This is a genomic window from Paenibacillus ottowii (assembly GCF_006874425.1).
In the GTDB taxonomy this organism is placed as follows: domain Bacteria; phylum Bacillota; class Bacilli; order Paenibacillales; family Paenibacillaceae; genus Paenibacillus; species Paenibacillus ottowii.
This window is the reverse complement of record NZ_VIJZ01000006.1, coordinates 57,672-288,357: the sequence shown is the minus strand read 5'-3', so window position 1 is coordinate 288,357 and position 230,686 is coordinate 57,672. Positions and strand designations below refer to the sequence as shown.

Here is a 230,686-nt window from a genome sequence, read left to right as displayed (position 1 = left end):
TCCGTATATTTACATCAGCAGAGCAGGCTCTGGCTGCGCAATTTCGTCCATGCAAAAGATGTAAACCGACAGGACAACGGTTGCCTGATCATGACTGGATCGCAGGAGTTGCGGAATACGTAAGTTCGAACTATATGAAGGACCTAACATTGCACATTTTGGCAGAGATAAGTCATGGAAGTCCGTATCATTTACATCGTACCTTCAAGCGAATCATGCATGTCACTCCGATGGAATATATACAGCGTACTAGACTGGAACAAGCGAAGAAGCTGCTCACCTGCTCACATCAATCTGTGGCAGAAGTCGGGGAGAACGTAGGTCTGTCCAATACCCCTTACTTTATTACGTTGTTTAAAAAGAATACAGGCTACACCCCGTTCCAGTATCGTCAACTCAAATCAAAAGTAACTCAAAATGGAGGTACACAGCATGGTATATCCAATGAATAAAACGATCTATTGGTCATTATTGGCACATGAGGATTGGAATTTATATATGGCAGCCACATCGGAAGGATTATGTTATGTTGGCTCACTCAATCAACCTGTAGAGGAATTGATGGCATGGGCAGGAAGTCGATTTCCCGGCAGTCTTCTCGTTGAAGAGGATACCGTTTTACAGCCCTATGCGAAGGAGCTGATTGAATATTTCCAAGGAGAGCGTATACATTTTACATTGCCTGTTGACTTTCATGGGACTGCATTCCAAATGGCTGTATGGAACGCGCTGTATAATATCCCGTATGGGGAAACACAATCTTATTCAGACATTGCCAATGCGATTCACAAGCCGTCCTCTGTTCGTGCGGTAGGTGCTGCCATCGGCGCTAATCCGATTTTGGTCACGATCCCTTGTCACCGGGTCATTGGTAAGAATGGAGCTTTGACCGGGTATCGTGGGGGTCTGGACATGAAGGTGAAGCTGTTGCAGCTAGAAAAAAATCGTACACGACAGTCAGTTCGTTTGTAGTCTGGGAGGTTAGGTATGAAAAATGAATATTATAAATCCCCCAAGACTCTTTTGAATAAAGGGACCGGCTTCTTGTCAGGCTATACGCACTCGTTGAACCCGTATACCGGCTGCACCTTTGGTTGCTCGTATTGCTATGTACGCCAATTGCCAGTCTCTACGTTTCGTAAGGAAGCTTGGGGGACATGGGTTGATATTAAAAAACAGGCAGCAGATATTCTTCGCAAGGAGCTTCGTAGGGCCAACTCCAAAGGAAAAGTCACGATTTTTATGTCGTCAAGCACGGATCCTTATCAGCCGGCCGAGTACAAGGAAGAGGTGACCCGATCTCTGCTGGAAGTGATGGTGGAAGATCCGCCGGATTTTCTGTTTGTTCAGACACGGAGTCCGCTTGTTCGACGAGATACTGACGTATTGCTTCAATTAAAGGAACGTGTGCGCGTGAGTATCACGATAGAAACAGACCGCGAGGATATACGAAAACATTTCACCCCGGAAGCTCCTCCCATCCAGGCTCGTCTCCAAACGCTGCAACTTTTAAAAGAGGCAGGTGTACCGACGCAAGCTACCATTGCTCCGATGCTGCCAAGCAGTGAGCATTTTGCAGACAAGCTCGTGCCTCTGGTTAACCGTGTCTGTATTGATGATTATTTTATGGGAGACGGCAGCGGGGGAAGGCGGACACGCAGCTTGAACATTGGTGCGCTGTACGAGTCATTGGGGCTGGAACAATGGTATCACCCTGCCGCCTATAAGGCGGTTTATGAGCGTTTTCTTCATGTTTTTCCTGAAGAACAGCTCTATGTGAGCAAAGAAGGCTTTGAACCCTGATAGAAAACAACCTATGCCATTATATGAAAAGTGAATGATACAAGGGGGGGCGGGAAAAGAAGTGGGAACGGTAATGACCAAAAACTTTGACTATGGGGAAAAGGAAATTAATTACTTGAAAACAGCAGATACCGTACTAGGTACCGCTATAACACAAATAGGCAAGGTGGAACGGGTAATCATTCCCGACCTGTTTGCAGCGCTTGTTCATGCCATTGTGGGACAGCTTATTTCGGCGAAGGCGGTTCAGACCATATGGGCAAGGATGCAGGAGAAACTAGGCGCGATTACTCCACAGAATTTAGCTGTGCAGACGGTTCAGGATATTCAAAGCTGCGGCATCACCATGAAAAAAGCTGCATGTATCCTGAATATAGCCCAAACGATCGAGCAGGGATTGTTGGATTTACAGGAATTGTATGAGCTTTCCGATCCACAGGTGATCCAGAAATTATCCTCGCTGCAAGGGATAGGCCCTTGGACAGCTGAGATGATGCTGATTAATTGCCTGGAACGTCCGGACGTCGTCAGCTGGGGCGATATGGCTATTCGGCGGGGAATGATGAAGTTGTACCATTTAGATACACTGACCAAGCAGCAATTTGAGGAGTATCGCCAAGTGTATTCGCCTTATGGTTCAGTGGCCTCCATTTATTTGTGGAGTATTTCATTTCGTTAGTAAACAGGGAGTGGGAAATATGGAGAAGACCATCAGAGAACAGATACTGTCCCATGTAGATACAGATTTTCAGAAATTCACGGCTGCATTGCTTCCGACGATTAATAATGTGCTGGGTGTACGTCTGCCCGTGCTGCGTAAGCTGGCTCAAAATATTGCCAAAGGAGATTGGCGTCTCTATCTGGACACCGCTGAAAGCGAACACTTTGAAGAAGTGATGCTGCAAGGTATGGTGATTGGCTCTGTAAAAACAGATATAGAGGAAGTTTTAAGTTATACCGCCAAGTTTGTCCCTAAAATTGATAATTGGTCCGTATGTGATAGTTTCTGTGCCGGATTGAAAATCACTAAACAACATAAAGAAAGAGTATGGGAGTTTATTCAGCCCTATCTGTTCTCCAAGAAAGAATATGAGATTCGGTTTGGTGTGGTGATGCTGCTGAATTTTTATGTTGAGGAACAGTATATTAACCGGGTGCTTACTTTGCTAGATCAGACTCATCGTGAACATTATTATGTACAAATGGCGGTAGCCTGGGCGATATCTATCTGTTATATCAAGCTGCCAGAGGTAACGATGATGTATTTAAGTCATAACACATTGGATGATTTTACTTTCAACAAGGCTCTGCAAAAAATCACAGAATCATATCGGGTGGATCAGGCCACAAAAACGACCATTCGTAGTATGAAGCGAAAAAGAAAATAGGATGGGGCTCCATCAGTCAGGTGCGTACTTTGCTTTTTTTGGAATCTAATAATAAAATGGAAGTAACTTTCGAAAAGGAGATGACGTGAATTGGCAGAGCAAGTGCGTCTTGGCAAAACAAATCTGTATGTAAGACCCATCGGATTGGGTGCGAATAAGGTAGGAGGTCATAATCTTTTTTCCGGTTTGAACAATGAAACGGGTAAAGAAGTCGTTCGCACAGCTTTGGATAACGGCATCAATTTTTTGGATACGGCTTTTATTTATGGACCTGAGCACTCAGAGCGGTTGATCGGTGAGGTGCTAAAGGAACGCGGCCAACGTGATGAAGCGGTTATTGCGACCAAGGGAGCACATAAATTTGTGAACGGAGAGGTTGTTTTTGACAACTCGCCTGCTTTTTTGCGTGAATCCGTCGAATCCAGTCTGAAAAGATTACAGACAGATTATATTGATCTGTTCTATATCCATTTCCCGGATGAAGCTACGCCGAAGGCAGAAGCAGTCGGAGAACTGAAGAAGCTCAAGGATGAAGGCAAAATTAGAGCTATTGGTGTGTCTAACTTTTCCATTGAACAACTTAAGGATGCGAATAGTGACGGCTATGTAGATGTGCTTCAATCCCATTATAATTTGTTGCAACGGGAAGCTGAGAAGGATCTGCTGCCTTATACCAAGGAAAATGGCATTTCGTTTGTGCCCTATTTCCCGCTAGCTTCGGGATTGCTAGGTGGTAAGTATACGAAAGACATGACCTTCACGGACATCAGAGCGAAAGATCCATTGTTCCAGGGAGAAGCTTTTGCTCGTAATTTGGACAAAGTAGAGCAGGTACGTGAGATTGCCAATGCGTTGAATGCAGAGGTTGCTCATGTGGTGCTCGCTTGGTATTTGACCCGCGATTCGATCGATGCCCTCATTCCAGGTGCAAAGGGACCAGAGCAGGTTCTGGCGAATCTGAAAACGTTGGAGGTTCAACTGAGTCAGGCTGATATCGAAAAGATTGATCGCATTTTCCAATCATGAGTGTGAGTTAGATCGCAGTTGAAATAATATATGTTTCCCCCATGAGGAGCTGCCGGACGGGCGGCTTCTTTTTCGTTTATGTGTGGCATATCCTTCTAAAGTAAGCTCATCGCTGCGGGGGGATCAGAATGAATAGAAAACCGCAATGGTACAGCAGACCGGGCAGGAGACGACTCGGTAGCGGCAGGCACAGGATGTGGCTCATTGTGGTGTTGGCGCTGCTGGTAGGAATTGTACAGATGGCTGCCTATGTGGAACAGCATTTGAAGCCGCCCATGATGCACCTGGCCAAAGTGCGGGTCAAACAAATGGCGACAGAGGCTATTAATTCAGCCATTACTGCACAAGTAGAGCAGGGGAAGACTGCTGATAACCTCATTGAATGGAGAACGGATACACAAGGGAGAACCTCTGGATTTGTTCTAAATTATGCGGAGCATATGAGAATTACGTCAGACACGCTCAAAGCAGTCAAGGCAACGATGGATAGTATGAGCCATTTTGATGAGAGTGTTCCGATTGGGCAGGCATTGGGAAGTCCGCTACTGGCAGCTTATGGACCCAAGGTTCCCCTAAAGGTGGAGCCACATGGAGCAATCAAGGTGGATTTAAATACACGTCAGCAGGACGCGGGCATCAATATGATCTTGGTGGAAGTGTACATTCGAATTACGACAGAAGTGTCTGTGGTTATACCGTTTGAGATGCAACCTCAGATTGTGGAGACGGAAATTCCGCTTTCTTATTTGCTGGTGGTGGGCAACGTCCCGATGTACTATTATGACAATCAGGGTAAGCCTGTCGGCAAAAATGGAGGAACCGCACCACAGTTGGCATTGCCTTCTCATTCTATAGAGAGCAGCGGCGCTGTAGATTCCAGTATGGAAAGTGGTCCAGAGATACAGGAAGCCCCCAACTCCCTTAATCAATCCTCAACGCCATAAAGAAGAGGGGGTAACAGGAAAAACCAAAGTGTCCTACGAGGAGGCCCCTTTGGTTTTTCCTGATTTGAGTGCTTTACGTTCGTTCTGCTCCCACTGTCTTAATAACGGATATGGATCAAAGGACCAATCTGTCCAGCCATTGTCCCGGTATATACCATAATGCAGATGCGGTGGAAACTTGCCTTGGGTACCCGGTTTTCCATAGCCCGAGCTTCCTACCCAGCCAACCGTCTGACCCGGCGTAACGATATCTCCGTTATGAACGTTTTTATCAAAGCCGGAAAGGTGTGCATAGTAGTGATAGCGGTTGTTGAGATCACGAATCCCGATTCGCCAGCCTCCGAAGGGATTCCAGCCCTTTATTTCAACAACACCATAGCAAGTGCTGCGAACCGGAACTCCATAGCCAGCAAACAAATCAGTGCCCTCATGTATACGGTAACCGCCCCAACTGCGACGGCTTCCCCAAGTGCTGCGGTAGCTATAAATGCTGCTTAGAGGGAGCGGAAAAGCTTGTCTGACCAAATCAAGCTTGCCATACGTCTGATACAGCTTGGCAAACTGCTGAACTCTTTGAACCGCGCGGCTGTTATGGTAATATTCCCACACGGCAATACCAAATTCATCCTCGCTATTTCCATATTTACCGAGATAAGAAGCAATGCTGAACAGCAAATCCTTGTCATTATTGCGATCGGCGATTCCATCGCCTGAGCCGTCCTGTCCCAGCCCGGAAAATAGTTCAATGGAATGCGGATTTTGGTCCTCTGAATCAGGGTTCAACAGACCGGACCATACCGGACCCGTTACAAAAATACCTATGATCCGCTCTGCATGCTTGCGGTCTTTGGGATGAGCCACTGTAAGTGTGCGTTCATACTGGTCGATGGCAGCCAATCTATACCAAGGGATTCCCGTCAGGGCTTCGATGGATTGATATAAAGCAAGTCTGGACGTATATATTGAAGACGAAGCATGTGAAGCATCCCGATTCGTTGCTGTCAGGTTATTTCCGGCTGACGAGGACCTTGTATGCTCGGCAAAGGCATGAGCAGGAAGCGGACAGGCCGTTGTCAGGGTAGCTGCACATAATAGCAGCGATAACAGACGAACAGCGCGGACTGCCTGCGTAGGGTAAGGCACGTAAACCAACCTCCTCTAACAGGGTTTAACCGCCCGGCAAAATTTTTGACCCGTGTTCAATAGGGTAAATAGGGCGCTTTTGCTTAGATTGAGCCATCTCGGTCGCTTTTATCCATCTCAAGCGTTTACTTTTTTCGGCATCAATGTCATATCAAAAAGGGAACAATGAATGGAGGTTTTTCCATGGCTTTCATGCTATAATGTATGGCAATGACAGCTTAAGCTTATCAGAAAGAAGGTCTATTCATTGTCTAAAAAAGTGAAGGAAGCAAAGCCCGATTGGATTCGTATTAAACTTACGACAGGCGATAACTATCAGGAAATCAAGAGCATGATGCGTTCCAAGACATTACATACCGTATGTGAGGAGGCACGGTGCCCTAATATATATGAATGCTGGGCCAACAGGACAGCTACATTTATGATTTTGGGTGATATTTGTACGCGTGCGTGTCGTTTTTGCGCAGTAAATACGGGAATGCCTACGGAACTGGACTTGCAGGAGCCTGAACGCGTTGCGGAAGCGGCTGAGAACATGAATTTAAAACACTGTGTCGTAACCAGTGTGGCCCGCGATGATTTGAAAGACGGGGGCGCTACCATATTTGCAGAAACGGTTCGTGCGATTCGCCGCCGATTGCCTTTTTGCAGTGTAGAAGTATTGATTCCCGACTTTATGGGCGACCTTGAGTCGCTGCGAATCGTCATGGATGCCAAGCCAGATATTTTGAATCATAATATTGAAACGGTGGAGCGCATGTCCGACAAGGTTCGGGCTAAAGCAAAATACCACCGCTCTCTTGAACTGCTTCAACGTGCAAAGCAATTAAATCCGGCTATTCCAACGAAATCAAGCATCATGTTAGGTGTCGGAGAAGAGTGGGATGAAATCTTGCAAACCATGGATGATCTGCGCAAAGTCGATTGTGACATTATGACAATTGGTCAATACTTGCAGCCGTCCGAGAAACATTTATTTGTGCAAAAATATTATCCACCGGAAGATTTTGCGAAGTTAAAGGAAGAGGGATTACAACGAGGATTCAGCCACGTCGAATCCGGTCCAATGGTCCGCAGCTCCTACCAAGCGCATGAGCAGGTGAAGTCGGCCGCTCAGCATAAGGAAGAAAGCGCCCTTTCGCAGGCTTGATCCGGGAAAGGCGGTTAGAATAGCTTGTTTCAAATCGGTGGTAAAAACTATGAAGTGTTGCAGGATCACAAGAACGGGTGGAATCCCGAAGCCTTTCGTGATCGATATAGTGAAGTGTTGGATCGCTATGATTATATTATTGGCGACTGGGGATACAATCAGCTGCGCTTGAAGGGGTTTTATCGAGAAGGGCATCCTAAAGCCAATAAGGATACATCCATTGTGGTATTGGACGATTACATTAATGAATACTGTAATTTTGGTTGTGCCTATTTTGTGCTGCAAAAAAGCCGTGAAGTGGAAAATAAGAACGGTACCACTGATGACTTCGTTCCTCCTGATATCCAGCAGTTGGTAGATGCTCAAAGGGAACAAGCGTCAGAAGCCGAAGAGCGCCAAGAAGTACGGCAACCGACGACAGCTGGACAAACGGAATGGCCGCATCCGCAGCAGGATTCCACAGCTACAGAGGAGTCACGAGTCGAACGGCCTATAGAAGCCCGCGAATCACGCGAGCTGCAACGCAGGGAACCGAAGGATGCTCAGGAAGTACGTGAACGGCAGCCGCATGAAGCTCGTGACAGTCGTCCATCCAGAGAAGGACGTGAAGGCAACCGGCAGCGTGAAGCACGTGATTCGCGCCAGTCAAAGGAACCGCGCGAAGCAAAGGATGGGCGAAGTTCGGGGGAAGGGCAGCAAGCCCGAGAACCACGGAGGCAGCGTAATTCACAAGGGAATTTCGATAAAAGGGAATCGCGTGGGCCACGCTATGAGCGCCAACCAAAGGAAAATCGGGAGGGACGGCAAGTTCGTGTCTCGCGTGAGCCTGAGGGTCAGCGTCAGACGCAAACAACAGCCAAAGCCGACAGAACTGAAGGTAGCAAAAAAAATAAAACATTCCCATCTCCACAGCAAAACGGTTCCTGAATTTTCAGGAGCCGTTTTCTTTATAAGTTTCTCTCAAGCCGCCGATTGTTTATGACCAACTTTTTGCATGTTTTAAAGTGAGGCTAATGTCCTCTCCCGATGAATTAAAAAAAGAGCCAAGGATTGGCTCTTTTACAGGCTCTAATTGAGAAAAGCGTTGCGTACCCGATCCCAAAAGGGGAAAGGACGGTAACGGGCGAAGCTGATTTTCTGGCTTGCTACCTGACATCGAACAGAGATTAAGTCATCCACAGGAAAGTTCAGGTGATCTACTGTCAGTAAAAGCCGCTGATCTTTCCGTGAAAAAATATCACAATGATGATGTTTTGGCAGTAGCAGTGGTGATCCTAATGTCCGATATACACGGTTATTAATGGAAGCGATCTCAGTCAATTGCAATGCTTCGATGGTAGGGTGAACCATAGCACCGCCAAGTGCTTTGTTATAGGCGGTCGTTCCTGAAGGGGTAGAAACACATATACCATCACCACGGAACATTTCAAAGGTGATATCGTTAATATCTACTTGGGCAACGACCGTGCCATCTACCCCTTTTAACGTAAACTCATTCAAAGCAATATAAGAAGCATTGCCCGACTTCTTGTGAATTTCCAACTCAATCAGTGGATACTTAACGATTCTCGGGTTAAGCGGTCCCTCAGACCCGCTTTGGCTCATCAGGTCGATTAGCTCTTCCAGCTCGTCCGCACGCCAATCGGCGTAAAAGCCCAGATGACCGGTATGTACACCAACAAAGGCAATATCCGGAATGCGGTCAATGAAGGTATGAAACGCATGAAGCATCGTACCATCGCCTCCAATAGACACGACGATTTCCGGCGATTCGGCATCCAGCTTGAAATTCTTTTCTTGGGCAAGACGGTGAAATTGCTGACTCAAGTCCATGGAGTGCTGATCCCCGCGATCCAGAACATAATATCTCAAGATGAAAAGCTCCTTTGTCATGGGTATATACCGATCATAATCAATTATGAGCAAGAACACAATCGTTCATTGCCGGTGCGTTCCTTTCCATCGTATGAATAAGCGACTTGTACCCACGCTTAACCAGGAGAGAGCCAGCATTCCCGCCAGTATACAGGCAAGAAACAGTAGACTTTGCAGCAGTATGGCGGACGAGAAGCCAGGGGACCATGTGATATCGTGTATCGGAGAAAAAACAGGGGAGCTTCCCTGTCCCATTAATGGACGCCATAACACGAGAGCCAGCAGTGCGGAGATGACCCCGTGAGCAGCCCTGGCCAGTAAAAATGGCATGTAGCGGAGGTTCGTCATATTTAAAATGCTTGCAACCTGTGCATGAACCGATAGCCCGCCCCACGATAGAACAAATGCGGCTGCGGCTACCTTGAACGGTAAAGCCGCTGCTGCGGCTTCACCGGCAGCTTGCGCACCTAAAGTGACTTCAAAAATACCACCAACGATGGACTCTGTTAATGCAGGAGGAAGGCCACATGTAGTCAGTAGGCTTGCCGTAAGCAGATGAAGCCCGCTCATTAAGCCAGAGTTCGTCAAGGCTTCTAAAATAACGCAGAAGAATACAACCAGCCCTCCTACGACAATAATAAGGCGTAGGGACGAAGCAATCGCCTGACGAAGCAACTCACCCAATGGACGGCCATCTTCCAAACGTGCTGTATGCATGGCAGATAACGCTTGGCGAAGTGGTCCCGGCTGCTTATTACGAACCGCTGTTATTGTGTTATCAGACTTTGACCAGGTCTTCTGGGAGGTGTGAGAGCGTTCGCTGCGAGTATCGGATTTATCTGAACGGGAACCGTGGAAGCGCATGAGCAATCCAATGATGAGTACGCCACCGTAATGAGCTGCTCCGAGGACGAGTGCAATTTCAGGTTTATGGAAGAAACCGACAGAAACTGCACCGATCAAAAATATCGGATCAGAGGAGGTCGTAAACGCGACCAAGCGTTCTCCTTCAATGCGTGTAATCCATTTTTGCTCCCATAGCTTAGCGGTTAATTTGGCTCCAATCGGGTAACCGGATGCACAGCTGACTGCAGCGACAAAACCTCCGCAGCCAGGTACACGGAATAGGGGCTGCATCAGCGGGTCCAGTAGCGCACCTATGAAATGAACAATTCCGAAACCGAGAAGAAGCTCGGAGATAACAAAAAACGGGAATAAAGACGGGAACAGCACATCCCACCAGATGGCAAGACCGCGAAGCCCTGCATTCAAAGAAGATTGCGGATATGCGGCCATCAGTATGAATAGGAATAACAGTATAAGGATGAGCAAAGGAAGCGAGTAACGGCGGTACAGCGACATAGAGGCCCCTCCTTTGGAGTTGTACTATTATACCTATGTCGAGGATGGACAAAGAGTACAAGAAAAGTAAAGAAAACGATTACATGGAATGCTGTTTTTTTGTAAAGAGTATGTTAAAATAAAAAAACAACGATTCCATAACCTTAAGGATGGAGTGATCAGGATGAGTATCGTTGCCGGTCTGTTTGTATGTGCTTTTGTGTATGTCATTCGTGCCTCTCTCGTCCATCCCGGTGAAGAGGATTGGCGGAGTTATTAGTGGGTATTCATGGAATAACAAAGCTATGTGTAGTGAGGCAAGTCTCTTCATATGTTAAATTGATAAAATGACGCTTATTTTTAGCGTCATTTTTTGTTTTTTGTTATAATACAAGTGTATATTTATTGCCATAGCACAGAAAGTTGGAGGAAAAGTGAATCCTAGCCTGAGCATTTATGACAACCTTGGGGGTGCGGAAGGTATTCGTGCTATTATTGAGGCCTTCTACCCGAGAGTTTATAAAAATCCGTTGTTAAGTCCCCTGTTTCCTAAAGACATGGAGCCGGTCAAGGAAAAGCAGTTTATGTTCCTGAGCCAGTTTTTTGGAGGGCCGTCCCTCTTTTCTGATGCATATGGTCATCCGATGTTACGTGCCAGACATATGAAGTTTCCCGTGACAGAGGAGCGAGCAGAGGCATGGTTGTCTTGTATGGCAGATGCGTTAACGGATACGGGAATTGAAGAGCCGCTTCGTTCAATCATACTTAGTCGTTTGTCCGGTCCTGCGCATCATTTTGTAAATACCCCGTAAGCTTTCGGGGATTGCCGAATTTTGGAGAGGGTTGTAAAAACATTGGAACTTGAACCGTTATATCAGATCAAAATCGTCTGCCCGCAGTGCGAACAAGAATTTCAGACATCCCGTGTCAGACCAAGCCTAAAGAAGGCCATTCGTACTGATTCAGATTTTTGTGCTTATTATAAGAACGAAAATCCGGATTTTTATGTCGTGCGGGTCTGTCCTCATTGTGGATTTACCTCGACAGAACACTCTACCGCTCAGTTAAGCGATCAGCAAACCAAGCTATTTAAGGATAAAATTGGTAACCGCTGGCAGCCTCGCGAATATAGCGGGCATCGTAGCTGGGAAGAGGCGTTAGAAACGTACAAATTGGGTTTACTTTGTGCGCAGGTCATCGGAGAAAAGGAACGCGTAGTAGCCAGTCTATTGCAGCATATTGCATGGATGTACAGATACCAGGGAAATGAGGAGCAGGAGCTTCGCTTTCTCAAATTTAGTTTGGATTCCTACGTTCGAGTCTATGAGCTGGAGGGCGTCGGCGCGAATAATGCCAAACTGCTTTATCTGATTGGTGAACTGCATCGACGTACAGGCGATTTTAATGAAGCAGTACGCTGGTTTTCGCGTGTCATTAATGACAAGAAAATTATGGATGCGGCGATGATAAGAGCTTCCCGTGAACAGTGGACCGTACTGCGTGAACAAATGCTGGCAAAGAATTACCAGCTACCTGAGGAAATGCAAAACGCAAGCTCCTCTTGAAGAAATAAAGGTGTGTACTATGACCGGTCCCGGTTCATGGTTCACACCTTGTTTGTAAAGCAAGTTATCTTATCCTGCAACTGTCTCATGAATTAATGACGGCGCAAGGTGGTATCTGACAGCAAATAATCGTCGTCACAATCCACCAAAGTAACCTTGTTGTGGCAGCATGGAAACACAAGCAGCTTTTTCATGCCTTCATGAATAAGCTTAAGCTCTTTGGGCTTCAGGGGCAGCAAGACGTTATCATGATTGCAAAACGGACAGGACTGTACATAAACATCCCCCATGACAATGTCATAAGGCCAGGTTTTATCAAAAGGAATCATGATTTGTCCGATTCTCCGCCGTTCGGGTCAGCGGCTTCTTCTTTAGCCAGTTCGGCCAGCTTTTGCATCAAAATGTGCTGGGGTGTATGCATAAGGTGTTCCAGCGGAATGCCGAGTTTTTCGGATAATTTCACAGCCGTTTCCGGCGAAATTTGTAAGGGTCTCATCTTGTTTTCCTCCTAATTGTAGTGATAGTACCATCACGCTGTAGCTTTATTGTATATGAAACCACATGAATTCGCCAAAAAAGAAAGGTGGAACTATTATGAAAACCCCGTTAAAGCAAACATGGGATCTGGAATCTATTTTTAGCGGAGGCTCCTCCTCCGCCTCATTTCACGCATTTTTGGATGAACTGGAGAGCAAGGTCCAACAGCTGCAATCCCAGCTTAAGGTAGCCAAAGTGCCTCAAACGGTGTTGGATACTGAGCGTCTGGATAGTGTCCTGAATAGCATACAGGAGCTGTTTAATGGGACATCGCAGGCGGGGTCGTTTGTATCTTGTTTAACTGCTCAAAATCAGCATGACAAGCTGGCAGTTCAACTGGGGGCGCGTGTCAATTCTTTGTATGCCCAAGGGAAAAGTGCCTTAGTCGCTTTCCAGAACTTGCTGGCGCAAACCAGTGAAGACATTTGGCAGAAATGGATGGAGCGCGAAACGATCAAGCCGATTTCTTTTGTCCTGACCGAATACCGGAACGAAGCGCGTGAGAAAATGGCTCCAGAACTGGAGAGCCTTGCACTTGATTTGGCAGTGGATGGATACCACGGCTGGGGTGACTTTTATGATACCATTGTCAAAAATATGACGATCCCAGTGCCTGAAAATGGGGAGATTGTACACTTGTCTGTAGGTCAGGCAGCTAATAAGCTGGATGAAGCAGATCGCAGCGTACGTAAAGATGTATTTGCACGTTGGGAAGCGGCATGGACTCAGGTCGAGGACTATTGTGCGGATACACTGAATCATCTGGCAGGCTTCCGTCTCAAGCTATATGAAAACCGAGGCTGGACAGACGTGCTCAAGGAACCGCTGGAAATCAGCCGTATGTCAGCCCAAACGTTGGATACGATGTGGCAGGTGATTAATGAGACCAAGCCGATTGCAGTCAAATATCTGGAGCGGAAAGCCAAACTGCTGGGCTTAGAGAAACTGTCCTGGCATGACATTGAAGCTCCGCTGGGAGCATCGACCACTAAAATCCCTTACGACGATGCTGCCGTAACGATTGTTGAGCAGTTCGGTAAATTTAGCTCAAGAATGGCAGACTTTGCCCAAATGGCTTTTGAGAAAAGCTGGATCGAAGCAGAGGATCGTCCGGGCAAACGTCCAGGTGGATTTTGTACATCTCTGCGTCTAAGCAAAGAAACCCGAATTTTTATGACCTATGCCGGATCACCGTCCAACGTTTCGACACTGGCCCATGAGCTCGGACACGGTTATCATCAGCATGTGATGAATGAATTGCATCCATTAAATCAAAATTATGCGATGAACGTGGCTGAGACAGCATCGACGCTGGCGGAACTTATCGTATCCGATGCTTTGCTGGAAGCTGCCGAGGGCCAGGAGAAGGTAGCTTTGTTGGAGGATAAAATTCAGCGTGGTGTAGCCTTCTTTATGAACATTCATGCCCGTTTCCTGTTTGAAACCCGTTTTTATGAACTGCGAAAAAAAGGTGTGGTAGGAGCACAGCAATTAAGCGAACTGATGGAACAAGCGCAGCGTGAAGCGTTTTGTGATGTTCTGGATGAGGCTCATCCTCATTTTTGGGCTTCCAAGCTGCACTTCTATATTACAGACACTCCTTTCTACAACTTCCCATACACATTTGGGTATATGTTCAGTGCAGGGATTTACGCTTTTGCGAAGGAAAATCCAGATGGATTTGCCGATCAATATGATGCTTTACTGCGTGATACAGGTCGCATGACAGTAGAAGAACTGGCCTCCAAGCACTTGGGTACCGATTTGACACAGGCTGACTTCTGGCGTAATGCTGCGCAAGTTACTGTTCAGGATATTGAGCAATTTTTGCAAATGACCCAATAATGAAGTTACATTTTAAAAGGTCTCCCGTAAGGGGGGGCCTTTTTTGTGATTCTTGCAAAGGATGATGAATAAAGTCACAAAATGTCGAAGTGTAAATGACACTACCTGTTAGCGAATTTTAAAATGATGGATATACTTAGAAAATAGTTATAAATACCCAAATATGTTGATTTTGATTGTAAGCTTAAAAACCTTCGCATATAATTGAGCCGTAAGACCTATTAAAAATTTTTATATAAGGCATATGGGAGGGTATTTAGATGGATGAAGTAGGACAATTGTCGTTGGCGAGGCAGATGGATATCGTTTTTAAAGAAATGGATCATGAACTGGCGGGTTTATCATCAGGCATCGTATTTGTGCAAATACGAAACAATGTAGTTGGGAAATTTGGGATTCGGCATAATCCAATTGCAGGTAAAGGCGGCACATTTGCAGCAGTAGAACCAGGCTTATCTGCTCAGCATCGGGAAGAGTTTCGGCGTATGGCCCTGGAAACACTAAATCACAAGCGCAGCTGGACTCATGGTGAGATTGCTTTCGATTTTGCCGTCAGACAAGGGACGATCTTGGTAGATGCAACCTTAGAATCCAACTACAACATGGCGAATCTCATGATCCGCTATAACAAGCCTACATATCGCGCGGCTAAATCTGAATAATCATTAAAAGAGCAAAGTAAAGAGCGGTCTTCATATGAAGACCGCCTTTGTTATATACCCGTTATAACGTATTTTTGTAAATTACGATAACGGAATGCTCATGTGGAATAATGACGCTTATTGACCTGAACGACCGGATAATTGCTGTTCGGCCAGCTGTACTAAGCGTTTAGTGATATAGCCTCCCAGAGAACCAGCTTCACGGGACGGCATATCACCATAGTAACCGTCTGCCGGAATGGTGATGCCCAGTTCTTGTGCAGCTTCATATTTCAATTGTTGCAGTGCGTTGTTGGCTTGAGGAACAACCAGAGTATTGCTGCGACGTCCTCTGCCTTGGTTGGATTCATACATGTGTAGTCACCTCCTTCGGCTGTGATGAGGTTAGTATGCGACAGAGATATGAAAATATGCGCCGAAGGAAAAAGTGACTATAGGAAGATTAAGGATGTACGATATGAATCTGAGTGTTGAGGTCGATGGATTGTTGCGGCTCCAGACGAATTAATCCGGCTTCCCCGACAGGATCGGAGAAATGGGGAGCATCGGGCAGCCAAGTATAAGGCTCGATGCAGAAATACTGATCACATTCACCTTTAGTATATAATACCCAATACTTAAAGTATTGCTCATCTGCGGTGTAGCGGATTTGATAGCCGTCATCACGAGTCAAAATAGCCTCAGCTGGTTCTTCCGTTGCTCGCAGCAGAGTATCTAAATTGGTCTCTTTCAGAGATAGACCTGAGGGAAGTTGCTCTAAACGATCTAAATCTAAAGAAGTAATGACACCTGTAGGCAACTGCTCAGCATCCTGCTCGTATACTCCATTCACTGGCAGCTTCAAGCGCCAACGCTCGGGCTCTCCATCCACCATAAACCAGGTGTGGTATCCCAAGCCGAAGGGTGCTGTTTTTTCACCTAGATTTGTCACACGCAGTGTTTGACTTAATACGGTGCCTTGCAAACGATATGTCATTTCCAGCCGCAAAGGAATGGGGTATTGTTCCATCCAGTGTGGATCGCTTTCAGTCAGAAGCTCGGTTGTTACACTGCAACCTTCTTCATCCTCTTCAATATCGCTGCAACACCAGGATTGATTGCGGTGCAGACCGTGTATATGATTGTCATTGGCTGTATTACGGTCAAATTGATAGGGGACACCGTCAAACTCAAATTGTCCTTTGCGAATTCGTCCTGGAGGAATCAAAATAGGTAAGCCAAAATGATATGGCTTTTGTAAATAAAATGCCAATTCTTCTTCGCCAGGCCGACGTACGATCTCCCGGTTCAGCTTCAGATCACGCACGGAGATAATATTATTCCCCAGACGAGGGATCATTGTAACTTCCAATTCACCACTATGTAAAACATACGTGTCGTAACCGTTCCAGTGTTCTTTGGTCACTTGTTTCATATCCATGCTCCTTTGTCCACTATAATCGGTTGAAGCTTCGTGTCATTATGATAACAGATTTTTGACCATATGGCACAATCGTCATTTGACAATAATAGTATGCGGAATTATCATTAATGTAGCTTAGAAAGAAATGACATGGATAACACGATGATGAGGACAAGTAAGCTTTTGCATTAGCTCTTCAGAAAGCCGGTGGTGGATGAGAATCGGTGAGCCTGCACTGCTGAATGGACCTTGGAGTGCCGCACAGAACAGGAGTTTACTTTCCTCAGTATGACGGCCGATTGCTCCTCGTTAACGGAGCTTTAAGATTGTAGGCGGCCACGGAATAGCTCCGACGACTAACAGGCTGGCGCAATGAATAAGGGTGGTACCACGGTCTCGCGTCCCTTGAGGATGCGGGGCCTTTTTGCGTTCTAAAATATTGGGAAAAACGGAGGAGAAAAAGATGAAAACTGTACTTTCAGGTATTCAGCCTAGTGGACAACTTACATTGGGCAATTACATCGGCGCTATGAAAAACTTTGTCAAATTGCAAGAGGATCACCAATGTTACTTTATGGTTCCAGATCTTCATGCGATTACCGTACCGCAGGAACCAGCTCAATTACGCGAGCAGTCGGAGGCGGTGGCGGCATTATTTATCGCAGCGGGTATTAACCCAGAGAAGTCCAACGTCTTTTTACAATCCCATGTTCCTCAGCACGCTGAGCTGGGATGGTTGATGACGACACTGACGAATATGGGCGAGCTGGAGCGTATGACTCAGTTTAAAGATAAGGCTGCTGGCAAGGATTCCGTAGGAGCAGGGCTGTTCGTATATCCGTCGTTGATGGCAGCTGACATTTTGCTCTACAATGCAGATCTTGTCCCAGTAGGCGACGACCAGAAACAGCATCTGGAGCTGACACGGGATTTGGCGGGCCGTTTTAATCATCGTTATGGAGATTATTTTACGATTCCCGAGCCGTATATCCCTGAAGTAGGGGCAAGAATTATGTCCTTGGATGATGCATCCAAAAAAATGAGCAAGAGCAACCCGAATGCAGGCAGTTTTATTGCGCTGCTGGACGATCCGAAAGTTATACGCAAAAAAATCAGCCGCGCCACTACCGATTCGGGCAGTGAAGTTAAATATGATCCGGCCAATAAACCGGAGATTAGTAATCTAATGAGCATTTACAGCCAGTGTTCCGGTTTGTCGCTCCAAGAAGTACAGGATCGTTATGAAGGACAAATGTACGGGACATTTAAAAAGGAACTGGCAGAGACGGTTGTAGTTATGCTGGAACCGATTCAACAACGCTATCGCGAAATCCGGGAATCCGGTGAAATTGGACATATTTTGGCCCAATCCGCAGAGCGTGCTCAAGAAACTGCTGAAATCACGCTGTCTGCGGTCAAAGAGCGCATGGGCTTTTTACCACGTGTACGCTAGAGCCTATTGAAGCCAAGACTTACAAACTGACTTAAGAGCGACGTTGACGGGCCTTAACTACGAAGCCCCAGCCGATATTGCCGACAGATAAAAGCCCCAGCAATATAGCAATCCATGCAGAATAGCTGATGGATATAGCATCTGCTGTCAGCAGGATAATGGATGAAACGGCGAACCATAGGGATAAACCTTTGCTCATGGTAAAAACCTCCAGCTTTCGAATGTTGAATTTCAGGAATAAGTAGATGTAAGTGAGCCATAATAATCTTGCAAGCTTGCAATGAACCTCACTCACAAAGAACTGAAAGGAGATTCAAATATGAGCAGACGTCGTTCAAACAACCTGCAAGTACCGCAGGCCAACGCCGCTTTACAACAATTAAAATATGAGGCAGCTCAAGAACTTGGCATCACTATTCCTCAAGACGGTTACTTCGGTAATGTCGTTTCCCGCGAAACAGGTTCTCTTGGGGGATACATCACGAAAAAGCTGGTCCAACAAGCAGAACAATCCTTGTCGGGCAGCAGCCGCTTGCAGTAATACACATAAACACTCCCATCCTGGAAGCTGTATTATGAGCAACTGTGATGAAGAAAATCCGGAGCGATCATGCTCCGGATTTTTTTGCGCATGCTTACGACCATTGTGAATCACGCAAGTCTGCTTCGTCAAGAGGGCGCTTACATAAGACATCGCTTTTGACGGGAATGGTCAAAAAAAACAGCAAGCTCCAGGCATAGGGAGACTTGCTGTCTGTAATCTACTCGGTTTATTGGTAGCTTTTAAATATTTTTAATTCGTATGCAGGGAAAGGCGCTTTTGCATTTTCTCGTCACTGAGCCATCCAATGTAACTGTTGATCAGTCCGAATTGCTTATCCATCGCAACCACCGCCACGAATGGATATTGCCTCCGGTGTCGATACCTTACGTCCCCCCAGCGTACAATATAGCCCCATTCCAGTTCTTCTACCTCGGCTACGGCAAAGGAGGAAAAATAGCGAAATGCTTGCACATCACGATAGGATTTGGAAGCTTCTACAGCTGGATGTGTGGACGGAGTTGCGTGTTTCGTCCAAAATAAATGTTTGCCATGTAATCCGCCAATGTCATAACTTCCATTCTGATGAGCTTTTACCACATGCCACCGGTTCCATGATACCGTGGGAATGATATAATAGGTGTCGCCTTCCTGGCGCTGGGTGTCCATATCACGCACCGCTTTTTTGGTAATAAAATGACTCCAGGTTCGCCAAATGTAATACAGGCCAATAAGGATGTACAGTGTAATAAATAAGGGTGCCGGCGAAACCAACCCGGTGATCCACAGCATTATTGCAGCAACATGGGTACCGAAAATAAAGGGATCGAAAATATGGATGATATTCCAAGATATCCACTTGTTCGTAAACGGCCGAAATGCCTGTGTTCCGTACGTATTGAATAAGTCTGTGAATACGTGCAGGCACACTGCAATCGTTACCCATAATGCGATATGACCCGGGGGCACATCCCTGAAGATCAAGCAGATCAGTCCCGTGATGGACAAGATCCATATCAACCAGAAGGGAATGGAATGCGACAGTCCACGGTGATTGCGAATGTAGGCTGCATTGTTCTTCAACCGAAGCAAAGTGTCAAAATCCGGAGCTTGTGACCCTACGACCGTAGCGAGCAGTACGACTGCGGCCAGCTTTGGATCTCCGGCGACGACAGGATCAGTGTAGGCCAGCCCGGCCAATCCGATCCCCATGACAAAGTGTGTGGCTGTATCCATATCTGTCGCTCCTTTTGTATTGTTTCCTGTACTTATTACTACCCAAATTTACTGTAAACGATCAGCAGGGGCGATTTGCCATCTGAATTGTGAACGTTTTGTGCGTTTTCTGTCAAACTTTTTAGGGTAGGTATATGATAAAATTTATATCGGAGTTCAACTTACTCCCGAATTCATACATCTCTAAGGGGGAGTTACTCACAATGGATAATATTAGTTATAAGACTTCTTCGGATGCGGCTACCTATTCGGTAAAATCTAAACCACCCGGCAAGGCGGGCACTTGGAAAGATTTTATTACAGTGACTAAGCCAGGCATCCTTCGTACTAATTTGGTTGCAGCCTTCGGTGGTTTTTGGTTAGCATCGCAATGGGACGTTGACTATATAAAGTTAATCCTTACACTCTTAGGTACAATGTTGGTTATGGCGTCTTCTTGTGTCTTTAACAACTACTTTGACCGTGAGTTGGATTTGAAGATGGAGCGGACACGTAATCGCTCACTGCCAACAGGACGTCTGACCCCTACAACGGTGTTGTCCTACGCTATTATTTTGGGCATCGTCGGATTGGCTGTCTTATTCTACTTCTCTGGAGTGAAGGCAGGACTACTGGGCATCTTAGGTATGATTGTCTACGTTGGCATTTATACACTCTGGTTGAAACGTTCGTCTACATGGAGTACATCCATTGGCGGTATTTCAGGGGCTATGCCTCCAGTAATTGGTTATGTGGCCGCATCAGGCCGTATTGATATGGGCGCATGGCTTTTATTCGCATTACTGTTCTTATGGCAACCGCCTCACTTCTGGGCACTTGCCATTCGCAGAGTCGAGGAATATCGCGCAGCAGGCTTCCCATTGTTGCCAGTTGTGAAAGGTATTCATCGGACCAAAATTCAGATGATTCCTTATATTGTGCTGTTGATTCCGGTACCCATCCTTATGTACGCTTATGGGTATGCCGGTATGATTTTTATGATCGTGTCTGTATTGCTGTCTGTGCTTTGGGCGTTTTATGCTTTTAAGGGTTTTACGATTAAGAAAGAAGAAACAGATTCCTGGGCCAAAAAAGTATTTTTCTTTTCCATTAACCATCTGACACTCAGCTTCTTATTGATGATCGTTGATACGGTTCATAAATTCTAATCCGAGTAGTAGCATTAGTGATAATACACTATATTTGCTGTCCAACAGGCGCCTGAATTGGCCTGAGGACAGCTTTTTTGTTATTCGCAGGACTAAAGCACAGGAGGGTATATAATGTATTCCTCTAAGCCAGCTTTCTCCAACTGGGCAATCACATATTCATCCGGAGTCCCTTCTACGCCAGCATAGCCTTTGCGAGTATACATATGAAGTGCATCCGGAAAAGCGTCTGCAAGCACACCTCTTATTTTTTTTCCCGAACTGTCGTTGTCCATAAATAAGTATATTTCATCGTGCTTGGTCCGTTTGCGGAGGGATTCCAGTTTTATAGAGTTTAGTGTGCCGAAGGTACATAAAATATTGATCTCCGGGTCAAGTAATCGGCGAAGTTTACTGCGGTCATTTTTTCCTTCGACAATCACGGTTATCGCCATTTTGCTCACCCCTTGCTTTATGCCTGTGCTCGAAATTCCCCGGGAAATGAAGGAATATGTGTATAGTTTAGCTCTAAACGGGGTTCTCATGCAAAAAACAACAAAACAGCCTGCCAGAAGTGGCAGGCATGGGTTACAAAGCAGGCTGTTAGGGCAAATCAGACATTAGATCCAGCAAGTACGAAGAATGATGACGAGCAGAATATATAGAACAAGAATGATACCAGTTGAAGTCCCGATAGGGCAAGGATGACAGTGGCCCATGGTCTGCACCTCCCTTTTCTAATAATTCAGTCAAATTAGTCTATGTTGGTAGGAGGATAAGGTCCTGTGCACACGCCTTTGAGAAGAGTATTTTGGGCTTAAAGGCAGCATATTAGCATGCTTCCCTCAGGTGTAACTAGGAATGGTGAGGCCCTGAGGCAGGCAGTGGAGGTGTCGGAGATAATCGCTGGACAGGAATAAATAATAGACCGGCCATCAGGATCAGAAAGGCGATAAAGAAAGGAGAAATGTGATCTGGAAGCTGACCCGCCAGTACAGGTCCGGCAAAGGAGCCGATAGATGTTGCAATGGATTGCAAAGCAAAGGTTTTGCCCAATCGCGCACCTCCAATTTGTATGAAAAGGGAGGCCAGCGCTGGGAAAATAATGCCTTTGGCTGTTCCTAAAATAAACAGGACGATGCCTATGATCGCTTCAGGCGTGGTGGCGAGTGCGAAGAAGCTTAAAGACAACAGAATAATGCCGCAAAGTAGCCGTACCATCGGTGAATATTTGTTCAGAAAAAGTAAACTTAGCGTACAGAGTGCTCCCAGACTAATGATAGAAAAGAGTAATCCGGTGGACATTATGGATGCAGAACCGTTATTACGTAAAGGGATCTCGTAAAATAAAATGCCTTGTGCGCACGCTAAAACAAAAGGTAGAAGCAGGTAACGCCAATTAAATGGTAAGCGCGTATGTGCTGGCGATAGCGGAGCGGGTGTTGCGTGACCATCAGATAATTGGGCCTGCGGAGCGGGTGCATTTTTGGGTAAGGTGAAGTAAGCCATAAGCCCCGTGATAACGAGAATGATGCCAAGGGAACTAAATGTCTCGCTAAAGCCAAAACTGGCTACGATAAATGCACCTGCGGCCGGAGACAGAACAGAGGCCAACGTGTGGACGACACCATGCCCAGACATATATTTCCCCTGCGTAACCGGATGATCAGACAGTTGTGCCAGCATGGCCAGACAGGCTGGGGATAAAAAGGCCAACACATAGCCACTAATTGCACGTAGAAAAAGTAATTCCCACGGTGTATGGATGTACGATTGAATGATCAGGATGATGCCTGCGGCTGTCAGACTGAACATAATATATCGGCGACTGCCGTGTTTGTCGACTTTCGGACCTGCCATCAAGTTACCAGGCAGGTGAGTCAGAGAGTAAATCCCCATCATCCAACCGATAAAGGTAGGAGCTGCCCCCAAAGAGATTGCGAATGGTGTCAAAATAGGATATTGTGCATGCAAATCAAAAAAGGCAATGAACAAAAAGAGATACAGCCAGAGGGCTGTTTTCATGTGAATGACCCCCTTTCCCTAATGTAAACTTTCATATTACCACGTATTGGCCCTTCCTAAGTTGTACGCTGGATTAGACGAACATAGAACACTTTGTATGGACAAGAATTAAATGACAGGGGATGTAAAAGACCCAAGCTGACAGGACATTGCGTAATCATGTATAATTACAGAGACAATTTGCAATTGAATCATGTAGTTGAAAACGGGAGTGTAGCGAATGGATAAGAACGTCTGGACAGAATTTTTGGAACACAATTGGCAGATCGTTCAGGATAACTGGCTGTATATATTGATTGGGCTTGTTCTATTATTGGTCATATTGAAGATTGTTAGAACTCTCGTAAAATGGCTGATCATCATCGTTGTGATTGCAGGCTTGCTAGTATACAGTGGGATTTCATTTGAACAGGTCGGCAAGGTCGTGACTCAGGCAAAAGATGATGCAATTAACAAGGTTCAGAGCGAGGCTTTGAACATGATGATAAAAGAGGGGCAAAATGCCAAATACACCTCCAACGGGGATGGTACATTTACAGTATCCAGTTCGAACCTGGAAGTAAAAGGTCCGTTTGAGGGTGATAAGGTCAAGGTATGGTATCAGGGAATGTCGCTGGGCGAATGGAGTATGAGCGACACCGTCAAGAAATATATTGATAGTGCGAAAGACTTGGCGGCTGTACAGCCGCCACAGTCGCCGTAGAGACAGGAGGAGCACAATGAACCCATCCTGGCTGGAGTCTGTTCTTCATTGGAATGGCGTGACGGTGTTTCTGATCGCCATCGTCATATTGTCGTTGATACAGGGGTGGAGGCGAGGGGCCTCCAGATCTGTGGGTGCGCTGTTTAGTCTCATTGTGGATGGGATACTCACTGTGACGGGTATTTTGTGCTCGCTCGGGGTAGCCATGTGGCTTTCACCGAAAGTACAGCAATGGCTGGCAGCTTACATGGAGCATTTGCCGCAGCGCAAACTTAGTGGAATTGAGCAATTTTATTATACGCTCGTGGCGGGGGTAGAGGGTTTTCCGCTGCTGCGGTTCGCCGTATTGTTTATGCTTAGTTATGCTATTGCCCAGTTTTTACTACGTGCTATTTATGTGTTGGTGGTAGGCGGCAAGTCGGAACTCCATGAGCATGAAAAGAAATCTGGCTTCTTCAGCAGGGTGGCAGGGGCTGGAATCGGTACCCTTATTGGTGGAGCTCGCGCCATGATGATCATAGCCCTGCTGTTCATAGGCGTAAGTCTGTATCCAGACAGCGGGTTTAGCAGCTACGTACAAGCTTCGCCGATTTATAAGCAAGGTGCGCAATCGGTCATTGAGCCGTTGTCCGGGACTCTGATTAAGGATAAGCTGCCCGTATTTACGCAGGCTGTTACCAAGGAATTGAATGGTATCATGCAGCGCAAATACGAAATAATCGACCGGGACATTCCGGATGATATCGGTCAGGCAGCAGTCAAGATTACCGAAGGAGCTAGCGGTGATGAGCAAAAAGCCAGAGCCTTGTATGAATGGGTAGGCACCCGCATTAGCTATGATTACAGTAAGGTAGAAGCCTATGAGCAACGTGGGGATTGGCATGAGCAGACTCCCAAAGATACGTTTGATACCCGTAAAGGAGTATGCATTGATTATGCCCGCCTGTACGCAATGATGGCTCGTTCACAGGGACTACAGGTCAAGGTCGTTACAGGCCTTGGATACAACGGACAGGGAGGTTACGGCTCCCATGCCTGGAATGAGGTGTATTTGAGCGGACAGGATCGGTGGGTCCCGCTCGACCCGACCTGGGCACAAAGTGGGGACTGGTTTAATCCGCCTGGTTTTGCTCAAACACATATCAAGGATAAAGTGATTTAAGAAGGAGTGGAGAAGGGCGCATGAGAAAGATGAACAACGAGCAAGAAAAAAACAATGAGACATCCGACCGAAAAAGATTTAGCTTCCGGATCAATCTGTTCTTTTTCAGCTCGTTCATTATATTTACAGTCATCATTGTCAGACTGGCGATACTTCAATTTGTAGATGGACCCCAGCTCAAACAGCAGGAGGCCAGTAATGTTACCAAAAACGTACCACTTACGCCGATTCGCGGAACAATTTATGATTCAACCGGGCAGAACAGACTGGCATATTCAACACCTGTACAATCGCTGTATATCACGCTCTCCAAGAATTATAGTGATGGTATGGAAGAAAAGCGTAGTCCAGATAAAAAGCTGTTGCCTGAGCTGGAAAAGATGACACAAAAGCTGGCGAATCGCTTTGCTGAATATGGCAATAAAGATGAGCCTAAAATGACGCCAGAGCAAATTATGGACGCTATGGACCGGAACTATCAGCGATTTAGCGGTTTTACGCCGCGGCTGATCAAAACGAATCTTAGTAAAGATGAAGTTGCCTATTTTATGCAGCATAAAAGTGAGTTTCCAGGCGTAGATGTCGTTGAAGAAACGGTACGTCATTACGATCCTGATACAGTAGCTGTTCAAACGGTTGGTTATATTAAAAGTTATAAAAGTGCACGTGAAACATTGGAGAAATATAAGAATATTCAAAAATCCATGTCAGCTGAAAATGATCCGGGCCTCATTTATATGGATAATGAATCTGTGGGCTTTGACGGGCTGGAATATCAATATCAGGAACAATTACGGGGGAAAAATGGCTATAAAACAGTACCCATTGATCCACGCAATATGCCGGAAGGTGTAGATTCTGTTACTCCTCCGCAAAAAGGGGATAATGTCTATTCCACGATTAACAAAGAGATTCAGGTGAAGACTGAAAATGCCATTATGGATCAATTGAGATGGCTCCATTCACATGCTGTATCCGGCAAGACTCATCCTTATGCGAAAACAGGCTTCGCAGTAGCGATGGAAGTAGATACCGGAAATGTGGTAGCTATGGCTAGTATGCCGGATTATGATGCGAATTATTGGCAAACGGGTACGATTTCAAAAGACAAATATGAAGAGATAAAACATGTGTATCAAAACGCTACAATAAAGAACGTTGGCTCAGGCCAACCTGGACAGCATCCAGATTCTACAGTGCTTCTGGGATCTACAATTAAGCCGCTGTCTGTTCTTATTGGATTGGAAGAAGGACTGTTTACAACAAATACGTACTATCAAGACACAGGAGCAGCTTATTTCGGACGGAACAACTCTTCACGGGTACGCAACGCATCTGGTCATGTGTACGGTTCAATGGACCCGGCTACCGCTATTCGCCATTCCTCCAATGCCTTTATGGTCGATATGGTTGGCAAGCGCTTATATAACAAATATATTAATAACGCTGCAGAAGACCAAGGTGTTAACGTATGGGACCGCTACATGAAGGAATTTGGATTAGGTGTTTCTACTGGAGTAGACTTGCCTGGTGAGTTCCGGGGTTGGCGAGAATATACGAGTAAATCCGAGTCTGCACTTTCCAAATTAGCATATGCATCCTTTGGTCAACAAGGTAAATATACGCCTATGCAACTTGCTCAGTATACAACGATGATTGCTACAAAAGGCAAACGGATGGAGCCACATTTGGTCAGTCAAATTAAAGATACCAATGGTAATGTTGTCCAGACGTTTAAGCCGAAGGTGCTGAATGAAGTGAACTTCCCGGATGCTTACTGGAATGAGGTCATACGCGGAATGGCTACAGACGTTAGCGCATTTAATGGCTTCCCTTATGACTTTGCCCGCAAAACAGGTACATCACAGCAGAGTGTAGGTAGAGAACTAAAAGATAACGGGGTATTTATCGCCTTTGCACCACGCCAGCATCCGAAGCTGGCCGTAGCCGTTGTCATTCCTGAAGGAGGCTTCGGGGCTTGGAGCGCCGGACCTGTGGCACGTAAAATCTTTGATGCTTATGATGAAGTATATGGTCTGGACGGTGTTCCTAAGAAAAAGGATACAGCGACAGCCGATTCTAATGCAGCTAAACAGCCATAATTATTTTATACAGATTTTTACTCATATAAGCTTTCCTCAGCCTTTGGACTGAGGAAAGCTTTTTTTTGTTCTTTATACGTTTTCTTACAAAATTGTCATCTTAAATTTCATCGTTTCTTGCTTTCAATATGGTAGGATCAGGAATAGGAGACTTTATTGGAAGGAGTAATGACCAGCAAATATGGACAGAGGAAGTTTGGACAAAAAGTTTTCATTCAAAAAGAAAAATGATGAAGAGAATGCTGAATCACGAAAAAAGCGGACGGTTCTACGAACCAACCTACTGTTTTTTAGTGTTTTTGTGCTGTTTGCCCTAATCATTACCAGACTAGCTGTATTGCAGTTTGTACAATCAGAGGAGCTAAAGGGGCAGCAGCAATCGATAAATACCAAAAATGTCCCGCTTACCCCAAGTCGCGGTACGATTTATGACTCCACAGGTAAGATTAGACTGGCATATTCCACCCCGGTGCAGTCCCTGTACGTAACTTTGTCTAAGGATTATAGCAAGCGTACGGAAAATAATCGCAAGCCGGGGGAAAAGCTGCTCCCTGAGCTTAATGCTTTTGCTGACAAGCTTGCTAGCAAATTAAACGAACTGGGGCGTGCCGAAGGAGAGCAACTTGATGCAGAGGAGATTATCAAGCGACTCGACCCTGATTATATTCAATTTAGAGGATTTACCCCGCGTTTGGTCAAATCTGATCTGAGTCAGCAGGAAATCGCTTATTTTCTGGAGCATCGAGCAGAGTTTCCAGGTGTGGAGGTTATCGAAGAAAGTGTACGCCATTATGACTCGGATCGGGTAGCAGTCCAAACGATTGGATATATGTATAAATTCAAAGGAGCCCGAACAAATCGGGCCAAATATAAAGAGTTGTATGAGGCCAATTCGGAGGTCCTAAGACCGGAACAGGTATATTCGGAAAGCGAAATTGTCGGATATGATGGCTTGGAGCTTCAGTATCAAGACGAGCTGAGAGGAAAAAACGGCTATAAAACGGTAGAGGTCAACCCGCGCAGCATGCCGGAGGGCATTGAATCCATTACGCCTCCAGTGAAAGGTCATCATCTGTATTCTACCATCAACAAGGAAGTTCAACAAAAAACCGAACAAGCGATTATGGATCAGCTCAGCTGGCTTCATACTCATGCCGTATCAGGTAAACTTCATCAGGATGCAACCACTGGCTTCGCTGTCGCGATGGAGGTAGAGACCGGACATGTCGTGGCGATGGCCAGTATGCCCGATTATGACTCGAATGTATGGAAAACGGGAAGTGCGTCGGCCTCGGTATATAACGATATTCAGCATAAAATGGGGAACGGAACGATTAAATCCGTACCTAGCGGAAAAGCGGGTCCGCACCCCGAATCCTCGGTCTTGCTGGGTTCAACTATCAAGCCGCTAACCGTGCTGATTGGGTTGAAGGAAAATTTTTTTTCGCCTGGACAAACTTATCAGGATACGGGAAGTGCGTATTATGGCAAAAATCGCTCTAGCCGGGTCGGGAATTCAGGCGGGCATGTGTATGGTCCTCTGACACCTAGTAAAGCAATTGAATTCTCGTCGAATACGTTCATGGTAGATATGGTGGGCAAGCCGCTATATGCTAAATACGGCAGCAATGCAGGGGTACATCAGGGGATTGATATATGGGACAGGTATATGAAGCGATTTGGACTAGGCGTACCGACGGAAGTCGATCTACCCGGCGAGTGGGCAGGCAGACTGGAGTACACCAGTAAGCATGAAAGTGCATTGACACGTTTAGTACAGGCATCCTTTGGCCAGCAGGGAAAATATACAGCGATGCAGCTGGCCCAGTATACGACTGTGCTGGCAACCAAGGGCAAGCGAATGCAGCCTCGTCTGGTCAGTAAAATTGTAGATGATCAGGGGAATCTCGTACGTGAGTTTAAACCGAAGGTGCTGAATGAGGTCGCTTTTTCAGATACGTACTGGGACACTGTGGTTCGCGGCATGGCTACTGATGTTAAAGCGTTTAACGGATTTCCTTATGATTATGCCCGTAAAACAGGGACTTCTCAGCAGGTAGTGGGTCGTACGGTTAAAGATAACGGGGTGTTCATTGCTTTTGCTCCCCGTCAAAATCCGAAGCTAGCTGTGGCGGTGATCATTCCTGAAGGAGGCTTTGGTGCAACGAGCGCGGGACCTGTTGCGCGTAAAATATTTGATGCGTATGACGAAGTATACGGGCTCGATGGTATTCCCAAAAAGCCTCAGGCAGCGAAATAAGGGTTTGAATTCTTTTGTGGGCATCTCTTTTTCATGGTAAAATGTCGTTGGACATAAGGGACATACAGGAGGAAGAGAGACGATGGGAGAAAACCAACATAAATACAAACTGCTTGCGCTCGACATGGATGGAACTTTATTGAACGATAATCATGAAATAAGCCTGGAAACGATTAATTGGATTAACAAGGCGATTCAGGAAGGGATTCATGTATGCTTGTCCACTGGACGTGCAGCGATGCATGCTTTGCCTTACGGTCAGCAACTCGGCCTGGAGACGCCTATGGTAACCGTAAATGGCAGTGAAGTGTGGAAATCGCCTCACGAATTGTGGCGCCGCTATTTACTTGATAAGGAGCTTATTCGCAAGATGCACCAGATTGCCGTAGAAACAGACTCATGGTTCTGGGCTTACTCAACTGATGAATTATACAATAGAGAACGTTGGCCGGACACATTGGATACACAGGAGTGGCTTAAATTCGGTTTTAATACGGAAAATGACGAAATTCGCCATCAAATTTTGCTGCAGCTTCAGGAGTTGGGAGGACTTGAAATTTCCAATTCCTCGATGACGAATCTGGAAATTAATCCGGCTGGTATATCCAAAGCCAGTGGCATCGCTGAAGTGTGCGACCTGCTTGGCATTACGATGGAGCAGGTGGTTGCCGTTGGCGACAGTTTGAATGATCTGGCTGTGATTCAAGCGGCTGGACTGGGCGTAGCGATGGGGAATGCCCAGGATACTGTAAAAGAAGCAGCTAATGTAGTAGTGGCTTCGAATAATGACGACGGCATTGTAGAAGTGATTCGTGATTATGTGCTTGTGTAATAAAATAAATAAGGCACAAGCAAGATGAATAGACGAAAAGGAGGAGGCCCATGGACGTTGTAGGCTGGATTGTTGTCATTGTACTGTTCATTGTGGGCATGGCGGGAGCGGTATATCCCGTATTGCCGGGGGCGCTCGCCATCTATTTTGCATTTTTTGTATACGGCTGGTTTTTCTCGTTTGCTTCATATAATAAGTTATTTTGGATTATACAAACCCTCATCGTCGTGGCTCTTTTTATAGCCGATTATGCTGTAAATGCGTGGGGAGTCAAACGATTTGGCGGCTCACGTCTGTCGGCGATCCTCAGTACTGTGGGGATCATTATTGGCCCCTTCGTTATTCCGGCATTCGGTCTGATTTTGGGACCATTTATCGGTGCTGTGCTGGGTGAACTGATTGGCAAAGCCCCGCTAGATCGAGCAATCAAAGTTGGCTTTGGCTCGGTCTTAGGCCTCTTTACCAGCACCGTGATGAAAGTAATTTTGCAGCTTGCTATGATTATTGTATTCTTGATTTGGGTGTTATAATCAGAGATTCGTTTATTATGATTTGCAGAGACAGAATCGACATGCGGCTCCGCACCGGTGATGGCTCAGGCCATGACTATTTGTTGCGGGGCTTTTGCATGCATGTGAACAGCAAGAAAGAAGGGAACGCATTTTGTCCAATAAAGAAACATTCCTTAAAGGTACGCTTATTTTAGCCGCTGCCGCCTTGGTGGCCAGAGTGCTTGGTCTGGTACAGCGCGTTCCATTGGAGCATTTGCTCGGCTCCGTCGGGAACGCCTCGTTTACCATTGCCAACAACGCTTATTTGATGCTGCTTACGGTTGCTACGGCTGGCATTCCCAGCACACTGAGCAAAATGGTTTCGGAACGCTACGCACTGAATCGGCCTGCGGAAGCGCGACGTGTGTATCGTGCGGCTTTGATATTCGCAGCCGTAGCCGGTATTATCATTACTGCGCTGCTGTATTTTGGAGCGCCTTATTTTGCCGAGCGTATAGCAGGGGTTCCGCAGTCAGCGCTGGCTATTCAGGCTTTGGCACCTGCTTTGCTGTTGTTTCCTGCCATTGCCATGATGCGCGGATACTTCCAGGGACGCGGTAATATGACCGCAGGCGGTATTTCGCAAATTGTCGAGCAGGTCGCACGGGTAGCAACCGCAATTCTGCTTGCCTTTATTATTTTGAAGCTTGGTTATGGAGATCGTGAGGTTGCGGCGGGTGCCTCCTTTGGGGGAGTCATGGGAAGTCTTGGCGCTTTGGCGGTCATGTTGTACTACACGGTGAAGTTGCGTCGTCAGGATCGCCAGGACCGTCAAGAGCAATTCCAAGAGGAAAGCTCTGCACTACCGATGATGCGCATTTACAAAGATATTTTCAAGCTTTCTATTCCCATTGTATTGTCGTCCTTGACGGTTCCGGCGGTCAATTTTATTGATACGTCGATTGTGGTTAGACTGTTGTCTGGACAAGTGGGATTGGATCAGGCTACTACTCAGTTGGGTTATCTAGGTTCTAGGGCACAGAGTGTGGCGGGCATTCCGCCGATTTTGGCTATTGCACTCAGCCAATCGCTCATTCCGATCATTTCGGCGGCTTTTGCCCGTAAGGACGAGCAGCATTTACAAAATCAGATGACGCTCGCCTTGCGTATCTCTATTTTGACTGGAATGCCAATTGTGCTGGCCTTATGTGTAACTGCTTATTCCATTAATGGTCTGCTATTCAGCTCGCTTGGAGGCAGCGGAATTATCGCTGTCCTGACACTCGGGACAATCTTCCAGATTACGATGATGACCTCTAATTCGATATTGATTGGTATGGGCAAGCCGCGTATTTCAATGATCAATGTGATGGTCGGTATCGTCGTGAAGTTGGCAGCGAGCTGGCTGCTGGCTGGTTGGCTTGGGATTTACGGGATTATTGCCGCAACCGGATTGTGTTTTCTCGTCATTACGTTGCTGAATTTGCGTGTGCTGAAAGGGATCGTTTCCTTCTCGATTATGGGCCGTCGCTGGGCAAGCTTCGTAATTGCAGTTGTAGTCTCGGGAGCTATCGGGTACGGTGTAAATGAAGCCTGCATTATGCTGGTACATCTAATACCTGCGCGTGTAGCCTTCTTGATCGCGTGCTGCATTGCCGGAGCGGTTGTACTGGTATGCTACTTGGTATTGCTGGTTGCACTGCGTGTATTGCGCAGGGACGAGCTGGGTAACTATCCGCGTATATTGCAGAAGGTGTTGCGTCCGTTAATGCGTCTACAGCGTGAGTCCACAGGACATCGAGGTTAAAGAGCCCTCATTCAGTGGAAGGGCCGTAAGCTGTTATGGGCATCATGGGCCATTGCTGTTTTTTGAATGCCATGACGGTGTTCATGGCGCATGGCAAATAACAGAGGCCGTCTTGGTTCACTGAGATGCCCAAGCGTGGAACCATCCTGAAACCAATCATAACGAGGGATCGGATCATATGCTGTATCTGACCAGACGGAGTTCAACTCCGGGCTGTACAAACGTTGACCCGGCGGAAGCCATTCATGCGCTAAAAGCGTTGCACTCTCTTTTGGAGAGCGCAGCGCTTTTTGTTCGTTGGGAGTGAACAGTCCAGGCCAATAGTCGCTGCGAGAACCGGTATGCGGCACGCGGGTAGCAAATGCGGTTACCTGATCCAGTACCTGCTGATGACCAAACAACATAGCGTAGAGGCTTTTGCCAAAGCCGATCCGCTCGTCCAGATGGCCGAAACGCTCCATGACAAGTCCGGCAAGTCCATCATTTAGCCCAAGCGGAAAAATAACCTGATTGAGCTGAAGCCAGTCATGCAAATAAAACCCCGGCTTGTGGGTTACGAATTTTTGGAAATACGGATCTTTCACGACCCGTCCTTCAATATAGTTTTGTTCATTAATAATGAGCGCTACCGTCAAAAGAGAACTATCCCGCCAAGCCCAGAAACGTTCCCAAAAGGGCTTCATGAATGGCGAAACGTGAAAATAAGGCAACAAATGAAAGCAGCTCCGTCCCAAATGACGGCTATGCATGTAAAGCTGCAACTGCGGATAAGCGTCCTGGAAAATAAGGGCGTTACAGCGCTCCAGCAGTCGATACAGCCACTCCTTTTCCTGTTCGTCGAACAGGTCGCCAATAAGCTCACTCTTCAAGTCGGTCATATTATAGCCGCCGTTACGGGAAACCAGATGAGCCAATAATGCCCAGTGTAATTCAGGATAGCCACGATAGCAGTCGAGATAAGCGGCCGTGCGCGTAATATTGCTGCGATTCTCCTGTGCTGTGTCGTTCTTGATCCGCTCCAGCAGCTCACAGTCTGTTTCACATAAAGGCATATTTAGAGAAGAGGGACGCGTAGCGGGACCGTTGACCAGCATTAACGCTTCAGCCTCATTCATAGCGGTCTGTGCCGACTGATAATCCCACGGCAGATGACGTAAGGGATAGCGTAATTTACGGGATTCGGTCCAAGCCGCACGTTTGCCTTCCCATGCCTCTTCCGCAGCGCGCGGAACGGAACCCAGTAACTTTAGCCCTCCCTGAAGCTGTCGAGATGCAGCATGGAGCCATTCGGTCAGAGACATGTTTAAATAACCTCCTTTCAAGTGCAGGCATTCCCGTATTCCAACAAGTATGTTGGGTATGCTGTAGGATGTTTGTCACTGTTGTGGATTCTTAAGTATAGCTTTAGTATGCCTTAATGAGAGGGCTTCCAATCAGCATGTGAGCAGAATAGGGAGTGTGCAAAAGCTTTACTTGGCGTTAAAATAGAAAGTACAGGATCTTATGCACAAAAGAATTTAGAGGAGGAATTATATATGCAAAAAATCGTCTCTCATGAAGACTTTAATAAGGCAATATCCAATTCAGGCGTAACGGTAGCTGTGTTCAAGGCGGATTGGTGCGGGGATTGTCATTTTATTGATCCGTTCATGCCTGATGTGGAGCAACAATATGCAGACAAGCTTACATTAATTGAGATTGACGTAGAACAGGCCGAAAGTGTCAGTCAAGAGCAAAATGTTCTGGGTATTCCCAGCTTTATCGCTTATAGTGAAGGCCGAGAGTTGGTACGTCTGGTGAACAGACTGCGTAAATCCCGCGAAGAAATCGAGCAGTTTTTGGACCGGGCTGTAGAAGTCCATGCTAATCTCGCAAAATAATTGGATCATGGTATGTATGATGGGCCCGCAGGGCACCATATCATCAAGACATTAAGAAAGCCGCTTCCTTCAGTAGGAGGCGGCTTTCTTACGGACACGTTCACATTTTGTCAACAAAGCACGTATGTCAAGGACCGATATATCAGTTATAATTACTTTAAGTGATCATTTCACAACATCTAAAGTGAATAAATATTATATTTGGAAGGATACGGGTGAATTCATTGAATAACAAAATGAGAATATTAAAATGGCTGGCACTCGTAACATGTATTGTCATGTTTTTGGCTACCTTTGGTGGAGGGGTCGTGACGCGAACGGATTCGGGTCTTGGGTGTGGACGAGAATTCCCGCTTTGTAATGGTAAACTGGTTCCGGCGCATACCATCGCATCCCTTATTGAGTTCTCGCATCGCTCCGTCAGTGCCATGGCCGGGATTCTTTCTATCGCCTCGTTTGTTGGCTTTTTGCTGTTTATGAAGCATCGGAAGGATTTACAGCTATTCTCGTTGCTCACGCTATTGTTTGTAATCATACAAGGTGCGATGGGGGCGTTGGCTGTCATCTTCTCTCAATCGGCTGCAGTCATGGGCCTGCATTTTGGCTTTGCGTTGATCGCTTTTGCCAGTGCGACCATGATGACGCTGGGGGCTTGGCAGGAGCATGCGGATTCACGTTACACTCCGCGTCTGATTCCTGGGCGTGTCAGTCGGGGTTATCGTAACTTTATATGGCTGTCAACGATCTATACCTATATTGCTGTCTATTCAGGGGCGTTGCTTAGTCATTCGGTTATCCAGAAGGTTGTAAATATTGGGGGCATTATTTCTCCACTGCTGCTTCATCAAATTTCAGCTGGTCTGCTGTTTGTCATTATCTTGGCTGTGGGTCATTACTCGTACCGTTATCACCCGAATCACCGGGATATTCGTACACTGGGTGTCGTTTCGGTCCTATTGATCATTCTTCAAGTGGTGATTGGCATTATCTTGCTGTACGTCAATAGACCTGAAATTTACATGTTTATCGTGCTGGGACATATGCTGGTGATTGCATCATTGTTCTCCATTCTGGCTTATCTGAGCTATCGTGTATGGCAATTATCACCTGACCGCAAGCTGATTCCGACCCAGGCACAGCGATCCTAAGCATTCGTAGATCATAGTGAAACGTATTTTTGCCCAAAAGGCGCTTGAACACGTATAATAACATCATAAGAAACAAACCAGGCCCACGAGTTTCTCGAGGGCTTGATTTGCTTAGGAGGAATTATCCAGTTGATCTATCAGAATTTGCGCCAATTTATCGAAGCGCTGCGTAAAGAAAATGATCTTAAAATTATAGAAGCACCAGTTGATCCTTATTTGGAACTGGCCGAGATCCACCGAAGAGTCATACAGGAAGAAGGTCCGGCGCTGCTGTTTACCAATGTCAAAGGCACCCCTTTTCCTGTCGCCAGTAATTTGTTTGGCACAAATCGCCGTGTGGATATGGCTTTTGGTCCTCGCCCAGAACAACTGATGGATGCAATTGTAGGCGCGACCAAAACGTTGCTGCCACCTACACCCAAAGCATTGTGGAATGAACGTGGGCTCATTAAGGACATGCTAAAAGTAGGACTAAAAACCGTATCTCATAGCGAAGCTCCTGTTTTGGGTGTTCGCCGTACAGATGCTCCGCTGGCTCCACTGCCTAGGGTGACCAGTTGGCACGAGGATGGAGGGCCGTTCATTACGCTTCCGCTGGTGTATACCGAGAAGCCAGGCCAACCCAAGGATCACAATTTGGGAATGTATCGCATCCAGATTTATGATGATCAGACGACTGGAATCCACTGGCAGATCCATAAAGGCGGTGGTTTCCATTATCATGAAGCCGAGCTGCGCAATGAGCCGTTGCCGACGACGATCATCATCGGCGGCCCGCCTGCCCTGATTGCGTCTGCGATTGCCCCGGCCCCGGAAAACTTGCCTGAGCTAATGCTGGCATCCCTTATTATGGGGGGCAAGCTGCCCATGACGGAAGACCCGCTTGGGGGTCACCGTATCCCAGCAGAAGCCGAATTTGCGATCAGCGGCTATGTGCCGCCTCATGAACGCCGCCCGGAAGGGCCGTTTGGCGATCATTTTGGCTATTACTCATTACAACATGACTTTCCTGTGTTTCATGTCAAACATATGCATCATCGCAAAGATGCCATTTATCCGGCAACCATTGTAGGTAAGCCGCGGCAGGAAGACTACTATCTCGGCGAATTTTTGCAGCGTTTGTTGTCGCCTGCCTATCCGCTTGTGATGCCTTCCGTCAAGTCATTGTGGGCATATGCGGAAACGGGTGTACATGCATTAGCAGCGGCAGTCGTACGTGAAAGCTACTCCCGTGAAGCGCTTGTATCGGGCTTTACGATTCTGGGTCAAGGTCAATTGTCATTGACCAAATTCCTGATGCTGACGGATCGGGTGATCGATTTATCTGACTTCAACCTGCTGCTCGAAACCATTCTGGAGCGGTTTAATCCAGCAAGAGATTTGTTTATTTTCAACCATACCTCTCACGATACACTCGATTACACGGGCCGTAAGCTGAATCACGGCAGTAAGGCGATTCTGATGGGAGTAGGCGAGCCTGTGCGTGAATTGCCTCGTGCTTATGAGGGAGGCGATCTGCCAGGAATTCGTGACATCGAACCCTATTGCGGAGGGTGTCTCGTCGTTTCGGGTGACTCCTTTGAACAGGAGCCAGAACTCGCTGCGCGTGTGTTGGAACGATTAGCGGCGGGTGAGCAAGAGTGGCCGCTTGTCTTTATCGTGGATGATGCCAAAGAAGTCGTACGCTCCCAAGCCTCGTTCCTGTGGACGGTATTCACACGCTTCAACCCAGCTACAGATATGTACGCCGACAGCGAAGTACGCTTGCATCACTTGAACTATAAGCTGCCAATTGTAGTGGATGCACGTATGAAGCCGGGCTACCCTGATGAGGTACTGCCGCGTGAGGATATTGTTAAACTTGTAGATCAACGGTGGACGAGTTATTTTGCTTGACGCCTGTTAAAGCATCAAACAGCCGGATTTTACAGATATGAAGGAGGCGTGAGCATGATACGCAAGCTGTTGGGCGAGCCCCCACGTGTAAACAGTGGTCTCCTGCTGGATGCCATGAATAGCATGTCAGACATGTTGCATTTACTGGAACGGCAAATCCAGGCGAGTGGTGATCCGACGCATGACTTTCGGAAGGCAGAAATTTTGACACGTGGTCTGATGTCGTCTTTGGATGAACTGGAGCAGAGCCATCATGCTGCGGCCTTTTTCCGTAAGAAAGTAAAAGCCGGATACGCCGAAGATATGAGCAAGGATGAAAAATCCGATTATGCTTTATATGTTTTCTTTTATAAGGATGGGTTTGTGCGAGTATTTTCCATTTTGGATAAACTTGGTAACTGGATGAATGACCTGTATGATTTAAAAACAGGGCAGTATAAGGCGCATTATTCTTATTTTACTGTGTTGCGACAGCTCAAGTATCTCAAAATGCATCCTGCATTGACAGATAATCTAAATGATATCAAGGACACATACAACGATGCTATCAATCGGCTACGTAAGCGGCGAAATACGGAGATACACTATATGAATACGGAAATGCAGGATGATCTCTGGCAACGACACCGTGCTTTATATGGCAAAATCCAACTGGAGGACCTCGATCACCATCTGGAAGATTTGCAGCAGGGCTTGGAAATGGTGTGCCGGTCGCTGTTCAACGTTTTTTCTTATACTACGAAACATTGGGAGAACCGGGCAGTACGTCCATAATTATGACAGAAAATATCCTTTGACAAAGCAATGTAAACTAACTATACTGAAACCTAGTTTCAGAAAAATGCTTGAATTATTTCTAACATAAACTTAACGGACAGCTAAAGCTGGAGTTTAACATATTTTTCTTATCCAGAGAGGTGGAGGGACTGGCCCGATGAAGCCCGGCAACCCGTTCTTTCCCGGTGTAATGCACCGGGAGGGAACATATGGTGCTAATTCCTACAAAACCGCTAGAGTTATTGCGGTTTTGGCAGATGAGAAAAGGTTCGCAAGGTGGGGCCCTTTTCATTCTGTGAAAGGGGCTTTTTTGTATAAATAAATAGCGAATTTATACAATCCTGAGAGATGACAACTGGTTAAAAGGGTAAGGAAGAAGTGAAGGAGGTCGCAGCACGTTGATAGAACTTAAGCAATTAACCAAGCATTATGGTAAAGGCAACCGACGCGTTAATGCGCTGTCCGGGTTGAACCTTTCTATAAAGCGGGGAGAAATATTCGGGGTGATTGGTCACTCCGGGGCGGGCAAAAGTACATTGATCCGCTGTATTAATTTATTGGAGCGCCCTACTTCAGGCGAAGTATGGGTAGATGGGGTAAACCTTGTGACTGTGAGTCAATCCCAGTTACAGAAGCAACGTCGAAAAATCGGAATGATTTTTCAACATTTTAATTTGTTGTCTTCAGCAACGGTCTATGACAACATTGCATTTCCATTGCGTCTGGTAAATACCCCTAAGCAGGAGGTGGACAAGAAAGTTCACGAGCTGCTGGAACTGGTGGGGCTGAAAGAACACAGTGGAAAGTATCCGTCACAGCTTTCAGGCGGACAGAAGCAGCGGGTAGGAATTGCACGGGCACTGGCTAGTGATCCTCATGTGTTGCTGTGTGACGAAGCGACGTCTGCACTTGATCCACAGACGACAGGCTCTATCCTAAAATTGCTGCTGGATATTAATCAGCGCTTTAATTTGACCATCGTATTGATTACCCATGAGATGCATGTCATCCAAAGTATTTGTGATCGGGTTGGCGTCATTCATCAGGGGGATATCGTGGAGCAGGGCCCGGTGGCAGAAGTGTTTTTGAAGCCACAGCACCAGGTAACTAAGGACTTTATCCAGCGGGAGGCAGAACATCCTGAGGAGTTGCAAGCAGCGATTGCAGCCGCAGGTAGCGGGGAAGCGGCGCAGGTGGTGCGTATCTCCTTCTTGGGTAGCAAAACTTATGATGCGATTCTGTCGCGTACGGCTCGAAGTACAGGGGTTGATTTTGCAATCTTGCAAGGAACCATCTCTACGATTAAAAACGTACCATATGGACAGCTGATCGTTCGTTTTGAAGGAAACCCTACAGATATAGAGCATACGCTGCGCGAAGTGTCTGGGCAAGGACTTGATGTGGAGGTAATCGGACAATGAGCGAACTTGATTTTTCACAAGTGAGTTGGGAAGAGCTAGGGAATTCTACGCTGGAGACCCTTCAGATGCTCGGAGCATCTGCATTGTTCACCCTCGTTATTGGATTGCCGCTCGGTATATTGTTGTTTCTGGCGAGCCGCTCCTCGTTGACTCCGATGAAGGTGATATACATTGTATTATCTTTCATCGTTAACATTTTGCGTTCCGTACCATTTATCATTTTGATCGTTGCACTTATTCCTTTTACACGATCGTTGGTAGGTACCTCTACCGGGGTACTGGGAACCATCCCGCCCTTGGTTATCGGGGCTGCTCCATTCTTTGCACGTCTTGTCGAAACGTCTCTGCGTGAAGTGGACAAGGGTGTCATTGAGGCTGCACAAGCGATGGGGGCCTCGACAGGGCAAATTATCCGGCGTGTGCTGTTACGCGAAGCACTTCCGGGCCTGCTGGCCGCATTAACCATTACTGTTGTTACCCTCGTATCGTACACGGCAATGTCCGGTATGATCGGGGGCGGTGGACTGGGTACGCTGGCTATCAACTACGGTTATTATCGTTACGAAACGGCTGTAATGATTGTTGCGGTCGTGCTAATGGTCGTATTGGTACAACTGCTGCAAATGGCAGGAGATCGCCTCGTGCGGCATTATACTCGAAAATAGGGAAAACATATATAGATATCCTTATTGGTCAGGACGTCTGATCCTGAATATTACAAATTATTGGAGGGGTAACAACATGAAGAAATGGGTATTGGCGGTATTGAGCTTGACATTAATTGCGGTACTGGCTGCTTGCGGTACAAAAAGCACAACATCAGATACAAATAATGCGGCTGAAAATACTGGCGGGTCACCACGTGAAGTCGAACTGAAAGTTGGAGCTTCTCCTGTACCACATGCGGAAATTTTGGAAGCGATCAAGCCTCAGTTGGAAAAAGAAGGAGTTCGCCTTCAAGTCGTTCAGTTTAACGACTATGTACAGCCGAACGTACAATTGTTTGACAAGCAACTGGATGCTAACTTTTATCAACATGTACCCTACCTGAATGTAATGAACAAAGAGCGTAAAATGAACCTGGTATCTGTTGGCGCCGTTCATCTGGAGCCATTCGGTATCTACTCTCAAAAATATAAAAAGCTTGATGAACTTCCAGACGGTGCAACGGTAGCGATTCCGAACGATGCAACTAATGGAGGCCGGGCATTGCTGCTGTTGGAGAAACAAGGTCTGATCAAGCTGAAAGACTCAAGTAACATTGAAGCTACTGTAAAAGATATTACTGAAAACAAGAAAAACCTGAAATTCAAGGAGCTGGAAGCAGCTATGCTGCCACGTCAGTTGCCTGAAGTAGATATTGCGTTGATCAACACGAACTACGCTCTGGAAGCTAAACTTAATCCGACCAAGGATGCACTGGCGCTGGAAGATAAGGATTCTCCATATGCTAACGTACTGGTAGCACGTCCTGATAATAAAGATTCCGAAGCGATCCAGAAACTGCTTAAAGCTTTGCAATCTCCAGAAACTAAAAAATTCATTGAAGACAAATATCAAGGCGCAATTATCCCTGCATTTTAAGCAGAAAATAAGAATGCGCTGAACGTAACCCCCAGATTCTCTTGAACAAGAGGACTGGGGTTTCTTTTTGGCTGAGAGTTGTAGGGAAAGCTCAAATATTTTATACTTGGGGGTGACCGTTCTCTGTGAAGAGGAGGAAAACTGTTGAGAGACAAAGTCGCACTCATAACGGGCAGTGCCAAAGGTTTGGGTAAAATGACCGCTCTGCGTCTGGCTGATGAAGGCTGTGACATTGCGCTAAATTATGTGCATAGTCAGGCTGAAGCCGAATTGCTTAAGCAGGAAATTGAGTCAAAGGGAGTCCGCTGCCTGTCCTTACAAGCAGATATCTCGGTTCAGGAAGATATTACGAGGCTGATCGGTGAGGTGCAGGATCGGCTGGGCGGGGTCGATATTATGGTGAATAATGCCGGACCCTTCATCCGGGAACGCCGTTTGTTTGCAGATTACAGTGTAGCTGAGATTCATGCCATGATACAGGGAAATCTGGTGGGTACCATGTTGCTGGATCATTTGGTATTGCCGCACATGCGTAGCCAACAATGGGGACGTATTATTCATTTTGGCTTTGGTCATGCTGGAGAAGCGAGGGCTTGGCCGCATCGCGCCGTCTACGCAGCTGCCAAGGTGGGACTGGTGTCTTTTACGAAGTCACTGGCTGTTGAGGAAGCTCCTTATGGCATCACGGTAAATATGATTTGTCCAGGGGATATCCGAGGAGCGAACAAGGAAAAGTCGATTGCCGATGTCATTGGCATGCAGGATAAAGAGACACCACGTGGGCGTCCGGGAAGCGGAGAGGACATTGCGCGTGTGATCACCTATTTGTGTGAGGAGCATTCAGATTTTATAACAGGCAATATTATGGATGTGTCCGGTGGCTTGGACCCCATTCGGCCAACCATATAAGCTTGAGAGAAGCCTTAAGAGGCTGTAATACAAAAAAGAGTCTTGAGCTTCGGTAACGAACTCAAGACTCTCTGATCATTATGCATCAAGCATTAAAATACTTGTACCACTTCTTGGACGCCTTCAACTTCTTCGAGAAGAGCGCGTTCAATCCCTGCTTTCAGCGTAATTGTAGAACTTGGGCAACTGCCGCAAGCGCCTACCAGCTTCAACTTAACGATGCCGTCTTCAACGTCAACCAGCTCAACGTCACCGCCATCGCGTTGCAGGAACGGACGGAGCTTATCCAGTACGTCTGCTACTTCATCATACATCTGAACGCTTTGTGCTTCGCTCATTAGAATTCAACTCCTTTCCTATACCTTGTTTATTATATTACAAAGCGGGCCAAATTAAAATGCCCGTCATACAAAGCAGGTGAAAAAATGTTAAGACCTATTATTGAATTTTGCACCAGTAACATGCATTTTGGTACCGATGAGCTTATGGCCAAACTGGAACAGAATCCGGATTATGATGTGATTGAATACGGCTGCCTAAGCAATTGCGGTCAGTGTAACGCCGAGCCTTATGCGATGGTTAACGGTGAAATTGTATCCGCAGATTCAGCAGAGCTTCTGTACGAAGTGATTCTAAACAAAATTAAAGAAGCCGAAGCATGGGACAATCTGGATTTGGATTAAAAATAGAAATCTCCGCAAGCCAGCTTCCTCTGGTAGAAAATATACATCATCTATAGATGCATAAGCAAAAAGACCTGCTTCCAGAGCAGGTCTTCAGGCTGTCGAGAAACCCCCTGTTTTTTTAATGAGGCTTAAAATGGTCATTTTGATCAAATAAAAATGGGTCCTCAGATCGTTTTAAATCGATTTTTGTTTTAAAAGTTGATTCTCCCCAAACAAAAAATAAAGTGCCGGAAAGTCCGTTGGACTTTCTCGACACTCTGAAGACCTGCTTCCAGAGCAGGTCTTTTTTTGTTGATTAAAGATCCATTTAGCCAAAATGGCGCTTGGACTTCCAGAGCACACCACTTTTCAGCAGACGCGGCACTCGTCCACGCAAAGAGGTGCTGCCCATAAAGCCGTAACCGAATCCAGCCTTCTTGCCCAGCGCACCTAATGTACCGCGTAGCTTTAGAGGATGCGGGTGAGGCGTGTGGCCTTTCCACAGGTCGCGCACAATGTGGGCAATCTGTTCTCCTTGCACCTCTGCCGCCTGAGCGCTTGGAGAGTAGGGAAGGCTCGCACAGTCTCCGACGACGTACACTTCAGGATGGTCCGGTATTTGATAATATTCGTTGAGCACGATACGGCCCTGAGGGTCTTTAGGAACCGCTAAATCCTGTACTATTTTTACAGGCTGAATCCCGGCCGTCCATACAACTGCATCGGTCGTGATTTGCTCGTCATGGTTGTAAATAGCCCCTGGTTCAATCCGGGAAACTCCAACATGATTCAGCGCATTCACTTGATGCTCCTTAAACCAGGCATGTACATAGGCAGACAAACGTTGCGGAAATGCTGATAGCACCCGCTCGCCCCGATCCATAATCGTAATATTCAAATCCGCGCGGCTTTCACGTAACTCCGCAGCAATCTCAACACCACTTAGACCGCCACCTACAATATGGACATGTCCATAAGGCTTGATTTCATTCAAGCGCAGATAGGTTTGACGGGTATGATTAAAGGACTGGATCGTACAACTGTATTCTTCTGCCCCTGGTGTATTATGAAAGCGATCGGTACAGCCTAGCGCAATGACAAGCTGGTCATAGGACAAAGGCTCACCGTCCTGAAAATGAACCATTTTATTCTCAAGATCCATCGAAGTGACTTCTCCGTATCTGCGAATAAGGCGTTGTTCATCTGGAAAATGTACTCGCAAATCAAAATCAGATACCGTACCTGCCGCAAGGGCATAATATTCTGTTTTCAATCCCTGAAAAGGCATTCGATCCACCAAAATAATTTGAATATTGTCGGGAATATGTTTATCCAGCAATTCTTTGGCAATGGTAAGGCCGCCATAGCCGCCCCCCAGAATAACGAAATTTTTCATCAAAATCCGCCGTCCTTTCGTTACCGTGTCCCCGGCAAGTGGTCTGGTGTCTTGTCGATCTAGCACAATTACTGTTGTTGTAAAACCCGGGTAAGCGGGTCTGTCTATGGTAGACAGACCGGCGTGTTCCGAGGCAGCTTGAGGCTACATAGTGTGAGTATTGGGGAGAAAATGCACGCGGGAAATCTGAATCCGATGTTACACTTATTCGAAAACTTCGATTTCGTTATAGAAGGTATCCCGTTCTACAGGAATGCGTCCAGCGCCTTTGATCAGCCAGATTAGCTCTTTGCGAGTCAATCCGGCAGGGGTTAACGCACCTGCGGCATGGCTGATCTGCTCGCGCACAATCGTACCATGGACATCGGATGCACCAAAGGTAAGAGCGACCTGCGTCAATTGCGGGCCGATGTTAATGAAGTAAGCTTTGACATGGTCGATATTGTCCAGCATCAAGCGGCTGATTGCAATGGTTTTGAGGTCCTCGTAAGCAGAGTTGCGACGCATGATGTTAGCGTTTTTGCTTTTCGGTTGCATGGACAGTGGGATAAATACCATAAAACCGTTCGTTTCATCCTGCAATTCACGAATTTGCAGCATATGCTCAATCCGATCCTGATAGGTTTCGACTGATCCGTACAGCATGGTCGTATGAGTTTTCATACCGAGATTGTGGGCTGTACGATGTACTTCAAGATAGCGGTCCACATTGGCTTTGGTAACATGCATCTTCTTTCGATACTCATCAGATAAGATTTCCGCGCCACCGCCAGTCAGGGATTGAAGTCCTGCCTTTTGCAGTTCTTGAAGAACTTCTTTAATACTCAAGCCGCTTATGCGTGTGAAAAAGTCAATTTCCGCTGCAGTGTAAGCTTTTAGTGTAACGTTCGGATACTTTTCATTCAGCGCTTTTAGTGAATCTACATAGTACTGGAAAGGCACATGATTATTATGACCGCCGACGATATGAAATTCTCTCACACCCGGATGGATATGTTGCTCTACATAATCAATCATTTCCTGCCCGGACAACGTATAAGAGCCTTCCTCCCCCTGATCCTTACGGAAATTGCAGAACGCGCAGCGCGCTTCGCATACATTGGTGAAGTACAGGCTCATGTTTTCGATAAAATAAACCTTTTTTCCATTCTTGCGTAAATTAGCTTCGTTAGCCAACTGACCCAGTGTGAGAATATCGTCAGTTTCATACAAATATATACCATCTTCGAGGTTCAAACGAATCCCGTTTTGTACCTTTTCTACAATTTCCGCCATTCTGCGGTCTGTAAAAGGTGTAACTAATGTGGACATGCCTATTCCTCCTTCAAGTTGCTCTGTGCGAGGCTATCCGCCAAATTAGCGGCACGATCGCTTGATGCGCACAGGATGTCCCGTTCCGTCGGTAAGAATCCGGCAGCGCGGATATACGATATGTGAAAAATGTTACAATGCCAGGCTACAATGATGGATGTCTCATAATTTCGCCTTTGAAATGACAAATTTCCGACAGTTTCTTTAACACACTCTTCACCTATTATAAACCTCACACCACTGGTGTTCAATACAAACGAGTAGAAAAAGAGGTGTTTAAGCCTGTAACGGAAGGACATTCCATGACTTGAGCACCTGCAAATAAGAGAGTATACTGAAGGGGAGCATGAAGTAAAAGAGGAGGATGGAGCTATGATTAACATCACCGATTCCGCTGCTGAACGCCTGAAAGAAATGCTGGAGCAGCAGGAAACGCCGAATATGTTTTTACGTCTGGGTGTTACGCCAGGTGGATGTACCGGATTTTCGTACGCCATGGGCTTTGACGACAACGAGACGGATCAGGATATATATATGAATGTACAGGATATGAAAGTAGTCGTGGAAAAGGATAGTATCCGCTATCTGGACGGTCTGGAAATCGACTTTGAAGAGTCTGGTATGTCTGGCGGTTTCACGATTCATAATCCGAATGCTGTAGCTACATGCGGCTGCGGTTCAAGCTTCCGTACAGCTACAGATGCAGGGAAACCAAGCGAAGAACCTTGTTGATTTTTCGAGTGGTGGTCTAAATTATGTCCTATAGACACGCGTTTAGGCTATAGATTACGGATAACGGCCTTTGTAACGAATTTTACTCGTTGCGAAGGTCATTTTTGTGTTGTTTATCTTTTGTTTAGAAATACCGATATAACATTGAGTCGGAGGAACTATTTTATACATAAATTTACCTAAAGGAAGTGGAAAAAGATGTTGAAAAAGAAATGGCTGATTACCCCTGTGGTTGCGGTGACACTGTTGTTCAGTCAATCTGCATTGGCGGCACATACGTTTTCTGATGTGAATGGTACAAAATATGAATGGGCTGCCGAATCCATTCGTTCGATGGTCGACAAAGGTGTTGTCAGCGGCTATACGGATGGGACCTTCAAGCCAGGCAAAACCATAACAAAGGCGGAATTTGTCCATATGTTTCATAAACTTTTTCCAGAAATCAATTATTCAGCTGGTAAATCTTCAGAGTTTGCGGATGCGCGCAAGCACTGGGCGAATCAAGATTTCGCAGCCATATTCAACGGGGATTATGTGTGGCCGTTTGCTGAAAGTGTAGGGGGCAAATATCCAAACTACCAATTCTATGTCAAGCCCGACAAACCGCTGACCCGGTGGGATATGATGATGATTGCTTCTGTTCGAACAGACTATACCAATCAGACTCTTCACCCTGAAATTGCAGAGGTAATTTCCTCAGCTGCACAGTACAACGATATGAAAGTTCGTCAGGCAAATTACAAAGACAATTTCTCAGCCTACTATCCGGTACTGTACATCGACACAACGGGAGAGGAGTACTCCTATGATGGAGATTCCCAAGATCAAAAGGCAGAAGCATTCTACACCCTTACCAAGATGGGCGTCCTTACCGCTGATAATGGATACCTTCACCCAAAAGCGCAGGTCACACGGGCCGAAGCTGTTACTGTTTTACAGCGTTTGTACAATGCCACAACCAAGTGATTTATAAAGGCTGTAAAAAGGAAGCGCTATCCCTATTGCTTTAAATCCGTAAACAGTTCCTGCGCAGTACGCACAAATAATTGTACAGCAAGTGAGGCATTGCGCAGGGACGGTATAGCAATACCGATTTGGCGTGTGATCAGAGGCGTGGTTTCCTTGACGGTCAGATCGTGCGGGAACGTGGACAAGGCAAGCGAAGAGACAATGCCCATACCTAGTCCCTGTCGGACCATGCTGACCAGCGTGCTGATATTGTGAGTAATGAATTGTGCCTGCAACTGACTTTGCTCGCGTTCAAAACCTTCCATAATAGCGACCTCATGTCCGCCTTTACAAAAGATCATATCCTGTTGATTCAAGTCTCGAATGGCGATTTTGTTGTGCGATTGAAAAGGGTGACCGTCTGGCAGCAGAATAACCATGTCATCCTGACATAAGGGAATTACATCCACCTCTGGGTCTGGCAACAGGATGATGCCTGCTTCAATTTCTCTGGAATGCACCCACTCCTTGACTTCATTCGTAGAGCCTTCATGTAAATCGAAAACAAGATTCGGATAGTGCTGACGAATATGATGAATAATGGGGGGCAGAAAATAGGCGGAGGCCGAAGGAAAGGCACCAATCGTGATTGTACCTACGTCCAAGCCTTTTTCAGCGGCCACCTGCTGCTGCACTTTTTCCATGCTTTGCAGCATCATGCGGAATTGCAGCAGCACCTTTTGTCCGATTTCTGTCAGGAGCACGCCTTTTTTTCGATCGCGCAGCAATAGCTGGACATCGAGCTCGTTCTCGATACTGGCGATGGCATGGCTGACCGCAGGCTGGGTCATATGCAGCTCATGGGCAGTTTGGGTAAAGTTTAGCGTTTCAGCTACGCGAACAAAGATTATAATCTGAGTAATAGTCATAAGTGAAAAGTTATCTCCCTTATTGAAAACATTCATTTTATTTATTAGTGACCACAGTATAAGCTAGTAAGGCAAAGCTTTGCAAACGGCTATTCAGATGGTAGTCGTAAGCAATGTGCAATGAATTTCTAAGGAGAGAGGCATCTATGAAAAAATTAACGCCTAAAGCTACGCTGTGGCTTGTCTTGATATTAGTGATGGTATGGGGGATCAACTGGCCGTTGACCAAGCTGGCTTTGCCAGATACGCCGCCGATATTTTTTTCAGGAATCCGTACGCTGCTGGGTGGTGTAATTCTGCTGTTGTTCGCTATACGTAACCGGGAAGGCTTACGTCTTAGACAAAATGCGTGGACTTATCTGGTGCTGGCTATATTTAATATTGCAGGCTACTATGGTTTGCAGACGGTAGGGCTGCGTTATCTGCCTGCTGGGTTGTTTTCCACTTTAGTATTCCTACAGCCGATCTTGTTGGGTTTATTTTCGTGGATGTGGTTGGGAGAGCGTATGTTTCCCTTGAAGGTTACAGGACTGGTACTGGGTTTTGGTGGCGTAATCGTGATTAGCTCAGGCGGAATGGCAGGTCATTTGTCTGTGCTGGGCATTGTGTTGGGGCTAGCCTCAGGACTATGCTGGGCGCTCGGCACGATTTATATGAAGAAAAAAAGCAAACAACTGGATTCCATTTGGGCGGTGACGATGCAGCTTATTCTGGGAGGGATCATACTCAACGGAATAGGGTTTACGACCGAAAAATGGAGCGACATCCACTGGACGACCTCATTTATTACGATTTTATTGTTTATTTCGATATTTGTAATTGCGATGGGCTGGCTGATTTATTTTAAACTGATCGACAACGGGGACGCAGGAACCGTCGGTTCTTACACCTTTATGATTCCGGTGCTTTCCACGATCTTTAGTATGGTTATGCTTAGGGAATCACTCACTTTGACCTTTGTCGTGGGGCTGGTGCTGATTGCAGGTAGTGTATATCTGGTAAATACAGCTTCTCCCGGGAAAAGAGCGAACCAAAGCTCGAAAGCTGATCAAACGAATTCCTGTACAAATGCTTAGAAAATATAGAATTAGGAAAAATATACTAGAATATCAGAGGGGAGAATAGTAAAATGTGACTATATAAATAGAGAGGAAGTTTGGTATGGGAGAGTTAAGCGGTCATACTCAGACTATGGAGCCGCAACCACAGTCTATTCGTAAGCTGGCAGTTGTGGCAACGGTCATTTCAGGAGTAGCTGTACTAGGCTGTATAGCCTTGGCAGTATGGAACTATAATCTGAATACGAAGGTCAATTCTTTAACTATAGCGAATGTATCGCTGAAACAGACAACACAAGCATTAACCAAGCAACAAAATGATACAGAGGCGTTATTGAGAAAAGTTAGGTTAGCAACCAACCTGTCATCCATAACGCATCTGTTAGAGCAGACATCTGTCGTTACCGATGATTTTGTATTGGAAAAAGTGACTTTTGATGTGGCAGAGGATGGCAAGTTAAGGAGTGTGCTCCTGAATGTGAACAATCAACCTAATCTTGGTTTTGGTGGTGCTTATCAAGGTTATGGCAAATATAATATGTCCTCTGCTGCATTGACGAAGAAGGCCGAGGAAGTCATAAATATAGTAATGAAAGAGTACGGTACATCTGACAAGCTTCCGGTATGGGATAAGAATACGAAGGTGAAAATGACAGTTCAAAATTATCCGCTTGGTCAGCGGGAAGGCGGCACGTTTAAGCTCACAAGACAGCAATAGAAGGAACCAAAGGTTATTTCGATGCTGGGCATTACAGTTTTTTTCTAAGGGAATGCAAATTGAGCGGGGGAGCTAAGAAATGAACAGATATACACCTACTGCGAGGGAACGCTGGCAGATGAAACAGAGTGAGCCGCAGCCGCAGGGCTGGGTGCTCGCTCTATTTGGCTGGATTTTTTCAGGTTTGGGGTTCGTATTCAGTTTTTTTGTCATTGGCGGCTTGTTTGGGATTATCGGACTTGTTTTCGGAATTTTGACTAAAAAGATGGAACAAAGAAACACACAGGGCATCCTTATTATCGTCATCAGTTCCGTTGCTATTGGCATTGGGTTATTGATTTTTATGATTTTTTTCGCGCATGGTTTTGTAGAAGGTCTTAGAGAAGGTTATAATGAGCATTATTAGGTTAGGGAGGTAACAACATTGAGCGTCATTATTTCCCAGCAAATCTCGGCAACGGGTGTGAAGGAATATACGAAGGTGATCAAAACATTTGATTCCCCTTTTACACCTTTGGTTGGACAGAAAATCAGGGATACAGCATTTGGTGATATGCAATATTATGATGTCGAGGACGTATTTATTGATTTAGAGGCGAATGAATATTGGGTGATTCTACCTGCTGTTTTGCTGCATACAGATGATATTGAGGATCTACGAGATGCTGTGCGTGAATATCGTTCACACGGTTGGGGATGTACGAAACCTCTATAACTGTATACTGCTTAAGCTCTATACGGAAACGTCTTTCTTTTGCGAGATAGGCGTTTTCTTATGTATTTGTGTATAAACATTTCCTAATGATTGGCATGAAAAGAAAGAAATTATGCTGAAAATGCGCAAAATGTATCATTTTTTATCATAAAACGACAAGTTGAGAAATGAAAACGGACTTAATGTGTTATACTTAGTATATCAAAGGACAAGAGTCTAAAACGACCGGTAAGGCCCTTTCTTTGAAGAGCCTCTGAAGGGTTCAACGTTTATCCAAAATAAATGGTCAAAAGGAAAAGGGGTAATGCTAACGTGAGAGTGAATTTGAAATTTACGAACAAAGGGCAAGTTGCAGTTGAGAAGTTCAACAATGAGGAGCTTATTGAAATCTTTAGCCGCTACATTAAAACGTTATGCAAGAAGTATGATATCTCGGTTACAGTACCTGAGGAGCTGAATGGTCAGATTTTGGAAGAGGGTACTGTGAAGGTCGTGCTGGATAAGATTAATTGTGATATGGACGCTTTTTTCAAGGAACTGAGTCGGGATATCAAGGTGCCGCTGGTCAAACGATTGGGCACTAAACTGGATAATGTGTTTAAGACTGAGGTCGTGGAGCAAGAACAGAGCTAAGAATAAAGATCAAGCGAGATCTCATGAAGATTTGCATGATGAAATGAAATCATAAAACCTCCCGAATGGGGCACATGGATAGACCATGTACTCGTTCGGGAGGTTTTATATGTTTAAGCTGCTCTATTCAGCAGATAACATGCATAGCATGTCTGAGTCTTTTAACGTGTTGTTGTGGAGGCAAGGCGCAGTTTGGCTAAATCAAACGAAGGCACCAGTCCTTCCTGCGCGGCGCGACCGAGCAAGGCTTCGATGGCGGCATAACCGCTATCGCCCAGATTGGCGGTAAAATCGTTCACATACAGGTCGATATGCGATTGGGCGACATCGGGTGACAGCTCTTGCGCATGAGACAGTACATAATCACGCGAAGCTTCAGGATGCTTCCAGGCATATTCGACAGAGGCGCGTATCCAGTTGGTGATCGCATCCAGATCCAGCGTACGACGGGCAATAATAGCTCCGAGCGGGATCGGCAGCCCTGTATCTTCTTCCCACCAGTTCCCCAGGTCAACTTGCTTGCTAAGTCCATAGGACGGATAGGTGAAGCGTGCTTCATGAATAACCAATCCTGCATCTATCTCTCCATCACGGACAGCAGGCATAATTTGGTCGAACGGCATCACGACAATCTCGCCGACACCTCCAGGCACATGCTTGGCCGCCCAAAGACGGAACAGCAGATAAGCAGTAGAGCGTTCACTTGGAACAGCTACACGCTTACCGGATAGGGCTTCCGGGCCTTCGACGGCGGAACCTTCCTTGGTCAGGACGAGCGGCCCGCAACCCCGGCCCAGTGCGCCACCGCATGGCAACAACGCGTATTCATCCAGCACCCATGGGAGTGCAGCGTACGAAATTTTCATGATATCAAGTCCGTCTGGTGTGATTGCCAGATTGTTGGTAATGTCGATATCGGCGAATGTAATGTCCAGCGCGGGTGCGCCTGGAATCAATCCATGCGCCAAGGCATGGAAGACAAAAGTGTCGTTAGGACAAGGTGAAAAAGCAATTTGCATCTATATAACCTCCGTTAATGTAGAAAATGCGGCTTCCAACGCTTGCAAAGCCTCTTTGATTCGCCAGGCTGCACGGTCACGTGGACCAACAGCATTGGAAATCGTGCGAATCTCCATCATCGGCAGCTCCAGCCTGTTGGCCGCCACGGCTACGCCGTAACCCTCCATAGCTTCAGCAGCAGCTCCGGGAATGCGTTTGGCTAGGCGTTCTGCTGTTGCCGCCGTGCCGGTGGCTGTCGATACGGTCAGGATCGGTCCGGCGACCGCCATCTGACCAGCGTCACGCAGCGCCTGAACAAATCGCTGCGTAGCAGCAGCGTTCACGGCAATGCGGCTGGAGCCAAAGCCCAGCTCGTCCACGCTGCTGAAGCCCTCTGCCGTCTCTGCGCCCAGGTCGGCGGCAATAATTGCGTCAGCAACGACGACGCTCTCCAGTGCAGCGACCTCCGCAAAGCCGCCACCAATACCGGCGCTGATGACCAGACGGTAGCCGCCAGTCGCCAGTGCCTGCGCAGTTGAAGCCGCTGCGGACGGGGCGCCTACACCAGCCAGCTCGACCACAAAGCGAGTGTCGCCCTTCAGGCCGCGCAGCACGGCCTCACGTTCGCCTTCAACCGCGGTCATGACCAGGATGCGCTCATCTGATGTTGTATGTTCCATCGGTTGATTCCCCTTTAAATTTAGGTAATATGCTTTCTTATCATACTGCTTTTCCAAACGATGTTCAAAAAAGTCGACAAAAAAAGCGCTCTATGGCGCTTTTCGGGAAACTGTAAGATTCAGTAGATATGAAAATTGGTAGTTTAAACATATAACCATTCGATCTGGAAGAACAGCGTAGACAAGCATATAATAATTATATCGGCTGATCCTTCGTGATTAGCTGAAACATTGTGATGTTGCGGTCATAGTGGCTTGGGGTCCCATCCTGATTGCGCACCCGAATCATCTCGCTGCTGAACAATTCGATATATCCACAGCCTATCTCACAGTATACGCCTGTAGGGTCTTCTTGCCAGACCGAAACGAGGTGTTGAGATAACGCTGCGGTAAAAAATTCGATGTTTTTTTGCAATACGCGTGGCGTTTTCTTGGGTTCCATAACGTAAATCCTCCCTATATCATGCCATGTGCAAATCAGCAATTGAACGTGGCTATTCGTTGGTTATTACACATCATAATGAACTTAAACAACTCAAAAAGGCATGTTCGTCATTCTATTCTATGAAACAGACGTAAACACTGTACCGCTTAATGCTATTTTTGTAAAGCATCCGTTTGACCTTTTCAACATCCATTTTGTGTTTACACACATTTTACATTGCGTTAACACTTCTGTGATGCTAGTGCGTTTCATCTAATAGTACAATAAAGGGTAACTATACTGCATGAAATTGATGGAGGCCATATGTTGATAGAGAGTCAGAAGAAGGATAAAGCCGGGTCAGAACGTTACTTTAATCGAGATTTAAGCTGGATTGAATTTAATCGCCGTGTGCTCCAGGAGGCACAGGATGCAGATACACCATTGCTGGAAAGAGCTAAATTCTTAGCAATTGTGTCCAGCAATTTGGATGAATTTATGGCTGTTCGTGTTGCAGAGACGCGCGAGAAGATCAAGGCGGGTTTTATGCAAAAGGATTTTACGGGATATACCCCGTCCGGTTTGTACAAACGGCTGATCAAGCGCACCGTCTCCATGGTATCCGAGCAATACCGGACCTATCGTGATATTTCTCGCCTATTGACGAAAAAAGGTCTTTTATTGCTTGAATATAATGACTTAAATACGACACAGCGCAAGTCGCTGGATGCATATTTTCATGAAATTATATTTCCGGTGCTCACGCCGATGGCGGTCGATCAGAGCCGCCCTTTTCCGCTGGTTCACAATAAATACGTATATTTGGCAGTTGTCTTGAGCCGCCCGGGGGATACGGAGGAGGATAAGCCGCTGTTTGCCATTGTGCAGGTGCCTTCCAATATTCCACGTGTTGTTTCGGTGCCATCACGTTCCAATAGTAAGAAGAAATCATTTATTTTAATTGAGGAATTGATTAAGCATCATATACAAACGTTGTTCACCGGATATATTCCCGAGGCAGTTCATGCCTTTCGGGTGACGCGTAACTCTGATTTGTCCATTAATGAGGAAGAGATCGAAGATTTGCTTGAAGAGATTGAAAAAGAACTGCGTCGAAGACGGCGGGGAGCACCGGTCAGACTGGAAGTGGAGAAAGGAATTAATCCCTTCGCCCTGACAGAGCTTCAACGCGAATTCAAGCTATTCGATCATGTGTTTGAGATCGATGGGCCGTTAGACCTGACATTTTTGTCGTCTTTTGCAGATCATTTGGAGGGATATTCACATCTGAAATTTCCGGCAATCAAACCATTGTATCCGGAAGAACTGCCTCCGCAAGAGGATATCTTTAACGTACTTCGCAAACGGGACGTGCTTGTGTACCATCCGTATGAATCATTCGACGCGGTAACTGATTTTATCATTGAGGCATCAGAGGACCCGGATGTGATGGCGATCAAGATGACCTTGTACCGGGTCAATGGCGAATCGAAGCTCATTCCGGCGCTCGCGCGTGCGGCAGAATCGGGCAAGCAGGTGACAGTAGTGGTGGAGCTCAAGGCGCGTTTTGACGAGGAACGTAATATTGCTTGGGCGCGTACGCTTGAAAAAGCTGGTTGTCATGTAGTATATGGGTTGGTCGGTTTGAAGACGCACGCCAAAATCATTCTGGTGGTACGCCGTGAGCGTAATGTGCTCAAACGATACGTGCATGTGGGAACTGGTAACTACAATGAAAGCACAGCACGTGTATATACGGATATCGGATTGTTCACAGCGGATCCGGTGCTGGGTGAGGATGCCTCTGAGCTGTTCAATGAAATCACGGGTTTCTCGGCGCTCAAAACCCCGCAAGCTTTCACCGTAGCGCCGACGGGCATGAAAAATAAGCTGTTTGAACTGATCCGCAGGGAAGCGGAGCAAGCACTTGCAGGTAAGCCAGCCCGTATTATTGCCAAAATTAATTCCTTATCCAATCAGGAAATGATTGATGAACTATATGCGGCTTCTCAAGCAGGTGTAAAGATTGATTTAATTATTCGAGGCGTCTGCTGTTTACGCCCTGGCGTGGAGGGCTTTAGCGAGAACATTCGGGTTATCAGTATTGTCGACCGTTTCTTGGAGCATTCCAGACTGTTCTACTTTGAAAACGCAGGTCATTCGGAGTTATTCTTGTCTAGTGCGGATTGGATGACACGCAATCTGACTCGGCGGATTGAGCTGATGTGCCCGATTTATGATGACCGAATCAAGGAAATGCTGGTGGATATTTTACGCTTATCCTTGAAAGATAATGTGAAGGCGCGCCAGCTTTTGCCTAATGGCAACTATCAATTTGTAGCAAGAAACAACGAAGAGGCTCCCATCAGGAGCCAATTCGAAGCGATGAAGGTTAAAAACTGGAAGAAGGAAGAATGGACCACGACAACGTAAGATTCCAGGCTTTTTGAAAATCTTTTGCGACCGCCACCAGATCCCGTTGCTCCAGGATCGGTTCACTCTTGCTTTCCAGACGAATATGCAGCGCATCGTCCCCAGTTGTGGGATGGATGCTGGTGATAATGCCAGATTCGCTGCGATCCATGCCGATGGTTAGCTGGAGCAGCGAGCCGAGCCGATGCACACGTTCTTCATCGGAAGGCTCCAAAATATCTGCATGGGTGCGGAGCAAGCGGGGGGTCCGGTTTTTGGGGTGGTAATCAGCGATCAGCGCGGCTAGCACCGTTTCCCGGTGAGATAAACCGCCAATGCCCGCGTGCAAGATCCAGAACACGGAATGCTGGCGGAAGTGATAGTAATTTAAGGCTGCACCTGTTTTGTAAAGAGTGGCTGCGGTCAGTAGCAAACGTTTGTCCATAGCTGTGGAGGTTCCTTCAGTTAAGGTGTCATAAAGTTGGACAGCGTACTCGTTAACCCGCTTGACATGCGCTTCGCTAACCGGGACAGCAAATGACAGGATATTGCGAATGGACGCGATCAGCGGATTAGCCACCACAGGCTGTTCAGCGTTGACCAGCTCATGGAACAGACCGTCTCGCAGACCCGCTCCACTGACCAAATAGGCGGAGCCTTGAGCAGCTTCAAATATCGTTTTTAATATAATGAGACCCGGTACGATAATGTCGGCTCTGTCTTTGGACAGGCCGGCTGTTTTTTTGCGTTTTTCATAAGGAAGATGGGGCAGACTGCTATAGAAATAATCGACATCTTCTGTTGTCATTTCGTAATGGTGCGTCACAGGAAGCGAGTAATCCCGCCGTTTCTGATTGATTTTAGCCAAAGTACGGAGGGTTCCACCCAGCCCGATAAACGGCAGACCCGGATTGGTGAAGATCCAATCATGGTTTTGCAGTGAAGAACGGACAAAGCTCTCCATTTCCTCAATCTGTCCGGGAGACCATTCGCCGTTCTTGACCTCGCGTCCAAAGCGCCAATTCATATTGACTGCGCCAAAGGGAAATGAAACCGTATGCAGTCGTGTCCGATCACGGAATAGCGTAATTTCGGTACTGCCGCCCCCGATGTCAATAATGATTCCGTCATTCACATTCATTGTATTCACTACGCCCAGAAAACCCGCATAGCCCTCTTGTTCCCCGCTAAGTATTTCCAGCGTTAAACTGGTCTCTTCTGCAATCCATTGGACAATTTCATCCGAATTCGCAGCATTGCGGATGGCGGCTGTCGCTGCTGCACGCATTCGAACAACCCCGTGCATACGGCACACCTCCATAAACTGGCGCAGTAATGGAGCGATGCTGCGTATGGCTTCTCGTTCCATGCGGCCGTTGGCCCCAACCTTTTCGCTCAGCCGGGCAGCTTCTTTGCACTCCTGCACAATTCGATAAGCTCCTGTATCTGTCATTTCATAGATCACGAGACGAATGGAGTTTGAGCCAATGTCCATGATGCCAATTTTGCTATTCATGAGTTGACCTCCTTGTTGAAAGAAACAATCTGTCAGCAAATTCAACTGCTCCGTTCCAAATGGGATTCAGATTATTGTCATTGTACCAGTGTTGTCTGGTGCATGCTACCGTTCGTGATGATCTTGTCGAAATAGACACATGATCCTGACAATCATCCAAGAATAGCACATGCCTGTTGAGTATGTATAAGTATACCTGACGGCGAAAGGAGAGAATTAGATGAGACAACTCGCAAGCAAATGGCTAAAGACAAAGGCGCTGCTCCATGATTCACATACCGCCGTTTATATACCGGAAACCTGTCTATATAGTGAAGATCAATTGCGCATGATGCTGCGGCGACATGCTTTTGTATTTATCAAACCCGTGGAAGGCGGCGGAGGAATCGGTGTCATGCGCGTGGCAAAAGAGGGTAGGGGTTACACCTGTACACGTATGGAGCAAACACATCGGTTCAGCCATTTTAGAGCGCTTGTGGCGGGAATCAATAAGCTCCGAATCCAACGTCCGTATCTCATTCAGCAAGGTATTCAGCTGGCCAGTATCCAAGGTAGGCCTGTTGACTATCGAGTCAAAGTCGTGAAAGAAGGGCCAAAATGGAATTTTCGTGCGGTAGTAGCGCGTCATGCTCGTCCTGGACTGGTCATTACGAATCTCTGCAGGGGGGGAACCTTGCTGAAAGGAACAGAGGCGCTTCGGATGATATATCCCCGGCGGTTAGCTTCACGAAAGCGGCGAGAGATCATTAATCTTACGCAGCGCTGTATTCCTATACTCGAAAGAAGATTTCCCGGGATCGGACAACTGGGATTTGATTACGGGCTTGACCAGAATGGACGGATATGGATTTTGGAGGTAAACACAAGGCCTCAATAATTTATGTTTTTTCAAAATTCTTCATTGAAAATCCATTAAAATTTAATATATTTGTATAAACATAAAAAAAATTTTTTTTGCGTTTAATCGCCAAAATTCTGTGTATAAATATTGTCCACATTATCCCCTGTCACATATAAGGGGTAACGACACTTACCAACAATTTATACACAGGATTTCCACAATTGTCTGTGGATAACAGAACGCTTGTTCCGTTTTTGGTATTTTGATAGAATAGATTTTGAAATAAAAGGAAAGGTTGTGTCGAGGATGGCTATGCTGACGGATGAAATGCTTTTGGATTCCTATCAGATGGCAATCGAGCTTAAACTTGAATGTGACTTCATTGCACTGTTGCTGGCTGAAATTCACAAAAGAAAGCTAGAGATGAATACAGCCGTAGTCCTTCATTAGACCGGACAAGCTCTCGTACTGCGACCGTAAAGTCATTCAGGGTTCGGATGGCTTTACGGACAATCACTGCAACGAATAGGCACACCGTGAAAAAGGGTATTTCACTCCAGAGATTCAAATCTGGAGTAAAATACCCTTTTTTGTCATAGTCTAAATTAACTACATTTTCATGTTACTGCTGTGACCAGGAGACAACTTGGCGTCTGGGTCCACATAGACCTTGGCGTTGTTGACTGCTGTAGGAGCTTCACCAAAGCCAACCGCAATCAGCTTGAGCTTGCCTGGATAAGTGGTAATGTCTCCTGCAGCGAAAATGCCGGGAATATTCGTCTCCTGACGAGAATCGACCACGATGGAGTTATTTTCGATTTCAATTCCCCATTCAGCAATCGGACCAAGTGTGGATACAAATCCAAAGTTAACGATGACATCGTCCACTTCAATTTCCTGAGTTTCTTTGGTTTTTACATGAGCAAGAGTGACCTTTGTAATCGTGTCTTCTCCATGTAATTCTGTAATTTCCGTTGGTGTAATCACGTTTACTTTGGAAGCGAGGAGGTTTTCGACACTGTGTTCATGCGCGCGGAATTTGTCACGGCGGTGAATCAATGTAACCTGTTCTGCAATCGGTTCCAGCATAAGGGCCCAGTCTACAGCAGAGTCACCGCCACCACTGATTAGCACTCTCCGGCCTGCAAATTTGCTCAGGTCGCTAACAAAGTAATGCAGGTTTGTTTTTTCGAAACGTTCCGCACCTGGAAGCTCCAGTCTGCGCGGCTCGAAAGCACCCACGCCAGCGGTAATAATAACCGCCTTACCATGATACTCGCCACCTTTATCTGTTTTTACGATGAAGTGGCGTTCTTCCTTCTTCTCTAACGAAACGACTTTCTCTTCTAGCTGCACCTCTGGATTAAAGTGGTTCATTTGTTGAACCAGATTGTTCACCAGTTCTTGTGCAGTCACTTTAGGAAAGCCCGCAACGTCATAAATATATTTTTCAGGATAAAGGGCTGCAAGCTGGCCGCCCAGTTGGGGCATACTTTCAATTAAGGTGACGGATGCCTGACGCATTCCTCCGTAAAAAGCGGCGAAAATACCGGCTGGACCGCCTCCAATAATGATCAGATCGCGGATCTCCGCACCTGTGGATTGAGCTGTCACTCTAAAAACACCTCCGAAAGGGATAGTATGAATTGTAGATATTGAATCAGCCGCATAGAGGTTCAGATAGCCGCCGAACGTATGATTCACTGCTTATCATTATAAACTGCTGGGTTCTTCTTGCAAAGTTAAAGCGATTAAAATTTGATGAAGACTTTCTGGTGAGTATAAGTTAACCGTGTTGAGAGAAAAGCTGTGAATATTGTATGATTATGGATATTGGAAGGGGTAGACGCATGAGCAGTATTCCCAAAATTGTCATTGTGGGCGCCGGATATGGAGGTATCTTGACGGCTCAGCAATTGCAAAAGGAGCTCAAGCACAATGAGGCAACTGTCACGCTAATCAACCGTCATGATTACCACTATATTACGACTCATCTTCACATGCCCGCGGCAGGCACGGACACGATTGAGCATTCGAGGATTCCAATTGCGGAGCTAATCGATGAGTTCAAGGTGGATCTAGTCAAAGGAACAGTTAAGGAAATCATACCAAAGGAGAGAAAGATTGTGCTGGAGGATGGCTCGCTATCCTACGATTATTTGGTCATCGGATTAGGCGGGGAGCCGGAGACATTCGGTATTCCGGGGATGGATCAATTCGCGCTGACGATTCGCAGTATTAACTCTGTGCGCTTGATTCGTGAGCATATTGAATACCAACTGGCCCTGTATAAAAATGACGGTAAGCCAGGTCGCCTAAATTTCGTCGTAGGGGGCGCTGGTTTTAGTGGTATTGAATTTGTAGCGGAGTTGGCGGATCGGCTGCCACAGCTGGCTAAAGCTTACGACATCGATTTTAACCGAATTCAAATTATTAACGTCGAGGCAGCTCCTACAGCGTTACCAGGGTTTGATCCTGAACTGGTGGAGTATGCGATGGATGTCCTCAAGCGTAAAGGAGTTAACTTCCGTATCGGAGTACCTGTTAAGGAATGCTTGCAGGATGGTGTAGTTGTCGGTGAGGGTGAAAAGATTGAAGCCTGTACGGTCGTTTGGACGGGCGGGATACGGGGCAACAGTTTGATCGAGAAAGCCGGATTTGAAGTGATGCGTGGAAGGGTGAAAATCGACGATTTTCTGCGTGCACCGGGTCACGATGATATCTTCATTATTGGAGACAGTTCACTGATGTTTAATCCCGAAGGACGCCCTTATCCACCGACTGCCCAAATTGCTATGCAGCAAGGAGTGCTTTGTGCCAAGAATCTGGCCGCTACGCTCCGCAACAAGGAGTTGCACAAGTTCGTATTCTCCAACAAGGGCACAGTTGCCTCACTTGGGAAAGGCGAAGCCGTGGCTGTAGTGGGTAAACGCAAAATCAAAGGTTGGGTGGCTGCACAATTGAAAAAAATTGTGGATCTCCGCTACCTGTTCATCATTGGCGGCATTCCACTGGTACTGAAAAAAGGGCGGTTTTTCTAATCTCAGGCAAGTAGTCAAGATACACCAAAAAGTAATAAGAGCAGAAAAAAAGGTTTCCACGACTCTTGTAGAGCCGGGAGACCTTTTTTGTTTTGCTCTTCTTTTCTATTATTGGGCCTTACAGCTTCAGCATGTCTTCAAATGTTTCTTCGTTCAACACGCTGCCGACATAGAAGGAGCCGAATTCACCGTAACGGGCACTCACTTCATCAAAACGCATTTCGTAAATTAGCTTCTTGAATTGAAGTGCGTCGTCGGAGAATAATGTTACGCCCCATTCCCAATCGTCAAAGCCGATGGAGCCTGAAATGATTTGCTTTACTTTGCCAGCATAGCTGCGTCCAATTAAACCATGGCTGCGCATCAGGGTACGACGCTCGTCCATCGAAAGCATGTACCAGTTGTCGTCCAGATCACGTTTCTTGTTCATTGGATAGAAACAAATATAACGAGCCTTGTTTAATACAGGCTTCAGGCGTGCGACAATTTGTGGATTTTGCATTGGATCTTCTTCCTTGCTCAAATAATTACTCAGTTCTACCACACTTACATAAGAATAAGTTTTGGTCGTATATTTGGCGAAGGTTGTTTTGTTAAATTCATTTTCCAATTTATTAAGGTCTTCCAGCGTTTCACGCAGGTGCAGCATAACAAAATCAGCCTTTTGTCCGACTATAGTATAGACGGCCGAGCTGCCCAGACCTGCTTCCTCGGTCACGCTCCATTCCTTCATAAACTCTTGAAGCTCGTCCAGTGCTCCTGCGCGCTCTTCATCGTCTGCGGTTTTCCATGCCGTCCAGTTGATGGACCGGAAATCGTGAAGTGCATACCAGCCTTCCAATGTGGAAGTTACTTCGTTGGGTGTTGCTGGGGTTTGTTGAGGTTGATGTTGATTCACGATCTACACTCCTTTAAGATCTGTAAATGTAATCGGCTTAGCCGAAATATGTGTACTTCTGTATATCGTTCCTGCATCCAATACGTGATGTTTAACCATTATATTGTAGCTCAATTTGGAGCTTTTCACCAATGAAAGAAGTGTGAAGAATATTATTTTTCCATGATGCAGGTCACAAAAGTCATAAAATAGTTAGTATTCTCGAAAAAAGAAGAACTCGGACGAATGCGGCTGCCAAAAAGGAGGACAATTGCCCTTATTTTGTTGGTCCCACCCGAGGGCAAGTATGATAGAATAGAAAAACATCTTGGAGAACGTTATGTCAGGAAAGGAAGAATGTCGGAATGCGGATGAAAAACCTGCTGCACTATACTGAGAACCACCGCTACTGCGTTTATCGGGAATTTGGCTTGAGCGCGTTGGATGAATTGATGCTGGGAAGTGTCTATCAGCCGATGGTAGGCGCATTTGCGGTCAGTCTATATCGACTGTTGTTCCAGCATGTGCCAGTCGGACAGATCGGTTATTCGCCGTTGGAACAACAGCGTCGACTTTTTCTGACACTGGGACTGGAGCCAAGTGAGAAGGGACGCAAGTATTTGATTGAGCAGACCTCCAAGCTGGAGGCTGTCGGTCTGTTGCAGACGTCCAGGCTGTATGCACCCGAAACGGACGATTATATGTATGAATATGAGATGCAGCCGCCGCTTGCACCTGCTGAATTTTTCAGAACGCAGCACCTCACCCTTTTGTTGAGAGACAAAATCGGTAAGTTTGCAGTGCTTTCTCTGAGAGAATCGTTGTGGAGCAGGGAATCTAGCGAATGGTCGCAATCTTCCTATAATAAAGAGAATATTTCGGTTCCGTTTTATGAGCTGTTTGAACTGAACACCCATGTTATCGATTATGAGCTGGAACAAGCGCTGTCCGAGGTGTCCACAAGCCGCCAGACTGGAGCATTAGCGTCCGAATCGGAGGAAGCATTGAATTATGCTGATATTATTCTTCGTTTTCCGCGTGAATCTGCCAATCGCAAGCATGTGGAGCGTCTTCGGTTTGAACACGAGCAATTAGGTATGGTCAATTACGTGGTCCGCAAATTTGACCTCTCTGTACAGGATATCAGCCGCTTGCTGGATGAGGACGGCATTTTTACCGAAGCAGGCGACTTGCTGCTCGACGAGCTTCAGCTTCGGGCTAGCCAGCACTCCAGGCAGGAACGGAAGCGTCAGGAGGAGCAGCAGGTGCAGGCCGCCAAGGTGGTTGCTCTGCGCCAGAGGGAAACTTCCATACCTGAAGAACCACCTGCAGAGCAGGCTGTGGAGATGGAGTTTTATGTAGAGGTCCCACCACAGTTTACGGCCAAGTGTGACATTCACCAATATAACATGATGCTGCGCAACGAGCCTTATCGCCGTTTGCTGCAAACCTTTTTCCCCGGCACGGTTCCCGGTAACCTGCTGGATATATTCGAGAAGATTGATATCAGCTATAAGCTGCCTGGTGAAGTCATCAATGTGCTGATCCATTATTTAATGTCACTGCTCGTATCGGGGAGCGATCAGCGGATTAACCGCAACTTTGTCGAGGCCGTTGCCTCCAACATGCTGCTAAAGCAGATAAACACTTACGAAAAAGCCGTTCAATATATAAGGGATCAAGCCAAGGTAAAAGGAAAACAGTCTACTGCTGCTTCCGGGGGCCGATCCCGCACGTATGCCAAAAATAATGGTCCTGCCAAGCCATCTATTCCGATCGTACAAGATCAGCCTTCCGAGGAAACCGTATCCGAGGAAGAGCTGGATGAACTGCTCCGCCTGGCCGAACGAATGCAATCCGGCAAACAAAAAAAGGTGTAGCGAAGCCAATTCAATAATGTGTCGATTTTATGGCGGCCGTCAGCGGAGCGTATCTCCCGCTCCATAACTCTGCACATTTTAGAAAGGAGGAGCGTTCTTGGAATCACTCGGTGATTTGCTTCAGCAGATGCAGAACCCTTCGTTTCGCCAACGCACTCGCAGTGTAGCCGATCAGGTTCTAAATGATCCGCTGGTGAAGGAATTTTGCGCTGCACACCCTGATGTGGACGAAACGCAATTGCGACTTAATATGAGCATGCTCTTTCAGTATACCCGGGATCGTCGAAATTGCGACAATTGTCCGGGGCTGGAACGGTGTCCTAACGATTTTCAGGGTCACTTTTGCAAGCTGGGCGTGGAGTACCCCAATGGAACAGCGGAAATTGTGGACATTCGGACTCCGTGTGCCAAGCTGGTTTCTTCCCAGCATGAACAACGGGTGCGTCAGCGAATTAAAAGCTTTTATGTGGATGAGCGTGCGCTGTTGGAAGGCTATAATGCCGTTGAAATTGCGCGCAAGGATTTGCAGCGAGTACCTGCAGTTAATCAAGTATTCCGCTATATTGAAGAAACTAAAAGCCAAGGCTTGTTAAAAAAAGGGCTATACCTGGAAGGTACGTTTGGTACGGGTAAAACCTTTTTAATGGGCTATCTGCTACACGAGTTAGCTCTATCGGGTTTTAACGGTGTGATTGTGTACATGCCTGATTTTGTGGAGGACTTAAAGTCCATGATACAGGATGGGCAGAAGCTTAAGGAAACGACCGAAATGCTTAAAAATTGTGATCTGCTCGTATTTGACGATATTGGTGCTGAAAATTTGAGTCCATGGGTACGGGATCATGTAATGGGCTCCATTTTAAATTACCGAATGAACCGCAAACCGACCTTCTATACTTCCAACTACTCACTGCAAGGGCTAGAGAAGCATCTTAGCTTTACAAGCAAAGACGGAGAGGAAATGTACAAGGGACAACGCTTGATGGACCGGATTCGTCCTTTTGTAGATGTTATTACCGTTAAGGGGAAAAATCAGCGAGGTTAAGCGTTCATTCATCTGCTCTTTTGATATCTTACAATTAAAAAACTATTGTGATATAATTAAAAGGTGTCGAATCAGACATTACAGGTTATAATAATCTTGACTTTTCTATAAAGGAGGAATATACAATGGCAATTGTTAACGTGTCCGATCAATCCTTCAACGCAGAAGTCGAAGGCACAGGAACCGTTTTGGTTGATTTTTGGGCGCCATGGTGCGGTCCTTGCAAAATGATCGCTCCAATTCTGGAGGATCTGTCCACAGAAGTTGGCGATAGTGTCAAAATCGCAAAGGTGAACGTGGATGAAAATCCAGAGTCTGCTTCCCGTTTCGGCGTAATGAGTATTCCTACCCTGATCGTCTTCAAAGACGGACAGCCTGTTGATAAAGTGGTAGGTTTGAACTCCAAAGAAGCATTGAAAAGCATGCTTACCAAACACCAATAATCATGGAATGTAACCCATGCTCCTATGGGGGCTTGGTGGAGCGCCATGAACAGTTAATGCCTCCGGTTATATATACCGGGGGCGTTTTTGTGCATTATTCCTATATAATATAAGTAGTGATGGAGCAGTTATTAAGAATTAAGAATGGAAGGAGGAACCGGGCGAATGAAATCCTATGCGGAGGACTTGCAGAACCAGGAGAAGGCGCTGGAGAATATACGGCACAAATTAGCATTGCTGCCGGATGCATCAGGCTGTTACCTGATGAAAAACAGCGAAGGCACCATCATTTATGTCGGCAAGGCCAAAGTGTTGAAAAACCGGGTCCGTTCCTATTTTACAGGTAGCCATAATGGCAAGACGCAGCGACTAGTTGCCGATATTCGTGATTTTGAATATATCGTTACAGGCAGCAATATGGAGGCGCTCATTCTGGAGTGCAACCTTATTAAAAAGCACCAACCACGTTATAACGTGCTGTTGAAGGATGATAAAACTTTCCCGTACTTGAAAATTACGAACGAGGCACACCCCAAGCTGGAGGTAACCCGTCGCGTTCTGAAAGATAAAGCGAAATATTTTGGACCCTACCCCAATTCATATGCGGCACATCAGACGAAAAAGCTGTTGGATCGTATGTACCCGTTACGCAAGTGTGGTGTAATGCCAAAAGAGGTGTGTCTGTATTATCATATGCATCAGTGCTTGGGACCTTGTGTGAAAGAGGTCGAGAAGGAAACCTATGACCAGATCAGTCAGGAGATTGGTTCCTTTTTAAGCGGAGGGCATGAGGAGATTAAAAAGGATCTTCAGCGCAAAATGCAGGAGGCCGCAGAGGAATTGTATTTTGAGCGTGCCAAGGAGCTGCGGGATCAGATTATTAGCATCGACGCAATGATGGAAAAGCAGAAAATTACCACCTCCGATGCGAAGGACCGGGATGTATTTGGCTTTTCGGTAGATAAGGGCTGGATGTGTGTACAGATCCTATATGTCCGCAAGGGGAAAATGATTGAGCGTCATATGTCGACTTTTCCTTTCTATGGTGAAGCGTACAGCGATTTTATGTCCTATGTGACGCAATATTACAGTGACAACCCGGCAGTGCCGCAGGAGATATTGTTGCCGGATTCTTCTAAGCTGATGAAAGAAAAATTGACGGATGTGGATCAACCGATCGCAGCAGATACTGAACTTTACAGTGCAACTACAGCGGGAACTACCGGGATTACAGATGAGAAAGCATTACAAACGGAGTCAGACCTTTCTGCTGACCCACTGCGGGTAGCCGATGCACGAGCATCTTATGCAGAAACAGAACCAGAAACAGAAACTCAACTATCCGGTGGATTGGAGGACCCATCTGCGGCAGCTCTCGCTCTGGCTGAATGGTTGGATGTAAAAGTACTTGTGCCACAGCGTGGGCTGAAAAAGCAAATGACGGGTATGGCGACGGAAAATGCACGTGTTGCATTGGATGAGAAGTTTAAGCTGATCGAGCGCGATGAAGAGCGGACATCCAAAGCTGCAAGCAATCTGGGACGTGCCATTGGGCTGGATAGTCTGCATCGGGTAGAGGCGTTTGATAATTCCAACATTCAGGGTTCCGATCCAGTCTCAGCTATGATCGTATTCATTGACGGCAAGCCTGCGAAGAAGGAGTATCGAAAATACAAGATCCGTTCTGTGCAGGGACCCGATGACTATGAAACGATGCGCGAGGTTATTCGGCGTCGATATGAACGTGTACTGAAGGAAAATCTGGAGCGTCCCGACTTGATCATTGTCGATGGTGGACGTGGACAGATAAAAGCGGCAACCGATGTATTGGAAAATGAATTAGGATTGTTTATTCCTGTATGTGGTTTGGTGAAAGACGCCAAACACAGAACTTCCCAACTACTGAGGGGGGAAACATTAGAGGCCGTGACACTTGCACGCAATAGCGAGGAATTCTATCTGCTGCAACGGATTCAGGATGAGGTTCACCGTTTTGCCATTACGTTCCACCGCGAGCAGCGCGGCAAATCAATGGTAACTTCCCAGTTGGATTCCATTCCGGGCATCGGAGAGAAACGGCGTAAGTTGTTGCTTAAGCATTTTGGATCGCTCAAAAAAATAAGAGAGGCCAGCGTCGAAGACTTCCGGCCTCTCTCTATTGGGGATAAGCTTGCTCGGCAGATTATAGCTGCCCTTCGGGAAGAGGAGTCGTAGGATACGGCTCCTCTTTTTTTAGATTATAGAATTATAAATTTTCAGCAGAGCTGAACAATTCTATAATCGCAAGAAAAACTTCCGCTAAGCGCGGTCTGGCTCCTGTGAAAGTTCGTCGATAGACGTTTTTCTTACGGGTTCAAATATGGTTCGATTAGGCTTTTTAGGGCTAAACCAGTAAATGATGTAACCGACAATAGCCGGAAGTAAGATCCAGAATAGACCGGCGCTCACATTTACAGTGTCTCCCAGACTGATCACGCTGAGCCCCATGAGTATGCTATCAAAAATAATATGGCTGAACATGGCGGCGATAAAGCCGTAACGCAGGAACACAAAACTAAACAGCAAACCAAGAAAAGTCAGTTCAATAGGTCTGGAAATCACCGGATAGATCGGATAAAGCGTATGTCCCAATGCCCAAATAAGCGTAGTGATCAGACAAGCAACAAACGTATTTTTGACTATTTTTTTGACCATCGGAATACCAAACAGACGGTAGACAGTCTCTTCTCCAATCCCTGCCATCCAGGCCATAATTGGTAGTAGCCATGGATAAGCCATATTGTAAGGGGATTGCGTGGCGTCTGTTGTGGAGAACGTATTAAATGTGCGCTCTAGTACAAAGAATAAAATGGATTGTACGCCGAGTAAAATAAAGGCCCACAAGTAGCCGACATACATGCTGCGAAGCACATACAGCCCGTAGCCTGGCTCTTTGGCACGTGGCCATGCATTGAGTCCAATCTGACGCATAAGCCCGTCACCACCGACCAAGGAGAAATAGATGGCGACAGCCATGAAAAAGGTTACACCAATCTGGAATATCATAAGAAAGATAAGCATACCCTTACTGCCTGCTTCAGATTGCAGCAAAGGCAGCATGTTCATTGTCCCAGCTACACTAGCAATAAAGTATACAATGGACAGAATAATACCGCGAACAAATGAAGTATGTCGTCGAGTGAGTGACGCATACACAATGGAAAGCACGCCCAGTACAAAGCTAAATAGGGCATAACCCGCATAAGTCATCCAATTCGCCCAGTATGTTTGCTGTTTAACATAGTCGGTGTAGGACGAAGGGGCCGAAAAGCTTTGGGTAAACGAGCGAACATCCCCGTCTTCAAAAGTAAAAGACAGTGTAAGTACCGAGGCGCCGATTTTCTTTTCGTTCACAGTATACTTCAGCCCACCATCCCCCTCAGTGGTGGCGAGCTTCAATTTCGATGGCTTAAAGCCAAAACGTTTGATCCATATCGCCGCAGCCTCTTCCTTGGCTTCGAGCGTCATGTCGCCCTCAGCTATACGTACAAGCCTGTTTTGTGCTTGTTCATCCGTAGAAACATCAGCCTGTGTGTAATTGGTGCTGGAGGTGATCCGTTTAAAGCTAACGACCTTCCCAGTGGATAAATCCACATGAATTTGCAGCTTGCCCTTGCCTGAGGAATCAGGCAAATCAACCCGAAAGGTTTCATAAGGATAATTTTTTTTCCATGTGCGATCGTACTGTTGAAGCAGTTTTTCTCTGGATAAATAACCGTATAAATCCGTTTCAGCCTGATAGGTCACAACCGGCTTCTCTGGCTGTGATTCCGTATAGCCCAGTTCGGAACGGGCAAAGTCGAGGGCATGTATGACCGCTTCTTGTTTGCTGATGACCTTTGCATTCGTCAATGTTTCCGGACTTGGATTGCTAAGCGAGGGAAGAAGCAATTGAAAGATAAAAAAGCAAATCAGGCCAACCCCGCCCAGCAAGCCTAATTTTTTGAAGTTGGCCGTGAGCACGACCGGTTTCCCGATAGGATTCATGAGTTTCCTCCTTAATCTGTAAATAAGAACATCCATTAAAGATATCATACTGCACAGGTTCCCGCCAACAGACCAGCGATATTCATGAAAATAGAGTGAAAGCACTGTAAAGTTTTAATAAAATTAGATAAGCTGTGATTAAACGATGCCCATTCACAAATTAAAGCCAATTTCACGTTTTTTCGACGAAATCAGTTTTGTGATCTGGACAGAGAAGGATTATAATCTTGAGGCAATGCCTATGAAATATATTAGGTAATGATATACATTTAAGCCGAATTTCATGAGAAAACGGGGGAACCATGTTACTGGGGTGAATTTTACAGCCGATCCAGATGGAACGGGAGTGTAAATAGGGCATACTGTACTGTCCGAATCCGTCAGCTAACCTCGTAGGCTATGGGCAGGAACCAAGTCAGGGGCACTCGGTTTTCCGGTGTCTTTTTTTGTGTGTAAAAGTGAGAGTAAATAGCGATTTCCATGCTCATAATTCACCAGGGAGGAGAAGTGATGAATAGATGAATCCCAATGCAAGCTGGCTTCGGCTTTCTCCACCGCAGATATTCGTTGCAGGCTTCGCTATTATCATTCTTATAGGTAGTTTATTGTTAATGCTGCCTATTTCCAATACAACGGGGAAGCCACTTGCGTTTATAGACGCCTTGTTTACGGCTGCGTCCGCGACCTGTGTAACCGGGCTTGTGGTTAAGGATACAGGACTCTTTTTTACAACTTTTGGTCAAATTGTTATCGTTGCGCTGATCCAAGTCGGCGGTCTTGGCTTTATGACCATGGCTACCTTGATCGCGTTGGTGTTCAAACGTCGCATTTCCTTGCGGGAGCGCCTTATTTTGCAAGAAGCGATGAATCAGACCTCTGTCGAAGGAATTGTCGGATTGATCCGCAAGGTGCTATGGTACTCGCTGATTATTGAAGGCGTATGTGCAGCCATTTTTTCGATTCGCTGGTCGTTTGATATGCCGGTAGGCAGAGCGATTTATTTTGGAATCTGGCATGCGATTTCCATGTTTAATAATGCTGGTTTTGATTTGTTCGGTGAATTTCGCAGCCTGACAGGTTATGTATATGATCCAATTGTTAATTTTACAGCTATCTTCCTCATTATTTCGGGCGGCATTGGTTTTGTCGTGATGTCAGACCTGGTAGAATACCGCAAACGCAAGAGACTGTCCTTACATACCAAGGTGGTACTCAGCATGACAGCTGTTCTGATTGTAGTCGGGACACTCGTCATTTTTGTATTTGAGTTTACGAATCCGAAGACGCTTGGCTCGCTGGATTGGGGGGGGAAAGTGCTGGGATCTTTATTCCAGTCGGTTACCCCCCGTACCGCAGGCGCCAACACGCTGGACATTGCAGGCTTGCGGCAGGCTACGCAGTTTTTTATCATCATACTCATGTTTATTGGGGCTTCGCCTGGCTCCACTGGAGGCGGGATTAAGACCACTACGTTTGCCCTGCTCATTGGAGCGGTGTTTTCGATGCTGCGGGGACGGGAAGATATTGTGCTGTTCCGGTACCGACTTGCGCAGGCACGAATTTATAAGGCTTTGACCATTACATTGCTGGGGCTGCTGTTCGTGATCGGCGTGACGATGATTCTGTCCGCAACCGAGGATCATCATTTTCTGATGATCTTGTTCGAGACGGTGTCTGCATTTGGTACGGTAGGGCTGTCTATGGGGCTTACACCTGATTTGACAGTTGTAGGCAAGCTGGTGATTACTCTGACGATGTTTGCAGGCAGGCTGGGCCCGCTCACGCTGGCTTATGCCCTGGGACCAAAAAAGGGTAAGGAATTGTATCGTCATCCAGAAGGTAAAATAATTATAGGGTAAGGGAGTTTTCGAGTAGATATGAAAACGCAGCAGTTTGTAGTCATTGGCTTGGGGCGGTTTGGCTCAAGCCTGGCTTTGCAATTGGTGGATATGGGATGCGAGGTGCTGGGCATTGATCGGAATGAGGATGTTGTGGACAGTATGAGTGAGATCCTGACACATACTGTCGTAGCGGACGCCACAGATGAAGATGCGTTGCGATCACTGGGCATCCGTAATTTCGATTGCGGCATTGTTGCGATTGGGGATGATATTCAGGTAAGCATCCTGACCGCCATTTTGCTGAAGGAGCTGGGTGTGAGAAAAGTCGTAGCCAAAGCCATATCTGTGCTGCATGGGCGTGCGTTAGAGAAGCTTGGTGTGGACCGAGTCATTTATCCGGAACGGGATATGGGGGTCCGGGTAGCGCATCAGCTGGTCACGCCCAATCTGCTCGATTATTTGGAGCTGTCCAAGGAATACAGCATTGTGGAACTCAATGTGCCTGCATGCTTGAATGGCAAAACGTTAGCAGAATTAAACGCTCGTACCCGCTTTGGTTGCAGCATCGTGGCGCTTCATACGGCGAATGGTATTTTAATCGCACCGACAGCTATGGATCGGCTGAAAGCAGACGATATTATGGTCATTATCGGCTCCAATGACAATATAGGTCGCTTTGAGGATGAGGTCGTTAACGTCAATGAAGAGGCTTAGATCCTCTACACCATACGGTGGCCTGCAAACGATGCACGTGTCTCGCTAATCCAGCGTCGTGCTGTCGGGCCGAGATCGGCCGTTTCTGAGTAGATGAGGGAGGTCGTTCGACGTGTCTCCTTCAAATCAGGCAAGTACAATGCAGTAAGTCCATTATCTCGCAGCAGTTCGCTGCGCAAATAGGATTTGGGCAGCAAAGCGGATGCCTTGCAGGTGGGAAGCAGGCGTACAATCGCCTCAAAGGAGTCAATCTCCATACGAATATCCGGCATAATGCCGCTGCGCTGGAACAAATCATCCGTCAGGCTGCGATACCAGGTTCCTTTGGAGAAAATAATCATCGGCAGTCCTTGCAGATCCTTCATCGAGACTGTTCCCGTCTTGGCTGTTAATTCATGTCCGATGGGAACGACTAGCTCCAAATGATCGTCAAATAACGGAATGCAACGCAGTCCGGCTTCATGAATGGCAGACCCGACTATACCGGCGTCTGCCTTTTTGTCGCGTATAAAGGCGACGATTTCATGCGTTTTGCCGGTGAGCAGCTTCAGCTCAGTCTGAGGATGCTTGCTCATGAAAGCTTCGACGAGGGTCGGCAGCGTCGTTTGGAGCGTCGTGAGACTGGCACCCAGTGTAAGCATGCTTTGAGCTTCATTTTTGTGCTGGGAGAGCTTTTGTAAGAAACGAAGCTGTCGTTGCCGCTGCTCCAGCGCGAAAGTATATACAAATCGGCCAGTCGATGTAATTTCGAGCCGTTTGCCGCGGCGATCGAAGAGATGGACACCCAGCTCTTCCTCCAGCTTGGCAATTTTACGGGACAGGGCAGGTTGGGACAGATTCAGCAGTTTGGAGGCTTTATTCAGGCTGGACTGCTCGACAACGACGGCAAAAGCATTCAAATCCTCAAACAAATCATCCACTTCCTCTCTATATGCAAAAAAGACATAATAATTAATACGTATATTGCAATTCCATTATAAGCCGAAAAGGAGTAACATGAAAGCGACACAAGATGTTCACACTTTTGTTTTTCCTTATAAGGGACACCTTGTTGGACATTTCCTGTCGGGAACTGTCATTTTATATGTTATATTACTATTGAAAACGCTATTATTGGGAGAAGGGAGCATGACCTAGATGAGAGGATTTTATTCCAGAAAGCTGCATTCGCTTCTTGGCGTCATTCCATTGGCTCTATTTTTTGTTGAGCATTTGGTGACGAACTTCACAGCGGTGGAGGGTGGGAAGGAAGGATTTAATCGCAGCGTGGCCTTCCTGAATGGTTTGCCACTGGTTATTGTGCTAGAAACATTATTTATCTACTTGCCATTACTGTTCCATGGAATCTATGGCTTGTATATCGCTTATCAGGCTGACCCGAATGTCAAAAGGTTTGGCTATTCGCGCAACTGGCGCTTTTTGTTCCAGCGTATTTCCGGCGTCATTACGTTTGTATTTATTATCTGGCATGTATACGACACACGCATTCAGGTGGCCCTGGGTAATGTAACTCATGAGGAGCTGGGCGGTGTAATGCACGGCATAGTGACGAACCCGGTCTATTTTATTTTGTATTTAATCAGCGTCGTTTCGGCATCCTTTCACTTTGCTAACGGTCTATGGGCGTTTATGGTCAGTTGGGGGATTACCGTCGGACCACGTGCCCAAAAGGTATCTTCCTACATCTGTATGACCCTGTTCGTGGTAGTGTCGATCGGATTCATTGCTTCTCTGTTTGCATTCCGCAGCGCGGAATTCCAGCAGATGGCCACAGCCTTGGTGCAATACGGTCCTTTTAAACAGCTACTGTAAATGAGTCATTTAATTGATACATCGTGTTGAGATTTTATTTTGGATTGGAAAAGAGGATTTCGTACAAATCCTGAAAAGAAGGAGTGAGCAGAAATGGCAGCATCCAACATTATTGTCGTGGGCGGCGGTCTGGCGGGTCTAATGGCTACGATCAAGGCGGCAGAGGCGGGAGTCCACGTTCATTTATTTTCTCTGGTTCCGGTCAAAAGATCCCACTCCGTTTGTGCTCAAGGGGGCATCAACGGGGCGGTAAATACCAAAGGTGAGGGAGACTCACCTTGGATTCACTTTGATGATTCAGTCTATGGCGGTGACTTTCTGGCCAACCAGCCGCCGGTAAAAGCGATGTGCGAAGCGGCTCCGGGAATCATCCATCTCATGGACCGCATGGGTGTCATGTTTAATCGGACACCAGAAGGACTGCTGGATTTCCGCCGCTTCGGCGGTACCCAGCATCATCGGACAGCCTTTGCGGGTGCGACGACAGGACAGCAGCTCCTGTACGCTCTCGATGAGCAGGTCCGGCGCTGGGAATCTGCAGGTTTGGTGACCAAGTACGAAAACTGGGAGTTTTTACAGGCTGTACTGGATGATGAAGGCATTTGCCGAGGGATTTGCGCGCAGGACTTGCGTACGATGGAAGTGAAGACTTTTGCGGCGGATGCAGTTATTCTGGCGTCCGGAGGTCCTGGGATTATTTTCGGCAAAACCACGAATTCTGTCATTAATACCGGGACGGCTGCCGGTGCGGTGTATCAGCAAGGCGTTCGCTATGCGAACGGTGAGTTTATTCAGATTCACCCGACGGCTATACCTGGTGACGACAAGCTGCGTCTCATGTCCGAGTCAGCACGGGGAGAGGGCGGTCGTATTTGGACGTATAAGGACGGCAAGCCTTGGTACTTCCTCGAAGAAAAGTATCCGGCATACGGGAATCTGGTGCCTCGTGATATTGCAACCCGTGAAATATTCAGTGTATGCGTTGATGAGGGGCTGGGGATTAATGGCGAGAACATGGTTTACCTCGACCTGTCCCATAAGGACCCGAAAGAGCTGGATGTAAAGCTGGGCGGCATTATTGAAATTTATGAAAAATTTGTCGGTGACGATCCGCGTAAAATCCCAATGAAAATATTCCCGGCTGTTCATTATTCAATGGGCGGCATGTGGGTCGATTATAATCAGATGACGAATATACCGGGCCTGTTCGCGGCAGGTGAATGTGAGTTCCAGTATCACGGAGCGAATCGCTTGGGTGCAAACTCATTGCTGTCGGCCATTTATGGCGGGATGGTGGCTGGACCGAAGGCTGTGGAATACATTAAGGGTTTGAAAAAGTCTGCACAGGATGTAGCTTCTTCGGTATTTGATGCGGCAGTCAATCAGCAGACAGAGAAGTATGAACGTATTTTGCATATGGACGGAAAAGAAAATGCCTATGTTCTTCATAAAGAGCTGGGTGAGTGGATGACGAACAATATGACCGTGGTTCGGTATAATGACAAACTGGAAGCTACGATCCACAAGATCAAGGAGCTGAAGGAGCGTTATTCCAACATTAATATTAATGACGCTTCACGCTGGAATAATGCGGGCGCGGCGTTTACACGTCAACTGTGGAATATGATGGAGCTGGCCGAGGCCATGACCAAAGGGGCGCTGTTGCGCAACGAAAGCCGCGGGGCTCATTATAAGCCGGATTTCCCGGACCGTAATGATGAGGATTTTCTGAAAACAACGATAGCAGACTGGACACCGGAAGGGCCACAAATTTCGTATGAGGCTGTGGACGTTTCGCTGATCAAGCCGCGTGTGCGGGATTATTCCAAAAGCAAATAACAGAAGGGAGTGTATCTAGATGTCGGAGCAAGCAGTGAAATCGAACAAAACAGTGAAGTTCGTTGTGACTCGTCAGGATGAGCCTAATGCCAGTTCCTATACGGAAGAATTTGAATTGGCCTATCGACCGGGAATGAACGTGATTAGCGCGCTGATGGAAATTCAGCGTAACCCAGTAGACAGCCACGGGAAAGAGACGACTCCGGTGTGCTGGGAGTCGAACTGCCTAGAGGAAGTATGTGGAGCATGCTCCATGGTGATTAACGGCAAGCCGCGTCAGGCATGTGCGGCGCTCGTCGATAAGCTGGAGCAGCCGATTACGATTGCGCCGATGAGCACATTCCCGGTCGTACGGGATTTGGTCATCGACCGCAGCCGGATGTTTAACGCGCTCAAGAAGGTCAAAGCGTGGATTCCGATTGACGGTACCTACGATCTGGGGCCTGGTCCTAGAATGGCAGAGAAAAAGCGTCAGTGGGCGTATGAGCTATCCAAGTGTATGACCTGTGGGGTCTGTCTGGAGGCATGCCCGAATGTCAATGAGAAGACGACGTTTATCGGACCTGCGGCGATCTCTCAGGTTCGCCTGTTTAACAGCCATCCGACAGGGGAAATGAATCAGGAGGAGCGCCTGGAGGCATTGATGACGGACGACGGACTGGAGGGCTGCGGGAACTCACAAAATTGCGTACGCTCTTGTCCGAAAGGCATTCCGTTGACCACTTCTATTGCCGAGATGAACAAGCAAACGACCAAGCATATGTTCAAGCGCTGGCTGACAGTGTAGCACAGCCAGTTCAAGAGGTAACAAACAGGCTTTTTTCCAAACCGGAGAAAGGCCTGTTTTTTGCGCTTAGAAACAATGGAGGGTAACATGGAGAAGGAGCGCGGAATAGCACTTATGGTATAATTATGATATTGTGTATCGTTTTTGGAGAAAAGGAGGCTGGACAGGTGACTGTGCAACCGATAACGAAACGACCTGTTACAAGGTCGGATGTATTGAAAGGATTAAGGGATCTGGGAGTTCGGAGCGGCATGACATTGCTTGTTCACTCTTCGATGCGCAGCTTTGGACGCTTTGTTCCAGGAGGAGCCTCCGCCATTGTTGCTGCACTAACCGAAGCGATTGGCCCGGAAGGGACGCTGGTGATGCCGACACAGTCACACGACTTGTCAGACCCGTCCATCTGGATGAACCCACCTCTGGATGAGTCATGGTGGGAACTGGTACGCGAGGAAATGCCCGCTTATGATCCAGCCTGGACGGTGACTGGAGGGATGGGCGTCATTGTAGAAACGTTCCGTGGCCTGCCGGGAACAATGCGCAGCGGGCATCCACACGTTTCTCTGGCGGCGCGTGGACCTGCTGCTTCAGGCTTGCTGGAAGCGCATGAGCTTGATTTTGGGCTGGGAGAGCATTCACCCTTGGCCAAGCTGTATGAAGCAGACGCCTATGTACTGCTGCTGGGCTGCGGACATGACAGCAACACGTCCTTGCATTTGGCAGAATATCGAACAGCCTACAATGGACGTGAAGTCATCACGCATCAAGCTCCTATGATGGTGGATGGGGCCAAAGCGTGGGTGTCTTTTCAGGATTATAATATTACCTCGGATGATTTTGAGCAGCTGGGACTTGATTTTGAACGGGACTGTCCCTCGTCTTTCACACGGGTGAACATCGGAGAGGCTTCATGTTTTTTCGCAAGGCAACGGGATTTGGTTGACTATGCAGAGCAGTGGTTGTCCACTCATCGGTGATGCTTCTGAAATATGAATTTTTTTAAAAAGTGAATAAATCGCAAGGAGGGAAAGAAATGGGGAAGACGCCGCAAATCCGCCGCGAGAGCCAGGATGGCCCACAACAGAAGGCCGCTAGCCCTCCCGGTTCTTCGCGGCGTTCCTTTTCAAATGAGCCAGCCAATCCTTCCCGCCGCCGTTTTTTGAAAAAGGCGGCTCTGGCTACAGCTGGAACTGCACTCTTGGCTGGAGGATATGCTTCCTTATGGGAGCCTAATCATTTGGAGATTACACGCTTCAGCTTGTCTCTTCCTCGTCTTCCGTCTGCATTTGACGGAATGAGGGTGGTGCATTTCAGCGATGTGCACTTGGGCTTTCACATGGATGAGCAGGATCTGCGCAAGCTTGCGGACCGGATCGCAGGTCTGGAGCCGGATGTACTCTGTTTTACAGGTGATATTGTAGATGACTATTCCGTATCGATGAAGGCTGCTGTTCCAGTTATGGCTTCCATGCACGCTACCCTTGGTAAGTTTGCTATTCTGGGCAATCATGATTATAGAGGCTTACCCGCCGGAGTTCAGGAGTTGTATCCGAAAACCGGGTTTACGCTGCTGAGAAACGAGCATGCGATTGTAGAGCGTGCAGGACAGCGTGTAGCTATTGTCGGGTTAGAAGATAACATCATGGGCAAGCCTAATCCGAAACGTGCCATCCACGGACTGCCTGATGAGATGTGCAAGCTGCTGTTGATGCATGAGCCGGACTATGCAGATGTGGCGGCGCAAATGTCCTTTGATCTTCAATTGTCAGGACATACGCATGGGGGACAAGTACGTTTGCCTGTTATTGGAGCCCCGATGCCGCCCCCGGGTGGGCGCAAGTACATTCAGGGATTATTCCATGTGGGGACGGATAGAATGCCACTGTATGTCAGTCGAGGCATTGGGATGACACATTTGCCGATTCGTGTGCTGTGCAGACCGGAGCTTAGTGTCATCACGTTAAAATCTGGCCAATAGGCCATGATCTTTTTTTCTTCTTCATCCTATATGTTGGAACTACATAATGTTGGCTTGAATGTAGTGTAGAGATGTAGTCGTTTCGGACAAAGGAGTGAGATTCAGTTGGATCGTGTTGCTGTCATTTCAGATATTCATGGCAATTGGCCTGCTTGTGAGGCAGTGCTGGAGGATATTGCTTCCCGAGGCATTAGCCGTGTGTTTTGTTTGGGGGATCTGATCGGCAAAGGGCCTAGCCCGTGCGAGGTTCTGGATGCTATCCGCCAACGTTGTGAAATCGTCGTTCGGGGCAATTGGGATGAGCTGGTTAGCATAACGGATGATCTCAATTTTAGCTGGCAAGCCGAGCGTTTGGGTACAGAGCGAGTACAGTATTTGGCACAGTTACCGTTTCATTATGATTTCAGAATGAGCGGACGTCGTATCCGCTTGGTGCATGCCTCGCCGCAAAGTGTGTATCACCGCGTGCAGCCATGGGATGAGCCGGCCAAAAGGCTTGCCATGTTCGAGCCGCTAGCAGAAGAAAGTGGAAAAGTACCTTTTGCTCCAGAGGTTGTGGGATATGGCGATGTGCATAATGCTTTTATCCAGCATTTTCAGGGAAAAACACTTTTTAACGTTGGAAGTGTCGGGAACCCGTTGGATATCACCCAGGCTTCCTACTGCATTTTAGAGGGGCAATGGGGAGAAGAGCATCTCACGCCTTTCTCTATTCATTTTGTACGTGTACCGTATGATATAGAATTGGCAGTAAAACAAGCAGAAGAGGCGGGTGTGCCTTCTTTGCCATATTATATTCGAGAGCTGCGTACCGGAATATATCGAGGAATTCAAGACCTGGATTAAGTATAGAAATATGCATTGCTAGTAGCAGAATCCATCCGCAGGAGGGAACATTGTGCTGACCAGAGAAATGCTTCGTCTCGGATTGCCGGAGTTTTACACTCACCGAGTCCGATTGCGCCAGCTAAGAGCGGAGGATTATCCTGCGCTGGAGCGGATCTTATCCGATCCATTGGTAATCCAATATGTGAATCGAATTCGCAAACCAGTCTATGCAAGGATGAAGCGTCTGGTTGCGCAAATTAAAATATCTGCTGATTCACTGGATTCCCTGCATTTCGCAGTAGAATGGCATCGGAGAGAGACAGAAGAGAGCAATCTGCATGATGAATCCAACGAACGGACCTTCTCACCGTTGCTCGGTATCGTTTCTTTTCAGCAATGGAATGAAAGAACGGGTGAGGCACAACTGGGCTATATTCTGGATCGGCCTTTTTGGGGGCAGGGACTGGCTACAGAAGTCGTGGGAGAGATGCTGAAATTTGGCTTCGATTCTTTAAAGCTCAAGCGGATCGAAAGCCGTTGCCAAGAGAATAACCATGCTTCCATGCGTGTGCTTATGAAAAATAAAATGCGCCTGCTGCGCACCATCGGTGCCTACGATCCCTCAGGAGAGGTGCCGAGTGTGTTGGTGTTTTCGATGACCCAAGGGGAGTATGCGTAGAAATGACATTGGAATATTTTGTTACAAAGATGAAATATAACTGCAAAACAACTCTAACACAGGACGGGTACAATACAGACATGACCCCCTTTTGAATAATATATGTTGCTGGACCCGATCATTCGGGTCCTCTTTTTTTATACTTCATAGGTACGGTTCAGGCTGGTTACCAGTTCTGGCAGCCATTCATTTAGGGAAAGAAAAGAGTATCTCTCTGACCGGGCTTTGGTCGTATCCATATACCATGATTGTGTAATGCCAAATGGAGACATATGCTCGTTTGCTGTTTTTTCTTGGATCACAGCTTGTTTTCCGGTTACCTGTTCAATGATTGAAATGATATCTCCAATCCTTATTGTACCGTCGGAGCAAGCATTGACAGGGCCTGTGAAATGGGCAGATCCAAGCCAAAGCAGAAAATCTGCAGCTTCATCGGAACGAATAAATGAGATATGAGCTGTGGAATTAGGTACTCCGATTTCTTGGCCTGCACGAACCTGTTCAATATGAAAATGGAGTCTTTTCGTATAATCATCTGTTCCGAGTACAATCGGAAAACGAACAGCCACTACTGGGAACGTAGCTCGCTGCATAAAAACCGCTTCTGCCTGCCGTTTAGCCTCTTGATATGAAAAATCGTCCTTCCCGCCCTGACGAACCGGATAAGTCTGAGGATCAAAGATATTCTCTGTCAGCGCTTCCGGACTTGGATTATAGACAGATAGGCTGGAGGTCATAATATACCTTTTGGCTTTAGCATCAAAAATACGACACGCCTCGCTGGCTTCGTCTGGAGAATAGCAAATATTATCATAAACAACATCCCATACTTGCCCACCTACCGCCTCAGCAAGCGCTTGCGGGTCGGTACGGTCTGCGCAGATCCGCTGAACGCGGTCACCGAACGAATCGCTTGTATGGCCTCGCGTGAGGATGGTAACGGAGTGCTCGGAACTTTCCAGCAGACGTTCCACCAGTCTTTTGCCAAAAAAGCGCGTTCCACCCAATACAAGTACCTTTCTCATACTTACATCACTCCTTCTGGAATGGTTTTCATTTATATTAAGATAGACGGACGAAGGAATGTAAAAGATACAGGATGTTAAAATTATTCCCCTAGAAGCTTCAAAAAATTGGCGGGTACCGTAATTTGCTGATTATTAATCATTATCTTTCGGAGCTCTTCCATAGAGTCTTCTTCGCCTCTGGCGTCTTTAATCTCCTTGATTTCACGGTGCAGACGTTCCATTTGGAGATCAAGCGCATTAGCGGAATCCGCTGCGTTCTTTAATTCACGTGTCAGACTCTCGGGAACAGACTGGTTGTATTTATAAAAGATTTTATGCTCCAGGCTTGCCCAAAAATCCATCGCAATAGTTCGAATCTGCACCTCTACACAGACTAGTTCCTCACAGTCCGACATGAATACAGGAACTTGAACCAGCAAATGCAGACTTTGATAACCGTTCGGCTTGGGGTTCTTGATGTAATCCTTGATTTCCAGCACCTTGAGGTCACTCTGTCTCTGAAGCATGCTACTGACATCATAAATGTCAGATATAAAAGAGCATGTAATACGCAAGCCCGCGATATCCTTGATATGATTTTTGATCGCATCCAGCGATAACTCGCTATTTTTACGAAGCATTTTGTTCATGATGCTCTCAGGAGATTTAAGGCGCGATTTGGTATGCTCAATGGGGCTGTAATCGTGCAATGCTTGAAATTCCTGCTTTAATATTTCAATCTTGGTTTCCATTTCGTCGAGCGCAAACTTATAAATGAGCATAAAGCGCGTGATGTCATGCTTTAGCTTTTTGAGCTTGTCCATCGGATCTTCCAATTGCATATGTAATTCTCCTCACACAAAGTTGTTGTTTATTTAAAAGAATAGGGCTGTACGGTTTAAGGCGGTTGGGAACAGAGCGAGGATTTGAATCTGGAGAAGCGTTAGTGTTCGCCTTTGCAATGGGATTCTTACTCTCTATATAATACCTAAGCATCCCATTGCAATAGCGATTCCCACCCTTAATACGTTTTAAAGCGCCACAGGAATTTTACGTTTTTCTTTAAAATAAACCCATTCCCGGAAGCCGATCTCCTTCAGCATGGTTTTTACTTCTTCCCAATCATCGCCTACCCGCGAAGGTTTATGGGCATCCGAGCCAAAAGTGACCTCCACACCAAAATGGTGCGCTCTTTCTAAAATAGAAGCAGACGGGTACCATCCGCCACTCAGCTTGGTTTTACCTGAAGTGTTAATTTCAATCGCCACATTGGATTCCGCAATCACCCGTAGAGTTTCGTCAATGGCTTCATCGGCAGGAATGTCTGAAAAGGCAGGGAAATTCCCCTTCATGGCGTCAATATGACCTAAAATCTGAAACATGCCGCTTCGCGCAGATTGCTGAATGAGCGCATAGTAGGCTTGTTTGACCTCGATTTTACGGGCGTCACTTAATTTTTTCCAACGATTGCGATTAAAAATGCTGTCCCCTTCGACATTGTGAATCGACCCGATGAGGTAATCAAATGGATAAGGAGCCAAAGTGGAACGATACAATTCAGCATAATCAGGGAAATAATCCGTTTCCAATCCAAGGAGCACGTCGATACGACCCTCGTATTCCTTCTTAAGCTCCTGTACCTCTTTTACATATTCAGCAAGCTGTGACTTGGCCATATAAATTTTAGGAAAAGCCTGATCCTTATCGCTACATAGGAAGGGAGAATGGTCGGAAATACCAATAGCTTGTAAGCCATATTGAATACCTGCTTCGATATAATCCCGAATGTTGCCGTCTGCATGACCGCAGCGGAAATGATGGGTGTGCAGATCAAATTTCATAGACTGTCTTCCTTTCGTAAGCAAGGTTTATATTGTGTATGTTGTTCATAGCGAATTACGTTATTCAGAACTGGTGAAATTCGTCTCAGGCATCCCCTTTAAATCGCTTAAAAATTGCTGCATTGCTGAGTTTAGATATCGGCCGGATTTATAAATTACCCCTACCGGATGACTGACTTCCAACTCGGGGATATGAATCATTTTTAATGTGCCTGTACGCAGTTCAGAAGTGACTGACAGTCTGGAAATGATGGCAGCACCAAGATTGATTTCTACCATCCGTTTGACTTCCTCGCTGCTCGACAACTCGATTACGACATGGGGCACGATTTGATGCTTTTTAAAAACATCGTCCACGAATTTCCGTCCTACCGTATCGGGAGAGAGCAGAATGAGCGGAATTTCCCGAAGGGCTTCAATGGTAGCGTGTGGTTGCGAGGCCAGCGGATGCGTAGGAGATACGACAAGTTCAAAGGAATCATAATACAGAACCGAAGTGCTTAGATTGGGATTACGTTCGATCAGATAACCGATACCAACATCAATAAGTCCGTTCTCCACCTGCTGATAGATCATTGAGGAAGCCATGGATTGAATGGAGGTTTTGATGAGAGGGAACTGATCCTGAAAGTAGGAGAGCACACGCGGTAAAATTTGAATGGCGATGGATGTTGTGGTCCCCAGCGCAATGTGACCCTGTGGTGTTTCATTTAGATCGTACAATCTCTGTCTTAATTCCTCAACAACCTCCAATATGCGCTCGGCGTGTTCCAAAAATACAACTCCCCGGTCGGTCAGGGTGACGGGCTGGTTGCGGTCAATCAGAATGGTTTTGAACTCATCCTCCAGACTTTTGATTTGGGCGGACACCGCCGGCTGCGTCAAATTGAGAAGTTCTCCGGCTTTACGGAAGCTCATCGTTTTGGAAATCATGATAAGCGTTTCAAGTTGACTGATGTTCATGAAGTTCCTCCTCTCTTTTCTTTAGCTTGTCGCGGCTATATAGACTGAGTTTAGCCAATCTACTTGTTTATATGTAAAACCATCGTTATGCTTTATTTCATTAGATTATAGGTTATTCGAGCAGGAAGGGCAATGAATTGAAGCAATGCACCGTAAAGTGTGGTATATTGGGAAATAAAGACTAAAGTCCTGATATGCTTCAAAAATAACCAATCTAAATTCGGTGAGAAGCAAGGATATAGGACATTACTCACAATTTTTTGTGATTTAGCTATAAAAAATTGCCGGACTGCTGTCGATAAGTGATAGAGAGAGCATTTTATACAGATCGAGTCGTTAAACAGCATTATTTAACTAAAAAACTCAAATTTAAATGGGACTTTTGTTGTGTGTCTAAAAGCCCATCGTAAAGGGGCGCAATGATCGTGAAGGCAGAAGTGATAAATCCTTTTTTGGAGTCGGCGAGACGGGTCATTGAACAGTTGATCCAAGTATCTCCTTTACCCGGAAATCTCGGTGTGAAAAATGTCGAGCTGGTGGACGACCACATTTGGATTATGATCGGGATGACCGGACAGCTTAGCGGAAATATTGTGTTCGGCCTGAATGAACAGGTGGCGCTACGTATGGTATCAGCGATGATGGGCGGATTTGTGTTGACTGAAATTGATGAGATGGGGAAAAGCGCGATTTCGGAATTAGGGAACATGATTAGTGGCAATGCCAGTACCATTTTGTCCAGCCAAGGAATTGTCGTGGATATCACTCCTCCGCAGGTCATGAAATCAGAAAACTTGACCACTTTCGTGCCACAGCGTGCCCTTTGTATTCCGCTTAAGGTGGAAGGAATCGGTGAACTGGATATTCAGGTGATGATCTCTTAATATTGAAGGAGTAAGTTTCTTTAATGTGGAGGGATGACCATGAGTACATTGCAGGATAAGGTAATTGTGATTACAGGTGCATCCAGTGGGATTGGCGCCCTTTGCGCTCAGTTGTTGAGCGCAAAGGGCGCAATCCCTATTTTAACAGCGCGCTCGCAGGAGCGACTGAAGCAAGTATCTGCGGGAATCAGCGGCAGGCATGAGCTGATTCCACTGGACGTTACCCGCCAGGAGCAGGTAGAGGCTGTTGCTGCACGAGTATTAGGAGAGTACGGACGGGTTGATATATTGCTCAACAATGCGGGCTACGGAAAGTTTGAGTATTTTAATGAAACCGACCTGTCGGAGTTTGAGCAAATGATGGACGTGAACTATATGGGGGTTGTTCGCTGCATCAAGGCGTTTCTGCCGCAAATGACAGAGCGGAACGATGGGCAGATTGTGAATGTAGCATCAATGGCCGGGAAAATCGGAACAGCCAAATCAGCTTCTTATACGGCCACGAAGCATGCGTTGCTCGGTTTCAGCAATGCGCTCCGGCAAGAGCTGCGCGGAAGTGGAGTGACTGTAACGACGATTAACCCCGGGCCGATTGATACCCCATTCTTTGAGCTGGCAGATCCTTCGGGCGGTTATGTGCGGAATATTAGCTGGTTTATGCTGAAACCTGATAAGGTAGCACAGCATATCGTAAGAGCGATGGAGCTTCGCAAGGAGGAGGTTAATCTGCCACAGTGGGTATCTCCTTTTCTCAAGCTGTATCAGCTAGCTCCCAGACTGATCGACAGGCTGGGACATGGTGTAATGAATAAGAAATAAAAGATGTCCCGTAGCCATAAGGCATGGCGAGGGACATCTTTTATTTTTGTGATTTGGTAACAGGGCTGTTTTCGCATATAATGGAGAGTAACGAATTTACGTATAGGGGTTGGACCTTTTCATGACATTGAATTTTGAAGCGCTCGGCGTTGAACAAGATCTGCTGGACAAACTGACCGAGCATGAAATTACACAGCCTTCGCCAGTTCAGGCAGAGGCAATACCAGAAATAATGAAGGGAAAGCATGTATTAGCGCGCTCACAAACCGGCACAGGCAAAACGCTGGCTTATTTGCTACCCCTACTGCAAGCGATTGACCCACAGAAAAAGGCCACGCAAAAGCTGATACTGGCTCCAAGCCAGGAGTTGGCCATGCAAATTGTACGTGAGGGTCAGCGCTACGGAGAGCATCGTGGAATCCGTGTATTGGGTCTGATCGGTGGTGCGGCCATCAAACGGCAAATTGAAAAGCTAAAGGATCATCCGCAGCTTGTGGTGGGCACACCAGGACGTGTACGGGAACTCATCGCTTCGAAAAAGCTGAAGATGCACAATATTACAACGATTGTCATCGATGAGGTGGATCAGATGTTCCAGCTCGGCGGAGCAGGCGATGTGACCAACATACTGGGCTCCGCCCAGCGTGATCGTCAATTGGTTTTCCTGTCCGCAACGCTGAACGATGAAATCCAAGCGCTGGCAAAGCGGGAGATGCTAGATTACGTAGAAATCGGGATTGATCCTGACCAGAAGACGGCCAGTGGATTGGAACACTACTACTTTGTATCCGAAGAACGGGATAAGGTGGATATGCTGCGCCGTTTGGTACGTCATTTTAATCCGAGAAAAGCGCTGGTATTTGTGAATACGACCAATGCCATCGGAGAGATTGAAGCCAAGCTCAAGCATATGGGTCTAACTACGGCATCCTTGTACGGAGATGCGGATAAAGTCACGCGCAGCAACGTGTTGGCCCGATTCCGCGAGGACAAGCTCAAAGTGCTGGTCGCTTCCGATGTGGCAGCCCGTGGTCTGGATATTGAAGGACTTGAAATGGTCATTCATTTTGACCCGGCTACGGATAGTCAAGCCTATGTTCACCGCGCAGGGCGGACAGGGCGTATGGGGCGCAAAGGATTAGTGGTGTCGGTGGTGACCGACCGCGAAACATTCATCATGCGTAAGTTTTCTCGTGAACTGGGGATTGACATTGCAGAGCGTGCGCTTTATGGAGGTCGAGTTGTGGTGCCGCGTCCGGCGGATGCCAAGCGCGCCCCTGTAAGGCCATCTGAAACCAGATCCATGTCCGATGGAGCATTGACGGAAAAACGCAAAACACCTGTTCGGAATGATAGCGGCCGTCCAGGCAGGAATTCTGTGAACGGTTCAGCTCCAGGCAAGAGCAAAGGAGCAGCTTTATCCAAGGCAGGAAAGGCACAGCGTGAGCGTGATCGCAAAAACAAGGGTGCGCCAAGATGGCTGAAGGAAAAAGGATCAAAACCGAACAATTAAGGGAGAAGAGGGGGAGCCATGGAACAACAGCCTGTGTTGCAAATTAACGGACTGACCGGCGGATACAGCGCCAAGCGTCCGGTGCTGCATCAGATTTCGCTTGATGTGAAGCCGGGTGAAATGGTGGGACTGATCGGTCTGAACGGGGCCGGGAAAAGCACGACCATGAAGCATATTTTGGGTCTAATGACACCGCAGGCCGGAGAAATTCGCGTGCAGGGGCATAAGCAGGATGAGAATCCAGAGGCGTATCAGGGAGCTATTGCTTTTGTACCCGAAGCTCCAGAGCTGTATCCTGAAATGACAGTGATGGAGCATATGGAGTTTACGGCCAGAGCGTACGGGGTCAGCGAGGCAGATTTCCGCACGCGCAGTGATCAAATGCTGGACTTGTTCCGCATGCGGGATAAAAGTGGAAGTATGTCGATGCATCTCTCCAAAGGGATGCGCCAAAAAGTGATGATTATGTGCGCATTTTTAGCGGGACCGCCGCTGTATGTCATCGATGAGCCATTTTTGGGTTTGGACCCGCTCGGCATTCGTTCCTTGCTTGACTTTATGTTGGAGATGAAGCGTTCGGGCTCATCTATTTTGCTCAGTTCTCATATTTTGTCTACGATTGAAAATTATTGCGATCGCTTTATTGTGCTTCATCAGGGTGCCATCATCGCACAAGGTACGCTGGACGAAGTGACAGCACAAGCGGGTAAGCCGGGCATGCCGCTGGAAGATGCATTTTATGAGCTGGTACAAGGCAGGGAATGAGCATGGATTTGCAAAATTTGCATAAAGAAAGACGTGTAGCGTTCTGGGGACAGGTGCTGCCTTATCTGGGCTATGTCATTCAGAGCGGTCTGGCGGTGGTCTTCGGCTTTGCGCTGATTGCCTTTGCCGCATGGTACACGTCCTTACTGATGCATATTCCGCCGGATTTGCCCATCCGCTGGATTATGCTTATTGTAGCTATTCCAATTGCTCATACGAGCTTTCGAACGTATTTGAATGCAGCCGATATTGTCTTTCTTCGTCCGCAGGAGCACGCGATGCACCAGTATTTTAAGGCCAGCCGGATTCGGGGCGTGGTGTATAAAATATTCGGTCTGCTGCTGCTGACGATTATCTTGTGGCCGCTGTATATCCGCAGTGATGCTGCGCCTAAGCCGCTGCTACTGACCCTGCTGCTGTTCGTGCTGCTGAAGCTGTTATTCAGCTACGGTGGCTGGCAAGAGCTTCGCATGGTATCGGTTGGCGGCAGTGTAGGCTATCGTCTGCTGCGGTGGGTGCTGGCTGTGCTGATGGTAGCCGCTTGGCTATGGCAGCCTCCGCTACACAGCTTGCCATTTATCCTATTGGTCGGCGTGGTATATGTGATTGTGCTGCGTTTGCCGGTCAAACTGCTAGTGGCTTGGGAAAAACTGATCCGCACAGAGGGGATGCAGGCTGCTCGCGTGATGCGTACGTTGGGCTGGTTTGTCGATGTACCTGCCCTTACGCAGAGAGTGACGCCGCGCCACTGGCTGTCCTGGCTGGGGGGGAACATACCTTGGAACAGAAGGGGAGCGTATCGTTACCTGCTGTTTAAGACATTCCTCCGTACAGAGCCAGCAGGTATTGTCATTCGGTTAGGTATTCTGGGGCTGTTAATTATATACATCACCCATGCTAGCTGGATTGGTATTGCCGTTTATTTATTTTTTATATTCCTCATAGGTGTTCAGATTACTTCATTAAGACAGTACCACAAGGATTCGTTGTGGCTTCAGTTATATCCGATTCCTGCGCATAGTCGCCGTGCGTCTTTTCTTGACTTTGTTGTTCGGTTGACGCTGCCGGCTGCTGTAGTGCTATGGCTTCCCTTTCTAGCCAAAGGAACGGAAGATCTGCTGACTACATTGCTCACATTGGTGGGGGGAGTTCTGGTTGTGTTCCTGATTCGAGGCGCTCAAGCCAAAAAATGGCGTTTGGACGGACAAGATGAGGAAGAAGTGTGATCCAGATCTGGGTGAATAAAGAAAAGGCTAATTCGCAAAGCAGCAAAATCTGAGCTGTCTGCGAATTAGCCTTTTTTTGTGCATTTGCTGCTATGGTAGTCGTGGGTGCAGATATCGTTTGCTTAGATGAAGATTGTTTTGCTGATGATAACTAGCAAAATGAACAGTACCAAAATGGTTCCTGTGCTTGTGAATGCGCCGTAACCACCATAACCGCCTCTTGTTTCTTCTGCTCCCATGCTCATTCTCCTCTCGGTCATTGTGATAAAGGATACATCGTATCTTATGAAGTGGGTTTTTGGATTGCGTGGGCCAATGCTCAGGTGTGTTGCCGAATCGCCCTATATTTTTCATCAGATTGAGGAGATGAGAGAGGAAAAGGTACGTATTACCGAGAATAGAAGAAGTATGTAATCATTATCACTTGGAAAGTGGGAAGGACGAGATGCTGGTAGATAAGCTGCTCGTAAACATATTTCTTGTGTTTGTACCGTTACTCGTATACAGTGCTTTGTCGGATCATCGGCATAAGAAGCATACCCCGTTGCTTATGGGAGGGGTGCTGGGTGTTTCTTCAGTGCTTTGCCTTATATTTTCGTACATTTGGTACGGACTATATTGGGATCTTCGGTATGTTCCTTTGATTCTTTCAGTTTTATATTTTGGACCTACGGCAGGGCTAATGAATGTGACACTAATGATAATGGCTCGTATGTATGTAGGCCCTGAGTCTATGGTGGTGGGGCTTCCGAGCATGATGTTGTGTTATTTGGGGCCTCTCTTGGTAAGAAAAAAATTTATGCAGCTCAAAAGCATGTTGCTTCGAGTGGGCATGAATATGGTAATGAGTATCTGGATCACTGGGGTCATGCTGATTTTTCTTTTAATACATTCTTGGATCAATGGCAGACTGGATGAGGATGAGATTGAGCTGGTTCGCTCAATACTCTGGTTCGGTGTGATTCAATTCTTAAGTATTGGAGCCTCTTCTTTCTGGATGGAATTTAGTTTGGAGCGGGAAGAAATGAGAAGAAAAATTAAATATGCCGAGCATCTGAATACGTTGGGTGAACTGGCAGCCTCTATGGCTCATGAAGTACGGAATCCTTTAACGGTGGTAAAAGGGTTTCTGCAAATGGTTCAGTCCGGATTGGAAGGGAAAAATCGCAGATATGTTGCTTTGGCACTGGCAGAGGTGGATCGGGCTGAAAGAATTATTAGCGATTATTTGAATTTGTCCAGACCGCAGATTGGGAACACAGAGCGGATGGACCTTTCGGGCATGGTTGAACAGATCGTGTTGCTTTTGAAGCCAATGGCGACCAAGCAAGGCGTAAGGCTGTATACAGAGCTAAGGAATGAAATTTATATACATACAGATCGTAACCAACTGTTACAGGCGTTAATACATGTGACAAAAAATGCGATTGAAGCTGCGGAAGATGGAGGCAGGGTATACATAAAGCTGGCGATTCAGGAAGAGCAGGCATGTTTGAGTATCAGGGATACTGGAAAAGGCATGAGTCAGGAGCATCTCGAACGAGTAGGGACTTTGTTTTTTTCGACCAAAGAGGTAGGGACAGGACTGGGGACCGTCGTTTCCTTTCGAATCATTGAAGCTATGAACGGGAGCATACGCTATGAAAGTGAGCCTGGAGTCGGAACGAAGGTCGTCATTCTGCTGCCACTGGCAGAGGAATCTCTGCTCGCCGCGGAAGGATAAACTGTCTGGATGTATGGTGACTATGGTTCAAGCCGATCAAAAAGCGGTATGCCCTAGTATCCGGCATACCGCTAATTATGCTATATATTTAACCTGATACAGCTTAGGCGTTCAACAAATCTTGTGCGCCACGATACACAATGTCGTACAGGTCTTCCAGATACTCTTCTTCGATACAGGAGAACGCGACACGGAGATCGTATTCACCCAGTGCAATTGTCCCTACTCCATATTGCTCCAGCAAATGTGTGCGCAGTCGTTCAGCGGATAAGCCGTTTAGCTTGAGACACATAAAATAACCTGAATTAAAAGGATAGTAGCTCCATACATCCCCGTATTTTCCGCTATCAAGCAACGCTTTCACTTTATTAGCCCGCCCCTTCATAATTTGGAACTTTTCATTTTTCTGTTGTTCAAAATCGGGTGATTTAAGAGCATCCAGTACAAAGGTTTGAGACGGGTGAGGGCCACTCGAAATCGTTGCCCGGATAATCCCTAGTGTTTTTTGTTCCAGTGCGCTCAGTACATCCTGATGCTCCGAAGCAAAGGTAATAAATCCGACACGGAAGCCCCAAACGAATTCTTCTTTAGTAGCTCCGTCAATTTTGACTGGTAAAACTCTCGGGTGAAGTCCGGCTAGCTGACCGAATAGTGATTCATGCAGGGAGTCCTCAAAGAAGAGGCCAAAATAAGCGTCATCTGTGACAACTACGACATTGATGCCTGCTTCCGCCGCTTCCTGAATGGCAGCAACAATTTCTTTACCCTCTTCAATGCCCGGTGTGTAGCCTGTTGGGTTGTTCGGGAAGTTCAGTACAACGATCGCTTTGCCGTATTCTTTCTGCGCCAATAGCGCATCGCGTAATCCGTCACTATTAAAACGGTGATCCTCTGTGAATAACGGGAAATTCACCAAGCGTCCATGACGGCGAATACCGAAAGTCAGTTCATAGTTCTCCCAGTTTTTATCCGGATAAATGACAGCATCTCCTTCATCCGTAAACAGGTCGGCAACGATGCTCAAACCGTGGGTCAGCGCGTTCGTAACTACAGGGAGGCCGTAGCTTTTTCCAGCCAGCGAAGGATTTTCCTTTAGCATTTTTTCACGCCATACGCTACGAAGTTCAGGCTTGCCCGCAGGAGGAGCGTAAGGATATAAATCCTTGGGGCTATAAGCGGACAGCTTTTCCTGAATAACCTCCAAATGCATAGGGCCATTGCCTTCAGTAGCAATCCCGATCGTGGCATTATATTTTTTGGCAAGTTTCCCTGCTTCGGCTGATTGACTCAAAATCCCTTCCTTTGGAAAGTAAATCTCTTTACCTAAAAGAGAAAGCATTTGATATACATGCTCGTTGCCTGTCTGAATGTTTTGATTTAACTGCGCTGCCAGTGGATTCATTCCCGTTTCATCCTTCCAAGTCATTTTGATTACATATTATAGCATTACACACGGTAAGCGTCACGCACAAGCATCAGGGGCCGCAAAAGCAGATTTTTTGCTTAATCGTGGCGCTGCGCTTATATTATAAAATAACGGGATAACAGGACAACCAGAGATGAACAAAAGGAGGTGCAGATTTTGCTGGATACATCTGCGTCATCGTTTATCCTGCTGCCGGCCTTTGCCAAAATCGTGTGCGAGCCGGGCTGGAAATGGCAGGTACGCGAGAAGCCGATGCCAAACTATGATTTATTTTATGTATGGAGCGGAGAAGGAACGGTTGTATTAAATGGGGAAGCCTATCCGGTGAGCAAGGGCAGTTGCTTTCTGTTCAAGCCAGGAGACGATACCCGTGCCACACATAATCCGCAAAAGCCGCTCATACTTACTTATATTCATTTTGATCTCACCGAGCAACCCAAGCAAATTCCAGCCAGCTACCGTATGCTGGAGGAAACGTTCGAGGTGGAGCACATGCTTGCCAGATATGTCCGTCTACGTCTGGAACGTGCCTATGGAGCTGACGAGGAAGGCAGGTTGATCCTGAAGCAACTGATGATTCATCTGCTACGTGCAGACCGTAAGGAACCGCAGGAGCAACAGGCCAGTAACCAGCTGACCGAAGTCATTCGGGAAACGGCCAACTACGTGCGCCAGCATCCGGGACTTCCTCATCGAGTCGAGGATTTGGCAGCACGTGCAGGGCTGTCACCGCGTTATTTTTCGATAAAATTCAAGGAGCTGCTGGGTGTTTCCGTGCAATCTCATATTATCAGCATGCGGATTGAGCGCGCGCAGCATCTATTGCTGCATGCCGGAATGAATGTAACCGAGGTGGCAGAGGCTCTCGGGTACCGTGACATCTTTTTCTTCAGCCGCCAATTCAAGCAGTATACAGGAAAAAGTCCGTCTGAAATTCGATAAGGCTATTAACGCATGACGAATACAAAAGATAATGAAAAAGGACCCGAGCAGTTACGCTGGGGCCTTTTTCATTCTTTTGTTACAATCTGTCATTTAGGCTTTGGAATCGTGCCGAAAGCTGCCAAGACGTTGTCCCATTTTCACCACATCCCCCAGCTTCAATGCGGGGTCGGGCTCAAACGTGCCGTTTTCAGTTAGCAAAACGACGGTTGAGCCAAATTCGAAATAGGCGAGATCGTCGCCTTTTGTCCATGAGATCGCTTTTTCATCTGTATATTTGATGCTGCTCACATTCATTGCGCCAACCTTGACGACCGCGACTTCACCATATTCGTGGGCAATGTACGTAATCTGTCGTTCATTGCGGCTAAGAACTCCCCTCATATGCTGCAAGCCGAAGTCATTCACTGGATATACTTTGCCGCGCAGATGCTCCTTCTCAACCAGTGTACCGGATACCGGTGCATGAATGCGATGGTAATCTGTCGGGCTCAGATACAGCACAAAAGCATAGCCGTGTGTGTATTTCTCAAGACGCGGAGAGCGGTTAAGAAGCTCTTCCAGCGTATAGTCTTGTCCCTTGACATTCAAAAGAGTGCCGGACGTAATTGGGCCGGTAAAAGTAATCCGTGCATCCACCGGACTGGTCATCACCTCGGCGTTCGTATCAATCGGGCGCATGCCCGCTTTTAATTTGCGTGTAAAATAGGCGTTCAGGGAGCGATATTCTTTCCAATCCTGTTCCGCCTCATGCGTCTGGATCTGGTACGTACGTATAAAGGTGGGGATAAAAAGTCGGCTTGCACCGCTTTGCGCGAAGGAGCCCACAATCCGGCACACCCACTTGCGCGATGATAGCTCCGTCATAAGCCGCAGCCACTGTTTTGCCATTACAGATCCCCCTTGTTCATATCCGAGCCGTCTTGGCCGGAACCTGTCCGGCCGCTCTGAACTATATTGACACAGAATGTGACGTAAATCAATACAGGGGACGGCCTGGTGAACGTTCGGTGCCTGACGAAGATAGTCGTTCGAGAAGCCAGCGAGCGTAAGCCATCGGCTGAGCGTACGTTTCTTTCCAGACATTAATCATCCCTGCCTGGCTGAAGCCATAGCGCTGATCACGACCATTGCATTCGATAAAAACAATCTTGCCTTCATGCGTAATGCCCAGATCCAGTCCGACATCGGCGAGATGGGGCAGGTGTTGTGCCAATCGATGGACGATTTGCAAGGAGAGTCTTTCTAGCTCATTCATGAGCCGGGCTATGTTTGAGTTTTGAACTGTCTCTGTTCGTGATAACACCTCGGGTAGGGAACGTGCCGTACCGCCCTGGGCTACATTGGAGACAAAAGTGTGGGATGGTGCAATTTTTGCAAACATGCCTGTCACCCCCCAAATTCCGCCATATCCGCGCTGAACCGTCACACGGATATCGAATGGACGATTGTCGTACAGAGCAAGCGGAATGGTTTGTTGTACGATATGAGGCACATGCATCAGTCGCTTATGCAGAAATAAAGGGAGTTCTCCGACTTTTAACCGCAGGGTGGACCAACGTTCAGGTATCGTTGGATGAGCGCATTGCAATGTCCAGCTTCCGCTGGAATGATTCAGCCGCATAATTCCTCTACCCACGCTGCCGCTGCTAGGTTTAATTACAACATCCCCCGTCTGCTCCATCAAGGTACGGATGGAGGACAGGTTGCCCTGTAATGTTTTGGGGAGGTGGGGATGCAGCAGAGGGTCTTCCTGTAGAATTGCATGTATATGGTCTTTGCGAAAACGATTTTGTTCATTGAAAATATAAAATCCCTTGTGTACCAGCTTGTTGATGTCGCGGGCATTTTCATTTTGCCGATAGAGAGTCCGATTGTGGATGACTGGCGGCAACGGAAGAGTCATCTGCCGATACTCGTTGCCGTTTTTAACAAAAGCCCGGCATGTTCCGGTCGATATATGAATATCTTCCAGACGAAGAAAGCAGGGGATTAACTCGTGACTTAATCCGGCCTCTTCGTAATTGGCGATGGATTCATATCGCGTCTTCATGACGGGAATGCCCCGATAAGTTGCCGGGTTGAGCATGACGCCGACATGCAACATGAGTATGTCCGCCCTCCTTATCGTCATTCCAACTGACCATACTATGGTTCTAGTCCATCATATGTATCAAAGGTCGGCCAGGCATGGACGCTAGCCTTGCGGTATGCCCAAAGTAGTAAATCAAGCACCTTTCAAAGCAGGAAACGATATGATACAAGATGGGTGTTGAAGGGTGAAGGAATAAGGTGAGGAAAGTAGGTGAGGTGATGCAGAGACTGAAGGTAGCAGTCATTACACCGGGCTCTTTTGTTATACCTTCGCCCCGCAGCAGTTCAGTGGAGCGGGTAATTGCTCACATGGTACCGCTAGCTAGCCATAAGCTTCAGGCGCAGATCTATGGCATAAAAGGGGCAGAAACACCGGATCACGGCGATGTTGACGGAATTCCTTGTATGCGCTATACGCGGGGAGCGGGTTATATTCGCGAGGTAATTGCTGATTTGAAGAGATGGTTACCTGCGGTAATCGATGTACACAACCGCCCCGCATTTGCGTATGCCATTCGCGAGGCATTGCCCGATCGCAAAGTTGTGCTGACTTTGCATTCCACCACGTTCATCCGGGAGCCTCACCTCAAACGAAAGGACATGGGTAGGATACTGCTCGCGATGAATCGCATTATTGTGAACAGTGCGTATTTGGGGGCAACCGTGGCCGCTGACAGTCCCGATGCGGTCAGGGAACGCATCGTCATCAACAAGCTGGGGATTCATCCCGGCGATTTCCTGCCACGGTGGACCCCTGCAGCAGAAGCGCTCAGGTCGGCGCGATTGGACGATTTCGGCTGGTCAGGCCGTCGAATCGTGTTATATACAGGCCGATTGGTGCCAGGGAAGGGAGTTCATCGGCTGCTGAAGGCCCTGCGGCGTGTCGTCCATACCTGTCCGGACGTGTTGCTGCTCATAGCCGGTAGTGCCTATTACGGTCACGACCGTCTCACGCCGTATACGGCGGCATTGTATCGGCAGATACGTAAACTAAGGCTGGGGAGGCATGTGCATTTCCTGGGCTATGTGCCGCATCCAGCATTGGCCTCGTTATATCAGTTAGCCGATGTGACGGCTGTTCCTTCAATTGAAGCTGAAGCCTTCGGGCTGGTCAATCTCGAAGCCATGGCGGCAGGGGTGCCTGTGGTAGCATCACGAATCGGTGGTATTCCGGAGGTTATACAGCACGGCAAGACAGGCTGGCTTGTTTATCCGTCACGCGGTGAGCAAGAAATGGCTGACGCCATCATCAGGTTGCTCCAGCAGCCCGGGCTACGGCAACAGATGGGAGAAGCCGGGCTGGACGAGGTGCGGAGACAATTTTTATGGCAGCACTCTGCACAACGCTGGGCTCAAATCATAACAGACTGCGCAACTGAGTGACATGGTCGTGGTTACGTGCATAGGCTACCTCATAGGCATTAGGCCATGATTCCCACCTGGGTGAATGAAGCGGAGCACCCGCTGTTCACTCTCGTGTCAAAGGAGCGGTCATCATGAACCATCGCACGAATCCTAGCCCTAAGGATAAAAAAATAGCCCGGCGTAACCTTTCCAATACAGTTCCCTCTCCCCGTGTAAACAAGGAGAAGGCGACATCGCCTGCTGGCAGTCACAGACCCACTCAGCGTGGAACGACAATTGCAGCTGTTCCTGTAGAACCGATTCAAGCTATAGAGGAAGCAGCATGGAGAAAGCATAAGCTTCCCAAAACGCTGGAGGAAGCGATGCAGATGAATCGAGCCTCTGTGCTGCTGTTGTCTGTGCCTGAGTCAGATACCGAATACGGAACGGATAACGACATGACGTCTATGAAGACGGAAGATCAGAACGAGCAAGATTCATTACTGGATTGTTCCATAACCAGTATTCATATCGCGGAAGGAAGACAGCGTCCAAAGCAGCGAATGCAATTGCCTGAGCAAGATATAGCTTTTCACAAAGCGACTTCACCCCAATGTGGCAGCATTTCTTTTTATCTACCTGCACAGGCGGTTACAGGTGAAGTAAACGTTGGATTTGAGAAGCCCTTTATAGACACACAATATGCCATCACCGCTAATGCGAGCGTACCGGGTATGACGGTGTCTGTTACACATCGCCAGAGGAATTCGGCAGTGCTCACAGTGGAACGTAGACAATCGGGTCAGATATGTGAGGGATGGATTCTCTGGATTGCGATGGGAACATCATAGATAATAAATATACACAGCTTTTATTTATGGTAATGATGTTAGAATACCTCAGACCCTAAACAGGGATGAAAAAACGCTGTTCTTTCCTATAACTATAAGGAAAGAACAGCGTTTTTTTACTTATGTCTAATCGGCAGAGCATAATAGCCAAAGGTTAAATCGAGCGGAAGTAAAGGATCAATCTTCTAATGCATGACAAAAAAAAGAGCTTAGTACGGCTTGTTTTTATAGTCATGACCTACAAATATGACACTTTGACACTACCGTATGTGACAGATAACAAGTTAGATTCAAAGGGCAATTCATAACATATTAGCAAATAAAATAAAGAGTAGGAGAGAATCACATGACGAAAGAATCAGCTCGCAAAAGGTTGCAAGATTTCTATTTTTTGTTGTTTACCTTCGGATCGGGACTGTTTTATTTTTGCTTCTATTTGGTCAGCATTACATTTGCGTTGGGGATGACGGTTATCTTCGTGGGCATTCCCTTGTTGGCGTGTGTGTTGCGAACAACTCACACGTTTGTCCAATATGAACGCATTCAGACGAAGGTTTATACGGATATATCGATAGAGCCAATCCTGACAAGGACAAACAGTGGAAGGGATAAATGGATGAAAGCGAGAGAAGCCATTCTTAATAGTAGCAATTGGAGGGCCGTTTTTTGGCTTATGCAGAAATTTTTTATTGGGGTGATCAGCCTTATATGTGCCGTTATATTGTACATAGCCCCGCTCGTAATTATCGTTACACCGATACTTTTTCAACATCTTGATATATACTTATGGGGATTCGCTGTAGATTCATGGGAAAAGGCTATATGTGTCATGCTCGCTGGGTGTATTCTCGTCTGGATCAATACTCGCATTGGAAACAGCTTAGTTCAAATAGTCGGAATGTACACGCATTCCATGTTTAAAGCTATTAAGAGGTGATAATTTGTTTACAACCTGGAAACAATGGCTCTGGTATGACTGGTTATTGCTTTGTATACGTTTTGTCATCTGGTTTTCATTGATGATAACTACTATCCAACACCAAGACCATTTAACGGTGCCCCTTTGGATCATCATTCTTTGGGAAATTGCCGCATTTTCAATACCTTGGATTTGTTTAATGTTCAGTTATCGCTACTATCTGCTTACTGAGATGGTTTTGTTTGGCGGAGTGTGCTTCTACTTAACCTTATTATTTCCGGCGGCATATCTTGCATTTTTAATGCCAACTTTCATGATCGCGGCAAATAGTGCTCATAAATCATTCCGTTGGTCTGGTTCGATCACAGTTGTTTTGTTTCCATTGCTCGTTGCAATATTTTCCCCAGGAACAGATCTATGGGCGATTATCCCACAAATCGGTCTGGCTTTTGCGATAGGATTTTCCTTCCACTTACTCGTTTCTAATTACCGCCAAAATGAAATTATACGCAATCAGAAGCTTGTGCTGGAACAGTACCTATCTCAGATTGAGCAGATTACTTTGTTAGAGGAGCGCGACAGACTTTCCAAAGATTTGCATGATACGATGGGGCATTCCTATACCTCGATCATTATGGGGTTGGAAATATTGCGTACGGAATTAGCAACAAAAGATGGAGAGCAGAAAATTGACTCATTATTGCAATTAGCCCGTAACAGTATGGAGGAAGTGAGAGCCTATTTGCATCAAATAGATTCACCACAAGAATCGCTTCCCTTGACTGTTACTTTGCAACAATTAGCAGAAGAGTTCCAGAAACATGCAAAAGTAAATGTACGCACTCGAGTAATAGGGGAAGAGTACATAGTCTCCAAACAAGCGAAAATGACGCTTTATCGGTGCTTGCAGGAATCGCTGACTAATGCTGTGCGCCACGGACAATCCACCGAAATCATTGTGTCACTGCATTTTGAGCCACAACAAACAAGATTGGATGTACAGGATAATGGTCGCGGAGTGGACGAGTGGAAGGATGGCTTCGGATTAACTGCAATGAAAGAGCGTGCGACACAGTTACAAGGGAGAGTCACTGTATACTCCGAAAAGGGCGAAGGGACGTTCATCTCATGTGTGTTACCTAGACTTGTACAATTGTCCGATGAAAGAATCCGCTTGTGTATCGTCGATGATCATTCGTTTATCCGGGATAGTCTCCATACCATCTTGGACGGACAAGAGGACTTGCAGGTAGTGGGGGTGGCTGAAGATGGGGAACAAGCTGTAGAATTGTGCAGAAGCCTAAATCCAGATTTGATATTAATGGATTTGGAGATGCCCAATCAGGATGGGATTCGTGCGACCCAAATAATCAAGGAAACATGGCCTGACATTCGTGTCCTCATCCTGTCAACGTTTCAGGATACAGAGAGGGCGAAGGAAATCATGCGAAGCGGCGCTGACGGCTATTTGCTGAAATCCATAGAATCGCGTGAACTGGCTGAAACGATTCGCCTCGTCTATCGGGGAGGCACGGTAATAAACCAAGATTTGTTCCATAAAATGTGGGACGGAAATGATGAAGAAGAGTCAGTCGGACCGAGGTCAGATGGAGAAGAGTATGGCTTAACGAAACGCGAACTAGAGGTTTTGAATCTTTTATCTCAAGGAAACCGTTATAAAACAATTTCTGAGAAACTTTACCTATCCAACGGCACCGTAAGAAATTACGCTTCCACTCTCTATGACAAGCTGGGAGTCAATAATCGAGAAGAAGCCGTGCAAAAAGCAAGAGATGCCGGATTACTTTTGTAAGAACTGCTTTAAGTCCATAGTATGTTTAAATGTACAATTTTCTTTTATTGAGAGATAGATGAACAAGAAAAGGGCGCCCCTTTGTGAGGGCGCCATACATAAGGGGGGAAGGGGTGCAGACTAGTACACTGCACCCCTATTTTCGTCCATCGTATGGGCAGGGCCAAGTAACAGTTGCACAACGGCAAAGGTTCAATGGACGAGAATTGTGAAGAGGAAAGTGTATATGAATTAGTTCACGCCTACAGCGTCAAAAGATTTGGCAGCTGCAGTTGCTTCTGCTGAGTTTGCCCCGTACAGATCTTTTGCAGCCTGGATCACAGCAGCACGTGCGTTGGAGAAGTCAGAGGAAGAAGTCAGGTAGTTCGTAAAGGCACTGTAGTAAATTTGCACCGCTGCATCGCGGCCAATTCCATTTACAGTTACGCCATGGAAATTACCGCCTTGTGCTAACAAGTAGTAAGCTTTATTGATAATACCGCTGTTTGTATGAACACCGCCGTTATCGGAGCTGCCTTTGTACAGGTTTGAATAGTGATCTGGTTGATCGTACAGGGTAGGATCGGACATTGAGCGAAGGGCATCGCCTGGAATGTTTGGCGTATAAATATCATCGCCTACAAGCCAGTTTTTGCGCTGAATGTCATTGCCGATAACGTCCGAGAAAGCCTCATTCAGTGCCCCAGACTCTCCGTAATATTCCAAATTCGAGGTATACTCTGTGACACCATGTGTAAGTTCATGCCCTACTACATCGGGGTCTCCGCTAAAGGCGATAAATGTGCTACCGTCTCCATCTCCATAAGTCATTTGGGAGCCGTTCCAGAAGGCGTTGTTGTAACGGCTGCCGTAATGGACTGTCGAACGGAGCTGCAGACCACGTCCGTCAATGCTGTTGCGTCCGAATTTGGATTTATAGTAATCATAGGTTTTGGCAGCGTACGCATGGGCATCGACACCGGCTGGATCATTCCATACATTATCAGCGTCTGTCAAAAGGGTGCCTGGGATGCTTTGACGGTTGGAGGCCGTGTAAGTCACGATACCATTACCGCGTGTTGTATCTTTTAACTGGTAGCTACTGCCGGAAGCAGTAGTGGTGAATGACTTGGTATCACCAAGCACACCTTTACCTGTGCCTGTAGCTTCTTTAATGATGTCATACTGGAATACGATGCTGCCGTCGTTGGCATCGATAATGTAGCGGGTACGCAGTGGGGCAGGTTCTAAAACATTGACTTCAGTTACATAAACGAGCTGCAGGTCATCCCCCTTAGGGTAGTAGTAGAGTTCTGCTTTAGGATCTACTTCAGGTTGCAGATTAGCGATTTTGGCAATGGAACTTTTTTCTGCCTCCACCGCTTCAATTTTGCTATCTTTCAGGGCAGATGCCTTATCAAGACTCTGCTCGTCCTTATCAATGGATATCTTATTTACGTTGTTAGCTGCCTCGGAGTAAGTGTCTTTGCTTACACTGGTTTGCTCCTCAGCGTTTTTAGAGAGGGTATCGTCGGAGGTAGGGAGGGCTTCAATTCGTGCAGCTGCTTCTTTATATGCGGTGTAAACCGCTTCAGAAGCGCTGATTTTTGGAGTTGCACCTTGTGTAGCTTCAGCCTGCTGATCCTCAGTCACCACGGCTCCTAAGTAAGAGGTGACCTCACCAGATTTGCCTACATGAATAGTCTGTTCAGCTCCATATACGGGAATCCCGTTTACATACTGCTTCAGCCGATAATGGCTCACACCGGACTTGTCGCTTGTGCGATCAACAATTCGAAATTGTTCACGTACACTGGATTTGTCCTCACCCAGCAACGTTTTCTTTTGCCGATTCAAATAACTCCATACAATGTCGTCCCCTGATACTGAGGAAGGGGCTTTCCATTGCTCGGCATGAAAGGTTGGTGTAAGCTGAGCTGGCCCCGAAACGGAACTCTCCGCTGATGCACCAGACGCTACAGACCCCAACAACATAGCTCCTCCAAGAAGCGAAACCCATACTTTTTTCATTAAAATTCACTCTCCCCGATTAATGTCAGGATGAATCATCCTGTTTTGAATAAGGCATTGCGCCATTTATGTAGGTCGTGTTGTCGTCTGGAATAGAAGAATGGAACATGAAGAGAATACCGAAGTGTTTTCATGAAGCGTGCGTGAAAAGAGGGTACCGCATGTGAAGCATGTAGCCTAAAAAAGGTAACAAACTCCTCCCTTCCTGTCGTATGCAAAGATAGTGGAATCATAGCCGATAATGGAAAAAAGTTGCCTTATGCAAAAAAAACAAAAGTTGGTTTTTCGAACTCCCATCATCTGGCTCTGATATTATCACAGAGAATGACGGACGAGAAGATCCATGTAACAAATTTATCCAAAATGATTCTTTAGACCCTAAAATCTCATTTATTTAATAGGAATAATAAGTTTTGTAAAATAAAGTCGAAAATTGCTGTGTCGAAAAGTCTCCACGCTTGCCGTTACACACGGCTTTTGGACCGCATAGGTTATGTTGAACTGTCCTAATCATGCTGTTCATCTATACAGCAGCAAGGGAGGTGAGACGGGAACATGAGGAAGCGTGGAAAAGCTGGATTCAAGATCAATCGGAGGCGGCATTCCGGGGCTTATTATCACTCTAAGATGTGGCTACCGTACCGAATGCCGAACATGGATAAGAAGCCGATAGTCTCTGATAAGAATGATGTACCCGAAATGGAGAAAGGGGCGCAAAGCGGCGTAGCGCGGCCATCTGAACCATCATCAGCGGGAAAGATTCTCGTATCTGTCATTATTCCGGCCATGAATGAGCAAAAGACCATCGGAGCTGTGATTCGCGAAGCGCGCCATGTCCATCCACATACAGAGGTTATCGTCGTTGAGAACGGATCACACGATAGAACGGCGAAGGTGGCAGCGGCGGCGGGAGCTCGTGTACTTTCCTTCCCAGAACCGCTTGGACATGATGTGGGTCGTCGTATTGGAGCGGAGGCGGCATCCGGACAGATCCTGCTTTTTCTGGATGGTGATATTGTCATTCCCTGTGCCAGACTTCGGCCATTTATACAGGCCGTATGTGCAGGAGCGGATGTGGTGCTGAATGATTACCATGGACCTGTGAACCGCACGCCTATACATCCTGTAGTTGAGGCAAAGCATGTATTGAATATCTTGTCGAATCGTGCTGATTTAGGGGGAGCATCGATGACGGGTATTCCACATGCTATAAGTCAAAAGGCTTTAAAAGAGGTGGGTCTAAAGCCCTTGGAAAAACCTCCGCTATTTCAAGTGATGTCCATTGTCTCCGGGTTACGAGTGGTGACTGTATATGGAATAGCTGTCGGTAGGATGAACGCACCACGTAAAAAACAGAACGGCAAGGACCCGCTGGCAAGTGTAATTGTCCAGGATCACCTGGATGCCATTGCCTGGCTTACATCATGTCTGGGAGCACGTGCGGGATACACGAATTTGGAGCGAAAACGGATCAGAGACGAGGTGAAAACGTGACTAGAGCGTATCGCAGAAGAAAACGTGAAGACTCCAGCTGGGGGCTAAGACGCATACAAAGAAAACGAGAATCGACAGCTTCGATGCATAGCCGCAGGATGAGAAAGCCCACACCCCGGGCGAAAGGAATGCCCGAAATCACTCCGCCTGAGGAACGTGAAGCCCCGAGCCCGAGAGATATTGTATTGCAGGGGACTGCAGCAGCCGTGGTTAGTGCCTGTAATGAGGAGGCTACGATTGATCGGGTACTGGGCGAGCTGGAGAAACTTCCGCTTGCGGATATTATTGTCGTATTAAACGGCTGTACGGATGGTACGCGCTCTGCCGTAGCCAAACGCCATCCCGGGGTGACTCTCGTCAACGTACCGGATCGCCTGGGGCATGATGTTGGCCGTGCAATAGGCGCACGTCTGACGCAGGCTGATATCGTTCTATTCGTGGACGGAGATTTGCCGATCCCGGCGTCTGATATGCTGCCTTTTCTTCAAGCGGTGGATCAGGGAACGGATGTAGCGCTTAATGATCTGGGTAGACATTTGCCGCCTTATACCCAACAGGACAGCGTAACACGGTGCAAAGGGTTTCTGAATCGCGTACTGCGCAGGTCGGATCTTGGAGCAAGCTCATTGACCGCTGTACCCCATGCATTATCCCGGCGTGTGCTGGATCAACTGGGGCCGGCCGTGCTTGCGGTACCGCCGAAGGCCCACGCGATGGCGATTCTGCATGGTATGATCGTGGCAGCAGTACATGCTGTTGATGTGATTAAAACCAATCGCAAGCGGACCTTCAATGTCGGGAAAGGGAACGTTATGGAACAGTTAATCATCGGCGATCATGCAGAGGCGCTGGCGGCAGTGTTTCAGGTAGCCGGGGATTCCCCGTTCGGGCCTGTACCAACACGGGTAGACGTTGCCAAAGGGAGGAATGCACGATGAGTCTGACGAGCATCATTATTCCGACTTATAATGGCCTGGCTTTATTAAAGCCGTGTATCGAGGCGATTCGAACACATACGACAGATGCCCCGTATGAAATTATTGTTGTGGACAACGCTTCGAATGACGGAACGGATGATTTTTGCGCATCCGAACGGCTAATCAGCATACGTCTTCCTGAAAACAGGGGCTTTCCAGCAGCTTGTAATAAGGGAATCCGGCTGGCTTCGGGTGATCAATTCGTCATTTTAAACAATGATGTGACGGTTACACGTGGGTGGCTATCGAATATGTTGGCTGCTTTGCATAGTGAAAGCTCCGTGGGATTGGTGGGACCGGTGACGAATTACGTCAGCGGTATTCAGCAGATTCACGGAATAGAAGGAGATATGGCCAGCTGTCTCAGATATGCGGAGCAGAATAATACGAGTAATCCCTCCAGATGGCAAGAGGTCAAACGGTTGGTCGGGTTTTGCCTGTTATTTCGTCGTGAGTTGATGGAACGGATTGGATTGCTGGATGAACGGTTTAGCCCCGGACATTATGAGGATGACGACTATTGTCTGCGTGCACGCGTGCATGGCTACAAGCTGCTCATGTGCAATGACTGTTTTGTCTATCATCAGGGAAATGCGAGTTTCTCGCGCTCGGACACTTCCTGGCTCGAAGAGCTGATTGAGCGGAATTATCGATTGTTTATAGAAAAATGGAGCATCGATCCCAGAGTGTTTATCGAAACGGGAAACGCTGCGATTCCATGCACTGAACATGCTGTCGAAGGAGGAAGGAAAATATGAAAGGGGTTATTCTCGCAGGAGGAACCGGGTCGCGCCTTCATCCGTTGACTACATTACTCAACAAGCATCTGCTTCCGGTCGGCAAGTACCCTATGATCGTATACGGTATCGAAAGGTTACGGCAAGCGGGGATTACCGATTTGCTCATTATTATTGGTAAACAATCGGCTGGGCTGTACACTGATTTTTTAGGCAGCGGCAGTAATTATGGTATCCAATTGACCTATCGGATCCAAGAAAAAGCAGGCGGCATCGCCGAAGCACTCGAATTGGCAAGAAGCTATATGCAGTCAGAAGAGAAGTTCACTGTTTTGCTGGGTGATAATTTGTTCAAGGAAGATTTGGGACCTGTCATCGAACGCTTCAAACAACAGCCACCAGGGAGCGCCAGAGTCTTACTGAAAAAGGTGGCAGATGCCCGTCGTTACGGGGTACCCGTGTTTGACCCCGAGCGCCCAGAGAGCATTATGCGAATTGAAGAAAAGCCGCAGCATCCCCAGTCCAAATATTGCGTTACGGGGATCTATATGTATGATACTGCCGTATTCGATAAGATCCGTGAAATAACACCTTCGGCACGTGGTGAACTTGAAATCACCGATGTTAACAACTGTTATGCTGCTGAAGGCAAGCTGGAATATGATATTTTACGGCGCTACTGGAGCGATGCAGGAACTTTCGATTCCCTTCAGGAAGCTGGAGTGAAAATGAAGGGACTTCTACCTTAGTTTCAATGAAACACCATTCAGCCGGGCCAGGCATATAGTATAGGCATAATGCCACCCGGAGGAGTGAACGGCATGAAACGCCTGAGTATACAAAGGAAACACAACAAACGGCTCGGAAAGAAGGGCTATTGGTCAGGTTATAACAGGGGCCAGGAGCAAGGCAGGAAGTTGGGGCAAGCTTCGTTCGGCAAGGTATTTGAAGGCGTCAGTATTATCATTCCGTCCTGCAATCAGCTTCAACAGCTCCGTGCTTGCATTCACCATCTTGAGGAGAATACGACCCATCCTCACGAAATTATTGTGGTGGACTACGGCTCGACAGATGGGACACCCACTTATTTGCTCCGTAAAAGCATAGCTGTGCGCTATGCGTTGTTAACAAAGGATGTTCAGAGGATCGGCAGTCTGAATCAGGGACTAATGATGGCAAAAGGTACAACTATTGTCGTACTGGACCCATATTCCATCGTGACTCCTGGCTGGTTGGATCGGTTGATGAGCTGTTTAAACAGCGATCCGCGTATTGGAGTTGTCGGACCTGTAACGAATGGTCCCTTCGGAGAACAGCAAGTTGAGGTTCCTGATATGAACGGACATGAAGTAAATCCATTTGCTATGGCCAATGATACCCTCAACCCGGAAGCATGGCGGGAGACTAAAAGCCTGGCCACATTTTGTCTGCTACTGCGTAGAGAAACTTTGGTAAAGACGGGGTACTGGGACGAAGGCTGCCACAGTAGTGAGGAGGCCCATGCAGATTGGCTGCTGCGTGTACGCTTATTGGGAATACGTATGGCAATTGCCAGAGATGCTTTTATCCATTTTGCAGAAAGTGATCGGGATACGGTTGATGGTTTTCCTCAAACGACTGAAAGAAGCGGTTCAGTGGAGGAAAGAAGCCGGAACCGATCCTTTTTTGTACAAAAATGGGGGAACGCTGAGAAGCTGTTCTACGACCCGAAATCCGCAACAGCAGACTCGGACGGCCAGGGGTTATCAAGTAAGGAAGCACACTTATCAGCAGCAAGCTTTTATCCCGTCGGAGCACTTGTTCAGGGACCATCCGGTGCAGTATTTCGGATCGAGCCGGGAAGTAGGCGGCGGCTGCATGGCGCCAGTGATGTGGAAGGTGAGCACGTGCGTCCCGTTAGAGTATCTCAGCTTGATTTGTTGGCGCTTCCCTTGGTAGGGGAGCCGGACGCGACAGTCTCTGGCAGCACTGAAGCCCCCCCTGTAGCTGTAACGCTCAATGAACCCTTGCCTGTGCTGGCGGCTCCTGAACTGGGGAACATGTCTATACTGCCCACACTTCATATCCCGGCTCAACGCAAGCGCTGGATCGAGTTACTGTATGCTGAAGGCGGGCAACTGTACCAAATCGGCAACGGCTGGAAAAGACCGTTCCTTACCTTCTACGCCGTGATGAGCTGGCGGGCTGAGGATTATCCCATTCAGTTTTTGTCCTCCGAAGATTTATTGGCATTGTCGGAGAAGCAGCCTATTATTGCTCCACCAGTGCTGCGAGGGCATTTGTAATGATTGAATAGGCTTTTTTTAGGCGAACCGACTACTCGCTGCGGCATACGCTGTAGTAGCGGAAAGCCCGTAGGTATTTCGTGCGTTCCGCAAGGCGGAACACATAAAGGAGGGGCTTATGCATAACGAATTAGATGATTTGCTGATCCATATTTCGCACTCGCAGCAGCAGATGTCGAGGCTGCTGGATGCGGAACGGCAGGTGGTTGTGCGCATGGCACAGATCATCCATGAACTGCCGGATGAGGAGCCGCGTTTTGATGGGATTCCGGGCATTATGGATAGTTCGGGACAGGTAAACAAAAGTATTGTTGCCTATTTGAACGGTATTGCCGACCTTCAGGAAGCCATGGCTGAAATGCTCGTTCGTGTGGTGAAGGAGACGGCATATCCGGAAGAGGAGTAGTGTAACAACCGAGGGTAGGGAGTGAACACATGAGTAGGGAAAAAGCAATGCTTTACATGCTGGATGCGGCCTCCAAGATGCAGCGGAATGTATCTATGATTTTGGAGGCCAAGGCGGTCGAAGCAGAGAAAATGCGTAATTGGACGCTGAACCATCTGGCGCCTTCCGCATTTGAAACCGATGAAGAGCAGTTGGGACGGCCTTTGGAAATTCATGAGCAGATGGTGGAAATGCTGGAGGGATTGACCCGGCTTCAGACTGGACTGTGCAGCAACCTTAAAGCATTGCTGGATCAGGATGAGCAGCAGGGTGGCGGAATGGAAGGAATGATGGGAGGAATGGGCCCGGGGGATATGAGCTAATGAGCATGAGGCGTGAACGTGAGATTAAGCTGGATATGATGGAGTCTATTGCTGCCAGCCAGCACGCCGTTGCCCGGATGCTGACCAGTCTTGCGGACTTGACGCCCCATGTGGATATGTCGGCTCCCCGTCTGGAAGAGACCATCCGTCTACTCAGCAACTATCAGGGAAAAATCACGCAAATGCTGGCGGGTATTCCACTAAGAAGGCAGGTATATGGGAAACCGACGAAGCCATGGCTCCAGGTGCCTGTGCAAAAAAGTGAAACCAAGACGAGAAAGCAAAGGAGGAATGAGAATGAGTACAAGGTGGGGACGCATCAGTCGAGCCAAAGCTCGCAAAAGACGTAGAGATGCCCGACGTTCCAGCATTCGCAGATTAAAACGGAGAAGAAGACATCTGCTTGCTCTAAGACGCCGAAAAAGGGGACTTTATCCTGTACGTAGAAGACGTTCTCTTTCGCGGCGACGGAAAAAACCTCAAGCTAACCCGGTCGCAGCTCCTTCAGTCGAGAATCCACAGCCCTCTGTTGTATTAGAGCATGACCCGCAGGCATTCCAGCAGGGATATGATGCTGCTTACAATGAGGGCTTCAATTCGGGCTTTGCCAAAGGATATGAAGATGGCCACCAAGTCGCTTATAAGGCACAGTAATTATGCCAATGATCTATTGCGGTTAACCCCCGAAGCTGGCAGCTTCGGGGTTATTTGCGTTTTGGTAGTTGGACGGGCAAACGCCAATTTTGTCCGGGCAGTGGCAGTCGTCCATGATGCGTTTGACCCCTCCGCATATAGTTTAGGAGTGACAGAAGTTTATCCTACAACAGGACAGGGTGAAGGATGTGAATGATCAACGAAGCGGAAATGAACGCGAAGCATACCGATGTGGCTATCGGGAAGGACGCAGAATGGGCGGTTGCACGGCTGCTCTGTCACAGGTCGTGGCAATACAACCTGCTGTTCGCCAGTTGAAAGTATTGTATATTCCGCAAGGTTTCGCAGCTATAGACACAGGTGTGCAAGAAGCATTGAGCCAAATATGCAGCTCGTGCGTCATTGGTACCCCTGCTACGATGCTGGCAGACGCTGCGGCTCACCGTCCAGACCTCGTACTGGTTATGAACGGACTGCATGTTTTTCCGGCGGATCATCTGGAGCAGGTACAACAAATACGAGCCTTGGGCATTCGGACGGCCATATGGTTTGTAGATGATCCCTACTTTACGGAGGATACGGCGTTGATCTGTCAATTCTACGATGTCGTTTTTACGCATGAAATTTCCTGTCTGCCGTTTTATCGCGAACAGGGAGTAACGAAGGTTCACTATTTGCCGCTTGCTGTGTCAGCCCGTATCTTTTATCCCCGGCGAGTAGAGCGTGAGCATCAGCATGATATTTGCTTCATTGGAAATGCCTTCTGGAACCGTGTGAAGCTGTTCGACTACCTTGCTCCCTTCTTGGCGGACAAAAGAGTGCTGATCGTAGGTGGGCACTGGGATCGGCTGACCCGGCGTGATGTGCTGGAACGCTTTATCCGACCGGGTTTTATGGAGCCGGAAGAGACCGCTCAATACTACAACGGCTCCAAAATTGTCATCAATATGCACCGCCCGACAGACCCCGGACTGGATAATCGGAACACACACCAGCTGTCAGCGGAATCCATCAATCCTCGGACATATGAAATTTCCGCTTGCGGGACGCTTCAAATGACGGATGTGCGAAAAGATCTGCACCGCTATTATCAACCAGGCTATGACATTGAAACCTTCTCAGGAGCAGAGGAACTGAAGGTGAAGCTGGATTACTATCTCAAGCATGACTGGGAACGCGAACGCATAGCCTGGCGCGCACTGCACACAACCATGCAAAAGCATAGGTACTCAAATCGCATGGAGGAATTGCTGGACAAGGCGATGGCCTAAAGTAAACACCATAAACAGTAAGGAGTGAAAGTGATGACGATATCTACGACAGGACCGTATGACCCAGCTGTTCACCAGACAGCGGCAGCCTCCTGGGAGAAGGGGAGAGCGGCGGGAATCCATGACGGATACGATGAAGGATACCTGCGCGGACGTGCTAACGCGATTGTGTCGCGAACGAAAGCGACATTTCCTTTTCGACAGATCCATGTACTGTATGTCGTCTCGGGCAAAGGCCTTCCGTATTCTCCACTGGATGAGGCGATCATTACCACGTTGCAGAGCATGACAGCTCAGGTTACCGTGACAGACCCGCGTCAGCCGGTAGGAGATATTGCCGCTCAGCTCCGTCCGAATCTGATGCTGGCACTCGACGGGATGGATTTTCCGCTAGAGCAGGTTGCTGCGGTACGCAAGTTGGGCATCCCTACTGCCATCTGGCTGACAGACGATCCCTATTACACTGACACGACGACCAAATTGGTGACGAATTATGATTATGTGTTCACCTTAGAAATGAACTGTATAGAACTGTATCGTCAGCTGGGTTGCACATCGGTGCACTACTTGCCCTTCGGGGCATTTTTGACTCACTATTTTCCGCTCAGCTCGCCTGCTTCAGTACGACGTGAGATTGGATTTACAGGTTCAGCCTACTGGAATCGCATCTATTTCTTTAATCCGATTATGCCGCAGCTTATGGCCCGCAACATTAAAATCAACGGAATCTGGTGGGATCGTCTCCCGGATTATCAGTCGTATGGTGACAAAATTGAGCTGGGCCGCTGGATGTCTCCGGCCGAGACGAATGATTCGTATAACGGCAGCAAAATCGTAATTAATCTTCATCGTTCTCATCAGGATGATTCGGTGAACAACAATGCACTGAAAATTCCGGGGGTTTCGCCCAATCCCCGCACGTTTGAGATTTCAGCCAGTGGCACGTTGCAACTGACGGATACAAGAGATGATCTGGCTCGTTTTTACAAGCCGGGGGAAGAGATTGAAACTTACAGTTCCCAGCAGGAGCTGCTGGAGAAGATTGAGTTTTATTTGACACACGAAAAGGAGCGTCGTGAGATTGCTCTGCGTGCTCTCGAACGAACCCTGCGGGAGCACACGTATGGTCACCGGATTGACCAACTGCTGTCGGTCATATTCCCATAAGGCCATCCATACGTCCGCTGGTTGCTATTTTATAAGGAGGTGAACTCCGATCAAGCCGAAAATGATGCTGTTCAGTCATGTCAGCAATGTTCGCAGTATTACAGGGGCGGAAAAGCTGCTGCTGCAATTTTGTCTAGACGTTCGCACGTATTTCGATTGCATATTGGTAACACCTGATGAAGGACGGCTGACCTCAATGGCCCGCAAGCGTGGCATCACAGTTCAGATTCAGAATCTGTTCATGCTGCATGGCATGTATACCCCTTATGAGGGATTGGCACAGGATGCAGAGAATTTGCGGAACCATGTGGTGTATGCACCGTTACTTCAGATGCTTGGGCAATCCCGGCCTGATGTGGTGCTGGTCAATACCTGTGTGAACGTCATGCCCGCGATAGCTGCTCAAGAGCTTAATATTCCGGTGATCTGGAAAATAACCGAGGTCATTAACCAGAATGCGTATACGCCAGTTTCTGTCTCCATTATTGAGCGTTATAGCCAATGGGTCATCGGCATTTCGCAAGCGGTTATGCGTCCTTTGCATGGCGGGGGACTGACACGTCCGCATACAGTGTTGTCTCCATGCCGGGATATGGATATGCCATCGCCTAGAGAACATGTGCTGGAACGGAGAAGGAAACGTGAAAAGCTGGGACTGCGGGATTTTCATATCTGTATTGGTTATATTTCTTCCTTTATCTACGAAGCCAAAGGGCTGTTGCCTTTTGTCCATATGGCTCTAAAGCTGTGCGAAACCAATTCACGGTGCCGTTTCTGGATTATCGGCAGCTCAGTGGATTCCGAGTATTACGTAAAATGTGTCTCTTTGATTCGCCAGTCTCGTTACAGCCGCCGTTTCCAGTTCAGTTCATTCGAGGAATCCGTCTCAACAGCCTATAGTGCAATGGATATTGTAGTGATTCCTAGCATGGTGGAGGAAGGCTTTGGTATGACGGCTTTGGAAGGTCTGGTGTACGGCAAGCCTGTGGTAGCCTTTGCGCAGGGCGGACTTGTGGAATTAATGGAATCGACCGGAAATGCAGATTTTTTGGTAGAGCCAGGAAACAGCGATATGCTGGCGCAAAAAGTAAGCTATCTGCTCGACCATCCCGAGGAAGCGGAACGAATTGGTGTGCGTAACAATAGTGCCGCTACGCGCATCTACGGACCTGATTCCTACCGAAGCAGTCTGCACGTTATGGTCAGTCAATGGGTATGTCATCATCCCCATTGGTTCCCGTTGATTCAGCAGCCGGGTGGTCCTGTATGGACGAGGGAAGGCGGAGGGCTGCGTCAGGTCACTGCAATACCGGAGGCATATACCAACACCGTTCGGGAATTTCCCGAATCGGTGATCAATCAAATGCCAGTGCTGGGTCTGCCGCCCATTGAATATGCAGCCATTCAGGGTTTGCCACAACCAGCTTCCCTTTTGCCTGAGTCACCACCTGAATTGCCTCACCGCAAGCGTAGTATTCGGGCAAGATGTCCAAAGAGCCGCAAGCATCCCCGACTGCGAAATCGCAGGTATAAGAGGAGAAGTGCTGGCAGAATCCGTCTCAAGAAAATTCACGGCTCCCCATTGTATCGAAGCTCCAAGTCCAGACAGAAACTCAAGCGGAAATTGAGGCTCCTGTCACGGCGATCCAGTGCGCACAAGCAGAAGCGAGTCGCATTCAAGGAAAGACAGAATGCCAAACAACGGTCCGGGTGAACATACGCCGGACCGCTTGAGATGAACATTAAGCCGGAGCACAGCCAGTCTGCTGGATGGCTATTATTCATTGAACTTCACAATTCAATGAAACAATGACAGCAAAGGTGGGTTCCAAAACGATGAAAATATTGACCGTGCTCGGCACAAGACCGGAGATTATACGGCTCAGCTTGATTATTCCGAAGCTGGACCACTATGCGGATAAACATGTGCTTGTGCATACGGGCCAAAATTATACAGAAAGCCTGAGCGGACAATTCTTCCGCGAGTTGGGATTGCGCGCCCCGGATTATGTACTTCAGGAGAAAGCGGGAACACTGGGCAAACAGCTGTCTGCCATGTACTCGCAGATGGAGGACATTTTAAACCAGGAACGCCCGGACCATGTACTATTGCTCGGGGATACGAACAGCGCCTTATGTGCCCTGCTTGCGGAACGTATGGGTTACCCAGTTGTTCATATGGAGGCGGGGAATCGCTGTTATGATCTGGATGTGCCAGAGGAGAAGAACCGACGCGTCATTGATGCGATTTCTACCATTAATATGCCTTATACAGAGCAAAGCAAGCAGCACCTCCTACGCGAAGGCTTCCCAAGTCAACGAATTATACGGACTGGAAATCCGATTTATGAAGTGATGCAGCACTATGAGAAAGAGATATCCGGCAGCGAAATTTTGAAAAAGTTAGGATTGTCGCCGGGGGAATATTTTCTGGTTACTGCCCACAGAGCTGAAAATGTCGACCATCCGCCGCATTTGCTGGCTATTTTGGATGGTCTTAACCGGGTAGCTCGGCAGTTCGGGCAGCGGGTCATTTGCAGTATTCATCCCCGCACCGCTGCCCGGATCGCAAGCCACCCGCCGATCCAGCTTGATCCGCTGGTAGAGTTCCACGAGCCGTTCGGTTTTTTTGACTTCGTTCTGCTGGAGCGGCATGCCCGCTGCGCTTTGACGGACAGTGGCACCGTACAGGAAGAATGCTGTGTCATGGGGGTGCCGACGGTCACGATGCGGCGCACGACTGAACGGCCGGAAACAGTAGATTGCGGCAGCAATATCGTGTCCGGTCTTGATGGCGAGGTTATAGCGAACGCGGTAGCCTTAATGACCCAGATGAACCATAAATGGCAATGTCCCGCAGGCTATCTGGCGGAAGATGTGTCGGATAAGGTAGTTAAATTTCTGCTTGGAGGGAAACGGCATGTTTGAAAACCAACGTATCTTGGTTACCGGCGGCACCGGCTCTTGGGGGCATGAGCTGGTTACCCAGTTATTGCCGCGTAACCCCAAAGAGGTCATTATCTTTTCACGCGGAGAATCGAGTCAGGTTGCAATGAACAGACAGTTTGAGGATGAACGGCTCAGCTTCTGTATTGGGGATATTCGCGATAAAGATGCGCTGACTACCGCTTGTCAAGGAGTAGACTATATATTTCATTTGGCAGCTCTCAAGCACGTGCCTGTCTGTGAGGATCAGCCCTATGAGGCGCTTAAAACCAATGTTGTAGGCACCCAAAATGTGATCGAGGCCGCTGTCGCCAACCAGGTAAAAAAAGTCATTTATATCTCGACTGACAAGGCTGCCAACCCGTCCAATTTCTACGGCATGACAAAGGCGATTGGAGAAAAACTGATTGTTTACGCCAATCTGCTAAATAGCGATACACGGTTTGTGACGGTGCGCGGCGGTAATGTTTTAGGGACAAACGGAAGCGTGGTGCATTTGTTCCAAAGCCAGATTCGCCAAAAGGGTAAGGTTTTTATCACAGATATGAACATGACCCGCTTCTTCCTGACCTTGCGTGATGCCATCAGTCTGCTGTTCAAAGCTTCCGTAGAAAGCGTCGGCGGCGAAATTTTTATCATGACCATGCCAACCTGCCGTATTGTGGATTTGGCTGAGGTGCTCATTGAGGATTCAGGCGTGGAAAATATAGAAATGGTAGAAAAAGGCGTTCGTCCTGGTGAGAAAATTCACGAGATTTTGATGAGCGACTTTGAAAGCCTGACAACGGTAGTATATGACGAGCAATATTTGGTCATTCTCCCAACCCTGAATATTCCTCAATTAAAGGACCGTTATAGTCAGTGCCCTCCGGTATCGTTCAGCAGCTTTAGCTCGGAATTTAATTTGATGTCAAAAGAGGAGATCCGAGCCATTCTCCAGAGCGGGGGGTTCATCAAATGAAGCTGCTTATTTTGGGTGGTAACGGCATGGCAGGCCATGTCCTGGTTAAGTATTTTCAAAACCAGAACGGGTATAACGTGTTCTACACCACTCGTGATTCAGCAAATAAAGGCGGTCTCCTGCTGGATGTAAAGGACGGCTTTATGGTGGAGCGGCTGGTACGGAGTGTACAGCCAGACGTTATTATCAACGCGGTCGGCGTACTCAATCAGCATGCCGGGAAGGAGCTGATTGCAGCATACCAAATCAATGGATTGCTGCCGCATCTCCTCCGACAGACGGCGGATAGTATCGGTGCCCGATTGATTCATATCAGCACAGATTGCGTATTCGAAGGAAAGCGGGTTCCTGGCTTATATGAAGAGACCGATCAACCGGATGGGACAAGTGCCTATGCAATAACGAAAATACTCGGAGAAGTGAAGGCGCCACGGCATCTGACCATCCGTACCTCTATTATCGGACCGGAGATTCGACCAGGCGGCATTGGTTTACTGCACTGGTTTTTACAACAGAGCGGGGACGTTGACGGATACCGCCGGGTCTTTTGGAACGGGGTCACAACGCTGGAATTAGCGAAAGCAATACAAGTGTTGATGAATGAGCCGCTGGACGGACTCATTCATCTGGTTCACCCTGAACCGATCAGCAAGCATGATTTGCTGCTTCTGTTCAAAGACATCTGGAAGAGAGAGGACATTCGGATCGTGCCGAAGGATGAGCCGGTGCAGGACCGGACGCTTCGTTCTACCCGGGCCGATCTGCTCTACGATGTTCCTCACTACAGCATCATGCTGAAGGAGCTGCTGGAATGGACAGAAGCACAGCGGAACAACGTCGGCCTGTCATAGTCATTACCGGAGCGGTTGGCTATACCGGGATGCATGCCTGCCGCCATTTTGCAAGCCTCGGCTGGGAGGTGGCAGCGCTGACTCGCACTGCCACTTCTGCTTCAGAATTGACCTTTCAGTCTGGAAATGACGGGAATTCCACGCTGGAGACAGACACACGCGGTTGTATCACCCCTTATGTGTGTGACTTGCTCGACAAGAAACGTCTGGGCGAAGTGATTCGAGAAATTGCTCCGGATTATGTGCTTCACCTGGGTGGCAAAAATTCCGTACCTGAATCTTGGCAGAGTCCATTGTTATACATGGAATCCAATGTACTGTCCACCCTGTATCTGCTTGATGTACTGCGACCTTTCCCCCAAGCCAGAATCGTCGTAGCGGGTTCTCGGCTAAAGACGGCTTTGCAGGCACCTTACCATCCAACGCATCCCTACAGTCTTAGCAAAAGCATTCAAGAGGCAGTCGCGCTCTCGTGGGGCGCGCTGTTCGAACAATCTGTCATGCTGGCAGAGCCTTGCAACCTGATTGGTCCAGGTCCATCCACCGGCTTTTGCGCATTACTCGCGGGTTATATCGTTCGGACAGAACGTATGAAAGAGCACTCGGTAACGGAAGCAGCTCCGTTTCGTGTGTCTTCCCGACATGCGCAGCGTGATTTTCTCGACGTTCGTGATGCTGTTCGGGCCTATGGAGTGCTGTTGGAAAAGGGAGTGCCAGGCCGAATTTACTCGGTTTGCACAGGCCGCATTGTGGAGCTGGGCGATATCGTGGAACGTATGGTTTCCCTGGCAAAAATATCCATTCCTATACAATGGGGGGATATGGCCGAGTCAGTGTCAACAAAGGCATATCGGGCGCAGGAGCTGGAGGAGATGGGCTGGAAGCCGACCATACAGCTGGGGCAATCGCTGGAGGATATGATTCAATACCGCCGCACTGGAAAGGAAGGAACGTTATGAGACCAAAAGTAACGATCGTCATTCCCTTTTATAACTGTGCCTATGTGGATCAGGCTTTGCAGAGTGCATTGGAGCAAACCTATGGGCCGCTTGAGATTATAGTCGTCGATGACGGATCCACCACACATGTTAATTTGCTTCAGCCCTATCTCCCCTATATACATTATTTGGGCAAATCCAACGGTGGAACAGCCAGCGCTTTGAATCATGGTATCCGGCATGCCAGTGGCGAATATATTGCGTGGCTCAGCTCCGACGACACCTACCATAGGGACAAAATTAATAATCAGGTTTCTTTTATGATCGAACAGGACGCATGCATCTCTCATACGAATTTCAATTTCATTAATCAACACAGCCAAGTCACAACCTATCAGGCAGCCGCTGTATTTCCGTCCTTGACGGAGTTTTACCGTTTTTTCCTGCAGGGGAATCCAGTCAATGGATGTACGGTGATGTTTAAAAAGGAGCTTTTTACACATATCGGTTTGTTTGATGAACTGCTGCCGTACACCCATGACCTGGATATGTGGTACCGAGTGATGCTGGCCGGCTATCCATTTCCTTTTCTGAACGAGTCTTTGGTTAATTACCGTTGGCATGATGAAATGGGAACCAAAAAACATTGGCCCGCTGTGGAACAGGAGTACCGCATCACCCAAGCACGTTATCGGGATCGCTTTAGTCAGATGTTGGGTGGCTCATCCTCATGAAGCAAAGGTTTGTCAGGAGGGATTGATATGGTGGATACGGGGATTGTTATGCCGCTGTACAAACAGGATATCGGTTATCTGCAAGCTGCGATCTCATCCGTACTTGCCCAGAGCTACAGGGCATTTCGCTTCATCATTGTGATTGACGGAGCGCCGGAAATGATACAGCCGGCGCTTCACGCAGCCATGGGAGACTCACGCGTTCAGTTGGTTACACTCCCTCAAAACCAAGGAGTAGCCCATGCCCTTAACCGGGGATTCGGTGAGTTGTTTAAAGATCCATTGATCCAATATGTGACCTGGGTATCCAGCGACAACGTGTATCATTCAACCTTTATCGAACGATTGCGATGGGAGCTTGAACAGGGGCCAGATTCGCTCGGACTTGTGTTCTCCACCTTCCGTCAGGTTGACGGTGCGGGTAATCCGTTGTATGACGAGCAGCATCAACAGGCATTGATTCGGTACCAAAGTCAGCCGCCTCACGAATTGTTGAATGCCAGCATTGTCGGGGTATCATTTATGTACAAAAGTCAATATGCCCGTCTGATCGACGGTTATCGGCTGCAACCTGTGGAGGATTATGATTACTGGCTGCGGCTGACCGAAACATGCAGCATGAAGTTTATCCCGGAAATCCTGATGGATTACCGGGTGAATTCTGCTTTTAGTGTGTCGGCCAGCTTGCGCAGCCAGAAAGAGCATCGTCGCTGGCGGCACGCATTTCAAATCGCCAAGTATGAGGCCAGGGCCCGCCGGGGGATCACACTTGAAATGACCATTTTGATGCCTATTACAGATATGGCTCAAGCTGAGCCGTTGCTCGATAATCTGCTGGAGCAGCATTACAGTAATTGCATGGTACGGTTGCTTGATCTTACGCCGGAACAAGGCGCCTCTTCCTTTCTGACGATGATGCTTGACCCTCGGCTAATCGTAACGCCGAGACCCCATTATTCTGTCAGGGAAGCACTGGTTCAGGCGATTGGTGAAACGACCACACGCTTTGTTGTATGCTTCGGTATCAAACCTTATATTGCCGTGACGGATTTGTTGTATCTGACGGATTTGCTGCGCCCTTTGCAGAATACACATGCCTTTTCCTACTATACAGATGACCACTCATCCATCGGCAGCGGTCGTGGGGTTCAGTCCGTACCGCCGGAATGGAATTACGTGTATTATACCCACAGATTGCATGAGGCGCTGGAACAGGGTGGTTTTTAAATAACAGGGGACAGTGCCTGGATTGTGGTCAGTTCGGACTGGAGAACACGATGTTCCTGTACAACATTACCAAACTGATCGAGTCCAAAGTTGGAAAGCACAACATTGGCTGGAGCAGCGGAGACTACGTCGTATTGTACCTCATAGGCAAGAACCCCTTGTATAAAGAAAGTACGGCGTGCAATCGAGTTTGCGGGCAAATTAACCGATGTCACATACAGTGGTGTCTTGGTATCCGGTACAAGTGAGAAAAAAATTTGGATGGTTACGGTTGCTGCGTTCACCGTGTCCTCATTGACCAAATTTACAACAACATTGGAGCAGGCAGTACCAAAATCCCTCGTGTTGGTCATATAACCAGTCGTAAAAGCCAAATGAATCATCCTCTCCAAAACAGTATGGTAAAATCCCTCGACCGGGATGCTACTATTCTATGAATCTATTGAGAGGGAAGCTTGTATAGTTGTCTGTAGGCGATACTGAAAAAAGTACATTTTGATAAACACTTCAGGCATATCTATTTATAGAGACAGAGGAGGCGGGGCTGTTTTGAAAATTTTGTTGGCTACGTACTGGCCGATTCCTCATTTGGGTGGTGTGTGGCCCTTTATGCTGCAAATTAAACGAAGACTCGAACTGCTGGGTCACACGGTAGACTTGATGGGGAATGGACCGGATACCCTCAAATACCATATTGTTTTGAAAATAAGGAGTTGCCGAAGGATCAACTGCTGCCCCTGTTGCATACAAAGTTGAATGTCCGTATGATGTGATTCATACGCAGGACGTTATCGCTACGCGTGCTCTAAGTCGGGTCAAACGCAAGACAGTGCATTAGTGGCGAACATACATGGCTCGCTGGCTCGTGAAGTCATGATGGCTCTGGAGCGGGATCATGAGGAGGGTTACCGCGAGACGCTGATGTGGAAATATTATTGGGCACTGGAGCATTATGGCGCTATTTCTGCTGATATTACGATTACATCTACAGAATGGATGAAACAGACACTTGTTCGTGAGTTCGAAGTGCCTGAGCAGCAGATTACCACTTTCCAATACGGCTTAGATACCGAACTCTTCTGGAAAGTCCATGCCAAGGGAACAGACATGACACGGCCTGAGGGGAAAAAAGTTATAATATGCCCTTCTAGGCTGGTCTATATCAAAGGACTACATTATTTAATGAGCGCCCTTGGTCTGCTGAAAGCAAAGCGTACGGACTGGGTTTGCTGGATTGTCGGGGATGGGGATAAAAGGGAAGAGCTTCAGGCACAGGCGAAGGAGCTGGGGCTGGAGGAAGATATGGTCTTTCTGGGACATCGTGAAGATGTACCCGCCCTTTTACAACTGGCGGACCTTTTTGTTCATCCGAGCATACAGGATAATCAGCCATTTTCGGTCATGGAGGCGCAGATTATGGGACTCTTCCGGCAGTGGTATCAGATGCGGGTGGACTGCCGGAAATGGTGAAACATGAACACACCGGACTGGTTTCCCCGGTTGGCGATGTGGAGTCGCTTGCAGCTCATTTGCAGCATTTGCTGGCTCAGGATGAAATACGGATAGCCATGGGAAATCGCGCCAAAGCATGGGGAACCGCGCACTGGTCTTTGGATGTTATGATTGAACGACTTGTAAACATTTATGGGCAAGCGCTTAATCAAGTCCGTTGATTCGATAGTTAGGAGGGGGAATATGACTTTTCCTATCGTTGGAGACTTGTACAATCTTTTTGAAATCCAGCAGTCACATCCAGAGCTGGAGGTCGATTACGCAATATGGAACCGAATTAACACCTCCTTGCCGGAAGATTATAAGCTCCCGGACGCTGATATTTTGGAACGGCTGAAACAATCCGCGCCATGAGCATACAGACCATATAAAAAGGCAGGTCGGGCTGAACATCCCCACCTGCCTTTAGTTTTTTTAGCTTATTGTCCATCCGAGCCGAGCTGTCACCCATTCGATCTTCATAAACCGAGCCTCGAATCATGATTGGCCCCGTAACAACCGCGCGCCTGTCAGCCGATCGTACGGTCAAGCAGTACACATGAGGCTCTGCCTGTGTTCCCGTTTCCATAGCTTAACTCGGCATATCCCTCCTGATAGCAGGAGTCCTGCAACCAATCCAGCACAGGTCCCTGCTGATCGTTGCGACGCAATCGAATATCCAGTTCCCCGATATCCCAGTTGAGCAGCGGGTTTTCCCAGACCATAGACACTTCGATGACAATACGTCCTTCTGCTTCACTTGCAGGAATGATCAATGTAGAGAGCACGCTCTCCTGTTCGGTGACCTGAAAAGGCAGTGCATATGTGCCTGCTTCAGCTTTGTGTTGAACGGTATATTTTAACAACATACATTTTTCCTCTCTGCCTGATCATTAAGGTGTGATGGTAAAATGACTGGTTGTCCGCTTAGCGACTACGTTCCCGTTTTCCACAAATTCAGCCAGAATAAACAGCGTTTCCGGATTGTAAATATTCGTAACCACTCGCAGATAAAACGGGTTTTGGGCCGTCTCCATATCCTTGATTTCCAGTACTGAGCCAGCTTCGGGAGAAGGGCCTAGTCGAAGAAGCTGCCGTCTGAAAACGCCACTGTCATTCCCCATTTCCAGCAGCATATCAACGGATCTTTTTTCACGATTGAAGAAGGTTACATTGCAGCTTTGTATATGGGCGCTGTGGCAAGCGATATGATGATCGACAGTTAAAAGGAACACGGACATATCATGATGCCTCCTTGAATTCCGTAAGGTTACCAGCCTTATATGATATGAAAAATGAACGGGAGTGGACTGGATAGTTGTACGCCTCTTTGACAAAAAGCGCGCCAGTGTCCAACCCTTTTTGCCATGCTGTGCATGTAATGTAGAGTGGAACAATCTGCGGTCTGAAGCCCTTTTTCCTTAAGAAGAAGCATAGAGCAAGACTAGAGGTAAGGATCGCATGAACAAAGGAGGCACGGCTATGAAACTCGCACAGCTGGCAGGGGAATATGACGCGGTCTTTAGTTTGGGGCAGAACTGTACACCTGCCATTCAATTGGAAAAAAAACCGTTTGCGGCCGTTTGCCGGGGTGCTGGATTGGATGATGTCTGACACGCTTTCTGGTGTGAACCGCTTGCTCGAAAACCGATTTGCCGGCTTTATGGATTTGCCCAATCTGAGTGTCGTTGGTACGAGCCAACTCAATTATATGGTCAGAGATATTGCTTATAATGTGATCTCAGTGCACGATTTTCCTCAGGAACGCAATACATCCGCAGACCTGGCAACCTATCCAGAATTCAAGGAAAAGATAGACCGTCGGATCGAACGTTTTTTTTGCAAAAACACAGATGGCCAAGCGCAGCTTGTACGTTCGTATGCTGGGAACCTAATTACAAGAGTGATCCGCACTGGCGTACCCTTTTTGAAGGAATGTCCTTGTCGAAAAGGGGAGGTCGGCGTGCTTGAGCGATTGCAGGGTGAGTATGACGCAGTGTTTAGCCTGGGAGGGCATTGCTTACCTTCGAATCAACTGGATAAAAATGGACTCCGTCCGTATGCAGGTCCACTGGATTGGATGATTTCCGGCAATTTATCACAGATCAGTCGTTTACTGAATGAGCGTTTTGCCCGTTTTATGAATGTTGAAGGTCTGCGTGTCATAGGGCATGATTACGGAGGTCATAACTTTTTGGTTGAGGATGCGTCCTACGAGATTACAGCAGCACACCATTTTCCAGTTAGTCAGAATACATCAGAGCATCTGGCTTCCTATCCTGAGTTTAAAACGACACTTGACCGCCGCATTGCACGTCTACTGGAAAAATTCGCGTCGGCTTCCCGTCTGCTGCTGGTTCGTCTTGGTGGTAGTCGGGAGCAAGTGGTTGAACTGCATGATGTGTTGTCACAGAGGATTACACATGATTTTCGTTTGTTATTCGTGGATTATACAGGGGATGAAGGTGTGACAGAGCTAGATTGGGGACTGAACCGATTGGTTTCAGTAGCGTTGCCACCCGAGGATATATGGAACGGTCAGGATGAGATGTGGCGTTATATACTGAACAACGTCAGACTTCATGTCTGAGAGGGGGAGACATAGGAACACGTATAGATTGTCTTTCACCTGTGCTTGCGCCTGCGCCAAGCTGTAGAGCGTCGCATAACATGATGCGAAGGGAAGATACATGCTTCGGTTCAAAAGGAGGGTGCGCTAGTGAAGGCTTTGGTCACCGGAGGAGCCGGGTTTATTGGTTCCCAGCTGGTACGGGCGCTTGCTGACTCAGGCATCAGAGTGCTTGTGCTGGATAATCTGACGACCGGGAATGCTGCAAATGTGGACCCGCGCGCGGTCATGCATGTTGCAGATATTCGCAGCGCTGAAGCCAGGACGCTGCTGATTCGGGAAAGCCCGGATATTGTGTTTCACTTGGCTGCACAGGCTGATGTGCAGCAATCTATCCATCACCCCGATGAGGATGCGGATGTGAATGTACTGGGGACGATCCATTTGTTGCAGGCTTGTCGTGATGCGGGGGTGTCGAAAATCATATTTGCCTCCACATCCGGTGTATACGGAGAACTGCAAAAGCAATGTATTCAGGAAGACGATCCAGTGGGGCCTATTTCAGGCTACGGACTGTCCAAGCTGACCGCAGAATCGTATATTCGGCTTTTTTATCGTTTGTACGGCTTGAACTACACGATTTTGCGTTACGGAAATGTGTATGGTCCCGGTCAGGCTGCGAAGGGAGAGGGCGGTGTAGTCGCTATTTTTATAGAGCGGCTGAAAAAAGGCAGCCCCTTGCTCATTCACGGCGACGGGACGCAAACCCGCGACTTTGTGTACGTCAAGGATGTAGTCCGCGCCAATATGGCGGCTATACATGCAGCGGACCAACGCACGGTGCATGTAAGTACGGGACGAACGACGTCGATCAATCGGCTGGCTTATGATTTGCTAAAGCTGCACGGTTCATCTGTGCGGCCGGTGTATTCTCCTGCGCGGGCGGGAGACATTCGCCATAGCTGTCTTAGCAACGCAGTCGCCAGACACTGGCTTCGTTGGGAACCGCTATACGGCATCTCTGCCGGTCTAAGGGAAACGTATGTGAGCAGTATGGGCACAGACAAAGAAGGCAGTCAGGGCTAACAAGCGCGCGGATCAAAAAAGAGACTGAGGAAACTCTCAGCCTCTTTTCGGTTTGAACAGAAGTTATAGATTCTCGCCAGCTAGCTTGAAGGCTTGATCTAGGACGGCTGCACCGTTTCCTCTACCGTAAGCCAATGTGTCAATGACATCTACAGGGATGCCATAGGGAGCTGCAATTTCAGTTACTGGCTTTTTACGCATCCGCACTTGAGGTCCGAGCAATATAGCAATCACAGGATCAGTCATGCCTTCCAGCTCTTCCTTAATGGTGCTTTCGGGGATGGCTTCGATCTTCAGCTCTATGGATCTCGCTGCGGCTTCTTTTTTCATCTTGGAAACCAGAATGGATGTTGACATCCCCGCAGAGCATGCCAGAATGATTTTTTTCATATTAGAGCGCCTCCAGAAGTTCATTTGAACTACTTATACTCTTCATCCAGATCAGCAACAAATGAGCGTTCCTTGATAACAGCTTGATACCAGTAGCCGGATTTCTTCAAATGCTGACTTCGATCATTCTCCAGGTTAATTTCCACCAGCCCATAGCGATTTTTAAAAGCATTCATAGGGGAAACGTTGTCTGTGAAGGCCCATAGCATATAACCTGTACAGTTGGAGCCTGCTTCTACAGCTTGTAACGTGTAGTATAAGTGCTCAGTTATAAAGTCAATCCGATAGTCGTCCTGAATAATGTGTTCCTCATTTTTGAACGCAGCTTCATTTTCAATGCCCATGCCATTTTCCGCGACAAACCACTCGATATTGTTATATTCATTCTTGATGCGCATTCCCATATCGTAAATGATTTTGGGATAAATTTCCCAGCCCCGTGACTTGTTCATTCTTTTGCCCGGAAGATCAAAATGCTCATAGTAGTAAGAGGGGTGAAAAGGAATGTTTTCGTTCCACGCTTTACTCTGCGCTTTGACCCGGTGGGGATAGTAGAGATTGATCCCAACGTAGTCAACGGTATTTTCCTTAATCAAGGCCAGTTCTTCCGCTGTAGCTTCAAAGGCAATATCATGCTTGCTCATAAGCTCGAACAATTCTTGCGGGTATTCGCCTTTAATAAGCGGGTCCAGAAATACTCGATTGTAAAATAAATCATACACATGAGCAGCATACTGGTCATGTGGAGCACTGGACCGGGCGTACGTCACTTCGGGATTCAGAATAACCCCTATTTTAGCTCCGCTCTGACTGTATTTTTTGGCTTTGAAAAGCTGGACGCATTTCGCCGTAGCCAGTGTTTTATGATAGTTCCATTGCATCCACTTTCGCGTATTTTGTTCATAGGGATAACGAAGGGCGTCCAGATAGACACGAGTCTGTACAACAATGGGCTCATTAAATGTAAACCAGTGCTTGACCCGATCTCCGTACCGTTCAAACACCTTTTCCGCATATTTCACAAACAGCTCCACCACATGCTTGGAAGACCAGCCTTCATATTTGTCCAGTAAATAAGCGGGCACCTCATAGTGCTCCAGACAAATCATTGGCTCGACTCCGCTTGCAATCAACTCGTCAATGACCCTGCCGATGTAATTCGCATAGGTTTCATCCACCACCACATTTTCATAATCCGTTAAGAAGCGGGACCAATTAATAGAGGTGCGATAATGAGTGAGTCCAATCTGCTTCATCAGGGCAATATCTTCGGCATAACGATTATAAAAATCGGTTGCCCCCGCGGGTCCATATCCATTGTGCCAGACATAGCGGTCATTTTTGTACCATACGTCCAGATATGAGTCTTGACCTTCCTGTTTACCGCTCCAGCCCTCTGTCTGCCAGGCGGAAGCCGCTGCCCCCATCATGAAATTTGGCGGAATTTGTACGGTGTGTTTAGCCATGATATGCTTCTCCTTTTCATTCTATAGATTCCTCAAGGCGATTCTCAGCGGGTGTATCTCTACAGTAGCGCATTATTCAGTCGTTCGCTTGTTGGCAATTTTGACGAATGGGAAATAGATGATAATGGCTACTATGATACAAATAATCTGCGTTACAACGGCACCAATGCTTCCACCTGTAGACAGGTAGGCATTAATAATAGGCGGTGTAGTCCACGGAACCATAACGACCGCTTTACCTGCGAATCCAAGCAATGTCGAGAAGTAGCCAATTGTTCCTGTGATGAGCGGAGTTATAATGAACGGAATCGCCATCAATGGATTCAGCATAATCGGAAGTCCGAAAATGACAGGCTCATTAATATTAAACAGACCTGGCCCCAGCGAAAGCTTGGTTATTTCCTTCATATCCTCGCGCTTGGAGGCGATCATAATACTAATTAATAGGGCCAGCGTAACTCCTGAACCCCCAATACTCATGTATACGTCCCAAAAAGGCATCGTAATAATGTTCGGAATGGGGAGACCTTGATCATATGCAGTCATGTTAACAGTAATCGCTCCAAGCAGCAGAGGCTCACGAATGGGCTTTACCATTTGGTTTCCGTGAATACCAATCACCCAGAAGATTTGCGCCACCAGCATGAGTATCAGTATACCTGGCAGTCCTTGGACTACAGTCTCCAAAGGTTGTTGCACCACATTATAGACAGCATCGTACAGGTAGAGGCCTGTGAACTTATGAAAAAAGAATCCAAGCATCGAAAAAACAGTTACGGTGATAATGGCAGGGATGAGTGCGGAGAAAGAAACAGCTACATTGCTGGGAACACTTTCAGGCATTTTAATCTTTAATTTATCGGACTTGCCCAGTTTGTTGTATAGCTCAACGGATAGGATACTTATGAAAATACCCAAAAACAAGCTTTTAGTATCCGTAAATTGACGGGCGATGACGTCCGTTACTTTCTGCATGTCTCCGTTAACCATCAGTTCAATCGTGGTTGGTGTCACAGAGATGAAACAGATGAGAGCAAGTAAACCGGGGAAAAGATTTTTCTCTCCATTAATTTTTCCTAGCTCCAGACCAATCATAAAAATAGCTAGAATGGTAAGGATATTCAGGCTGGCATAGTTAATGCTTGAGAAAATCGGTTTGTACTCTGCCAAAAATGAGAATGGCTTAAAATGGGCCAGACCATTGACCGGGTCCATGACCATATTGGAGATCAATACTGCAAAAGCACCAACAATAATAACAGGCATTAAAGTGATAAAAGCCGATTTGATTGCTATTATATATTTAAAATTGTTGATTGCATTTGCTACCGATGTGAGGCCATCGACCAGTTTGTCTTTGAAAGCCATGGATAGCGCCCTCCCTCTACGATTTTAATCCGAGCTGATCAATGCGTTCATACAGGTTTATAAACTCCGAGGCCATATCGTGAATGGTGATGGCATTCATCAAATGATCTTGGGCATGCACCATCATGACGGACATCTCTGTTTTTTCACCAGCTGCTTCCTTACGAATGATTCTGGTTTGAATTTTGTGGGAAGACACCAGTTCTTTTTTAGCTGAGGCCAATTCTTCTCTGGATTCCTGAAATTTGCCCGCCTTTGCAAGCTCAATCGCTTCCATCGCCGAGCTGCGCGCATTCCCAGCGTATAATATAATTTGGAATACGATCTCGGTATCGTCCATGTCCTCCATGTTCACATCGTGTTCTGCAGATTCATCATTATTCATATGTTCTTGACTCCTTTCATCAGTTCTTCATATCGCCATTATAATTTGGAATCGCTTTCAATATAACGCATATTATTTCCTCTTCTTAACGGAAATCAATCGTTCGTTCTATCTGTTTTTTCTATCAGTAAACATAAAAAGAGAGAAACCCCGCCATGTAGGCTGTAGATTTCTCCTTTGTGTGCATACTGTTGATCTTCAACTATTTTTATGCAGCACTTCTACGAATTCCGTGTACGTTTTGCAGCGGATAAGCTGCTGGACCAGCTTTTCATGATTTAAAATGTTAAGCAAAATATGATACATATTTTGTAAATCTTCTGATTTGGTGCGCTTTATGCAGAGCATGCAAATGAACTGTACGGGCTTGCCATCCCAGTCGATCGCTTTTTGTAATGTGCAGATGGCCCAAAACGTGGATTCAGCAAAAGGTTCCATCGGATGCGGAATCGCGACAAGGTTGCCAAATGAAGTGGGGGAAACGGCTTCACGCTCTATCACAGATGGCAAGAAAGATCCTTTGACAAGACCTGCATCTTGTATTTTTTCGGCCATGAATTCAAGTACTTGAAGTTTGTTATCAAACTTCTGCTGGAGAAAGACTAATTTTTTCCGTATATATTGTACAGCAGGAAGCTTTGACTCTGAGATGACCTGTTCAATTTTGCTAATATCCGCATTGCCCAAAAACGTATTCACATGGACCATGGGGATAGAAAGCGTTTCTGATATAGGGGTCGTGCTAATGATAAAATCCAGAGTATCCAGCGGCATATGCTTCAGCTTATAAAATTCAGTGGTTCCTACGATATCCAGTCTGGAACCAAAAACAGATTGAAGCTTGTAATACAGCAGCTTTGCGCTGCCGAGTCCGGAAGCACATACGATCATACACCTTTTGGGTGTTCCCTCCATTTTCTTTCTTTCCATCGCGACTCCGATATGAATGGCTAGATACCCAATTTCATTGTCCTCGATGTGGATATGAAGTCGCTGTTTGATAACTTCCGCAGCAATGATACCTGCTTCAAAAGCAAGCGGGTAATGGGCCTTGATTTCATCCAGCATGGGATTGCGCAAATTCATTCCGTATTGATAACGATTCATGGCTGGTTTGAGATGAAGGCAAAATGCAATCAGCAATTCTTGATCGTTTTGGATGTTCATGTTCAACTGCTGATCGATTCGGCCCAATATTTCAACTGTCAGTTCATAAATATCTTGATCAATGATTTTTTTAATCTCGATTTTATCCATATGGGCCCTAACGACAGTCCTTACACCCAGCAAGTGCACAGCAATGTACGCCACTTCAACAAGTGGAAAAGGGTGTTTTATGCTCTGTTCCAAAGCAGATACGATCTCAGTCGCGACCCTAAACTCTCTTTGCGCTTCGATCTTTTTCATCTCTTGTGGATAATACGATACATACTTCTCCTCACGAATACGCTTACATGCTATGGCAATATGAATGACCAGATTGTTCAGGGCAATGTCTGACAACTGAATATCATGATACTCAATCCGCTCCAGAATCACTTCTCTTATGAATTCCATCTCTTCGCTTGAGATCAAAGTAGGGTGAGGCACCTGTTGCCCGCCTATTTCATCTGTGCTATTAAATATATAGTCGGAAATGCAATAACGCAGCTTGGTTTCTTTACCTTTGACTCGAATCCCGTGATAGGGTCTGTTCTCCAGCGATAGTCCATAAGTGGCCAGTGATTTGCGCACTTCTTTAAGATCATTCTGTAAAGTAGACCGACTAACATACAGCATCTCAGCTAAATCATCAAGTTTCACGTATGCAGGAGTAAGCAGCAGCTTTTTCATTAAAAAACGATGTCTGGCTTCAGAGGAATTCGCTAATAGATGGGGCACATTGCTTTCATAGTCCTTTAATTGCTTCAGCAGATGATGAAATGCTTGTTCGTCTTGGACCTCTAGCTTGTAGCCTGTTCCTTTAAGGGGTTTGACTGTCGCCCCATGCTTTGACAACAGGGCACTCAATTCCTTTACATCTGTTCGTATGGTTCGAGAGGATACCTTCAATGCATTTGCCAAATGTTCTCCCTTAACGATCTGTTCGTCAACCAATATACGCAGAATATCAAAAATACGCAAAACGAGCCCCCTTCCTTAGCTGTTCTGAAGAACAGTATACAATGCTTAGAGCGTAACCAAAAGAAGAACTAACCACAGCGCGAATCACCTATGATCTTGACACTCCAGTATATTCAAAGATATTATAGATACAATAAGTCTGTGATTGAGGTGTAGTTATGAAATTTACCAAAGCAACCAATTATGCTCTGCATACCATGCTCATGCTTGTTACGGATTCGTCGGTGAAGCCTGTGGGTGTTCAGCAGTTGGCCGAAGCGCAACAAGTTTCACCCACGTATCTTTCAAAAATTTTGACGAGGCTTGTGAAGGCGGGAATGATCGAATCAGTCTCTGGAGCCAATGGAGGCTATAGATTATCCCGTAATAAAGACGATATTACCTTTTTGGATATTATCCATGCGATTGAAGGGACCAATTCTTTGTTTGAATGTGATTTTGTCCATGGATCAGAATGTCTGATTCAAGCTGTAATGAGGGAAGCGGAGGAGAAAATGGAGAGCCATCTTAAACATACAAAATTGGTCGATTTGGCGCAAAAGCAAGCGCAAATATAAAGGCAATGGCTAGAAAGAGGGTGGTTGCAGGGATGTGAAGTTTTTTTGTTTTTATTATAGATATAAAGAGTCTTTAATATCTTTAAAAAGGAGCTGAATGTATGTTGTACGATTGCGCTATTATTGGGGGAGGGCCCGCCGGATTGAATGCCGCCCTTGTGCTTGGCAGGGCAAGGAGAAGTGTGGCTTTGATCGATAATAACCGGCCCAGAAATGCGGTTACGCATGCGTCGCACGGTTTCATTACGAGAGACGGCGTAACGCCGGCCGAGTTCCGCCGCGTAGCTTATGAGGAAGTACTGCGTTATCCGTCTGTCTATCATCTACAAAACGAGGTTATTTCGGTTGCGAAAAATGAATCCGAATTCGAAGTGTCTGATTCTTCAGGCCTTCGTGTTCAAGCCCGCAAATTGATACTGGCGACGGGCGTAAAGGAGATATTCCCTGAGATCGAAGGTTTTTATGCGTTCTACGGGAAAAGTTTGTTTAATTGCCCTTATTGCGATGGCTGGGAGCTCCGAGATCAACCGCTCGTTCTCGTCTCTAATTCGTCAGCTATATATCATACAGCCAAACTGCTCCTGAACTGGAGCAAAGATTTGCTTGTCTGCACGAACGGTCAAACATTCTTGTCGGATGAGCAAAAAGAACGACTTCAAGCTAAAGGAGCCGTGGTCATGGAGCAGCCTGTTGCGGCGTTCGTCGGTCACGATGGGCAACTGGAGTATGTGTCCTTTACAGATGGCACTCAAGTTCCGAGGGCTGGCGGTTTTGTGACTCCCCAATTTGTACAAAGTGGGGAGTTGGGAGAACGTTTGGGCTGTGAAAGAACAGAGTCGGGCGGGCTTCAAACGGATGGAGCGGGAAGAACCTCCATACCTGGTGTATATGCTGCCGGGGATTCTTCGTACTTCATGCCTTCTCAATTGATTTTCGCTGCGGCTGACGGTAGTCGAACCGCTGCGAGTGTAAATTTGGATTTGACAGAGGAAGATTTCAACGAGTGTTGAGCATTTAATTTGAAATGTCCAATGTGGAATTCCGCCGATAGAAAAGGCCGCCTATATGGCGGCTTTATTCTATGTCATCTCTTGTATCCTCGATATGCTTCCTTTCGCTCACTTGGTCGAAGGTTACTCTAAGGCCAAACAAGACCTTCTTTCAATAACCTCTGTATTCACAAGAACCTGAGTATGATGCCCATGGTTGTGATTAAGCCTTTCCATCAGCAAGTTAACAGCCGTTCGGGCCAAAATATCCTTTTTCACATGAATGGTTGTGAGCTCCGGGCTAATGACCTTGGCTTCATGAATATTATCAAACCCCATGACAGAAATTTGTTCAGGCACTCGAATGTTCATTTCCTGAAATGTTTTAATAGCACTGATCGCCATATAATCATTTTCACAAAACAGGGCTGAAGGCAGCTCATTCAGTTCATGGATAGCTGTTTTAAATGCGTCCTGTGACATCACAAGCATCGGATGCATATCAAAGGTAAGCCCATGATCTATGGCCAGATTATGCTCCTCTAAAGCAGCCATAAACCCCTCTTTTCGTTTTGCAAAGTTAAGAATTCTGGTACTGGATTGTACGTATCCTATATTTCTGTGTCCAGACTGGATTAAATATTGGCCTGCCTGGTACCCCCCGAGATAGTTATTAATAGATACAAAGCTGGCATCAACGTGTTCAAAGCAGGTATCCAAAACTACGATATTGGAATGAATAGATTGTAAGGAATGGATAATATCGGCAGTTAAATTGGTGCCCAGCAGAAGTATACCTGAAGAAGGCTGGTCCTTTTCCAGAGCAGACAATTCTGTCTCCAAGCTATGGCTATCAAATGACGAAAAAATCAAAGTATTGCCATGTTCTCTTACCTGGTTGGTAATATGATGAATCAATTCATTGAAAAATGGAAGTGATTCATATTGCTCGGTCACGATGCCTGTATTTTTGCATGCAACAAAACGAATGACATGGTGACTCTTCGTAAATTCCTTATTTGACTTCATGGTACGTGGTCTATATCCATGCTCGTGGGCAATTCTTAAAATATGCTCCTTGGTTTCTTCGCTAACACCGGGTTTATTGTTAAATGCTAAAGAAACGGCTGATTTTGAAACACCGGCAAGCTTTGCAATATCATCTATTTTCAACATGGAACCTCCCATTGGACTAAACTATATAAATTATATCACGATTATATAATAAAGTTTAGTTTATAAATTAAACTAAACAAATGATATGTAAAATGAGTTGACCTTTTCGGATACATAGTGTTAATATTCAATTGTGAACGCTTTATTTAGTTTATTTTATTCGATATCATATAAAAATATACTTTATTTTAGTTTTGTTTATGAGTGAAAGGGTGATTTATTTGAGTTTAAGCATGGCTAATAATCAAAGAAACTTCGTGAAAAAGGGCAAGCCTTTCTTTTACTTGGCAGATACCGTCTGGAGCGTATTTACCAACGCGACGATTGAAGAGTGGAGTGATTACCTGGATTATCGAAAGATGCAGGGATTCAATGTTTTGCAAATCAACATGCTCCGTCAATGGGATGCCAGTGAAGCAGATTTGAATCTACAGCCGTTTGCATTACTGGAAAATGGAGATTTCGACTATCACACATTAAACGAAGCCTATTTTGATCGGGCAGAATTCATGATCCAGATGGCTGTAGAGCGCGGATTTATTCCAGCCTTGGTACTTCTGTGGTGTAACTATGTACCGGATACATGGGCTGAAATGTTCCAGAAGGGTAATAAAATGCCGCTGGATTGCGTTGAAAGCTATGTAACTTATGTGGTAAACCGCTATTCCCGGTTCGAGCCTGTTTATTTGATCAGCGGGGATACTGATTTTCCTACAGAACGTGCTAATGCATACTATTTGAAGGCGCTAGAAACGGTACAGCAATTAAGCCAGGCAAGCCTAACAGCACTGCATATCCAAGGAAGATTGAGGGAAATTCCTGAAGTCTTTGAGCAGCACAAGGGTCTTGGATTTTATATGTATCAGTCAGGGCATAATTCCCAGTTTCAGCATTTTGCCTACGAGATTGCCCAGCATTTTTATCACAAGCCGGAGATTCGTCCCGTCATCAATGGAGAACCTTGCTATGAACAGATCAGTTATAGCCGCAAAGTGTATGGTAGGTACACTGCACTGGATGCCAGAAAAGCAGCATGGCAAAGCCTGCTGGCAGGCGGGGGAGCGGGAATCACCTATGGAGCGCACGGCATTTGGAGCTGGCATAAAAAAGGCAAGAAGTTCGGAATCGTGGAAGGGGAGGGCTTTGATAGTCCCTATGATTGGAGAACGGCACTGCGTTTTAAGGGCGCATGGGATTATTCCTTTATCAAATATTTGTTTGAAATGTACAACCTGATCGGCATCAAGCCGCTGGATATTGTTTTAAACAAGACAGAGGAGATCAGAGCAGCGGGGAACGAGAATACGCTCGTCTTGTATATCCCGGTTAACACGAAGGTGCGGCTAAGCATCAACGTACAGGACTACAAGTTTACAACCATTGATTTAGCGGAGAGACGATTTGCCCAAACGGAGGTGAATGTCCAGGCTGATCAATCTGTCATTGATATGCATGGTTTTGAAAGTGATGTTGTGATCATCGGAACGAAATAAAACAAGAGATAAGTATGAGCAAGCTAACAGGTGGAGTAGCAGAGAAATAGAAAGCGCATCCAGGAGTGATCATGATGGATTACCAAAAGACAGCTAGGGAAGTGCTTAGATCGGTGGGGGGGAACGAAAATGTGAACAGTGTCATTCACTGTGTCACTCGTTTGAGATTTAAACTGAAGGATAGATAATTTCCAGATAGAGGAAAAATTAAGCAGATTGACGGTGTCATTACCGTCGTGGAAAGTGGTGGACAATTCCAGGTGGTCATCGGGAATGAGGTTCCCAAAGTATACGAGGCTCTTTTGGATACGATGGGAGTAAAGCATGGAGACCAGGCAGTTGAAGATGATCAAAAGAATGAAAAAGGGAGCCTGTTCAGCCGATTTGTCGATGTAATCTCAGGCGTGTTCATGCCCGTTGTTGGTGTGCTTGCCGCTGTCGGGATTCTAAAAGGACTGTTGGCCTTATGCACATCTCTGGGCTGGATGACTGATCAGATGGGCACGTACAAAATTTTATATGCCACAGCAGACGCTATGTTTTATTTCTTTCCAGTTATTCTAGGGTTTTCAGCAGGTAAAAAGTTCGGAGGAAACCCGTACCTGTCTGCTGTTTTGGGGGCCGCTTTGGTGTATCCGACCATTACTACCGCCTTTACGGATAAAACGGCGCTGTCCTTTTTGACTATACCGGTCGTTCTGATTAATTATACTTCTTCTGTTATACCTATCATTATTGGAGCGTTCTTGGCAGCTAAGGTCGAAAAAATGATAAGTAAGTATGCACCTGCTTCTATTAAAATGTTCATTGTGCCTTTTCTGACCTTGGTCATTATCTCACCGATTGTTTTTCTGGTTGTAGGGCCGATAGCAACTATAATCAGCGATGGGTTAGCCAAACCTCCATGTGGATTTACCAGTTAAAAAAGCTATAGCGGATGAAGGATATGATCTCACCACATCTGTTATAGTTACCAATACTGCGGTGTATACGGATATTTTAGCGGAAGACTCGAATGAGATTCAGGCTGGAGATCGCTTATTGAAGATTAGATAGTTCTTAATACAGTAATAGAAAGATAACTCATCAAGCTGACGATGACCCTGTATAAAAATAGGGTTGTCGTCAGCTTTTTTTGGATATGGAAACAGATTTTGCAGCATGTACTACAATAGCAAGTCACCATACCCCCAATGAGTTCATCATCTGCCTGAAGGAGCGTACATATTTATCCGGCGCCAACAGATTCACGATTCGTGTCCGCCCCTTCTGACGAATAGATTCGCGATGAGGGACGTTGTTCATCAGCTCTAATCCTTGCAATACCGCCTGTAAAATGTCTCCCTGCTGATAAAACTTACCGGTTTCGTTGTGTTCAATGAATGCTCGTACTCCGTCTGAATCAGAGCTTAATACCGGGCAGCGACAGGCCAGCGCCTCAGCTACCGCGTAGCCGAATCCCTCCACCAGCGAAGTCGAAAGCAGGTACCCACCTGAGTCGCCAATCATGGAATAATACAAAGGCATTTTAGCATGAGGCACGCTTTTAAAACGCTCGATAATCGTGGACATGCCAAGCTGAACAAGCAGGTTCTCGAATTGTATTCTATCCTCCGGCCGAGACAAGGTGTCATCATAGAACATCCAAATCCGAAGATCGGCACGATTTTGCAGCATCCAGTAAGAAATGTCGACAAAATGCCTCCAATTTTTATTGGGCTCCAATCGCCCAACCCATGCAATGACCGGATTAGCCGGGGGAGTGTTAGGTACATAATTAAATACGTTAGTATCCAGTACATTGGGAAATACAAAACGATTAAGCCATGGACACAGGCTGGAAAATAGCTGTACGAGGTGAGTTGTCTCTGGTAGAAGCACCGCATTGGCATGGTTTTGAAGATACGGAATGGCATCTGTGACAACCCTTGCAGCTTCTTCGTGAGTGCCAAAGCCCTGTGATTCATAGATTAATATCCCCTGGTAGCCCAACATTCGCAGTCTGGGGAGCATAGGATAGTCCGAAGAGACGATAATTGCATCGTACCGATGAGACTCCACCAGTTTTCGAATTTCTTCTTCAGAGGAAGTCATGAACACCGGAATATCGCCGTGCAGGTTTTGCATCCCTGTACCCTGCTGATAATAGAGAAGATGACATTCAATCCCGTTCTGAATGAGTGCTCTACAGCGTTGACGGTTCAAGGTTTCCACGCCACCGCTCGGTATATAAAAAGTAAATAGAACTTTGATCTCAATGACCTCCTTTGCCAACCACAAGCTCTTATACCAAGTTATTCAACCTGCAGGACGAGGTGTGGGTTTCTATGGAAGCCTGGATCGAATTAGCGCATAATTATGGCGAAGGCGAGAATCTTCCGGAGAGCGTTCTGTTGCTTCTTTTGCAAATTCACAAGCTTTGTGCAGTAGACCCAACTCATAGCAAGCGAGGGCTCCAAGATCATATTCTGTTGTTGCATTTGCTTGCTCATTGTGCCAGTTCGCGCGTGTATAGTCTTTTAGCCGAAAATGACAAATGCATAACTGGATATGAGGAAACCACGTTTGGTACGCGTCTTGTACCGGGCCCAACGTATCAGGAGGATTCAGAGTGGTAGCCATGTCATACCAGTAAACGGCTTTGGGAATCTCATTTTTATGCAAAAAATAATGACCCATTGGGCAGCAGAGGTCTGCCCTTGGGGTATCGAAGGTCAGACTACGAAGAGCCGCAGTAATACTTTCCTCCAGCTTGCCAAGTTGCTGCAGACAGTCAGCCATTTTGCCGCATGCACTAATTGCATCCTCTACCCAGCTTTGTTTGGTGTTTAGAAAATCCCGGTAAGCCTGTACGGCCTGTTCATACATTTCATTGTCTTTAAGCTCATTAGCGTAATAGTAGCGGTCACGGGGAGAGAAGACATGGCCTTGAGCAAGCAGCTTCTCATAAATTCGCAGATTTCGGCCAGGGGAGAGTGTATGTGTTCTGGTGTGAGTTATGGCAATATCCGCATGCTGAATGCTTCCGTCTACGGCGAGGTACTCATGCACAGCTCCATGCCAACGGAATCCGGCCGACCGTCTGACCAAGCGATTCCGACGAAAATGTAAGGTGACATTACCATGATCATCGAGGGCATAATGATATTTCATAGACACTGCATCTACGATTTGTGGAGCTGAGGAATTAAGAGTGTGCTTTAGCTCAAGCAGCTTGACAGCATCCTGTTCCTTCAAAATGTCATCGGCATCCAGCCAGAGGATGTACTCCTGTGTAGCTTGCTCAAAAGAATAGTTACGTGCAAGGGCAAAATGATCCACCCATTCGAACGGAAAAATTCGATCTGTAAAGTTGCGGCAAATGCCAATGGTCCGGTCCTGTGAACCTGTGTCCACAATGTTAATTTCATCTACAATATGATGGACCGATTCAAGGCAAGCACCAATCGTATTTTGGTCATTTTTGACGATCATGCACAGGCTGATACTGATCAATTGAGTACCACTCCTTTGGGAAGCATTTGAGGATTCAGGACAAACTTGAAGTTGAATTTAAAAGGGGTCTGAGTTATAGAAGCCCTGCCGCAAGGGCGGCAGGGCAAGGATGGCAAAGCCATAACTTGCTGGGCGGCTTTGTCGATAGGGTATGATGCATCGTTTAAGTTCACGATTCGGTAATACTAGAAGGTTAGAGCCCTGTAGGTCCGGTCGGTCCCGTAGGTCCCGTAGGTCCCGTTGGCCCTGTAGCGCCGGTTGACCCAGTTTTATTAGGAAAACAAACTGCCTTTTTATTAGCGGCCTATTAAACCGCTTCGGATTGGGTATTGATTTCAATGTATTCCATTACTCGGCGTAGCTGGTCGGCAACCTTAAACTTTAATCCTTATTCAAAATCCCAAAGATTCACCAACGAGGATAACCTTTATTCTCCCCGCTGTTTTACACATTCTTGTTTGGACGATGTAAGAACAGATACAATCATCTGTTTTACAATCTCCGCAAGCACCATTAATCAGGCAGGGTGTTTTTTGCGGCGAATGTAAAAATGGGCTGGACGAGCACGAACAGCGGTATACATTAATGGGGGCCGCATATGTTCTGGCTCTTATAACTGCGTCTTCAGCGGTCTTACAAACCTTATTCATCCCAACGATAGCAATAACACTTTTCGGTCCAAAGGTAATCGCCGCCGTTCGATTGCCCACACTGTCTATATTGACCAATATGCCATCTTCGCTAACGGCGTTAAAGCTCGTTAAATAGGTGTCGCACAAAAGAGATTGGCGCATGAGGTCATAACGTTCCTCCATTGTTTGCGCTTTATCACGATCAGTGATTATATAGCTGCCTTGACGTACTCGATTAAGAAGCCCGATTTCCTCAAGCGTGACTGACCCACCCCATGATACCGAAGAATGTTCCGGAATAAATGATAGTGCCTTTTCTACAGCTTCTATGGCGTTATCACAGTAATAAGCCTCAAACTTTCTGCTTTGCAGATTTTTAATAACCTTTGATGCTAAAAGTCGATTTCTCGCTTTTATTGAATTTTCTTTCCCTTGCATTGTTCTCCCTCCATTCTGACGTTAGAAAAGGTGACTAACTTCATATGTATTTACAATTAATATAGTATAGTAAAAAGGAAAAGTATGTTGCATGTGCAACGAGGAGCCTCTCATGAACAACTTAGATTCCCTATGTCAATCACGTTTATTTTCGGGGATTTCCCCAAATGATATTCCACAAATGCTTAAATGTCTGTCAGCCAAACGGAAAGAATATGCAAAAGATGAGATGGTTGTCCGTGAGGGTGATTTAGTTGATGATGTCGGCATCATATTGCAGGGTAGCGCTCAAAGTACGAAATTGAGCGTCACGGGAAAACAAATTATTGTATCCCTCCATTATCAGGGTGGATATACCGCTGTCTTAACAGCGGCTAGCCGTGGAAGAAGATGCCCTATGTCAGTACAGGCAATAGAACCGCTTGAGGTTCTGTTTATTCCTATCAAAAGCATATTGAGTCGTTGCACGAAGTTTTGTATGGTACACGAACAATTACTTGGCAATCTTTTTGATAGTATTGCAGAACGAGCGTTAGAACTGCATGACCGAAATGATTGTCTGATTATGCCTACTATTCGGGATAAGGTCTTAACTTATTTAACAAGGGTTATGCGTGAAACTGGAACAGAAACTTTTACTATTCCTTTTGATAGAGAAGCGATGGCCGAGTATTTAGATGTAGATCGAAGTGCTTTATCCAGAGAGCTTGCATGGATGAAGCGGGACGGCTTGATTGACTTTTATAGAAACGAATTTAAGCTATTGCAAAAGCAGTAGAAAAAGATTTTCACTAACCGGCAAGCAGGGCAAGTGTATTGACACTTGCACATTTTTGGGATTTTCCCTTGCGGGAAGATCTCAAAAATTGCTTGTTGGGGAGTGCCTTCCCCAAACCCTGCGACTTCGGGCCAAGTTGGTCTGAAGTCGGTGTGTTGCACCTCATGCTGCGTCATACTCGCTATCGCTCCATTTCCTTATTTTTCTGCGCGTCCGTCAGGCTGAGCAGATGGTCAATAGTGCTTTTTACTATAACAATTTCCTGCATGACCTTTTTGGTTTCCCTATATTCCCGGTAAGCCTTTTTTATCTGCCGACAACCGCTGAAATTCTGCTTTCAGCGTATCCATTTTAGGGGGATTTTCCCTGGACAGCAAACGCCGGAACGTGTTCTGCGCCGCCCGATAAACGGCAATATCTGCTTCATGCTCCGCAAGATATTCCTTGCTGTACTTCGCTGCCTTGTACCCCTCAAACACAGGCCGGGCTTTCGCATAATCCACCGCCGCCGCCATCTGCTTTAGATTAAATACCTTTGCCCATCGCTCATAGGCAGGGCCTTTTCCGGCTTCCATACGAGCTTGAATATCCACAATCAGATTGACCCTGCGACTCTGCTCGGAAGCTGATTGTGCTGCCGCGTCCGTGTTTGATTTCATGGCTAGCCAACTCCATTGTCTGTAAAAAGGTGTACATATCTGGCGGCTTCGTTGCAAGGCAAATATCAATCTGCGACTTTAATTTTTCTTTAAAGGTGGGCGGGTTGTGACCGTCCAGCTATTCCCCGTAATTCTTGGATTTTCCCTTGCTGTGGCGTTTTGGATTGGTGATAACAGATAATCCCTTTTTAAGGCATATACGGTCAGAGAGCCGCCGCACCGCACGGGCCGAACCGATAAAATCCCGGAATTTCCGGGTGCAGTCCAGCGAGGTGGAATTGTAGTAAATATGGCAATGGGGGTGTAGACGATCAGCATGGGAAACCACGAAAAAGGCGTGTCGCCCTTTTGTCCGGCGCATGGCAAGGTCATAGCTGATTTTAAGTGCAGTTTCCGGGTCTGTTTCACTGTGCGGGAACGCCTGCCGGATTTGATAATACAGCACATCATTCTCCTGTTTTTGCTCCCGCCTGTGAGAGGTTTGTACTTTGCTTTTGAGAGTAAAAACTCCGCGTCAGCCGTGGCAGGGTCACATTCATAGGCAAGAATCAAATCGCCGTTGCGGGTCTTATCTGGTCTTTCCCATAGTCAAAACCGTCCTTTAAGGTTTCCATAATGGTCGTGCCGCTTCCAGTGTGACGGGTGATAAGGCGGGTAGTTGCCATGTGCAATTCCTCCTTTCCTCTAAAAACAACTTCGAGCCAAGTTGACCCGAAGTTCCGCTATCCAGATACAAAAATACCGCCCATCTTGTCCAATAGGGCGGTATCCTGTGTAATGTGATAGCTCATATTTTATTTTGGTATTCCCTTATCCCGCATAGGATAAAGGTTTTTGCAGTTTTCCTTAATTAACTGGTCCAGTAGCGCCAGTGTCGCCCGTAGCCCCCGTAGGTCCGACAGGTCCAGTAGCGCCGGTGTCGCCTGTGGCGCCCGTAGGTCCGACCGGTCCGGTAGCACCGGTGTCGCCCGTGGCACCTGCAGGCCCCACAGCTCCAGTTGCACTTGCTTTAACAAGGGCAACGGAATCAATGGCTACATCAGCAGTGTTAGCTAAGGCATTTTTGCTAATAACCAAAAAGGCAAAGGCTGCGTTAGCTGGAACAGGGGCTGTTACTTGGTACAGGGTTTGTCATGTCCCATTCACAGCATCGGGTAATGTGCCTGCGCTCAAATAGGTAGTTAGCCCAGTGCCAAGGAAGCTAAAGGTTGCGTCATAGTAATACAGAAAAATGTTGAGTTGAGGATTGACCAAACTTCCTATTTTCGCAGCTGATAGGCTTAACCTATAACTTTCGCCTGGGGTGGCGAAAACGACCTGAGAAAGGGATGCATCTACCGCGCCTCCTGCCAGGATCGCACTATAAAAGTTTGTCTTTTTTACAGATAAGTTAGTGACGGTCACATTTGCAGCGTTCCAAAAAAGGGTAGATCCAGTCTCGAAGTCGCCGTTATTAACTAGATTAGTAAATAATACGGTCATCGCTTTTTATACAATCCCTTCACACATTGTAATGATAGTAGATGCGAATCCACGCCTTGGAGAACCGTACAAGTTTACGAGGGCAGATGCGTATTTTCGCGTTCACATTTTAGACACATTATTTTAAGCTTCTATTTAAGTGTTGTTAAGCTGAAGCTATATGTGGGGGATTATCATTAGAATTTAAAAGTGTAGCATGAAGTGCGAGGAGACCGCTACGCGAAGGCTTTGAGCTTCCGATCGCTGTTGCTATAGGATTCTTCTTGGATTAGATGAGATATTTAAAGGTAAGAATCCTACAGTAAAGGCGAACGCTATCGCTTCTTCAGCTTCAAATCCTCCACTTCGCTGCTGCCTGCTTCCCATGCAACATTTTGGATGGGAGAGCAGCAGGCAAAAGATCACGAATAAAGAAAGGGTGGAACATGTGCTCAAAGTGCAGCAGGTGAGTAAATGGTACGAGGGCAACCGGGGCGTACATAAGTTGGATTTTGAGATGCAGCGCGGTGAAATTGTGGGTTTTTTGGGGCCCAATGGTGCGGGTAAAACGACGACGATGCGCATGATTACAGGGTATCTTCAGCCAAACGAGGGAGTAATTACGATTGACGGTATCCCGATTCAGGATAAAGGCAGACAAGCCCGCTCCAAAATCGGTTACCTGCCGGAAACGCCCCCTTTGTATGGGGATATCTCTGTAAGATCCTATTTAAAGTTTGTAGCTAGCATTCGGGATGTGCCTGCGAGAGAGCAGAAGCTGCGTATCTCAGAGATGATATCCCGACTGGGTCTGAATGGACGGGAAAAACAATTGGTCCGTAGTTTATCCAAAGGGTACAAACAGCGCTTGGGATTGGCAGGTGCGATTATTCATAACCCGGATTTGCTAGTGCTGGATGAACCGACCTCGGGTTTGGACCCTAATCAGATTTTGGAGATTCGTCAGCTCATTCAGGAGATTGGTGAAAATCATACGGTATTGCTCAGCACGCATATTTTGCCCGAGGTGGATGCTTTGTGCAATCGGGTTCTGATCATCCATGAAGGGAAACTGGTCATGGACGGGCGTCCTGACGCGCTCGGCGGTTCGATGGAAGATGGCTTCAAAGTGAAGGTGGAGGTCAAAGGCAAGCATGAGCAGGTAATGGATGTCCTACGAACTTGGGGAAAAGTACAAGTTGAATTTTTGGCGCCTGTTCTGCCTCCAGCGAATACGAAGCTGACTGCCACAGAGCAGGATTTGACCGGATTGCTGCTTACAGGGGCTTCCGATGAGGATTTTCGCGAAGAGCTGTTTTATGTGCTATCGGATGCGAAGCTTCCGATTTTGGAAATGAAAAAAGAAAATCTGAGCTTGGAAAATATCTTTCAGCAGTTAACCACTCGGGAAACGGAAGAAGAGCAGAGTGGTAATAACAAGGTCGAAGAAAACAAGGATACGGGAGGAAATCAGTCATGAGGCGTTTGTTCGCAGTCTGTCAAAAGGAGCTGCAAGCCTATCTATGGACCCCAACGACGTATTTTGCGCTTGCGGTGTACATGCTGCTGACGGGGTTACTATTTTATACGAACTTTGTAATGTATCAGCCTAGTATTCTGGACTATCGACTGGTACTCGGTGACACATTGTCCATGCTGGTGTTTGTTGTCCCATTACTCACGATGCGGCTGGTTGCAGAGGAATTCAGGCAGGGTACGGATGAATTGCTGCTTACTTCACCTGTGAGTGTAACGGAAATCATGATTGGTAAATTTTTGGCATCGCTGGGTATGTTGCTCATTCTGGTACTGTGCAGTCTGGCATATCCGGTCGTGATGTCCTTTTATGGGGCGCTGGATTGGACGCTGGTATTTACTTCCGTAATCGGCCTGTTTATGCTTGGCGCAGCCATGATGGCGATTGGCTTATTCGCTTCGACGCTTTCACAGCATCAAATGATGTCGGCGGTCGTCAGTTTTATTCTCTTACTCGTGTTCTGGATGCTGGATTCGTTTGGTGGACAAACCGGCGCATCTGCGGCGCTGCAGCAGTGGCTAGAACCATTTTCACTAACCGCGCGGTTTGACAGTTTCACCAAAGGATTGCTAAATGGAGCCGATGTGATGTACTACGTGACGGTGGCGGCGCTCTTTTTGCTATTTAGCATCCAAGTGGTTGAACGGAAACGGTGGAGGTAATGAAGATGAAAAAATGGCTGGGTCACACCAATAGTGTGGTACTATCGATTGCTGCTGTAGGTATTTTTATTTTATTGACGTTATTTCTGCGTTCGCTGGGAGGTTTTCAGCTGGATCTGACGGCAGGCAAGCAGTATACGCTGTCTGATCAGACGTTGACGACTATTCAGGGTGTAAAGGAAAACGTACGATTGATTGCCTTTACTGTATCCACTTCTCAGAATCAGAAGCTGAACCGGGATGTTACGGATATGCTGCATGAATATGCCAAGCGTAACAGCAAGCTCAAAGTCGAGCAATATGATTTGAATCAGGAGCCGATAATGGCCAAGCAGTATGGTGTTACTGAGGCCTCCATCGTGCTGGTGCAGGGAGAGAAGAAGCGGGTTATAGATATTGGAAGTCTTTTTACCCAAGCCCAGGGGAGTAGTGAAGGAGCGTACCAATTTACCGGGGAAGAAAAGCTGACTAGTGGACTGCTGGCATTATCGTCTACACGTCAAGGAAAAGTGGTTTTTCTGACAGGACATGAGGAAATTCCTTTGTCCCAAATGACTGGATTAAGCAGCTCGTTGGCGCAAGATAATGTGAAAACAGAGGAAGTTCAGCTCAATCGAGCGGGTAGTGTACCCAAAGATGCGTCTGTACTGGCTATTGTCGGTCCAGAGCGGGATATTAGTGCAACGGAGCTGAAAAGTATTCGTACGTATCTAAATGATGGTGGAAAGCTTTTTATGGCGTTAGGATTTCACCCGAACATGGGAACTAGCTGGAAAAACCTTGACGCATTAGCGGCTGATTATGGGGTGAAAGATACTCATGCTATTGTGGTGGATCAGGCGCAGACGAATACGCTGGGTCCTCTATGGACGGTTCCTACCTTTGGCAGTCATGCGATCACCGATAAATTAGCGGCCTCTAATCTGTATCCTGTTCTTTCGCTGTCTATTGCTTTGCAGGCAGAAGAGCAGAAGAATTGGAAGACGACGCTATTGCTGAAATCTTCTGCAGCCAGTTATGGTGAAACGAATATTCAGGGACTGTTGAACAACGAAACGCAGAAAGATGCCAACGACCCACAGGGACCGCTTGATCTCGGCTACGCGGTAGAAGGAAAAGACGGCAAGCCCAAAGCAGTTATTCTCGGAACGTCAGCCCTCCTAAGCGATACTGAGATCAGCACAGGAGGGAATCGAGACTTTGTGCTGAATAGTCTGAATTATGTACAGGGACACTCGGATGGACTCACTATTCGGCCTCGTCAGGAGCAGGATTTTAAGGTAGCTTATTTGACTGCTGCTCAAGCGAAAACGGTATTAGCCATATCAGTCATCGGATTGCCGCTGCTGTTTGCGGTGATCGGAATTTTATTATGGTGGAGGCGAAGAAGTGCATGAGAAAATGGATACCCACAGTGCTGCTGCTAGTCGTATTGGGAGCGGGTATAATCTATGCTAAGAGTCAAAACTTCTTTCGTGAACAAACCCCGGCGGCTCGTCAGCTCGTTCAGCTTACACAAGGAGATATTACGTCTTTTGCAATCACTGGAAAGGACGGTAAGTCGGTGGAGCTTAATCAACGCGATGGCAAATGGAGCATGACTAAGCCACGAGCTTACCCGTTAAATCAATATACAATAGACAATTGGTTAAGCGCGATTCAAAATGTAAAGCTGGGTGATGTCGTGGAATCTTCTCCCATAAACGTAGCCAAATATGGTATTAGCGCTACCCATGATCAGATTGAAATTAAGACCAAGAATGGTGATGTTCGCACTTTTGCCTTCGGTGAAGCGTTGCCTTCTGGAGATGCTGTCTATGTACTATCAGACCAAAAGGAGATAGCTTCCGTACCCATAGATACACTTTCGGGTTTGCTGCTGGGTGTTGATGATTTTACAGATACAACACCGTTTGATTGGGACGATACCAAGCTGAGCGGAATAGAGTGGGAAGGCCAGAAAGCCTCATGGATGCTCCGATCCTCCGGTAACAGTGGGACTGGGGACACTGCTTCCTCATCTTGGACGCTTAACGGCAAGGCAGTAGCTGGTGACACGGCGACTTCCCTCTCACAGCAAATCAAAAACCTGGCCAGCAATCAAGCCTTGCGCAAAGCCTCCGAGCTGAACAAGCCTGTTCACCGCTTTACGCTGAGCGTATCGCTGGGTAAGGATGACTCCCAGCAGGTCTATCAGGGCTGGACACTTACCGATGATCCAAATACGGTATGGGTAGTGCCGCCACAAAGCAATTGGGCTTATGGTCTGGCAGCATCTGATGTGAACCATGCGGAACAGAGTGGCCATGACCAGGCTAAGGCTAGCAAATAATCATTACATTTATAATAGCTGAACAAAGAGGCTCCAACGGCGAATAATCGTCGCGTGGAGCTTCTTTGTGTTCGTTATTCATCAGGTTTGCTGCTTTTGGAAGAAGGGCTGTTATGATCGTTTAAATCCTGGATAACCCGAATCAGCTCATGAAGTGAGAGATCCAGCTTATCCAACTTTTCCTCCATCGTGTGCAGAATGTGCCGCAATAAAATAAAACAAAGTCCAGCCGGAAAGCCTACATTCGTAACCAGAGAAAGAGCGTCATCCATGTGCAATCTATTTCCCTCCTTTTTAGCCATATATAAAGGAAGGTAAATTAAAAGGACCATATACAACTGATTGTAAAAATAGTATAATAAATAAGAACAAGTGTTCTATTTTGGTTGTTAAATTGGATTACAAATTACCCTATAGTATGAGGATTTAGAAAAGTCAAATCCAAAGAGAAAGGGTGATTATATTGGAAAAATCTCAGCTAACATTGGTAGAACAATACCGTAAGAAGTTGTATCGCATTGCCTGGAGAATCCAGTATCGTGCTCGGGTACAAACCAACCATGAATTTGTAATGGAAAAAAACGAAGCTATCAGCGCTCCATCTTTTACAGAATCTGCAAACTCTAATATGTACACACTACAGCTTATCAACTCTCTATCTTCTGAGATCGGAAAAATGATCATCTTTGACCTTTACATACTAGACAAAACCGAAGCACAGATTGCAAAAGAGTTAAAGCTATCCCAACAGGCGGTGAATAAATGGAAAAAGAAAATGCTCAAAGAGTTATTTCGGATGCTGAGTTCGTCCAATGGCTCAAATTAGCACAAAGTGGGGATCAGGAGGCCATGAGCAGGATACTTTATTTGTTCGAGGAAGACATTCAGAAGACGAGCCGGTATATACGTATGTCCCGTGAAGATGCTGTTCAAAGTATCGTAGTTGATTTTATTGAGGAGCTACGGCAAGAGCTAAAGACAGAGATCTAGAGAAAAAGTGGACTTTGGAAATAGCCTTGTCTATCCTTATTCAGTAATTTTAACTGATGTAACGGAGGGCATAAGTGTATGAATGATGTGTATGAGTGATAGCAGGGCTTGCGAAAAGTTGACTCTATTAATAATGATGGGAATAGTAAATAGGCCTGCAAACGCCCGTAATATGATGGGGGTATGCAGGCTGTTGAGGTTGTAGGTTTATTTAGTCGACATACTTGTTGCCGTCTGCATCAATATAAATGGATTGAACGGCTGTACGGCGGTAAGGATATCCTGCTGCTGTAGTACCGTTAATTTCATAAGTTACAGAATAAATGCCAGGCTTGTCCGCTTTGGAAAGCTCAATTTGCCCAGTAGGGTTAACGGTTTTCTGTTGCAATGTCAGGCCCTTAGACGCTGTAGTGACTCCTTGTTGCGGATCACCATAGTATTGAACTTGGTAAGTAACTTGTGTGACGCTAGCCGAGGAATCCTGAGATTTCATATTTAGTTTCGGACCCACTGCATTTAAATTGTATTTGAGTTCAGGTACTTGAACGGCATGATAGCGTGCAATCAGAAGATACGCACCACGATCAGCAATTACGGCGTTCAGCTTATAAATACCTGGTTGGGGATTGGTAATTACTGCACTATGATGCCAAGCACCAGCAAAGATTTCTTCATCACGACCTGCTTTCACATTAAGCAATTCGGTAGTTCCGTCAGGTTTGGTCAATTCGAGTTTACTTACACGCTTATCGCTGATCCAGTCCAGATCGATGGATTGGACACCATTTTCAACCGTGAGCGTTTCGGAGGCTTTTCCATCATAATCGCCGCCTCGGATAAAATATGAATTATCGATCTCACTATAAGTGGCTTGTACAGCAGAAGCAGTCAGGGAAGATGCTGCTGAAAAGGCTTCAGTTTCCTGATTTAATGCTGGAGTGTTCGCTTGGAGGTAAGGTAGGATCAGGGAGAAGACGTAAGAGCCGGTACGAACCTTGGCATGATCCCAGGAACCGACTTTAACTACACGTCCGCCGGGAAGTTTAGCATTGTCGACTATGACCACTCCATCATTTTTGCCAAAGGTGGAGAGGTAAAGTCCACCCATTATGTAAGAGGCGGTACCGCCAGACCAGTTATCACCAGCAAATGTGAAGAACGGAATTGTAGTTGCATTGCTGAGTGCATCGGTCTTGTTTCGGAAATATTTCATATAAGATGTTTGTAATGTAGAGGTGCCGGGATTCTGTGAGCCGACGATATCTGCCAGCCATCCGGCCCAGCTGCTGTAGGCGAGATCTGCGAGTTGGGAGCCATGATGAGGACTGCTGAGGGTAATGACACGTTGTACGTAAGGGGCTGCTCCGTTGTATACGAGAGCGGTTTGAGTATCCACTCCACCTTTGCTGTGGGCGATGATGATGAGTTTTTTTCCAAAATGATTACTAATGACTTTGATTTTGTCGGCTAAAAGCTTGCCATTTTCCCACATATCCTGGGATGTGCCATTCGCGTCGTACAGATTAATGGTGGCCGTCTGGTATCCGGCATCACGTGCGCGCTGAAGCATATCGTTATTATTCTTGGTCCACACTTCAGCGCTACTGTTCAAGCCATGTACAAACAATAAGGCGGGCTTGGCAGGATCAACATGAGTAGGGGGCGGACCTTCAAACCAGCTTCCAGCGGGATCTTTCGGGGCTTCTGGCGTAGTGGAGCCTGCAAAAGCACCGACGGGAACAAGAGTGACGGACAACAAAAAAATGAGCATCAAAACAGTGAGCTTCTTCAAACTGTAAATCCTCCTTATTGTAAAATAAAGTATTTCGAACTTATTATACATGCCATCTTGTGGTAAATCATCAATTGAATTTCATATTTACATTAAAATTTTATTTTTTCAGTCATTTTTTAGTCAGGATATCCCTAAGATTGATGGCGCATGCTAACCTCGTCACACATTATATATGTATGGAGGATGAGTTCATGCCAGGAACTAAGAAGGTCATCAGTTTGACGATTTCTGCTGCTTTACTTGCCAGCATGGCTACATTGACAGGATGTGGGACTGCCAATCATAACGTCCGCACGAACGCTACTCGCTATAACACGCAAAGCACGCACCATTTGGACGGTGTGAATCGTTATGGTTTAGACGGGGTAAACCGTTTAGATGGTATGAACCGTTTGGATGGTGTAAACCGCATGGATGGTGTGAATCGTTATGGGGTGAAATCCAATGGCATAAATGGAGTGCCATTGAATGAAAATGCCAACAGAACTGGACATCCTGTCCGTAATCTGCAAGTCGATCGCAACTTGTCCAAACGTATATCCGAGATGCCGGATGTAAAGTCTGCGACAGTACTGGTCGGTGAACGTCATGCATATGTAGCCGTCTCCCTTAAAGACCAAGGCAATGGCACAGGTGTCGGTACACCGGGCCATAACGGTACTCCAAGTACTAATATTGGGCGTAACGGGAATGTACCGAGTGTGAATGGCGTCACTGGCACTAGAGGAGACCGTACAACGGGTACTACAACGCCTGGAATGACAGACAATGGACTTACCGGAACGGGAACACCTGCGCGTCGTGATGACGGTTTGTACGGTACAATGGGTACAGGCTCGTACGGTATGATTCGCGGTTTGGCCGATGGCACCCGCACAGATGGTGCTCGTACGGATGGCACCCGTACAGATGGCACCACAGTGGAAGGTGCAAGAACTGCATATGAGCCTAGCGCATTGACCGAAGATGTAAAAAGTAGAATTGCTAACAAGGTTAAGCAATTTGCACCGTCGATTGAACAGGTATATGTTTCAGCAAACCCTGAATTTATCAAGCACACCACCGACTTATCACGCAATGTGCAAAATGGTCACCCAGTTAGAGGATTGAGCAACCAATTGGTGGATGTCCTTGAACGCGTATTCCCTACCCATGCGGCGGGTACGAATCATCCAACGCTAAATACACCAACACGTCCACAAAATCATACGTCTGCACCGATGAATCATCGTTAATTTCAAACTTTATGCAATGCCAAAGAAAGAGCTATCCATCTCAGCGAATATGCTGAAGGATAGCTCTTTGGTTTTGGGGAATGATATCACCATGACTGCGTTATTTGCGTATTCCTTTTATCCACACACCTTGCAAATTTAAGTCAGCATCCAGCAACAAGACGTCTGCTTGTTTACCTGCTTCAAGTGAACCTGTTCGATCAGCTATGTTCAGGGATCGAGCCGGATTCAGGCTGGCCACTTGTGATGCCTCGGGAATACTTAAGCCTACCTGTTGAACCAGATAGCGGAAGCCTTCAATCATCGTTAGTGTGCTTCCTGCCAAAGTAACGCCATCTTCCAGTCGTGCGACACCGTCCTGTACGATCACTGGCAGATCGCCGAGTGTATAATGCCCATCTTCCAGCCCGGTGGCCGACATGGCATCAGTGATGAGGATAAGATTATGATCCTGCTTTAATTTGGCAAGCAGGGAAATGGCGGCAGGATGCACATGGATGCCGTCTGCGATGATTTCAGCTTCAATACGCGAATCAGTGAGTACGGCTCCTACGGCTCCCGGTTTGCGGTGATGCAGCGGAGTCATGGCGTTAAAGGTATGCACGGCATGGTTTAAGCCTGCCGCCGCTGCCTGTTCTACCTCTTCATACGTAGCATCCGTATGACCGAGAGCCGCGGTAATGCCGTGACTACGCAGCCATGGGATGAGTTCAAGGGCACCTTTTTGTTCAGGCGCAAGTGTGACCTGGCGAACAAGGCCCGGATAGCGCTGTTCCCATTCTGCTACCCAAGCGAGGCTTGGAGGCACGATATGTTCCGGGTTTTGTGCTCCTGCCCAGTTTGGGCTGATGAATGGTCCTTCCAGATGCACACCCTCCAATTGCGCATGCGGCATGGGAAGTGCCATATAGGCGTGAACTTCTCTTAATACCTGGTCAATTTGTTCCTTCGGCGCAGTCATCGTGGTAGCCAGCATAGCCGTCGTTCCTTGCGAACTGTGAAAGGAGGTGATGGTATCCAGCACCCTCGAATCAGAGTCCATAAAGTCCTCGCCGTTACCGCCGTGAACATGAATATCAATAAAGCCTGGCAACAGGTACCCTCCCTCGTGGCGAACAATATTCGCCGCTTGTGTGGCACCTTCTTCCGGATGGCCTAAGACCACTGAGGTCCAATTCACGGGTACATTCTCCTCTGAACCAGCGTATACAATGGATTGCCCCTCAATGATGACAACTCCGTTGGGAATAAGATCATTCCCAATGACGACTTGACCATACAACAGCTGCGGTAAGTTACCATTCAACTCATCTGAATTCATTTAAGCCATCCTCCTGCTTCCTGATCCAATAAAATAAGCACGTTGGGGTGACATTGCAGCAGGGAAGCCGGACACTCCGTTGTGACAGGTCCAGTTAAAGCCTGCTTCAAAATGTCGGCCTTCTCTGCGCCAAAGGCCACCAGTATAATTTGTTTGGCTTTAAGAATGGTGCCAACTCCCATCGTCACGGCTTGTCTGGGCACTGCATCTATATCGCCAAAAAATCGGGCATTGGCTGAGCGAGTTCTTTCTTTCAAATCTACAACATGTGTAGCTCCAGTCAAGCTGTGACCGGGTTCGTTAAAGCCGATATGGCCGTTATGACCAATGCCAAGCAATTGGAGATCCACAGGTCCATGATCCAGAATGGCCTGCTCGTGCGCTACACATTCTGCTGTGAGATCTAGGGCATTCCCGTCAGGGACACGTGTATGAGAGATGGGGATGTCGATATGCTGAAATAAATGCTCATTCATAAAACTCCGATAGCTCTGTGGATGTTCTGGGGAGAGACCCACGTATTCATCAAGATTCACAGAATAGGCGCGTGCAAAGCTCACCTGTCCCCTGCGGTACATATCTGCAAGATGTCGGTAAATGCCAATGGGCGTACTCCCGGTGGCCAAGCCTAGCATCGCTTGTGGTTTGGACAGTAGCAAGCTGGCGATCACAGTGGCAGCAGTAGCGTTCAGGTCTTCACGGCTGTTCAAAATGCGTACGTTCATCTTTAGTGCCCCCCTGGTTGTTTTTTGAGCTTACTCACTTGTTGATATGAACCTTCTAGTCTCGGAATATATTTGTCAAAATTTGCGCTCACCATACCTGTAAACAGGATATCGATCATATGAAGCTGGGCAATGCGGGAGGCCATGTCTCCACGGCGCATTCCTTCCTCCAATGAGGAGGAAAATAGCGCAATATCCGCAAGGCTTGCCAGCGTATTGTTTCCGAAGGAGGTCAGGGATAATGTTTTGGCACCCTGTTCTTTTGCACAATGTAGAGCAGCGATTGTCTCCTGGGTTTCCCCTGAATAAGAGACGGCAAAGGCCACATCCTCCGCTCCAAGCGAGGAGGCAGAGGTAATCTGCATGTGAGAATCCGCGAAGGCAGTACTGTTCTTGCCAATACGGATTAGCTTCTGGTAAAAATCCTGCGCCACAATCGAGGATGTCGCCATCCCATAGAGATCTATACGGTTTGTAGCTGACAGCCATGCAATGGCCTGTTCCAGTTTGTCGAAATCCAGCAGCCGGGTTGTGTCCGCAATGGAAGCTGTATGGTTTGCCTGAATGGCCTGCACGATACGTGAAAGTGAATTTCCAGCCACAATGTCCTGATAGGATTCTTCACCTGTATGGTTGGAATGAGACAACTCGGCAGCCAGCTTCATTTTAAAATCAGGATACCCTTTAAAATGGAGTGACTTGCAAAACCGTGTAGCAGTTGCGGCACTTACACCACAACGCTCTGACAACTCCCGAATACCCAGATGCAGCACATCCTCCGGGGCTTTCAGGATAGATTCCGCCAGTTTACGCTCTTGTACGGGCAACTGCTCCAGTCTTTGGGATAAGGTGTGGAGAATAGGGGACATGAGCTGTGCTCCTTTAGCTATATAATACTTGACTGAAAAAAAGTATCATTAAATTCAATGGAATGAAGAAAAATATTTTCGAGTGTATTGTAAAATAGTTACGCTCTTCATACAAGAGGGGAGAAATAAGATTTAACTTTCAAGTTCAGCTTCAATAGAATAGGAATAAAAAATGTAGAGAAATTTGCAGAAATTAACACACATTAATTTACAAATTACGATTTTTTCTTACAAAACAACCTATTGACTTGTCTCTTCAAGGAAGGGGTATAATTGAATATAGTTCCAATCAAGGAATTTTCCTAGGAGCTTTTCAGAGGGCATCGTTGGACGGAAGAATAGGATCTCATTCACAAGGAGGAGTTTGCTATGCAAAGCCAAGTGATTGAAATGATCAGCGCGGTCAAGGAAGATCCTGAATTGGTCGCCAAGCTGAATGGACGTTCGGACATTATTCATGATGCAGGACTGGATTCGTTGCAATTGGTTCATTTCATGCTGCAAGTGGAGGATGCATTTGATGTAGAGATTGATTTTGATTCCTTTGAGTTGGAACATCTCTGTTCAGTAGATGCGTTTTGCAGTTACATTCAAGGAATTAGCGATGCGGAGCAAGTGCCGCACCCGGAAGGTATGGAGACAGTCTGAACGCAAGGTAGACTTTGCCTGAAAATCCATTAAACGAGGTGTTAGCATGCAGCCCAAAAGCAATGTGCTGATTGATGAGAAGGCTTTCAAGCTCATCAAGCGTAACTTGAAAAACGCTTCCGTGTCTTATCGTAACGCAACACAGGATCCGGCTTTTAAAACGGACATGCCCCAAACGATCGGTATTAAGCTGACTAACCGTTGCAACTTAAGATGTACGCACTGCTTTGAATGGAACGAGGAAGGCTATCATCACCAGATGGATAAAGAAGAACAGAATATGGATCTTGCTCCGGACATGCTCCGGCAGATTTTGAGCGAAACAAAGGAAGTGAAGTCCCGGCTGTACATGTGGGGTGGCGAACCGATGTTTCACCGGCGCTTTGATGAAATTTTGGACGTGCTGGCGGAAGATCGGCGTGAAATGACCTTTTGTACAAATGGATTACTCATTGATAAATATTTGGACCGGATTTTGGACTTGTCCGAAAATCTGGAGTTATTAATAGCGATTGAAGGTTTTGAAAGAGAACACGATTTAATACGCGGTAAAGGCACCTTTCAAAAAACAATGCGGCAGATGGATAAGCTGATTGAACTTCGCGATCAGGGATTGTACAAGGGACGGGTAACTGTCCATGCGGTCATTAACGATAACATGATCGGACGGATGTACGAATTTCTGCAAATGCTGGAGGACAAGAGGCTGGATCTGGTGCTGCTGACGTTCCCCTGGTACATTTCCAAAGAAACCTCCTTAAAAATGGATGAATATTTTACACGCAACTTCTCTTGGCTCCGACAACTTGAAGAAAATAATATTAGTAGCTGGCATGCTTTCAAATATAAGATCAACCCGGCGAACATTGACCCTCTGATGCAGGAATTACAGCGGATTAATGAGCGGGTATGGAACATTCGCGTGCGTTATCAGCCCGGCTTGGATTATGAGGAAATTGATAAATTTATACATGGCGAGGAAATGGTCAGCCGTTGTTCCAATCATTGCTTGGCGCTCACCTCCAGAACAGATATTTTACCAGACGGAAAGGTCATGCCCTGCAAATTTTTCAGTGAATTCACGATTGGAAGTTTGCGCGAGCACAGTCTGAAAGAGATATGGAATTCGGATGCGTACGAGAAAACCCGGCAAACGATTAACCATGAAGGATTGACGCCGGTGTGCTCCAAATGCAGTGTACTGTATCTGCACGGAGCAGGCTCTCTGAAATACATTTAGTTTCCTATGAATCTCTTATGGAAGTTGTTTGCTATTGGATGGAAGAGAGAGGGATGAGGACAAGACGTGACGACTAAAACGATTAACCTTGTAGAAGCACTTGCTCATGAACGGGATCATGGTGTCCTGATTTGGCTATTTAATATTGGCGCAGAGCAAGTATGGCATCCATCCCCCCGCAAGGGGGGCATGGTAGACCGGGATGAACAGCAGGTCGTAAACCGGATGGAGGAAATGAATCTCCTGCTCTGTCGAAGTCAGGATGTCATTATACTCCGTGAACAGCCGGATGAGGCATTTCTGGACATGCTTCAGCGGTTAGGCTTCAGCCTGCCGCGCATTGAGGTGCCAGAGCCCTCGGACCCGCTAACGCCGATATCAGAGCTGGTGCTGGCGGATGACGCGCTTTTGGCACGACTGCGCACGGTTGCGGATGCAGGTCATAGCAGCCGCGGTGCCAAAGCATGGCTCGTTCCCTATGCGGTCACACCGCAGGAGGAAGCGATTGCGGAACGTTGCGGGCTGGAGCTGATCGGTGCTCCATCTGCGGTCTGTGCCCAGGTGAATGATAAAATATTTAGCCGTTTGACCGCACAAAAACTTGGTTTTGCTGTCAGCGAAGGCGCTGTATGTGCAGACGAAGCGGCAATTCGCAGAGAATGTGAGAGACTGGCTGGCTTATCGGACGGGCCTGTGAAGCTGATTATCAAGCAGCCGCATGGTGCCTCGGGACAAGGCATGTATATGCTGGACGAGCTGTCCAAGCTGGACACGCTGCTGAGTGTGATGAGACGCTTCGGCGGTTCATCATCGTCTTCTGGCGGCTGGCTGGTGGAGCGCTGGCACAATAAGCAAATGGATCTGAACTACCAGCTCTGTATTGACGAGGGCGGTGGTGTGACGATGTTTTCGCTGAAAAGGCAAAACGTAGACGGTACAGTATATATCGGCTCCCAGGTTCCTGCTGATATTGGCGAGACGCTGGAGGAAGAAGTCAGACGATGTGCCTATCAGTTGGGAACATATCTCTATTCCATCGGGTATACGGGAATGGCCTCCATTGACGGTTTTGTTGATGAAGATGGTTTGCTGGTTCCGGTAATCGAGATTAACGGTAGATTTACTCTGTCTACTTACATCTCATTCTTGTCCTCTGTGCTGGGCGAGCAGCATAAAACCTTGTCTCGCTATTACCGCAACGTGACCGCGACACCTCTTACCTACAGCCGTTTGTGCGGGCTGCTGGCGGAGGAAGGCTTGCTCTATACACCCGAACGGCCTGAAGGAGTGTTTGTTTATACAGCGGGTACCTTGTCAGGCATTCCTGTAAAGCGGGGCTATGTGAACCGGATTTTCACACTTATTTTGGCAGACAGTTGGCAGGAAGCGGATGCTTATGCGCACAAATTGGAAGGTATCATTGCTGGATTAGGATGTTCATAAATGGGAGGGAATCGAGAATGAAGACAGATGTATACCATGTAGTGCCTTTACTGGAAAAGGTTTTGAAGCTGGCTCCCGGCGAGCTGGAACAGTTGACTCCGGATCAGGACTTGCGAACCTTGGGGCTGAATTCTTTATCCGCTGTTGAATTAATTGTGGAATTGGAAAATGAGCTTGATATTACGATGGAGGACGACGATTTGGTGCTAGAGCATTTGTCTACACTGCAAGGCATTGAACGTCTGCTGGGCAAATATGCATAAGGGCGCCGAACAGACAAGAACTATGCTGCAATCCGATATGGGGATTCGGCATGAATCCGTAGTTGACCATGGTGCAGAAGAAATCGCAAATGCTCTCCCAGGGAAGCATTGTGTATATTCTTCCCTGCGTACTTCATTGCAGAGGTATGGGGTGAACATGGCCGAAGCCGAGCTGTTCATGCTGTGTGGGAGTATGTGTGCGGAGTATGGTGGCAATTTGAAGCGCTTCGGACCGGAGAAATATCCAGAGCAGCTTCAAGAAATGGCCGCGAGTGGCGGACCGGTTATTCGGGTAGAACCGTGGGTCGAAGGAATCAGCAATGAGACTGACCTGCTGCGGGTGCTCACATCCGGTTATGGTACGATGCTGCATACGTCGAGCACCGCTTTGACCTATCACGATGTATATGTGAAAAATTACCCAAGGGGCCATGTGATTGAGTTGTGCGGATTGGACTTGCAAGAACGGACGGCACAGGTAAATGATAGTTTCCTGCTTGATTCCTCGGGACATGCGATGACTTATGTGGGCTCAGCACGGCTCGACGACCTCATGCAGGGCATTATTGAGTATGCATGGCTGGTGGAGCAGCCTGTCCCGCTGTCGCCAAGGGAGCTGCATGCTGCGTGTGCATACCATATTCGTCAGTACGTGACGGGTGAAAAGGTTGCAACAGACCAGCATGTCAAGCGGGGAGATGCCGGTTACCGGGCATTTGCCGGTGACTTCCATCTGTTGGAAGACATGGAGGATCAGGAGTTTCGGACGCACTGCCATGAAATCTATTACAATTTGCGATTGGGCAGCGCTCTTCATTTAACGGATTATACAGCTGATTATTGCCGGCTGCATCAAGCTACGCTGGGGCCGCAAGCACAGCATGTCATTGAATTGGCACAGGCGTTATACGCGGATTGGCACAAGCTTAATCTGCATATTTACAAAACAGGACTCCAATTGCGCAAGCATCGGATGCCAGAGATTACAGAACGGGCTCTGCATTTAATTGAAAGACAGCGGGAGATGCTGGAGGAACTGATGATTTTGGCAGAGCAAGCTTCCGAGTAGTTCAAGCATTTGGCTAGGTCAGGCACATACATCCAGGTATCATGCACAGAGGAAAGAGGAGGGGAATTCATTGCCGTCCATTACATTAAACCAATTGTCGAAAACGTTTACGTACTACAAAAAAGAGCCGGGCGTGCGCAAATCGTTGCAAAATTTGTTTAAGCGTGAACAGCTGACCAAGAAGGCTGTGCAAAACGTTAGCTTTAGCATTGAGGAAGGAGAAATTGTCGGATTTCTTGGTCCCAACGGGGCGGGTAAAACAACGACGCTCAAAATGCTGTCCGGTATTCTCCATCCCACGGAAGGGGAAGCATCGGTGCTCGGGTTTACCCCGTGGAAGCGACAAAAGGAGTTTAAACGTCAGTTTTCCATCGTGATGGGACAGAAAAACCAGCTCTGGTGGGATTTGCCCGCAAGCGAGTCGTTCGAGCTGAACAAGCTGATTTACGAAATCGATAATAACCGTTATAAAGAGGCGCTGGATGAGCTGGTCACGCTGCTTGGGGTGGAGGAGCAGCTTCATGTGCAGGTTCGGCGGCTATCGCTCGGCGAGCGTATGAAAATGGAACTGATCGCCGCGCTGCTGCATCGCCCACGGGTCATTTTACTGGATGAGCCGACTATTGGACTGGACCTTGTTTCTCAGCGGCGAATTCGGGAGTTTTTCAAAGCCTATAATCGCACACACCGGACGACCATTTTGCTGACAAGCCACTACATGAAGGATATTGAGGATTTATGCACCAGGTCCATCATTATCAGTGGGGGCAGATTGGTGTATGACGGAGACTTGCACAAGGTGAATGAGGTCATTGGTGCTCGTAAATTGCTCAAGGTTCGATTGGAGACACCTGTATCCAGCCTGGCGTTGGCGGGGCTCGGCAAGCTTCGCTCCAACTCGGAGCTGGAGGCGGTATTTGAGCTGGATGCAGATGATACGTTGACTTGGTCCAAAAAGATTTTAGATGCACTGCCTGTCGTTGATTTTACGATTGAGGACGTCCCGCTGGAAGAGGGGATAGCCAATTTGTACGATGGGGGCAGGCTGGCCGATGCGAAATAACAAATATGTGAAGGTACTCCAGCTTGGCATGCAAAACGAAATGGAGTATCGGGCCAATTATTGGCTTCAAATGGCTGGATTTATGTTGCCGATCATGACACAAATATTTCTCTGGCTTGCGGTATTCGGTTCTTCGGGACAAGCAAGTGTGCTGGGTTACTCTCTGTCGGAAATGCTGGTGTATGTAGTTATGGCAGGGGTAACTGGAAAACTGATTGCCACGGGCTTTGAATACGAAATTGCTACAGACATCAAGGAAGGCGGACTGGCAAAATTCATGGTACAGCCTGTGCATTATTTTGCTTACCGTTTTTGCCGGTTTATCGGAGGCAAAGTCATACAGTCTGCAGTCGTGCTGCTGGCGGCTGCTATTTTGTTGTTATGTCTTAGCCTGGAAGGACAAATCAGCTTCGGGCTGTCGCATATCCTGCTTTACATATTGGCGTTGCCGGGAGCGCTTGTGCTTAATTTTGTGGTCTATTACGCGCTCAGCGGCATAGCCTTTTGGGTGACGGAATCGGCAGGACTTTTTTACACGCTGTCGTTGGTCATTTATGTAGCTAGCGGTACCGTGTTTCCGCTGACGATTTTTGGAGATGCGTTGGCCCGTCTGTTCAGCTTGCTACCGTTCAGCTACACCGTATTTTTTCCGGTGAATGCGTTGACGGGCAAGCTGACTGTACTGGAAGCCGCCGAAGGCATTGGCGTGCAATGGATCTGGATTGCAGTGCTGGCGGCCGTATCACGCTGGGTGTGGCAAGCCGGAGTCAAACGCTTTGTCTCGGTGGGAGGTTAACATGAAACATGTTTTTCGAAACGTTGGACGTTACCTCAGATTGTACTGGAAGTTCGTCCAGTTTTCCGTCATGTCGCAGATGGAATATCGCATTAACTTTATAACGGCCTTTCTGGTTGAAACGGCTTATTTACTGATCAAGCTGCTGTACGCTTCGGTTCCATACCGGGCAGGGACGGACATTAACGGCTGGTCTCCTGACGCCATACTTTTATATATTGGCGTGTTTACGATGATGAGCGGATTTTACAGTGGATTATTTTACAGTAATTTTACAAGCCTGCCTGACAAAATCCGGACTGGCTCACTGGACGTGCTCATGACGAAGCCAGTATCGCTGCAATTTATGGTGACACTGCGTCAATTTGAGCTGGGTTATACTGTACCGAATGTCGTGGGCGGTGGAATCATGACAGGCATTGGCTGGTATCGTCTTGGACTACCGTTTGATGTGGAAACCGTAGGAGGCTTCGCTGTGCTGCTCGGATGCGGAGTGCTTACAGCATACTCTGTGTTTTTGCTGCCCCAATTGCTGGCCTTTTGGATTATCCGCACGAACGGTGTTACAGAGCTATCCAACAGCATTTTCGAGACAAACTATGTGCCGATGGCTGTGTACAGTAACCTGATTCAGCGTATTGGCTTGTTTGTGCTTCCGGTGTTTGTCATCTGCAATTTTCCCCCAATGTTCATTCTCGGCAAAATGCAACCCGGTTTGATGCTCTGGGCATTTCTTGCACCTCTCTGGCTGCTGGCGATTATCCGCCTGATATGGCAGTTTGCACTACGTGATTATACGAGTGCGAGCCAGTAGCGCTACCATGTAGTAGTTTCATAATGAAGCAGGAAAGGAAGCGAGTCATATGAATGCGATACCGAACCAGCGTCATTTATATATGGGAACGTTCGAAGCGGAGGCTTATTGGCGAGATGCCGAGCTGGCTTCTCTGCCCGCCCTGCCTGACCGGGCTTCTTCTGCCATTGTAGCAGCTATGGATGAATTGCTGTTTAGCTTTTGCCAGCCGGGAGACGCTCTATTGACACGTTATGCCATTTCGCCCGTACATCGTCAGTATATCGCGCAGTTGGGCTTTCATCCGGCTGTAAACGAACGGGATTTGACTGACGGAATGGAACAGCCGGGCAATGTGTCGGCCGCTTCTGTTTTTGAACTGCTGAGCAGTCGCAAGACGGATGCCGGAGAAGGTTTTCCTCAACTGGAAGGCTGTGTGCTTAGCCCGTTTGCGGGGTTGCCGCATGTGGAGGAGGCCGCGCATGCTTGGGGAATTACATTGCATCAGCCGCCGCTGGAAACCATTCGCAAGGTAAATGCCAAAACCTATTCCTCTGAGCTGAAACGCAGTCTTGGTCTGCGCAATCCCGGTCATATTGTGACTTCGTTTGCAGATGTCGCTGAAGCAGGGCGTAAACTGCTGCGGGATGGAAGCTTTTTAATCAAGGATGATTTTGGCGTATCGGGCAAAGGCAATCTACACATTACGTCGACACAAATGCTGGACAGGGTCGTATCGTATTTACGTGGACAGGAGCGCAAAGGTAAACGGGTATTGTTTCTGCTGGAGCCTTTTCTAGAGAAAGAGCAGGATTTTTCATGCCAATTTACGATTGGCGATGATGGATGTGTTGACATCCTATCTGTGCAATGGCTGGCTAATACTCAATTCGCTTATCGGGAATCCCTATCGCCAGACAAGGCCTTTATGGAACGTTTGGAGCGCGAGGGTTATTTTAGCTTGATGCAGGATGTGGGACAGCAACTGTACCGGGATGGATATTACGGCGATGTATGCATAGACTCCATGACACTTCGTGGTGGAAAGCTGGAGCCCATTATCGAAATAAATGCCAGAAAGTCGATGAGTTTGATCAAGCATCAGCTCGATACCTATCTGGCCGGGAAAAATATGCGTGGCACTCTGACGAATTATTCGCTGTCCCATGACGGCAGTCTATCCTATGAAGAACTGCTGGAAGGGCTGGAAGGCGAGGGATTGCTGTTTACAGGTGAACGTGAGGAAGGTGTCATGCCCCTGGGAGCCAATACATTATATGTAAACACGGGTGGACGAGACGGTGAGAACAGGATTGCAGGTCACGCCACTGTGCCAAGCAGACATGTAACTGGGCGTGGGGACAGGCCATCTGGCAAGCAGGTTCGCGTGAGTGGAATTGGGGCCAGCATTGGCGGAGCAGAAGAAGGTAGGAGTCAGCCTGACTTGAGTGGTACAAAAGAAGCTGCTGGAAGCGAACGGGCGCGAGGCAAAGGCCGGCTTTATTTGGAATTGGTGGCTGCGAGCGATGAAGAAAAAATGCGATTGACAACCAAGCTGGAGCGTTTTTTGGCAGAGCGACATTTTACAGTGCTGAATTAAACAGGAGGCGTATAAGCATGCGTAAGAGTACGGAGAAGCCTAGGAAGGTAACGATTTTGTGTTCCGGTTTCGGATTGGGATTTTATACCCCTGGCTTGTTGCTGCAGGCGGGTCTTCGCAGGCTGGGCATGGATACGGCGATCCATGTTTTTGAAAATGTACTGCCGGAATCAGCCCGTCTCAAGGTCGACAAAAGCCGGAAAGCTTACCATGACAGCTTTGCCGTGGCCTTAATGTCGCAGAAGGTTCCGCAGGACATGCGTAATTCACTGGACCCCGCAGCGATGGAAGTACTGCTGAACCAATGGACAGAGGAGGACCGTCGGTATTTTATATGCTTATCCGGTCATTGGATGTACGTACTGGAGGAGTATCGCAAGCGCAGAGAGCCGGAGTCCGTGCATGTGGATATCGTGTATATGGATTCGACCCCTTCCCCTTCCTGGAAAAATCTAGCCAAGCATAATCCGCATTTTGCTGATGGTTGTGGAGAAACGACCCTGTTTGAAAATGATAAAAATAGAGTCAGCCACTATATTGACATCCCTGCCGTAGAGCATATCCCTTTTGAAGCACGGCAATCTCGCTTATTCGTACATGGCGGCGGTTGGGGGATGGGTACCTACCGTGAGAAGGTTGGACGGTTGGAAGAAGCAGGCTGGGAGCTGGATTTGCTGCTGTATGACCAGGATCAACCGGATGAACGGCGGGATAGTATACGCTATTTTCGAATGGACCCACAGTGGAGAACATGGCAGCGAAATGAAGCCGGGGAGTATACATTTCCACCTTTCGGAGAGGTGAAAATGGGTGAGGAAACGATGTATCAGGTCGGACCGGATTACCATTGCATGTTAGACCGGGCATGTCATGCCCAGGCCATTGTCAGCAAGCCTGGCGGCGGCAGCCTGGCTGATTCGTTCGCTACAGCTACTCCGCTGATTATGCTGGAGCCGTTTGGTGTACATGAAAAGCATAATGCGGATTTATGGGAACGTCTTGGATTAGGTATGCGCTACGAGACGTGGATTGAGATCTATGGCGGTAGTGCCCAAATTCTGGAGGAAATACATCAGAGGATCATAGAGCTGCGCAGTCGGACGCCGCGTTATATCGAGTCTTATGTGAATAAGATCCACGCATCAGCAGGCTCACCGGGAATGGAGCAGGGATCATGAACGCTGCCGCGGCTGCGCAAGAACCTGCGATGCAAGATATTCGCTTTGGGATCATTGGCTGTTCGGCTATAGCCCCTCGTGCGTTGCTGGAACCGATCCGACATGTTGCAGGAGCCCGCGTGACTGCGTTAGCGAACCGTACAGTTGCCAAGGCGGAAGAAATGGCAGAGCGTTTTGGAGTCAAGGTCGTTTATCGTCATGCTGAGGATATGCTTAAAGACCCAGATATCGACGCTGTATATATTGCGCTCAGCAACGATTTACATGCTGAGTGGATTGGCAGAGCTCTACAAGCTCATAAGCACGTGCTGGTGGAAAAACCGTTATGCCTGAATACGGCTGATCTAGCTCCCCTGGCAGCTATCGTTGAACAGGGCAACGCCTATCTGCTGGAGGGAGTCATGGTGCAGCATCATCCCTGGCAGCGTGAGCTGCGCAGAATCGTTGAATCGGGTCGTTATGGTCGCTTGTGCTCCATAGAGACGAGTTTATGCATTCCGGCAAAAGAAGGGCATGCGGACAATTACCGCTCCCGTCCAGAGCAGGGTGGAGGGTGCTTTTGGGATTTGGGTGTGTACTGGCTCCAATTTCTTCAGGCTGTCGTTGGACTGGAGCAGGCGGAGTTTCACAGTCAATCGGATTTCGCTGGTCCTCATGGCTGTGACTGGACATTTCATGCCCAAGCCCGTTACCCGAGTGGACTAAAGGCATCTGCCCTCTTCTCATTTGAGCGCCCTTATCGCTGTGCTCATGTACTGACCTTTGATTCGGCAGTAGTCACCTTAAAGGATTGCTTTCGGGCGAATTTAGGCTTTTATAAGATGGCCCTCAAGACGGAAATGAAGAACGATATCGCCGTGAATATAACGGATGCCACGGCAATGTCCATGTCATCACAGACATCTTCGCATAGCAAGACAGTTTTTGAGCCCATGAACTATTATGTCAATCAGTTGAATGCCTTCTGCAGCATCATCCGTGGTGAAACGGAGCCCATTCCATTTCATGAGGCTGCTGAACGCGTCAGACTGCTGGCAGCTATTCATAAAGCAGCAAGCTCGGGTGAGACAATCTATGCTGTATGAGCATGATCGTGATCGTGGTTTTCAAACGGCGAAATTCGAATAATGAAAAAATACGGAGTATCCAAGCAAAGAGAGGAGGCGATTCAGCAGATGTATCAAAAAGACGAAATTTTACTGGAGCGATTCGGCGACCATCCGACACCCTTTTATTATTATGATGGAGACGCGCTGCATGCACATGTCAGCTCATTGCTGGCCCGATTACATCCGACCGTGCGTGTACATTACGCGCTCAAGGCTAATGGTAACGTAGCCTTGGCCGGGTTGCTGCGCTCGTTAGGTTGCGGTGTCGAGATTGCTTCGGCTGGAGAACTATTCGTCGCCATGGAAGCCGGGTATGCTACGGAGGACGTGCTGTACGCCGGACCGGGGAAAACAGTAGCCGAGCTGCGCGAGGCGATAGCCTGTGGGATCGGCTGCATTCATGTCGAATCGGTGAGAGAACTGCGTCTACTGGAGGACATTGCCGCCCAAACGGGCGTGTTGGTCAAGGCCGCGGTTCGAATCAATCCCGATAATGACCTGTCGGGGGCAACGATTAAAATGGGCGGGGTTCCGCGCCCTTTTGGAGTCGACGAAGGGCAACTGGATGACTTTTTTAAGGTGCTGGAAGATTGCCCGCACGTATATTTTCAAGGCATTCAAGTATATACAGGTACGCAAATGCTGAAGGCAGATCAGATTTTGGCTTCATTTGGGAATACCTTGCAGCTGGCAGAACGGGTGCAGGCTCAGTATGGCGTGGCGATGCATACGATCAATTTGGGCGGCGGGTTTGGTGTACCTTATTTTGCTCATGAACAGCCGCTGGATATGGATCATGTCATTGACGGACTCAACGAACTCGCGGAACAGACCCAATCCCGTATACCGGGAGTTAGGCTGATCATCGAAAGCGGCAGGTATCTGGTCGCTCAATCAGGCATGTATGTCTGCCGGGCGTTGTATACCAAAGAATCCAAGGGAGAGAAGTTTGTCGTGGCTGATGGCGGCATGAATCACTATGCCGCAGCTACCTTTCGAGGACGCCGCATAAGGGACAATTATCCGGTGCGTATTATGCGCAGGCAATCAGCAGAGATTCTTACAGAACTTGAGACAGTTAGCATTGTCGGTCCGTTATGTACACCTGAGGATTGTATTGTGAAAAAAGCGGAGCTGCCTCCGATTCACGAGGGCGATTATATTGCTTTTCCGAATGCAGGAGCCTATGGATTGAGCTATAGCCCATTATATTTTTTGGGACATGCTACTCCGGCAGAACTGCTCCATTATCGCGGGGAGGTGCATGTCATTCGTGAACACGGTGATCGCACAGACCTGCTGCACCATCAGCGCATGATTGCGTTGCCTGAGAATGTAAGGTAAATATGTAAAAACGCCAAATCATAGGAGTCGATATCCATCGAACCAGTGACTTGGCGTTTTTTTACATTTTATTGTAGTATCGAATTAACGTGAGTTGGAGCTGCGTATTTCCTGCCGCACCAGCTGCCACACCATAAAGATCAGCACAAGGGCTTGTGGGATAAAGGTTTCCCAAGTTGGATACATCCCCAGCCAGCTAATGGATGGAAGCGAGGACGCCGTGTGCCCTGGAAGCTTGCCGGCCACCTGAAGCGAATGAATGCTTTCGCCCAAAAATCGGAAGACGAGATAGTAAATCAGTACAGTCGCAGTCAGGAAAAAGGCGCGAATTGGCAACCGTACACTGAATTTGATGATCGCAAAAGCAAGAACGACCAATATCCCCATTGCCGAGCCAATACCAAGCAGCAATTGCGAGGGTTCGATGGCTGGAGCCATACCGATATAAAAAATAGCTGTCTCGGCTCCTTCACGTAGAATAGCAAGTGCAGAAACCGCAAATAACGACCACAGACTGCCCCGTGCCAGCGCATTGCCTACGCTGCTTTCCACAAAGCGGTTCCACGCGGCAGCATTGGACTTGCTATGCAGCCAGTTCCCGACGGTTAGCATTAGCACAACCGCCACCAGCCCGGTGATACCTTCCAGCAGCTCACGCACGCTGCCCGATGCCGCAGCTGCTACCAGCGAGGTGAACAGCACCGCCAGAATTCCGCTCAGCACCAGCCCCGTGCCAGCCCCTGCCCATATCCATCGTCCAGCCACATCTTCGCCGCTTTTTTTGGCATATGCCAGCAAAGCTGCGAGCACGAGAATGGCCTCTAGGCCCTCGCGCAGCAAAATCAGTGCGGCATCCCAGGCAGTATAAGAACGTTGCTCCGTTAACGGACGGAGCCTGTCCAGCATCTGATCCAGCGTCTGCAAGGCTTTATCTGTATTCGGTGGAGAAGACAGCAGAGATCCGGACGTCTCGGTCATTTGATTCTCAATCGCCGTGTAAGACGCCGGATCGGAAATTTGTACATGTCCTTCGACGGAAGGCCATAGAGCGATAAACTGCCCTACCTTGTCTGCCGCTTGCTCTGGCTGATGAGCTACAACATCCTGGCGTGCGGATTCAAGAAGGGTGACTGCATCGCCCAGAGTGGCTGTTGAACCATTCGCCGCTCCGGCAGCAGCATTGCCTGCATTTGCTCCTTGCCCTGTGTTCACAAGTTTGCCCTGACTATAATCAGCCAGCAGCGTCGTTAACGCCTGCATTTCCTTGAGAGCCTGTGCCTGACGTATGGGCTCCGCTTGCATGGAGATGCGAATGAGGCTGATTTTCGTTTCAAGCGAGCTATATACCGAAAAATGGTCCGAACGAATCGGTGTCTCTACCTGGTACCAGGCTTTAACGATTCGGTCGTAATCCACCCGCGCAGCAGCCCAATCGCCTTTTTGCATGGCAGCCAGACTGCCCTTCGCCATAGGAAGCAGCTTTTCCGCTGCTTTGGCTCCGGCCTGAGCTGGTTTATCTCCCTCGGCAGCAGTTACGTACTCATTGACCGAGCGGGCCAACACGGATAACGCAGCTTTCGCTGAATCCCCGCCGCCATGGGCAAGCGCCTCTTCTGCATCAGTCAGAGCTTGATCTACCGCTGCAATATGAGCTGAGTCCCCGCCATTGGTTTTGGCAGCTTCCCACAAACCGCGAAATTCCTTTAAATCCTTGGAGGCTTCCGCCCATTGGGCTTGTCCCGCCTCCACCAGTGCTCCGCCGACCACAGGCATCAGCTGCTCATTAGAGACAGCTTTAGCATTTGATTGTGCGAAGGCGGCCGACCCGGAGCCGGATATGAAGGGAGTTGCTGTCAGCAGCAGCGCCGCCGCCAGCACAAACACCCACCTCAAGCTTTTATTGCGCCGATTCATATAAATCCCCTTCCTTGCCTGCTCCTAAAATAACGTATCCCCGATGTAGCCGCCTTGCGATACACCTGGGAAGCAGGCGAACACCGCACTGCCTTTGTGTACAATGTATTCGTTCAGCTTGTCATTGCGTGCAAGCTTCTCCTGAATGTGGACGAACTGCTTGAACAGATCACGCTGATAGCTGATGAACAGCAGCCCGGCATCGAGCTGTCCTGTTTGCTTGTCTAATCCGCTTGAATACGAATAAGACCTCCGCAAAATATTAATGCTCCCGTCCCCATGAGCCAATGCCACATGAGAGGTGGGGGGCGTAAGCGGTTTGCCTTCCGGATTTGTAGCTGCCAGATCCAGCTTGTCGAATTCTTTGGTCTTGCCCAGTGGAGCACCGCTGCTGCGATGGCGTCCAAAGGTGTTCTCCTGGTCGCCTAAAGTTGAACGATCCCATACCTCTACCCGCATACGAATACGGCGTACAGCCATATAGCTGCCGTCGCCCATCCAAGCAGGTCCGTCATTGGCTTGTGTCCACACCAGCCGATTCATTTCGTCTGCCTTGGACGTGTCCGGGTTACCCGTGCCGTCTTTGAAGCCAAGCAAATTACGCGGGGTGCTGCCCGCAGGATCAGCTTGTGCTGTCCGCTGAAAGCCTTCCTGCGTCCAGCGAAGGACCGCCGTGCCTCTGGCGATACGCGCCAAATTACGCAGGGCATGGAAAGCGACCTGCAAGTCATTGGCACATACCTGTACACCGATGTCACCGCCGCACCATTGCTCCTCCAGGGCATCTCCCTGAAAACGAGGCAGCTCACGGAACCCGGCAGGCTTGAGCCCTGCCAGACCGTAGCGTCCATCAAAAAAGGATGGACCCACACCAAAAGTGATCGTCGTTCGGGACGGAGACAATCCCGCTGCCTCGCCCGTATCGGAAGGAGGGAGATTGAGATTTTCATTATCAGTACCAAGCAGCACACCAGAAGTCATTGTCGCACTTGCTTCCGTCCAGGCCTTGAAGAGATTTCGCACCTGTTCCTTGTCGCGGGTCATTAGATCGAAAGCGGCGAAACAGATAAAATCTTGTGCCGGAGTCACAATGCCAGCCTGATGTTTGCCGTAAAAAGGGACCACATCTTTAGTATCTGCCGCTGTCATCATGCTTTCGAGGCGTTGACTGGCTGACAGCACAGCGCCCACGCCACCGCCGCCAAGCAGGAGACCTAGTCCGCCTACTCCTGCCAGCTTCAATAAATCACGGCGTGATACGGATTTACCTTTTCCAGATTGTTCATCATCCACAGGCTGAGCATCCTTTTTTGCCAGATCAGCCCGTTTATTACGGGATTCCGCATATTGCGGCTTTTCTTGTCCTTTTTGCCGCTTAAAGCCCTTCATATCATTACACTCCTAACAATTTCCCCATTTGGGACAACGGTTCTGCCAAGGCATCGAGGTTCTGGCTCAGTTTTTTAATTTCTTCCGGTTTCAGTTTTGTATACGATACATAGCCTTCGCCGTCTTTGAAAGGAGCTAGCTCCTGCTGTAAGGCTGTGAAGCGTTCACCGATTTGCTTTTCCAACGCCGCGTCTTTTTGGTTCAGATCTGTTTTCAAAATGTCATAAATCTTTTGAGCACCCTCTACATTGGCCGCAAAGTCGTACAAGTCTGTATGAGAATAACGTTCCTCTTCACCTGTTACCTTCGAGGTAGATACTTCGTTCAGCAACTCGACGGCACCTGTTACCATCAGGCTGGCATCAATGTTAACTGTTTCTACTTTGGCGCGCAGCAGCTTGGCATCACTCAGCAGGCGGTCGGAATACTCGTTTAACCCTTTGGTCGTGTTTTCTTCCCATAATGTTTTTTCAATACGGTGAAAGCCGCGCCAATCTGCTGCATCCACATCACCGTCACGGGCGTCAATATTCGGGTCCAGATCGCCTAGTGCTTCCGCAATGGGTTCGATCCGTTCATAGTACATACGTGCCGGAGCGTACAAAGACTTGGCTTTGTCCAGCTGGCCAGCTTTGACTGCGTTCGTGAATTCTTCCGTCTTTTTCACAAACGTATCGCATTGCTCGGTTGCATAGGTACGGTAAGCCGCAACCGCTTGATCAAAATTGGGAGCAGTCGCCGCCGCAGTCGTGGTCTGTGTTGCAGCCCCTGTATCTTTGGATGTCGCAGCGGGCTGCGTATCCGCAGTTCCAGTTTGTCCGCAACCTGCAAACAGAATAGAAGAGACCAGCACTCCGGCCGGCACGGCATAACGTAGTTTCATAATCAATGAACACCCTTTCTGGCCAAACTGGCCCTGAACCATAGTCTATTGCGCGATCTCTATATCGAATTACCTTTTTTTGATAATGATTATCAGTCGCATTTTTTCTTATCATAAGGCTGGTCTATATACCTGTCAATACATAATTTAGACACAAAGTTCAACTCATCATTAAAGCTGTAAGTAAGGTGCCTATGCCCATTTTTATCCGCACATCGAACCATACCTGAGCACATGACATAAAATGTGTTGACTGTATCCCTTAACCTTGTTACACCACATAAAACCCGAGCAAGGAGGGGTGAAATTGACGAAGGGTAACGACCAGAAAAACAAGTTTTTGTTAACTCACCGTGAACGTGAAGTATTTGAACTGCTCGTGCAGGACAAAACAACGCGTGACATCGCCGGACAACTATTTATTAGTGAGAAGACGGTGCGTAACCATATTTCTAATGTGATGCAAAAATTGAACGTAAAAGGTCGTTCACAGGCGGTCGTAGAATTAATCAGGCTTGGCGAATTAAAAATCTGACCTCTCGTTCCTTGCGGGGTACAAAGTCTTCTCAATGATCCTTCAACAATGAAGGATGGTCGGGAAGGCTTTTGTTTTGTAATAAATCAGCTGACACAAATATCTAAACTAGCAAAGGTGAATATATGAAGAAAAAACGATTAAACCGCTGAAATATGTGGGAATTTGTGTGCAAGTGGTGTACTATATAGATTAGGAAGAAAATACCATGTGCTTTGCAGCTAGCTCATATGAATAATTGAAAAAGAAAGCTGTACCACAAAGTTGTATTTAAATAGAAATGCATCTGGTGATAGTCTAAGGATGAACTAAACATCAGCATGACGACAGGATGGAAGATGAATCGGGGTTTGCACGCAAGGTGTATAAGCTTGTTGCTCAGGTAGTGGGAATTAGCTTTTGCCTAGGACTACCTGTGGTATATTCTTGATCGGAGGTGAACGATAAGACGTATGATACCCAACCAACACTTGATGACTTATACGTTGAACAGCGGCATAAAGGGAACCGTCGACCTATCCAGTAAACAGGTGCAGGAATGGATTAAGGCATATCGAATTGGCAGCAAATTTGTAACAGTTGTGGGCAAACAATATTTTGGTTTAAACCCTGAGTTGGTAGCAGATTTCAAGGTACATAATGAATACTCGGAGCAGAGAGAACACATATCCATGATACAGCCTGTAATGGAACGCAAAGCTGTAGATTTGGACCCACTGGTAGAAGCGTATAGCCAGTATAAAACATTTATTCAGGTAGAATGTAAATGTGGTGCTTCCTATATAGAAGAGTCACCACACAAAAGAACCAAGTGGTCATGCAAGGAATGCAACAATATTGTATTCCTGGATCGCAAAAAGGGCATGGTGGACACGAATGCAGGCAAGGCCTGGTACATGACCAACAAATATTATGTAGAAAGACAAAGCAACTGACAGATTTTCAGTTGCTTTTCTAACAGACTTGCACGTGTCTTTATGCACTTTTCACAATATATTAAATTTATACCTGGAAATGCTACTATATCTTTTGCCAAATAATAAAATTGAAGTTTTGTACGCTTTGTAGTACATTATCAAGTGTATTATAAGGAGGCTTCTCATGTACGGACATAGACAAGATGATACTTTATACATCATGACTTACACATTAAATAGTGGTATCAAGGGCACAGTGCCTTTGTCTAATCAACAGATACAGGAATGGCTTGAGTGTTACAGAATTGGCAAGAAATTTGTAACCGAGATTGGCAAAGAGTACTTTGGACTGCATGCGGAACTGGTGGCTGACTTTAAAGTGCACAATCAGTATTCAAGCTATCAGGAGGTCATTATCCCGATTCAACAGCCGGATACTGGCTTAAGAGAGCTGTCTCAAGCTTACAAATCAACAGAAACCTTAATTAAAGTAGATTGCAAATGTGGTACATCGTATGTAACAGAATCCCCCTTCAAGCGGACCAAGTGGTACTGCACCAAATGCCGGGAGATTGTTTTTCTCGACAACAAAAAGGGAATGGTTGATACTTCCAGAGGCAAGGCTCATTATATGACCAATAAGTACTTTGTGGAACGGGAAACAACTGGCGTATAAGCCGGTTGTTTTTTTGTTCATAAGGCTTATATACGTCCTGACATTTCAAAGCCGATTGCGCTATAGTGAAATAGGGAGGGATGGAAGTGTGGATTGTTTTGCTGAATCATATTTTGTTGATAGGATTTCTGATTGTTTTGATTCAACGGATTTACAAGCATCGCTTTCGTCAGCAAAATGGTAGCAGTTTACTGCTATGCTTGTGGGCGATTATGTTTAATCGGTCCAATAGCTTGTTTGAACTGACAGCGTTATATACGGTGTACACCGTTTTTTTTGCTATAGGAGCATTGTTGTTTGGAGGTTGCTGGCTTGTGCAGCTATTGGAAAAGGAAAAAGATCAATCTTAAAATAAACGATAGTCAGGTGGTGAATGTCATCCGGGAAAATCATACGAATGGTGCAAGAAACCGCATAAGCACGAGCAATGTGTACATAAACGAAACACTTCATTTAGAACAAATTATAAGTGACCTGCGTGTGATGGGCTATGTGGCTTTTCATCATCATCCGCAAATTGCAGCTGAACCTCATGAGCTGGAGGAGTTAAAAAAGCAATTACTGTCGTTTTTTCAAGAGCATCATGTATTGTGGCTTGAGCTTGATCCGCTAACGCAATATGTGGTGGTGAATAACATGGGGAAGGCCACGGTGCTCAAACTCATGGGTCGAAAAATAAACCCGCTACGTGATCGGAGAGTGAACGCTGCTTTGGCCGGACAGCCGCTGCATGAGCTAGACCGGGAGATAGAACGGCTGAATCGGCTGGTTCACCTGTTGCGCTACACTCATTTTTCTTAAAGGATGGTAATTAATAAAAAAGCATTCACGAAGCATGTGTAATCACATGCCGTGAATGCTTTTTGGTATGTTACTTTTTACCACATAAGATGAGCAAATCTACTGTGACATACGGTAAGTCTATTTTCTCCATTCGCTGCCAGTCGGCTTCCGTAGCTCCCCACGATAAGGGAGTCATATGAAGCAAAGGCTCCACAAGGTCGGCATTTAGCATAAAGCGATAGGTTACTCGTTCGGCGGATAGAAGAATAAAGTTATCTTTAAATCGGCTTAATATATTGTCATTTGAATATGCTGGCTTTTTCTGTTCATACAAGCATCTCAATTCCTGAAGGTAATGCTGTTCGGGAATGACCTTTAGGATGCAACCGTCCTCCCCAAGAATCCTTTTAAATTCAGCATAATTAGAAGGGGACAGAATATTGAGTACAGCGTCAAATTGTTGATTTGCAAATGGGCAATGAGCCAGATCGGCAACACACCAAAGAGAATAGGGATATGCTTTGGCTGCGGCCACAATACCTTCCTTAGACAGGTCCATACCTACGCTTGTAAGCTCGGTGATTCCCTTCCCAGTAAGCTTGTCCTGAATGTGGGTCGAATGAGAGCCTTCCCCGCAACCTGCATCCAGCAAGTACAGGTGTGATTTGTGATCGAACAGTGGCTTCATAAACTTCATCATTGTGCAGCTTATGGCTTCATTTAAAGGATCGAATAATCCATTATTGCACATCATTCTTCTGGAGGTAAATAGCTGTTTATCATATTTGGTCTTATGAGATCGGGCGGATAAATGTAAATATCCGTGTTTTGAAAGATCATAACAATGCTGATTCGTACATAGGAGGCTTTTGCCTTCCACCATACGCATGGGCTGAGAGCATACAGGACAACTAAAAAGATGTTGATGCTTGCCAATCAGGCTAGCCTTCACCTCGTGTTTATTCCATTTGGACATAGAAAAGCACCTCGTTCATTCGTATTTGGTGAATGAAAAAAGGCACAGTCAAATAAACCCAACCCATTTTTAAAAAAATGGTTGAGCTTTCATGAACTGTACCTCACATTACCGTAAACGAATGAACTGAATAATCATATTGTGCAGCGCTCCTCTAAAAAAATAGAAAGGGCTTTCGCCCTCTCTATTGTAACTTAGCCATTAAAAGTTGTCATGTGCTCACACAGATTTCAAAAACTCCACAATCGTCAGCAGACCCTTGTCGAAATTCTCCAAATTAAAATGCTCATTTGGCGCGTGCAGGTTCTCATCCGGCAAGCCGAAGCCCATCAATACAACTGGAGCACTCAGTATACGGGAGAAGGTTTCCACAATTGGAATGGAGCCTCCATCCTTGGTGAATAGGGCACGGACACCGTATACCTTTTCAAAGGCATCCGCTGCTGCTTGCAAAAACGCATGTGACGGATCGATGTTAAAGGCGTTTGCTTTCTCACCTTGTTGAATATCCAGGGTAGCTCCTGCCTGAACGTGGGCGCGCAAATGGCGCTCGATTTTGTCCAGAATATCTTGTGGATTCTGGTTAGCTACCAGGCGACAGGTGATCTTAGCATGAGCTTCCTTGGGAATGACGGTTTTCGTACCTTCACCCTGGAAGCCGCCATATACGCCGTTCAGCTCCAATGTAGGACGCGCCCCAACACGCTCAACGAAGCTGAATCCTTCTTCGCCATAGAGGGAATTGAGTCCGAGATCCTGTTGCAGCTTGCTTTCATTGAAGCCTTGCTTCGCAAATTCTGCTTTCATTTCTGCTGATAATGGAGCAACATCGTCATAAAATCCTTCGACGCTAACGCGGCCTTTGTCGTCATGCAGGGTTGCCAGCAGGGACACCAAAGCATGCAGAGCATTCGGCACACCGCCACCGAAGGAGCCGGAATGCAGATCCGTGTTCGCTGTGTGGATGGCGACCTCCAGTGAGCATAATCCGCGCAAACCTGTGCAAATCGCAGGCTTTCCTTTTTCGATCAAAGAGGTGTCAGACACCAGTACAGCATCGGCTGCCAGACGTTCAGCGCCGGTGTGCAAAAACTCAAGCAGGTTCGGGCTGGACACTTCTTCCTCGCCTTCAATGCAAAATTTGATGTTTAGCGGCAATTTGCCTTCTTGCTTCAAAATGGCCTCAACCGCCTTGATGTGCAAGAAAACTTGCCCCTTATCGTCTGTCGCTCCGCGTGCATACAATTTTCCATCGCGAATGGAGGGCTCAAACGGTGGCGTTTCCCACAGATGAAGCGGGTCCACAGGTTGTACATCATAGTGTCCATACACGAGGATGGTTGGCTTGCCAGGTGCATGCAAATGGTCTGCGTACACCAGCGGGTGGCCTTTGGTTGGAATGATTTCAACGTTTTCCAAGCCTGCAGCAGTCAGTTTGGCCGCCAGCCATTCGGCTGCTTGGTTAATGTCTTTTTTGTGCTCGGATAATGCGGAGATACTCGGAATAGACAGCCATTCCTGAAGCTCGCCCAGTTGTTGTTCTCTGGCTTTTTCAAAATATTCAGTATAACTCATAAACTATGTATCCTCCTTTAAATGTAAATCGTGTTTAAAATGCGCTATCCTCCGAACCGAGGTCGTGGACGATATGTCTAGTTTACTACGTTTTATGCTGAACGAAAAATAGGGGGATAAAAAAGCGATTCTGCCCGGGCCTGTACAGACCTGAGTAGAATCGCTTTTAAACATAAATAAGATGTACTTATGCCCGGATGTCCAGTTGACCTCCAAGATGTGGTTGTACGCTTTTTTCCATCATCTGTACCAAAGCTTGTCCTTGTTCATTGGCCTGATCCTTAGCCATACCCATTACCTTCACACTTACGGCTTGAGCCAAGCTGGCCTGACTCATACCTGTGGATAATGCTGCGATATCCATGTTCCATCCTCCTTTATTTTGGCAATTGGCTTCCTCTGTATTTATCGGCAGGAATGGTTATTTTGTTTCATCCAATTGGAATTGTGTCAGTAAATCCTGAAGCTGCTCTGCCAGACGGGTCAAATCTGCGGCAGACGAACCGATCTCTTCCATGGAGGCGAGCTGTTCCTCTGCGGCTGCGGACACAGTCTCGGTATGAGATGCTGCTTCTTCAGCAATGCGAGTAATTTCCTCCATGCTGCTAACGACTGCACTCGTACCATTAGCGACTCCAGCAGTAGAAGCGGCCACGTTATCGAGCTGTTTCGCCGATTTGACCACCGCTCTACGGATGCGTGAGAAGGAGCGACCGGATAGATCAATAGAATTGATGCCTTCAGTTACACGTTCCTTGGCAGATTCCATAGCGATCAGGGCTTCAGATACACCGCTCTGTATCCCTTGAATCTGTTCGCGAATTTGCTGTGCGGAATAAGCTGAGTTTTCAGCCAGCTTGCGAACCTCTGTAGCTACGACAGCAAAACCTTTGCCATGCTCTCCTGCACGTGCTGCTTCAATAGAAGCGTTCAGTGCGAGCAAATTCGTCTGGCTCGCGATTTCCGTAATGACGGTGACAATCGTTCCGATTCGTCCGGATCGGTCACTCAAAGCGCTGATAATCGTATCGAGCTCCTCTACGGTAGTGCGAATACCATCGATGGAGACGACGCTGTTACCGATATGCTCACTGCCTGCATCCGACGCTTGGATAGCTTGTGCGGAATAAGTGGTCATTTCAGCCATAGTTTCGGTCATAGCTGTAATGTCAGCAGACATGCCGCTAACCCGTTCCTGATTATCTTTAGCGCTGTCCAACTGGCGTTCGCTGCCTGCGGCCACATCTTGAATAGCTATAGTTACATGCTCGATGGCACGGGTCGTTTGTTCTGCACCTGCGGCCAGCTCTTGCGAGGATGCCGACAAATTACCTGTCATTGCTTGAATTTCTCTAATCATGTTACGCAGGTTATCCACCATTTGTTGGAAATATCTAGATAGTTGGCCAATTTCATCTTTACTGTTCGTAGCCACGTTAATCGATAGATTACCTTGGCTGATGGCATCCATAGAATTGCGCAATCTATGGATCGGCTTAAGTATACTGTTGATTAGCCACATTGCGAGCACACCAATAACGATGGCTGAAATTATCAACACTACAATCGTCGTGAGGAGAATCGGTTGAGCTGAGGCACGGGTTTCGGATTTGTCCATCGTTCCGGCAATTTTCCAGCCTGTCAGCGCATTGGTTTTGAAAATCAGGTGTTTAGCCACGCCAGCATCATTTTGATCAAAGCTGCCCTCTTTGGAAGTAAACAATTGTGATATTTTTTCTCCCATTTCGGTACTTCCGCTGACTTCTGTCGGGTGGGTAACAATACGTTTGGTGCTATCAAATATCACAATATAGCCGTTTTGGCCGATTTTCAACTTTGTAATTTCTTTTAAATTATTCAGGTTCAGGGAAAGACCAAGAACACCACTGTTGTCGGGAAGTGTACGTGAAATATACACAACGGGGACCTTAGCCGTATTGAGTCCGACCGGGCTGATCACGGTTTGTCCAGGTTTCTCCATAGCCTGTTTGTACCACGGACGCTCACGAGGATCGTTTGTGGAGCCTACAGCTTTGCCAATAATGAGCTTACCTTCGGGAGTTCCTACAAACATATCAACAGCTTCCGCATGCATTTTCAAATATACTTGTAATCTTTTTAGAATGGCATCATCTGCTTCCGCACTGTTGTCACTAGCGGTCAACGTTGTAGAGTAATATTCGAGATCGGCGATTTTGGCTTGAATCGTTTGAGTAACAGCGCGATCAGCTGCAGTCACGCTAGACGTCGCACTGTCCAGTAATTGGCGGTCTGTCTGGTTATACGCTGCCTGATATGAGAAAGAGCCCACAATAATACTAGGAACAAGCATGACCAGCAGGAAAGCTGCTGTCAATTTCTTGCGTAGTGTTAATGTTTTCAGTCGTTTCAGTTGTTTCATCTAACCCCTGCTTTCTATCTATATATTCATTTCAAAAGCTTACACCATATGTATTTACTATCGGTTTTTTGGAGATGAATTGATAGATTTATTGCTAATTTGTCCAATGCGTCTAAGAAATTGCTTGCATAACATGCAGTATCTTGCAATTGGAGGGATAAGGTATGGGTTTTTTTCTGGATATGAGAAGCTCCACCAATTCATCAAAAACAGGTGAGGGCCCCGATATTCAACTGGGTTCTGTACCGGAGCGATTCGGTTTGATTACGCTGCGGACTTTTCTTGTGCCAAGTCCGGTTGTGACTTTTAGTGGTTCGATTGGCCTGATTGGTGAGCTTGGTGATACGTATGCGGTGGAAATCGTGCGTGGAGCCAACTATGATCCGAACGAGGTAGTCTACCGCGCCGAGGGGGTACTGGGCGTGAATGGAGCTAATGAAACGCAAGCTTTTAATGCACAGGACTTGTCCGCTCCCTGGGCAATGCAAACGGTATATTCTTCTTATATTTCGGGTGTATCGACCACTGTTCGTAATGGTCCGGAAGTGTTCACGGGCATTGCCTCAACTCCGTTTTTATAAATATATATCAGACAAGGATTCCTATCAGAAGTTCGCTGCCTGTTCATAGTCTTCTATGGTCATGTCGACGGACTCCAAGCTTAGCAGCCACGAGTCTGGGGCAGACATTTGCCACAGGCTCGTGGCTAGATGTTTAACCACAACACTCAGAGCACAAATAATCTGGTTATTGTAAATCTAGTTATTGAAATTTCCTTCTAAGCGTATTCAACAAAGTTGCTTGTGCTTCCCGGTTTCTAATTTTTTAAGATTTCTCGCAAATACCTAGTCAACTCATCTGCTGCTTTAGTATGGGCAGAGAGTCCGGGGTGGCTGCGAGATCCTATTGTTTCTTCTGTCGTGTTCGGCAGTTGGAACACCGACACCTTCCGATCCTTTGTTTTTTTCTTATACGCGTCTACCGCCCGGTAGATCGCTGGCATCATGGGAGTACCAAGCATCCCATAGGCCCACACAATATGGGCAGCAGGATTACTGGTCCGAAGCTTGACCAGAAAATGTTCGGCAGCGTTTTCAAAAGCTTGTACATCTTCTTCATTGAACGTGCCGTCCTCATTCAAGCGTTGCTTGTGCACTTTTCCACTGACCGGGTCTGTCCATGCTGGAGAATAAAAGGCCCCACCGTCATTGGTCCCCAAATTCACTACAACCACGTCTGGCTGCCAGGAGGTAAAATCATGATCGGCAAATGCCCCTAATGCTTCATTTCTCTCTCCGGTGAGCACACTACATATCTGCTCATAATATGCTGGTATGTTCCCATGGGGATTGTTATCCCAGCTTGTTAGCACACCCCATCCGCTTTGTGAGAATACTCGGTAGTCCGCATGCAGTGCCTCGGCTGTTATGGCTGTATAATTGCGTAGGGCTGTGAACAGCATAGGAACCCAGTCTGTCTCTTCCTTTGCTCCAATTGATCCCTCTCCCGAAGTAATGCTGTCACCAATAAATTCTATCTTAAGGGGCTTATCAGGGACGGGCAGCAATTCTCCGTCAACCTTCAGGGCATGAATTTGCAACAAGCAGCGGGGGTCCGAGCTCATAGGCTGGACATCCTTGACTACACGAACATTTTTGACCGTGTCAGAGTTCAAACCTCTTAGAAGACAGATCCAATGCCGTCCAGTGGTCACCATCAGGCGACTCATCGGGACACCATTGACAACAATGCTAATCCAGGACTCATACATCTGATAATCAGCTTCTATTTCAATCCATAGCTCCGAGCCTTTCATATTTAATTCTATGCCGCTGCCTGTCCAAAACAGAGTAAGAGGGGTGAGGGTTGGCGTAGTTCGGCCATGAACCTTTACATGCTTTGCTTTTGCAAGCGGGTATGTCTTCAATCTCTTGTTATGCGACATATTCAACATCCTCCTCATAATCTCGAATGAATGCTAGTTTCTGTAATATTGTAAAAGAAGTGACAGAGAATCTCAAATTCTATTTGTAAGTAAGTTTAGGACAGTATTTGATAGCAAAAGCACCCGCAAAATTTAATTTGTGGGTGCTTTTTTGGATACACGGAGCACAGAAAATGAAGTTGTTTTTTTAGACTATCACTTTTATTCTTTAATTCGCTTTGCCGAACATGACGATGTTTATCGCCTTGCCGAAGTCAATACCTACTTTGCCGGTTAATTCTGCTGTTTGTTGCGCCAATACCACGGCATTGACACCACAAGAGAACAGCGCAATATCAAAGTCATCTTTGTGTGCTGCGATCCATCCTAGTGTTTCAGGCATCTGTTCATATTGATGAAATGCGATCGTATGCGCGATATGCAGCCCGTACGGCTCGGTTTCAAGAACAGATTTGACTTCAGCGGCCGTCCGGGTCACCAGTAGAATACGTCGATTTTTCAGAATATCCCAGAAGGCCGGCGTCTGCGCCATATATCGATTCAGGCAGGCATGGCAAGTCAGCGCAGGCGCAAGAGCATAGTGAGCAAAAACCTGATCAGTCAGCTCTCGTTTCATATAGGATGGTGCTTTAATAGATTCGTCATCATAGGGCAAAATGCCGATAATACTGGCTTTGCTCACTGCCACAGCCACCGCATCTCGTAGTTCCGTATTCGGCAGAAATAGTCCCTTTTGGCCGAAATTGGCTTTGACCGCCCAACGTTCCTGTAACACCTTTTCCATCGGCCAGACAGTGTCTTGCGCCAACACTAAATTTTCACCATCCCCAATACGGATAAGCGAAAAGGGCTGGTGCTGATCGAGTGCCAGCTTCAAATGTTTCAGTACCTCGTCTATCTCCAGATACTTTGAATTCGTCATATCATGGTTCCTCCCTGTCAGTCCTGCTTTCAGATGGACCAAAAAACTTTGTATTCTATCATATGTCGAACGTAAAAATATTTTTGTATGAACGGCTATTCTTTTTGGATTCTACCTATTTTTGCGAGAGTTGTTGCATCTGTACGTGCCGTTTCAGGAGTGTCTTCATAACTTGAGAGGAGACGGATGAAAGGGAGGAAGTTCAATGAATCGCAAGATTGTGATTGAAATTAATTTTAATAACTATGGGATGAATCCCAACCGCTTGACACGTGAATGGATCAGCGAGCGGCTGGATATATTCAGAACCTTTACGCTGCGCAGTCTGCTCAATCAGACGAATGCGGATTTCTTGTCTGTCGTCAAGCTGGCGGGTGGATGCAGCGACATTGTGGAAGATGAATTGGCTCAACGTGAGCCCATTCCCGACCACATCCGTTTTGGTACGAGCATTGAAAGTAAACGTCGTATCAATGCATATATCGAAGGTGCGGACGAACTGCTCATTGCTAGAATTGATTCCGACGATTTGTACCACCAGTCCTTTGTACAGCAATTGCATGATTACAAGTTTCAACCGGATACGGTTGCGCTGGTAAATCAAATGGGGTACTTGTGGGATGCGGTTAAGGGCCAGATGGCACCTGTGTTTCACCGCTCGCCTTCCTTTTATGTGTTCCGCTATCAAGTAGAGGATTTTTTGAATGGTTACCGTGTCGTTATTCCTGGAAAAGGCACGCACGGATATGTAACGGAGCTGCCGCATGAGGTGATTCCGCTTCGCAACTATGTGAATGTCATTCATGCTGCCAATACTTCGGTGAAAAAGGTGCCAGCGAAGGATCGACTCTCAGAACATGAGATGAACACGGTGCTGGCTGAATTTTTGGGCACAGGCATGGCCAATTCGTAACGGTCAGGAGGAGATTATATTGTTCAAAGGAAAAAAACTGCTGGTGACCGGAGGAACAGGATCTTGGGGGCAACGCCTAACAGCTGAATTGCTGAAGGAGAAACCAGCGGAAATTCGCATTTTCTCACGTGGTGAATTTGCACAGATTGCCATGCAGCGGCAATTTCAGTCTGATCCCCGGCTGAATTTCATAATCGGGGATATTCGGGACCTTCAGGCATTGCAGGAGGCTTGTCGCGGGGTAGATTATGTGTTCCATTTGGCGGCCTTAAAGCATGTCCCTGTGTGTGAAAAACAACCGGAAGAGGCTTTCAAGACGAACGTTCATGGTACGGAAAATGTGATTCGGGCCAGCATAGAACAGGGCGTCGCCAAGGTCATTGATGTCTCTACAGACAAGGCGGTAGACCCGGTGAATGTATATGGCATGACGAAGGCGATTGGCGAAAGATTGATGATCCGGGCGAACGCCTTAAGTGAGCGTACGCGCTTTGTGTGTATTCGCGGCGGCAATGTGCTCGGAACGAGTGGGAGTGTCGTGCCCCTGTTCAAGCGTCAGATCGCAGAAGGACAGGATTTAACGCTGACGAGCCCACATATGACACGATTCTTCCTCACGCTTGGAGAGGCGATTGGCTTGCTGCTGAAGGCTTCTGTTATGGCGATTGGTGGAGAGACGCTAGTCATGAAAATGAAGGGTTGCAATATTGCCGATTTGGCAGAAGTAATGAAAGAACAGGCGGAAAAGCCTGAGCTAAAAGTGCAGGAAATCGGTATACGTGGTGGGGAAAAGCTGCATGAGGTGCTGATTTCGCCCTATGAGGTGCCGTACACGTACCGTTATGATGATCGTTATTTTGTTATTCTTCCCCAGCAAGCAGACAAGCGTTTGCTGAGTCAATATGGTGAATTGGAGCGGGTGAAATTCGAACAATATCGCTCCGACGATGAGTTAATGGATCGCGCTGGAATTGCTGAGTTACTGCAAGGTATGGAGTAACGATGAAAGAGGTGGGTATTTTGCAGCTTATGGAAAAAATCACAAAAGGAACGGTAAATGTGGCTGTGATCGGCCTCGGTTATGTAGGGCTGCCCATGGCAGTAGAAATGGCAAAGGCTGGTTATGATGTATATGGTGTGGATTCCGATCCTGTTAAAGTAGCCAAGTTGCTTCAAGGAAAGTCGTACATTATAGACATTGGCGATGATGCATTGGAAGGTCTGATCGGGCAACAATTGCATCCAGTTACGGATATTAAGGTGCTGGAGCATGCGGATATCGTCGTGATTTGTGTGCCTACGCCGTTGACGGACGGACATCAGCCGGATACGTCCTATATTGAGACGGCAATTGATCAGGCCATACCTCATTTGCGCAGACAAACGTTGTTGATTCTGGAAAGCACCACCTATCCGGGAACGACTGAGGAATTGATTCGGTCAGTGATAGAGCAGCGCAGGGGCTGGACGGTAGGTAAGGATTTTTATGTGTGCTTTTCGCCGGAGCGTGTCGATCCGGGCAGCGTCCATTTTAACATTCGCAACACTCCCAAAGTGATCGGCGGTTGCACACCGGATTGTCTGGCCGTAGGAGCAGGTTTTTACGGGTCCTTTTTGGATCAGATTGTCCCGGTGAGTTCGACAACCGTGGCGGAAGCCGCCAAGCTGTTTGAGAATACGTTCCGCAGTGTCAACATTGGAATGGTCAATGAGCTGACAGCAGCCTGTGAGAAAATTGGCATCAATATATGGGAGGTACTGGATGCAGCGGCAACCAAGCCGTTCGGCTACATGCCTTTTTATCCGGGACCCGGCATTGGGGGACACTGTATTCCGGTTGATCCGCTTTATCTGTCGTGGAAATCGGAGCAGCACGGTTTTCCGCTGGAATTCGTGGAGCTGGCAGATCGCATGAATCGGCGTATGCCGCTGTATATTGCAGAGCGAATCGAATCCATGCTCGCTCAGGAAGGGAAAGCCATAAACAAGGCCAACATCATTCTGGCAGGTGTGGCTTATAAAAAGGACATTGATGATGTCCGGGAATCTCCGGCTCTTGTCCTGTTCGAGCATCTAAAAAAATTGGGCGCTTCGGTTAGCTTCACTGATCCGTATGTATCGAGTTTTAAACTGAACGGTGAAGAAATCCCATCGCGGACGGCTAATGCCCAGCTGTGGGAAAGTGCAGATATCGTAGTCATTACGACAGACCATTCGGTGGTGAACTACCAACAGCTGGTTGACCATGCTCCGCTGGTCTTTGATACACGTAATGCGACTGCGCATTGCACAGGTGGACATGTCGTGATCTTGGGGCACCCCGTTAACGGAGGGGGCACTGCTGTTGGCTAACCGTGATCAGGTAAACGAACGTTATTACGGGCAGATTAATTCGGAGGAATCTCATGAAGCCACCCGTAATCGAATTCACTGGATTTGTCGCCATGTACAGGGGCGTACCGTGCTGGATGTCGGGTGCAGCCAGGGGATCACGTCCATTTTGCTCGCGCGGGAAGGCTTTGAGGTAACCGCCATTGATTTGGAAGAGGACAGCATTTCTTATGCAAAAAAAGAACTTCGGCATGAATCTGCACCTGTCAGAAAACGTGTCCACTTTCAGTTACAAGACATTTCACTGTTTGAGCGTCCTCCCGGTGGATTTGACACGATTATTTTAGGAGAGATTTTGGAACATTTTGCGCACCCCGACACACTGCTGGCTCATGCTTACCGCTTGTTGAATAAAAAGGGCACGCTTGTCCTGTCTGTACCCTATGGATACCATCCATTTCACGATCATAAACGAACTTACTATGCCGGAAGTCTCTCCCGAGTGCTGTATCCTTACTTTACAGAACAAGCGCTGGAGGTGCAGCATAAATATTTGTGCTTTGCAGGTCGCAAGAAGCCGAAAGAACTGCGAGAGGCTAAGCCGGGGGCAGAGCATCTGAATAAGTGGATGCAACTGGACGAGGAGCAGTTTCAACAGGTTGAGCAGCAGCATGTTCGCAAAATGAATCAGCGAAAGGCTGCACTTGACAAGGCGGTACAACGAATCCGGCATATGGAGCAACAACTCTTGCCGTTGGAAAGGTATGCGCGTGTCGAACAGATAGACAAGACGCAGGCTGAGAGGAGAGATGCATATACTGATGGCAAGTCTACCGGAACAACAACGGAAGAGTCTGCCAACAGAAGGGGATGACATGAAGTCATGACTGAGCATCCAATGACTATCAGCTTATGCATGATCGTAAAAAATGAGGAGCAGACACTGGCCCGGTGTCTGGATTCGGTCGCAGACCTGATGGACGAAATCATCATCGTGGACACAGGATCGACAGATCAGACGAAGACGATAGCAGCCCGCTATACGGATCGGATCTATATGTTTGAATGGAAGGATGATTTTGCCGCCGCTCGTAATGAATCGTTTGACAAGGCAACGTGTTCCTATATCATGTGGCTGGATGCGGATGATGTGCTGCTCGAACCTGACCGTGAACGTCTGCGTTCCTTAAAGCAACGTTTGTCTAAGCATATCGACGCGGTGGTGATGCCACTTCACTTGGCGGAGGGTGAGCAGGGGGAGCCGTTGTTCAGCACACGCCGTGTTCGCCTTGTGAAACGGGAGCGACAATACCGCTGGGAGGGACGCCTGCATGAGGATCTGGTGATACCTCAGGGGCAAGTCGTGCATGCCGATGTGGCAGTAACACATCGCCGAATGCACGACCATACGCTCCGTAACCAACGTATTCTCGCCCGGTGGATCAGCGAAGGCGGCAAGCTGGAAGGGCGTCTGCTGTATTTTCACGCTAATGAATGCTTTGACCGTGGAGCATATGCCGAGGCAGCAGAGGCCTTTGACCATCTGCTGGAGGAGCCGAGCGGCTACCGGGAGGATCGGATTACTGCTTGTGCGAGAGCGTCTGAATGTTATCTCCATCTCGGGAAGCCTGAGCAACAGCTGGATCGTCTGTTACACTCTTTTCGATACGGTGTCCCGCAAGCAGATTTGTGCTGCATGATCGGGGACTGGTTTTTCACAAGAGACGAATGGAGCACTGCTGCATACTGGTATGACCAAGCATTGGAGCAACAGCATCACCTTCCTGGTCTTCGACCTGTTCCGTTACCATGCTACTCCTGGCTACCTCATGTGCGGCTCAGTCATTGCTATGCTCATATAGGTAAGCTGGAAGCTTCGTATGAGCACAACCAAGCCGCTTTACGTTATTTGCCTGACGATCCGCATCTACTGGATAACGAACGCAAGCTCAGGAAGGCAATTCCCAATCATTCATCCACAGCCCGGTCCTCAAAATAATTCAAGCTGTTCTGGCCCTTGATCCGCATCAGGCAGCTTGCGAGGTGGAAAAGGCTTAGGTTCCATGCCCAGCATGGTCATGAGTTGCTTGGCGTTCGCAGCAGCGTCTCCACCTGAATTGTTGTTGAATATCACGCATACCTCACGGCTTTGCTGTTCCAGCTCCAGCAATCTGTCTTTCCATTCGGCCAATTCCTGTTCATTGTACCGATACAGATAACGAACCTCCCGCCAATTAGGCGCAGAGCTTTGATTCCAACCTGATACGTTACGTCCGTGGAGACGTACGATGGTCAGGTTGCTGTCTGTAGCCTGCGGCACAATGGGAACCGACCCGGGTCCTGCCTGCGGCTCGTCGCATACGCTATGTATCCAGCCTTCCTCATGCATAAATGCCAGCGTTTGCTTCCGAAAATCTGGTGTGAACCAGCTTTGATGTCTGAATTCAAGTACGGATGGGACCTCTCCCATCCTATTTTTCGTGTCTCGCAGGATGGCGACATTCTCACGTGTACAGTCAAACCAGGGCGGATACTGAAATAGCACGGCTTTGAGCTTGCCCGCTTCGCGAAGAGGCAATATGGATGCATGTAGTGCCTCATACATCGCATCAATGGTTTTGAAGTAAGGCTGTTTGCCGCGGGTATGGCCAGTCATGCCTTGATAGGCCTTGACGAGAAATGAGAAGGAATCAGGGGTTTCCGCTGCCCAGCGTGCCATACGATCCGTTGGCTGTACCGCATAAAAAGAACTATCCATCTCGACTACTGGAAAATGGCCTCCATAGACCCTTAGTTTTTGGTTAGCTTTAGTCCCTGCTGGATACAAGTCATCGTGATCGCCCCAACCCGTCAGACCAATTTGAATCATCACTTTGCCCTCCTTTCCAGCATAAACCTCTTTAAAGGCATTCCCATGATACATTTTAATGGTAAAATGAGGTGAATCACATGAAATGGGTATGAAGTTCCTATGATTATTTAAGCTCAAATACGATTATTGTAACATGCTCTTATGATGGAAAGCTTTTTTGACTTTGCAAAATGCTTATTCGTAATGTTTTTGAGTTTCCAGTTTGAAAAAGCTAATATAGTATGTAATAGAGCGAAATGAGTTCATGGAGGAGAAACGATATGGCAGAGTGGTACGAGCAAAGCTTTGGGGAAGATTATTTATTAGTATACAAGCATCGCGACTTTCAGGGAGCCTATCAGGAAGTGCAAAAAATGATCTCCTGGCTCAAATTACCGCAAGGCTCCAGCGTACTGGATTTATGCTGCGGGATGGGACGGCATTCTCTTGCACTCGCTGATGCAGGTTATAACGTGACGGGTGTGGACCTTTCCAATGTACTGCTGAGAGAGGCCCGTGCAGCGGATACCGAAGGGCGGGTAAGCTGGTATCAAGGAGATATGCGAGCAGTGCCGCTGGAAGAACGCTTTGATGCGGTGGTCAATTTGTTTACCTCCTTCGGTTATTTTGAGAAGGATGAGGAGCAGCTTAAAGTATTAAAGGAAATTTATCGGCTGTTGAAACCGGGAGGCCGCTTTATTATAGATTATTTGAACCCTTCCTACGTAGCTGCTCATTTGGTGCCGCATTCGTCCCGGGAGGATGAAGGGAATTGGATTGAGGAGCATCGGGTCATTGAAGATGGATTTGTGAAAAAGCAAATTGCCATTCGGTCAGCCGCATCTGTGACGACCACAGAAGCAGCCTCTGATCTGGGTACGACCCAGGCTGATGCAGAACGCGAGCGTGTGTACTATGAACGAGTAAAGCTATATCCGTATGAAAAGTTCCGTGAATTGCTAGAACAGGCGGGGTTATCCGTAGAGCAAGTACACGGAAGTTATGATGAAGATCAATATATAGAAGATGCTTCGCCCCGAATGATTTTTGTCGGTATGCGGGCTTGAAACAGAAGGGCGGAGGGGAAACCATGAAATTGCCAGAGCTTACGCCATGTGAGCGAATAGACGGAGCTTTTCAGGTCAAAATATCCATGTCCTTTCCGCTGCGCTGGGTGAATAGCTATGTGCTCAAGGGACAGCATGGTTTTACAATTGTAGACCCAGGTCCGCGCAATCTGGATACAGAGGCGGAATGGGCATATGTCTTCCAACAGCTGGGAATGTCCTTTGAGGATATTTCGGACATTGTGGTGACTCATCATCACCCCGATCATTACGGATTGGCGGGGTGGATGCAGCAGCAAGGTCAGGCTCGCGTACATATGTCAGCCCGCAGTCATAAGGAAGCGGTGATGATGTGGGGTGATCCAGAATCGACGACTGCGATGGAGAAGCGGCTGCCCAGCTTTTTTGTCCAGCATGGTTTTCCTTTGGAGCAGGTATCAGCCCTAGAAGTACATATGCAGCAGGCTTATTTGCAAGTGAACCCGCAACCTGAGATTACCTTCATTCCTATCGGAATCAACACTCGTCTGGAATGGGCTGGACGCAGCTGGATGCCCGTAGAGACTGGAGGGCATGCACCTGGACATGTGTCCTTTTATGAGCCGAATAGCGGCGTTATTCTGTGCGGTGACGCGGTATTGCCGCAGATTTCTCCTAATATCAGTCTGCTGCCGGGCAGTGATGCCCAGCCGCTGAAGTCTTATATAGACGGCTTGCAGCGCCTAGGTGAGCTGGAGGTCGCATGGGCATATCCCGGACACCGCAATCCGTTTGGGTATTTTCGCGAACGCACGCAGGCATTGCTGGCGCATCATGAAGAACGGCTGGAGAAATTCCAGCAGCTGATCCAACCGGAAGGCAGCACAGCTTATGAGCTGTGCATTGCTGTGTTCGGCGACAAGCTGGGTATTCACCAGCTAAGGTTTGCCATGTCTGAGACGCTGGCCCATCTGGTGGAGCTGGTGCGCCGTGAGCGAGCCTTTATGAGCGAGGAGAGTCCTATCACGCGCTTTTATTCCCATGCCTCGTAAATAATGGAGGAAAAAATACGAGTGACTTGACTCAACATCATGGAAACGCAACATGATTGAACAACATGAGCGGCATGTATGCCGGGAAAGAGGCCTTTATGAATTTGCTGCTGCTGGGAGCTACCGGACGAGTGGGCCGTTTTATCTTAGATTATGCGCTAACGGATGGTCACACCGTAACTGCCCTAGTTCGTTCACCGGATAAGTTGAAGGATTTCGCATCTCGATACGGGACACAGCTGCAAATCGTACAAGGTGATGCCACCAACGCCGAGGATATAGCGCAAGCGCTGAAGGGTGGGCCAACAGTTGTGATCAGTGCGCTGAATACAGCTGGAACCACCACGCTATCTGTAAGTATAGGCCTGTTGATCCGGCTGATGCAGGAGCAGTCCATTCATCGGCTCATTACAGTGGGAACGGCAGGGATTTTGCAAAGCCGGACCGAACCGAGCCTGTATCGATACGAATCCTCCGATACTCGGCGACGCAGCACCCGAGCAGCCGAGGAGCATCGGCGGGTGTATGAATTGCTGCGTGTTTCGGCATTAGACTGGACAATCGTATGTCCGACCTATCTGCCGGATGGCGGGCGTACAGGTGTGTATCGCGTGGAGAAAGACTTTTTGCCCGAAGACGGTTCACAAATTACCACTGCGGATACGGCTGACTTTACCTATCATCAATCGAAGAGTTGTGATTTTATTCGTACCAGGGTGGGCATTGCCTATTGATCTTGGAACGCAAAACATTGCTTTATCTTTAAACATCCGACTAGAGCGCAATAAGTGTATGTACTTATGTGGCGCTCTTTTTTATTTGACAAACATACAAGGATGAAATACTATGATTCTGTAAAGAAACAGTGTTACCGAAATAAAAAAAGGAAGTGCATTGAATGATGTCTGAGCCAACGCAACCTTTTAAAACCTATTCTGAGGTAAAGTTACAGCAGCAGCAATTGCTCCGCAAAAATGTGATTGATGCCGCATGCATTCTTCTTGTAGAAGAAGGGCCTGAGGCTGTGACTGTACGGCGAGTTGCACAGAAGTTAAGCTGTTCCACCAAAATCATTTACAGTATTTTTGGCAATAAGGATGGTCTTGCCAATGAGATGTATCTGGATGGATGCCGGCTATTGGCTGAAACCTTTCAACAAGTACCTGTTACCCTAAACGTACTCGCTGATCTGGAAGCTTTATGCTGGGCATACTGGGAATTTGCGCGCCTTCACTCAGCCTATTACAAAATGATGTTTGGCGGGGCATTATCTGATTTTAAGCCGGATGAACAGAGCTTGGAGGGCACCACCACGGCGCTATCGCGAATCCTGCAAACCGTTATACACGCTATGGAGCAAGGAGCACTGAAAGAGCAGGACCCGCTGCTGGTTGTTCGAATGCTGTGGTCAGCTTTACATGGAGTAATCCATCTACAATTTGCAGGTCATTTTTTGAACGTGGACATGGCGCAAGAGGTGTATGCATTTACACTGAAGAATACGCTCGATGCATGTAAACCCTCGTCATCTCCAGCGTAAATATGATGTGTACTGAGGTCGTCATTGGGGTGACTTCAGTTCATTATAGAGTAATGGTAACAGTGTTTCTATAATAAAACAACGATACTAAGGAGGTCATCATCATGTTTATGTTTGCAAACAAGACAGCACTTATTACAGGGGCTTCATCCGGGATTGGCGAGGCATTTGCCTATTCGCTCGCGGCCAGGAAATGTAATCTCATTTTGGTAGCGCGCAATGAAACCAAATTAAAAGCACTGGCGAAAGAGCTCTCCGCTAAATATAACGTAAAAGCTACGGTGATTGTGCTCGATCTATCCTCACCAGGAGCTCCCCAAACACTGCATCAGGAGGTTCAAAAGCAACAACTCAAGGTAGATCTTCTGATTAACAACGCGGGTTTTGCCACCTATGGGTACTTTGAGCAGATTTCAGGAGAACGACAGCATGAGGAAGTGATGCTCAATGTGGCTGCTTTAGTCGACATCACACATGCATTTATGCCTGATTTGTTGCGGAACCGAGATGGGGGACTCATCAATGTTTCATCCACCGCTGCATTTCAGCCCGATCCCTATATGGCTGTATATGGAGCAACCAAAGCATTCGTGCTTTCGTTTAGCGAAGCGCTGTGGGCGGAAAATCGAAAACGGGGACTCAAAGTGCTCGCCCTCTGTCCTGGTGCAACCGAAACCTCATTTTTTGATGTGGTAGGCTCGAGTGAAGCCTCTGTAGGTTCCAGAGAAACGCCGCAGACTGTCGTCAAGAATGCCTTGAAAGCATTTGAAAAAGGGCGCAGTCATATAATATCGGGTCGACAAAACTATTGGGTAGCTCAAGTATCCCGATTTTTCTCTCGTCAAACCACACTTAATATTGTAGAACGTACATTACGGCCTCAAAATTGATTGCAATTCATGAATCAAGATAACCAGTTCTTTAATAACCCGGACTGCTACTAAAAATACTGTAATTTTTATGCACCGGGTCTGATCGTTTCTGGCACAATTTGAATCAGACCCGGCGTCCTATTTACATAGATCAAGCGTTCAGATGCTATGCCAGATCTCGCGAATATAATAAAATCCCATCTCGCTTCTCCCAGCCGTTAGCTGACCAGAAACGTTGGCCTCCTGTGTTATGCTCCATCACAAACAGATGACATTTATCAATGCCTTCTGTGAGCAAAGCAGATAAGGCTCTATCCACCAGTCTGGTCGCAATCCCATGACCACGATGTTCTGCGGTTACACCCAGATGATACAGAAACCCTCTGCGACTATCATGACCTGCTAAAATCGTGCCTATGATGTTTCCAGCGTATTCACAGACAAAGCTAAGTCCTTCATTCCGCTGCAAAAAGCGTGCAATCCGTTCCGGTGAGTCCGCCTCGCTTAATCCCAATCCGTCTAAGCCATTCCACAACTCAATAGCCTGATCATAATCATCAGCTCTCATCGTACGGAATGTATATCCATCAGTTACGTTTGCCATGTCTAGTTCTCCTCTTACTCTATATATCTGTTGCATCCATCGCGTATTTTGAATTGGTATACCGTTTTTAGCGTGTTGTATTCGGTGCGCTTTCTTCCCCAAGCTCCTGCTCGCGCTCGGCCTGCTTGCGATGCGCGATACGACTGCTAGCCGAAGCTGCGATCGCACCCACAATATCGTCCAGAAACGTATGGATCGGTCCAAGGCTTTTATCGTTCAGGCGTTCGAGCACACCTGGTTTAAGCTTATCCACATAACCGTAATTGGTAAATCCAATGCTGCCGTACACATTGACGATGGAGAAAGCTAGAATTTCATCCACCCCGTATAATCCCTCATCATTCTCAATCATATCCTGCAATGGGGGGAGAAGCGCGCCCTGTTCCGCAAGAATATCAAGCTGGATGCCTGTAAGCACGGCATTTTGAACCTCACGCTTCATCAGCACCTTGTCCACATTTTCAATACATTCTTCCATCGTTAGATTCGGGTAATACTTTTTCTGTAAAAGCATAACCAGTTCAGCAATTTCAGTCATACTTACACCACGCTTGTGCAGCCACTCGCGGGTGGCATCGGCTACCTTTTTACTATTCAGGCTGTAAGGTACTTTTTTCTTGTCCATAAAGTTGAAGTTACCCTCCTCGTGTAGATCCTAATTTCTACTGCAATTATGACCAGTGTGTCCAGTCTGCTGAAAAAGTAGTTATTTTTTACGCGGGGCTCGTATACATATTAGTACAATCTGTACAAAATTGTTAGGGAGGAACTTCATTTATGAACATAAAACACCCATGGCGTATGACCTCTGTAGCCGGGCTGCTATCCCTGCCCCTGTTGTTGTCCGGATGCAGCCTTTTCGGCAACGAAGCCGCGTCCATTGACCCTCCGCCGTCCACGACAGAGCAGTCCATGATTAAGGCTGTAACCGGAAATGCATCTGCCACAACCGGACAGTTGAGGGCTGTTTTTCTGCAAGATCATAACGGCTTGCTGGCCCCTATATCCTTACCGATTGCTACAGGTGATGTACAGGCAGATGCCAAGTCCGCGCTGGAAACGCTGGTTGAGGGCGGGCCGTATGCTGGCTTATTACCAGAGGGATTTAAGGGTGTACTGCCCCAAGGTACGGAAGTGAAAAGTGTGACGGTGGACAAGAGCAACAAGCTGGCTGTTGTTGAATTCAATAAATCTTTTGCCAACTATAAGCCAGAGGAAGAACGCAAATTAATGGAAAGCTTGACCTGGACACTGACTGACCGTCCTGATATTAAGAGCGTACAGATTTGGGTGGACGGCAAAAAGCTAAACGAAATGCCTGTTGGTGGCACACCGCTGGATCAGCCGTTGACGCGTGCCGTAGGGATTAATTTGGAGGTCGGTCATGGCGTAACACCACTGGATTCCAGTCCGGTCACCGTCTATTTCTCTTCATCTTCTCCTGCTGGAGTTCAATATTATGTACCTGTAACACGACTGGTCAGTCCGGAAAAAGATCGTGTCCAGTCAGCTCTGCATCAGTTAATTCAAGGGCCGCAGACCAAGGATGGATTGCAGGAAGTAATGACAGGGGAGACGGCGCTGAAATCGGTAGAACGCTCCAAGGATAACGTCATTACGGTATCACTCTCGGATGATATGTTTGCCAAGGGGGAGGCCGTGCCTGCTGAATTTTTGGAATCAGTCGTACTGACGGCGACGGACAATTCGGATGATGCACTCAAAACGAAAGTTCGCATCGAACTGAATGGTGAGAAAAGCGTGATAGGGCAAAATAATCAAAATTATGGGGAGCCTGTGTCCAAGCCGCAGCACATTAACGAAATTCCTCTTTAAGGAACAGGGAAACGTCCTTGGGGTGCTTTTGCCTGCACACTTTGGTAAAATAAACATATAAGAACAGGTTGCATACGACGTAGGAGGAAAAAGCATGAGTAGATCTAACGGACGAAACGGTGATGAGCTGCGCCCGATGAAACTGACAGCTGGAGTAAATAAATACGCGGAGGGCTCTGTTTTTATAGAGGTTGGCGAGACGAAAGTCATCTGTACGGCGACGGTGGAAGAGCGCGTGCCACCCTTCATGAAAGGCCAAGGAAAAGGCTGGGTGACCGCAGAATATTCCATGCTTCCACGGGCGACACATAGCCGTAATCAGCGTGAAGCTGCACGCGGCAAGCTGACAGGTCGTACTATGGAAATTCAGCGTCTGATCGGAAGAGCGTTGCGTTCGGTTGTCAATTTGCAGGCGCTTGGTGAACGGACGATTACGTTGGACTGTGACGTCATTCAGGCGGATGGCGGAACACGCACCACCTCCATTACCGGTTCTTTCGTAGCGCTGGCGATTGCCGTAAATAAAATTGCGGTCCAGCACAAATTGCCTGTGTTCCCTATTACGGATTTTCTGGCTTCGGTCAGCGTAGGGGTTGTTGGCGAGAAGGCGTTGCTGGATCTGAATTATGAAGAGGACTCCAAGGCCAAGGTGGACATGAATCTCGTCATGACTGGCAGTGGCAAATACGTCGAACTGCAAGGTACAGGAGAAGAAAGCCCATTCGACCGTCAGGAGTTGGATCAACTGCTTAGCTTGGGCGAACAAGGGATTCTGCAAATGATCGAGCGTCAGAAAGAAGTGCTCGGACCGATTGCTGATAAGATCGGTGCTGGACGTACAGGAGCTGGAGCCTGATGCGGCTGGATGGACCGGTCGTCATTGTCGCCACGAAGAATAAAGGAAAGGTGCGGGAGTTTGCACATGCTTTTGCCCCGTTTGGCAAGGAAGTCAGAAGTATGTACGATTATCCCGATATTCCTGATGTCGTTGAGGATGGCACAACCTTTGCCGAAAATGCACTGAAAAAAGCCAAAGCGGTGGGAGATGCGCTTGGATTGCCAGTGCTGGCCGATGATTCCGGCCTGTGCGTGGACTTGCTGGACGGTGCGCCGGGGGTATATTCAGCCCGTTATGCTGGAGAAGGTGCCAGCGATCACGAAAACAATATTAAGCTGCTTGATGTTCTGGAATCCAAGCAGCTTGGTGACGATACTGGACAGCCTTTGCTGAGCCCAGCACAATTTGTCTGTACCTTGATTCTGTATAATCCACAGACTAGGGAGACGTTGGAAGCGACGGGCTCCGTCGAGGGCTGGATTACGACTGAAACTGCAGGCAGCGGTGGGTTTGGATATGATCCGCTGTTCTATTTGCCAGAGTTTGAAAAGACGATGGCGGAGCTAACATTGGAACAAAAGCAGGCTATCAGTCACCGGGGCATAGCCCTGCGTAATTTGGCAACAAAGCTGGGCAGTCCACAGGCATAGTTGGATAATCAGGGCGAATAATATACCTGTCATATACGAAAAAAAGGCTATCCGTCAGTCATAGGCTGCGGATAGCCTTTTTGGTTATTTTCCTGTTTTTATCGAATAGCCACCTTGTAAGTGCGCAGCCAGTTATCCACTTGGGTCAAGTAGGCAAATAACTGCGGACCCGACATCAGCTGACCAAACCATGGCAGGTTGGTGGATGCCTCCGGTGAAGCGGCAATATCCCGTACCTGGTGTACATCAATCAGCTTGAGCAGTGGGGAAGAGGAATCGTCCAGCAGTTGCAGTGCCTGCTTTTTCACAGCGGCAAGATAGGAGGGGTTATGTGTTTTGGGATACGGACTTTTTTTACGATACAGCACATCATCCGGTAATACGCCCTCCAGCGCTTTGCGCAAGATACCTTTTTCACGTCCGCCAGTCATCTTAATGCTCCACGGAATATTCCATACATATTGCACCAGCCGATGATCGCAATATGGCACCCGGACTTCGAGTCCAACCCCCATACTCATCCGATCCTTGCGATCCAGCAGGGTAGGCATAAAACGGGTGATGTTCAAATAGGACATGACACGCATTTGTGCAGCTTTTCCTGTTTCTCCCGGTAGCTTCGGTACTTCTCCGATTGCTTCGGAGTAGCGGTCGTTCAAATACTCCAGCGGCTTGATCCAGTCTCGCACCTCAGGGGATAGCAGACTCGCTCTCATATCGGGAGCAACCGCCCACGGGAATGTGCCCGAATTCAGCATATCCTCCCGATGAAACCATGGATATCCGCCAAACACTTCATCCGCGGCTTCACCAGAAATGGCGACAGTCGCACCCTTTTTAATCTCCCGGCAAAAGAGATACAGTGACGAATCCACGTCAGCCATTCCGGGTAAATCCCGCGTTAGCGTGGAGTTGTTCAGAGCTGCTACAACTTCTGGTGTATCGAATTCAATCCAATGATGATTTGTCCCTAATTCATCGACCATCCGCTGTATCCAAGGGGCATCAGCTCCGGGCTGGAACGCATGGGCTTTAAAATGCTTGTCGTTATCCACATAATCGACCGAATACGTATGAACTTGTCCCTGCCCGGTACGTTTGTAATAATCGACAGCTAATGCGGACAGGGCGCTTGAATCCAGGCCGCCAGACAATAAGGTACATACCGGTACATCCGAAATAAGCTGTCGCTCCACAGTATCTATTAATAACTCTCGTACCTTGAGGGCCGTTTCTTCGGTGTTATCCTCATGCGCAATGCTTTCCAGCTTCCAGTAAGCTTGAATGCGTACGCCGTCGCGGCTGTAGGTGAGGGTATGTCCGGGACGCAGCTCCTTCATCGATGAATAGACACCATGTCCGGGGGTGCGGGCAGGACCAATGATAAAGATTTCTGCCAAGCCCTCGGCATCTACGGCTGCCTCTACCGCTGGATGTTGGAGCAGCGCTTTGGGTTCGGAGCCAAATACGAATACATCTTCAGTTTGGCTATAAAATAATGGCTTTACTCCCAGCCGATCCCGTGCCATAAATACCTGTTCCCGCTCACTATCCCAGACTGCAAATGCAAAAATCCCGTTCAACCGATCTACACAATCCGGGCCCCATTCGATATAGGATTCGAGCAATACCTCTGTGTCGCATTGTGTACGGAAAAAATGTCCGCGCTGTTGCAGCTCTTTTTTTAGTTCAGGCGCGTTATATATTTCCCCGTTATATACAATCGTATAAGTGATATCCTCAAGCTGCCGGATCATGGGCTGAGCCCCATTTTCCGGGTCCATTACGCTTAGTCTTCGGTGTCCGAAAGCACACGGGTTGGATATCCAGGTACCGGCAGCATCCGGTCCGCGATCGGAGAGTGTTTGCGTCATTTTCAGCAGCAGCTCAGATTGATGCATCAAGTCTCCGTTCCACTGTATGAAACCTGTAATTCCGCACATGTCTATTCATCCTCTCTTTGTCGTGTTCATCCAGTGTTGGTATGAATCAAAAACTAAATCCCCAGTTCATCAGTATATATGCCGAAAAGAAGCATAAAATGTCTGTCCGTTCCGAAAACTACAGATGGGGCAACCCGTCTACTTATGAGGAAGGAGGGAGACAATGTACTACATCAAGGATGCCAAAATCCGCCGTTTCACTGAACTTGACGGAGTGCGCTGCGCTGAGGTAGAGGTACGTCCCGGTGCCGCAGATGACCCGGAGCTGCTGGTTTATATTACAGCCACGAATCAGAAGGATGGTCATCCTGACTATGACATGGTACGGATCATCCGTAATGATGCCGACCTGGAGCTGGATTGGTACGACAACAATCTGCATTCGGCCTTTGAGGAAGTGACAGACAAGGCTTTTACGGACTCTACGCACATTACCGCTGGTGAGGAACGGGAAAAGTTCAAACGGGAATTGCTCTCCTATGGAGAGCTTAGTACAGAGTTTGCCAAGGAGTTTGGGGCATGAGAATATGGTGTGCTATACCTCGACTGTTATTGATTTGGACACCAGCGCCATCGCTGGATCAGCGTGAAAGGAGGGGGAAATCATAGACAGCAAAGCGAAGTATAAGAAAAACAAAGGCAGCAGTTATATTCATAACAATGAGTTCGCAGAAGAAGTGATGGAGAAAAATGTAAGACACGAGGTGCGAAGAAGTCCTAGACGCTTTGGTAATAAATAGTCATAATATCGACAACTGCTCATTCACAAATGATTCTGAAGAAGCCTCCGTTTCCGTAAATTTGCGGAATGCGGGAGGCTTCTTTTTTAGGCTGCTTCACGGAGTGTCATGATCCCTTTGTAGATGTTATAAACAAAAACCCCGAGATAGACCACCACGAACAGCAGTACAAACCCGATAACCGAACCTGCATGATTGGCCGTTATAATAAAATACACTACTGGAATCGCCGCGATAATGGGGAAAATATGCGATAAGATGGCTTTCTTAGCATGTCCCTGAACATAATCATCCCGGACTGCAATCCACACAATAAGCGGCACCAGAAAAGGTGCGAAAAAAATGCTGAAATAACAAAGTGACGACAAAAGACCTCTCACGATCAATCCCTCCATTTTAACCAAGCTCTTTGTACATAATACCCCGTTAACGTCCAAATGATTCCTTTTTGCAGCCTGCTTTCTGATATAATAAAAAATGCTTTTGACAGTTGCCCAAAATGTGATATAATAATTAATGCACTGAATACATAATGTTTTATTGATTGTCATTTTGTCCCAGTAGCTCAGCTGGATAGAGCAACGGCCTTCTAAGCCGTCGGTCGGGGGTTCGAATCCCTCCTGGGACGTATAGCAAAATCTTCCTAATTGAGTATTAGGAAGATTTTTTGTGTCCCAGTGGGATGAGAACCCCTTGGGGGGCGTCGGAGCTAAGCATCGTTAGCATAAACTTCGCAGTCTCGACCGTAGGGAGAGTATCCCTCCTGGGACGTATAGCAAAAAGCTTCCTACATGTAGGAAGCTTTTTTTGTATCTCTGTCAGTCTCATTGAGGCTGGTTTTATACTGTCGCTTTTTCCTTATGAGCAAAAAATTGAGGTAGATGCTCTTTGTGTGCTTCCAGCATTTCATCCAGCACAGTTTGGGCGATATCCCCGCTAGGAACGAGCGGATTCAGGGTGAAGGCTTGCAGTGCTGTCGCATAGTCACCGGTGACCGCTGCCTCAATGGTTAGCTCTTCCATCGCCTTCATTACTTGCAGCAGACCGCGCTGCGCTGGCGGGAATTTGCCAAAGTTTACAGGTTCCGCACCATGCGCGCGAATGACACTGGTTACCTCGATGGCGCTATCATAAGGGACATCATCAATTGCACCATTATTGCGCGTACTGACCACCATCAACGTGCCTTTGTTGTTATAAATGGAATTAATGATCTCACAAGCAGCATCGCTGTAATGCGCACCGCCACGTTTGGATAATTCCTCTGGCTTGTAATCCAAATTCGGATCTTTATACAGTTCAAACAGACTTTCTTCCAGACGTTTGACCACTTGTCCCCGAGTTCCTTCGTTTTTGGCTTCCTCTAATTCTTCCTTAAGCATGTTCTCGGTCATGTAGTAATACCGATGGTAAGGACAAGGCAGCATTTTTAAGTGACGAACCTGATCATACAGGAAGCGCATGTTCTTAATATTTTCAACGACTTTCTCTGGTTTTGCGCCAGGCGAGTACAGTCCTTCGATGACTTGCTCTGTTAATTCTTCTCCGGTTTTGTCATAAACTTTGTGCCAATGAAGGTGGTTAATCCCTGCAAACTTAAAGAACAGTTCTTCTTCCGGTTTGTCCAGCACCGCTGATGCACTCTTGATCGCGCCGATGGGAACATTACATAATCCGATAACTTTATCCCACTGACCATAACGAAGCACCGCTTCAGTGACCATGCCCGCAGGGTTAGTAAAATTAATCAGCCATGCATTCGGACACAGTTCTTTCATATCTTCGACGATACTGAGAATAACAGGTATGGTGCGAAAAGCTTTGAACATGCCCCCGGCCCCATTGGTTTCCTGACCGATCATGCCGTGTTTTAAAGGGATGCTTTCATCTTTAATCCGGGCTTCTAGCAAGCCTACCCGAAATTGAGTCGTGACAAAATCGGCATCCTTCAACGCTTCCCGGCGATCCAGCGTCAAATGTACCTCACAATCAATGCCAGCGGCCTTCACCATCCGTTGAGCCATGGCTCCCACGATCTCCAGCTTTTCACGTCCTGCCTCAATATCTACCAGCCATAATTCCCGAATGGGAAGCTCTGCATAGCGTTTGATAAAGCCTTCTACTAATTCTGGTGTATAGCTGGAGCCTCCACCAATGGTTGCAATTTTTATGCCTTTTTTCATAGTTAGTGCCTCCTAAGTATGTTTTTTAAACCGTTTTCTTAAGCACAAGTTCACTGTAATCCCTGTAATGCATTACAGGTCAAGCGCTTTTAAAAAACTTAGTTAGGGAAGGTGACAACTATAGGACGAGACCATAAACACGCTTAACCCGAACATGCTAAAATAGAGAGAACGAGGTGAGAAATGTGGCGAATATTCATGAAATTGCAAAGCTGGCGGGCGTATCCTCGGCAACGGTGTCCCGTGTCATTAATAATCATCCATACGTAAGTGAACCGACAAGGCAGCGTGTGCAGGAGGTCATAGACCAGCTGGATTATGTTCCTAATTTGAATGCGGTTTCATTAAAAAAGGGTATGACCAAGCTCATAGGAATTATTTCGATTTCTTTTAATGATTCTTTGGGTTTATTTGTGCGTGGATTTACAACCTATGCTCAGGAGCATGGTTTTAATATAACGTTGTTTATTACGAATGGGGAAAAGGAACGGGAGCTTGAAGCACTGGAAATGTTGCGGAGAAAGCAACTGGACGCCTTGGTCTGTATGATTCGCGTCAATGAGTGGAGTGTGATTGAACACTACACCCAATATGGTCCAATTGTGACGTGGCAGCGTGTGAAGATTGAGGCAATCCCGTCTGTATTTATGGATCAGTATCAGGGGTACATGCTTGCGCTGGAGCATCTGTATGCCAGAGGCTATCGCAGCATTGTGAATGTGTATGGGAGTATGAGGGGACTCAATACGAAAGAACGCATACGGGCTTATCATGATTTTTGCCAAAAATATGATTTGAACGCCGATGCCTTCACTCATTTTTATGGTTTAAATTCAATCGAAGCGGGTGAACAAATTGCTCACTGGTGGGGTGAACAGCCCAACAAGCCTGATGCCTTCGCATGTTCTACCGATTGTTTGGCTGCAGGGCTGTTGACCGAAGCACGTAGGCTCGGTGTTTCTGTACCGAGTGAGGTTGCAGTGGTGGGCTTTGATAACACCGAAATTTCGCATTTGCTTGATTTAACCACCATCCATTACCCGATTGACAAGCAAGCGGAAAATGCATTCATCATGATTCGAAATGCCCTGGAGGGGCTTCATGAAGAATTACATCCTTTGGAATTCAAATTAGTAGAGCGAGCGACTACTTGATCTCCTGATTATTCCTTTTTATTCGGTGCAGTGCTGTTCAAGACACATAATTGAGGTGTTATTTTATGCAATATAGGTTAACTGATACTCACTTATATATACTTGAGAATTCTAGGGTTCTTTGCTTTGCCCGTCCAGCAAATGCTTATAAAGATATAGAAGAATTAATGGAAAATGGCACGCTCTATCATATTTCGATACCAGAAGATTTCGAATTTTTTGATCATAATAAAGCACTAACTCCGGGTGAGGGAGGCGACTTCTTTTTTGAAGAGTTCCTTAATCCAGTACTAAAATTAATAAATGAAAATAAAAAATAAGAAGGACTCCATAACAGCATAAATTCCCGAGGAGTCCTTTCTTTACACAATACTCTCATTCAAACGAATTCTCATAATTCCATTACGAAAATTAACGTCAAAAAATTAATGATTTAAAATAGGTATTTCTCCAAGCAGATTCTTTAAATTAATAGCATCCCATGGCATATGTTCTGTTATACCTAATCCAACTACATCGGTTTCTTCAGACAGTTCTTTAATCAAATGAAGCAGTTGAGGCATTTGCATTGTTCCCGCAGGAGAAAGGTTATAGGGGGCTTCAGGATTGGCAAATAATAAAGAACGGAAAGCCTTTGGGTCAAGTACGTCCAAATCAATGTGAATAGCTAGGTACTTAATGCCACTTTCTTTAATCCATTCTTTTATAGATAGCGTACTGTTCGTTAACTCTTGGGTTCCAGCAGTTCGAATCCCTAATCTTTGAATTACTTCAGCATCTGTTTCTATAGTAGTAACACCTAGTTTTTGAAATGTCTCTGAAAATCCTTTTGTCTCTTCTTCTGTAGGAGCTGCTAATCCAGCGATAAAGACATTTTCAGGCTTAAGAGGAATCTTTACGTGTTTTGCGAACTCCTCATCTCCTTCTCCCAACAGATTTCCGAGCGGTAATGTATGTCCATTATCATAGCCCACATATCTAACTAAATCACTATGAGCATCGATCCAAATTAACCCTAATTCGCCACGGTACCTTTCGTTTAAATAGGCGAATGGGGCTTGTTCCACCAAGCAGTCACCACCAAACATTACAATGCGATCTGGCTTATGAGCGTCAATGATATGTTGAGCAGCCTCTAATTGTTCAAGTAGCTGTTTTCTCCCATTCATACCGTTCTCGTTGTCAAGCGGAGTTCCATCATAAGCTTGAACCGGAACATGAATAAGGGGTTGATTATTGTCCGGAGCTAGCCAAGCCAGCAGCTCGGCTCCAAAAGAGTAGTTAGGATTGTTCCCTCCTTGCCATTGTGGCATTAACAGGCGTATTGTTTTAGTCATGTTTTCTCTCCTTTACTTCAAATTACGGTTAGTATAAACTGAACGCAAATAAAAACGTAGTACGCACTAATTTGATAGGTACTACCCGAAAGGATAGTGTAAATATGAGTATGGCTGAATATAAAGGTAAAGTTAAAAATATTGAGGATACACCTTTTGGTTATACAGTGTCAGTCATTGGGGGGAAATGGAAAATGGTTATTATTTATCTTCTGGCCGAAAACCAAGTGGTACGTTTTAATGATCTGAAAAGACAAATCGGAGCTATTACTTATAAAACATTGAGTTCACAGCTAAAAGAATTGGAAGCGGATGGTCTGGTATACCGGAAGGAGTATCCCCAAGTTCCGCCTAAAGTCGAGTACAGTCTCACAGAAAAAGCGGAAACACTATTGCCTGTTTTAGAAGGGTTATGTGAATGGGGAACGAAAAATCAATATAATTAAATATCATTTTCTAATTGCTTTCGAATGCTATACGAATATTAGAAAAGACGATTGACATATATTTATAGTTAATCAGGTATTCAACGAGCACGAGTGCACTGAGGATAGAAGCGCTTAAAAATCAGTATCTTTGGGGGATGTGATATTTTTGACTATGGCGATCATTTTATTTATAGCGAATATTCTACTTATTCTTGTTTCAATTGTGGGTATTGTTCTGCTTATAGGAATATTGTACAGGGGGTACACTTTGCTAGGATTACTTATTGCTGAGAAAAAGAACCAAGGAAATCAAGCTGTAAAAGATTAATTTTATGACAACACAGAGCCTCATTCCTACTTTATTAGTGAAAATGAGGCTCTTGCTTGAACAATAAAAGTGACTAGTGGGATAGAGGAAAGGACCTAGCATTTTATAGCTTTTGAGACATCCTTGAATGCTTGATGCTTAGCAACACCTTATGTTTTAATTCCGCTGCCGCAGCTCGAATTCGTTCTGCCTGCGTCACGGCCGAAATCACCGCTATACCATCGGCACCTGCACCTACCACTTCCTCCACACGCTCTATCGTAATGCCTCCGATCCCGACGATCGGTACATCAATTCTCGCCTTGCGCATCTCATGTAAAATGGCCGGGCCCTGGACGGCCTGAGCATCATCCTTCGAGATGGTAGGATAGATGGGTCCGACGCCGAGATAGTCTGCACCTTGCAGGATGGCTCTACGTGCTTCCTCAATGGTATGGGCGGAGACGCCAAGAATTCGGTTTCCGATTCGCGCGCGCACGGAATCAGCCGATTCATCGTCCTGACCGATATGGACGCCGTCGGCGTCGAGCTCAAGAGCCAGCTCTACATCGTCATTGACGATAAAGGGGATACCAGCATGGCGGCATAGATTTTGCAGCTGACGCGCAAGTTCAAACATAGGAACCCCTGTTAACGCGCCATGACCCTTTTCCCGGAACTGGATCATCGTTGTGCCGCCAGCCAGAGCCTCCTGCACGACCCGACTTGGTTCCGCAAGGCAGTTTACGCTTCCGACAACCAGATACATCTGCAAATGCTGGCGCATCATTTCAGGTGATATTCGGCCGCTCATTGAAGTATCTCCTGACGACGACGGTAGGCCCAATGATTAGTTGGACCATGTCCCTGTCCAAGATACAACGTATCCTCAATCGCCGCCTGAATGAAGGCTCTTCCATTCAAAATAGCTTCGGGTACAGACACACCTTTCCCTAATTCAGCAGTAATGGCTGCTGAGAACGTACATCCTGTTCCGTGTGTATGTACCGTCCGCACCCGTTTGCCGCCCAGCTCTGTAAAGGCTGTTCCGTCAAAGAGCAGATCGATGACCTGGTCGGTGTTTTCCTCCTCATCGTGGCCGCCCTTAATCACAACGAACTTGGGGCCCAGGCTGCTTATATGTCTCGCAGCTTCGCGGCGATCCTCCATCGTACGAATGCTTATCCCGGTTAAAGCCTCTGCTTCCGGGATATTTGGTGTGACGACCAGCGCCAAGGGGAGCAGGTCGTCGTTCAAAGCCTGCACCGCCTCCGGTTGCAGCAGCTTTGCGCCCCCCTTGGCAATCATTACAGGATCGACGACAACCTTTTCCCAGCCAAACCTTCGAATCTGCTCGGCTACAAGGCGGATGATGCCCGCATCAAACAGCATGCCAGTCTTCAGGGCGTCGACCCCAAGATCAGATCCTACAGCTTCGATCTGTTGCGCTGTTGCTTCCTGTGGTAGCGGATATACACCGTGAACGCCCAAGGTATTTTGTACCGTTATGGCCGTAATAGCTGACATGCCGTATACGCCAAGCTCCTGGAAAGTTTTAAGATCAGCTTGAATTCCGGCCCCGCCGCCGCTGTCTGAACCGGCAATCGTTAGCGCTCTCGGTATGTGCACGTTTCTCATCGCGTACCACCTGTTGTGGTTGTCCCGACTTCACGGATCGTGACATGTCCCTCCAGCGAACCAGTATGTAGTTTGGCGAGCTCGTCAAGAAAGGCAATCTGGAAGCTGCCTGGCCCCAGTTTTGCAGTATGCGCTGCGGCTCGGGAAGCTGCTGCACTGTAAAATGCCAAGCCCGCTGTACCTGCGAGTAGTAGATTGGGATCAACAGCTGCAAAGGCGCCCAATACGGAGGTTAGCAGGCAGCCTGTGCCGGTTACCTTCGTAAGCAGCGCGTCTCCACCGCTAATCATGCGTACTTCGACTCCATCGGTGATGACGTCCTCTTTTCCAGTGATGGCAACCATGGTGTGGAGTGTCCGCGCAGCCCGAACTGCCAGGTCGATATTACCGCTGTCAGCACTGTCGCCTGCATCGACCCCTTTAATCTCTCGGACTTCCCCGATAAGATGGGCAATTTCGGCTGCATTGCCTCGCACTAGTGAGATGTTAACCTCCTTTAGGATTCGCAGCGCCGACTCGGTTCTAAAACTGGTTGCTCCTGCACCGACTGGATCTAGTAGAACTGGAACACCATGCGTATTCGCTGATTGTCCAGCAATGATCATGGCATCCACCAGTTCGCGGTTCAGCGTACCGATATTTAATACGAGGGCGCCCGCTATTTTTGCCATATCCGCTACTTCCTCAGGTGCATAAGCCATCACCGGGGAAGCCCCCAGGGCGTATAGACCATTGGCTGTAAAGTTGGTGACCACCACATTGGTTATATTATGAACAAGGGGCTTGCTGTTTTGTACCTTTGTCAGGAGCTCCGAATAACTCTGTTCCCACATACTCATCATGTTTCTCCTCTCTCATCTATACTGATTATTCCAAGACCATAGCGTGCATCTGGACGGGCCATTGTTCCTGTGTATAAGCCATGTCCCAGAACATATATTCCAGCTGGCAGCTTAGCATAAAATGCTCAATCATCCGTTCTCGCTCGGCAGTCGAGGCGACTTCAGCCCAAGCATCCACACGCTCTCGATTCTTGGAAGTTACATCTTCAATCTGGTTTCCATAAAAGGAAATCCATTCATAGTACGGATGAGACTCATCCGGTTTTACCTCATCCATTAGCCTGCGTCCAATCTCAAGGTATGTCCATGGACAAGGCAGCAGCACGGCCATGATTTCCCCAAGGCTACCCTCATGAGCGACGGTTAGCATGTGGCGAATATAATGATGAGCGGACGGAGCGAGTGGATATCCCTGCATCTCTTCGTAAGTGACACCTGCGACAGTACAAAAATTTTGATGCGGATGAACCTCGCTGTTGAGAATAAAAGAGATCTGTTCGTTAAATACAGCCATATCCTCCCGGCTCGTGCTTTTGGAGATCGCGATGCCGTAAATCCGCATATAGGCGTTCAAATATTCAAAGTCTTGTTTTACATAGTGAATCAGCTGTTCTCTTGTTAAATTTCCCTCAGCAATACCTCTCACAAAGGGATGCTCATAAATGGCTTGAAAAATGCCATCCGCCTGCTGACGGAGCTCTTGCGAAAAACTCATTTTCCCCACCTCCAATAAAAATGGAGAACAAGAAGTCCCGTAAGATACAATTCCCGGAACAACGCCAAAAAGCCGCCCCGAAAACTGGAGCGGCTTCAACATAGGTTCAATGCACAAAAACGCCTGAAACCTTATATACGAAGGCTCCACTTTCCTACGCTAGTACGAACTAGATCAGGTTCAAAGGGTCCAAGATTCATTCTTGTCTCAGCCATAATGGCTCCCCTAGTGGACTTTCCTATTCTTTTGACTAATACTGTACAATCGTTCCTATGTTATGTCAAACTGCTCATGCCCGGTGAAGGATTAGTGAGGGTGATGGATTACATTTTCCACGGCTTTGACCTTTACATATTCCGGTTTCCACATCGCACCCCGAATGGCTTGTTCAATATCTGAAATGTGTGCCTGAGCTACCTGATCCTGAATTGCGGCCTTCGCTACCGCAACCGCAACCGCGTACGAAACATCACGTAATTTTCGGATATGGGGTAGCAGTGCACCACCCACTTCATTCGAATCTACGGCGTTGGCGACGGCATCCGCTGCTGCGGTAAACATAGAAGGGGTGATTCTTTTGGCTCTGACCACAATCGCGCCCAGACCCAGTCCCGGGAAAACAAAGGCATTGTTCGCCTGACCAATTTCAAATTTCGTACCGTTATAGGTAACGGGCTCGAAAGGACTTCCAGTAGCAATCAAGGCTTTGCCATCAGTCCACCGTATCAAATCCTCAGGTACCGCTTCAGCAAGGTTGGTAGGATTAGACATGGGCATAATGATTGGTCGTTCTACATGCTTTGCCATTTCCTTGATAATCTCTTCAGAAAAGGCACCAGCTACACCGGAAGTTCCAATCAAGATGGTGGGTTTAACCTGACGGATGACCTCCAGCAACGGTATTTTACCGTCTTCCGATCGGGACCACGAGCTGACTTCTTCCTTTTTACGCACATAGGGTTTCTGATAATCCAGTATATCGTTCATATCGTCTGTTAACAGTCCACGATAATCATAGGCCCAAAACGACTTGAATGAATCTTCCTCAGGAAGCCCTTCCTTGATCATAGCGCTCCGTATTTGGTCGGCGTTACCGATTCCTGCTGCCCCCGGACCAAAGACGAGTATTTTTTGTTCACGCAGCGGGGTTTGGGTGACACCTACCGCAGAAATAATCGCAGCCAGGGTTACTGCTCCCGTGCCCTGGATGTCATCATTAAAGGTGAGAATATTTTTACCGTATTTCCCTATAATATGGCGTGCATTCACGCTGCCTACATCCTCCCAATGCAAAAGCGCCTTCGGGAATTGTGTTAATGCTTTGCTGATAAAGGTATCAATAAATTGATTATAGGCTTCTCCGCGCACTCGTTTGTGGCGGTTTCCGATATACAGCGGATCATTTAGCAGCTTTTCATTATTCGTGCCGACATCCAGTACAATGGGCAGTACCCGCCCGGGGTGAATGCCTGCCGCAGCTGTATATACAGCGAGTTTGCCAATAGCAATGTTAATTCCCCCGACACCCCAGTCACCAATTCCCAAAATACTTTCCGAATCCGTCACGACGATCAGGTCAACATCCTCACTACTCAAGCCGGAATTAGAGAGCGCCTGTCCGATACCATTCGGATGATCTATCGATAAATATACGCCCCCCGGACGGTTGTACTCATGGCTGTATTCTTGAATGGCAGTTCCTACAGTTGGTGTGTAGACTACGGGCAGCATCTCACTCAAATGGTCGGTCAGCAGTCGATAGTAGAGTACGACATTCCGATTGTGAAGGTCGTTAAGCGAGGCATTTTTACGCAGCATGGTGGGTTGTGCCAGAAATTGCTGATATGCCCGAACACTCTGTTTCTCCAATGAAAGGACAGTGGGAGGAAGAATTCCTTCCAAGCCCAGTTCTTTGCGTTCTTCTTCTGTAAATGCCACACCTTTGTTCAAAAGAGGGTTTGCCAGCACATCCTTCCCTCGCAAGGGAGTAGATAATGACCCATCACGATTGACATAAAATGCTTCCATAGAAGGACCTTCTTTCTCATATTTCGATAATTATTCATGTGAAAAATGACATGTTATCCATAGTATGGACGTGCCAATTGGTTTTATTCATCTATTATGTCTATGACAAAATGACCATATGTGTATCTTTTTATTGATTCTATAGCACCGATTTTGAATTTGAATTCACCTTGTAATCTGTATGTTTGTAGTCCTAATGAATCAGGTCTAAATGCTCTGTTTTTATCAAATATGAAAATTAGTCTTTCTTCTCTTATATGCTTATATATCAAGGAATGTCAGCTATTTTGTTAAGAAAATATGAAGTATTTGGACATTAATTTAATCTTTCTAAGCAAACATTTTTAAATCTTTTTCAACAAAATAGAACTATTCGGGGGAAAAGGAGAGGTTTGTGTGCAGGGACCTATAGCCATTTTTAGTGATAACAACAGGGCTATTGATTATCCCAATGTGATTTGTTTTTACCAATATATACAGTGCGAGGACACGGAGACCGCTTCAGTCTACGAGGATGCATGTTGCTGCTTGATTGATTATAGGGAGCCGGGGCAAGCTGTGCGAAAAGCCAATCAAATCCGTAGCGAATTTCCGCAAATGCCATTGCTATTGGTCACGGATGTAACCGATCCGTTCAGTGATCAGCATATGGTGCAAATTATCGGAGTGGGCCGATTGCGTCTGCTATTTTGGCAAGCCAATGATACCGAAGAAATCCTTTCTGAAATACAAAGCTTGCTCTATCCCGAGTATTCGACCAGAAGCCAGCATGTTGCATTCATCTTGTCTGTATATAACGAAGAGAAGCGTTTTGTTCATGTCAAAACCTTTGCTGAGCGACTGCAAGCCTTTATCCGCAGCCATATTATAGAGGGTTCAATTTATCTCATTGATGATGGTAGCCACGATGGCACGAATGCCTTGATTAAAGCGCTGGGGGCCGCAACGGATTTGTCTGTAAACCGGATTAACCAGAATCTGAGTCCGCTGCTTCAAACCAGGGAATTGGGACGCAATACACGCAAGGCAGGGACGTATCTGGAAGGGATGCGGACCATTGGCGCGGATTACTATGTATTTGTGGATGCAGACGATTCCTTTTTCATAGAGGATATTGCCAGAATGATTAATGTTGTTCAGCAGGGCTACTATGACGTTGTGATCGGAACCAAAGATATGACCGCCGAGAATCGTTCTTTATTACGATCTATCGTCAGCTTTGGCAAACGGATCGTTTCCCGCCCCTTTCTACCAACAGGTGTGGTAGATTCCCAGACGGGGCTTAAAGTGATGAGTTCGGTTGCCGTGAAGCGGATGTTTCCACATTTGAAGGAACAACTCGGACTGGCGCTGGATCTGGAGATGATGTTTATTGCCAAGCGACTTCAACTCCGTGTGCTGCAATTACCCGTCAAATGCATTGACCGAGATGGCTCGCACATTCATGTCTGGAAGGATTCCATTCGTTTTTTGCGCTCGATCATTGAAATTTGGCGACTGGATCGGCGGGTGAGATAACCACGTGAACAACCGATTGCGTTCGTTGATGTTTCCTCTCTTTAATGTGCTGCTTAACGGATTTAATTTTTTCTTCCACATTGCAGCGAGCTGGTATCTGACCGGACAAGCCTATGGTCAGGCGAACGCGCTGTTGGCCCTTTTTGCACTGTTGTCCGTTTTGGGCTTATCCATCCAGCTATTAACCGCCAAACTGGTATCCAAGGGTGACAAGAACCTTCCACTACGCAGCTTACCGCTCGGTTCTCTATTACTAAAAGCACCTCTGGTGCTAACTGTGCTTGCCATGATCCTTTTACTCTTCCTTCATCCGTTGCTGCGCTCGCTATTGGGCGTCGAATCTGGCCCGCTATTCATGCTGTATGGCTTGATCGGACTGCATATTCTCGTGAGTTCATGCCGCGGAGATTTACAGGGTAGGGAACGCATGCTAGCGCTCAATGTGAATTATTACATTGAGGTCATAGGGAAACTGAGCCTGTTTTTTGTCCTGGCCGCACTAGGTTTAAAGCTGGAAGCTCTACTGTTGGCAAGTTGCGGAGGAATGCTGCTGTCGTTGCTTCACGGCTGGATCATTTCGGCCCGTGGCTTATCCATAACTACACACAGTGGAGAACGTATCCCTGCTGGGCTATGGAAGTCACTTGGTCAGGATTTTACCGATAGCCTTATGACGAATTTATTCATTCTGTTTTGTATCTCCATCGACATGTTGTATGTACAGCATTACTTTCCCGAGCAAGCCAGCGGCTATGCCATTGCACTGAAGTACAGCCAATTGGTCTATTACGTTTCCTACAGCCTGATTGCGGCCTTTATCCCCAAGATCGGTGCGCAGGGGCATGACCGTCAGACTTTGGGCAAGTTAATTGCCATCTATGCTGGGTTAATGGCTGTCGCTGCGCTGTGTGTATATGTGGGCACGACCTATATATTCCCATCGTCTATTCCCATATTATTTGGAGCTTCTTACCAGTCAGTGGAGGTCTATATTCCATGGGGAGGCTGGGTGTACTGGTTATTTTCCATCGTGATGTTTTTTGTGCATGTGCACGTATTGGTGGGCAGACGCAAATTTATATTTAGTCTGGTAGCAGGAGCAGCTGTTTTAGTAGCAGCCTTTCATATGGCTCACACAGACCCAGTTGATTTTTTGCTGTCAGAGTTGATTGTTTACGGGGCAATGTCTCTCTATTTTGTGATAGATGCCTATATATATTTGTTCAAAATAAAGATAAGGGGGGATTCACCCCATGACTACCATACTTGAACAGAACGGTAAAACCGTCGTTCTATTGCTTTCCTGGCGTGACATTCGTTCTCCGAAAAGCGGGGGAGCAGAAGTTTTTACCCATGAAATGCTGAAACGCACACAGCAAGACCGTTTTCAGTTCATTCATTTCTCGCCCCATTTTGAGGGGATGCCCGAGCATGAAGTGATTGACGGTATTACCTATATTCGCAAAGGAAACATATACAGTGTTATTTATTATGCGATGCGCTATTACCGTCGTCACCGGAAGCAGATAGACTACGTGATCAATCAGGCGAATACGCATCAGTTCTTTACCCGATTTTGGGTGGAGGCATCCAAGCGGATTTTTTTCATACATCAGCTAACAAGAGAAATATGGTATGAAAATACCCGCTTTCCGCTAAATATGATTGGATTTCATCTGGAGCCCCTGATGCTTAAGCTGGCACGGAAGGATCGGACGCTCACGGTATCCCCGTCTACCCGGTATGATCTGCTTAAGCTTGGTTTTCATCCGGATCGTGTTCACCTTTTACCAGAAGGCATTGAGTTTGATCATTGGCCACGTGAACACTTTTTAACGAAGGAGTCTAATCCGACCTTTATGTATGCAGGACGCTTCGTTAAATATAAAGGCATTGATCTAGTCGTTGAAGCCTTTGGGCAGCTCAAGGAAAAGTTCCCCCAGGCTATGTTATGGATTGCCGGAAAAACCGATAAAACCTATGTGGCAGAGCAATTATTGCCGATTATAGAGCGGTATGGATTGACATATGAAGAACCGGATGAACAGGGGCATTCGCAAGCTGATATTACCTTTTACGGATTTGTTTCACCAGAGCATAAGCTGGAGCTGATGAGTCGTGCCCATGCGCTCGTGTTTCCTTCCCTACGTGAAGGCTGGGGGTTGACGATTACCGAGGCGGCAGCCGTTGGAACACCCAGCATTGTCAGCAACTCCCCCGGTTTGGTGGACGCGACCGATTTCGGAAAAAGCGGCTATTTATGCTTTCACGGGGATATTCGGGGATTATCTGAGCAAATGGAAAGAGTGGCAAAGGGTGGCGAAGATTATATGGCCATCCGTGAGCGAGCATATCAATATGCGCTAAGATTCCATTTTGACCATACGGCTGCTGCGTTTGAGCAGTTGATGAAGGATTGGATAGAGGAGGCGGAACAGAGTGGACAAAGTGGTCATTCTCTTCTCCACGTACAACAATGAACGTACGATAGAGCCTTGTTTGCGGAGCTGTATGGGGCAAAATTATAAGGATCTGCATATTGTAATTGCTGATGATGGCTCCAATGACCGGACGGTTGAGACGATTTGTATGCTGTCAGCAGGAAGTTCGGTGCCCGTAACAGTACTAGAGCTTCCTCATGGAGAGCGGGGAGTTGCGAGGGTCAAGGCCGTTGAGGAAGCGAAACGCTTGGGGGCTGAATACATATTGGTAGTGGATTCCGATATGATTTTGGCCGAACATCTGATCCAGCAGAGTATCGACTTTTTTGACGACCATCAGGAAATCGGCGCCTTGGTTGTACCGGAGGAGGCATATTCGGAAGCCAAAAATTTTTTTTCCAAAGTGAAGGTTTTCGAGCGGAATGTCATTAACAACGCGGGAGAGACCTTGGGAAAACGCTCCATTGAAGCAGCACGCTTCTGGCGAATGAGCGCTTACGAATCCACAGGCGGCTTTAATGCGGAGCAGATTGCCTTTGAAGAAATACAGCCCACCTTGCGCTATATCGAATCTGGCGGAGTCATTCGCCGGGCCGTATTTACACGGGTATATCATGATGAAAAACAGGTATATCTGCAGGATGTATTACGTAAAAAAGCCTACTACTTTTCGGTGATGGATCGTACGATGTCATCTGAAGAGGGCGGATTGCGAAAGGCGCTGGAACGTTGGTACTTCTTTCGTCCGGTGTTGTATACATGGGGGAATGTAAAAAACTATATCCGCCATCCGCTACTTACGGCAGGGATGCTGTGGATGTATATCTGCCTGACTGTGATTGGGGTAGCCGCCGTGTTAAAGGGCGGCACCCGTCACTCAGGCGATCTCGCTAAGGCGGATAAGGCGTAAGGATGAATGCCCAAGGGTCAGCGTATCCAGCGAGTACAGGTCGGGATCAGAAGATTCCGACTCTGCATACGGTATATACAATGAATGCGGAGTTAACTGAATACCTCTACCATCGGGATGACGTAGTGAGCAGCCGACAGGATACAGCTCAGCAAGTGCAATGTGTACGGCAGTTACGATATCTTGATCATTTAGCAATACATACGGTCGGTACGGAGCATTCAAAATGCTGTCTATAAATGCCGATAGGTCAGAGGCTACGTTCTGATCTGCATGCAGGCTGTTTCGATTGAGCTTAGCCTGATCAAGCGCCTCATACAGTATCTTTTTTAGCGTGTTATCATCCAGTTCCAGCGGTTTCGTCAAAAAACGGAACACACCTACTTGATTAATGGCCGATAAAATGGACTGCGTATGCAGATGACCAGATAAAATGATGCGTACGATATGCGGATAATCCTTCTTAATCATACGAAGGAACGTAATTCCGTCCAAACCAGGCATAAGCAGATCGGAAACGACCACATCAATCGGGTGCTGTTTCAGCACTTGCAGGGCTTCCTTAGGTGTGTGAGCGGTATGTAGGGTGAAAGTTTCTTGCATCAATGTCCGTTCAAGCAGGGACAGCACCATAGGACTGTCATCAACAAATAGAATGTTTTGGGGTGTCATAAGAACTGCGCAACTCCAATCAGGAAGTAAGAAATGAGGAACTACATGTATAATATCAGCGTTTTGGCATTTTTAAAAGATGTCAATACAGAACGGGCGTTGCGTCTTTTTTGTGAACGATTTGATTCGGCTGAGCATGCGCTCTGGGAAAAAGGGATGCGTCTTTTTCACCAGTATCATGCTGCGTGGCATACAGGGGTGACCCTGGCTGTCTCCCGTGCACTCCAGCATATGGACGACCGACATGATATTTACGTTGTGGATCTGCGAGCATACGGCGAGGAAGAGCTGGATCGCCTATACATCGCTAAAACATGCGAGTTGATCCTGCTGACGGATGGGGCAACGGAAACCGCTGCGAGGTTTGCCGCCCTTCAGCGCCGCACCCCCCGGTTGCTGTGCGCGCGTCTACCGCTGGTCAGCTACGAGCTGGAATGCCTGATGCAAGCGATCTTGGGTCGTCTTGAACAAAATGGAGGGGATAGGGCATGAAACAATGGGCTTTGCTGAAACCAAGTTGGCAAAAGCTGATCCTGTACCTGATTGTTCTATGTGTGACCGTGTGCTTGGCTGCTGTGCTACAATGGTTTGTCATGCGGCAATTCAGCGGTCACTTGGCGGCAATTCAGAACGAGCAGCTCCAGTATGAGGTCCAGGAACTGTCTGGCAGCATAACAGAGCGTTATACCGCATGGCAGGCCGAACTTAAGGAGCTGTCGTCCAATCTGGGCAGAGAGATGCTGAATCAGAGAACACGTCAATATGCTGAGGGATTTAAGCGTGAGAGCGGGTCTTTTTATGTGCTGGATGAACAGTATCATGTGCTGGTCGGACGTGACAATCGTGAGATGAGGAGTGCAGTCCAACAGATTAAATGGCTGCAAAATGGTTGTGCAGTAAGCTCTTTTGTGACTAAGGACCATCAGCCAGCCCAGTACATAGCGTGCAGGATTCAAGGAGCGCAAACGGGCGGTTTTATGGTGCGCACGGTTGACGCTGAAATGCTCAGCGGAATTATTAAAAGTAAGCCGGTGAATCCGCACGAGATTTTATTGTATAACGATCAATTCAAAATCGTAGCTTCCCGCAATACTCCGGATATCAACCGGACGGACATCACAGGTGTAACCCGGAGGCTGCTGGAGGGCAATACAGGCATCGTTGAAGATCGTGGAGAGAAATACGGAATAGGATTCAGCCGCATTGGAGATGAGGCCCTTTACATATCGGTTAAGGATGTCAGTCAGGACACTGCTCAGCGAATCAGCTCCTTTCGCAAACAGTTGTGGATGGTGATGGCTTTAATACTTATGATTCTGTGGGTCATGCTCATCCAGTTCCGCAAACGGATTGTGAAAGATGCCATCGTGAACAATCAAGTGCGTGACCAGCGGCGGGATGAAGATATGCGACAGCAACAGGACACATATTATTTGCCGTTAATGCAGACGATTGAGCAACAGCTACAAGACCTGCAAGAACAGACTAGCCGTCTCACCGGCGGCGATGATTTAAAGCTGTTGGGGTTTTATCAAGATCTGGCCAACCGCTTTGAAGTGGCTTCCAGTCAGGGAAAAGGAGCATCTCATGAGGAATTGGAGTATTTCCGCGAGCTGAATGAAAATTTCATCCAGGGTCGTCTCAGACAGGAATCCTCACTAGGAGAGCTGCTGACAGGCGTCCGTAGCTTGCGTGATGAACTGGAAGAGAAAATGCATGATAATAGCGGAATCAGCTTCACGGATATGAATGAGGTATTGTCCGAATCGCTGAAATGGGCGAACCGTTCGCTGAATATGAAGCACATTCAAGTGACCTTGCGGCAAGAGCCAGTTCCATCGATTGCAGCACAAGCGCCCATGCTGTACAAAACGATTCAGGGGCTGCTGGAAAATGCTGTGCAGGCCATGAACCAAGACGGAGAGCAGCCGGAGGATCAGGTCCGGGGTCGGACAGGGCTGCGGTCCAAGCGGCAATCGCATATGCTTAAGATTAGCTCACGACTAGAAGAAACTGAAATTATGGTTATCATTGAAGACACAGGCGGCGGGATTGATGATAAGATGCGTTGGAGCTATTTCCAGCCGGACTATTCTCAAAACTCACAGGAGCATACGTTCAGCCTGTATCACATGGATGCATATCTGAAGACTATAGGTGGTCGCTTAAAGTTGCGTAATACCGATCAGGGCTTGCAGGCCATCGTTCATTTGAGAAGATAGACTCACAAGATAACCAACAGATAGACAAGAAGCTCAAGAGAGGGGGACAAGCATGAAAAAATGGATATTTCGCTACCGCTACGATATGGCGGCAATCCTATTGATGCTGGTTGCGATTGTTGTATATCTTGCCCCCATCTATGGACCTGGACAAATCGTGTTCAGCGACATTGCCTTTGGAGCCACCTCTCATCGCTATCTGGAGGAAATAACCGGGGTATGGAACGAACGATGGTCTACCTCAACCCTGTTCAATGCCCCACGGATCTTGTATATCTTGCCCTTCTATGGACTTTCATTATTATTTGATGAAAGCGGTCCGGTCTTGCTCAAGTCGTTTATTACAGGCTTGTTATTTGTTTCGGCATTTTCGATGTATGCCTTTGCCAAGCGACTGGTCAGCGTGTATTATTCACCAAGCTTTACGAAGACCCGTATTTTTGCCATTATGGTGGGTTCGTTGTTTTATGCACTGAATCCGTGGGTTATTTTTCGCATCCAGCATATTTATTTGCTTTGTGGCTATAGTTTGTTTCCGTTAATGCTGCGATTTTTTTTCAGTGCGGTGGACCCCAAGTTTCAAATTCAACAAATTAAAAACTATCATCCCCATAAATTGTATCAGCGGAACTGGATTGACCTGTTCCTGCTGGCTGCGGTATTCACCGTTAGTGCTGCGGCCATTCATTATTTTTTCTTCGGGATGATTTATTTGGGATTGTTCACCATGTTGCTCCTGCTCAAACTGACCTGGACCCATCGTAAAGCTGGGCGCGCCTATTTACAGCCCTTATACGGTAATTTTTTGCGTAAAGGCATGATTTTTGGTGTGTTTTTCGGTCTGCTCAGTTTTTATTGGTTGTCCTTGTATGTAGGCAGCATGTTGATGGACGCCCAAGCGTCTCAGCATAATATCAACGTCGTGGATACGTTGTCTCTGTTTAGCCGTAACAGCAGTTTATATAATGTGGGTTATTTACTGAGCTATTGGTGGCCCATGTTCTCTTTTTCCTCACTGCCTGCGATGTTTTATGTAGGTGGGGGGGTCTTATTGCTATTGATCGGGTACGCGATGGGGACACGTTCACATAAAAATCCGATCATTTTGATTTTCTCGCTCCTTACGCTGTTATTTATGGTTGCAGCCACAGGAACGACGTTTCCGTCCATTGCCAAGTGGTTTGTTATTCTGGTTACGAAAACCCCCGTGATTGGTTCAGTTTTCCGTGATCCTAACAAATTTATCGGGCTGCTTTCCCTTAATTTCGGCGTGCTGCTGACCTTTGGCGTTATTCAATGTATGGAATGGTTTGGATCATCGCCGCTACAGCGTGTGTATAAAAAGCTAGCGGTTGTTATCGTCATCTTGTGCCTGGGCGTGTATTTGGCTCCCTTGCGTACCCAGTTCATTGAGGGCTACTACAAGCCGGTACAAGTGCCGAAGGCTTATAGTCAATTGGCTGAAAAGCTGACTGATCCAGATCGTTTTGACAGCAAGGCACTGTATTTTCCGATTGCCGACAATATGATTCAAAGCTATAACGGAGTAGCGACACCCAAATGGAATAAAGGAAAAACGGCCACTGAGAAGGCGACTGGAGATTTTCAGGTGTACTCTTCTCCGAAAAATACGATCTTTCATCATGAAGGCAACGATCCCGGTATTACATACTATATGAATTTTCTGCAGTATGTTATGGACAACGGATTAAGCTCACGATTAGGCTGGCTATTCTCTACCTTTGGGGTTAACCAGTTGGTCTACCATGATGAATATGAGGGACAGGAGCAGCGGCAGGATTTTCACCTGTCTCAGCTGGAAGGTCAGAACGGGCTGAAACGTACGTACAAGAACGACTTATTTTCCATATTCAATCTTGATCAGGCACCGCCCTATATGAATATTCTTGCAAGTAAAATTGTGACACCTTACGGATTTAGCCGTTTGGAGAGCTACAGTCATTTGCCTGGTTTTGATTTTAGTCGCTTTGGCGTGTTGTTCAGCGCGTTGAAGCCTGAGTTAAACACCATTCAGACGGTCAACAAAGGGGACTATGTGGAAGCAGCCTCCTTTAATGACTTACTGTTGTCACAGCTTCCGGCAGAGGATTACTTGCGTCCTTTTGATGCCATTGAGGATGGCAATGCCTTTTTAAAATGGTCCAAAACTTTTGCTTCAACCAACGATTGGTTATGGTACTTATCTTCTCAGAATATAAGAAACTTCCCGTTTGATATGGAGATGGATGCAGGGATTGCAGTCACTTTTGCCAGTAAGAAGCTGGATGTGGCGCCTTATCAGATGAGCAGTATTGAAGGGAAAACGGTGCTGGATTTTGACTCGATGCTGAGAACTGAAACCTTTTTCAAGCCGGATAATCCGCTGTTGTTCAGTGTGCAGGCTAACCCTCGTGAGGAATCCAACGATGTGCCTACACTGCACGGCGAGATTATGAAAGGAGATCCGAGTAATATATGGCAGGTTGCCAGATCGGGATTACTGGAAGCCAAGGAAAATAACCCGTATCAGTTCCACATCACCGTTTCTGGTCGCGGGACGAACAAAATGCATGTAAAAATGAGGTTTTATGATAAGCAAATGCGTGAGCTGGGCGTTAGCTATGTCGTGGCACCTTCAGAGGGCTATAACTTTGACAGTGTAAAATTTTACGGGGAATACGTCTCACCTCCTGGAAGCTATTGGATGCGAATGGATTTGTTAACCCTCCAGCGTCCGCAGCAAAAAAATTACTGGTGGATTCATGATATCCAGCTGCGTGATTTGGGGCAATATAGCAAGCCCAACACGTTTACGATGCACAAAAAATTGGAGCAGTCTCAAACCTCACATGTATATGCTAGAGTGTTCATGAATAAGGCAGGCGGGAAATTGCAAGTCACACTGCCGGATGGAGTGGTTAACATCAAGACCCATGATGAGGGATTAAACCAATTCCAATGGGTCGATCTGGGGGAGCATGTTTTTCCCAAAGGAGATACTCCGGTCACAGTGAATAACCTGCAAGGCTTTAATGCGGTTAATCAATTTGCGATTGTCCCAGTGGATCAGCTGGATCAATTATCTTTTCCGGTGGAGCAGGCACTGAAGCGGGGCAAGCTCTTTTTCACCTTGGAGGCAGAGAGCGATTTTAACGCCCAAGGGAATGTGCAGACAGAACGTGCCTTACCAAGACTTAGTATGGGGCGGGGGATCAGCTACCAAAAAGGGACATTAAGCAGAGAAGTGGAAGTCGTCAAAACAGGAACCTATAGCGCAGCAATTTTGGCTAATCTGCCTGCCGGATACAAGGGATCTTTAACCATGAAATGGACGAATGAAGAAACTGGAAAACTACTGACCAGAACGATTCGTACGGGTGAGACGTATAAGCAGTTACCCGCTACCTCAATATCCGAAAAGCAAGTTATTGAAACGGTGCCTAATCAGGATGGTTTTGCCAAGAAAATCATACAAATTCCCGGTCTGCTGAATGATTATGGCCGGGTCGAATTTAGAAATCTGTTCTTAACCAAGGGAAAATATCGCTTAACCCTTGTCCTGGACAGTCAGGTGCCGTCATTGAGTGGTTTTGAAGATATTCATCGAATGAACGGTCAGGAAGTGACCGTGATGCCTGGGCAGGACACGAAGGAATCATTAAGTACGGATGTTGGCTGTGTAGCAGATATTCGACCTGGCCAGACGAACCTGTCCATCAAGAACAAAGAACTGTCAATCCGTTACGCACCTAGCTATTCTTGTGACTGGAATATTTATGCGTCCCAAAAAATGAAGGCAGAGCCGCTGCAAGAGTACGCTGTGCAGTTGGATGCGAGATCAGAAGAAATTGGAAGTCGGCACATGAAGGTCATTTTTTTAAATAAAATGTCCCAAGTTCTTCAAACCTCCTATATTGATGAGGTAGAGGAGAGAGATAAGGAGCAATGGAATCATTATGATCAAATCGTGAAGGCTCCGGCAGGAACTGCCTTGATGCAGTTTCAGATATTGGCGCATGCGCACAAGAAACAATCAGGCTTGTTTCAAATGAAGCAATATTCCATCATTCCTTATCAAGCGATGATTACAGTGGATCAATTTACGCTGTTTGAGGGAACGGATATGGATACTTTTTTTATGGCACCACATGCTGCGGAAAACATTCAGGCTACTCGTGAAAATTCCATGGAACGCAGCTTTACGCTATATAATCCAATGCATCAGCAGGTGCTCATCCGGGAGACAGAATCACCTAATCCACTCTGGGAGTTCAGGCTGGGTAGCGAAAATCAGCGAGCGCGTCTGTCTGTGAATGGAGTAACGACCGGATTTATAACGAATGGCAGCGGAAACGGTAAGGTTGTTGTTATTCTGGCTTCTGCCTACCGTTTCGGCTGGGTACTGTTTGTCATAGGAATATTGGGTGGAGTAGCTTGTTTTCTTCCTTATGGGCGATGGAAAAGGCGGAAGCTTCCATAAAGAAGCAAGCTGCCCAGAGGGGCTAGACGTTACGATACAGCTACATCTCGTATTTGTAGCCTCTACCCCAAACGGTGCGGATATGCTGAGGATTTTTAGGATCACGTTCAATCTTTTTGCGGAGGCTGGAGATATGTACGTCGATGGTACGATCCAGATAAGCGCCATCTCCGCCTTTAACTCGATCCATCAGCTCGCTGCGGGTAAAAACTTTCCCTGGATTGGTGGACATCTCTTTTATAATGGAAAATTCGATGTGAGTAACTTCGATTTCCTGGTCATCGACCAACAGGCTATGACGGTAATCATTCACCCAAACTCTTACCTTTTTAAGCTTTTGGGTACTCGTTTGTGATTCAGTGAGCATGTTGCTGCCACTGCGGCGCAGCAAGGCTTTGATACGGGCGTTTAGCTCTCTCAGGCTGAAGGGCTTGCATAAAAAGTCATCTGCTCCGTCGTCTAGAGCCTTTATTCTTGTATTCAGCAGGGTATTATTAGAGATGACGAGCACGGGAACCGTGGTAAATTGACGGATGTGATTGATCAGCTCACATTCGATTTTACCGGAAAACATTAGAGCGGTCACAATAATATCCGGCTTAAAGTGCATTAATGTAGGAATTGCGAGTTTATAATCATAGATTAGTTCGGTCTGATAGCCTTCCTCTTGAAGATGAAGAGCAATCATATCAGCCAAACTTTTTTGACCTTCAATGATGAGTATTTTTGTAGACATGACTGACATCTCCTGTACGGACAAAGATACAAATAACATGGCATAACGATGTATGTTCTACGATGTTACATACTTATGTATTCGGCAAAAGCACGAAAAGCAAACAGTTTCATAATGTAAGAAAAATATTAACTTAAAGGAAGAAGGTTGCATCTTTGCGAATGATTTTATTATCCGGAGGGTCGGGTAAACGTCTATGGCCCTTATCCAATGTGAACCGCCCTAAGCAGTTTCTTTCCATCCTACGTCATGACGAGCGACCAGAAAGCATGCTACAACGGATATGGAGACAGTTAGATGAGGCGGATTTGGCAGAGCAAGCTTATTTTTCTACGAGTGGAACTCAGGTCGAACTGATTCAGGGGCAAATTGGCGGAGACGCTGTGGTCATTGAGGAGCCGACTCAGCGGGATACCTTCCCGGCCATTTCCCTAGCTACGGCTTACTTGCATGACGTCGTGGGCGCATCACGTGACGAAATCGTAGGGGTCATGCCGGTGGATGGCTATGCAGGGGATGAATTTTTCGAACATCTGCGCAGGCTTCCTTCGATATTAGAGCAATCCGGAAGCCATATCGCATTGATGGGGGCTGTTCCAACGGAGCCTTCCGATAAATATGGATATATTGTCCCTTCAGCTCCTTTGCTTGATCAGGCATATTATAGAGTGAGCTCATTTGTAGAAAAGCCTGATCTGATCCGATCCGAAGCATTGATCCGTGAAGGAGCGTTATGGAATTGCGGAGTGTTTGCTTTTAGAATCGGCTTTTTAATGGATGTTCTGACACAAATGGGTTTACCAGTCGATTATGAGTCACTTTCGACAAATTACGCAGACTTGCCTAAAACCAGCTTTGATATTGCGGTAGTAGAACACACTCGTAAGCTCTCCGTGCTCCCATATCATGGAGAATGGAGAGATTTAGGAACATGGGATTCGTTGGTGCGGGAAGTGAGTTCAAAGCTGAGTGGCCCCGGGTATATTTCAGAAGCATCACATGACTCGCATATCATCAATGAACTGGAGATTCCGGTCAGCATCTGGAATGTCCCCAACATTATTGTCGTTGCTGGGCCAGATGGCGTGTTGGTTACGGATCGACAATCATCCACAGGAATTAAGGATATGGTAGCTGAAATTGAAATTGGACCGCGTTTTGAGGAGCGCTTTTGGGGGAAGCAAACGGTCTTATCCCATCAACAAGCAGCCAGCGGGTTACAAACGGTCACCAAACGTGTGGTTATTTCGAACGGGAGATTTATCAGTTATCATGAGCATCAGTTTCGAAAAGAAGTGTGGACCATTGTCTCAGGAACCGGAAGCGTCTGTATCGATGGGATGACACAGACTGTCAGCCCCGGCATGGTCATCGTTGTGGAACCGGGTGCCAAGCATTTTATAGGAGCCGTAGAGGGAGATTTGGAATTCATTGAGTCACAAATCGGACATATGGTATCCGAAACAGATATTATCCGATATGAATTTCCCGATTCGGTGGATGCTCGTATTGTATAAGAGGCCCAGAATGTAGGAACGAATGGGTAAAAACGAGGTACAGACGAAGCCTACGAGGAGAGCTAGGAACTATTTTTTAACCAAGCTTTGACGACTAGGAATTCTCAATAAAAAGGTATTCATGCGTTGTCGCTTGAATACCTTTTTTGCATGAACAGCTCGTATTGTTCTTAATGAAATGAATAGGAAAGAGGCTTATAAAATGAGCTTTTTGGAGGTTAGCCACTCTTTGACAGCATCTGTACTGAGATCTCTTTTCGGTGTCCATTCTATTTTATCCACCAACTTGCCGTTTCTGAATTCTGCAATCGTAGGGGTATATTTTACGTTGTAATCGGCTTTAAATTTATCCCATTGGGATTTGTCCTTATGAATCTTGTGAACGTTCAAAAAAGTAATTTTGGAACCCAGATTATACTGTTCAATCATCTTGTTAAAGTTAGGCTCAAACCGATTGCAGTCGCCACAACTGGGTCTGCCAACATAGACGAATACACTTTGGTCCTGCTGAATCAATTGTTTAAAACCATTGATTGTAACCGCATTCAAGTGGTCATATATTTCGGGGTAATTGCTTTTGCTCGCTTGGATCTCTTTATTTTTCTGCTGAACTACCTGCTCTAAGTCTTGAAATTTAACTACAGCTGAAATAGCAATACCAATGATAAGCAATACAATGACACTTAACCCGGCGATATATCCTTTTTTCACAGAAATCCTCCTTTTTTTACAATCTCAAACTTACAATATATGATATTTCCATTTTTAGCTGTAACACTTGTCTCATAATGCATAAAAAAGAAGCTTTCCATTTGGAAAGCTTCTTGTAGTCTCAACGTTAATGTTAGACTACAACAGTCAACAAGTAATCCTCACGTTTCACTTCAGGTTCTATTGTGCTCAGTACATCCAGGTATTGAGCGGAATTGGTTACGATGATTGGCGTAGTCGTTGTATAACCTGCTGCTTTAATTTGTTCGATATCAAATTCAAGCAACAATTGCCCTTGCTTCACCACATCACCCTCTTTGACGCGCTTGTCAAAGAATTGTCCTTTCAGTTTCACCGTATTAACACCAACGTGAATCAGAATTTCTGCTCCGTCATTGGAAGTAATACCGATGGCATGTCCGGTCGGGAATACGGTCGTGATCGTTCCGTTAACAGGGGATGTCAGCACACCTTCTGTAGGATCGATCAAGATTCCTTTTCCCATAGCGCCTGAAGCAAAAGCAACATCAGAGGATTGTTCCAATGGCAGCACTTTACCTTGCAGCGGACTTACGAGAATTTCTTTTTCAATGGCAGCTTCTTTCTTTGCGGGTGCGCCTTCTGTTTTTGCAGTTTCTTCTTTCGGATCGTCAAAGCCCAAAATCATAACCAACACAACAGCGAGTATAAAGGCAACGAGTAAGCCGATAACAACCCATAAGAATCCAGCTCCAAAATAAGTTGGCAATGCCAGCAAACTAGGCAGGGAGAAGGACTTTGCAGTTGCTCCGCCGGAAGCGATAATAGCGCCCCCGATACCACCAGAAATACAAGCGTAAATGAAAGGCTTTTTCAATTTCAAAGTTACGCCATAAATCGTAGGTTCAGTAATCCCGAATACAGCTGCCAGTGTGGAGGAACCAGCCAATGCTTTCATTTGAGTATTTCGTGATTTCAGGAATACCCCGAGTGTTGCACCTGCTTGAGAAAGTACGGCTGCTGTAAGCATTGGAAGCATCGTGTCATAACCCAATGTTGAAATATTGGATAGCATGATTGGAACGAAACCCCAGTGTACACCGAAAATAACAAATACTTGCCAGAATGCCCCGGCAACAGCTCCAGCAATCAATGGGCTTAAATTGTATACCCATGTAAAACCATTCGCCAAGCCTTGACTGATCAGATTACCGACTGGACCAAAGGCCAAAAACGTCAATGGAACAACGACCAGCAGTGATAGCATAGGGACGATAATGTTTTTTACCGATTGATGAACAAAGGAATTAAACCAGCGTTCCACATAGGATTGTACCCATACCGCGAGAATAATGGGGATTACGCTGGAACTGTATTTAATTAAAATGATTGGAATCCCGAGAAAAGCCAGTTTTGCTGGATTGTCCACCGCTGCAATCACATCTGGGTAGACGAGTGCTCCAGCAACTGCAACGGATACAAAGGCATTGGTCTTAAATTTACGAGATGATGTAATAGCCAGGAATATAGGCAAGAAATAAAATACACTGTCCGAAGCAGCGTTCAGAATGAGATACGTACCGCTTGCAGTATCAATCCAATGGAGCGACGAAATTAAGGCCATAATCCCTTTGAGCAAACCTGCTCCGGCAAGAGCCCCCAAGAGAGGAGAGAAGATGCTCGAAATGATATCGACTGCTTTGCCGAGAACATTCGTTTTCTCGGAAGATGCTTCTTTTTTCGCATTTGGATTGTCCGCATCCTGCAGATTTGTTTCTGCCATCATATGCTCAAACACTTGACCTACATTGTTACCGATGACCACTTGGAACTGGCCGCTGCTTTCCACCACTGTAATGACACCAGGCGTTGCTTCTAGTGCAGCTTTGTCTGCTTTTGTACGATCTTTTAATTTAAATCTCAAGCGTGTAGCGCAATGGAATACCGAATTGACATTCTCTTCGCCGCCAACGAGAGTCACTATTTTTTTAGATAGCTCTTTATCACTCATGTTCAGAACTCCTTAAGTGTTATTCTTGCTACGGATAGGATTTACTGTTTACATTTGTTGCTAAGATGCGCCGGCGTGCATCTTTTTAACCTTGTAAACAAGAAAAACCTAAACTCGTGGTGAAAACGACGTACTCCTCATACAAGGGTATGTCGTTTTCACCATCAGTTTAGGTTTTGCCTGCCTTACCAGTCACAATCCATGAACGATGAGGATATGAAGTTTTTTAGCCTGAAATGTTATTACGTTCAGTTACCCGATGAATGTGAATCGTCAGATATACATATTCATCCTTGCTTAAATATTGATCATAGGTTTTTTCCAGGTATTCATTAATTTTTTGGGCACACGCAAAAGCTTCGGTATAGGTTTGCTTTACCTGGTTGTACAAAAATTCTTCACCACTGTAAATGACCTCTTTGCGAATCACTCGCATTGCAAAGTATTGCAAATGGGTCAAAAATCTCGAATAGCTAAAAGAAGTCTCATCCAGCACAATCCCGTAATGATACGTAATAATGTTTAATATATGTTGGACAATCTCAGTCATTTTCAGCGTGGCCTGCATCTCGTTACCGTCGATCCGGGCATTCACCATATGCAATGCGATAAATCCAGCTTCGTCTTCGCCCAATTTTACACCGAGCGTATTTTCAATCTTTTGCAGAGCATCCAGTCCAACTGCAAACTCTTTTTTGTAAAAGCGTTTAATTTCATACAGCATCGCGTTTTTGAGTGCCAATCCTTTATCTTCCCGCTGTATGGCAAAATGAATATGGTCGGTCAAAGTTAAATAAATGTTATCACTTAACTCCGTATCCAGCACCTCTGCTGCATGGGTGACAATTTCATTCACGACCTCCAGATGAGATACGGGAATATCGTTCAGCAGCTCGGTTAGTTTGGCCGTGAACTCGTTTTCATTTAACATGAAAATCTTATCTATTTTATGATCATCGACTGGGTCGCCAGCTACCTTTTTGAAGGAAATACCTCTTCCCATGACGATGACCTCTTTGCCTTTATCGTTTTTAGTCAACAGGACGTTGTTATTGAGCACCTTCTCAATAATCATTGAAGTTCCCCCTCCCATCCTTTACCAATAAAAAATGCCCAAGCACAATTCAATACTATTGTTAGCAATAGCACTCAATTGAACTCAGGCATTGCCCGCATCACCGGTCACAATCCTTCGATATAGTGCTATTGTAGCACAAAAAAAAGCGATTTCAACATTTTTTATTCTCTTTCGACAAAAAATATTTCATATCAAGGCCCAATTGCCTAATTTGCAAGTCAACTGACCCTTAAGTGGTCGTACGCTCAATGAGACTGTATTCCAGCGAATGAAGCTCCATCTGGCGTCCAATCAGCTCAGGGGAAAGCATGAAAAAAGCATTTTGCGCCTGAGCCATAATGGGATTTTGAACCGTTGTAATTCCCATGGTGTGCGACAGATCCGTGTTATCGAACCCAACAATCGCCAGATCTTCCGGTACCCTCAGCTTTTGTCTGCGCGCTTCGCAGAGAATGCCCACGGCTACATAATCGTTAGCACACAAAATAGCCTCCGGAAATGCCTCCCGATGCTGTAACAAATTACGTACGACCTGTTCGCCGTCACGAATGTTATAAATAGAAGAATAGTTCCAATGCGGCAGCACTGGCAGATTGTGCTCACTCATGATCTGCTTATAAGCTCGTTGTCTACTGTGGGTATTAATGCTGCTTGGACGACCAAAGGCATTGGCTATACGAGTATAGCCTTTTTGTATCAAATGCTTTAGTGCTAGCATGTATCCTTCATACTGATCCATAGCGACGGAACGAATATCAGTATGCTCCATTCGTTGCCAGGCCACAATGGGACCATATTTGCAATAGGTACTCAAAAAATCAGTGTCATTCACGCAGGAAATGATGACCAGCGCATCGACTCTTTTTCTTTTTAGATCCTCGAAAGCTTGAAGCTCCTTCTTTTTGTCTTCTCCCGAAGTATAAATAATGGTTTGGAATTCATATTGTCCAGCGATTTCCACAAAGCTGTCCAGAAAGGCCAGAACAATTTCATTAATAGTTGAAGTAATGATGCCAATCTGGAGCGTCTGACCCTTGGATAGAGAAATCGCATTTCGATTAGGAACATAATCCAGCTCCTGCATGATTTTCAATATTTTAGCTCTGGTTTCTTGGCTTACATGGGGGGACTGATTTAACACTCTGGATACCGTAGCCTTGGAAAAGCCCGCCAGTTTTGCAATTTGATCAAGATTCGACATGATGCTTCTCCTCACATAAGAAAAAAATACTTGATATGAAACGCGTTACAACAATTAGGATGCTCATGAGGGCATTACGTCTATTTTAAAGCATCTATTAATGCATTTCAAAGGAGAACGGTTGCCGATAGATATTGATTCAAGAATTGTAATTTTATATCGTTGGACTTCACAAATTTTTCACTTGTAATAAGCTGAAAGTTTTCTGTATAATAAATAAAAATTTCATATGTCTGGTTGATGTTTGCGGGAGATGGAACGAAAGTTCCGACCGAAGGGGCAAAACTCTCAGGTGCTAAGGCTGGTTACAGCAATATGCGGGGACCGTAAACGGACAGAACTCTGGAGAGACCCTTAATTGGGCGCCGAAGGTGCACCGCAGAATAACATCTGCTTAAACTCTCAGGCAAAAGGACAGAGACGCGAATAACCTGTGACAGGGAATACTCTAGGCTTTTTAGAGATAAAATCCTGTACAAATTGGTTTATTTTTCGTGCCTTTAACCTCTCCAGGAGTCGAATCAACGGATTTGACTCTTTTTTGTTTTTTAATATGCTGGAGGAGCGGGTTGAAATGAACTTGGTACATGTGTTAGAAACAATTAGCAGTTGGATATGGGGGGCGCCCCTCATCATTCTTGTCATGGGAACAGGCTTATGGCTGACCATACGACTAAAAATGTTGCAGGTATTCCGGCTGCCCTTGGCGATCAAGCTCATCGGTAAGGCCCCGAATGAAGGCAGCGGGGATGTAAGCAGCTTTGCGGCTTTGAGTACGGCGCTGGCGGCTACCGTTGGCACAGGAAGTATTGTCGGTGTAGCGACAGCCATTAAGCTGGGCGGGCCGGGTGCCTTGTTCTGGATGGTTGTAGCAGCCTTCTTTGGGATGGCGACGAAATACGCGGAAGGTGTACTTGCGGTTAAATACCGGGTGAAGGATCGGAATGGACAATTCTCCGGCGGCCCGATGTATTATATTGAAAAAGGCCTGGGACGTCGTTTCAAACCGTTGGCGATGCTGTTCGCTTTTTCAGGGATGCTGGTAGCGTTGTTCGGGATCGGAACATTTCCTCAGGTCAAGGCGATTGTATCTTCCACTGAAAATAGTTTTGGCATTCCGCCGATTGTAACGGCACTGACGATTGCTGTCCTTACAGCTCTGGTCACCATTGGAGGACTCAAAAGCATTGCCAAGGTATCGACGAAGGTCGTTCCTTTTAAAACAGGCTTGTACGTACTGATTTGTATCATTGTACTGATTCGGTTTGCTGATCAGCTTCCTGCCGCAATCGCGCTTGTGCTTCATTCGGCATTTTCAACGACATCGGCAACGGGTGGATTTGCAGGAGCTACGATTATGCTGGCTATGCGCAGCGGGGTAGCCAGAGGTATTTTTGCCAATGAGGCTGGATTGGGAAGCGCACCGATTGCAGCCGCAGCTGCCAAAACCAAATGGCCTGCGGAACAAGGGCTGATTTCCATGACGGGCGTGTTTATCGATACGATGGTTATTTGTGTGATGACCGGGTTAACGCTGCTGGTTAGCGGGGTGTGGAGCGGGCCTACCGATGCAGGCTTGATGACTCAGCAAGCCTTCTCCAGTGCATTTCCGCTGGGAGCAGAACTGCTCACCATCATCCTGATTATGTTCGCATTCACCACCATGCTCGGCTGGAACTATTACGGGGAGCGCTGTGTTGAGTACTTGCTTGGGGTCAAGTGGATCAAGCCTTATCGTTATCTGTTCATTGTACTGGTTGGCGGGGGCGCGTTCATTAAACTGGATGCGATATGGCTGCTGGCAGATATTTTTAACGCAATGATGGCTTTTCCGAACCTGATTGCATTGCTCGGCTTGTCAGGAATTGTAGTCGCCGAAACTCGCACTTATATGAATACTTTGTATCCTAATAAGAAAAAAGGGATTCTTGCAGGTGCCAATGTAGGGGCTGCTATCCAAGTAGAAGAAAAAGGACAAACAGTTAACTCATAAATACTAAAAGGGAGTGCTCTCAGCCATCACAGGCTTGAGGGCACTCCCTTTTGAATGTTATCGCCAACATGAGGAATATCATCCTCTATCCGTACGTGGGATGATTACATGGCAGCCGGAGAACAACTTCTGTTATAGGAAGATCGCACGTGTTTAAGTCAGGGGATTAGCTTATGACATTAATCGTTGTATCTCATCTTTCAGAGCTTCGGACCGAGTACCGAAAATAACCTGCAGGGTACCGTTCCCCAATCTGATGATCCCCGATGCTCCGAGCTGCTTAAGAGCTTGATCGTTAACCGCTTTGTCGTCTTTGACGACAAGGCGTAGCCGCGTGATACAGGCATCAATGCTTTGGATATTATCTGAACCACCTAGATAGGCTAGGACCTTGTCTGCGTGACTGGACGGAGTGTCGGATGAGGTGCTCGCCTTTCCAGCAGGTACGGATTCGTTAGTCTTAGACAGGAGATCGTCATCTATATCGTCTTCACGCCCGGGAGTCTTTAGGTTGAATTTGAGAATGATGAAGCGGAACAGAAAATAATAAACGAAGGCGAAGACAAGTCCGATTGGGATCATTCGCAATGGGTGGGTGGAGAGCTTCATATTGACCAGATAGTCAATGAGTCCTGCTGAAAAAGAAAAGCCAAGCTTGACATCCAATAGGTATACGACCAGACCGCTCAGCCCTGTCAGCAGAGCATGAACGCCGTAAAGTAATGGCGCAATGAACATAAACGAAAATTCGAGGGGTTCAGTAATTCCAGTGAGGAACGATGCCAGCGCAGAACCGATGAAAATGGAGGCGACCGCTTTACGTTTTTCCGGCCTGGCTGTATGGATGAATGCGAGAGCCGCTGCTGGCAGAGCAAACATCATAATGGGGAAGAAGCCGGACATGAACATACCTGCCGATGCATCGCCTGCAA

The 230,686-nt window shown here is 47.0% G+C and carries 226 protein-coding genes, 1 tRNA gene, 3 pseudogenes and 5 riboswitches (2 of these 235 only partly in view); of the genes and pseudogenes, 147 read left to right on the top strand and 83 right to left on the bottom strand.

Features of this window, described 5'->3' with window-relative positions:
- From FKV70_RS16190 to yunB, 7 genes are all read left to right on the top strand, one after another.
- Positions 1–452, top strand: the 3' portion of a protein-coding gene (locus FKV70_RS16190; protein WP_142613484.1) for a bifunctional transcriptional activator/DNA repair enzyme AdaA. 154 nt of this gene lie to the left of the window's left edge; only the last 452 of its 606 coding nucleotides appear in the window; the start codon falls outside the window, past its left edge; the stop codon is at positions 450–452.
- Complete coding sequence (locus FKV70_RS16185) at positions 433–972, top strand: methylated-DNA--[protein]-cysteine S-methyltransferase (RefSeq protein ID WP_064798011.1); 540 nt, start codon at positions 433–435, stop codon at positions 970–972. The genes FKV70_RS16190 and FKV70_RS16185 overlap by 20 nt, the downstream gene beginning before the upstream one ends.
- 15 nt (positions 973–987) lie before the next feature.
- Complete coding sequence (locus FKV70_RS16180; protein ID WP_142613483.1) at positions 988–1,803, top strand: SPL family radical SAM protein; 816 nt, start codon at positions 988–990, stop codon at positions 1,801–1,803.
- 61 nt (positions 1,804–1,864) lie between these two features.
- The gene (locus FKV70_RS16175) at positions 1,865–2,482 is read left to right on the top strand and encodes a DNA-3-methyladenine glycosylase family protein (RefSeq protein ID WP_142613482.1); all 618 of its coding nucleotides are present in this window, start codon (positions 1,865–1,867) and stop codon (positions 2,480–2,482) included.
- Positions 2,483–2,501: 19 nt separating this feature from the next.
- The gene (locus FKV70_RS16170; RefSeq protein WP_142613481.1) at positions 2,502–3,191 is read left to right on the top strand and encodes a DNA alkylation repair protein; all 690 of its coding nucleotides are present in this window, start codon (positions 2,502–2,504) and stop codon (positions 3,189–3,191) included.
- 90 nt (positions 3,192–3,281) lie between these two features.
- Complete coding sequence (locus FKV70_RS16165) at positions 3,282–4,217, top strand: aldo/keto reductase (protein WP_142613480.1); 936 nt, start codon at positions 3,282–3,284, stop codon at positions 4,215–4,217.
- A gap of 194 nt (positions 4,218–4,411) precedes the next feature.
- Positions 4,412–5,161, top strand: coding sequence for a sporulation protein YunB (gene yunB, locus FKV70_RS16160; protein ID WP_142613517.1), 750 nt, complete (start codon positions 4,412–4,414; stop codon positions 5,159–5,161).
- Between the two features lie 33 nt (positions 5,162–5,194).
- Here yunB and FKV70_RS16155 read toward each other — a convergent pair whose 3' ends face one another.
- Positions 5,195–6,304 carry a M23 family metallopeptidase gene (locus FKV70_RS16155; protein ID WP_063209604.1) on the bottom strand — a complete coding sequence of 370 codons (1,110 nt, stop codon included), beginning with the start codon at positions 6,302–6,304 and terminating at the stop codon, positions 5,195–5,197.
- Between the two features lie 247 nt (positions 6,305–6,551).
- On the opposite strand from FKV70_RS16155, the gene lipA reads away from it, so the two are divergent.
- Entirely contained in the window at positions 6,552–7,454 is a 903-nt protein-coding gene (lipA, locus tag FKV70_RS16150; RefSeq protein ID WP_063209602.1) for a lipoyl synthase, read from the top strand.
- 24 nt (positions 7,455–7,478) lie between these two features.
- Positions 7,479–8,381 (top strand): YutD family protein, encoded by a 903-nt coding sequence (locus tag FKV70_RS16145; protein ID WP_142613479.1) that lies wholly within the window; start codon positions 7,479–7,481, stop codon positions 8,379–8,381.
- 141 nt (positions 8,382–8,522) lie between these two features.
- Here FKV70_RS16145 and FKV70_RS16140 read toward each other — a convergent pair whose 3' ends face one another.
- Together FKV70_RS16140 and ylbJ are read right to left on the bottom strand one after the other, a co-directional pair.
- The gene (locus tag FKV70_RS16140; RefSeq protein WP_063209597.1) at positions 8,523–9,326 is read right to left on the bottom strand and encodes an NAD kinase; all 804 of its coding nucleotides are present in this window, start codon (positions 9,324–9,326) and stop codon (positions 8,523–8,525) included.
- 66 nt (positions 9,327–9,392) lie between these two features.
- Positions 9,393–10,691, bottom strand: a complete 1,299-nt coding sequence (gene ylbJ / locus FKV70_RS16135; protein ID WP_063209596.1) for a sporulation integral membrane protein YlbJ — start codon at positions 10,689–10,691, stop codon at positions 9,393–9,395.
- A gap of 413 nt (positions 10,692–11,104) precedes the next feature.
- Between ylbJ and FKV70_RS16130 the strand changes: the two genes are divergently transcribed.
- Positions 11,105–11,482: a globin domain-containing protein gene (locus FKV70_RS16130; RefSeq protein WP_063209594.1), complete on the top strand. Its 378-nt coding sequence runs from the start codon at positions 11,105–11,107 to the stop codon at positions 11,480–11,482.
- A 42-nt stretch (positions 11,483–11,524) separates the two neighbouring features.
- Complete coding sequence (locus FKV70_RS16125) at positions 11,525–12,235, top strand: DUF2225 domain-containing protein (protein WP_208738415.1); 711 nt, start codon at positions 11,525–11,527, stop codon at positions 12,233–12,235.
- A gap of 92 nt (positions 12,236–12,327) precedes the next feature.
- Here the strand turns inward: FKV70_RS16125 and FKV70_RS16120 are convergent, their stop codons facing one another.
- Positions 12,328–12,564, bottom strand: a complete 237-nt coding sequence (locus FKV70_RS16120; protein WP_063209590.1) for a hypothetical protein — start codon at positions 12,562–12,564, stop codon at positions 12,328–12,330.
- Positions 12,561–12,731: a YycC family protein gene (locus FKV70_RS16115; protein WP_081276877.1), complete on the bottom strand. Its 171-nt coding sequence runs from the start codon at positions 12,729–12,731 to the stop codon at positions 12,561–12,563. Before FKV70_RS16115 ends, FKV70_RS16120 begins: the two co-directional genes overlap by 4 nt.
- 98 nt (positions 12,732–12,829) lie before the next feature.
- On the opposite strand from FKV70_RS16115, the gene FKV70_RS16110 reads away from it, so the two are divergent.
- The gene (locus tag FKV70_RS16110) at positions 12,830–14,617 is read left to right on the top strand and encodes a M3 family oligoendopeptidase (protein WP_142613477.1); all 1,788 of its coding nucleotides are present in this window, start codon (positions 12,830–12,832) and stop codon (positions 14,615–14,617) included.
- Positions 14,618–14,877: 260 nt separating this feature from the next.
- Entirely contained in the window at positions 14,878–15,279 is a 402-nt protein-coding gene (locus FKV70_RS16105; protein WP_142613476.1) for an O-methyltransferase, read from the top strand.
- A 117-nt stretch (positions 15,280–15,396) separates the two neighbouring features.
- Here the strand turns inward: FKV70_RS16105 and FKV70_RS16100 are convergent, their stop codons facing one another.
- Together FKV70_RS16100 and FKV70_RS16095 are read right to left on the bottom strand one after the other, a co-directional pair.
- Positions 15,397–15,633 carry an alpha/beta-type small acid-soluble spore protein gene (locus FKV70_RS16100; protein ID WP_063209584.1) on the bottom strand — a complete coding sequence of 79 codons (237 nt, stop codon included), beginning with the start codon at positions 15,631–15,633 and terminating at the stop codon, positions 15,397–15,399.
- A gap of 88 nt (positions 15,634–15,721) precedes the next feature.
- On the bottom strand, positions 15,722–16,693 hold the full coding sequence (locus FKV70_RS16095) for an aldose 1-epimerase (RefSeq protein WP_142613475.1): 972 nt from the start codon (positions 16,691–16,693) through the stop codon (positions 15,722–15,724).
- A gap of 451 nt (positions 16,694–17,144) precedes the next feature.
- On the opposite strand from FKV70_RS16095, the gene trpS reads away from it, so the two are divergent.
- On the top strand, positions 17,145–18,134 hold the full coding sequence (gene trpS, locus FKV70_RS16090) for a tryptophan--tRNA ligase (RefSeq protein ID WP_064798053.1): 990 nt from the start codon (positions 17,145–17,147) through the stop codon (positions 18,132–18,134).
- Between the two features lie 31 nt (positions 18,135–18,165).
- Here the strand turns inward: trpS and FKV70_RS26170 are convergent, their stop codons facing one another.
- On the bottom strand, positions 18,166–18,333 hold the full coding sequence (locus FKV70_RS26170; RefSeq protein ID WP_167669736.1) for a hypothetical protein: 168 nt from the start codon (positions 18,331–18,333) through the stop codon (positions 18,166–18,168).
- Between the two features lie 120 nt (positions 18,334–18,453).
- On the opposite strand from FKV70_RS26170, the gene FKV70_RS16085 reads away from it, so the two are divergent.
- On the top strand, positions 18,454–18,675 hold the full coding sequence (locus FKV70_RS16085) for an alpha/beta-type small acid-soluble spore protein (protein ID WP_013311857.1): 222 nt from the start codon (positions 18,454–18,456) through the stop codon (positions 18,673–18,675).
- Positions 18,676–18,927: 252 nt separating this feature from the next.
- Here FKV70_RS16085 and FKV70_RS16080 read toward each other — a convergent pair whose 3' ends face one another.
- Positions 18,928–19,911 (bottom strand): metal-dependent hydrolase, encoded by a 984-nt coding sequence (locus FKV70_RS16080; RefSeq protein WP_063209580.1) that lies wholly within the window; start codon positions 19,909–19,911, stop codon positions 18,928–18,930.
- A gap of 203 nt (positions 19,912–20,114) precedes the next feature.
- Between FKV70_RS16080 and cyoE the strand changes: the two genes are divergently transcribed.
- The gene (cyoE, locus tag FKV70_RS16075) at positions 20,115–21,059 is read left to right on the top strand and encodes a heme o synthase (RefSeq protein ID WP_063209578.1); all 945 of its coding nucleotides are present in this window, start codon (positions 20,115–20,117) and stop codon (positions 21,057–21,059) included.
- 92 nt (positions 21,060–21,151) lie between these two features.
- On the opposite strand, the gene FKV70_RS16070 is transcribed toward cyoE, so the two are convergent.
- The 3 genes from FKV70_RS16070 to FKV70_RS16065 form a co-directional block, all read right to left on the bottom strand.
- A complete protein-coding gene (locus FKV70_RS16070) occupies positions 21,152–21,493 on the bottom strand; it encodes a toprim domain-containing protein (RefSeq protein WP_142613474.1) in 342 nt (113 codons plus the stop codon).
- A gap of 165 nt (positions 21,494–21,658) precedes the next feature.
- Positions 21,659–21,757: a YjcZ family sporulation protein gene (locus tag FKV70_RS26660; protein ID WP_231116964.1), complete on the bottom strand. Its 99-nt coding sequence runs from the start codon at positions 21,755–21,757 to the stop codon at positions 21,659–21,661.
- Positions 21,758–21,893: 136 nt separating this feature from the next.
- Positions 21,894–23,063 carry an MFS transporter gene (locus tag FKV70_RS16065; protein WP_142613473.1) on the bottom strand — a complete coding sequence of 390 codons (1,170 nt, stop codon included), beginning with the start codon at positions 23,061–23,063 and terminating at the stop codon, positions 21,894–21,896.
- 220 nt (positions 23,064–23,283) lie between these two features.
- On the opposite strand from FKV70_RS16065, the gene FKV70_RS16060 reads away from it, so the two are divergent.
- From FKV70_RS16060 to FKV70_RS16030, 7 genes are all read left to right on the top strand, one after another.
- A complete protein-coding gene (locus FKV70_RS16060) occupies positions 23,284–23,766 on the top strand; it encodes a hypothetical protein (RefSeq protein ID WP_142613472.1) in 483 nt (160 codons plus the stop codon).
- Positions 23,767–23,782: 16 nt separating this feature from the next.
- Positions 23,783–24,928, top strand: a complete 1,146-nt coding sequence (locus FKV70_RS16055; RefSeq protein WP_142613471.1) for a transglutaminase domain-containing protein — start codon at positions 23,783–23,785, stop codon at positions 24,926–24,928.
- Between the two features lie 20 nt (positions 24,929–24,948).
- Positions 24,949–27,030: a peptidoglycan D,D-transpeptidase FtsI family protein gene (locus FKV70_RS16050; protein WP_142613470.1), complete on the top strand. Its 2,082-nt coding sequence runs from the start codon at positions 24,949–24,951 to the stop codon at positions 27,028–27,030.
- A gap of 181 nt (positions 27,031–27,211) precedes the next feature.
- Entirely contained in the window at positions 27,212–29,290 is a 2,079-nt protein-coding gene (locus FKV70_RS16045) for a peptidoglycan D,D-transpeptidase FtsI family protein (protein ID WP_142613469.1), read from the top strand.
- Positions 29,291–29,372: 82 nt separating this feature from the next.
- On the top strand, positions 29,373–30,122 hold the full coding sequence (locus FKV70_RS16040; RefSeq protein WP_142613468.1) for a Cof-type HAD-IIB family hydrolase: 750 nt from the start codon (positions 29,373–29,375) through the stop codon (positions 30,120–30,122).
- A 50-nt stretch (positions 30,123–30,172) separates the two neighbouring features.
- The gene (locus tag FKV70_RS16035; RefSeq protein ID WP_063209561.1) at positions 30,173–30,652 is read left to right on the top strand and encodes a DUF456 domain-containing protein; all 480 of its coding nucleotides are present in this window, start codon (positions 30,173–30,175) and stop codon (positions 30,650–30,652) included.
- 133 nt (positions 30,653–30,785) lie between these two features.
- Positions 30,786–32,420: a putative polysaccharide biosynthesis protein gene (locus tag FKV70_RS16030; protein WP_142613467.1), complete on the top strand. Its 1,635-nt coding sequence runs from the start codon at positions 30,786–30,788 to the stop codon at positions 32,418–32,420.
- 11 nt (positions 32,421–32,431) lie between these two features.
- On the opposite strand, the gene FKV70_RS16025 is transcribed toward FKV70_RS16030, so the two are convergent.
- Positions 32,432–33,721: a DUF2515 family protein gene (locus FKV70_RS16025; protein WP_142613466.1), complete on the bottom strand. Its 1,290-nt coding sequence runs from the start codon at positions 33,719–33,721 to the stop codon at positions 32,432–32,434.
- Between the two features lie 234 nt (positions 33,722–33,955).
- Between FKV70_RS16025 and FKV70_RS16020 the strand changes: the two genes are divergently transcribed.
- The 8 genes from FKV70_RS16020 to FKV70_RS15985 all read left to right on the top strand — a co-directional run bounded on the left by FKV70_RS16020 (position 33,956) and on the right by FKV70_RS15985 (position 42,035).
- On the top strand, positions 33,956–34,300 hold the full coding sequence (locus FKV70_RS16020) for a thioredoxin family protein (RefSeq protein ID WP_063209556.1): 345 nt from the start codon (positions 33,956–33,958) through the stop codon (positions 34,298–34,300).
- 215 nt (positions 34,301–34,515) lie between these two features.
- Positions 34,516–35,448 (top strand): COX15/CtaA family protein, encoded by a 933-nt coding sequence (locus FKV70_RS16015; RefSeq protein ID WP_063209554.1) that lies wholly within the window; start codon positions 34,516–34,518, stop codon positions 35,446–35,448.
- A 129-nt stretch (positions 35,449–35,577) separates the two neighbouring features.
- Positions 35,578–37,344 carry a UbiD family decarboxylase gene (locus FKV70_RS16010; protein ID WP_063209552.1) on the top strand — a complete coding sequence of 589 codons (1,767 nt, stop codon included), beginning with the start codon at positions 35,578–35,580 and terminating at the stop codon, positions 37,342–37,344.
- A 54-nt stretch (positions 37,345–37,398) separates the two neighbouring features.
- Positions 37,399–38,118, top strand: coding sequence for a Cthe_2314 family HEPN domain-containing protein (locus tag FKV70_RS16005; protein WP_064798029.1), 720 nt, complete (start codon positions 37,399–37,401; stop codon positions 38,116–38,118).
- A 128-nt stretch (positions 38,119–38,246) separates the two neighbouring features.
- Positions 38,247–38,385, top strand: a riboswitch (SAM riboswitch).
- 134 nt (positions 38,386–38,519) lie between these two features.
- Positions 38,520–39,542 carry a methionine ABC transporter ATP-binding protein gene (locus tag FKV70_RS16000; RefSeq protein WP_142613465.1) on the top strand — a complete coding sequence of 341 codons (1,023 nt, stop codon included), beginning with the start codon at positions 38,520–38,522 and terminating at the stop codon, positions 39,540–39,542.
- Positions 39,539–40,207, top strand: a complete 669-nt coding sequence (locus FKV70_RS15995; RefSeq protein WP_142613464.1) for a methionine ABC transporter permease — start codon at positions 39,539–39,541, stop codon at positions 40,205–40,207. Before FKV70_RS16000 ends, FKV70_RS15995 begins: the two co-directional genes overlap by 4 nt.
- Positions 40,208–40,283: 76 nt before the next feature.
- A complete protein-coding gene (locus FKV70_RS15990; protein ID WP_063209546.1) occupies positions 40,284–41,126 on the top strand; it encodes a MetQ/NlpA family ABC transporter substrate-binding protein in 843 nt (280 codons plus the stop codon).
- Between the two features lie 144 nt (positions 41,127–41,270).
- Positions 41,271–42,035 carry an SDR family oxidoreductase gene (locus FKV70_RS15985; RefSeq protein ID WP_142613463.1) on the top strand — a complete coding sequence of 255 codons (765 nt, stop codon included), beginning with the start codon at positions 41,271–41,273 and terminating at the stop codon, positions 42,033–42,035.
- A gap of 92 nt (positions 42,036–42,127) precedes the next feature.
- Here FKV70_RS15985 and FKV70_RS15980 read toward each other — a convergent pair whose 3' ends face one another.
- Complete coding sequence (locus tag FKV70_RS15980; RefSeq protein WP_013372910.1) at positions 42,128–42,373, bottom strand: NifU family protein; 246 nt, start codon at positions 42,371–42,373, stop codon at positions 42,128–42,130.
- Between the two features lie 87 nt (positions 42,374–42,460).
- Between FKV70_RS15980 and FKV70_RS15975 the strand changes: the two genes are divergently transcribed.
- Entirely contained in the window at positions 42,461–42,718 is a 258-nt protein-coding gene (locus tag FKV70_RS15975; RefSeq protein ID WP_063209541.1) for a YuzB family protein, read from the top strand.
- Between the two features lie 310 nt (positions 42,719–43,028).
- Here the strand turns inward: FKV70_RS15975 and FKV70_RS15970 are convergent, their stop codons facing one another.
- Together FKV70_RS15970 and mqnE are read right to left on the bottom strand one after the other, a co-directional pair.
- Positions 43,029–44,096, bottom strand: a complete 1,068-nt coding sequence (locus FKV70_RS15970; RefSeq protein WP_142613462.1) for an NAD(P)/FAD-dependent oxidoreductase — start codon at positions 44,094–44,096, stop codon at positions 43,029–43,031.
- A gap of 204 nt (positions 44,097–44,300) precedes the next feature.
- Positions 44,301–45,407, bottom strand: coding sequence for an aminofutalosine synthase MqnE (gene mqnE, locus FKV70_RS15965; protein WP_142613461.1), 1,107 nt, complete (start codon positions 45,405–45,407; stop codon positions 44,301–44,303).
- Positions 45,408–45,779: 372 nt separating this feature from the next.
- On the opposite strand from mqnE, the gene FKV70_RS15960 reads away from it, so the two are divergent.
- Entirely contained in the window at positions 45,780–46,139 is a 360-nt protein-coding gene (locus tag FKV70_RS15960) for a HesB/IscA family protein (RefSeq protein WP_016820013.1), read from the top strand.
- Between the two features lie 198 nt (positions 46,140–46,337).
- A complete protein-coding gene (locus FKV70_RS15955; protein WP_142613460.1) occupies positions 46,338–47,105 on the top strand; it encodes an S-layer homology domain-containing protein in 768 nt (255 codons plus the stop codon).
- A 32-nt stretch (positions 47,106–47,137) separates the two neighbouring features.
- Here FKV70_RS15955 and FKV70_RS15950 read toward each other — a convergent pair whose 3' ends face one another.
- Positions 47,138–48,016, bottom strand: coding sequence for a LysR family transcriptional regulator (locus FKV70_RS15950; protein WP_142613459.1), 879 nt, complete (start codon positions 48,014–48,016; stop codon positions 47,138–47,140).
- Between the two features lie 146 nt (positions 48,017–48,162).
- On the opposite strand from FKV70_RS15950, the gene FKV70_RS15945 reads away from it, so the two are divergent.
- The 5 genes from FKV70_RS15945 (at position 48,163) to FKV70_RS15925 (ending at position 51,140) form a co-directional block, all read left to right on the top strand.
- On the top strand, positions 48,163–49,092 hold the full coding sequence (locus tag FKV70_RS15945; protein WP_142613458.1) for a DMT family transporter: 930 nt from the start codon (positions 48,163–48,165) through the stop codon (positions 49,090–49,092).
- A gap of 85 nt (positions 49,093–49,177) precedes the next feature.
- Positions 49,178–49,792 carry a hypothetical protein gene (locus FKV70_RS15940; protein ID WP_142613457.1) on the top strand — a complete coding sequence of 205 codons (615 nt, stop codon included), beginning with the start codon at positions 49,178–49,180 and terminating at the stop codon, positions 49,790–49,792.
- 79 nt (positions 49,793–49,871) lie between these two features.
- Positions 49,872–50,198, top strand: a complete 327-nt coding sequence (locus FKV70_RS15935) for a DUF3810 domain-containing protein (protein ID WP_142613456.1) — start codon at positions 49,872–49,874, stop codon at positions 50,196–50,198.
- Between the two features lie 18 nt (positions 50,199–50,216).
- Positions 50,217–50,507 carry a hypothetical protein gene (locus FKV70_RS15930; protein WP_142613455.1) on the top strand — a complete coding sequence of 97 codons (291 nt, stop codon included), beginning with the start codon at positions 50,217–50,219 and terminating at the stop codon, positions 50,505–50,507.
- 312 nt (positions 50,508–50,819) lie between these two features.
- Complete coding sequence (locus FKV70_RS15925) at positions 50,820–51,140, top strand: hypothetical protein (protein ID WP_063209521.1); 321 nt, start codon at positions 50,820–50,822, stop codon at positions 51,138–51,140.
- A 161-nt stretch (positions 51,141–51,301) separates the two neighbouring features.
- Here FKV70_RS15925 and FKV70_RS15920 read toward each other — a convergent pair whose 3' ends face one another.
- The 3 genes from FKV70_RS15920 to FKV70_RS15910 form a co-directional block, all read right to left on the bottom strand.
- Entirely contained in the window at positions 51,302–52,159 is an 858-nt protein-coding gene (locus FKV70_RS15920) for a 1,4-dihydroxy-6-naphtoate synthase (protein ID WP_142613454.1), read from the bottom strand.
- Complete coding sequence (locus FKV70_RS15915; protein WP_064798043.1) at positions 52,160–52,819, bottom strand: futalosine hydrolase; 660 nt, start codon at positions 52,817–52,819, stop codon at positions 52,160–52,162.
- Between the two features lie 196 nt (positions 52,820–53,015).
- Positions 53,016–53,261, bottom strand: coding sequence for a hypothetical protein (locus tag FKV70_RS15910; protein WP_007431922.1), 246 nt, complete (start codon positions 53,259–53,261; stop codon positions 53,016–53,018).
- 306 nt (positions 53,262–53,567) lie between these two features.
- Here FKV70_RS15910 and ppk1 point away from each other — a divergent pair, with 306 nt between their 5' ends.
- A complete protein-coding gene (ppk1, locus tag FKV70_RS15905) occupies positions 53,568–55,676 on the top strand; it encodes a polyphosphate kinase 1 (protein ID WP_063209515.1) in 2,109 nt (702 codons plus the stop codon).
- Here the strand turns inward: ppk1 and FKV70_RS15900 are convergent.
- On the bottom strand, positions 55,636–57,171 hold the full coding sequence (locus FKV70_RS15900; protein ID WP_142613453.1) for a Ppx/GppA phosphatase family protein: 1,536 nt from the start codon (positions 57,169–57,171) through the stop codon (positions 55,636–55,638). The genes ppk1 and FKV70_RS15900 overlap by 41 nt on opposite strands.
- A 220-nt stretch (positions 57,172–57,391) precedes the next feature.
- On the opposite strand from FKV70_RS15900, the gene FKV70_RS15895 reads away from it, so the two are divergent.
- Both FKV70_RS15895 and sda read left to right on the top strand, forming a co-directional pair.
- On the top strand, positions 57,392–58,048 hold the full coding sequence (locus FKV70_RS15895) for a YheC/YheD family protein (protein WP_142613452.1): 657 nt from the start codon (positions 57,392–57,394) through the stop codon (positions 58,046–58,048).
- 270 nt (positions 58,049–58,318) lie between these two features.
- Positions 58,319–58,462 (top strand): sporulation histidine kinase inhibitor Sda, encoded by a 144-nt coding sequence (sda, locus tag FKV70_RS15890; protein WP_023990158.1) that lies wholly within the window; start codon positions 58,319–58,321, stop codon positions 58,460–58,462.
- A gap of 159 nt (positions 58,463–58,621) precedes the next feature.
- Here sda and FKV70_RS15885 read toward each other — a convergent pair whose 3' ends face one another.
- On the bottom strand, positions 58,622–59,626 hold the full coding sequence (locus FKV70_RS15885; RefSeq protein WP_063209510.1) for an NAD(P)/FAD-dependent oxidoreductase: 1,005 nt from the start codon (positions 59,624–59,626) through the stop codon (positions 58,622–58,624).
- Between the two features lie 236 nt (positions 59,627–59,862).
- Between FKV70_RS15885 and FKV70_RS15880 the strand changes: the two genes are divergently transcribed.
- Positions 59,863–61,053 (top strand): NAD(P)/FAD-dependent oxidoreductase, encoded by a 1,191-nt coding sequence (locus tag FKV70_RS15880; RefSeq protein ID WP_063209507.1) that lies wholly within the window; start codon positions 59,863–59,865, stop codon positions 61,051–61,053.
- A 118-nt stretch (positions 61,054–61,171) separates the two neighbouring features.
- On the opposite strand, the gene hemQ is transcribed toward FKV70_RS15880, so the two are convergent.
- Complete coding sequence (hemQ, locus tag FKV70_RS15875) at positions 61,172–61,951, bottom strand: hydrogen peroxide-dependent heme synthase (RefSeq protein ID WP_013372883.1); 780 nt, start codon at positions 61,949–61,951, stop codon at positions 61,172–61,174.
- Between the two features lie 344 nt (positions 61,952–62,295).
- Here hemQ and FKV70_RS15870 point away from each other — a divergent pair, with 344 nt between their 5' ends.
- The 4 genes from FKV70_RS15870 (at position 62,296) to uvrC (ending at position 67,512) form a co-directional block, all read left to right on the top strand.
- Positions 62,296–63,810, top strand: coding sequence for a replication initiation and membrane attachment family protein (locus tag FKV70_RS15870; protein WP_142613451.1), 1,515 nt, complete (start codon positions 62,296–62,298; stop codon positions 63,808–63,810).
- Positions 63,811–63,907: 97 nt separating this feature from the next.
- Positions 63,908–64,855, top strand: coding sequence for a primosomal protein DnaI (gene dnaI, locus FKV70_RS15865; protein WP_063209503.1), 948 nt, complete (start codon positions 63,908–63,910; stop codon positions 64,853–64,855).
- A 125-nt stretch (positions 64,856–64,980) separates the two neighbouring features.
- Entirely contained in the window at positions 64,981–65,298 is a 318-nt protein-coding gene (trxA, locus tag FKV70_RS15860) for a thioredoxin (protein ID WP_010347861.1), read from the top strand.
- A 165-nt stretch (positions 65,299–65,463) separates the two neighbouring features.
- Positions 65,464–67,512 (top strand): excinuclease ABC subunit UvrC, encoded by a 2,049-nt coding sequence (gene uvrC / locus FKV70_RS15855; protein WP_142613450.1) that lies wholly within the window; start codon positions 65,464–65,466, stop codon positions 67,510–67,512.
- A gap of 84 nt (positions 67,513–67,596) precedes the next feature.
- Here uvrC and FKV70_RS15850 read toward each other — a convergent pair whose 3' ends face one another.
- Positions 67,597–69,324 (bottom strand): CPBP family intramembrane glutamic endopeptidase, encoded by a 1,728-nt coding sequence (locus tag FKV70_RS15850; RefSeq protein ID WP_142613449.1) that lies wholly within the window; start codon positions 69,322–69,324, stop codon positions 67,597–67,599.
- A 262-nt stretch (positions 69,325–69,586) separates the two neighbouring features.
- A riboswitch (cyclic di-AMP (ydaO/yuaA leader) is annotated at positions 69,587–69,738 on the top strand.
- 104 nt (positions 69,739–69,842) lie between these two features.
- On the opposite strand from FKV70_RS15850, the gene FKV70_RS15840 reads away from it, so the two are divergent.
- Both FKV70_RS15840 and FKV70_RS15835 read left to right on the top strand, forming a co-directional pair.
- Positions 69,843–71,183: a TrkH family potassium uptake protein gene (locus tag FKV70_RS15840; RefSeq protein WP_142613448.1), complete on the top strand. Its 1,341-nt coding sequence runs from the start codon at positions 69,843–69,845 to the stop codon at positions 71,181–71,183.
- Positions 71,184–71,201: 18 nt separating this feature from the next.
- Entirely contained in the window at positions 71,202–71,879 is a 678-nt protein-coding gene (locus tag FKV70_RS15835; protein ID WP_142613447.1) for a potassium channel family protein, read from the top strand.
- 5 nt (positions 71,880–71,884) lie between these two features.
- Here the strand turns inward: FKV70_RS15835 and FKV70_RS15830 are convergent, their stop codons facing one another.
- A complete protein-coding gene (locus FKV70_RS15830; RefSeq protein ID WP_064798048.1) occupies positions 71,885–72,790 on the bottom strand; it encodes a LysR family transcriptional regulator in 906 nt (301 codons plus the stop codon).
- Positions 72,791–73,016: 226 nt separating this feature from the next.
- Between FKV70_RS15830 and FKV70_RS15825 the strand changes: the two genes are divergently transcribed.
- The 7 genes from FKV70_RS15825 (at position 73,017) to FKV70_RS15795 (ending at position 79,802) form a co-directional block, all read left to right on the top strand.
- Positions 73,017–73,691: a succinate dehydrogenase cytochrome b558 subunit gene (locus FKV70_RS15825; RefSeq protein WP_063209491.1), complete on the top strand. Its 675-nt coding sequence runs from the start codon at positions 73,017–73,019 to the stop codon at positions 73,689–73,691.
- 93 nt (positions 73,692–73,784) lie between these two features.
- Positions 73,785–75,530: a succinate dehydrogenase flavoprotein subunit gene (gene sdhA, locus FKV70_RS15820; protein WP_063209489.1), complete on the top strand. Its 1,746-nt coding sequence runs from the start codon at positions 73,785–73,787 to the stop codon at positions 75,528–75,530.
- A 19-nt stretch (positions 75,531–75,549) separates the two neighbouring features.
- On the top strand, positions 75,550–76,317 hold the full coding sequence (sdhB, locus tag FKV70_RS15815; protein ID WP_063209487.1) for a succinate dehydrogenase iron-sulfur subunit: 768 nt from the start codon (positions 75,550–75,552) through the stop codon (positions 76,315–76,317).
- Positions 76,318–76,484: 167 nt separating this feature from the next.
- Complete coding sequence (locus FKV70_RS15810) at positions 76,485–77,294, top strand: AAC(3) family N-acetyltransferase (protein ID WP_142613446.1); 810 nt, start codon at positions 76,485–76,487, stop codon at positions 77,292–77,294.
- 56 nt (positions 77,295–77,350) lie between these two features.
- Positions 77,351–78,295: a metallophosphoesterase gene (locus tag FKV70_RS15805; RefSeq protein WP_142613445.1), complete on the top strand. Its 945-nt coding sequence runs from the start codon at positions 77,351–77,353 to the stop codon at positions 78,293–78,295.
- A 105-nt stretch (positions 78,296–78,400) separates the two neighbouring features.
- Positions 78,401–79,141, top strand: a complete 741-nt coding sequence (locus tag FKV70_RS15800) for a metallophosphoesterase family protein (RefSeq protein WP_142613444.1) — start codon at positions 78,401–78,403, stop codon at positions 79,139–79,141.
- Between the two features lie 52 nt (positions 79,142–79,193).
- Positions 79,194–79,802, top strand: coding sequence for a GNAT family N-acetyltransferase (locus FKV70_RS15795; RefSeq protein WP_142613443.1), 609 nt, complete (start codon positions 79,194–79,196; stop codon positions 79,800–79,802).
- A 137-nt stretch (positions 79,803–79,939) separates the two neighbouring features.
- On the opposite strand, the gene FKV70_RS15790 is transcribed toward FKV70_RS15795, so the two are convergent.
- The 4 genes from FKV70_RS15790 to FKV70_RS15775 all read right to left on the bottom strand — a co-directional run bounded on the left by FKV70_RS15790 (position 79,940) and on the right by FKV70_RS15775 (position 83,613).
- On the bottom strand, positions 79,940–80,827 hold the full coding sequence (locus tag FKV70_RS15790; RefSeq protein ID WP_142613442.1) for an NAD-dependent epimerase/dehydratase family protein: 888 nt from the start codon (positions 80,825–80,827) through the stop codon (positions 79,940–79,942).
- 83 nt (positions 80,828–80,910) lie between these two features.
- Entirely contained in the window at positions 80,911–81,651 is a 741-nt protein-coding gene (locus tag FKV70_RS15785) for a GTP pyrophosphokinase (protein ID WP_142613441.1), read from the bottom strand.
- A 189-nt stretch (positions 81,652–81,840) separates the two neighbouring features.
- Positions 81,841–82,650: a histidinol-phosphatase gene (locus FKV70_RS15780; protein WP_142613440.1), complete on the bottom strand. Its 810-nt coding sequence runs from the start codon at positions 82,648–82,650 to the stop codon at positions 81,841–81,843.
- Positions 82,651–82,710: 60 nt separating this feature from the next.
- Complete coding sequence (locus tag FKV70_RS15775) at positions 82,711–83,613, bottom strand: LysR family transcriptional regulator (RefSeq protein WP_016820048.1); 903 nt, start codon at positions 83,611–83,613, stop codon at positions 82,711–82,713.
- Positions 83,614–84,038: 425 nt separating this feature from the next.
- Here FKV70_RS15775 and FKV70_RS15770 point away from each other — a divergent pair, with 425 nt between their 5' ends.
- From FKV70_RS15770 to FKV70_RS15750, 5 genes are all read left to right on the top strand, one after another.
- Entirely contained in the window at positions 84,039–84,497 is a 459-nt protein-coding gene (locus FKV70_RS15770; protein WP_063209700.1) for a chemotaxis protein CheX, read from the top strand.
- A 39-nt stretch (positions 84,498–84,536) separates the two neighbouring features.
- Positions 84,537–85,316, top strand: coding sequence for an SDR family NAD(P)-dependent oxidoreductase (locus tag FKV70_RS15765; protein WP_142613439.1), 780 nt, complete (start codon positions 84,537–84,539; stop codon positions 85,314–85,316).
- Between the two features lie 121 nt (positions 85,317–85,437).
- Entirely contained in the window at positions 85,438–86,829 is a 1,392-nt protein-coding gene (locus FKV70_RS15760) for a DEAD/DEAH box helicase (protein ID WP_142613438.1), read from the top strand.
- A gap of 18 nt (positions 86,830–86,847) precedes the next feature.
- The gene (locus FKV70_RS15755) at positions 86,848–87,594 is read left to right on the top strand and encodes an ABC transporter ATP-binding protein (RefSeq protein WP_013372855.1); all 747 of its coding nucleotides are present in this window, start codon (positions 86,848–86,850) and stop codon (positions 87,592–87,594) included.
- 2 nt (positions 87,595–87,596) lie between these two features.
- Positions 87,597–88,820, top strand: a complete 1,224-nt coding sequence (locus FKV70_RS15750; protein ID WP_142613437.1) for an ABC transporter permease — start codon at positions 87,597–87,599, stop codon at positions 88,818–88,820.
- A 122-nt stretch (positions 88,821–88,942) separates the two neighbouring features.
- Here FKV70_RS15750 and FKV70_RS26260 read toward each other — a convergent pair whose 3' ends face one another.
- Positions 88,943–89,059, bottom strand: coding sequence for a hypothetical protein (locus tag FKV70_RS26260; RefSeq protein WP_023990126.1), 117 nt, complete (start codon positions 89,057–89,059; stop codon positions 88,943–88,945).
- Between the two features lie 206 nt (positions 89,060–89,265).
- Between FKV70_RS26260 and FKV70_RS15745 the strand changes: the two genes are divergently transcribed.
- Positions 89,266–90,543, top strand: coding sequence for an ATP-binding protein (locus FKV70_RS15745; RefSeq protein ID WP_142613436.1), 1,278 nt, complete (start codon positions 89,266–89,268; stop codon positions 90,541–90,543).
- Between the two features lie 103 nt (positions 90,544–90,646).
- Here FKV70_RS15745 and FKV70_RS15740 read toward each other — a convergent pair whose 3' ends face one another.
- On the bottom strand, positions 90,647–91,945 hold the full coding sequence (locus tag FKV70_RS15740; protein ID WP_142613435.1) for an aminotransferase class I/II-fold pyridoxal phosphate-dependent enzyme: 1,299 nt from the start codon (positions 91,943–91,945) through the stop codon (positions 90,647–90,649).
- Between the two features lie 180 nt (positions 91,946–92,125).
- On the opposite strand from FKV70_RS15740, the gene FKV70_RS15735 reads away from it, so the two are divergent.
- Complete coding sequence (locus FKV70_RS15735) at positions 92,126–92,911, top strand: helix-turn-helix domain-containing protein (RefSeq protein WP_016820055.1); 786 nt, start codon at positions 92,126–92,128, stop codon at positions 92,909–92,911.
- A 93-nt stretch (positions 92,912–93,004) separates the two neighbouring features.
- Here FKV70_RS15735 and asd read toward each other — a convergent pair whose 3' ends face one another.
- Together asd and FKV70_RS15725 are read right to left on the bottom strand one after the other, a co-directional pair.
- A complete protein-coding gene (gene asd / locus FKV70_RS15730; RefSeq protein WP_063209459.1) occupies positions 93,005–93,802 on the bottom strand; it encodes an archaetidylserine decarboxylase in 798 nt (265 codons plus the stop codon).
- 88 nt (positions 93,803–93,890) lie between these two features.
- On the bottom strand, positions 93,891–95,018 hold the full coding sequence (locus tag FKV70_RS15725; protein ID WP_142613434.1) for a YheC/YheD family endospore coat-associated protein: 1,128 nt from the start codon (positions 95,016–95,018) through the stop codon (positions 93,891–93,893).
- A gap of 206 nt (positions 95,019–95,224) precedes the next feature.
- Here FKV70_RS15725 and FKV70_RS15720 point away from each other — a divergent pair, with 206 nt between their 5' ends.
- The 4 genes from FKV70_RS15720 (at position 95,225) to FKV70_RS15705 (ending at position 99,932) form a co-directional block, all read left to right on the top strand.
- Complete coding sequence (locus tag FKV70_RS15720) at positions 95,225–96,388, top strand: glycosyltransferase family 4 protein (protein ID WP_063209454.1); 1,164 nt, start codon at positions 95,225–95,227, stop codon at positions 96,386–96,388.
- Between the two features lie 113 nt (positions 96,389–96,501).
- On the top strand, positions 96,502–97,200 hold the full coding sequence (locus tag FKV70_RS15715; protein WP_142613433.1) for a WIAG-tail domain: 699 nt from the start codon (positions 96,502–96,504) through the stop codon (positions 97,198–97,200).
- A gap of 346 nt (positions 97,201–97,546) precedes the next feature.
- Positions 97,547–98,137 (top strand): sensor domain-containing protein, encoded by a 591-nt coding sequence (locus FKV70_RS15710; protein WP_064797396.1) that lies wholly within the window; start codon positions 97,547–97,549, stop codon positions 98,135–98,137.
- Positions 98,138–98,141: 4 nt separating this feature from the next.
- Positions 98,142–99,932 (top strand): helix-turn-helix transcriptional regulator, encoded by a 1,791-nt coding sequence (locus FKV70_RS15705; protein WP_142613432.1) that lies wholly within the window; start codon positions 98,142–98,144, stop codon positions 99,930–99,932.
- A gap of 231 nt (positions 99,933–100,163) precedes the next feature.
- Here FKV70_RS15705 and FKV70_RS15700 read toward each other — a convergent pair whose 3' ends face one another.
- Positions 100,164–101,942: a M4 family metallopeptidase gene (locus tag FKV70_RS15700; protein WP_142613431.1), complete on the bottom strand. Its 1,779-nt coding sequence runs from the start codon at positions 101,940–101,942 to the stop codon at positions 100,164–100,166.
- Between the two features lie 555 nt (positions 101,943–102,497).
- Between FKV70_RS15700 and FKV70_RS15695 the strand changes: the two genes are divergently transcribed.
- From FKV70_RS15695 to FKV70_RS15610, 18 genes are all read left to right on the top strand, one after another.
- Complete coding sequence (locus FKV70_RS15695) at positions 102,498–103,436, top strand: glycosyltransferase family 2 protein (protein WP_142613430.1); 939 nt, start codon at positions 102,498–102,500, stop codon at positions 103,434–103,436.
- Positions 103,433–104,374, top strand: coding sequence for a glycosyltransferase family 2 protein (locus FKV70_RS15690; protein WP_142613429.1), 942 nt, complete (start codon positions 103,433–103,435; stop codon positions 104,372–104,374). Before FKV70_RS15695 ends, FKV70_RS15690 begins: the two co-directional genes overlap by 4 nt.
- A complete protein-coding gene (locus FKV70_RS15685; protein ID WP_142613428.1) occupies positions 104,371–105,171 on the top strand; it encodes a glycosyltransferase family 2 protein in 801 nt (266 codons plus the stop codon). Before FKV70_RS15690 ends, FKV70_RS15685 begins: the two co-directional genes overlap by 4 nt.
- Positions 105,168–105,899 (top strand): sugar phosphate nucleotidyltransferase, encoded by a 732-nt coding sequence (locus FKV70_RS15680; protein WP_142613427.1) that lies wholly within the window; start codon positions 105,168–105,170, stop codon positions 105,897–105,899. The genes FKV70_RS15685 and FKV70_RS15680 overlap by 4 nt, the downstream gene beginning before the upstream one ends.
- A 72-nt stretch (positions 105,900–105,971) precedes the next feature.
- Positions 105,972–107,435 (top strand): glycosyltransferase family 2 protein, encoded by a 1,464-nt coding sequence (locus tag FKV70_RS15675; protein WP_142613426.1) that lies wholly within the window; start codon positions 105,972–105,974, stop codon positions 107,433–107,435.
- A gap of 118 nt (positions 107,436–107,553) precedes the next feature.
- Entirely contained in the window at positions 107,554–107,841 is a 288-nt protein-coding gene (locus tag FKV70_RS15670) for a hypothetical protein (RefSeq protein ID WP_063209434.1), read from the top strand.
- A gap of 29 nt (positions 107,842–107,870) precedes the next feature.
- Positions 107,871–108,203 carry an alpha-helical endospore appendage domain-containing protein gene (locus tag FKV70_RS15665; protein ID WP_063209432.1) on the top strand — a complete coding sequence of 111 codons (333 nt, stop codon included), beginning with the start codon at positions 107,871–107,873 and terminating at the stop codon, positions 108,201–108,203.
- Complete coding sequence (locus tag FKV70_RS15660) at positions 108,203–108,553, top strand: hypothetical protein (protein ID WP_142613425.1); 351 nt, start codon at positions 108,203–108,205, stop codon at positions 108,551–108,553. The genes FKV70_RS15665 and FKV70_RS15660 overlap by 1 nt, the downstream gene beginning before the upstream one ends.
- Positions 108,501–108,857: a FliH/SctL family protein gene (locus FKV70_RS15655; protein WP_155762566.1), complete on the top strand. Its 357-nt coding sequence runs from the start codon at positions 108,501–108,503 to the stop codon at positions 108,855–108,857. The genes FKV70_RS15660 and FKV70_RS15655 overlap by 53 nt, the downstream gene beginning before the upstream one ends.
- A 179-nt stretch (positions 108,858–109,036) precedes the next feature.
- The gene (locus tag FKV70_RS15650) at positions 109,037–110,128 is read left to right on the top strand and encodes a CgeB family protein (RefSeq protein ID WP_063209428.1); all 1,092 of its coding nucleotides are present in this window, start codon (positions 109,037–109,039) and stop codon (positions 110,126–110,128) included.
- A gap of 33 nt (positions 110,129–110,161) precedes the next feature.
- Positions 110,162–111,295: a CgeB family protein gene (locus FKV70_RS15645; RefSeq protein WP_142613424.1), complete on the top strand. Its 1,134-nt coding sequence runs from the start codon at positions 110,162–110,164 to the stop codon at positions 111,293–111,295.
- Between the two features lie 61 nt (positions 111,296–111,356).
- Positions 111,357–113,009, top strand: a complete 1,653-nt coding sequence (locus FKV70_RS15640; RefSeq protein ID WP_142613423.1) for a glycosyltransferase family 4 protein — start codon at positions 111,357–111,359, stop codon at positions 113,007–113,009.
- Positions 113,010–113,131: 122 nt separating this feature from the next.
- Positions 113,132–114,223, top strand: coding sequence for a non-hydrolyzing UDP-N-acetylglucosamine 2-epimerase (wecB, locus tag FKV70_RS15635; RefSeq protein WP_142613422.1), 1,092 nt, complete (start codon positions 113,132–113,134; stop codon positions 114,221–114,223).
- On the top strand, positions 114,216–115,202 hold the full coding sequence (locus FKV70_RS15630; protein ID WP_142613421.1) for a polysaccharide biosynthesis protein: 987 nt from the start codon (positions 114,216–114,218) through the stop codon (positions 115,200–115,202). Before wecB ends, FKV70_RS15630 begins: the two co-directional genes overlap by 8 nt.
- Positions 115,199–116,053: a dTDP-4-dehydrorhamnose reductase family protein gene (locus tag FKV70_RS15625; protein WP_142613420.1), complete on the top strand. Its 855-nt coding sequence runs from the start codon at positions 115,199–115,201 to the stop codon at positions 116,051–116,053. Before FKV70_RS15630 ends, FKV70_RS15625 begins: the two co-directional genes overlap by 4 nt.
- On the top strand, positions 116,014–117,012 hold the full coding sequence (locus FKV70_RS15620; protein WP_142613419.1) for an NAD-dependent epimerase/dehydratase family protein: 999 nt from the start codon (positions 116,014–116,016) through the stop codon (positions 117,010–117,012). The genes FKV70_RS15625 and FKV70_RS15620 overlap by 40 nt, the downstream gene beginning before the upstream one ends.
- Positions 117,009–117,725, top strand: coding sequence for a glycosyltransferase (locus FKV70_RS15615; RefSeq protein ID WP_142613418.1), 717 nt, complete (start codon positions 117,009–117,011; stop codon positions 117,723–117,725). Before FKV70_RS15620 ends, FKV70_RS15615 begins: the two co-directional genes overlap by 4 nt.
- 27 nt (positions 117,726–117,752) lie before the next feature.
- Complete coding sequence (locus FKV70_RS15610) at positions 117,753–118,952, top strand: glycosyltransferase family 2 protein (RefSeq protein ID WP_142613417.1); 1,200 nt, start codon at positions 117,753–117,755, stop codon at positions 118,950–118,952.
- Here the strand turns inward: FKV70_RS15610 and FKV70_RS15605 are convergent.
- Positions 118,949–119,335 (bottom strand): hypothetical protein, encoded by a 387-nt coding sequence (locus FKV70_RS15605; protein WP_244310759.1) that lies wholly within the window; start codon positions 119,333–119,335, stop codon positions 118,949–118,951. The genes FKV70_RS15610 and FKV70_RS15605 overlap by 4 nt on opposite strands.
- A 166-nt stretch (positions 119,336–119,501) precedes the next feature.
- Between FKV70_RS15605 and FKV70_RS27020 the strand changes: the two are divergent.
- A pseudogene (locus FKV70_RS27020) lies at positions 119,502–120,625 on the top strand (glycosyltransferase family 4 protein).
- A gap of 22 nt (positions 120,626–120,647) precedes the next feature.
- Positions 120,648–120,818, top strand: a complete 171-nt coding sequence (locus FKV70_RS26165; RefSeq protein ID WP_167669735.1) for a hypothetical protein — start codon at positions 120,648–120,650, stop codon at positions 120,816–120,818.
- 155 nt (positions 120,819–120,973) lie between these two features.
- Here FKV70_RS26165 and FKV70_RS15595 read toward each other — a convergent pair whose 3' ends face one another.
- A complete protein-coding gene (locus FKV70_RS15595) occupies positions 120,974–121,312 on the bottom strand; it encodes a hypothetical protein (RefSeq protein ID WP_244310757.1) in 339 nt (112 codons plus the stop codon).
- A 24-nt stretch (positions 121,313–121,336) separates the two neighbouring features.
- Positions 121,337–121,684: a hypothetical protein gene (locus FKV70_RS15590; RefSeq protein ID WP_142613415.1), complete on the bottom strand. Its 348-nt coding sequence runs from the start codon at positions 121,682–121,684 to the stop codon at positions 121,337–121,339.
- A gap of 241 nt (positions 121,685–121,925) precedes the next feature.
- On the opposite strand from FKV70_RS15590, the gene FKV70_RS26915 reads away from it, so the two are divergent.
- The 3 genes from FKV70_RS26915 to FKV70_RS15575 all read left to right on the top strand — a co-directional run bounded on the left by FKV70_RS26915 (position 121,926) and on the right by FKV70_RS15575 (position 124,098).
- Positions 121,926–122,057: a hypothetical protein gene (locus tag FKV70_RS26915; RefSeq protein ID WP_280115079.1), complete on the top strand. Its 132-nt coding sequence runs from the start codon at positions 121,926–121,928 to the stop codon at positions 122,055–122,057.
- Positions 122,047–123,033 (top strand): DUF1796 family putative cysteine peptidase, encoded by a 987-nt coding sequence (locus FKV70_RS26645; RefSeq protein ID WP_244310756.1) that lies wholly within the window; start codon positions 122,047–122,049, stop codon positions 123,031–123,033. Before FKV70_RS26915 ends, FKV70_RS26645 begins: the two co-directional genes overlap by 11 nt.
- Positions 123,034–123,162: 129 nt before the next feature.
- The gene (locus tag FKV70_RS15575) at positions 123,163–124,098 is read left to right on the top strand and encodes an NAD-dependent epimerase/dehydratase family protein (RefSeq protein ID WP_142613413.1); all 936 of its coding nucleotides are present in this window, start codon (positions 123,163–123,165) and stop codon (positions 124,096–124,098) included.
- Positions 124,099–124,161: 63 nt separating this feature from the next.
- On the opposite strand, the gene FKV70_RS15570 is transcribed toward FKV70_RS15575, so the two are convergent.
- From FKV70_RS15570 to FKV70_RS15550, 5 genes are all read right to left on the bottom strand, one after another.
- Positions 124,162–124,488, bottom strand: a complete 327-nt coding sequence (locus tag FKV70_RS15570) for a PTS sugar transporter subunit IIB (protein ID WP_063209401.1) — start codon at positions 124,486–124,488, stop codon at positions 124,162–124,164.
- Positions 124,489–124,517: 29 nt separating this feature from the next.
- Positions 124,518–125,954: a glycoside hydrolase family 1 protein gene (locus tag FKV70_RS15565; protein WP_142613412.1), complete on the bottom strand. Its 1,437-nt coding sequence runs from the start codon at positions 125,952–125,954 to the stop codon at positions 124,518–124,520.
- Positions 125,955–126,026: 72 nt separating this feature from the next.
- Complete coding sequence (locus FKV70_RS15560; RefSeq protein ID WP_142613411.1) at positions 126,027–127,322, bottom strand: PTS sugar transporter subunit IIC; 1,296 nt, start codon at positions 127,320–127,322, stop codon at positions 126,027–126,029.
- A gap of 16 nt (positions 127,323–127,338) precedes the next feature.
- Complete coding sequence (locus FKV70_RS15555) at positions 127,339–127,707, bottom strand: PTS lactose/cellobiose transporter subunit IIA (protein WP_081276846.1); 369 nt, start codon at positions 127,705–127,707, stop codon at positions 127,339–127,341.
- A gap of 198 nt (positions 127,708–127,905) precedes the next feature.
- A complete protein-coding gene (locus FKV70_RS15550) occupies positions 127,906–129,831 on the bottom strand; it encodes a BglG family transcription antiterminator (RefSeq protein WP_142613410.1) in 1,926 nt (641 codons plus the stop codon).
- A 158-nt stretch (positions 129,832–129,989) separates the two neighbouring features.
- On the opposite strand from FKV70_RS15550, the gene FKV70_RS15545 reads away from it, so the two are divergent.
- Together FKV70_RS15545 and FKV70_RS15540 are read left to right on the top strand one after the other, a co-directional pair.
- Positions 129,990–130,388 carry an Rrf2 family transcriptional regulator gene (locus tag FKV70_RS15545; RefSeq protein WP_063209393.1) on the top strand — a complete coding sequence of 133 codons (399 nt, stop codon included), beginning with the start codon at positions 129,990–129,992 and terminating at the stop codon, positions 130,386–130,388.
- Positions 130,389–130,489: 101 nt separating this feature from the next.
- Positions 130,490–131,398: an NAD(P)/FAD-dependent oxidoreductase gene (locus FKV70_RS15540; RefSeq protein ID WP_142613409.1), complete on the top strand. Its 909-nt coding sequence runs from the start codon at positions 130,490–130,492 to the stop codon at positions 131,396–131,398.
- Positions 131,399–131,521: 123 nt separating this feature from the next.
- Here FKV70_RS15540 and FKV70_RS15535 read toward each other — a convergent pair whose 3' ends face one another.
- Positions 131,522–132,550, bottom strand: coding sequence for a LacI family DNA-binding transcriptional regulator (locus FKV70_RS15535; protein ID WP_142613516.1), 1,029 nt, complete (start codon positions 132,548–132,550; stop codon positions 131,522–131,524).
- A gap of 215 nt (positions 132,551–132,765) precedes the next feature.
- Here FKV70_RS15535 and FKV70_RS15530 point away from each other — a divergent pair, with 215 nt between their 5' ends.
- Together FKV70_RS15530 and FKV70_RS15525 are read left to right on the top strand one after the other, a co-directional pair.
- Positions 132,766–134,046: a glycoside hydrolase family 140 protein gene (locus tag FKV70_RS15530; RefSeq protein ID WP_064797417.1), complete on the top strand. Its 1,281-nt coding sequence runs from the start codon at positions 132,766–132,768 to the stop codon at positions 134,044–134,046.
- A 74-nt stretch (positions 134,047–134,120) separates the two neighbouring features.
- A pseudogene (locus FKV70_RS15525) lies at positions 134,121–134,968 on the top strand (PTS transporter subunit EIIC); the annotation flags it as partial.
- Between the two features lie 257 nt (positions 134,969–135,225).
- Here the strand turns inward: FKV70_RS15525 and FKV70_RS15520 are convergent.
- The 3 genes from FKV70_RS15520 to FKV70_RS15510 form a co-directional block, all read right to left on the bottom strand.
- Positions 135,226–136,320: a glycosyltransferase family 4 protein gene (locus FKV70_RS15520; protein ID WP_063209385.1), complete on the bottom strand. Its 1,095-nt coding sequence runs from the start codon at positions 136,318–136,320 to the stop codon at positions 135,226–135,228.
- A 51-nt stretch (positions 136,321–136,371) separates the two neighbouring features.
- Positions 136,372–137,541 carry a glycosyltransferase gene (locus FKV70_RS15515; protein WP_167669734.1) on the bottom strand — a complete coding sequence of 390 codons (1,170 nt, stop codon included), beginning with the start codon at positions 137,539–137,541 and terminating at the stop codon, positions 136,372–136,374.
- 392 nt (positions 137,542–137,933) lie between these two features.
- Positions 137,934–138,611 carry a lactate utilization protein gene (locus FKV70_RS15510; RefSeq protein WP_142613408.1) on the bottom strand — a complete coding sequence of 226 codons (678 nt, stop codon included), beginning with the start codon at positions 138,609–138,611 and terminating at the stop codon, positions 137,934–137,936.
- Between the two features lie 112 nt (positions 138,612–138,723).
- Between FKV70_RS15510 and FKV70_RS15505 the strand changes: the two genes are divergently transcribed.
- Positions 138,724–139,389, top strand: coding sequence for a Crp/Fnr family transcriptional regulator (locus FKV70_RS15505; protein ID WP_063209382.1), 666 nt, complete (start codon positions 138,724–138,726; stop codon positions 139,387–139,389).
- Positions 139,390–139,673: 284 nt separating this feature from the next.
- Here FKV70_RS15505 and FKV70_RS26640 read toward each other — a convergent pair whose 3' ends face one another.
- The 4 genes and pseudogenes from FKV70_RS26640 to FKV70_RS27110 form a co-directional block, all read right to left on the bottom strand.
- On the bottom strand, positions 139,674–140,048 hold the full coding sequence (locus FKV70_RS26640; protein ID WP_244310755.1) for a hypothetical protein: 375 nt from the start codon (positions 140,046–140,048) through the stop codon (positions 139,674–139,676).
- A 118-nt stretch (positions 140,049–140,166) separates the two neighbouring features.
- A pseudogene (locus tag FKV70_RS26635) lies at positions 140,167–140,508 on the bottom strand (relaxase/mobilization nuclease domain-containing protein); the annotation flags it as partial.
- Between the two features lie 386 nt (positions 140,509–140,894).
- Positions 140,895–141,125 (bottom strand): hypothetical protein, encoded by a 231-nt coding sequence (locus FKV70_RS26910; protein ID WP_280115078.1) that lies wholly within the window; start codon positions 141,123–141,125, stop codon positions 140,895–140,897.
- 54 nt (positions 141,126–141,179) lie between these two features.
- Positions 141,180–141,530 carry an NTTRR-F1 domain gene (locus tag FKV70_RS27110; RefSeq protein WP_142613407.1) on the bottom strand — a complete coding sequence of 117 codons (351 nt, stop codon included), beginning with the start codon at positions 141,528–141,530 and terminating at the stop codon, positions 141,180–141,182.
- Between the two features lie 427 nt (positions 141,531–141,957).
- On the opposite strand from FKV70_RS27110, the gene FKV70_RS15485 reads away from it, so the two are divergent.
- Genes FKV70_RS15485 through FKV70_RS15470 form a run of 4 tightly spaced genes read left to right on the top strand, consistent with a single transcriptional unit; the run spans position 141,958 to position 146,040 of the window.
- Positions 141,958–142,989 (top strand): ABC transporter ATP-binding protein, encoded by a 1,032-nt coding sequence (locus FKV70_RS15485; protein ID WP_244310753.1) that lies wholly within the window; start codon positions 141,958–141,960, stop codon positions 142,987–142,989.
- Positions 142,986–143,708, top strand: a complete 723-nt coding sequence (locus FKV70_RS15480) for an ABC transporter permease (protein ID WP_063209381.1) — start codon at positions 142,986–142,988, stop codon at positions 143,706–143,708. Before FKV70_RS15485 ends, FKV70_RS15480 begins: the two co-directional genes overlap by 4 nt.
- Positions 143,709–143,713: 5 nt before the next feature.
- Positions 143,714–145,105: a GldG family protein gene (locus FKV70_RS15475; protein ID WP_142613405.1), complete on the top strand. Its 1,392-nt coding sequence runs from the start codon at positions 143,714–143,716 to the stop codon at positions 145,103–145,105.
- Positions 145,102–146,040 (top strand): DUF4340 domain-containing protein, encoded by a 939-nt coding sequence (locus FKV70_RS15470; protein WP_142613404.1) that lies wholly within the window; start codon positions 145,102–145,104, stop codon positions 146,038–146,040. Before FKV70_RS15475 ends, FKV70_RS15470 begins: the two co-directional genes overlap by 4 nt.
- 74 nt (positions 146,041–146,114) lie before the next feature.
- Here FKV70_RS15470 and FKV70_RS15465 read toward each other — a convergent pair whose 3' ends face one another.
- Positions 146,115–146,318 (bottom strand): hypothetical protein, encoded by a 204-nt coding sequence (locus FKV70_RS15465; protein WP_081276849.1) that lies wholly within the window; start codon positions 146,316–146,318, stop codon positions 146,115–146,117.
- 185 nt (positions 146,319–146,503) lie between these two features.
- On the opposite strand from FKV70_RS15465, the gene FKV70_RS15460 reads away from it, so the two are divergent.
- Both FKV70_RS15460 and FKV70_RS26625 read left to right on the top strand, forming a co-directional pair.
- A complete protein-coding gene (locus FKV70_RS15460) occupies positions 146,504–146,866 on the top strand; it encodes a hypothetical protein (RefSeq protein WP_064797418.1) in 363 nt (120 codons plus the stop codon).
- 23 nt (positions 146,867–146,889) lie between these two features.
- Positions 146,890–147,030, top strand: coding sequence for a hypothetical protein (locus FKV70_RS26625; protein WP_231116909.1), 141 nt, complete (start codon positions 146,890–146,892; stop codon positions 147,028–147,030).
- A gap of 211 nt (positions 147,031–147,241) precedes the next feature.
- Here the strand turns inward: FKV70_RS26625 and FKV70_RS15450 are convergent, their stop codons facing one another.
- Positions 147,242–148,822, bottom strand: coding sequence for an esterase/lipase family protein (locus FKV70_RS15450; RefSeq protein WP_142613403.1), 1,581 nt, complete (start codon positions 148,820–148,822; stop codon positions 147,242–147,244).
- A gap of 194 nt (positions 148,823–149,016) precedes the next feature.
- On the opposite strand from FKV70_RS15450, the gene FKV70_RS15445 reads away from it, so the two are divergent.
- Complete coding sequence (locus FKV70_RS15445; RefSeq protein WP_063209368.1) at positions 149,017–150,060, top strand: YhcN/YlaJ family sporulation lipoprotein; 1,044 nt, start codon at positions 149,017–149,019, stop codon at positions 150,058–150,060.
- 100 nt (positions 150,061–150,160) lie between these two features.
- Here FKV70_RS15445 and nagA read toward each other — a convergent pair whose 3' ends face one another.
- From nagA to FKV70_RS15430, 3 genes are read right to left on the bottom strand one after another with little or no spacing between them, the layout of a single operon-like run.
- Complete coding sequence (gene nagA / locus FKV70_RS15440) at positions 150,161–151,381, bottom strand: N-acetylglucosamine-6-phosphate deacetylase (protein ID WP_142613402.1); 1,221 nt, start codon at positions 151,379–151,381, stop codon at positions 150,161–150,163.
- Positions 151,378–152,106, bottom strand: a complete 729-nt coding sequence (nagB, locus tag FKV70_RS15435; protein WP_142613401.1) for a glucosamine-6-phosphate deaminase — start codon at positions 152,104–152,106, stop codon at positions 151,378–151,380. Before nagB ends, nagA begins: the two co-directional genes overlap by 4 nt.
- Before the next feature lie 2 nt (positions 152,107–152,108).
- A complete protein-coding gene (locus FKV70_RS15430; protein ID WP_142613400.1) occupies positions 152,109–152,975 on the bottom strand; it encodes a MurR/RpiR family transcriptional regulator in 867 nt (288 codons plus the stop codon).
- Between the two features lie 369 nt (positions 152,976–153,344).
- Here FKV70_RS15430 and FKV70_RS15425 point away from each other — a divergent pair, with 369 nt between their 5' ends.
- The 12 genes from FKV70_RS15425 to FKV70_RS15370 all read left to right on the top strand — a co-directional run bounded on the left by FKV70_RS15425 (position 153,345) and on the right by FKV70_RS15370 (position 165,521).
- The gene (locus FKV70_RS15425; protein ID WP_142613399.1) at positions 153,345–153,623 is read left to right on the top strand and encodes a phosphopantetheine-binding protein; all 279 of its coding nucleotides are present in this window, start codon (positions 153,345–153,347) and stop codon (positions 153,621–153,623) included.
- Positions 153,624–153,669: 46 nt separating this feature from the next.
- A complete protein-coding gene (locus FKV70_RS15420; RefSeq protein WP_064797423.1) occupies positions 153,670–154,863 on the top strand; it encodes a radical SAM/SPASM domain-containing protein in 1,194 nt (397 codons plus the stop codon).
- 66 nt (positions 154,864–154,929) lie between these two features.
- The gene (locus FKV70_RS15415) at positions 154,930–156,306 is read left to right on the top strand and encodes a preATP grasp domain-containing protein (RefSeq protein WP_064797424.1); all 1,377 of its coding nucleotides are present in this window, start codon (positions 154,930–154,932) and stop codon (positions 156,304–156,306) included.
- A gap of 17 nt (positions 156,307–156,323) precedes the next feature.
- Positions 156,324–156,569 (top strand): acyl carrier protein, encoded by a 246-nt coding sequence (locus FKV70_RS15410; protein WP_016818498.1) that lies wholly within the window; start codon positions 156,324–156,326, stop codon positions 156,567–156,569.
- Positions 156,562–157,638: a hypothetical protein gene (locus FKV70_RS15405; protein ID WP_208738414.1), complete on the top strand. Its 1,077-nt coding sequence runs from the start codon at positions 156,562–156,564 to the stop codon at positions 157,636–157,638. The genes FKV70_RS15410 and FKV70_RS15405 overlap by 8 nt, the downstream gene beginning before the upstream one ends.
- Positions 157,639–157,708: 70 nt before the next feature.
- A complete protein-coding gene (locus FKV70_RS15400) occupies positions 157,709–158,701 on the top strand; it encodes an ABC transporter ATP-binding protein (RefSeq protein WP_142613398.1) in 993 nt (330 codons plus the stop codon).
- Positions 158,691–159,497: an ABC transporter permease gene (locus tag FKV70_RS15395; protein ID WP_025678798.1), complete on the top strand. Its 807-nt coding sequence runs from the start codon at positions 158,691–158,693 to the stop codon at positions 159,495–159,497. The genes FKV70_RS15400 and FKV70_RS15395 overlap by 11 nt, the downstream gene beginning before the upstream one ends.
- A gap of 1 nt (position 159,498) precedes the next feature.
- Positions 159,499–160,311 carry an ABC transporter permease gene (locus FKV70_RS15390; RefSeq protein ID WP_142613397.1) on the top strand — a complete coding sequence of 271 codons (813 nt, stop codon included), beginning with the start codon at positions 159,499–159,501 and terminating at the stop codon, positions 160,309–160,311.
- Positions 160,312–160,360: 49 nt separating this feature from the next.
- Positions 160,361–161,890 carry a hypothetical protein gene (locus FKV70_RS15385; RefSeq protein ID WP_142613396.1) on the top strand — a complete coding sequence of 510 codons (1,530 nt, stop codon included), beginning with the start codon at positions 160,361–160,363 and terminating at the stop codon, positions 161,888–161,890.
- A 17-nt stretch (positions 161,891–161,907) separates the two neighbouring features.
- Positions 161,908–163,068, top strand: coding sequence for a UDP-glucuronosyltransferase (locus FKV70_RS15380; protein WP_142613395.1), 1,161 nt, complete (start codon positions 161,908–161,910; stop codon positions 163,066–163,068).
- Positions 163,065–164,153 (top strand): Gfo/Idh/MocA family protein, encoded by a 1,089-nt coding sequence (locus FKV70_RS15375; protein ID WP_142613394.1) that lies wholly within the window; start codon positions 163,065–163,067, stop codon positions 164,151–164,153. The genes FKV70_RS15380 and FKV70_RS15375 overlap by 4 nt, the downstream gene beginning before the upstream one ends.
- Before the next feature lie 90 nt (positions 164,154–164,243).
- Positions 164,244–165,521 (top strand): type III PLP-dependent enzyme, encoded by a 1,278-nt coding sequence (locus FKV70_RS15370; protein WP_142613393.1) that lies wholly within the window; start codon positions 164,244–164,246, stop codon positions 165,519–165,521.
- Between the two features lie 84 nt (positions 165,522–165,605).
- On the opposite strand, the gene FKV70_RS15365 is transcribed toward FKV70_RS15370, so the two are convergent.
- From FKV70_RS15365 to efeO, 3 genes are read right to left on the bottom strand one after another with little or no spacing between them, the layout of a single operon-like run.
- Positions 165,606–167,435 (bottom strand): FTR1 family iron permease, encoded by a 1,830-nt coding sequence (locus FKV70_RS15365; protein ID WP_142613392.1) that lies wholly within the window; start codon positions 167,433–167,435, stop codon positions 165,606–165,608.
- A 24-nt stretch (positions 167,436–167,459) separates the two neighbouring features.
- Positions 167,460–168,824 carry an iron uptake transporter deferrochelatase/peroxidase subunit gene (gene efeB / locus FKV70_RS15360; protein ID WP_142613391.1) on the bottom strand — a complete coding sequence of 455 codons (1,365 nt, stop codon included), beginning with the start codon at positions 168,822–168,824 and terminating at the stop codon, positions 167,460–167,462.
- 4 nt (positions 168,825–168,828) lie between these two features.
- Positions 168,829–169,707 (bottom strand): iron uptake system protein EfeO, encoded by an 879-nt coding sequence (efeO, locus tag FKV70_RS15355; RefSeq protein WP_142613390.1) that lies wholly within the window; start codon positions 169,705–169,707, stop codon positions 168,829–168,831.
- A gap of 307 nt (positions 169,708–170,014) precedes the next feature.
- On the opposite strand from efeO, the gene FKV70_RS15350 reads away from it, so the two are divergent.
- The 5 genes from FKV70_RS15350 (at position 170,015) to FKV70_RS15330 (ending at position 172,636) form a co-directional block, all read left to right on the top strand.
- On the top strand, positions 170,015–170,242 hold the full coding sequence (locus FKV70_RS15350; protein WP_013372773.1) for a helix-turn-helix domain-containing protein: 228 nt from the start codon (positions 170,015–170,017) through the stop codon (positions 170,240–170,242).
- A 452-nt stretch (positions 170,243–170,694) separates the two neighbouring features.
- A complete protein-coding gene (locus FKV70_RS15345) occupies positions 170,695–171,177 on the top strand; it encodes a hypothetical protein (RefSeq protein WP_063209336.1) in 483 nt (160 codons plus the stop codon).
- Between the two features lie 166 nt (positions 171,178–171,343).
- On the top strand, positions 171,344–171,835 hold the full coding sequence (locus FKV70_RS15340; protein WP_013372771.1) for a hypothetical protein: 492 nt from the start codon (positions 171,344–171,346) through the stop codon (positions 171,833–171,835).
- A gap of 86 nt (positions 171,836–171,921) precedes the next feature.
- Positions 171,922–172,185, top strand: coding sequence for a hypothetical protein (locus FKV70_RS15335; protein ID WP_142613389.1), 264 nt, complete (start codon positions 171,922–171,924; stop codon positions 172,183–172,185).
- Between the two features lie 16 nt (positions 172,186–172,201).
- Positions 172,202–172,636 carry a hypothetical protein gene (locus FKV70_RS15330; RefSeq protein WP_142613514.1) on the top strand — a complete coding sequence of 145 codons (435 nt, stop codon included), beginning with the start codon at positions 172,202–172,204 and terminating at the stop codon, positions 172,634–172,636.
- Between the two features lie 70 nt (positions 172,637–172,706).
- Here FKV70_RS15330 and FKV70_RS15325 read toward each other — a convergent pair whose 3' ends face one another.
- From FKV70_RS15325 to FKV70_RS15310, 4 genes are all read right to left on the bottom strand, one after another.
- Positions 172,707–173,594, bottom strand: a complete 888-nt coding sequence (locus FKV70_RS15325) for a putative RNA methyltransferase (RefSeq protein ID WP_142613388.1) — start codon at positions 173,592–173,594, stop codon at positions 172,707–172,709.
- A 219-nt stretch (positions 173,595–173,813) separates the two neighbouring features.
- Positions 173,814–175,169 (bottom strand): dipeptidase, encoded by a 1,356-nt coding sequence (locus FKV70_RS15320; RefSeq protein ID WP_142613387.1) that lies wholly within the window; start codon positions 175,167–175,169, stop codon positions 173,814–173,816.
- A gap of 187 nt (positions 175,170–175,356) precedes the next feature.
- Positions 175,357–175,533: a YjfB family protein gene (locus FKV70_RS15315; protein WP_064797435.1), complete on the bottom strand. Its 177-nt coding sequence runs from the start codon at positions 175,531–175,533 to the stop codon at positions 175,357–175,359.
- A gap of 57 nt (positions 175,534–175,590) precedes the next feature.
- Entirely contained in the window at positions 175,591–177,570 is a 1,980-nt protein-coding gene (locus FKV70_RS15310) for a methyl-accepting chemotaxis protein (protein WP_142613386.1), read from the bottom strand.
- Positions 177,571–177,734: 164 nt separating this feature from the next.
- Between FKV70_RS15310 and FKV70_RS15305 the strand changes: the two genes are divergently transcribed.
- The gene (locus tag FKV70_RS15305) at positions 177,735–178,151 is read left to right on the top strand and encodes a hypothetical protein (RefSeq protein ID WP_063209326.1); all 417 of its coding nucleotides are present in this window, start codon (positions 177,735–177,737) and stop codon (positions 178,149–178,151) included.
- A gap of 236 nt (positions 178,152–178,387) precedes the next feature.
- On the opposite strand, the gene FKV70_RS15300 is transcribed toward FKV70_RS15305, so the two are convergent.
- Positions 178,388–179,515 carry an SGNH/GDSL hydrolase family protein gene (locus FKV70_RS15300; RefSeq protein ID WP_142613385.1) on the bottom strand — a complete coding sequence of 376 codons (1,128 nt, stop codon included), beginning with the start codon at positions 179,513–179,515 and terminating at the stop codon, positions 178,388–178,390.
- 208 nt (positions 179,516–179,723) lie between these two features.
- Positions 179,724–180,437: a GT-D fold domain-containing glycosyltransferase gene (locus FKV70_RS15295; protein WP_142613513.1), complete on the bottom strand. Its 714-nt coding sequence runs from the start codon at positions 180,435–180,437 to the stop codon at positions 179,724–179,726.
- Between the two features lie 205 nt (positions 180,438–180,642).
- Between FKV70_RS15295 and FKV70_RS15290 the strand changes: the two genes are divergently transcribed.
- Genes FKV70_RS15290 through FKV70_RS15270 form a run of 5 tightly spaced genes read left to right on the top strand, consistent with a single transcriptional unit; the run spans position 180,643 to position 185,680 of the window.
- Positions 180,643–181,350 carry a glycosyltransferase gene (locus FKV70_RS15290; RefSeq protein ID WP_142613384.1) on the top strand — a complete coding sequence of 236 codons (708 nt, stop codon included), beginning with the start codon at positions 180,643–180,645 and terminating at the stop codon, positions 181,348–181,350.
- Between the two features lie 19 nt (positions 181,351–181,369).
- Positions 181,370–182,350 (top strand): polysaccharide biosynthesis protein, encoded by a 981-nt coding sequence (locus FKV70_RS15285; protein ID WP_142613383.1) that lies wholly within the window; start codon positions 181,370–181,372, stop codon positions 182,348–182,350.
- A 2-nt stretch (positions 182,351–182,352) separates the two neighbouring features.
- A complete protein-coding gene (locus tag FKV70_RS15280; RefSeq protein ID WP_142613382.1) occupies positions 182,353–183,702 on the top strand; it encodes a nucleotide sugar dehydrogenase in 1,350 nt (449 codons plus the stop codon).
- Positions 183,695–184,555, top strand: a complete 861-nt coding sequence (locus FKV70_RS15275) for a class I SAM-dependent methyltransferase (protein WP_142613381.1) — start codon at positions 183,695–183,697, stop codon at positions 184,553–184,555. Before FKV70_RS15280 ends, FKV70_RS15275 begins: the two co-directional genes overlap by 8 nt.
- 9 nt (positions 184,556–184,564) lie before the next feature.
- Entirely contained in the window at positions 184,565–185,680 is a 1,116-nt protein-coding gene (locus tag FKV70_RS15270; RefSeq protein WP_142613380.1) for a glycosyltransferase family 2 protein, read from the top strand.
- On the opposite strand, the gene FKV70_RS15265 is transcribed toward FKV70_RS15270, so the two are convergent.
- Positions 185,672–186,550: a DUF72 domain-containing protein gene (locus tag FKV70_RS15265; protein WP_142613379.1), complete on the bottom strand. Its 879-nt coding sequence runs from the start codon at positions 186,548–186,550 to the stop codon at positions 185,672–185,674. The two genes, FKV70_RS15270 and FKV70_RS15265, sit on opposite strands and share 9 nt — an antisense overlap.
- A gap of 263 nt (positions 186,551–186,813) precedes the next feature.
- On the opposite strand from FKV70_RS15265, the gene FKV70_RS15260 reads away from it, so the two are divergent.
- The 5 genes from FKV70_RS15260 to FKV70_RS15240 all read left to right on the top strand — a co-directional run bounded on the left by FKV70_RS15260 (position 186,814) and on the right by FKV70_RS15240 (position 191,060).
- Complete coding sequence (locus FKV70_RS15260) at positions 186,814–187,599, top strand: class I SAM-dependent methyltransferase (protein ID WP_142613378.1); 786 nt, start codon at positions 186,814–186,816, stop codon at positions 187,597–187,599.
- A 23-nt stretch (positions 187,600–187,622) separates the two neighbouring features.
- Positions 187,623–188,630 (top strand): MBL fold metallo-hydrolase, encoded by a 1,008-nt coding sequence (locus FKV70_RS15255; protein WP_142613377.1) that lies wholly within the window; start codon positions 187,623–187,625, stop codon positions 188,628–188,630.
- A 98-nt stretch (positions 188,631–188,728) separates the two neighbouring features.
- The gene (locus tag FKV70_RS15250) at positions 188,729–189,364 is read left to right on the top strand and encodes an NAD(P)-dependent oxidoreductase (RefSeq protein ID WP_142613512.1); all 636 of its coding nucleotides are present in this window, start codon (positions 188,729–188,731) and stop codon (positions 189,362–189,364) included.
- Positions 189,365–189,531: 167 nt separating this feature from the next.
- Positions 189,532–190,170 carry a TetR/AcrR family transcriptional regulator gene (locus tag FKV70_RS15245; RefSeq protein ID WP_142613376.1) on the top strand — a complete coding sequence of 213 codons (639 nt, stop codon included), beginning with the start codon at positions 189,532–189,534 and terminating at the stop codon, positions 190,168–190,170.
- 104 nt (positions 190,171–190,274) lie between these two features.
- On the top strand, positions 190,275–191,060 hold the full coding sequence (locus tag FKV70_RS15240; RefSeq protein WP_064797447.1) for an SDR family NAD(P)-dependent oxidoreductase: 786 nt from the start codon (positions 190,275–190,277) through the stop codon (positions 191,058–191,060).
- 148 nt (positions 191,061–191,208) lie between these two features.
- Here the strand turns inward: FKV70_RS15240 and FKV70_RS15235 are convergent, their stop codons facing one another.
- Together FKV70_RS15235 and FKV70_RS15230 are read right to left on the bottom strand one after the other, a co-directional pair.
- On the bottom strand, positions 191,209–191,646 hold the full coding sequence (locus tag FKV70_RS15235) for a GNAT family N-acetyltransferase (protein ID WP_142613375.1): 438 nt from the start codon (positions 191,644–191,646) through the stop codon (positions 191,209–191,211).
- A gap of 67 nt (positions 191,647–191,713) precedes the next feature.
- A complete protein-coding gene (locus tag FKV70_RS15230) occupies positions 191,714–192,271 on the bottom strand; it encodes a phosphatidylglycerophosphatase A family protein (RefSeq protein ID WP_063209296.1) in 558 nt (185 codons plus the stop codon).
- 152 nt (positions 192,272–192,423) lie between these two features.
- On the opposite strand from FKV70_RS15230, the gene FKV70_RS15225 reads away from it, so the two are divergent.
- From FKV70_RS15225 to FKV70_RS15215, 3 genes are all read left to right on the top strand, one after another.
- A complete protein-coding gene (locus FKV70_RS15225) occupies positions 192,424–193,482 on the top strand; it encodes a GerMN domain-containing protein (RefSeq protein ID WP_142613374.1) in 1,059 nt (352 codons plus the stop codon).
- A gap of 94 nt (positions 193,483–193,576) precedes the next feature.
- Positions 193,577–194,338: a ribonuclease PH gene (gene rph / locus FKV70_RS15220; protein WP_063209292.1), complete on the top strand. Its 762-nt coding sequence runs from the start codon at positions 193,577–193,579 to the stop codon at positions 194,336–194,338.
- Positions 194,338–194,970 (top strand): XTP/dITP diphosphatase, encoded by a 633-nt coding sequence (locus FKV70_RS15215; RefSeq protein WP_142613373.1) that lies wholly within the window; start codon positions 194,338–194,340, stop codon positions 194,968–194,970. The genes rph and FKV70_RS15215 overlap by 1 nt, the downstream gene beginning before the upstream one ends.
- A 98-nt stretch (positions 194,971–195,068) precedes the next feature.
- On the opposite strand, the gene asnB is transcribed toward FKV70_RS15215, so the two are convergent.
- On the bottom strand, positions 195,069–196,913 hold the full coding sequence (gene asnB, locus FKV70_RS15210) for an asparagine synthase (glutamine-hydrolyzing) (protein WP_142613372.1): 1,845 nt from the start codon (positions 196,911–196,913) through the stop codon (positions 195,069–195,071).
- Positions 196,914–197,076: 163 nt separating this feature from the next.
- Between asnB and FKV70_RS15205 the strand changes: the two genes are divergently transcribed.
- Positions 197,077–197,436 carry a hypothetical protein gene (locus FKV70_RS15205; RefSeq protein WP_142613371.1) on the top strand — a complete coding sequence of 120 codons (360 nt, stop codon included), beginning with the start codon at positions 197,077–197,079 and terminating at the stop codon, positions 197,434–197,436.
- Positions 197,437–197,739: 303 nt separating this feature from the next.
- On the opposite strand, the gene FKV70_RS25900 is transcribed toward FKV70_RS15205, so the two are convergent.
- Positions 197,740–198,033 carry a magnetosome magnetite crystal formation protein family gene (locus tag FKV70_RS25900; protein WP_162305670.1) on the bottom strand — a complete coding sequence of 98 codons (294 nt, stop codon included), beginning with the start codon at positions 198,031–198,033 and terminating at the stop codon, positions 197,740–197,742.
- Between the two features lie 174 nt (positions 198,034–198,207).
- Between FKV70_RS25900 and FKV70_RS15195 the strand changes: the two genes are divergently transcribed.
- Positions 198,208–198,281, top strand: a tRNA-Arg gene (locus FKV70_RS15195).
- Positions 198,282–198,492: 211 nt separating this feature from the next.
- Here FKV70_RS15195 and FKV70_RS15190 read toward each other — a convergent pair.
- The gene (locus FKV70_RS15190) at positions 198,493–199,836 is read right to left on the bottom strand and encodes a 6-phospho-beta-glucosidase (protein WP_142613369.1); all 1,344 of its coding nucleotides are present in this window, start codon (positions 199,834–199,836) and stop codon (positions 198,493–198,495) included.
- A 185-nt stretch (positions 199,837–200,021) separates the two neighbouring features.
- Between FKV70_RS15190 and FKV70_RS15185 the strand changes: the two genes are divergently transcribed.
- Together FKV70_RS15185 and FKV70_RS15180 are read left to right on the top strand one after the other, a co-directional pair.
- Positions 200,022–200,990 carry a LacI family DNA-binding transcriptional regulator gene (locus tag FKV70_RS15185; protein WP_142613368.1) on the top strand — a complete coding sequence of 323 codons (969 nt, stop codon included), beginning with the start codon at positions 200,022–200,024 and terminating at the stop codon, positions 200,988–200,990.
- Positions 200,991–201,055: 65 nt separating this feature from the next.
- Positions 201,056–201,310 carry a hypothetical protein gene (locus tag FKV70_RS15180; protein WP_063209278.1) on the top strand — a complete coding sequence of 85 codons (255 nt, stop codon included), beginning with the start codon at positions 201,056–201,058 and terminating at the stop codon, positions 201,308–201,310.
- 105 nt (positions 201,311–201,415) lie between these two features.
- On the opposite strand, the gene FKV70_RS15175 is transcribed toward FKV70_RS15180, so the two are convergent.
- Positions 201,416–202,327, bottom strand: a complete 912-nt coding sequence (locus FKV70_RS15175) for an arginase family protein (RefSeq protein WP_142613367.1) — start codon at positions 202,325–202,327, stop codon at positions 201,416–201,418.
- Between the two features lie 104 nt (positions 202,328–202,431).
- On the opposite strand from FKV70_RS15175, the gene FKV70_RS15170 reads away from it, so the two are divergent.
- Positions 202,432–202,773, top strand: a complete 342-nt coding sequence (locus tag FKV70_RS15170) for a winged helix-turn-helix transcriptional regulator (RefSeq protein ID WP_142613366.1) — start codon at positions 202,432–202,434, stop codon at positions 202,771–202,773.
- 413 nt (positions 202,774–203,186) lie between these two features.
- On the opposite strand, the gene thiE is transcribed toward FKV70_RS15170, so the two are convergent.
- The 5 genes from thiE to FKV70_RS15145 form a co-directional block, all read right to left on the bottom strand.
- A complete protein-coding gene (gene thiE / locus FKV70_RS15165) occupies positions 203,187–203,876 on the bottom strand; it encodes a thiamine phosphate synthase (RefSeq protein ID WP_142613365.1) in 690 nt (229 codons plus the stop codon).
- Entirely contained in the window at positions 203,873–204,700 is an 828-nt protein-coding gene (gene thiD, locus FKV70_RS15160) for a bifunctional hydroxymethylpyrimidine kinase/phosphomethylpyrimidine kinase (RefSeq protein ID WP_142613364.1), read from the bottom strand. Before thiD ends, thiE begins: the two co-directional genes overlap by 4 nt.
- Entirely contained in the window at positions 204,697–205,542 is an 846-nt protein-coding gene (gene thiM, locus FKV70_RS15155) for a hydroxyethylthiazole kinase (RefSeq protein ID WP_142613363.1), read from the bottom strand. The genes thiD and thiM overlap by 4 nt, the downstream gene beginning before the upstream one ends.
- A 25-nt stretch (positions 205,543–205,567) precedes the next feature.
- Positions 205,568–206,257, bottom strand: coding sequence for a thiaminase II (gene tenA / locus FKV70_RS15150; RefSeq protein ID WP_142613362.1), 690 nt, complete (start codon positions 206,255–206,257; stop codon positions 205,568–205,570).
- A 134-nt stretch (positions 206,258–206,391) separates the two neighbouring features.
- A riboswitch (TPP riboswitch) is annotated at positions 206,392–206,494 on the bottom strand.
- 69 nt (positions 206,495–206,563) lie between these two features.
- On the bottom strand, positions 206,564–208,285 hold the full coding sequence (locus tag FKV70_RS15145) for an NAD-dependent malic enzyme (RefSeq protein WP_142613361.1): 1,722 nt from the start codon (positions 208,283–208,285) through the stop codon (positions 206,564–206,566).
- 396 nt (positions 208,286–208,681) lie between these two features.
- Between FKV70_RS15145 and FKV70_RS15140 the strand changes: the two genes are divergently transcribed.
- The 4 genes from FKV70_RS15140 to FKV70_RS15125 are packed head-to-tail and all read left to right on the top strand — an operon-like array spanning position 208,682 to position 213,154.
- A complete protein-coding gene (locus tag FKV70_RS15140) occupies positions 208,682–209,803 on the top strand; it encodes a glycosyltransferase family 2 protein (RefSeq protein ID WP_142613360.1) in 1,122 nt (373 codons plus the stop codon).
- A 4-nt stretch (positions 209,804–209,807) separates the two neighbouring features.
- On the top strand, positions 209,808–211,073 hold the full coding sequence (locus FKV70_RS15135; RefSeq protein WP_142613359.1) for a polysaccharide biosynthesis protein: 1,266 nt from the start codon (positions 209,808–209,810) through the stop codon (positions 211,071–211,073).
- Positions 211,057–212,283 (top strand): glycosyltransferase family 4 protein, encoded by a 1,227-nt coding sequence (locus FKV70_RS15130; RefSeq protein ID WP_142613358.1) that lies wholly within the window; start codon positions 211,057–211,059, stop codon positions 212,281–212,283. The genes FKV70_RS15135 and FKV70_RS15130 overlap by 17 nt, the downstream gene beginning before the upstream one ends.
- Positions 212,243–213,154, top strand: a complete 912-nt coding sequence (locus FKV70_RS15125; RefSeq protein WP_142613357.1) for a glycosyltransferase family 2 protein — start codon at positions 212,243–212,245, stop codon at positions 213,152–213,154. The genes FKV70_RS15130 and FKV70_RS15125 overlap by 41 nt, the downstream gene beginning before the upstream one ends.
- Here FKV70_RS15125 and FKV70_RS15120 read toward each other — a convergent pair.
- A complete protein-coding gene (locus FKV70_RS15120) occupies positions 213,122–213,826 on the bottom strand; it encodes a response regulator (RefSeq protein WP_142613356.1) in 705 nt (234 codons plus the stop codon). The genes FKV70_RS15125 and FKV70_RS15120 overlap by 33 nt on opposite strands.
- Before the next feature lie 45 nt (positions 213,827–213,871).
- Here FKV70_RS15120 and FKV70_RS15115 point away from each other — a divergent pair, with 45 nt between their 5' ends.
- Genes FKV70_RS15115 through FKV70_RS15105 form a run of 3 tightly spaced genes read left to right on the top strand, consistent with a single transcriptional unit; the run spans position 213,872 to position 220,528 of the window.
- Positions 213,872–214,318, top strand: a complete 447-nt coding sequence (locus tag FKV70_RS15115) for a hypothetical protein (protein ID WP_063212190.1) — start codon at positions 213,872–213,874, stop codon at positions 214,316–214,318.
- Complete coding sequence (locus FKV70_RS15110; protein WP_142613355.1) at positions 214,315–216,048, top strand: ATP-binding protein; 1,734 nt, start codon at positions 214,315–214,317, stop codon at positions 216,046–216,048. Before FKV70_RS15115 ends, FKV70_RS15110 begins: the two co-directional genes overlap by 4 nt.
- Positions 216,049–216,100: 52 nt before the next feature.
- The gene (locus FKV70_RS15105) at positions 216,101–220,528 is read left to right on the top strand and encodes a hypothetical protein (RefSeq protein ID WP_142613354.1); all 4,428 of its coding nucleotides are present in this window, start codon (positions 216,101–216,103) and stop codon (positions 220,526–220,528) included.
- Positions 220,529–220,568: 40 nt separating this feature from the next.
- Here the strand turns inward: FKV70_RS15105 and FKV70_RS15100 are convergent, their stop codons facing one another.
- Positions 220,569–221,264, bottom strand: a complete 696-nt coding sequence (locus FKV70_RS15100; RefSeq protein WP_142613353.1) for a response regulator transcription factor — start codon at positions 221,262–221,264, stop codon at positions 220,569–220,571.
- A 161-nt stretch (positions 221,265–221,425) separates the two neighbouring features.
- Between FKV70_RS15100 and FKV70_RS15095 the strand changes: the two genes are divergently transcribed.
- Positions 221,426–222,781 carry a sugar phosphate nucleotidyltransferase gene (locus FKV70_RS15095; protein WP_142613511.1) on the top strand — a complete coding sequence of 452 codons (1,356 nt, stop codon included), beginning with the start codon at positions 221,426–221,428 and terminating at the stop codon, positions 222,779–222,781.
- Positions 222,782–222,976: 195 nt separating this feature from the next.
- On the opposite strand, the gene FKV70_RS15090 is transcribed toward FKV70_RS15095, so the two are convergent.
- The 4 genes from FKV70_RS15090 to FKV70_RS15075 all read right to left on the bottom strand — a co-directional run bounded on the left by FKV70_RS15090 (position 222,977) and on the right by FKV70_RS15075 (position 227,761).
- Positions 222,977–223,492 carry a thioredoxin family protein gene (locus FKV70_RS15090; protein ID WP_063212194.1) on the bottom strand — a complete coding sequence of 172 codons (516 nt, stop codon included), beginning with the start codon at positions 223,490–223,492 and terminating at the stop codon, positions 222,977–222,979.
- A 133-nt stretch (positions 223,493–223,625) separates the two neighbouring features.
- Positions 223,626–225,482, bottom strand: a complete 1,857-nt coding sequence (locus FKV70_RS15085; protein ID WP_142613352.1) for a beta-glucoside-specific PTS transporter subunit IIABC — start codon at positions 225,480–225,482, stop codon at positions 223,626–223,628.
- A 226-nt stretch (positions 225,483–225,708) separates the two neighbouring features.
- Positions 225,709–226,557, bottom strand: coding sequence for a BglG family transcription antiterminator LicT (gene licT, locus FKV70_RS15080; protein WP_142613351.1), 849 nt, complete (start codon positions 226,555–226,557; stop codon positions 225,709–225,711).
- Positions 226,558–226,789: 232 nt separating this feature from the next.
- Entirely contained in the window at positions 226,790–227,761 is a 972-nt protein-coding gene (locus FKV70_RS15075; protein WP_142613350.1) for a LacI family DNA-binding transcriptional regulator, read from the bottom strand.
- A gap of 237 nt (positions 227,762–227,998) precedes the next feature.
- A riboswitch (glycine riboswitch) is annotated at positions 227,999–228,075 on the top strand.
- A gap of 18 nt (positions 228,076–228,093) precedes the next feature.
- Positions 228,094–228,189, top strand: a riboswitch (glycine riboswitch).
- 146 nt (positions 228,190–228,335) lie between these two features.
- On the opposite strand from FKV70_RS15075, the gene FKV70_RS15070 reads away from it, so the two are divergent.
- Entirely contained in the window at positions 228,336–229,754 is a 1,419-nt protein-coding gene (locus FKV70_RS15070) for an alanine/glycine:cation symporter family protein (protein WP_208738413.1), read from the top strand.
- Positions 229,755–229,925: 171 nt separating this feature from the next.
- Here FKV70_RS15070 and FKV70_RS15065 read toward each other — a convergent pair whose 3' ends face one another.
- Positions 229,926–230,686: the 3' portion of a PTS transporter subunit EIIC gene (locus tag FKV70_RS15065; protein ID WP_142613349.1), read on the bottom strand. Its footprint extends 721 nt past the window's final position; the window shows 761 of its 1,482 coding nt (coding positions 722–1,482); the start codon falls outside the window, past its right edge; the stop codon is at positions 229,926–229,928.

What these genes read in the sequence shown, in the direction of transcription:
- FKV70_RS15245 (WP_142613376.1), top strand. Translation starts at nt 189,532, where the DNA reads ATGTCTGAGCCAACGCAACCTTTTAAAACCTATTCTGAGGTAAAGTTA.
- FKV70_RS16120 (WP_063209590.1), bottom strand. Translation starts at nt 12,564, where the DNA reads ATGATTCCTTTTGATAAAACCTGGCCTTATGACATTGTCATGGGGGAT.
- FKV70_RS15230 (WP_063209296.1), bottom strand. Translation starts at nt 192,271, where the DNA reads ATGGACAAGAAAAAAGTACCTTACAGCCTGAATAGTAAAAAGGTAGCC.
- FKV70_RS15405 (WP_208738414.1), top strand. Translation starts at nt 156,562, where the DNA reads ATGCATAAGGGCGCCGAACAGACAAGAACTATGCTGCAATCCGATATG.
- FKV70_RS16085 (WP_013311857.1), top strand. Translation starts at nt 18,454, where the DNA reads ATGAGCAGACGTCGTTCAAACAACCTGCAAGTACCGCAGGCCAACGCC.
- FKV70_RS26660 (WP_231116964.1), bottom strand. Translation starts at nt 21,757, where the DNA reads ATGGGCCACTGTCATCCTTGCCCTATCGGGACTTCAACTGGTATCATT.
- efeB (WP_142613391.1), bottom strand. Translation starts at nt 168,824, where the DNA reads ATGAAGGGCTTTAAGCGGCAAAAAGGACAAGAAAAGCCGCAATATGCG.
- FKV70_RS15130 (WP_142613358.1), top strand. Translation starts at nt 211,057, where the DNA reads ATGACTACCATACTTGAACAGAACGGTAAAACCGTCGTTCTATTGCTT.
- FKV70_RS15595 (WP_244310757.1), bottom strand. Translation starts at nt 121,312, where the DNA reads ATGTTGTTAAAATATACCGTTCAACACAAAGCTGAAGCAGGCACATAT.
- FKV70_RS15870 (WP_142613451.1), top strand. Translation starts at nt 62,296, where the DNA reads ATGCGGATGAAAAACCTGCTGCACTATACTGAGAACCACCGCTACTGC.
- nagB (WP_142613401.1), bottom strand. Translation starts at nt 152,106, where the DNA reads ATGAACGTACGCATTTTGAACAGCCGTGAAGACCTGAACGCTACTGCT.
- trxA (WP_010347861.1), top strand. Translation starts at nt 64,981, where the DNA reads ATGGCAATTGTTAACGTGTCCGATCAATCCTTCAACGCAGAAGTCGAA.
- FKV70_RS15990 (WP_063209546.1), top strand. Translation starts at nt 40,284, where the DNA reads ATGAAGAAATGGGTATTGGCGGTATTGAGCTTGACATTAATTGCGGTA.
- FKV70_RS15075 (WP_142613350.1), bottom strand. Translation starts at nt 227,761, where the DNA reads ATGTCGAATCTTGATCAAATTGCAAAACTGGCGGGCTTTTCCAAGGCT.
- FKV70_RS15790 (WP_142613442.1), bottom strand. Translation starts at nt 80,827, where the DNA reads ATGAGAAAGGTACTTGTATTGGGTGGAACGCGCTTTTTTGGCAAAAGA.
- FKV70_RS15145 (WP_142613361.1), bottom strand. Translation starts at nt 208,285, where the DNA reads ATGGAAGCATTTTATGTCAATCGTGATGGGTCATTATCTACTCCCTTG.
- uvrC (WP_142613450.1), top strand. Translation starts at nt 65,464, where the DNA reads ATGAAATCCTATGCGGAGGACTTGCAGAACCAGGAGAAGGCGCTGGAG.
- FKV70_RS15995 (WP_142613464.1), top strand. Translation starts at nt 39,539, where the DNA reads ATGAGCGAACTTGATTTTTCACAAGTGAGTTGGGAAGAGCTAGGGAAT.
- FKV70_RS15940 (WP_142613457.1), top strand. Translation starts at nt 49,178, where the DNA reads ATGGGAGAGTTAAGCGGTCATACTCAGACTATGGAGCCGCAACCACAG.
- FKV70_RS15110 (WP_142613355.1), top strand. Translation starts at nt 214,315, where the DNA reads ATGAAACAATGGGCTTTGCTGAAACCAAGTTGGCAAAAGCTGATCCTG.
- FKV70_RS15670 (WP_063209434.1), top strand. Translation starts at nt 107,554, where the DNA reads ATGCATAACGAATTAGATGATTTGCTGATCCATATTTCGCACTCGCAG.
- FKV70_RS15910 (WP_007431922.1), bottom strand. Translation starts at nt 53,261, where the DNA reads ATGGAACCCAAGAAAACGCCACGCGTATTGCAAAAAAACATCGAATTT.
- FKV70_RS15555 (WP_081276846.1), bottom strand. Translation starts at nt 127,707, where the DNA reads ATGAATAATGATGAATCTGCAGAACACGATGTGAACATGGAGGACATG.
- FKV70_RS15505 (WP_063209382.1), top strand. Translation starts at nt 138,724, where the DNA reads ATGAACAACTTAGATTCCCTATGTCAATCACGTTTATTTTCGGGGATT.
- FKV70_RS15315 (WP_064797435.1), bottom strand. Translation starts at nt 175,533, where the DNA reads ATGGATATCGCAGCATTATCCACAGGTATGAGTCAGGCCAGCTTGGCT.
- FKV70_RS16185 (WP_064798011.1), top strand. Translation starts at nt 433, where the DNA reads ATGGTATATCCAATGAATAAAACGATCTATTGGTCATTATTGGCACAT.
- FKV70_RS16050 (WP_142613470.1), top strand. Translation starts at nt 24,949, where the DNA reads ATGAGAAAGATGAACAACGAGCAAGAAAAAAACAATGAGACATCCGAC.
- FKV70_RS15955 (WP_142613460.1), top strand. Translation starts at nt 46,338, where the DNA reads ATGTTGAAAAAGAAATGGCTGATTACCCCTGTGGTTGCGGTGACACTG.
- FKV70_RS26645 (WP_244310756.1), top strand. Translation starts at nt 122,047, where the DNA reads ATGATGTCTGACACGCTTTCTGGTGTGAACCGCTTGCTCGAAAACCGA.
- FKV70_RS15270 (WP_142613380.1), top strand. Translation starts at nt 184,565, where the DNA reads ATGACTGAGCATCCAATGACTATCAGCTTATGCATGATCGTAAAAAAT.
- FKV70_RS15120 (WP_142613356.1), bottom strand. Translation starts at nt 213,826, where the DNA reads ATGACACCCCAAAACATTCTATTTGTTGATGACAGTCCTATGGTGCTG.
- FKV70_RS15225 (WP_142613374.1), top strand. Translation starts at nt 192,424, where the DNA reads ATGAACATAAAACACCCATGGCGTATGACCTCTGTAGCCGGGCTGCTA.
- FKV70_RS15430 (WP_142613400.1), bottom strand. Translation starts at nt 152,975, where the DNA reads ATGTCCCCTATTCTCCACACCTTATCCCAAAGACTGGAGCAGTTGCCC.
- FKV70_RS16040 (WP_142613468.1), top strand. Translation starts at nt 29,373, where the DNA reads ATGGGAGAAAACCAACATAAATACAAACTGCTTGCGCTCGACATGGAT.
- FKV70_RS15475 (WP_142613405.1), top strand. Translation starts at nt 143,714, where the DNA reads ATGAAAAAATGGCTGGGTCACACCAATAGTGTGGTACTATCGATTGCT.
- FKV70_RS15170 (WP_142613366.1), top strand. Translation starts at nt 202,432, where the DNA reads ATGAGTATGGCTGAATATAAAGGTAAAGTTAAAAATATTGAGGATACA.
- FKV70_RS15305 (WP_063209326.1), top strand. Translation starts at nt 177,735, where the DNA reads ATGGGTTTTTTTCTGGATATGAGAAGCTCCACCAATTCATCAAAAACA.
- FKV70_RS15895 (WP_142613452.1), top strand. Translation starts at nt 57,392, where the DNA reads ATGAGACAACTCGCAAGCAAATGGCTAAAGACAAAGGCGCTGCTCCAT.
- thiE (WP_142613365.1), bottom strand. Translation starts at nt 203,876, where the DNA reads ATGAGCGGCCGAATATCACCTGAAATGATGCGCCAGCATTTGCAGATG.
- FKV70_RS15540 (WP_142613409.1), top strand. Translation starts at nt 130,490, where the DNA reads ATGTTGTACGATTGCGCTATTATTGGGGGAGGGCCCGCCGGATTGAAT.
- FKV70_RS15675 (WP_142613426.1), top strand. Translation starts at nt 105,972, where the DNA reads ATGAAACGCCTGAGTATACAAAGGAAACACAACAAACGGCTCGGAAAG.
- FKV70_RS15300 (WP_142613385.1), bottom strand. Translation starts at nt 179,515, where the DNA reads ATGTCGCATAACAAGAGATTGAAGACATACCCGCTTGCAAAAGCAAAG.
- FKV70_RS15945 (WP_142613458.1), top strand. Translation starts at nt 48,163, where the DNA reads ATGAAAAAATTAACGCCTAAAGCTACGCTGTGGCTTGTCTTGATATTA.
- FKV70_RS26915 (WP_280115079.1), top strand. Translation starts at nt 121,926, where the DNA reads ATGAAACTCGCACAGCTGGCAGGGGAATATGACGCGGTCTTTAGTTTG.
- FKV70_RS15605 (WP_244310759.1), bottom strand. Translation starts at nt 119,335, where the DNA reads ATGATTCATTTGGCTTTTACGACTGGTTATATGACCAACACGAGGGAT.
- FKV70_RS15655 (WP_155762566.1), top strand. Translation starts at nt 108,501, where the DNA reads ATGAGTACAAGGTGGGGACGCATCAGTCGAGCCAAAGCTCGCAAAAGA.
- FKV70_RS15840 (WP_142613448.1), top strand. Translation starts at nt 69,843, where the DNA reads ATGAATCCCAATGCAAGCTGGCTTCGGCTTTCTCCACCGCAGATATTC.
- FKV70_RS16115 (WP_081276877.1), bottom strand. Translation starts at nt 12,731, where the DNA reads ATGAGACCCTTACAAATTTCGCCGGAAACGGCTGTGAAATTATCCGAA.
- FKV70_RS15115 (WP_063212190.1), top strand. Translation starts at nt 213,872, where the DNA reads ATGTATAATATCAGCGTTTTGGCATTTTTAAAAGATGTCAATACAGAA.
- tenA (WP_142613362.1), bottom strand. Translation starts at nt 206,257, where the DNA reads ATGAGTTTTTCGCAAGAGCTCCGTCAGCAGGCGGATGGCATTTTTCAA.
- FKV70_RS15740 (WP_142613435.1), bottom strand. Translation starts at nt 91,945, where the DNA reads ATGAATCCACTGGCAGCGCAGTTAAATCAAAACATTCAGACAGGCAAC.
- yunB (WP_142613517.1), top strand. Translation starts at nt 4,412, where the DNA reads ATGTGGCTCATTGTGGTGTTGGCGCTGCTGGTAGGAATTGTACAGATG.
- FKV70_RS15255 (WP_142613377.1), top strand. Translation starts at nt 187,623, where the DNA reads ATGAAATTGCCAGAGCTTACGCCATGTGAGCGAATAGACGGAGCTTTT.
- FKV70_RS16110 (WP_142613477.1), top strand. Translation starts at nt 12,830, where the DNA reads ATGAAAACCCCGTTAAAGCAAACATGGGATCTGGAATCTATTTTTAGC.
- FKV70_RS15680 (WP_142613427.1), top strand. Translation starts at nt 105,168, where the DNA reads ATGAAAGGGGTTATTCTCGCAGGAGGAACCGGGTCGCGCCTTCATCCG.
- FKV70_RS15340 (WP_013372771.1), top strand. Translation starts at nt 171,344, where the DNA reads ATGTACGGACATAGACAAGATGATACTTTATACATCATGACTTACACA.
- FKV70_RS15180 (WP_063209278.1), top strand. Translation starts at nt 201,056, where the DNA reads ATGCAATATAGGTTAACTGATACTCACTTATATATACTTGAGAATTCT.
- FKV70_RS15565 (WP_142613412.1), bottom strand. Translation starts at nt 125,954, where the DNA reads ATGGCTAAACACACCGTACAAATTCCGCCAAATTTCATGATGGGGGCA.
- FKV70_RS15100 (WP_142613353.1), bottom strand. Translation starts at nt 221,264, where the DNA reads ATGTCTACAAAAATACTCATCATTGAAGGTCAAAAAAGTTTGGCTGAT.
- sda (WP_023990158.1), top strand. Translation starts at nt 58,319, where the DNA reads ATGGCTATGCTGACGGATGAAATGCTTTTGGATTCCTATCAGATGGCA.
- FKV70_RS15695 (WP_142613430.1), top strand. Translation starts at nt 102,498, where the DNA reads ATGAGGAAGCGTGGAAAAGCTGGATTCAAGATCAATCGGAGGCGGCAT.
- FKV70_RS15240 (WP_064797447.1), top strand. Translation starts at nt 190,275, where the DNA reads ATGTTTATGTTTGCAAACAAGACAGCACTTATTACAGGGGCTTCATCC.
- FKV70_RS15370 (WP_142613393.1), top strand. Translation starts at nt 164,244, where the DNA reads ATGTATCAAAAAGACGAAATTTTACTGGAGCGATTCGGCGACCATCCG.
- FKV70_RS15265 (WP_142613379.1), bottom strand. Translation starts at nt 186,550, where the DNA reads ATGATTCAAATTGGTCTGACGGGTTGGGGCGATCACGATGACTTGTAT.
- FKV70_RS15320 (WP_142613387.1), bottom strand. Translation starts at nt 175,169, where the DNA reads ATGAGTTATACTGAATATTTTGAAAAAGCCAGAGAACAACAACTGGGC.
- FKV70_RS16025 (WP_142613466.1), bottom strand. Translation starts at nt 33,721, where the DNA reads ATGTCTCTGACCGAATGGCTCCATGCTGCATCTCGACAGCTTCAGGGA.
- FKV70_RS15750 (WP_142613437.1), top strand. Translation starts at nt 87,597, where the DNA reads ATGGATTTGCAAAATTTGCATAAAGAAAGACGTGTAGCGTTCTGGGGA.
- FKV70_RS16180 (WP_142613483.1), top strand. Translation starts at nt 988, where the DNA reads ATGAAAAATGAATATTATAAATCCCCCAAGACTCTTTTGAATAAAGGG.
- FKV70_RS16170 (WP_142613481.1), top strand. Translation starts at nt 2,502, where the DNA reads ATGGAGAAGACCATCAGAGAACAGATACTGTCCCATGTAGATACAGAT.
- FKV70_RS15625 (WP_142613420.1), top strand. Translation starts at nt 115,199, where the DNA reads ATGAAGCTGCTTATTTTGGGTGGTAACGGCATGGCAGGCCATGTCCTG.
- FKV70_RS16005 (WP_064798029.1), top strand. Translation starts at nt 37,399, where the DNA reads ATGATACGCAAGCTGTTGGGCGAGCCCCCACGTGTAAACAGTGGTCTC.
- cyoE (WP_063209578.1), top strand. Translation starts at nt 20,115, where the DNA reads ATGGATAATATTAGTTATAAGACTTCTTCGGATGCGGCTACCTATTCG.
- FKV70_RS15480 (WP_063209381.1), top strand. Translation starts at nt 142,986, where the DNA reads ATGAGGCGTTTGTTCGCAGTCTGTCAAAAGGAGCTGCAAGCCTATCTA.
- FKV70_RS15345 (WP_063209336.1), top strand. Translation starts at nt 170,695, where the DNA reads ATGATACCCAACCAACACTTGATGACTTATACGTTGAACAGCGGCATA.
- FKV70_RS15250 (WP_142613512.1), top strand. Translation starts at nt 188,729, where the DNA reads ATGAATTTGCTGCTGCTGGGAGCTACCGGACGAGTGGGCCGTTTTATC.
- efeO (WP_142613390.1), bottom strand. Translation starts at nt 169,707, where the DNA reads ATGAAACTACGTTATGCCGTGCCGGCCGGAGTGCTGGTCTCTTCTATT.
- FKV70_RS15105 (WP_142613354.1), top strand. Translation starts at nt 216,101, where the DNA reads ATGAAAAAATGGATATTTCGCTACCGCTACGATATGGCGGCAATCCTA.
- FKV70_RS15660 (WP_142613425.1), top strand. Translation starts at nt 108,203, where the DNA reads ATGAGCATGAGGCGTGAACGTGAGATTAAGCTGGATATGATGGAGTCT.
- FKV70_RS15805 (WP_142613445.1), top strand. Translation starts at nt 77,351, where the DNA reads ATGGGGAAGACGCCGCAAATCCGCCGCGAGAGCCAGGATGGCCCACAA.
- FKV70_RS15665 (WP_063209432.1), top strand. Translation starts at nt 107,871, where the DNA reads ATGAGTAGGGAAAAAGCAATGCTTTACATGCTGGATGCGGCCTCCAAG.
- FKV70_RS15095 (WP_142613511.1), top strand. Translation starts at nt 221,426, where the DNA reads ATGATTTTATTATCCGGAGGGTCGGGTAAACGTCTATGGCCCTTATCC.
- FKV70_RS26260 (WP_023990126.1), bottom strand. Translation starts at nt 89,059, where the DNA reads ATGGGAGCAGAAGAAACAAGAGGCGGTTATGGTGGTTACGGCGCATTC.
- FKV70_RS15935 (WP_142613456.1), top strand. Translation starts at nt 49,872, where the DNA reads ATGAACAGATATACACCTACTGCGAGGGAACGCTGGCAGATGAAACAG.
- FKV70_RS15425 (WP_142613399.1), top strand. Translation starts at nt 153,345, where the DNA reads ATGCAAAGCCAAGTGATTGAAATGATCAGCGCGGTCAAGGAAGATCCT.
- FKV70_RS16065 (WP_142613473.1), bottom strand. Translation starts at nt 23,063, where the DNA reads ATGAAAACAGCCCTCTGGCTGTATCTCTTTTTGTTCATTGCCTTTTTT.
- FKV70_RS15615 (WP_142613418.1), top strand. Translation starts at nt 117,009, where the DNA reads ATGAGACCAAAAGTAACGATCGTCATTCCCTTTTATAACTGTGCCTAT.
- FKV70_RS15375 (WP_142613394.1), top strand. Translation starts at nt 163,065, where the DNA reads ATGAACGCTGCCGCGGCTGCGCAAGAACCTGCGATGCAAGATATTCGC.
- FKV70_RS26625 (WP_231116909.1), top strand. Translation starts at nt 146,890, where the DNA reads ATGAGCAGGATACTTTATTTGTTCGAGGAAGACATTCAGAAGACGAGC.
- FKV70_RS15420 (WP_064797423.1), top strand. Translation starts at nt 153,670, where the DNA reads ATGCAGCCCAAAAGCAATGTGCTGATTGATGAGAAGGCTTTCAAGCTC.
- FKV70_RS15760 (WP_142613438.1), top strand. Translation starts at nt 85,438, where the DNA reads ATGACATTGAATTTTGAAGCGCTCGGCGTTGAACAAGATCTGCTGGAC.
- rph (WP_063209292.1), top strand. Translation starts at nt 193,577, where the DNA reads ATGAGTAGATCTAACGGACGAAACGGTGATGAGCTGCGCCCGATGAAA.
- FKV70_RS26165 (WP_167669735.1), top strand. Translation starts at nt 120,648, where the DNA reads ATGACTTTTCCTATCGTTGGAGACTTGTACAATCTTTTTGAAATCCAG.
- FKV70_RS15380 (WP_142613395.1), top strand. Translation starts at nt 161,908, where the DNA reads ATGCGTAAGAGTACGGAGAAGCCTAGGAAGGTAACGATTTTGTGTTCC.
- nagA (WP_142613402.1), bottom strand. Translation starts at nt 151,381, where the DNA reads ATGAATTCAGATGAGTTGAATGGTAACTTACCGCAGCTGTTGTATGGT.
- FKV70_RS16060 (WP_142613472.1), top strand. Translation starts at nt 23,284, where the DNA reads ATGGATAAGAACGTCTGGACAGAATTTTTGGAACACAATTGGCAGATC.
- FKV70_RS16035 (WP_063209561.1), top strand. Translation starts at nt 30,173, where the DNA reads ATGGACGTTGTAGGCTGGATTGTTGTCATTGTACTGTTCATTGTGGGC.
- FKV70_RS27110 (WP_142613407.1), bottom strand. Translation starts at nt 141,530, where the DNA reads ATGACCGTATTATTTACTAATCTAGTTAATAACGGCGACTTCGAGACT.
- licT (WP_142613351.1), bottom strand. Translation starts at nt 226,557, where the DNA reads ATGATTATTGAGAAGGTGCTCAATAACAACGTCCTGTTGACTAAAAAC.
- FKV70_RS16095 (WP_142613475.1), bottom strand. Translation starts at nt 16,693, where the DNA reads ATGAAACAAGTGACCAAAGAACACTGGAACGGTTACGACACGTATGTT.
- FKV70_RS15785 (WP_142613441.1), bottom strand. Translation starts at nt 81,651, where the DNA reads ATGCAATTGGAAGATCCGATGGACAAGCTCAAAAAGCTAAAGCATGAC.
- FKV70_RS15310 (WP_142613386.1), bottom strand. Translation starts at nt 177,570, where the DNA reads ATGAAACAACTGAAACGACTGAAAACATTAACACTACGCAAGAAATTG.
- FKV70_RS15385 (WP_142613396.1), top strand. Translation starts at nt 160,361, where the DNA reads ATGAATGCGATACCGAACCAGCGTCATTTATATATGGGAACGTTCGAA.
- FKV70_RS15205 (WP_142613371.1), top strand. Translation starts at nt 197,077, where the DNA reads ATGTACTACATCAAGGATGCCAAAATCCGCCGTTTCACTGAACTTGAC.
- FKV70_RS15775 (WP_016820048.1), bottom strand. Translation starts at nt 83,613, where the DNA reads ATGAACATCAGTCAACTTGAAACGCTTATCATGATTTCCAAAACGATG.
- FKV70_RS15755 (WP_013372855.1), top strand. Translation starts at nt 86,848, where the DNA reads ATGGAACAACAGCCTGTGTTGCAAATTAACGGACTGACCGGCGGATAC.
- FKV70_RS15980 (WP_013372910.1), bottom strand. Translation starts at nt 42,373, where the DNA reads ATGAGCGAAGCACAAAGCGTTCAGATGTATGATGAAGTAGCAGACGTA.
- FKV70_RS15560 (WP_142613411.1), bottom strand. Translation starts at nt 127,322, where the DNA reads ATGGCTTTCAAAGACAAACTGGTCGATGGCCTCACATCGGTAGCAAAT.
- FKV70_RS16100 (WP_063209584.1), bottom strand. Translation starts at nt 15,633, where the DNA reads ATGTATGAATCCAACCAAGGCAGAGGACGTCGCAGCAATACTCTGGTT.
- FKV70_RS15620 (WP_142613419.1), top strand. Translation starts at nt 116,014, where the DNA reads ATGGACAGAAGCACAGCGGAACAACGTCGGCCTGTCATAGTCATTACC.
- FKV70_RS15725 (WP_142613434.1), bottom strand. Translation starts at nt 95,018, where the DNA reads ATGTTGCATGTCGGCGTCATGCTCAACCCGGCAACTTATCGGGGCATT.
- FKV70_RS15470 (WP_142613404.1), top strand. Translation starts at nt 145,102, where the DNA reads ATGAGAAAATGGATACCCACAGTGCTGCTGCTAGTCGTATTGGGAGCG.
- FKV70_RS15915 (WP_064798043.1), bottom strand. Translation starts at nt 52,819, where the DNA reads ATGGAACATACAACATCAGATGAGCGCATCCTGGTCATGACCGCGGTT.
- FKV70_RS15850 (WP_142613449.1), bottom strand. Translation starts at nt 69,324, where the DNA reads ATGAATCCTATCGGGAAACCGGTCGTGCTCACGGCCAACTTCAAAAAA.
- FKV70_RS16055 (WP_142613471.1), top strand. Translation starts at nt 23,783, where the DNA reads ATGAACCCATCCTGGCTGGAGTCTGTTCTTCATTGGAATGGCGTGACG.
- FKV70_RS15445 (WP_063209368.1), top strand. Translation starts at nt 149,017, where the DNA reads ATGCCAGGAACTAAGAAGGTCATCAGTTTGACGATTTCTGCTGCTTTA.
- ppk1 (WP_063209515.1), top strand. Translation starts at nt 53,568, where the DNA reads ATGTTGATAGAGAGTCAGAAGAAGGATAAAGCCGGGTCAGAACGTTAC.
- FKV70_RS15070 (WP_208738413.1), top strand. Translation starts at nt 228,336, where the DNA reads ATGAACTTGGTACATGTGTTAGAAACAATTAGCAGTTGGATATGGGGG.
- FKV70_RS15975 (WP_063209541.1), top strand. Translation starts at nt 42,461, where the DNA reads ATGTTAAGACCTATTATTGAATTTTGCACCAGTAACATGCATTTTGGT.
- FKV70_RS15610 (WP_142613417.1), top strand. Translation starts at nt 117,753, where the DNA reads ATGGTGGATACGGGGATTGTTATGCCGCTGTACAAACAGGATATCGGT.
- ylbJ (WP_063209596.1), bottom strand. Translation starts at nt 10,691, where the DNA reads ATGTCGCTGTACCGCCGTTACTCGCTTCCTTTGCTCATCCTTATACTG.
- FKV70_RS15780 (WP_142613440.1), bottom strand. Translation starts at nt 82,650, where the DNA reads ATGAAATTTGATCTGCACACCCATCATTTCCGCTGCGGTCATGCAGAC.
- wecB (WP_142613422.1), top strand. Translation starts at nt 113,132, where the DNA reads ATGAAAATATTGACCGTGCTCGGCACAAGACCGGAGATTATACGGCTC.
- thiD (WP_142613364.1), bottom strand. Translation starts at nt 204,700, where the DNA reads ATGAGAAACGTGCACATACCGAGAGCGCTAACGATTGCCGGTTCAGAC.
- FKV70_RS15410 (WP_016818498.1), top strand. Translation starts at nt 156,324, where the DNA reads ATGAAGACAGATGTATACCATGTAGTGCCTTTACTGGAAAAGGTTTTG.
- FKV70_RS15950 (WP_142613459.1), bottom strand. Translation starts at nt 48,016, where the DNA reads ATGACTATTACTCAGATTATAATCTTTGTTCGCGTAGCTGAAACGCTA.
- FKV70_RS15190 (WP_142613369.1), bottom strand. Translation starts at nt 199,836, where the DNA reads ATGAAAAAAGGCATAAAAATTGCAACCATTGGTGGAGGCTCCAGCTAT.
- FKV70_RS15235 (WP_142613375.1), bottom strand. Translation starts at nt 191,646, where the DNA reads ATGGCAAACGTAACTGATGGATATACATTCCGTACGATGAGAGCTGAT.
- FKV70_RS15085 (WP_142613352.1), bottom strand. Translation starts at nt 225,482, where the DNA reads ATGAGTGATAAAGAGCTATCTAAAAAAATAGTGACTCTCGTTGGCGGC.
- FKV70_RS15295 (WP_142613513.1), bottom strand. Translation starts at nt 180,437, where the DNA reads ATGACGAATTCAAAGTATCTGGAGATAGACGAGGTACTGAAACATTTG.
- FKV70_RS15325 (WP_142613388.1), bottom strand. Translation starts at nt 173,594, where the DNA reads ATGTCCAAATGGAATAAACACGAGGTGAAGGCTAGCCTGATTGGCAAG.
- FKV70_RS15395 (WP_025678798.1), top strand. Translation starts at nt 158,691, where the DNA reads ATGCGAAATAACAAATATGTGAAGGTACTCCAGCTTGGCATGCAAAAC.
- FKV70_RS15900 (WP_142613453.1), bottom strand. Translation starts at nt 57,171, where the DNA reads ATGAATAGCAAAATTGGCATCATGGACATTGGCTCAAACTCCATTCGT.
- FKV70_RS15715 (WP_142613433.1), top strand. Translation starts at nt 96,502, where the DNA reads ATGAACCATCGCACGAATCCTAGCCCTAAGGATAAAAAAATAGCCCGG.
- FKV70_RS15545 (WP_063209393.1), top strand. Translation starts at nt 129,990, where the DNA reads ATGAAATTTACCAAAGCAACCAATTATGCTCTGCATACCATGCTCATG.
- sdhB (WP_063209487.1), top strand. Translation starts at nt 75,550, where the DNA reads ATGTCGGAGCAAGCAGTGAAATCGAACAAAACAGTGAAGTTCGTTGTG.
- FKV70_RS15290 (WP_142613384.1), top strand. Translation starts at nt 180,643, where the DNA reads ATGAATCGCAAGATTGTGATTGAAATTAATTTTAATAACTATGGGATG.
- FKV70_RS15920 (WP_142613454.1), bottom strand. Translation starts at nt 52,159, where the DNA reads ATGCAAATTGCTTTTTCACCTTGTCCTAACGACACTTTTGTCTTCCAT.
- FKV70_RS15630 (WP_142613421.1), top strand. Translation starts at nt 114,216, where the DNA reads ATGTTTGAAAACCAACGTATCTTGGTTACCGGCGGCACCGGCTCTTGG.
- FKV70_RS15720 (WP_063209454.1), top strand. Translation starts at nt 95,225, where the DNA reads ATGCAGAGACTGAAGGTAGCAGTCATTACACCGGGCTCTTTTGTTATA.
- FKV70_RS26170 (WP_167669736.1), bottom strand. Translation starts at nt 18,333, where the DNA reads ATGAGCAAAGGTTTATCCCTATGGTTCGCCGTTTCATCCATTATCCTG.
- FKV70_RS15570 (WP_063209401.1), bottom strand. Translation starts at nt 124,488, where the DNA reads ATGAAAAAAATCATTCTGGCATGCTCTGCGGGGATGTCAACATCCATT.
- FKV70_RS15175 (WP_142613367.1), bottom strand. Translation starts at nt 202,327, where the DNA reads ATGACTAAAACAATACGCCTGTTAATGCCACAATGGCAAGGAGGGAAC.
- FKV70_RS16105 (WP_142613476.1), top strand. Translation starts at nt 14,878, where the DNA reads ATGGATGAAGTAGGACAATTGTCGTTGGCGAGGCAGATGGATATCGTT.
- FKV70_RS15280 (WP_142613382.1), top strand. Translation starts at nt 182,353, where the DNA reads ATGAAAGAGGTGGGTATTTTGCAGCTTATGGAAAAAATCACAAAAGGA.
- FKV70_RS15835 (WP_142613447.1), top strand. Translation starts at nt 71,202, where the DNA reads ATGAAAACGCAGCAGTTTGTAGTCATTGGCTTGGGGCGGTTTGGCTCA.
- FKV70_RS15215 (WP_142613373.1), top strand. Translation starts at nt 194,338, where the DNA reads ATGCGGCTGGATGGACCGGTCGTCATTGTCGCCACGAAGAATAAAGGA.
- FKV70_RS15825 (WP_063209491.1), top strand. Translation starts at nt 73,017, where the DNA reads ATGAGAGGATTTTATTCCAGAAAGCTGCATTCGCTTCTTGGCGTCATT.
- FKV70_RS15700 (WP_142613431.1), bottom strand. Translation starts at nt 101,942, where the DNA reads ATGAAAAAAGTATGGGTTTCGCTTCTTGGAGGAGCTATGTTGTTGGGG.
- asd (WP_063209459.1), bottom strand. Translation starts at nt 93,802, where the DNA reads ATGGCAAAACAGTGGCTGCGGCTTATGACGGAGCTATCATCGCGCAAG.
- FKV70_RS15745 (WP_142613436.1), top strand. Translation starts at nt 89,266, where the DNA reads ATGCTGGTAGATAAGCTGCTCGTAAACATATTTCTTGTGTTTGTACCG.
- FKV70_RS15590 (WP_142613415.1), bottom strand. Translation starts at nt 121,684, where the DNA reads ATGTCCGTGTTCCTTTTAACTGTCGATCATCATATCGCTTGCCACAGC.
- FKV70_RS16070 (WP_142613474.1), bottom strand. Translation starts at nt 21,493, where the DNA reads ATGGCGATAACCGTGATTGTCGAAGGAAAAAATGACCGCAGTAAACTT.
- FKV70_RS15645 (WP_142613424.1), top strand. Translation starts at nt 110,162, where the DNA reads ATGACGATATCTACGACAGGACCGTATGACCCAGCTGTTCACCAGACA.
- FKV70_RS15365 (WP_142613392.1), bottom strand. Translation starts at nt 167,435, where the DNA reads ATGAATCGGCGCAATAAAAGCTTGAGGTGGGTGTTTGTGCTGGCGGCG.
- FKV70_RS15260 (WP_142613378.1), top strand. Translation starts at nt 186,814, where the DNA reads ATGGCAGAGTGGTACGAGCAAAGCTTTGGGGAAGATTATTTATTAGTA.
- thiM (WP_142613363.1), bottom strand. Translation starts at nt 205,542, where the DNA reads ATGATGAGTATGTGGGAACAGAGTTATTCGGAGCTCCTGACAAAGGTA.
- FKV70_RS15880 (WP_063209507.1), top strand. Translation starts at nt 59,863, where the DNA reads ATGAGCAGTATTCCCAAAATTGTCATTGTGGGCGCCGGATATGGAGGT.
- FKV70_RS15390 (WP_142613397.1), top strand. Translation starts at nt 159,499, where the DNA reads ATGAAACATGTTTTTCGAAACGTTGGACGTTACCTCAGATTGTACTGG.
- FKV70_RS15510 (WP_142613408.1), bottom strand. Translation starts at nt 138,611, where the DNA reads ATGCAAGGGAAAGAAAATTCAATAAAAGCGAGAAATCGACTTTTAGCA.
- FKV70_RS15640 (WP_142613423.1), top strand. Translation starts at nt 111,357, where the DNA reads ATGATGCTGTTCAGTCATGTCAGCAATGTTCGCAGTATTACAGGGGCG.
- trpS (WP_064798053.1), top strand. Translation starts at nt 17,145, where the DNA reads ATGAAAACTGTACTTTCAGGTATTCAGCCTAGTGGACAACTTACATTG.
- FKV70_RS15765 (WP_142613439.1), top strand. Translation starts at nt 84,537, where the DNA reads ATGAGTACATTGCAGGATAAGGTAATTGTGATTACAGGTGCATCCAGT.
- FKV70_RS15970 (WP_142613462.1), bottom strand. Translation starts at nt 44,096, where the DNA reads ATGAAAAATTTCGTTATTCTGGGGGGCGGCTATGGCGGCCTTACCATT.
- asnB (WP_142613372.1), bottom strand. Translation starts at nt 196,913, where the DNA reads ATGTGCGGAATTACAGGTTTCATACAGTGGAACGGAGACTTGATGCAT.
- mqnE (WP_142613461.1), bottom strand. Translation starts at nt 45,407, where the DNA reads ATGTCCACATTAGTTACACCTTTTACAGACCGCAGAATGGCGGAAATT.
- FKV70_RS16020 (WP_063209556.1), top strand. Translation starts at nt 33,956, where the DNA reads ATGCAAAAAATCGTCTCTCATGAAGACTTTAATAAGGCAATATCCAAT.
- FKV70_RS16045 (WP_142613469.1), top strand. Translation starts at nt 27,212, where the DNA reads ATGGACAGAGGAAGTTTGGACAAAAAGTTTTCATTCAAAAAGAAAAAT.
- FKV70_RS15960 (WP_016820013.1), top strand. Translation starts at nt 45,780, where the DNA reads ATGATTAACATCACCGATTCCGCTGCTGAACGCCTGAAAGAAATGCTG.
- FKV70_RS16080 (WP_063209580.1), bottom strand. Translation starts at nt 19,911, where the DNA reads ATGGATACAGCCACACACTTTGTCATGGGGATCGGATTGGCCGGGCTG.
- FKV70_RS15685 (WP_142613428.1), top strand. Translation starts at nt 104,371, where the DNA reads ATGAGTCTGACGAGCATCATTATTCCGACTTATAATGGCCTGGCTTTA.
- FKV70_RS26640 (WP_244310755.1), bottom strand. Translation starts at nt 140,048, where the DNA reads ATGAAATCAAACACGGACGCGGCAGCACAATCAGCTTCCGAGCAGAGT.
- sdhA (WP_063209489.1), top strand. Translation starts at nt 73,785, where the DNA reads ATGGCAGCATCCAACATTATTGTCGTGGGCGGCGGTCTGGCGGGTCTA.
- FKV70_RS15710 (WP_064797396.1), top strand. Translation starts at nt 97,547, where the DNA reads ATGACGAAAGAATCAGCTCGCAAAAGGTTGCAAGATTTCTATTTTTTG.